We start from the raw sequence: 224,571 nt of genomic DNA on the forward strand, positions 1-224,571 counted from the left end.
GCCCACGGTGACCAGCCCGAGCGAGGTGAGCTCGGTGACCAGGCCCCCGATGGTGCTGCGGTTGAGGCCCATGGCCGCCGTCAGCTCCGCCCGCGAGGTCGGTCCGCCGAGGTGCACCTGGCGCAGCATCGTGGCCAGGTTGTGCCGGCGGACGCCCTCCTGGTTGGTCCCCGTGCCCGTGCGCCGTGGTGCGGCGTCCACGGCCACGGGACTAGATCCCGGCAGCCGAGCGACGACGGCGCGAGATCGCGTCGACGCTCGCGGCGATGAGGAGCACGCCACCGGTGACCAGGAAGTTGATGTAGGCGGCCTGGTTCAGCAGGCCCAGGCCGTTGGCGATCGTGGCGATCACGACACCACCGATGACGGCGTCGAGCGCCCGGCCCTTGCCCCCGAAGAGGCTGGTGCCGCCGATGACCGCGGCCCCCACGGCGTAGAGCAGGACGTTGCCGCCGCCGGAGGAGGTCGAGACCTTGCCGGTGTAGGAGGACTGGACGATGCCGCTGATCACGGCCATCGAGGAGCAGATGACGAAGGCGTAGACGCGCATCTTCAGCACGCTGATGCCGGCGCGGCGGGCGGCCTCGGCGTTGCCGCCGACGGCGTAGAGGTGCCGGCCGAAGGTGGTGCGGTCGAGCACGAAGGTCCACAGGATGAGCAGCACGACCACGACCGGGAGGACGTAGGGGATGCCGGCGATCGGGAAGCTCGGGTTCAGGCTCCGGTCGATGCTGAGCATCGCGGTGATGCCGAGGACCACCGCGGCGACCACGGCGATCTTGATCAGGACCACGCTCATCGGGTCGTGCTGGAGGTTGTTGGCGACCTGGCGGCGCTGGCGCAGCAGCGTGCCGACGGCGAAGACGACGGTCAGCACGATCGCGGCCACCCAGCCGGCGGTGACAGGCACGTTGTCGATGGTCAGGCCGCGGATCACCGGGTCGTCGACCCGGATCGAGCCGCCGTCGCCGATCAGCCTCAGGATGACGCCCTGCAGGCCCAGGAAGAAGGCCAGCGTCACCACGAAGGACGGGATGCCGAGCCGGGAGACCAGCTCACCGATGATCAGGCCGATCACGGCACCGGTGACGATGGCGCCGATCACGCCGAGGTACCAGGGCAGGCCCTGCTCCACGATGAACATCGCGCTGACGGTGGCCCCGACACCGCCGGCGACGCCGGCGGACAGGTCGATCTCACCGAGCAGCAGGACGAAGACCAGGCCCATGGCCAGCAGGCAGATCGGACCGGCCTGCACGACCAGGTTGGCCATGTTGAGCAGCGAGAAGAAGCGGTCGCTGGCCAGGCCGAAGACGATCATCAGCACCACGAGGCCGAGGACCGCGGGCAGGGAGCCCATGTCGCCGCCGCGGAGGCGCCCGACGTAGTCGTTGACGGAGTCGCGCAGCGTGGCTGCGGAGCGGTTGTCGGCGGCGAAGTCGCCGGTGGCCATCTTGTCGCCGCCGCTCTCGGGGGACGTGCGCGGTGTGGTGGGCGTGGTGCTCATCGGGTACGGCCTCTCGGGTTCGGGCGGTCAGACGGTGGCGGCGTTGTCGCTGATGCCCAGCGACCCGCTGCGGCCGGCGGTGATCAGCTCGACCACCTGGCTGTTGTTGACGTCCGAGGTGGCGACGTCGGCGGCCACGCGGCCCAGGTAGAGCGCGGTGATCCGGTCGGCGACCTCGAAGACGTCGCCCATGTTGTGCGAGATGAGCACGACGCCGAGGCCGCGGTCGGCGAGGCGACGGACCAGGTCGAGGACCTGACGGGTCTGGGCGACACCCAGGGCGGCGGTGGGCTCGTCGAGCAGCACGATGCGGGAGTTCCACAGCACCGCCTTGGCGATGGCCACCGTCTGGCGCTGGCCGCCGGACAGGCTGGCGACCGACTGGCGCACCGACTTCACGGTGCGCACCGAGAGCGACGCGAGCGTCTCGCGGGCCCGGGACTCCATCTCGGTCTCGTCGAGCACGAGGCCCTTGCGGGTCTCGCGGCCCAGGAACATGTTCTCGACGATGTCGAGGTTGTCGCACAGCGCGAGGTCCTGGTAGACGACCTCGACGCCGAGCGCGGCGACGTCGCGGGGCCCGTGGACCTCGACCTTCTTGCCGTCGTAGACGTAGTCGCCGTTGTCGCGGCCGTAGATGCCGGCGATCACCTTGACCAGGGTCGACTTGCCGGCGCCGTTGTCGCCGACGAGCGCGGTGACCTGGCCGGGGTAGACCGAGAAGTCCACGTCGTGGAGCACGTGGGCGTTGCCGAAGCTCTTGTTGACCCCGCGCAGCTGCAGGAGTGGTTCGCTGGACATGGTTCCTCCGGGAGTGCGGGGCGGGCGGTGCGGTCGGGCGGTGGTCCGGGCGGTGCAGGCGGTGCGTCGGCTGGTGTCGGGGGCGTGGCCTCGCGGTCGGCGGTGGCCGACCACGAGACCCACCCTCGGACCTCAGCTGAGCCGCGGGTGGCGGTCAGCGGAGCGGCATCAGGAGATGCCGTTCTCCTCGCAGAGCTGGGCGAACTCGCCGGCGCAGACGTCCTCGACGGTCTGGCCGCCGTCGTCGATGACGTCCTGGACGTTGTCGGCGGTGATCGAGACCGGGTCCAGCAGGACCGAGGGGACCTCGCGGCCGCCGTCGACGTCCTCGGTGGTGCCGTTGGTCTCGGCCTCCTCGCCCGTGGCCAGCGCGATCGCGACGTCGGCGAGGGCGTTGGCCTCCTCCGTGGCGGACTTGTAGACCGTCATGCACTGGGTGCCGGCGAGGATGTTCTGCAGACCCTCGACGGTGGCGTCCTGACCGGTCACGGGGACCTCGCCGGCCGCGCCGTTCTTCTCCAGGATGGAGATGGCGGAGCCGCCGAGACCGTCGTTGGCGGCGTAGACGCCCTGCACGTCACCGTCGGCCTGGGTGTAGAGTTGCTCGAAGATCGTCACGGCCTGGTCGTTGTCCCAGTCCGGGACGGCCTGCTCGCCGGCGTTGGTGTAGCTGCTGTTCTCGTCGAGCACCGAGTGCGCGCCCTCGGAGAACAGGGTCGCGTTGTTGTCGGTGGGGGAGCCGTTGAGGTAGATGATGTTCGCGTCCTCGTCACCCAGGCAGTCCGCCAGGCCCTGGCCCTGGAGCTCGCCGACCTTGGTGTTGTCGAACGAGACGTAGTAGTTCGCGGAGCCGCCCAGCGTCAGGCGGTCGTAGTCGATCGTCTGGACGCCCTGGGTGGCCGCCTTCTCCTGGATCGCGGCACCCGAGTCCGAGTCGAGGTTGACGATCGCCAGGACGGTGACGCCGTCGGCGACCATGCCGTCGGCGATCTGCGCCATCCGGTCGGCGTCGCCCTGGGCGTTCTGGATGTCGGCCTCGACGCCGGCCTCCTCGAAGGCCGCCTCGAGCGCCGGGCGGTCCGCGGACTCCCAGCGCACCGACGACTTGGTGTCGGGCAGGATCACGCCGACCTTGCCCTGCGACTCGCTGCTGCTGCCGCCGCCGTCGCTGGCGCTGTCGCCCGAGTCGCTGCCGCACGCGCCGAGCGCGAGTGCCAGACCGACCGTGGCCATCATGGCCAAACCCTTGTTTCGCTTCACGCGAACCGCCTCCTCGCGGGTACCCGTGCCGGCTCTGGAGCGACACGCCTTTTGTTGTGTGGCACAACATATGAGCGTGGCGGCCGTCACGTCTACAGGCACAAAGTCCATGTTTCGCAACTGTTACCTCCGCGAGGATCGGCGGGGCAGGCAGGACTTAAGTTGGTCGGGACAACAAAGGTCAGGCGTCCTCGGTGCGATCGACCGTCAGTCGCTGGCGCGGCAGACCGGCCGGGTCGTGCGTCCGGGCCCAGCGCAGCAGCTCCTCGCGCACGTGGCAGCGCAGGTCGAAGAGCAGCGAGGCGTCCGCGGCGGACACCAGCACGCGGACCCGCGCGAACCCGCCGACCGCGTCGGTGACCTGGAGGACCTGGGTACGCCCGTCCCACAGGTCGGTGAGCGGGAGCACCCGCTCGAGCTCGCGGCGCATGCCGTCGGTGTCGACACCGAAGTCGAGGTCCATCTCGACGACGCCGAGCAGCTCGGAGCCGTGCCGGGTCCAGTTCTGGAACGGCGTGGTCGTGAAGTAGGTGCAGGGCAGGACCATCCGGCGGTCGTCCCACAGCCGGACCACGACGTAGCTGAGCGTGATCTCCTCGATCCAGCCCCACTCCTGCTCCACGATCACGGCGTCGTCGAGCCGGATCGCGTCCGAGAACGCCAGCTGCATCCCGGCGAAGACGTTGGCCAACGTGCTCTGGGCGGCCAGGGCGGCCACCACCGAGATCAGTCCGGCCGAGGCCAGGACGCTGGCGCCGACCGCGCGGACTCCCGGGAAGGTCAGCATCACCGCGCCGACGGTGACCAGGACGACGACCGCGACGGTCAACCGGCGCAGGATCAGCACCTGGGTGCGCCGGCGCCGGGCGACCCGGTTGTCGGGCACGTCGGTGCGCGCGCCGATCAGCGCGAGGTCGCCGAGGAACAGCAGCACCACGCCGACCAGCCAGGCCACCGCGACGATGGCCAGCACCCGCCCGGTGTGCGTGGTGGCCTGCCACCACAGCTCCTGCCGCTCCCCGCGCACGCCCGCGACCACCCCGTTCAGGGCGAGCACCAGGACCAGTACCCGGAACGGCAGCCGCGCGGCGTGGACCAGGCGCCGCCCCGGCTCCCAGCGGCGCACCGCCAGTCGTGCCAGCAGCTCCACGACGACCACGGCCAGGAGGGCGCCGAGCAGCGCCCCGCCCAGCGCCAGCGCCAGCTCGGTCCGGGTCAGGCTCATGGGTGGCAGTCTGCCGGGTCGGCGACGGCCGGGTCAGCGACCGCCGTAGAGCGTGGTCCGCTCGCGCACGGGGCGTCCGATGCCGGCGCCGATCTCGACCAGCTCGGCGACGGTCTTGGCCGAGCCGTGCTCGGAGCCGGCCATCCGGCTGATCGTCTCCTCCATCAGCGTGCCGCCGACGTCGTTGGCGCCCGCACGCAGCATCGCCCGGGTGCCGTCGACGCCGAGCTTGACCCACGAGGTCTGGATGCTGTCGATCCGGCCGTGCAGCAGGATCCGGGCCATCGCGTGCACCGCCAGGTTGTCGCGCAGGGTCGGGCCCGGGCGAGCCACGCCGGCGAGGTAGATCGGCGCGGAGGTGTGCACGAAGGGCAGCGGCACGAACTCGGTGAACCCGGCGGCGCCGTGCTCGCGGGCGGCGTCCTGGACCGCCGACAGCACCCGGAGGTGGCTCACCCAGTGCCGCGGGTGGTCGACGTGGCCGTACATCATCGTCGAGGTCGTCGGCAGGCCGACGCGGTGCGCGGTGGAGACCACCTCGACCCAGGTGCGGGTGGGCAGCTTGCCCTTGGTCAGCACCCAGCGGACCTCGTCGTCGAGGATCTCCGCGGCGGTGCCGGGCAACGAGCCCAGGCCGGACTCGCGGGCCTTGATCAGGAAGTCCTCCACGCTCAGCCCGGTGCGGGCGGTGCCGTTGACGACCTCCATCGGGGAGAAGGCGTGCACGTGCATGTCGGGCACCCGGCGGCGCACCGCGGCGGCGAGGTCGAAGTACGCCGAGGCCGGCAGCTCGGGGTCGATCCCGCCCTGCATGCAGACCTCGGTGGCGCCCAGGTCCCAGGCCTCGGCGGCGCGGTCGGCGACCTCGTCCAGGGTCAGCGAGTAGGCGTCGGCGTCGGTGCGCCGCTGGGCGAAGGCGCAGAAGCGGCAGCCGACGTAGCAGACGTTGGTGAAGTTGATGTTCCGGTTGACCACGTAGGTCACGTCGTCGCCGACCACCTCGCGGCGCAGGTCGTCGGCCAGCCGACAGACCTCGGCCAGCAGGTCGCCCTCGGCGGTCATCAGGGTCAGCGCGTGCTCGTCGGACAGCCCGCCGGGGTCGGCCTCGGCCGCGGCCAGCGCCTCCCGGCCGTGCGCGTGCAGCACGACCGGCCCGCCCGCCGAGGCCGTGGCCGCGTCGGCCACCGAGCCCCAGTCGCCGTAGACGGTGTCGAAGTCGGCGCGGCGGTCGCCGGTGCGGCCCTCGGTGTCGACCGCCGTGTGCAGGTCGGTACGCCCGGAGCCGGCCCCGGGGCCGGCGAACCCGCCGTCCGGCTCCTGCCAGGGGCGACCCACCGGGCGTACGCCCGGCACCGCCAGGCCGTCGGGCCCGGCCAGGGCGGCCACGTGGCCGGCGACCCGGGGGTCCAGCCAGGGCTCGCCGTGCTCGAGGGCACCGCGGACCTGCTCGGGGTGCACCGTCAGCCGGGCGCGCAGCTCGAGGCCGGCGTCGGCGGTGAGCTCCCGCAGCCGCTCGAGGCTGGGCCAGGGCCGCTCGGGGTTGACGTGGTCGGGCGTCAGCGGGGAGACACCGCCCCAGTCGTCGATCCCGGCGTCGAGCAGGGCCCGGGCCTCCGGCGCCGACCCGGCGTGGTCGACCAGGTTCGGCGGGGCCTGGACCCGGGCGCGGGGGCCGAGGACCAGCCGGGTCACGGCGACGGCGGCGAGGTGCTCGTCGAGGTCGACGTCGTCGACGTGGCGCATCGCGGTGTCGGGCTTGGCCCGGAAGTTCTGGACGATGACCTCCTGGACCGAGCCGTAGGCCCGGGAGACGCGACGCAGCGCGAAGATCGTGTCTGCCCGCTCCTCCAGGGTCTCGCCGATGCCGACGAGCAGGCCCGTGGTGAAGGGGACCGCGAGCCGCCCGGCGTCCTCGAGCACCCGCAGCCGTACGTCGGGGTCCTTGTCGGGGGAGCCGAAGTGGGCCAGCCCGCGGGTCTCGTGCAGCCGCCGCGAGGTCGTCTCGAGCATCATGCCCATCGAGGGCGAGACCGGCTTGAGCCGGTTCATCTCCTCCCAGGTCATCACGCCGGGGTTGAGGTGCGGCAGCAGGCCGGTCTCCTCGAGGACCCGTACCGCCATCGCGCGCACGTAGGCCAGCGTCGAGTCGTAGCCCTGCTCGTCGAGCCACGCCCGCGCCTCCGGCCACCGGTCCTCGGGCCGGTCGCCGAGGGTGAACAGCGCCTCCAGGCAGCCCAGTGCGGCCCCCTCGGAGGCGAGGGCGAGGATCTCGTCGGGGGACAGGAAGAGCGGCTCGTCGGCCCGCTCGAGGTGGCCCGGGGTGGTCACGAAGGTGCAGTAGTGGCACCGGTCGCGGCACAGCCGGGTGACGGGGACGAAAACCTTGGGCGAGTAGGTCACCACGCCCGGACGGCCCGCGGCGACCAGGCCGGCGTCGCGCACCGCGGCGGCCGCCCGGCAGAGCCGGTCGAGGTCGTCGCCGGTCGCGGCGAGGAGCGCGGCCGCCTCCGCGGGGTCCAGCGCGGCGCCGCGCTCGGCCCGCGCGAGAGCGCGTCGTACCTGCTGGGGCGTGGGGCGCTCGCTCATCACGACCACGGTATCCCGGCCCCGCGGCGCGACGACGCGCGACCGGCACCGGTGCTGGCGCACGGGCTGTGGTGCGGGCACACTGCGCCGATGTACCCGGGAACCTGGGCGGCCCTCCACCCCGACAAGCCGGCGCTCGTCATGGCGGGGTCCGGCCGCACCCTGACCTACCGCGAGCTCGACGAGCGCAGCGCGCGCCTGGCCCGGCACCTGCACGACCGGGGCCTGCGCACCGGGGACGTGGTGGCGCTGGTCAGCGACAACACGCCGGAGGCGTACGAGGTCTACTGGGCGGCGCTGCGCTCGGGGCTCTACGTCACCGCGGTCAACCACCACCTGACGGCCGCGGAGGCCGCCTACGTCGTGGAGGACTGCGGGGCCCGGGCGCTGGTGGTGTCGGCCACGGTCCCGCGCACGCCGCAGGCGCTCGCCGCGAGGCTCGGCGGGGTCCGGGAGCGGCTGGCCTTCGCGGGTGCGGTGGAGGGCTACGCCGACTACGAGGCGGTGCTGGCGGCGTCCTCGCCCGCGCCGCTGCCCCTGCAGCCGCACGGCGACGACCTGCTCTACTCCTCCGGCACGACCGGTCGGCCCAAGGGCGTCAAGCCGCCGCTGCCGGGGATCGCGGTCGACGAGCCCGGCTACCGCTACGTGGCCCTGTTCGGGACGCTCTACTCGTTCACCGAGGACACCGTCTACCTCTCGCCGGCGCCGGTCTACCACGCCGCCCCGCTGCGCTTCGGCGGTGTCGTGCACGCCACCGGCGGGACCCTGGTGATGATGGAGCGCTTCGAGCCGGAGGCCTTCCTGCGCGCCGTCGAGGAGCACCGCGTCACCCACACGCAGTGCGTGCCGACGATGTTCGTCCGCCTGCTGAAGCTGCCCGAGAAGGTGCGCGCCGCGGCGGACACCTCCTCGCTGCGCGTGGTCGTGCACGCAGCGGCTCCCTGCCCGGTCGAGGTGAAGCGGGCGATGATCGACTGGCTCGGCCCCCTCGTGGAGGAGTACTACGCCTCGACCGAGGCCAACGGCGCGACCTGCATCGACTCGGCCCAGTGGCTGGCCCACCCCGGCTCGGTCGGCCGGGCCCTGCTCGGGACGGTCCGCGTCGTCGGCGAGGACGGCGCCGAGGTCGCCACCGGCGAGGTCGGCACGATCTACTTCGAGCGGCCGGAGTTCGAGGGCGCGCCGTTCAGCTACCACAACGACCCGGAGAGGACGCGGGCCACGCAGCACCCCGACCACCCCACCTGGACGACCGTGGGCGACCTCGGGCGCGTCGACGAGGAGGGGTACCTCTACCTGACCGACCGCAAGGCGTTCATGGTGATCTCCGGCGGCGTGAACATCTACCCGCAGGAGGTCGAGGACCACTTCAGCCTGCACCCGGCCGTGGCCGACGTCGCCGTGCTCGGCGTCCCCGACGACGACCTGGGGGAGCGGCTGGTGGCCTTCGTCCAGCCGGCCGACGCCGCGGTCCCCGGCCCCGACCTGGCCCGCGACCTGACCGCCTTCGCCCGCGAGCGGATGGCTGCGTACAAGGTGCCGCGCGAGTTCCTCTTCCGCGCCACGCTGCCGCGCACGCCCACCGGCAAGATGGTCAAGGGGCGCCTCCAGGAGGAGTACGCCGCCACGCGCTGACGCCGGTCCCGGGCGGGGTGGTCAGCCGGGGGCGACCGCCTGCAGCGTGTAGCTGTGCGGGAGCCGCTCAGGGCGGTCGACCAGGCGCATCTCGCCCCCGCCGACCGGTTCCATCTGCCCCGGCAGGGCGTCCCACGGGACGCTGTCGTGCTCGACCAGGCCGGTGATCCGCAGGCCCTGGTCGAGCAGGGCGGTGACGATCTCGCCGAGACCGTGGTTCCACTCGTGCGTGGTGGTGCTGGTGAACACGTGGTCGGTCTCGACGTAGGTCCCGCCGTCGTCCCACACGATCGGGTCCACGGTCTCGACGTAGGGCAGCTCGAGGGCCAGCAGCCCGTCGGGGCGCGGGTCGGGCAGCGCCCAGAGGACGGGATGGCCCTCCCGCAGGAAGAGCCGCCCGCCGGGGGCCAGCAGCCGCGCGACCACCGCGGCCCAGCGGGCCACCGACGGCAGCCAGCACAGCGCCCCGATCCCGGTGTAGACGAGGTCGTAGGCGTGCTCGGGCAGCACGTCGGCCGCGTCGTGCACGTCGGCCTGCACGAAGTCGACCTCCGCCCCGGTCGCCGCGGCGAGGGACCGGGCGTGCTCGAGCGAGGCGCCGCTGAAGTCCAGCCCGGTCATCCGGGCGCCGAGCCGCGCCAGCGAGACGGTGTCCGTGCCGAGGTGGCACTGCAGGTGCACCCCGCGCAGACCGGCCACGTCACCGAGCCGCGGCAGGTCGAAGCGCACCACCCCGGAGAGGAAGGCGGGGTCCGCGTGGAAGCGGGCGACCTCGTAGTCGGGCGACACCGCGTGGACCGGCGCCCGCTCGTCCCACTGGGCCCGGTTCAGGCGCACGTGCTCCGGCTCGTCGCTCATGCCCGGCACGCTGCCACACCCGCCGAGACGACGCTCCCGGACAGCCGAGATGACGCTTCCGGCGCGTCGAGATGACGGTTCCGGCGGGTACGCCGGGCTGGCTCCTCGTCGAGTCGTGGATCGGTGTCACCTGGTGGCACCAGATCGCGAGTCGAGGCGGTTCCTCGACCACCGGTCAGCCGGGAGCTGCGCCAGTCCGGCGCAGGATCTCGTCGACCACCTCGGACAACGGGCGCGTGGCGTCGACCACGACGCCGTCCGGGACGTCCTCCCCGGTGCGGTGCAGCCGGACCACGAGGTCGCGCTCAGCCGGCTGCGACCCCCACTCGCCGTCCGTACACGAGGCGAGCCGTTCCTCGAGCGTGCCGAGATCGACGTGGAGCACGAAGAGCCCGTCGAACAGGTCGACGAGGGCGGCGTGGTTCCGGGAGCCGCCGCAGAAGAAGGTGGCGTCGTGGCTGCGGTCCTCGACCAGGGCGCGCACCCGGTCCACGTGCCAGAGGTGGCCGCGTCGCCGCAGCTCGTTGCGCACCCCCATCGCTCAGATCCCGAGGCTGCGCCCGATGATCTCCTTCTGGATCTCGGTCGTGCCGCCGTAGATGGTCTGGATCCGGCTGTCGACGAACGCCTTGGCGATGGGGTACTCCGACATGTAGCCGTAGCCGCCGTGCAGCTGCACGCCGCGGTCCACGAGCTTGGTCTGCAGCTCGGTGGTCCACCACTTGGCCATCGAGGCCAGTGCGGTGTCGACGGTGCCCTCGTTGAGGCGGGTCACGCAGTCGTTGACGAAGACGCGGGCGATGTGGACCTCGGTGGCCATCTCGGCCAGGAGGAAGCGGTTGTGCTGAAACTTCCCGATGGGGCGGCCGAACGCCTCGCGCTCCCGGGCGTACGACAGGCACAGCTCCAGCACGTGCTCGCAGGCCGCGACCGCGATCGCGGCGATCGAGACCCGCTCCTGGGGGAGGTTCTGCATCAGGTAGATGAAGCCCTGGCCCTCCTCGCCGAGCAGGTTGGTCTTGGGCACGACGACGTTGTCGAAGAAGAGCTCGGCGGTGTCCTGCGCCTTCAGGCCGACCTTGTCGAGGTTGCGACCACGCTCGAAGCCCTCCATCCCGCGCTCCAGGACCAGCAGGCTGATGCCCTGGTGGCCCGCGTCGGGGTCGGTGCGCGCGACGACCACGACCACGTCGCTCATCACGCCGTTGGAGATGAACGTCTTGGAGCCGTTGACGACGTAGTGGTCGCCCTTGTCGACCGCGGAGGTGCGGATGCCCTGCAGGTCGGACCCGGCGCCCGGCTCGGTCATCGCGATCGAGGAGATCAGCTCGCCGCTGACCAGGCCGGGCAGCCAGCGCTGCTTCTGCTCCTCGGTCCCCAGCGTGCTGATGTAGGGGACGATGATGTCGGTGTGGACCGGGAAGCCGAGCCCGCTGGCCCCGACCTTGCTGATCTCCTCGGTCAGGACCATGTTGTAGCGGAAGTCCTTCATGCCGGCGCCGCCGTAGGCCTCGTCGACGTCGAAGCAGAGCAGGCCCTGCTCGCCGGCCCTGCGCCAGACCTCGCGGCTGACCTGGCCGTCCTTCTCCCACTGCGCGTGGTGCGGCACGACCTCGCGCTCGAGGAACGACCGCGCCACCGCCCGGAAGTCCTCGTGCTCCTGGTCGTAGATCGAGGCGGTCTGGGGCATCGGGGTCTCCTGGGGTCGGCCTGGATCAGCTGCTCGACCTCACTGTGACAGCAGAACTGTCAAGGTTCAAGGGTCCCTAGGAGACCCACTCCTTGAGCTGGCGGATCGTGCCCGCCGGGTCCTGCGTGGCGGGGGAGACCTGCAGGTTGGTGACGCCGGCCTCGCGGAACGCCTCGACCCGCTCCCGCACGTACGACGCCGGCCCGACCAGGTTGCCGGCCTCGAGCCAGGCGCGGGGCACCAGCGCCTCGGCCTCCGACTTGCGCCCCTCGAGGTACAGGTCCTGGATCTTCTCGGCCTCCTCCTCGAAGCCGTACTGGCGCGCCAGGTCGTTGTAGAAGTTCTTGCCGCGGGCGCCCATCCCGCCGACGTAGAGCGCGTAGGTGGGGCGCATCAGGTCGAGCAGGCCGTCGACGTCGTCGCCGATCGCGACCATGCCGCCGGCGCTGATCTCGAGCGGGCCGAGGTCGGCCGAGCGCTTGGCGGCGCCCGCGGCGAGGGCGTCGCCCCACACGGCGTGGGCGCGCTCGGGCAGGAACATGAACGGCAGCCACCCGTCGGCGACCTCTGCGGTCATCGCCACGTTCTTCTCGCCGAGAGCCGCGACCCACAGCGGCACGGAGGACCGCTCGGGCTTGGTCAGCAGCTTCAACGGCTTGCCCAGGCCGGTGCCCTGGTCGGCCGGCAGCGGCAGGGTGAAGCTGCGCCCCTGGTGCACCAGGGGCTCGCGGCGCAGCCCCATCCGCAGGATCTCGATGACCTCGCGGGTGCGGCCGAGGGGGCGGTCGTACGACATCCCGTGGAAGCCCTCGACGACCTGCGGGCCGGACGCGCCCAGCCCGATCACGGCCCGGCCGCCGGAGACGTTGTCCAGACCGGCGGCGGTCTGCAGCAGCGCGCCCGGGGTGCGGGAGTAGACGTTGAGGATGCCGGCCCCGATCTCGACCGTCGTGGTGCGCGCGGCGAGGTAGCCCATCAGGGTCGGGGCGTCGAAGCCGTACGGCTCGGCGACCCACACCGTGTCGAGACCTGCCGCCTCGAGCCCGGCGACCTGGTCGGCGGCCTCGCGGGGGTTGCCGGAGTAGACGAGGGGGGTCGAGAGCTTCACGGTTCTCCTGGGTGTCGTGGTGGTCCGCGACCCCGACGCTGCGGCGAGGGTCAGTCCTCGAGCATGTCCAGGGCCGTGCCGAGCGCCTCCGCGAGCGAGGCGGAGTACTCGGTGGTCAGGTGGTCGGAGTCACGGTAGGACAAGGTGCCGCCGATCACCGCCGGGCAGTCGCCGTCGAAGCACAGCCACGGGGTCGGGTCGACGACCTGGACGTCGGCGTCGCGGGCGGAGGAGACGGAGACGTCGGCGAGGTAGGCCGAGCGCTCCTGCGGCTCGAACGTGCACAGCTTGAGGGAGTCCTCGGCGCTGATGCAGGTCCCGGGCGCCTCGGCGGCCTTGGGCACGTCGCGGATCAGGACGGTGCGGCGGGCGGTGGCGGCGAGGTCGGCGAACAGGTCGTCGTAGCCGGCGTCCAGCAGGGGGGCGATGTCGTCGACCTCGGAGAGCTGGTCCCCGGAGTCGTCGAAGACGCCGTTGACCGGCGGCGAGGAGGCCACCACGACGAGGTCGGGGTCGAGGCTGCGCACCTGCTCCTGCGTCCACGTGTGGAACTCGCTGCACTCCGTGAAGGGCGTGTCCTCCTCGATCGGGGCCACGACGACGTGGGCTGCGGTGCACTGCGACTTCACCAGGTAGTACATCCGCCACCCGGCGGCCTCGGCGATCCGGTCGAAGGCGGGGATCCAGGCCCGGGCGTGCGAGTCCCCGATCAGCACCATCCGTCGGTCGCTGACGACCGGCCCGCGCGGGCACAGGTCGCGGACGTCGGTGCGGTAGTCGCACAGGCCCACGTCGGCGATGCTCTGCGGGAGCGCCCGGATGTCCGGGGTCAGGTCGCTGGGCACGTCGACGTCGTTGCGGGCGGCCTCGACGGAGGCCTGCACCAGGGCCTCGACCTGCGCGGTGCTGCTGCCGGACGGGTCCGCGGTGATCGCCGGGTCGTCGCCGGACTCGCCGAGCCTGCTCTCGGTCCAGGCCCACGCGCCCGCGCTCGAGCCGAGCGCCAGCACCAGGCTGACCGGGTAGAGCACCAGCCCGCGGCGCACCTGCAGGCGCACCGCCGCCCGGCCGGTGCGGAAGGGGGTCTCGACGAGCTGGAAGGTCGCCGCCGAGAGGAGGACGGTCGCCGCCAGGGCGGCGGCGGTCTCGGCCGGCACCAGCGACCGTCCGAGGGCCTGCTCGGGCAGGACGAGCGCCGGCCAGTGCCACAGGTAGAGCGAGAAGGACCAGTCGCCCACGGTCCGCATGAACCAGGTGTCGAGGAGGAGGTCGGTGACGGGTCGGACGCGGCCCGCGCCGGCCAGCAGGACCGCGGCGGTGCCGAGCACCGGCAGCGCCGCGGCGTACCCCGGGAACGGCGTGCCGGGGGAGAACAGCACGCAGGCCGCGAGCACGGCGAGCAGGCCGGCCCCGGCCAGGACCGAGGCGGAGGCCCGGGTCAGGTGCCGGGTCGTCCGCGCGGTGACCAGCGCGGCGAGCGCGCCGACGCCGAGCTCCCAGGCGCGGGTGAGGGTGGAGAAGTACGCCGCGGGCGCGTCGCCGGTGGTCTGCAGCACCGACCAGACGAACGAGCCGGCGGTCAGCACCACCAGCATGACCGCGATCGCGCCCCGCGGCAGCGGACGACCCGGGCGCAGGCCGCCGGCCGAGCCGCGCATCGTGCGGGCCGCACGCACCACGGCGACGCAGCCGAGCAGCAGCAGCGGCCAGACGACGTAGAACTGCTCCTCGACGGCCAGCGACCAGTAGTGCTGGAGCGGGGAGGCGTCGATGTCGCGGCTGAAGAAGTAGTCGTCCCGGCGGGCGAAGTGCACGTTGACGACGAACAGCCCGGCCCACAGGGCGTCGTCGACCAGACTGCGGCCGTCCAGCAGCGGCAGGACCACCAGCCCCGCGAGCAGCGTGGTCAGCAGCACGACGGTCGCGGCGGGCAGGATCCGTCGGGCCCGGCGCGCCCAGAACCGGGCCAGCGGGACGCCGTGGCCGGCGGCGAGGTCGCGGTAGAGCAGGCCGGAGATCAGGTAGCCCGAGACGACGAAGAAGACGTCCACGCCCACGAACCCGCCCGGCAGGAACGGGACCCCGGCGTGCGCGACGACGACCGCGAGGACTGCGACGGCACGCAGTCCTTGGACATCGCCGCGACTCGTCGTCGTGCCCCCCATGTCTCCCGCTCCGATCGACCCGCGCACGATATCAAGACCCGGGCCACCGGGAGCCGTCGTCGTCACGCCCGTGGGGAGCCCGGTCCCGGCCGGGTGAGACGATGCGGCCGGTCCCACCCGCACCGCACCCACCCCGAGCTCGTCCCGTCACGCCACCCGGAGGTCCCCGTGAGCCAGCACCGCATCGCCGTCGTCGGGGGGACCGGGCCGCAGGGCCGCGGCCTGGGCTACCGCTTCGCCCGCGGGGGGCACGACGTCGTCCTGGGCTCGCGCTCGGCCGAGCGCGCCGAGGAGGTCGCGGCCGAGGTCCGGGGGCGGCTCGACGGGCTCGGGGGCGCCGGCGAGGTGAGCGCCGCGACCAACGACGAGGCCTGCCGCGAGGCCGACGTCGTGCTGCTCGCGGTCCCCTACGACGGCCACGACGAGCTGGTGGCGTCCCTGCCGCTGGCCGGCAGGATCGTCGTCTCGTGCGTGAACCCGCTGGCCTTCGACAAGCGCGGTGCGCACGGGCTGGTGATCGACCACGGCCTGGGCTCGGCCGCGGAGAGCGCCCAGCGTCTGCAGCCCGACGCCACCCTGGTCGGCGCCTTCCACCACGTCTCCGCCGTGACGCTCTGGGGCGAGGAGGACTTCCTCGACGGCGAGGACGTGCTCGTGGTCGGGGACTCGCGGGAGGCCAAGGAGGTCGTGATGGAGATCGCCCGCTCGGTCACCTCGCGCCCGGGCGTCGACGCCGGCAAGCTGCGCCTGGCCCGCCAGCTCGAGCCGTTGACGGCGGTGCTGATCTCGGTGAACCGGCGCTACAAGACCCACTCCGGGCTCCGGGTCCACGGCCTGTAGGTCAGCCTGCGAGGCCGGGGACGACCTCCGCGCCGGGCAGGTCCGCCAGCCGGGACCCCGGCAGGAGCAGCTTCGACCGGCGCACGCCCGAGCCGACGACGGCCGTCTCCACGTCGAGCACCCGGGCGTCGAGCAGCAGCCGCCAGCCCCGGGGCAGGCCGACCGGCGTGATCCCGCCGTGCTCCATCCCGGAGCCCTCGACGGCGCGGTCCATCGGCAGGAACGACGCCTTGCGCACGTCGAGCAGGCGCCGGACCACGCGGTTGACGTCCGCGCGGGTGTCGGCCCGCACCAGGCAGGCCGCCACCCGCTCCTCGCCGGCGCGGGTGCCGCCCACGAGGACGCAGTTCACGCCGGCGGCGAGCGGGACGTCGTACGCCTCGCTCATCGCCGCGGTGTCCGCGAGGTCGGGGTCGATCGCCACGACGCCGACCTCGGGGGCCGGCGGCCAGCCGGCGAGGGCGGCGGCCACGGGGTCGGCCAGCAGGTCGGGACGGTCCAGGGCGGGCTCGCTGCGCAGCCGGCCCAGGACGGGCGTCGGGGAGGTCACGCAGCCATGGTGCCGCGCCGGCCCTACGCTTCGGCGCATGGAGACCCTGCGCCTGGTGCTGCTGTTCCTGCACGTCCTGGGCTACGCCGCCCTGATCGGCGGCCTGCTCGCGCAGACCCGCACCCCGGAGAAGTCGGTGAACGCGGCGATGCGCGACGGGGTCGGCACCGCCTTCGTGACCGGGCTGCTGCTCGTGGGCGTGCTGGAGGCGGGCGACGGCGACGTGGACCACGCCAAGATCGCGGTCAAGTTCGCCGTCGGGCTGGTGCTGCTGGTGCTGGTGATGGCCAACACCCGCAAGGAGCGGATCCCGCAGGGCCTGTGGCTGGGGCTGCTGGTGCTGGCCGTCGCCAACGTCGCCGTGGCGGTCTTCTGGTCGCCGGTGCACGTGAGCTGACCGTCGGCGTCGCGGCCTAGGATGGGGCCACGATGACGATCCCCTTCCCCGGCCTCGAGCTGTCCGCCGGTGAGCCGGCCGAGAAGCCCCGGAAGCCGCGTGGCCCGAGCCGCGAGGAGCTGCTCGCGGGGCTCAACCCGCCGCAGCGCGACGCCGTGGTCCACGCCGGCGCGCCGCTGCTGGTCGTCGCCGGCGCCGGGTCCGGCAAGACCCGGGTGCTGACCCGCCGGATCGCCTGGCTGATCTCGGAGCGCGGGGCCCACCCCGGCTCGATCCTCGCGATCACCTTCACCAACAAGGCCGCGGCCGAGATGAAGCAGCGGGTGGAGGACCTGGTCGGTCGCCGGGCCCGGATCATGTGGGTCTCCACCTTCCACTCCGCCTGCGTGCGGATCCTGCGCAAGGAGGTCGAGCGGCTGGGGTACCGGTCCAGCTTCTCCATCTACGACGCTGCGGACCAGAAGCGGCTGATCGCGCTGGTGTGCAAGGACCTCGACATGGACCCGCGCAAGCACCAGCCCGGCGCGGTGCTGCACTGGATCAGCAACCACAAGAACGAGCTGCGTGACCCCGAGCAGGTGGCCGCCGACGCGCACAACCACCTCGAGGAGCGGTACGCCGCGGCGTACGCGCTCTACCAGCGCCGCCTCCGCGAGGCCAACGCCCTCGACTTCGACGACCTGATCATGCTCACGGTGCACCTGATGCAGACCTACCCCGAGGTGCGCGAGACCTACCGCCGACGGTTCCGCCACGTGCTCGTCGACGAGTACCAGGACACCAACCACGCCCAGTACTCCCTGATCCAGCAGCTCTGCGCCGACCCGCGCGAGGAGCCGCTGACCGGCGCCGCCGCGGCGGGTGCGGCGGAGAGCTCCGCCGAGCGCGTGCCGCCGGCCGAGCTGATGGTGGTCGGCGACGCCGACCAGTCGATCTACGCCTTCCGCGGCGCCGACATCCGCAACATCATGGACTTCGAGCAGGACTTCCCCGACGCCACCTCGATCCTGCTGGAGCAGAACTACCGCTCGAGCCAGACGATCCTGACCGCGGCCAACTCGGTGATCGGCCACAACAAGGGCCGCAAGCCGAAGCGGCTGTGGTCCGAGGCCGGCGACGGCGAGCGGATCGTGGGCTACGTCGCCGACGACGAGCGCGACGAGGCCCGCTTCGTCTCCGAGGAGATCGACACCCTGGTCGACGGGGGCCTGCGGCCCGGTGACGTGGCGGTGTTCTACCGCACCAACAGCCAGTCGCGGGTCTTCGAGGAGATCTTCATCCGCACCGGCCAGCCGTACCGCGTGGTCGGCGGCGTGCGGTTCTACGAGCGTCGCGAGGTGCGCGACGCGCTGGCCTACCTCCGCGTCCTGGCCAACCCCGACGACCAGGTCTCGCTCCGCCGGATCCTGAACACGCCGCGCCGCGGCATCGGGGACCGGGCGGTGGCCTGCGTCCAGGCGCTGGGGGAGCGGGACGGGCTGACCTTCTGGCAGGCGCTGCGCCGCGCCGAGCACGCGCCCGGCCTGGCCACCCGCTCGTTGGGCAGCATCCGCACCTTCGTGGACATGCTCGAGGAGCTGCAGTCGATGGTCGCGGCCGGGGAGCGCGCGGACGTCGTGCTGGAGACGGTGCTCGCCCGCTCCGGCTACCTCGTCGAGCTCGAGAGCTCCGACGACCCCCAGGACGAGACCCGCGTGGAGAACCTCGGCGAGCTGGTCGCCGTCGCGCGCGAGTTCTCCGACGACCCGGTCGCCGGTCCCTCGGCCGACCCCGCCGACGTCGACGCGGGCCTGGTCGCCCCCGGGCTGGTCGACTTCCTGGAGCGGGTCGCCCTGGTCGCCGACGCCGACCAGATCCCCGACGCTCCCGGGGACGCCGAGGGCCGCGCGGCCGCGGCCCAGGCGGCCGCCGACGGCATGGTCACCCTGATGACGCTGCACACCGCCAAGGGCCTGGAGTTCCCGGTGGTCTTCCTCTCCGGCCTCGAGGACGGCGTGTTCCCGCACGCGCGGTCGCTGGGCGACCCCACCGAGCTGGAGGAGGAGCGGCGCCTGGCGTACGTCGGCGTCACCCGGGCCGAGCAGCGCCTCTACGTCTCCCGTGCGCTGGTCCGCTCGTCGTGGGGTGCGCCCGCGCACAACCCGGCCTCCCGCTTCCTCGACGAGCTGCCGGTCGACCTCGTCGACTGGCGCCGCACCGAGGCGGCCCAGACCAGCTGGTCGCGCACCGACCACGCCTCGGGCTCACCGGCCGCCATGGGGCACCCGACCGCCGCCGGCCGCCGCAACTTCTCCTCCGCCGCCGCCCGGGCCGACGCCCGGTCGAAGGCCAAGCCGGCCCGGGAGGTCCCGTCGCTGCACCCGGGGGACCGCGTCGTGCACGACTCCTTCGGGATGGGCACCGTGGTCACGGTCGAGGGCGCCGCCGACCGGGCCGTGGCCTCGATCGACTTCGGCTCCGAGGGCGTGAAGCGGCTGCTGCTGCGCTACGCGCCGGTCGAGAAGCTCTGAGCGGCCGACCACGACGCGACGCCGGCGGTCGTGGGTCGTCCGACGCGCTGCAGCGCGTCCTCCGACCCACGACCCCGGTCGGTCGCCGTCAGGGCGTCAGGCCGTGGACCGACAGGGCCGAGTACGGGTCGACCGGGTCACCGCCGCCAGGGCGGACCTCGAGGTGGAGGTGGGGGCCGGTGACGTTGCCGGTCGAGCCGACGGTGCCGATGACCTGGCCGCTGGAGACGGTGTCGCCGACGCCGACGTCCATCGTGGTCTGGTGGCAGTACCAGACCTCGGTGCCGTCGTCGAGGGTCACCACGGTCTTGTTGCCGTAGGCGCCGTCGTAGCCGACGTCGGTCACGGTGCCGTTGGCCACCGAGGTGATCGGCGTGCCGGTGGGCGCGGCGAAGTCGAGGCCGGTGTGGTACGTCGCCCACAGGCCGACGTCGCCGTACTCGGCGGTCAGGCGGTAGCCGCTGGTCGGCAGCGACCACTGGTTCAGGGCGAGCTTCTGGGCCTGCTTCTCGGCCTGCGCGGCGAACTGCGCGAGTGCGGCGTCGCGCTGCACGGCCTGGCGCTCCGCGGCCTCCACGAGGCGGTCGCCGGAGGCGGCCTGGAGGGCCTGGCGGCTGGAGTCGCGGCTGACGGTGGGGGTCTGGCGATCACGGGCGGAGACGGCGCCGCCGCCACTCGTGCCGCCGAGGGCCGTGGGGGCCTGCACCGTGCGCGAGGAGGAGGTGAGCGTGTCCGCGTCGTCGGGACCGTCCTGCGAGGCCGAGCTGGCGGCACCGCCGAAGGCCACGGCGAGCGTGGCGACGCCGATGATCACCGGACGGGGGCGCAGCGCCCGCACCAGCGGGTGGCTCAGGCGCCTGCCGCGAGCGGCACGGCGACGGCCCGCGGCCGTCACGACCATCGGGGTGACGGGGGTGATCGGGGCGACCGACGCGGGAGCCTCCGACAGCACGGGCAGCTCGGCGGGCAGCTCGACCGGCAGCTCGGCGGAGCCCGTCCGTCCCGCGACGCGGCGCCCGACGTAGGTCGGCGACACCGACGACTCGTCGGTGATCTCCCCGCGCCGTGGCGCGCGTCGCTCTCCCCGGTGGTGGCCCATCGATGCATGTCCCTCAGTCGGTGCCAGGTGGTCTGCTCCGCGGGACAACCGGTGGACGGCGTCCTGAACGCGGGCTCGAAAGACCATAACGGACCGGTCACGGCGGCCCAAACCGACGTCCACCGGTCCACCGTGACCCGCCACACCCGGACGGGGGGCCGCGACGCCGGTCGGCCCGTGCTGTGCGGGCTGCCGGGACGGCGGTGTCCGCGCTGTGCCGTCGGTCACCCCGGCCACCGCGGGCCTCCCCGCGGTCGGTGGATGTGACTAGGGTGCCGGGGACACCCAGCGCGGGCGTACGCGCCCCAGGCTGGACGACGCACGATGCAAGGGAACGTGGTGGATCAGTGGACCTGATGGAGTACCAGGCGAAGCAGCTCTTCGCCAAGCACGGCGTGACGGTGACCGAGGGCATCGTGGCCACCACCCCCGAGGAGGCTCGCGCTGCGGCCGAGCAGCTCGGGGTCGTGGTCGTGAAGGCCCAGGTCAAGGCCGGCGGACGCGGGAAGGCCGGCGGCGTCAAGCTGGCCAGGACCCCGGACGAGGCCGAGCAGCACGCCTCGGACATCCTCGGGATGGAGATCAAGGGCCTGACCGTCCGCCGCGTGCTGGTCGCCCCGGGCGCCAGCATCGTGGACGAGTACTACTTCTCCTTCCTGCTGGACCGGTCGAACCGCCAGTACCTCTGCATCGCCAGCGTCGAGGGCGGCGTGGAGATCGAGGAGGTCGCCAAGACCAACCCCGACGCGGTCAAGCAGATCCCGATCGACCCGGGCGCCGGCGTCGACGAGGCCAAGGCGCGCGAGATCGTCGCGGAGGCGGCCTTCCCGGCCGAGCTGGCCGACCAGGCCGTCGACATGGTGCTGGCCCTGTGGAAGGTCTTCGTCGAGGAGGACGCGACCCTGGTCGAGGTCAACCCGCTGGCCCGGCTCGAGGGCGACGTCCTCGAGGCGCTGGATGGCAAGGTGTCCCTCGACGAGAACGCCGAGTTCCGCCACGAGGACCACGCGTCCTTCGAGGACAAGGAGGCCGCGGACCCGCTCGAGGCCAAGGCGAAGGCCAAGGGCCTGAACTACGTCAAGCTCGACGGTGCCGTCGGCATCATCGGCAACGGCGCCGGGCTGGTCATGTCCACGCTCGACGTGGTCGCCTACGCCGGTGAGGCGCACGGCGGCGTCACGCCGGCCAACTTCCTCGACATCGGCGGCGGCGCCTCGGCGCAGGTCATGGCCGACGGTCTCGACGTGATCCTCGGCGACGAGCAGGTCAAGAGCGTCTTCGTCAACGTCTTCGGCGGCATCACGTCCTGCGACGCCGTGGCCAACGGCATCGTCGGCGCCCTCGAGATCCTGGGCGACGACGCCACCAAGCCCCTCGTGGTGCGCCTCGACGGCAACAACGTCGAGGAGGGCCGCCGGATCCTGGAGGAGAAGAACCACCCGCTGGTGACCCTGGTGGAGACGATGGACGGTGCGGCCGACAAGGCCGCCGAGCTGGCGAACGCCTGAGCTGCGACGAGGAGCGAGAGAGACACACTTATGTCCATCTACCTGAACAAGGACAGCAAGGTCATCGTCCAGGGCATCACCGGCGGTGAGGGCACCAAGCACACCCGCCTGATGCTCCGCTGCGGCACCCAGGTCGTCGGCGGGGTCAACGCCCGCAAGGCCGGCACGACCGTCACCCACGCCGACGCCGACGGCAACGACGTGGACCTGCCGGTCTTCGCCAGCGTCGCGGAGGCGATGGCCGAGACCGGCGCCGACGTGTCGGTGGCCTTCGTGCCGCCGGCCTTCACCAAGGACGCGTGCCTCGAGGCGATCGACGCGGGCATCGGCCTGCTGGTCGTCATCACCGAGGGCGTCCCGGTGCAGGACACCGCCGAGGTCTGGGCCCACCTGCAGGGCAAGCAGACCCGGATGATCGGCCCGAACTGCCCCGGCATCATCACGCCGGGCGAGGCGCTGGCCGGGATCACCCCGGCCACGATCGCGGGCAAGGGCCCGATCGGCCTGGTCAGCAAGTCCGGCACCCTGACGTACCAGATGATGTTCGAGCTGCGGGACCTCGGCTTCTCCACCGCGATCGGCATCGGCGGCGACCCGGTCGTGGGCACCACCCACATCGACGCCCTCGAGGCGTTCGAGAACGACCCGGAGACCGAGGCCATCGTGATGATCGGCGAGATCGGCGGCGACGCCGAGGAGCGTGCGGCCGACTACATCAAGGCTCACGTCACCAAGCCGGTCGTCGGCTACGTCGCGGGCTTCACCGCCCCCGAGGGCAAGACCATGGGCCACGCCGGCGCCATCGTCTCGGGCTCCTCGGGCACGGCCGCGGCCAAGAAGGAGGCCCTCGAGGCCGCCGGGGTCAAGGTCGGCAAGACGCCGTCCGAGACCGCCCAGCTGATGCGGGAGGTCCTCGGCTCGCGCTGAGCCGCCCCGCCCGTACGACACCGCAGCGGATCACTGTCACCTGGTGGCAGTGATCCGCTGCTGTCGTACGGGGCCCTCAGCCGCCGTGCGTGTCCGGGTCGCGCCAGGTCCGCTCGAAGGGCAGCCGCCAGGTGAACGGCGCGATCAGCTGGTGGATCTGGTTCGGGCCGTAGGAGCCCGGCTGGTACGGCCGCACGATCGGCGGGTTGTCCAGCAGCGGGGCCGAGACCTCCCAGAGCCGCTCGATGCCGGTCGCGGAGTTGAACAGGGTGCGGTCGCCGCGGGCGGCGTCGTAGATGAGGCGCTCGTAGGCCTCGAGGATGCTGCCGGCCCAGCCGGTGTCGTTCATCGAGAACTGCATCGACAGCTTGTCCAGCTTCATCCCCGGCCCGGGACGCTTGCCGTAGAACGACAGCGACATGCGGGCCTTGTCGGCGAGGTCGAAGGTCAGGTGGTCGGGCCCGTGGTCGCCCAGGCCCGAGCCCGCCGGGAACATCGAGCGAGGCGGCTCCTTGAACGCGATGGAGACCACGCGGGCGCCCTCGGCCATCCGCTTGCCGGTGCGCAGGAAGAACGGGACACCGGCCCAGCGCCAGTTGTCGACGTAGCACTTCAGCGCGATGAAGGTCTCGGTGCCGGAGTCCTCCGCCACCCCGTCCACGTCCTGGTAGCCGGAGTACTGCCCGCGCACGACGTCGTGCGGCTCGATCGGGAGCATCGAGCGGAAGACCTTGACCTTCTCCTCGGTGATCGCCTCGGGCTCCAGCGCGCTGGGCGGTTCCATGGCGATGAAGGCCATCACCTGGAACAGGTGGGTGACCACCATGTCGCGGTAGGCGCCGGTGCTCTCGTAGAACGACGCGCGCTGCTCCAGCCCGAGGTCCTCGGGGACGTCGATCTGGACGTGGTCGATGTGGTGGCGGTGCCAGATCGGCTCGAAGAGCCCGTTGCCGAAGCGGAAGGCCAGGATGTTCTGCGCGGCCTCCTTGCCCAGGAAGTGGTCGATGCGGAAGATCTGCTCCTCGGCGAAGACCTCGTGCAGCGCGGCGTTGAGCTCCCGGGCCGAGGCCAGGTCGGTGCCGAACGGCTTCTCCATCACGATCCGGCTGCCCTCGACCAGGTCGGCCTGCTCGAGCTGGTGGACCACGGACAGCGCCGCGCTCGGGGGGACAGAGAGGTAGTGCAGGCGCACCGCCTCCTGGGTCCAGCCGGACTCCGCCGCCTCGACCGCGGCCCGCAGCCCGGCGGGGCCGTCGGCGCCGGGCGCCCAGTGGAGCAGCTTGGCGAACTCGTCCCAGCTGTCGATGTCGCCGTCGTCGCCGCTGAACTCGACCGCGGCCTCGCGTGCCAGCGCCACGAAGGACTCGCGGTCGTGGTCGTCGAGGGAGGTGCCGACCACCCGCAGCTCGGGCAGCAGCCCGGTCTGGAACAGGTGGAGCATGCCGGGCAGCAGCTTGCGCCGGGCGAGGTCGCCGGTCGCGCCGAAGAGCACGACGGTCGTCGGGTAGTGAGCCATGCCCCCAGCCTGCCCGGTCCGGTCCGGTCCGAGAAGGGCCGGGTGTGAACGCCCGGTTACGACCGGCCGCCGCGGCTGCCCGCACCCTGCGCGGGGTACGCCGGCAGCTCACCGAGGCGGGCCCGGGCACGCTCGGCCAGCTCGACGAAGGCGCCGTCGCGCAGCGTCACGCCGGGCGCCGGGACGAAGCCCACCTGCGCGACGCTGGTGCCGTCGCGCATCACGGCCATGAAGAACCTGATCGAGCGGTCGTCGGAGACCTCGGCGGTGAGCTGCCAGGCGTCGAGGGAGGTGTCGCGTCCGGCCGACCCGCCGATCCGGGTGACGTCGGTGCCGAGGTCGTCCGAGCAGGTGTCGAGCCGGTCGCGGACGCGCTCCACGAAGCCCTGCGCCTGCGCACGCGGCAGGCTGCCCACGGTCTCGGTGAGGCCGAACTCGGTCGGCAGGTCGGCCTCGGGCAGCAGGAACGTGCGCGTGCTGCTGCGCTGCCAGGCGGCACCCTGGAAGGTGCCCGAGAACGAGGAGCTGTCGCAGCTGGTCGCGGCGGTGTTGGTCCGCGCGGGCACCGGGTCGGTGCCCACCCAGGGCTGGTCGACGCGGGAGACCGGCGGGAGGTCGATCTCCGAGATCATCGCCGGCGACCGGCGGGGCGCCGGGGGCGCGACGTCGGTGACGCGCGGCGTGCGGGCGCAGGGGCCGGCACCGCGTACCCGGCAGACCCCGTCCACGGCGGCGGCCTGCAGCCCGGCGGCGGCGGCGGCCGCCGGCGTGCGCTCGCCGGCGCTGGTCACCGAGGTCGCGGTCAGCACGGAGCCGGTGCGCGCCACTTGCACCACGCTCGTGGTCACCGGCGCCTCCCAGTCGCGCAGCACCAGCTGGACGGCCTCGTCCCCGACCCCCTCGACGGCCCGGCTGGCGACCAGCTGGGCGCGCGGCTCGGTGTCGGTGCACGAGGCGACCCAGCCGGTCAGCGTGCGCAGGGCACGGCGCGCCGCGGCGGGGGAGGAGGAGACCTCGGTGAGCTGCACGGCGGTGGGGCGTACGGGCGCGCCCTGCCGGGCGGCGCGGAACTCACGCACCAGCGCGGCCTCCCCGTCGGGGTCGACGTACCGCTCGAGCTGGCAGGGCAGCAGCAGGCCGTTGCCCTCGCTGTTGTCACTCGTCGAGGCCACCGCCCAGCCGGCGCCCGGGAACGCCCGCGCGACCTGGGGAGCGGCGAGCAGGGTGCTGCGGGGCAGGAGCTCCGCGGGCTCCCCGCCCGCGTCGTCGGGGACGACCTCGGCGTCCGTGCCACCCTCGTCGGCCACCCCGACGCCCTCGACGGCCTGGGCCAGGGTCGGGCGCAGGCCCGAGGGGTCGGTGACGAAGAGCCCGCTGAGCACGAGGGCGGCCACCACGCCGACCACCCCGACCACGGTGTGGGCGCGGCGGCGCGCCACGCCCGTACGGCGCACGAGGGAGCCCCGGGGCCAGGTGGTCTGCCCGGTCACCGCGGTGAGCGGCTCCAGCGCCGCGTTGACGCCGGCGGCCGGGATCCCGCGGGCGAGCACGAACGCGGCCGTCGCCTGCTGCAGCTGCTGCTCGGTGGCCGGCACCGTCTGCCCGACCTCCCGGGCGAGGTCGGGCATCGAGACCGAGGCGAGGTGGGCGAGCACGAGGACGCGGCGCTGCTGGGCGCCGAGGCTCGCCAGGGCGTCCAGCGTCGCCCGGGTCGCCGCGTCGACGTCCTTGTCGCGGTGCCAGGGTCGGGCCCCGTGGCGGCGCTGCGCCTTGCCCCAGGCGATCTCGCGGACGGAGGCCTCGGGGTCGGCCGAGCGCGCCACCCGGTGCCAGTGGTGCCAGGCGGCGACGAACGCGTCCCGCACGGCGCCCCGGGAGACCGCCCGGTCCCCGGTGAGGGCATAGGTCTGCACCAGCAGGCGCTCGCGCACCTCCCGGTAGAAGGCGTCGAAGTCAGCGGGATCCGTCATGGCCGTACCACGCTACGTGGGCGGCCACGGGGGTTCCAGCCGCAGGCGCCCGCGGGCGGCGTGAGGCTGGCCACCGCCGGGTGCGGCGTGCCTGCGCCGAGCGGGCCGCCGGGCGGGTGACGATGGTCCGACCATGACCTCGCTGCTGCCGACCCCGGTCCGACCCGGCCGCCCCGGAGGGGGCGACGCCCGCGCCACGCCGGCCGGTGCCGCCCCCCGCCCGGGCCGCCCGCTGGTCGCCGTCGCCGCCCTCGGCGGCCTGGCCGCCGCGCTGGCGCCGCTGGTGGTCTGCCTCGGGATCGGCGTGGTGGGCTGGTTCGCCAGCGATGCCGGCGCCCACGGCACGCCCCGCGACGGGCTCCGGGTCGGCGCCCTGGGCTGGCTGGCCGCCCACGGCTCCGGGGTGCGCGTCGACGGCGTCACCCTGACCGCCCTCCCGCTCGGCCTCACGCTGCTCTGCGCGCTCGTGGCCTGGCGGTTCGCGCTGCGCGTGGGGGAGGCGCTGGCGGGGCACGGACCGGACGCCGACCGGATCGGCGACGGCGAGCGCGACTGGACGGTCGGCGCGGCGGTCGCGGTGCTGACCGCGTCGTACGCCGTGGTGCTCACCGTGGTCCACACCCTCGCCGCCACGCCGGCCACCGCACCGTCCCTGCCCGCCGCCCTGCGCTGGACCCTCGTGCTGGGCCTCGTCGTCGTCCTGCCCGCGGTGGCGGTCGGGTCGGGCCGGGCAGCGATCTGGCTGGCGGCGCTCCCGGGCGTCGTGCGGGAGGTCGCCGACCTGGCCCGCCGGATCGTGGTGGCGTGGTCGCTGGCCGCCCTCGCCCTGCTGGTCGTGGCCCTGCTGGTCGACCTCGGCACCGCCGCCAACGTGCTGGCCCAGCTGCACACGTCGGTCGGCGAGGCGCTGCTGCTCTGCGCGCTGTGCCTGCTGCTGCTGCCCAACGCGGTCCTGTGCGCCGGGGCCTACCTGCTCGGACCCGGCTTCGCGGTCGGCGCCGGCACCGCGGTCTCCCCGACCGTGGTCGTCCTGGGGCCCGTGCCGATGGTGCCGCTGCTCGCCGCGCTGCCCGACAGCGGCGACGTGCCCGCGTGGACCCCGTGGCTGGTGGCCGTGCCGGTGCTGCTCGCTGCGCTGGTCGCCGGGCGCCACCTGCGCCGCCACCCGGCCGGGCGCTGGGACGCGGCCGCCGTCCGCGGTGCCGGTGGCGGGGTGCTGGCCGGGGTGGTCCTCGGGCTGCTCGCCGCGCTCGCCGGTGGAGCGGTCGGCCCCGGTCGGATGCAGCAGGTCGGTCCGGTCGCGGTCGAGGTGCTCGTCCACGCGGTCACCGCGCTCGGGGTCGGCGGGCTGGTCGGGGCCTTGGTCGTCCACGGCTGGTCCCGCCGCTCCCGCCGCTCCCGCCGCTCCCGGCGCGACGACACCGAGCCGGCGGTCTAGAGTTCGGCGCGTGCCGCCCCCCGCCCGCCTGGTCGTCCTCGTCTCGGGCAGCGGGACCAACCTGCAGGCCCTCCTCGACGCGTGCGCCGACCCGGCGTACGGAGCCGTGGTGGTCGCCGTCGGCGCGGACCGCGACGGCATCGAGGGCCTGGCGCGGGCCGAGCGCGCCGGGCTGCCGACCTTCGTGCACCGGGTCCGCGACCACGCCACCCGCGAGGAGTGGGACGCCGCGGTCACCGCCTCCTGCCAGGCCCACCAGCCCGACCTGGTCGTCTCCGCCGGCTTCATGAAGCTCGCCGGCGAGGTCTTCCTGACCGCCTTCGCCGGCCGCTACCTGAACACCCACCCGGCGCTGCTGCCGTCCTTCCCGGGGATGCACGGCGCCCGCGACGCCCTCGAGCACGGCGTGAAGGTGACCGGCGCGACCCTCTTCGTGGTCGACCCGGGCGTCGACACCGGGCCGATCGTGGCCCAGGCCGTGGTCCCGGTCGAGGACGACGACGACGTGGCGTCGCTGCACGAGCGGATCAAGGCCGCCGAGCGGGGGATGCTCGTCGAGCACGTCGGACGGATGGCGCGCGAGGGCTTCGTCGTCGACGGTCGCCGGGTGCGGATCGGCCGCTGATCCCTATGCTGGTCGCACACGACTGGCGCAGGTGGGTCACCACCGGGGAGTGAGGTCGGGGCATCGTTCGCCTGGGTGCCCCGGGACCCACGTACCCGACCCCGCAGGAGCCCGAAGTGACCGACCAGATCCCGATCAGGCGCGCCCTGGTGTCCGTCTACGACAAGACCGGGCTCGAGGAGCTCGCCCGCGGCCTGCACGAGGCCGGCGTGGCGATCGTGTCGACCGGCGGCTCCGCCGCCCTGGTCGAGGGCCTCGGCGTCCCGGTCACCCGGGTCGAGGAGCTCACCGGCTTCCCCGAGTGCCTCGACGGCCGCGTGAAGACGCTGCACCCCCGGGTGCACGCGGGGATCCTGGCCGACCGGCGTCTCGACAGCCACGTCGCGCAGCTGGCCGACCTGGGTGTCGAGCCCTTCGACCTCGTCGTGTCCAACCTCTACCCGTTCTCCGACACCGTCGCCTCCGGGGCGGGCCCCGACGAGTGCGTCGAGCAGATCGACATCGGGGGGCCCTCGATGGTGCGCGCCGCCGCCAAGAACCACCCCTCGGTGGCGATCGTCACCGACCCCGCGCGCTACGCCGACGTGCTCGCCGCCGTCGCCGCCGGCGGCTTCACCCTGGACGAGCGCCGGGGCCTGGCCGCGGAGGCGTTCGTGCACACCGCGACCTACGACGTCGCGGTCGCCTCCTGGATGGGCAGCGTGCTCACCGACTCCTCCGGGGGCGAGGGCTTCCCGGCCTGGCTCGGCGCCACCTGGGACAAGGCGGCCGTGCTGCGCTACGGCGAGAACCCGCACCAGGAGGCGGCGCTCTACCGCAACCAGCAGGGGCCCTCGGGCCTGGCCGGCGCCGAGCAGCTGCACGGCAAGGAGATGTCCTACAACAACTACGTCGACACCGACGCCGCCCGCCGCGCCGCCTCGGACTTCGAGCGACCCGCGGTCGCGATCATCAAGCACGCCAACCCCTGCGGGATCGCCGTCGGCGACGACATCGCCGCCGCGCACCAGGACGCCCTGGCCTGCGACCCCGTCTCCGCCTTCGGTGGCGTGGTCGCCGCCAACCGGCCGGTCTCGGTGGCCATGGCCGAGCAGGTCGCCGACGTCTTCACCGAGGTCGTCGTGGCCCCCGGCTACGAGGACGGCGCGCTCGAGGTGCTGACCCGCAAGAAGAACATCCGGGTCCTGGTCTGCGAGAACCCCACCGGCGGCGGTGAGGTCGAGCTGCGCCCGGTGAGCGGGGGCCTGCTGCTCCAGCGGCGCGACCACGTCGACGCCGCGCTGCCCGGCGGCGTCGGCGGCGACGACCCGTCCACGTGGACCCTGGCCGCCGGCGAGGCCGCCTCGCCCGAGGTGCTGGCCGACCTCGAGTTCGCCTGGCGGGCCTGCCGGGCGGTGAAGTCCAACGCCATCCTGCTGGCCAGGGACGGCGCGTCGGTCGGGGTCGGGATGGGCCAAGTCAACCGGGTCGACTCCTGCCGCCTCGCGGTCAGCCGCGCCGGGGAGCGGGCGGCCGGGTCCGTGGCGGCCTCCGACGCCTTCTTCCCCTTCGAGGACGGCCCGCAGATCCTGCTCGACGCCGGGGTGCGCGCGATCGTCCAGCCCGGCGGGTCGGTGCGCGACGAGCTCACGCTGGAGGCCTGCCGTCAGGCGGGGGTGACGATGTACCTCACCGGCACCCGACACTTCTTCCACTGACGGACCGACCCACTCACCCGTCCGACCAGCCGCCCGACCAGCCGTCCGACCAAGGGAGACCCTCGTGCCGACCCGCTTCTTCGACGACCCCGACCAGACCGTCCCGCAGATGCTCGAGGCGCTGGCCCGGACCCGCCCGGTGCGGGTGAGCGGGGCCGGCTCGGGCGTGATGGCGGTGGTCCGCGCCGACCTCGACCCCCGCCAGGTGGCGGTCGTCTCGGGTGGAGGGTCGGGCCACGAGCCGGCCCACGCCGGGCTGGTGGGGGAGGGCCTGCTGGCCGCCGCGGTCTGCGGGGACTTCTTCGCCTCCCCGTCGGTCGAGGCGGTGCTGAGCGTGGTGCGCGAGGTCACCGGGCCGGCCGGCTGCCTGCTGGTGGTCAAGAACTACACCGGTGACCGGCTCAACTTCGGACTCGCCGCGGAACGGGCGCGCGCCGAGGGCCTCGAGGTCGAGGTGGTCGTGGTCGCCGACGACGTGGCCCTGCCCGACAACCCCCAGCCGCGCGGGCTGGCCGGCACCGTCCTGGTCCACAAGGTCGCCGGCCACCACGCCCGGCGGGGCGCGGACCTGGCGACCGTCGCCGCGGCGGCCCGGCGTACGGCCGGGGACTGCCTGACCCTCAGCCTGGCCCTGTCCTCCGCCCTGCTGCCGGGCCAGTCCGGCGAGCGCCGCAGCGCCGAGCTGGGCCTGGGGATCCACAACGAGACCGGCGCGCGGGACGTCGACCCGTCGGGCGCGGACGACGCGGTCGGGCTCGTGCTGGACGCGCTGCTGCCCGTCGTCGACGAGCGGCACGGCGCGGACGCCCCGCTGGTGGTGCTCCTCAACGACACCGGCGGCTGCACCACGCAGGAGCTGGCGGTGCTGGCCACCGACGTGCTCCGCGCCCTCGGCCGGCGGGCCCGGCTGCTCGTCGGGCCGGCGCCGCTGATGACGTCGGTCGACATGCACGGCTTCTCGCTGACCCTGCTGCCCTACGACGACGAGCTCGCCGCCGCGCTGCTCGAGCCGGTGGTGCCCGCCGACTGGCCGGGCGCCTCGCCGGTGGCGGAGCCGGTCACGTTCGCGCCGCAGCACTCGGCCGAGCCCGACTGGGGCGCGGGGGAGCGGGACGAGGCCGTCGGGACCGGCCTGCGGGCCGCCGCCACCGCGCTGCTCGACGCCCGGGAGCGGCTCGACGAGCTCGACGCCGCCGTCGGCGACGGTGACGCGGGCGCCACGATCGGACGGGGCGCGCGGGCGGTCGCCGAGGCGCTGGACGCGGACCGGCTCTCGACCGGGAGCCCCGCGCTCCTGTGCCGCGAGCTGGCGGCGCTGGTCGAGCAGAGCATGGGCGGCTCGTCGGGCGTGGTGCTGTCGATCCTGCTGACCGCGACCGCGGGCGGGCTGGAGGACGGCGACGACGTGACCGCGGCCCTGCGCGCCGGCCTCGAGCGGGTGCGGGTGCACGGCGACGCCGAGGTGGGCGGACGGACCATGGTCGACGCGCTGTCCCCGGCGACCGACGCGCTGCCCGAGGGCCTCGACGCCGCGGCCCGCGCCGCCCGGGAGGGCGCGGACGGGACCGCCGAGGTGACCACCACCGGCGTGGGCCGCTCGAGCTACCTGCGCGCCGAGGTGCTGCGCGGCGTCGTCGACCCCGGCGCCGAGGCCGTCGCCACCGGCCTCGAGGCCTGGGCGGCGTCCCGGGGCTGAGCGGCCGGGACCGGGTGGCAGACTCCCACCCGTGACTGCGCAGACGCTGGACGGCACCGCCACGCTCAAGGCCATCAAGGCCGAGCTCACGACCCGGGTGGAGGCGCTCCGCGCCGCGGGCGTCGTGCCCGGCCTGGGCACGGTGCTGGTCGGCGACGACCCCGGGTCGCACTGGTACGTCGGCGCCAAGCACAAGGACTGCGCCGAGATCGGGATCGAGTCGCTGCGCGTCGACCTCCCCGCGAGCGCCACCCAGGCCGAGGTCGAGGCGGAGATCGACCGCCTCAACGCCGACCCCGCCTGCACCGGTTTCCTGGTCCAGCAGCCCACCGGTCTCGACGAGTACGCCCTGCTCTCCCGCGTCGACCCCGACAAGGACGTCGACGGCCTGCACCCGGTGAACCTCGGCCGGCTGGTGCTGGGCGAGCGGGGCTCGCTGCCCTGCACCCCGGTCGGCGTGATCGAGCTGCTGCGCCGGCACGGCGTGGAGCTGCGCGGTGCCGAGGTCTGCGTGGTCGGACGCGGGCTGACCGTCGGCCGTCCGCTCGGGCTGCTGCTCACGCGCCGCAGCGAGAACGCCACCACCACGCTGTGCCACACCGGCACCCGGGACCTCGCCAAGCACGTCCGCGAGGCAGACGTGGTCGTCGCCGCCGCCGGCGTGCCGGGGATCATCACCGCGGCGATGGTGAAGCCGGGTGCGGCCGTGCTCGACGTCGGCGTGTCCCGCGTCGACGGCAAGATCGCCGGCGACGTCGCCCCCGACGTCTGGGACGTGGCCGGGTGGGTCTCGCCCAACCCGGGCGGGGTCGGGCCGATGACCCGGGCGATGCTGCTCAGCAACGTCGTCGAGATCGCCGAGCGGGCGGCCGGGACCGGCCCGGGCGCCGCCGGCTCGTGAACGAGCCGCTCGAGGACCGCCGGCACCCCTCCACCATCGGCGGGGCGCTCTACCTCCTCGTCCTCGCGGTGGTGGCCGCCGGCCTGGGCCTGACCCTGTCGGACTGGCGCCTGGGCATCAAGGTCGTCGCCGGCGCGCTGTCCGGCGCGGCCCTGGCCCGCCTCGTGCTGCCCCGGCGTGACGCCGGCATGCTGGCCGTGCGGCACCGGTTCACCGACGTGTCGGTCCTGGTCGGCGTCTCGGTCGCGCTGTGGGTGCTGGCCGACACGATCCCGAACCAGCCCGGCACCTGACGGCCGCCGCCCCGCCGCCCCGCCGCCCCGCCGCCCCGCCGCCCCGCCGCCCCGCCGCCCCGCCGCCCCGCCGCCCCGCCGCTGTAACGCTCTGTTACTCCACCTGGTGCAGCGTCGTGGCGCCGACCCAGACGAAGTAACACAGCGTTACAGCCCGACCTGGGCTGGCGGACTCGGCCGCGGAGCCGCGCCCGGGACGCGGACGGGCCCCGGGTGCAGGTGCGCCCGGGGCCCGTCGTACGGACGTGCTCGCGCTCAGATGAGGCCGAGCTCGGTGACCGTGGCGCGCTCCTCGGACAGCTCGGCGGTCGAGGCGTCGATCCGGCCGCGGGAGAAGTCGTCGATCTCCAGGCCCTGGACGATCTCCCAGTCGCCGTCCTTCGTGGTGACCGGGAACGACGACACGATGCCCTCGGGGACCCCGTAGGAGCCGTCGGAGAGCACGGCCATCGAGACCCAGTCGTCCTTCGCGGAGCCGAACAGCCAGTCGCGGGCGGCGTCGATGGTCGCCGACGCTGCCGAGGCGGCCGAGGACGAGCCGCGGGCCTCGATGATCGCGGCGCCGCGCTTGGCGACGGTGGGGATGAAGTCGTCCTCGAGCCAGCGCTGGTCGCCGACGACCTCGGCGGCGTTCCGGCCGCCGACCTCGGCGTGGAAGAGGTCGGGGTACTGGGTGGCGGAGTGGTTGCCCCAGATCGTCATCCTGGTGATGTCGGTGACCGGGGCGCCGGTCTTCGCGGCGAGCTGCGAGATGGCCCGGTTGTGGTCGAGCCGGGTCAGCGCCGAGAAGCGGTCGGTCGGGATGTCGGGGGCGTTGCTGAGCGCGATCAGCGCGTTGGTGTTGGCGGGGTTGCCGGTCACGCCGATGCGGACGTCGTCGGCCGCGACCTTGTTCAGGGCCTTGCCCTGCGCGGTGAAGATCGCGCCGTTGGCCTCGAGCAGGTCGCCGCGCTCCATGCCGGGTCCGCGGGGGCGGGCGCCGACGAGCAGGGCGAGGTTGACGCCGTCGAAGACCTTCTCGGCGTCGTCGCCGATCTCGACGCCGGCCAGGGTCGGGAAGGCGCAGTCGTCGAGCTCCATGACGACGCCCTCGAGCGCCTTCAGCGCGGGCGTGATCTCGAGCAGGCGCAGCTCCACGGGCCGGTCGCCCAGCGCTCCGCTGGCGAGGCGGAAGAGCAGGCTGTAGCCGATCTGACCGGCGGCACCGGTGACGGCGACCTTCAACGGGGTAGAGCTCACGGGGACTCCTTCGAGACGGGTTCTGGACTCGTGCGGACGGGACGTCGCGACGCTAGCAGCGCCGCGCCCGCGCGCGGCTCCCACCCGCGAGCGTCGTTGCCGGGCCCGCCGCGCGGGTGACACGCTGGCCGGGCAGTCCCGTCAGGTATCTTGACGTCAAGTTACTTTCCGCACGTCCGCCCCGCAGCCGAGCAGGAGTCGTTGCCCCATGGCCGAGAAGCCCGCCACGATCGTCTACACCCACACCGACGAGGCGCCGCTGCTGGCGACGTACTCGCTCCTGCCGATCGTCGAGGCGTACGCCGCCAAGGCCGGCGTGGAGGTCGAGACCCGCGACATCTCCCTGGCCGGGCGGATCCTCGCGCAGTTCCCCGACCGCCTCACCGAGGAGCAGCGCGTCGAGGACGCGCTGGCCGAGCTGGGCGCGCTGGCCACACAGCCCGAGGCCAACATCATCAAGCTGCCCAACATCTCCGCCTCCGTCCCGCAGCTCAAGGCCGCGATCAAGGAGCTGCAGGGGCAGGGCTTCGACCTCCCGGCCTACCCCGAGAACCCGCAGTCGGAGGAGGACAAGGAGGTCCGTGCCCGCTACGACAAGGTCAAGGGCTCCGCGGTCAACCCGGTCCTGCGTGAGGGCAACTCCGACCGGCGCGCGCCGGCCTCGGTGAAGGGCTACGCCAAGAAGTACCCCCACTCGATGGGCGCCTGGTCCGCCGACTCCCGCACCAACGTCGCCACGATGGGCAAGGACGACTTCTTCGACAACGAGAAGTCGGTCGTGATCGAGGGCGAGGACACGCTCTCGATCGTGCACGTCGCGACCGACGGCACCGAGACCGTGCTCCGGGAGTCCGTGCCGGTGCTGCCCGGCGAGGTCGTGGACGCCACCTTCATGAACGTCGCGGCCCTGCGCCGCTTCCTGACCGAGCAGATCGCCCGCGCCAAGGCCGAGGACGTGCTGTTCTCGGTGCACCTCAAGGCCACGATGATGAAGGTCTCCGACCCGATCATCTTCGGCCACGCCGTGCAGGCGTTCTTCCCGACGCTCTTCGAGCAGTACGGCCCGCAGCTGCGCGAGGCCGGCATCTCGCCCAACGACGGGCTCGGTGCGCTGCTGTCCGCGGTCGGCGACCTCCCCGACGGCGAGGCGATCAAGGCCTCGGTCGAGCAGGGCCTGGCCGACGGCCCGGCGATGGCGATGGTGGACGACCGCAAGGGCATCACCAACCTGCACGTGCCCTCGGACGTCATCATCGACGCCTCGATGCCGGCGATGATCCGCACCTCGGGCCACATGTGGAACCCGGCCGGGGAGGAGCAGGACTGCCTCGCGGTCATCCCGGACTCCTCCTACGCCAGCGTCTACCAGACCGTGATCGACGACTGCCGCGCCCACGGCGCCTTCGACCCCTCGACCATGGGCTCGGTGCCCAACGTCGGGCTGATGGCGAAGGCGGCCGAGGAGTACGGCTCCCACGACAAGACCTTCGAGGTCCCCGCGGCCGGCCAGGTCCGCGTCGTCTCCTCCGACGGCACCGTGCTGCTCGAGCACGACGTCGAGCCCGGTGACGTCTGGCGCGCGTGCCAGACCAAGGACGAGCCGATCCGCGACTGGGTCAAGCTGGCCGTCACCCGCGCCCGCGCCAGCGGGTCCCCGGCGATCTTCTGGCTCGACGAGGCCCGCGCGCACGACGCCAACCTGATCGCGAAGGTGAAGCAGTACCTGCCCGAGCACGACACCGACGGGCTCACGATCGAGATCATGACGCCGGCCGACGCGACGGCGTACTCGCTCGAGCGGATCCGCCGCGGCGAGGACACCATCTCGGTGACCGGCAACGTGCTGCGCGACTACAACACCGACCTGTTCCCCATCCTCGAGGTCGGCACCTCGGCCAAGATGCTCTCGATCGTGCCGCTGATGAACGGCGGCGGCCTCTTCGAGACCGGTGCCGGCGGGTCGGCGCCCAAGCACGTGCAGCAGCTGATCCAGGAGAACTACCTGCGCTGGGACAGCCTGGGCGAGTTCTTCGCCCTCGCCGCCTCCTTCGAGCACCTCGCCGGCTACGCCGACAACCCGCGCGCGCAGGTGCTCGCCGACACCCTGGACCGGGCGACGGCGACCTTCCTCGAGGAGGACCGGTCCCCGAGCCGCAAGGTCGGCGGCCTCGACAACCGCGGCTCGCACTTCTACCTCGCGCTCTACTGGGCCCGCGAGCTGGCGGCGCAGGACGACGACGCCGAGCTGGCCGCCGACTTCGCCGCCCTGGCCGAGCGCCTGGGCGCGCACGAGCAGACGATCGTCGACGAGCTCGCCGCGGTGCAGGGCAGCCCGGCCGACGTCGGCGGCTACTTCCGCCCCGACGACGCGAAGGCGGACGCGGTCATGCGCCCGTCGGCGACGCTGAACGAGGACCTCGCCTCCCTCTGAGCCGGCAGCACCCTCCCGCAGGGCCGTCACCGTGACCGGTGGCGGCCCTGCGGTCGTCCCGGGCCGTCCTGCGACCCCGGGGGGATGGACGAGCCGGGGCGGATGTGGTCGAGTACTCGACGACGTGACCGCGACCACACCGTGGGTGGCCCGGGCGACACGTCCACCGGAGCACTCGAGGAGCCCCCGTGTTCGAGCAGGACTTCGACCCCGTCAGCGGGTCCCTGGCGTTGTCGTCGATCTTCGCGGCCCTGCCGCTGCTGACCGTCTTCGTCCTCCTGGGCGTGCTGCGGATGAAGGCGCAGTGGGCCTCCCTGATCGCGCTGGCGGTCTCGATCGGGGTCGCGGTCCTGGTCTACTCGATGCCCGTCGGGATGGCCCTGTCCGCGGCCGCGGAGGGCGCGGTGTTCGGGCTCTTCCCGATCATGTGGATCGTGGTGAACGCCATCTGGGTCTACAACATGACCGTCACCACCGGGCACTTCGACGTGCTGCGCCGCTCCTTCGGCACGGTCTCCGACGACCAGCGGATCCAGGCGATCATCATCGCGTTCTGCTTCGGTGCGCTGCTCGAGGCGCTGGCCGGCTTCGGGACCCCGGTGGCGATCAGCTCGGTGATGCTGATGGCGCTCGGCTTCCACCCGGTCAAGGCCGCGGTCGTCTCCCTGGTCGCCAACACCGCGCCCGTCGCCTTCGGCGCGATCGCGGTCCCGATCACCACCCTGGCCGCGATCACCGGCATCCCGGCCGACGAGCTCGGCGCCATGGTGGGTCGCCAGACGCCGGTCCTGGCCCTGTTCGTCCCGCTGGTGCTGGTCTTCCTCGTCGACGGTCGCCGGGGGGTCCGGCAGATGTGGCTCCCGGCCCTGGTCTGCGGCTCCGCCTTCGCCGTGGGCCAGTTCCTGGCCTCCAACTACTTCTCGGTCGAGCTGACCGACATCGTGGCCGCCCTGGTCGCCGCCGGCGCCGTCGTCCTGCTGCTGCGGGTGTGGACCCCGTCCTTCGAGCTGACCGCCGAGCGGATGGACGAGGAGGAGGCGCAGCACCGGGTGGCCGAGGCCAGCGGCAACGCCCCCTCGGGCGGCACGGCCGGCGGGGGTGGCACGGGCACCACCACCACCAGGGCTCCGGTCGCCGACAGCGGCGTCGAGGTGCTCAAGGCGTACGCGCCGTACCTCGCGATCATCGTCATCTTCACCCTGGCCCAGGTCCCGTTCCTCAAGGACGCCCTGGCCGCCGGCACCGTCACCTTCCCGTGGCCCGGTCTGGACATCGTCAACCCGGACACCGGCGAGGCCCCGTCGGCGACGACCTTCGCCTTCGCGTGGCTGCCCTCGGCGGGCACGCTGCTGCTGTTCGCCGGGCTGGTCACGATGCTGGTGCTCAAGGTGGCGCCGTCCGCCGCGGTCAAGGCGTACGCGGGCACCCTGGACCAGCTGAAGTGGGCGATCCTGACCGTGGCGTCGGTGCTCGCGCTGGCCTACGTCATGAACTTCTCCGGCCAGACGATCACGATCGGCATGTGGATCGCCGGCACCGGGACGTTCTTCGCCTTCCTCTCACCGGTCCTGGGCTGGCTCGGCGTCGCGGTGACCGGGTCGGACACCTCCGCCAACGCGCTGTTCGGGACGCTGCAGGTCACCGCCGCCCAGTCGGCGGGGCTCGACCCGACCCTGCTGGCCTCGGCGAACACCTCCGGCGGCGTGCTCGGCAAGATGATCTCCCCCCAGAACCTGGCCATCGCCGCGGCCGCGACCGGCCTGGCCGGCAAGGAGGGCGACCTGTTCCGCAAGGTGCTCGGCTGGAGCCTGGGGTTCCTGCTGGTCATGTGCGTGCTGGTCTACCTGCAGTCCACGTCCGTGCTCGGCTGGATGGTGCCCTGACCGGGCACGCGCCGGGGCACCTGTCGGAGCACCTGCCGGGGCGGGTGTGCCAACGTCACACCCGCGTCGGGAACACGACGGTGCCGCGGGCGGGTTAGCGTCCATCGTGTCCTCCTCCACTGCCGCCGACCGCCCGGCCGCGGCACAGCACGCCGTCCCGGGTGGCCCCGACGCCCCCGTGATGGCGGCGCGGGCCCCGCGCCTGGCCCTGCTCGCGCTCGCCCTGGGCGGCTTCACCATCGGCACGACCGAGTTCATGACGATGGGCCTGCTGCCCGAGGTGGCCGCGGGCGTCGGGGTCTCCATCCCGACCGCCGGCCACCTGATCTCGGCCTACGCCCTCGGCGTCGTGGTCGGCGCACCCCTGCTGGCCGTCCTCGGGGCCCGGGCGCCGCGCCGGCGGCTGCTGCTGTGGCTGATGGGCGCCTACGCCGCGGGCAACGTGCTGTCGGCGGCCTCGGTGTCGATGGAGATGCTGACCGTCGCGCGGTTCCTCGACGGGCTGCCGCACGGGGCGTACTTCGGGGTCGCCAGCCTGGTCGCCGCCGACCTCGCCCAGCCCGGGAAGGCCGGGCGCGCGGTCGCCCAGGTGATGCTGGGCCTGTCGGTGGCCAACGTCCTCGGCGTCCCGGCCGCGACCTGGTTGGGGCAGAACCTCGGCTGGCGGGCCGGTTTCGTGGCCGCCTCGGTGCTGGCCGTGCTCACCGTGCTCGCCGTCGCCGCGGTCGTCCCGGTCCGGGCCGGCAACCCCGACGCGCGCTGGCGCACCGAGCTGACCGCGCTGCGGGAGCCGCAGGTGCTGCTCGCGCTGCTGATCGGCGCGGCCGGCTTCGGCGGGATGTTCGCGGTCTACACCTACATCTCCCCGATCGCCACCGACGTCGCCGGGCTCGGCAGCGGCAGCGTCCCGCTGGTGATCCTGATGCTCGGCCTCGGCATGGTCGCCGGCACGATCCTGGCCGGCCGGATGGCCGACTGGTCGGTGCCCGGGTCCCTGGTCGTCGGCAGCATCGGCATGGCCGCGGCGCTGCTGCTGTTCTTCGTCGTCTCGCCGTACGGCTGGTGGCTCGCGCCGGCGGCCTTCCTGGTCACCACCCTCGGATCGGTGCTGGTGGTCAACCTCCAGCTGCGCCTGATGCGGGTCGCCGGCGAGGCCGAGACCCTCGGCGCCGCGATGAACCACGCCTCGCTCAACGTCGCCAACGCGCTCGGTGCCTGGATCGGCGGTGCCGTGATCAGCGCGGGCCTGGGCTACCGGGCCCCCGCCCTGGCCGGGGTCGGCCTCTCGGTCGTCGGCCTGGTGGTCCTCGTGGTGGCGCTGCGCACCGACCGGGGCGCGCGGACGGCCTGACCCGCCGGCGGGGCCGCTCCCCCCGAAGGGCCCTTGAGTGCGCCGCCCCCGGCTGGTCTGGTGGGGGCATGAGCGACACCAGCATCTCCGCGACCCGCACGATCGACGCCTCCGCCAAGGACGTGTTCGCCGTGCTCACCAACCCCCACCGTCACACCGAGCTCGACGGCTCCGGCTTCGTCCAGGGCCTCGACCGGGGCGACCGGATCGAGAAGAGCGGCCAGCAGTTCCGGATGAACATGTCCGGGGACCACATGGGTGGCGACTACCAGGTCGACAACCACGTCACCGGCTACGACGAGAACCACCTGCTCGCCTGGCGCACCGCCCCCGCCGGCCAGGAGCCCCCGGGCTGGGAGTGGGTGTGGGAGCTGAAGTCCACCGGCTCCGACAGCGTCGAGGCCACCGTGACCTACGACTGGTCGGCGGTGACCGACAAGGAGCTGCTCAAGAAGCTCTCCTTCCCGCTGGTGCCCCAGGAGGCGCTCGAGACCTCCCTGGGCAACCTCGCCGCCGCGGTCCGTCAGGCCTGAGGGCCCCCGGCCCGCATCCGGGCCACCTGGCCGGCCAGCCACTCCTCGGCGAGCACGTCGAGGCAGGCCTGGTCGGCCGGGCCGGTCCGGATCCGTGCCCCCAGCCGCTCGGTGGCGTACTGCGTGAGGCCGTTGGCCTCCAGCACCCGCCGGGACGCGGCGTTGTCGACCGCGGCGAACGCCACCACGCGCTGCACCCCCAGCATCCCGAAGGCGAAGCGCAGCGCCAGCCCGGTGGCCTCCGTGGTCACGCCCCGGCCCCGGGCCGCGGGGTGCGCCCAGTAGCCCACCTCGGCCTCGCGCCCGGGGTCGACGCCGAAGAGCGCCATCGAGCCCAGCAGCTCGTCGGTGGCCGGGTCCGTCACCGCCCACCACACGCCGCGCCCGTCGGCCTGCTGCTCCCCGACGTGCAGCAGGTAGTCGCGGGCGGCGTCCTCGTCGTACGGCTCCGGCAACCGCCCCAGCCAGTGCCGGGTCCGCTCGTCGTCGCAGGCCTCGACGATGCGGGGCACGTCGGCGTCGGTGAACGGGCGCAGCACGACCTGCTCCCCCTGCAGCGGCGGCGCCGTCAGCCAGGTCGTCGGGGGCTGCCGTGAGTCGTCGTGCAGCAGCGTGCCGATCCAGGCGTCGTGCCGCTCGCCGCGCTGCGTGGTCCAGCGGCGCACCGTCCCCTCCACCCGGAACCCGACCTTCCAGGCCAGGCGCCGCGAGGCCCAGTTGCCGCGGTGGGCCCGCCACATCACCGTACGCACCCCGGCCTCGTCGAAGCCCCAGGTCAGCAGCAGCCGCAGGGCGCGCTCCATGACGCTGCGGCCCTCGATCCGCAGGCCGCGCACCCGGGGGTGCGAGCCGAAGGCGACCTCGGCGACGCCGGCCTCACGGTCGTCGGGCCGCAGCTCGACGCTGCCGACGTACGACCCGTCGTGCTCGACGGCGAAGCCCCACGAGCTGCCGTCGGCCCAGGCCCCGGGCATCAGCGTCCCGACGAAGTGCCGGGCCCCCTCCAGGCTGACCGGGAGCGGCACCGAGGTCCACCGCTGGTAGTCCGGGTCCAGGGTGGCCTCGTAGGAGCCCTGGGCGTCGTCGGGGGAGTGCGCCCGCAGGGTGACGTGGCCGTCGGTCAGCGTCGGCGGGGTCGGTGGGAGGTCCATGGCAGGACCCTCTCAGGGGCGCCGACGCGGCGGCGAACGGGTTTGGCGACAATGGCCCCATGCCCAGCCCGACCAGCCAGCCCAGCCCGACCGGGTCGCCCGCGCCCGCCCGCCCCCGGGTGCTCTCGGGCATCCAGCCGACGGCCGACTCGTTCCACTTCGGCAACTACCTCGGCGCGCTGCGGCAGTGGGTGGCGCTGCAGGAGGAGCACGAGCCGTTCTTCTTCGTCGCCGACCTGCACGCGATCACCGTCGAGCAGGACCCCAAGGTGCTGCGCGAGCGCACCCTGCGGGCCGCCGCGCAGCTGCTGGCGATGGGCGTGGACCCCGACCGGGCCGCGGTCTTCGTGCAGAGCCACGTGCCCGAGCACGCCCAGCTGTCCTGGGTGCTGCAGTGCCTCACCGGGTTCGGCGAGGCCCGCCGGATGACCCAGTTCAAGGACAAGTCCGCCAAGGGCGGCGAGGGTGCGGCGTCGGTCGGGCTGTTCACCTACCCGGTGCTCCAGGCCGCCGACATCCTGCTCTACCGGCCGCACTTCGTGCCGGTCGGCGAGGACCAGCGCCAGCACCTCGAGCTGACCCGCGACCTCGCCGGGCGGTTCAACCACCGCTACAAGAAGACCTTCCGGCTCCCGGAGCCCTACATCCTGGAGGCGACCGCCAAGATCGGCGACCTCCAGGACCCCACCTCGAAGATGTCGAAGTCGGCCTCGTCGCCGGCCGGGATCGTGGAGATGCTCGACGAGCCGCGCGTGAGCGCCAAGAAGATCCGATCGGCCGTCACCGACTCCGGGAGCGAGGTCCGCTTCGACGCCGCGGAGAAGCCGGGTGTCTCGAACCTGCTGACGATCTACGCCGCGCTCACCGGCGCGCCGGTGGCCGACCTGGAGGAGCAGTACGCCGGGCACGGCTACGGCGACCTGAAGAGGGACCTCGCCGAGGTGGTCGTCGAGTTCGTGACCCCGTTCCGGGACCGGACCCTGGCGCTGATGGAGGACCGGTCCCACCTCGACGCGGTGCTGGCCGCCGGGGCGGTCCGCGCCCGCGAGGTCGCCTCCCGCACCCTGGGCGACGTCTACGACCGGGTCGGGTTCACCCGTCCGGCCCACCCCTGACGCCGCCGGTGGCCGCTAGGGTCGAGACGATGCAGACGATCGGCGTGGCCGTGGCGATCCCCGAGCCGTGGGCCCGTGAGCTCCAGGAGTACCGGCTCGGACTCGGCGACCGCACGGCCACGATGATCCCGACCCACGTGACGCTGCTGCCGCCGGCCGTGGTCGACCCGGGCGACCTGGAGAAGGTGGAGGCGCACCTCGCGGAGGCAGCGTCGTCGGTCGCGCCGTTCGAGGTCCACCTGCGCGGCACCGGCACCTTCCGTCCGGTGTCCCCGGTCGTGTTCGTCTCGCTGGCCAAGGGCATCTCGCAGTGCGAGCTGCTGGCAGCAGCCGTCCGCCGCGGGCCGCTGGCCTGCGACCTCGACTTCCCCTACCACCCGCACGTCACGATCGCCCACCACCTCGACGAGGCCGCCCTGGACCGGGCGTTCGCCGAGCTGGCGTCCTTCGAGTGCCGCTTCGACGTCACGGCGTTCCACCTGTACGAGCACGACGAGTCCGCCGGCTGGCGGCCCACGCACGAGTTCCGGCTGGGGGAGGGCTGATGGTGGCAGCGGTCGACAAGGCCAAGGACGTCGCCACGGGGGCGCAGCGCCGTCCCGTCGTGGCCCACGTGCTCCGGATGGTGCAGCGCTACGGCTCCTCCCAGGGCAACCTGCACGCGGGGGCCGTGAGCTACTTCGCCTTCCTGTCGTTCTTCCCCCTCCTGGCCCTGACCTTCTTCGCGGTCGGCGTGATCTCGCGGGTCTACCCCGACCTCGACGGCCAGGTCCGGCGCAGCGTCGAGGAGCTGTTCCCCGGGCTGGTCGGCGGCGGCGAGGGCCAGATCTCGCTGGACCAGGTGCAGGACTTCTCCGGGCTCGTCGGGGCCCTGGGCCTCATCGGTGTCCTCTACACCGGCCTCGGGTTCGTCCAGGTGCTCCGCGAGGCGCTGACGGCCACCTTCGGGCAGGCCCTGCCCACCGTGTCGTTCGTGAAGGTCAAGCTGATGGACCTGCTCGGCCTGGTCACCGTGGGCGGCACCCTGCTGCTGTCCGTCGTGGTCGGCAGCGGCGTCACCCGCTTCTCCTCCGGCGTCCTGGAGCTGCTCGGCCTCGGCGAGGAGCTGCGCGTCGTGCTGGTCGCGCTGGGCGTCCTGGTCGCCCTGGCGATCAACACCGTGCTGTTCTTCGTGATGTTCAAGCAGCTCGCGCGCGCCGTCGTGCCGGCCCGCTCGCTGTGGTCCGGGGCGCTGCTCGGCGCCGTCGGGTTCGAGCTGATCAAGCAGCTGTCGGCGCAGGTGATCAGCCTGACCAAGGGCAACCCGGCCTTCCAGGCCTTCGGGATCGCGCTGACCCTGATCGTGGTGTTCAACTACTTCGCCCGGCTCACGCTCTACTCCGCCTCCTGGGCCTACACCACCCGCGCCGCGATGGCCGTGCGCCCCGTCGACGCCGTCCCGGTCCAGGGCCCGCAGGCACCCAGCCTGGCCCAGTGGTCCGCGGCGCTCGAGCCCGCGGCGGCACCCACCCTCGTCCGCCGCGCGGCCGGGCCGTTCGCGGCCGGCGGCGCCGCGATGCTGGGCCTGGTGGCCGTGGCGCGGAGGTTCGTGCGATGACCACGCAGACCCGTTCCACCGGCACCCCGATGACCTTCGAGCGCCGGCACGCCGTGCTGCTGCTCGCGGTGGCGGCGTGGAACGTGGTCACGTTCGGCCAGTTCGCCCGGACCCTCTACGCCGCCTGGAGCGCGGGGGAGGAGCGTGCGCCCGGCTACTGGGTCGCGCACTCGGTGCTGATCGTGGTCAACGTCGCGATCGCGGTCGTGCTGGCCCGGCTCGGCCTGCGGGCCTGGCGCGCCACCCGCCCCTGACGGCCGCGGCCCGCCCACGACGACGGACGGCCCCGGGTCGGTGACCCGGGGCCGTACGCAGTGCTGCTGGGGGGTGCTGGGTCCTGCTCAGTGACCGTGCCTGATGGCGGTGCGCAGGTCCTTGTTCAGCTGCGAGATCACGTCGAGCGGGATCTCCTTGGGGCACGCCGAGGTGCACTCGCCGATGTTGGTGCAGCCGCCGAAGCCCTCGGCGTCGTGCTGGGCGACCATGGAGACGACCCGGGAGTCGCGCTCCGGCTGACCCTGGGGGAGCCGGCCGAGGTGGGTGATCTTGGCGCCCATGAACAGCGAGGCGGACCCGTTGGGGCACGCCGCGACGCAGGCGCCGCAGCCGATGCAGGTGGCCACGTTGAACGCCTTCATGGCGTCCTCGCGCGGCACCGGCGTCGCGTGCGCGTCGGGCGCCGCGCCCGTGTTGACCGAGATGTAGCCGCCGGCCTGGATGATCCGGTCGAAGGCGGACCGGTCGACGATCAGGTCCTTGACGACCGGGAAGCCCTCGGCACGCCACGGCTCGACGTGGATCGTGTCGCCGTCCTTGAAGGAGCGCATGTGCAGCTGGCAGGTCGTGGTGACCTCCGGCCCGTGGGGCCGACCGTTGATCATCAGGTCGCACGAGCCGCAGATGCCCTCACGGCAGTCGTGGTCGAAGGCGACGGGCTCCTCGCCCTGCTCGTTGAGCTGCTCGTTGAGCACGTCGAGCATCTCCAGGAAGCTCATGTCCTCGGAGATCTCGTCGACCTCGTAGGTGTGCATGGCGCCCTTGGCGGTGGCGCCGGCCTGGCGCCAGATCTTCAGGGTGAGGTTCACTTGTAGCTCCGCTGCTTCATCTCGATGGCGGTGTAGATCAGGTCTTCCTTGTGGAGCACCGGCTGGCCCTCGTCGCCGCCGAACTCCCAGGCCGCCACGTAGGCGAACTCGTCGTCGTGACGCAGCGCCTCGCCCTCCTCGGTCTGCGACTCGGCCCGGAAGTGGCCGCCGCAGGACTCGCGCCGGTTCAGCGCGTCGATGCACATCAGCTCGCCGAGCTCGATGAAGTCGGCCACCCGGCCGGCCTTCTCGAGCGCCTGGTTGAGGGTGTCGGCCGAGCCGAGCACGCGCAGGTTGCTCCAGAACTCGCGCTTGAGCTCGCGGATCATGTCGATCGCCTTGCGCAGGCCCTCCTCGGAGCGCTCCATGCCGCAGAACTCCCACATGATGTGGCCGAGCTCGCGGTGGAAGCTGTCCACCGAGCGGGTGCCGTTGATCGACAGGAAGGTCTCGATCCGCTGCTCCACCGAGGTCCGGGCCTCGACGACCGCCGGGTGGCTCTCGTCGATGGTCTCGAACGGCCCGTCGGCGAGGTAGCCGCGGATCGTGTTCGGGAGCACGAAGTAGCCGTCCGAGAGGCCCTGCATCAGCGCCGAGGCGCCGAGGCGGTTCGCGCCGTGGTCGGAGAAGTTCGCCTCGCCGGTCACGAACAGGCCGGGGACGTTGGACTGCAGGTCGTAGTCGACCCACAGCCCACCCATCACGTAGTGCACGGCGGGGTAGATGCGCATCGGCACCTCGTACGGGTTCTCCCCGGTGATCCGCTCGTACATGTCGAAGAGGTTGTCGTACTTCTCGCGGACCTTGTCCTCGCCGGTGCGCTCGATGACCTCGCTGAAGTCGAGGTAGACGCCGCGTCGGAAGTCCCCGACCTTCGGGCCGACGCCACGACCCTCGTCGCAGACGTTCTTGGCCTGACGGGAGGCGATGTCGCGGGGGACCAGGTTGCCGAACGCCGGGTAGATCCGCTCCAGGTAGTAGTCGCGGTCCTCCTCGGGGATCTCGCGGGGGTCCTTGGTGCAGTCGTCGGCGTTCTTGGGCACCCAGATCCGGCCGTCGTTGCGCAGCGACTCCGACATCAGGGTCAGCTTCGACTGGTGCTCGCCGGCCACCGGGATGCAGGTCGGGTGGATCTGCGTGTAGCAGGGGTTGGCCATGTAGGCGCCCTTGCGGTGCGCGCGCCACGTCGCGGTGACGTTGCAGCCCATGGCGTTGGTGGACAGGAAGAAGACGTTGCCGTAGCCGCCGGAGGCGAGCACGACGGCGTCGGCGAGGTGCGTCTCGATCTCCCCGGTCGACAGGTCGCGGGCGATGATCCCGCGGGCCTTGCCGTCGACCATGACCAGCTCGAGCATGTCGTGGCGGGTGTAGGTGGTGACCGTGCCGGCCGCGACCTGGCGCTCGAGGGCCTGGTAGGCGCCGATCAGCAGCTGCTGCCCGGTCTGGCCCCGGGCGTAGAAGGTGCGGGAGACCTGCACGCCGCCGAAGGAACGGTTGTCGAGCAGGCCGCCGTACTCGCGGGCGAAGGGCACGCCCTGGGCCACGCACTGGTCGATGATGCTGGCGCTGACCTCGGCCAGGCGGTAGACGTTCGACTCGCGTGAGCGGTAGTCGCCGCCCTTGACGGTGTCGTAGAAGAGCCGGAAGACGGAGTCGCCGTCCTCCTTGTAGTTCTTCGCGCCGTTGATCCCGCCCTGGGCCGCGATGGAGTGCGCCCGGCGGGGGGAGTCCTGGTAGCAGAAGGACTTCACGTTGTAGCCGGCCTCGCCGAGCGTGGCGGCGGCCGCGCCGCCGGCCAGGCCGGTGCCGACGATGATCACGTCGAGCTTGCGGCGGTTGGCCGGGTTGACCAGCCGGGTGTCGAAGATGTGGTTGGTCCAGCGGTCCTTGATCGGTCCGGTGGGCGCCGCCCCGTCGACGATGTTCTCGCCCCGGGTGTAGTAGCCGTGCGCGTCGTCGGACTGCTGCTCGGCGGGCTTGTTGAGCGCGACGGTGCCGCTCTGGTCGGTCATGGCCATGACGGGTGCTCCCTGTCTGGGACTTCGGCGGACTGGCTGGCAGGGCGTGGGGGGCGGTGCTACTCGATCAGGCCGAGGAGCACGCCGAGGGGGACCAACGAGTAGCCGCCGGCGACGACCACGGCGAGGACCCAGCCGGCCGTACGGGCCCGGGTGCGTGCCTTGGCGGTGCCGGTCAGCCCGAGGGTCTGCATCGAGCTGAAGGTCCCGTGGTGCAGGTGCAGGGCGAGGGCGGCCATCGCGACCAGGTAGATCACGGTCATCCACCACACGCCGAAGGTGTCGACGAGCAGGGCGTAGGGGTTGTTGGTCTCGCCGCCGGCGGGGTTGATCTTGACGATGCTGAAGTTCAGCAGGTGCCAGACCAGGAAGACGAGGATCGTCAGCCCGCCCCACCGCATGGTGCGCGAGGAGATCGAGGAGCTGGCGCGGCGGACCATCTCGTACTGCACCGGGCGGGCCTTCGCGGCGCGGCGCCACAGCAGCACGGCGGCGGTCACGTGGACCACCAGTGCGGCGATCAGGCCCAGGCGCAGGATCCACAGCAGGCCGCTGTAGGGGAGGATCGGCTCGCCGATCTCGCGCAGGTGCTCGGCGTACTCGTTGAACGACGTCTCACCGGCGAAGGCCTTGAGGTTGCCGTACATGTGCGCCAGCACGAAGCCGATGAAGATCAGGCCGGAGAGGGCCATGGTCAGCTTGAGGGCGATCGTCGAGCGCGTACCACGGGCGCTCCTGACCAGCGGTCGCGTCGTTGTAGCCACAGGACCAAGGTACCCCCGTCGGCGTGCCCGTGAGGGGGTGGGTGGGGAGCGTCACGCCCGGGATCGGGAACCCGTCGGCGCGGGCACCAGCGGCAGCAGGTGCGTGTCGAGCAGCTCGTCGACCGCGGCGGTCCAGGTCCGGGCGAGGGCGAGCTCGCGTGCGCGGCTGCCGAGCAGGGCCCGGCGGCGGTCCCGGACGACCGCGTCGACGGCGTCGAGCAGGCCGCGGCGCGAGCGTGGGTCGTAGAGCAGCCCGCTCTCGAGGTGGCGCACGGCCTCGGGCGCCCCGCCGCTGCGGGGGGCGACGACGGGGACGCCGCTGGCCGCGGCCTCGCGCAGCACGTGGCCGCAGGTCTGGTGCTCACCGGGGTGGACCAGGACGTCGAGGGAGGGCAGCGCGACGGTGAGGTCGCCGGTCTGCAGCGTGCCGAGCATCTTGGCCCCGGGCAGGTGGGACTCCAGCCAGCCGCGCTCCGGGCCGTCGCCGATCACGACCGGGCGGACGCCGGGGAGGTCGGCCAGCGCGGCGAGGTGGCGGACGCCGTGGCGCTTGTCGAGCCCCCCGACGTAGCCGACGACGACCTGCTCGCCGGCCCGGGAGCCCACGCGGGCCCAGGAGTCGTGCAGCCACTGGTCGCGCAGGCCCGGGGTGAAGGCGGCCGTGTCGACGCCCGGCGCCCAGACCGGGGCGTCGACCTCGAGCTCGGCGACCCGCTCGTGCATCCAGCGGCTGGTCACCACCACGCGGTCGGCGCGGTGGGCGACCTTGCGGCGCCAGTAGTCGGCGGAGGTGTCCAGCAGCGGGGAGTGCTCGACCACCAGCGTCGGCAGGTCCAGGGCCCGGGCGTGCTTCAGGGCCTTGCGCCCGAGCCGGCCGGGGGAGGACAGGTGCACGACGTCGGGGGCGAAGGTGGCCAGCACGTCGCGCACCTGGGTGCCGACCTTCTCCAGCGTGCTGACGCGGTGCACCCGGACCCCGCGGTACGACGCCAGCCCCGGCCCCGGCGCGACCACCAGCAGCTCGTGCCCGCGGTCGACCAGCCGGTCGACGGTCGCGCGCAGCGTCGTCGTGGTGGCGTCCACGGCGGGGTAGAAGGACTCGGTCACGATCGCGATGCGAGCGGGGCTCATGGGTGGCAGCCTGCCCGGCCGCGGCGACGGGCCCGCGCACGCGAGGTGGCCGGCGGGTGAAGACGCCGCTGCGGGTTCTCGGTGGTGGTCGTGCAGGGGGCGGCTCGGTGGTCGAGGAGCGAGCGCAGCGGTCCCGGTGGGCGTCTCCGGACCAGGCCCGGTGTCGAGGGGTGATCCACGTGCACCTGGTGCGCGCAGATGACCCGTCGACCGGCGGGCGGGAGTCGGGGCGTGCCGGTCCCGGCGGCGGGTGCGGGTCTCGAGACGGTCGCTTGCGCTCCCTCCTCGACCACCGGGGTCGCTGCGCTCCCTGCGCGACCGCCGCCGCCGGGCTGCCGGGGCGCCGTCGGGCGCCGGTGGACGGTCGGGAACCTCACACTCGGTGGCCGACGTCACGTCGCCGCCCTAGTCTGCGGCCATGACCTCCGAGGGCAGCGCCGCGGGAGCGGTGGACGGCGGGCTCGACGACCCGCAGGAGCTCGAGCCGGAGCAGGGGACCCTGGCGCTGGCCGCCGAGGGCGACACCTCCGACCGTGCCGACTGGGAGGCCGCCGCGGCGGCCGTGCTGCGCAAGGCGCGGCGGCTGGCCGACGACGACCCCGACGCGCTGGTCTGGGAGCGCCTCACGCAGCGCACCCTGGACGGCGTCGACGTCACCCCGCTCGGCACGCCGGAGGACCTCGACGGGCTCGTCACCTCCGGGCGGCCGCAGCGGACGGGGGAGTGGGACGTCCGCGCCCACCTGCGCCTCGCGGCCGGCGAGGAGCAGGAGGCCAACGAGACGCTGCTGGTCGACCTCGAGGGCGGCGTCACCTCCCTGTGGCTGACCCTGCCCGACGGCGCCGACCTCGTGCGGCTGCTCGACGGCGTGCTGCTCGACCTGGCCCCGGTCGTCCTCGACGCGCCGACCGCCCCGGTGGCCGCCGCCGCGGCGCTGCTTGCGCTCGCCGCCGACCGCGGCGTCACCGTGGCCGACGGCACCAACCTCGGCGTCACCGCCACCGCCGCCGAGGACGACCTCGTCGCGGTCGCCCGGCTGGCCCACGACCACGGGCTGCTCGGCGTGGTCGTCGACGCGACCGACGCCCACGACCGCGGGGCCTCGGACGCCCAGGAGCTCGGCCGGTCGCTCCAGCTCGGCGCCCGGGTGCTGCGGGTGCTCACCGGCGCCGGCCTCGACGTCGACCAGGCCGCCTCGCTCGTGGAGCACCGGCTCGCCGCCACCGACGAGCAGCTGACCACCATCGCCAAGCTCCGGGCCGCCCGCCGCCTGTGGGACCGCGTCCTGGAGCTCAGCGGCGCCTCCGAGCAGACCCGGGTCGCGGGCCAGCGCCAGCACGTCGTGACGAGCCGGCCGATGATGAGCCGCTACGACCCGTACGTGAACATCCTGCGCACCACCGTCGCCGCCTTCTCGGCCGGGGTCGGCGGGGCCGAGGCCGTCACCGTGCTGCCCTTCGACAGCCCGCTGGGTCGCCCCGGGACGCTGGGGCGTCGGGTCGCGCGCAACACCAGCCACCTGCTCGTCTCGGAGAGCCACGTCGCCCGGGTCGCCGACCCGGCCGGTGGTGCGTACGCCGTCGAGCGCCTCACCGACGACCTGGCCGCGGCCGCCTGGGAGGTCCTCGGTCGCCTCGACGCCGCGGCCGACCCCGACGCCGAGCTGGACGCCCTCGTGTCGGCCACCGCCGCCGAGCGCGACGAGCAGGTCGCCACGAGGGCCCGCCCGATCACCGGCCTCACCGAGTTCCCCGCGGTCGACGAGGAGCTCCCGCAGCGGGAGCCCGACGGCGCGTGGGACGGCGTACGCCCCTGGGGCCACGCCTTCGAGGCCTTGCGCGACGAGCCGGCGACCGGCCGCGTCTTCCTGGCCACCCTCGGCCCGGTCGCCTCGCACACCGCGCGGGCGACCTTCGCCACCAACCTGCTCACCGCCGGCGGCATCGGCGTCGACGCCGCCGGCGCGACCGACGGCGTCGAGGCGCTGCTCGAGGCCTACGACGGCCAGCCGGTCGCCTGCCTGGCCGGCGCCGACCCCGTCTACGCCGACTGGGGCGCCGCCGCCGTGACCGCGCTCCGCGAGGCCGGCGCCACCCGCGTCGTGGTCGCGGGCAGGCCCCGCGACCTCGGGGTCGACGACTCCTGCGCCGTCGGCGTCGACGCGCTGGCCTTCCTCACCCGGACCAGAGAGGTGCTCGCATGAGCGTCCCCGACTCCTTCGCCGGCCTTCCCCTGGCCACGACCTCCGGTCTCGAGACGCTCGCCGGCGCTCGCTCCACGACCGACGGTGCCGCCGCCTGGACCGCGCCCGAGAACATCGACGTCCAGCCGCGCTACACCGCCGCCGACGTCGAGGGCCTCGACGCGCTGGGCACCTGGCCCGGGCTGAGCCCGTTCCTGCGCGGGCCCTACCCGACGATGTACACGACCCAGCCGTGGACGGTGCGCCAGTACGCCGGGTTCTCCACCGCCGAGGCGTCCAACGCGTTCTACCGGCGCAACCTGGCCGCCGGCCAGAAGGGCCTCTCGGTCGCCTTCGACCTGGCCACGCACCGCGGTTACGACTCCGACCACCCGCGCGTGCGCGGCGACGTCGGGATGGCCGGGGTGGCCATCGACTCGATCTACGACGCCCGCCAGCTCTTCGACGGCATCCCGCTGGACCAGATGTCGGTGTCGATGACGATGAACGGCGCCGTGCTGCCGGTGATGGCGCTCTACATCGCCGCGGCCGAGGAGCAGGGGGTGAAACCGGCCCAGCTCTCGGGGACCATCCAGAACGACATCCTCAAGGAGTTCATGGTCCGCAACACCTACATCTACCCGCCGGCGCCGAGCATGCGGATCATCTCGGACATCTTCCGCTACACCGCCGAGGAGATGCCGCGCTTCAACTCCATCTCGATCTCCGGCTACCACATCCAGGAGGCCGGGGCCACGGCCGACCTGGAGCTGGCGTACACGCTCGCCGACGGCGTGGAGTACCTCCGCGCCGGCCTGGACGCCGGCCTGGACGTCGACCGGTTCGCGCCCCGGCTGTCGTTCTTCTGGGCGATCGGGATGAACTTCTTCATGGAGGTCGCCAAGCTCCGCGCCGCGCGGGCGCTGTGGGCCCGCCTCGTGCGCGAGTTCGAGCCGCAGAACCCCAAGTCCCTGAGCCTGCGCACCCACTCGCAGACCTCCGGCTGGAGCCTGACGGCGCAGGACGTCTTCAACAACGTCGGCCGCACCTGCCTGGAGGCGATGGCCGCGACGCAGGGTCACACCCAGTCGCTGCACACCAACGCCCTGGACGAGGCGATCGCGCTGCCCAGCGACTTCTCGGCCCGGATCGCGCGCAACACCCAGCTGCTGCTCCAGCAGGAGTCCGGCACCACCGGGACGATCGACCCCTGGGCCGGCTCCTACTACGTCGAGCGCCTCACCCACGACCTCGCCGAGCGCGCCTGGGCCCACATCACCGAGGCCGAGCAGGCCGGTGGCATGGCCGCCGCGATCGAGCAGGGCATCCCGAAGATGCGCATCGAGGAGGCCGCCGCGCGCACCCAGGCCCGGATCGACTCCGGGCGCCAGAAGGTGATCGGCGTGAACACCTTCCGCCTGGCCGAGGAGGACCAGCTCGACGTGCTCCGCGTCGACAACGACGACGTCTACCGCCAGCAGATCGCCAAGCTGGAGCGGCTGCGCGAGGAGCGGCACGACGACGACGTGCGCCGCACGCTCGAGGCGCTCACCAACGCCGCCGACCAGGGGCCCGAGAACGGCTCGATGGACGGCAACCTGCTGGCCCTGGCCGTCGACGCCGCCCGGGCCAAGGCCACCGTGGGGGAGATCTCGGACGCCCTCGAGAAGGTGTACGGCCGGCACCAGGCGACCATCCGTACGATCAGCGGCGTGTTCCGCGACGAGTCGGCCGGCGACGGCTCCGGGGAGGGCTCGACGCTGGTCCAGCAGGTCCTCGACGCGACCGCCGAGTTCGACGAGGCCGAGGGCCGCCGCCCGCGGATCCTGGTGGCCAAGATGGGCCAGGACGGCCACGACCGCGGTCAGAAGGTCGTCGTCTCCGCCTTCGCCGACATGGGCTTCGACGTCGACGTGGGGCCGCTGTTCTCCACGCCGGAGGAGGTCGCCCAGCAGGCCGTCGACGCCGACGTGCACATCGTGGGCGTCTCCTCGCTGGCCGCCGGGCACCTCGCGCTGCTGCCGGCGCTCAAGGAGGCGCTGAGCGAGCAGGGCCGTCCCGACGTGATGATCGTGATCGGTGGCGTGATCCCGCCCGACGACGTCGCGCGCCTGCGCGAGATGGGCGCGGCCGCGGTCTTCCTGCCCGGCACCGTGATCGCCGAGTCGGCGCTCGACCTGCTGGCGCGCCTGCGCGAGCAGCTCGGGCACTGACGCGCGTGCGTCGTGGCGTGGTGAGCGCGGCGTGAGGCCGCAGGTCGACGAGCTGGTCGACGGCGTCCTGGCGGGGCGCCGCGCCCAGGTGTCGCAGGCGATCACGCTGGTGGAGTCCTCGCGCCCCGCGCACCGTGAGCAGGCGCGGGACCTGATGACCGCGCTGACCGACCGCGAGGGCGCCGGGGTCACCAGCCCGGCGGTCCGGGTCGGCGTCTCCGGGGTGCCCGGCGTCGGCAAGTCCACCTTTATCGAGGCCCTCGGTGCCCGGCTCACCGCCGGCGGCCACCGCGTCGGGGTGCTGGCCGTCGACCCCTCCAGCGTCCGTACCGGCGGGTCGGTGCTGGGGGACAAGACCCGGATGCCGCACCTCGCGGTCAACCGCGACGCCTACATCCGGCCCTCGCCCGCGGCCGGGACGCTCGGCGGCGTCGCCCGGGCCACGGTCCAGGCGATGGCGGTGCTGGAGGCGGCGGCGTACGACGTGGTGCTCGTCGAGACGGTCGGCGTCGGCCAGTCCGAGGTGACCGTGGCCGGGATGGTCGACACGTTCCTCTTCCTCACCCTGGCCCGCACCGGGGACCAGCTGCAGGGCATCAAGAAGGGCATCCTGGAGATCGCCGACGTGATCGCGGTCAACAAGGCCGACGGCGACCGCGAGGGCGAGGCCCGGGCCGCGGCCCGCGAGCTGGCCGGTGCGCTGCGCTTCGTGCGCGGCCACGGCGAGTGGGCGCCGCCGGTGGTGACCTGCTCGGGGCTGCACGACGTCGGGGTCGACGACCTGTGGGAGCGCGTGCACGCCCACCGTGACTTCCTGGGCGCCGACGGGCTCGCCGCCAAGCGTGCCGGGCAGCAGCTGGACTTCACCTGGGCACTGGTGCGCGACGAGCTCGACCAGCGGCTGCGGCACTCCGCCGGGGTGCGCGCGGTGCGCGACGAGGTCCGCGCCGAGGTCCTCGACGGGAGCCTGCCGGCGACGGTCGCCGCAGACCGGATCCTGGCGGCGTACGACGAAGGGGTCGGCGCGCGGCGGTAACCTGGCCGTCTATGCCGCTGCCCGCCGATCCGGCCCACCTCGCCCACCTCGCCCACCTCGTCGCGGACGTGGTCCACAAGTACGACGACGAGCTGCGCGACCTGCGCCGGGACCTGCACGCCCACCCGGAGCTCTCCCGGCACGAGCAGCGCACCACCTCCCTGGTCGCCGACCGGCTCGCCCGCACCGGGTGGCAGGTCCGGCTGCTGCCGGGCTCCGGCCTGGTCGCCGACCTCGGTGCCGAGGGCCCCGTCGTGGCGCTGCGCGCGGACATGGACGCCCTGCCCCTCGAGGACGTCACGACCGACCCGTGGGCCAGCACCGTCCCGGGCGTGGCGCACGCCTGCGGCCACGACGTGCACACCACCGCCCTGCTGGGCGCCGCGCTGGCCCTCGACGAGGTCCACGCCCGCGACCTGCTGCCCGGGCGGGTCCGGCTGTTCTTCCAGCCGGCCGAGGAGGTGATGCCCGGGGGAGCGCTGGACCTGATCGGCCAGGGCGTGCTCGAGGACGTCGAGCAGGTCTTCGCCCTGCACTGCGACCCGGCGGTCGACCTCGGCCAGGTCGGGCTGCGGCTCGGCCCGCTGACCAGCGCCGCCGACAAGGTCGAGGTCCGTCTCGAGGGCCCCGGCGGCCACACCTCGCGCCCGCACCTCACCGGCGACCTCGTCTTCGCGCTCGCCAAGGTGACGACCGAGCTCCCCGCGGTGCTGTCGCGGCGGATGGACCCGCGCTCGGGGGTCAGCGTGGTGTGGGGCGTGGTCGCCGCCGGCTCCGCGCCCAACGTCATCCCCGACCGCGGCCGGGTCTCGGGCACGGTCCGGATCCTCGACGCCGAGGCCTGGGCCGGCTGCGAGCAGATCGTGCGCGACGCGGTGCGCGACGTGGTCGCGCCGTACGGCGTCACCGCCCAGGTCGACTACCTGCGCGGCGTGCCGCCCGTGGTCAACGACCCGCGCGCCAACCACGTGCTGTCGGCGGCGGTCTCGGACGTGCTGGGCGAGGAGGGCCGGGTGGTGGCCGGGCAGAGCATGGGCGGCGAGGACTTCGGCTGGTACCTCGACGAGGTGCCGGGCGCGATGATGCGCCTGGGCACCCGTACCCCGGGCGGGCCCACCTACGACCTGCACCAGGGCAACCTGCGCGTCGACGAGCGCGCCGTCGGGGTCGGGGCGCGGCTGATGGCCCAGACCGCGCTGCGAGCCCACCTCGAGGGTGACCCGACCCTCGTCTGAGACCGGGGCCGGGACCCCGTCCGGGACCTCCGTCCCGGACCCGTGTCCGTCGTGTTCCGCCTCGGTAACGATTGGCGCGCGCGGTCCTCGGCGGCATCCACACCCTTTAGGGTTCCCGGTGGCCGTCGTCGACCGGGGACGTGCCGACTCATCGACCGAGGAGGCGTCTTGCGACGCAGCAGCACCACGCTGGCAGCCCTTTTCTCCGCCAGCATCCTGGCCCTGACCGCGTGCGGCGGTGGCGGTGACGACACCGCCTCCGACGGGGGATCCGACAGCGACGGCGGGTCGGGCTCCGGCCTCAAGGTCGGGCTCGCCTACGACGTGGGCGGCCGTGGCGACCAGTCCTTCAACGACTCCGCGGCGGCCGGTCTCGACCGGGCCGACGAGGAGTTCGACCTCGACCCGCAGGAGTCGGCTGCCGAGGACGGCGAGTCCGAGTCCGCCCGCGAGGAGCGCCTGCGCACCTTCGTCGAGGCCGGCTACGACCCGGTCATCGCCGTCGGCTTCGCCTACGAGGCCGCGGTGGCCAAGGTGGCCGAGGAGTACCCCGACTCCAACTTCGCCATCATCGACAGCGAGACCGTCGAGGCCGACAACGTCGCCAACCTGGTCTTCGCCGAGGAGCAGGGCTCCTTCCTGGTCGGCGCGGCCGCGGCCCTGAAGACCGAGACGGACAACGTCGGCTTCATCGGCGGCGTGGAGACCCCGCTCATCCAGAAGTTCGAGGCCGGCTACGTCGCCGGCGCCGAGGCGGTCAACCCCGACATCGAGGTCCAGACCACCTACCTGACCCAGGTCCCGGACTTCTCCGGCTTCGCCGACCCAGCCCGCGGCAAGACCGCGGCCGAGGGCATGTTCGACAACGGCGCCGACATCGTCTACCACGCGGCCGGCGGCTCCGGCGGCGGCGTGTTCGAGGCGGCCTCGGAGTCGGACGGCCTCGCGATCGGTGTGGACTCCGACCAGTACGAGACGGCCGACCCGTCCGTGCAGGACGTGATCATGACCTCGATGCTGAAGAACGTCGACGTCGCGGTCTACGAGTACCTCGCCGCCGTCAACGAGGGTGACTTCCCCTCGGGCATCACCCGCTACGACCTCGCGGTCGACGGCGTGGGCTACTCCACGTCCGGCGGTCAGGTCGACGACATCGCCGACCAGCTCGACGAGTACAAGCAGCAGATCATCGACGGTGAGATCGAGGTCCCGACCGCACCCTGACGGGACCGGTCGTCTCCACGCAGCACCACCCACCACGCGACCGGGGTCGCGGGCGCTCGCGCCCGCGGCCCCGTGCCGCGTCCCGGAGGCGCAGGACGTCATCGCGGTGACGTAGCCTCGCACCGCTCGACCCGCCCGCTGCTCCACCTGCACCACCCGTCCCACCGGCCCAGGAGGTCCACGCCGTCGTGACCGAGACGTCCAGCACCGCCCCCGGCGACCCGCGAGCGCCGCTCGCGGTGCGCCTGCGCGGCATCGGCAAGCGCTTCCCGGGGGTGATCGCCAACGACGACGTCAACATCGACGTGCGCCGGGGGACCATCCACGCGGTCGTCGGGGAGAACGGCGCCGGCAAGTCGACGCTGATGAAGATCCTCTACGGCGTCCAGCCGCCCGACTCCGGGACGATCGAGATCGACGGGTCGCAGGTCAAGCTGTCCTCCCCGGCCGACGCGATCAAGGCCGGGGTCGGCATGGTCTTCCAGCACTTCATGCTGGCCGACAACCTGACGGTGCTCGAGAACGTCGTCCTCGGCGCCGAGAAGCAGCACGGCATCGGCCGCAAGGCACGCGCCGAGGTGCGCCGGATCTCCGACGCCTACGGCCTCGGCGTCGACCCCGACGCCCTGGTCGAGGACCTCGGCGTCGGCGCCCGGCAGCGGGTCGAGATCCTCAAGGTCCTCTTCCGCGGCGCGCGCACGATCATCCTCGACGAGCCGACGGCGGTGCTGGTCCCCCAGGAGGTCGACGAGCTCTTCGACAACCTGCGGGAGCTGAAGAGGGAGGGCCTGGCGGTCCTGTTCATCTCGCACAAGCTCGACGAGGTCCTGTCGGTGGCCGACGAGATCACCGTCATCCGGCGAGGCACGACCGTCCGCACGGTGCTCCCCGCCGACGTCACCTCGCGCCAGCTGGCCGAGCTGATGGTCGGCTCCGAGCTGCCGTCCCCCGGGGTCTCGGAGAAGGTGACCTCGACGCGCGTCCAGCTCGCCGTGACCGGGCTGAGCCTGCACGACGCGGCAGGCCGCGCCCTGCTCGACGACATCACCTTCCAGATCCGCCGCGGAGAGATCCTCGGCATCGCCGGGGTCGAGGGCAACGGCCAGGCCGAGCTGGTCGAGGCGATCATGGGCATGCGCCCCGGCGCCACCGGCTCGATCGAGCTCACCGACCAGGACCTCGCGCCGATGTCCACGCTCCGACGACGCGAAGCCGGGATCGGCTACATCCCCGAGGACCGCCACCGGCACGGGCTGCTGCTCGACTCCCCGCTGTGGGAGAACCGCGTGCTGGGCCACCAGTCCCGCCCGCCGAGCGCGTCGGGCCGGCTGATCAAGCGGGGTGCGGCCCGCGCCGACACCCAGCGGATCATCGACGCCTACGACGTGCGGACGCCGGGCACCGACGTGCCGGCGCGGGCGCTGTCCGGCGGCAACCAGCAGAAGCTGATCGTGGGCCGGGAGATGAGCGGCGACCCGATCCTGCTGATCGCCGCCCACCCGACCCGGGGCGTCGACGTCGGCGCGCAGGCCGCCATCTGGAACCACATCCGCGAGGCCCGCGCCGAGGGCCTGTCGGTGCTGCTGATCTCGGCCGACCTCGACGAGCTGATCGGGCTGTCGGACCGGATCGAGGTCGTCCTGCGCGGCCGCCTGGTCGGCGAGTTCGACCCGGCCCGCGTGACGCCGCAGCAGCTCGGCTCCGCCATGACCGGCGCCGGGAGCGCGGCATGAGCCGGGTCCTGCGCGCCCTCCTTGGACTCCTCGCGCCGCTGCTCGCCCTGGTCGCCGCCTTCGTGATCACCAGCCTCGTGCTGATCAGCGCCGGTGACCCCGTCGGGGAGGTGTGGTCGGAGATCCTCCAGGTCCCCGAGACCCGCAACCTCGCCAACATCATCAACCAGGCCTGCGTGCTCTACCTCTCCGGCCTGGCCGTCGCGGTCGCGTTCCGGATGAACCTGTTCAACATCGGCGTCGACGGCCAGTACCGGATCGCCGCCTTCGTCGGCGCGGTCGTGGCCGGCGAGGCCTGGCTGCCGGGCTACCTCAACACCGCGCTGGCGATCGTCTGCGCGATGGCGGTCGGTGCCCTGTGGGCCGGCATCGCCGGCGTGCTGCGTGCGACCCGCGGCGTCAGCGAGGTGATCTCCACGATCATGCTGAACTTCATCTCCACCAGCGTCGTGGCCTACCTCCTGCGCGAGGCCGCGGTCCGCGAGGAGGGCAGCAACACGATCGGCACCAAGGAGATCCCCGAGGGCAGCCGGATCGGCTCGATCCCGCTGGCCGGCTCCGGCCCCGGGGTCGAGATCTACGGCTTCGTGGTGCTCGCGGTCCTGGCCGGGGTGGCGTACTGGTTCGTGATGAGCCGCACCCGCTTCGGCTTCGACCTGCGCGCGACCGGGCAGTCGACGACCGCCGCCGTGGCCAGCGGGATCAACGTGCGCCGGATGACCATCATCACGATGATGCTCTCGGGTGCCGTGGCCGGCCTGGTCGGCCTGCCGATCCTGTTCGGCGAGGCCTACAGCTACGGCTCGACCTTCCAGTCCGGGCTCGGCTTCGCCGGCATCGCGATCGCCCTGCTGGGCCGCAACAACCCGGTCGGGATCGCGCTGGCCGCGCTGCTGTTCGCCTTCCTGGAGGAGCAGTCCAACCCGCTGCAGATCCTGGTCGGCGTCTCCCCGGAGATCGTGGCGATCACGCAGGGCGTCATCGTGCTGACCGTCGTCATCTCCTACGAGGTGGTCCGACGCTTCCTCACCCGCCGCGAGCAGAGCCGCGTGGCGAGGGCCGAGCGCCCCGCCGAACCGGCGGAGCCCGCGGGCCCCGCCGAGACCCAGGACCAGGAGACCCGCGCATGAGCGTCGTGACCGACCCCGCCGCCACGCCCGCACCGGCGCCCGCCCCGGCGTCGACCCGCGGCCGCCGGCTGCGCCCGGCGTACTGGTGGCTCCTGGGCATCGTGGGCTTCATCGCCCTGCTCTCGCTCCTGGAGCGGGTCACCGGCGCCGACGACCTGACCTCGGCCGGCACCGTCGGGGCCACCCTGATCGCGACCATGCCGATCATGCTGGCCGCGCTGGGCGGGCTGTGGGCCGAGCGCGCGGGCGTGGTCAACATCGGGCTCGAGGGGATGATGATCCTCGGCACCTTCGGGGCCGGGTTCTTCGCGTTCACCTACGGGCCCTGGATCGGCGTGGCCGGGTCGGTGGCCCTCGGCATGGTCGGCGGCCTCGTGCACGCGCTGGCCACCGTCGTGTTCGGCGTCGACCACATCATCTCCGGCGTCGCGATCAACATCATCGCGCTCGGCGCGGTGCAGTACCTCGCCGCGCTGACCTTCACCGGCGTCGAGGGCGGTGGTCCGACGCAGTCGCCCAAGATCGGCAACGTCCCGACGATCTCCTTCCCGGCGCTGGGCGACCGGCTGGGGGAGGTCGAGGACAACAACTGGTTCTTCGTCTCCGAGATCGCCGCGATCGCCCGCGCCCTGGTCACGAACCTGTCCGTGCTGGTGCTCATCTCGCTGGCCCTGGTCGTCCTGTCCTACGTCGTGCTGTGGCGCACCGCCTTCGGGCTGCGCCTGCGCTCGTGCGGCGAGAGCCCGGCCGCCGCGGAGTCCCTGGGCGTGGCGGTGATGCGCTACAAGTTCACCGCGGTGCTGATCTCCGGCGGGCTGGCCGGCCTCGCCGGCGGGTTCCTGGCCATGGTCGCCTCGAGCAACTACCGCGAGGGCCAGACCGGCGGACGCGGCTACATCGGCCTGGCCGCGATGATCTTCGGCAACTGGCGTCCCGGCGGCCTGCTCGCCGGCTCCGGGTTGTTCGGCTACACCGAGACCCTCGGGCTGCGCCAGGGCGGCACCTCGGTGCGTGCGCTGCTGCTGCTCGTCTCGCTGCTGGCGATCGCGTTCGCGATCTGGCAGGTGCGCCGCACCAACTTCACCACCGCGACGGTCGTCTTCGTGATCGGGGCCGCGATCGGCGCGATCTACCTCTCCATCGACCAGGTGCCGGGCGACTTCACCCGGATGACGCCGTACGTCATCACGCTGCTGGTGCTCGCCTTCGCCAGCCAACGGTTGCGGATGCCCGCGGCCGACGGACAGGTCTACCGCAAGGGCAGCGCCGGATGAGCGGGCCCGGCGAGGCCCTCGACTTCGACTGGGAGGCCCTGCGCGCCGAGGCCCGCGAGGCCATGACGCACGCCTACGCGCCGTACTCCGGCTACCGGGTCGGTGCGGCGGCACTGGTCGCCGACGGCCGCGTGGTGTCGGGCTGCAACGTCGAGAACGCGGCGTACGGCGTGGCGCTGTGCGCCGAGTGCGGGCTGGTCAGCGACCTGCACCGGGGCGGCGGCGGGCGGCTGACCCACTTCGTGTGCGTCGACGGCGAGGGCGAGGTGATCATGCCCTGCGGGCGCTGCCGCCAGCTGCTCTCGGAGAACGGCGGGCCGGGCCTGCTGCTGCAGACGGTCTCGGGGGTCAAGCGGATGGACGAGGTGCTGCCGGATGCGTTCGGTCCCGACGACCTCGGCTGACCTCACCGACCCGGGCTTCCTCGCCGACCCGTACCCCGTCCTCGCCGCGCTGCGCGCGCAGGGCCCGGTGCTCCAGCACGAGCCGACCGGGCGCTGGCTGGTCCTCGACCACGCCGGCGTCGGCCGGGCGCTGAGGGACCGGCGGCTCGGGCGGGTCTGGCGCGACCGGGAGCCGGCCGACGCGCTGGCGCCGTTCAACCTGCTGCACCGGCACCAGATGATGGAGAACGAGCCGCCCGACCACACCCGGCTGCGGCGCCCGGTTGCGGCCGCCTTCAACCGCGGGCACGTCGAGCGGCTGCGCCCCCGGGTGCGGGAGCTCGCCGCGGGGCTGCTCGACGAGGTGGCCGGCGCGGCCGCGACGGACGCCGGGTTCGACGTCGTGGGGGAGTACGCCGAGCCGCTCCCGGTCCTGGTCATCGCCGAGCTCCTCGGCGTGCCGGCCTCCCACGCCCCCGACCTGCGCGCCTGGTCGCAGGCCATCGTGCGGATGTACGAGACCTCCCCGTCGCCGGAGGTCGTCAGCGCCGCGGTGGCGGCGGCCGCCGACTTCGCAGCCCTGGTCCGCGACCTGGCCGACCTGAGACGACGACACCCGGCCGACGACCTGGTCAGCGACCTGGCCGCCACCGAGCTCTCGGCCGACGAGGTCGTCGCCTCCGCGGTGCTGCTGCTCAACGCCGGCCACGAGGCGTCGGTGAACGTCTTCGGCAACGGCCTGGTCGGCCTGCTGCGGGCCGGGCGCTGGCCGGTCGCGGCGGAGGCGGCCCCGACCGCGGTCGAGGAGATGCTGCGCCACGACGCCGCCCTGCAGCTCTTCGAGCGCACCGCCACCACCGAGGTCGAGCTGGCCGGCGGCCAGGTCGTCCCGCAGGGCGGCACGGTCGCGCTCCTGCTCGGCTCGGCCAACCGGGACCCGGCGGTCTTCGCCGACGCCGACGTCATGGACCCCACCCGCGACCCCAACCCGCACGTGTCCTTCGGCGCCGGGGTCCACTTCTGCCTGGGTGCCCCGCTGGCGCGGATGGAGCTGGCCGAGTCGGTGGCCCTGCTGGCCACCCGGCTGCCCGGCCTGGCGCTGGCGGGGGAGCCCGTACGCCGTCCCACGTTCGTGCTCCGCGGCTACGAGCAGGTGCGGGTGCACGACGGCGGCGGGTCCGACGATAGGTTCCCGGCGTGAGTCACGAGCAGCACGACGCCGTCGAGGTCATCACCGCCAAGCGGGACGGGGGGCGTCTCTCCGACAGCCAGGTCGACTGGGTGGTCGACGCCTACACCCGGGGCGCCGTCGCCGACGAGCAGATGTCCGCCCTGGCGATGGCGATCCTGCTCAACGGCATGGAGCGCGAGGAGATCGCGCGCTGGACCGCGGCGATGATCGCCTCGGGCGAGCGGATGGACTTCTCCTCGCTGTCGCGCCCGACCGCCGACAAGCACTCCACCGGTGGCGTCGGCGACAAGATCACGCTCCCGCTGGCGCCGCTGGTCGCCGCCTGCGGCGTCGCCGTGCCGCAGCTGTCCGGCCGCGGGCTGGGCCACACCGGCGGCACGCTCGACAAGCTCGAGTCGATCCCCGGCTGGCGCGCCGGGTTGTCCACCGAGGCGATGCTGCGCCAGCTCGAGGACGTCGGCGCCGTGATCTGCGCGGCCGGCGACGGCCTCGCCCCCGCCGACAAGAAGCTGTACGCGCTGCGCGACGTCACCGGCACCGTCGAGGCGATCCCGCTGATCGCCTCCTCCATCATGAGCAAGAAGATCGCCGAGGGCACCGGCTCGCTGGTGCTCGACGTCAAGGTCGGCACCGGCGCCTTCATGAAGACCCCCGCGCGGGCCCGCGAGCTCGCGGAGACCATGGTCGCCCTCGGGACCGACGCCGGCGTGACCACCGTGGCGCTGCTGACCGAGATGAGCACCCCGCTCGGGCTGACCGCCGGCAACGCGATCGAGGTGGAGGAGTCCGTCGAGGTCCTCGCCGGCGGCGGCCCCGCCGACGTCGTCGAGTTGACCGTCGCCCTGGCCCGGGAGATGCTCGCCGCTGCCGGGCGTACCGACGTCGACCCCGCGGACAGGCTGGCGGACGGCTCGGCCATGGACTGCTGGCGGGCGATGATCGGTGCCCAGGGCGGCGACCCCGACGCAGCGCTGCCGGTCGCGCGGGAGTCGCACGTGGTGACCGCCCCGGCCGACGGCGTCCTGACCCGCCTGGACGCGATGGCCGTCGGGACCGCCGCCTGGCGCCTGGGCGCCGGCCGCGCCCGCAAGGAGGACCCGGTGCAGGCCGGTGCCGGCGTCCGGTGGCACGCCCGCCCGGGCGACGCCGTGCGCGCCGGACAGCCGCTGATGACGCTGCTGACCGACGAGCCGGCCCGCTTCGACCGGGCGCTCGCCGCGCTCGAGGGCGGGTACGACGTGGCGCCGGCCGGGACGGCGTACGAGCCCGGCCCGCTGGTCATCGACCGGGTCGGCTGACGCCGCCTCGCTGAGCCTCAGACGATCGTGGTGACCCCACCGCTGACGATCGTGGCGCCGCCGCTGGCGAAGTTCGCCAGGTCGCCCACGGCGGCCTGCCCGGCCTCGCTGCCCATCGCGGCCTGGAAGGCCTGGGCGTCGTCGAAGGTGAGCGTCGCGATCAGGTGCTCGGCGCGGGTGCCGTCGGCGCCCGGGTCGGGCGAGACGGTCGTGTAGGACCGCAGGCCCGGCAGCGTGCTCGCGAGCGGGGCGTGGGTCTCGGCGTAGTGGCGGTCGAAGGCGTCCGCGTCGGTGGGGTGGTGGTAGATGACGACGAGCTGGTAGGTCATGGGACCGACCCTGCCCCATCCGGGGCCGCAGGGGAATGCCCGACCGGGCAGGTGCGGTTGGGGCGGACATGGCCATGCAGTGGATCGCGACCCGTCCCGGCGACCTCGACGTGCTGTCGTTCGAGGAGGTCGAGGTGCCGGCGCCCGGTCCCGGCGAGGTGACGATCGAGGTGCGAGCGGCCGGGGTGAACCCGGCCGACCACAAGCACGTGGCGCGCGGGGGCGAGTTCCCGCGCGGGGTCGGGTACGAGGTCGCCGGCGTGCTGACCGCGCTCGGCCTGGACACCGAGATCGCCACCGGCGGCGGCGCCGTCGGCGACGAGGTCGTGGCGTTCCGGGTGCAGGGCGGCTGGGCCACCTCGCTCACCGTGGCGGCCGCCGACGTGCTGGCCAAGCCGGCCGGCCTGGGCTGGGCCGAGGCCGCCAACCTGCTCCTGGCCGGCGCGACGGCGGCCGAGATGCTCCACGTCACCGGCTGCGCGGCGGGGGAGACCGTCCTCGCGCACGGCGCCTCCGGCGCGGTCGGGGTCAGCCTGCTTCAGCAGGCCGCGGCGCTGGGGGTCCGGGTGGTCGGCACCGCCTCCGAGGCCCGCGCCGGCGAGGTGGAGCGCTTCGGCGGCGTGCCGGTGGCGTATGGCCCCGGGCTGGCCGACCGCGTGCGCGCCCTGGCCCCCGACGGCGTCGTGGCGGCGCTGGACTGCGTGGGCACCGACGAGGCCGTCGAGACCTCCCTGGAGCTCGTCGCCGACCGGGACCGGATCGTCACCATCGCCGCCCAGCACCGCGCCGAGGCCGACGGGATCCGCGTCATCGGCGGCACGATGCCGGCCAGCAAGACCTTCCGCGACGCCGTCCGCGCCGACCTGCTCGCGCAGGCCGGCGACGGGCGCCTCGTGGTGCCGGTCGCCCGCACGTACCCCTTGGCGGACGCGCTGGACGCCGCCCGACTCCTGCAGGCCGGCCACCCCGGCGGGAAGCTCGCGCTGCTGCCCTGACCGGTCCTCCGGACGCTGCCCCACGTTCGTGTGGGCTGAGGGGCCGTTCACCCACACGAACGTGAGGCAGCGTCCGGTCGGACCTCGGGCCGCGGCGACAGTCCCCGGGAAGGTAGGGGTGCACCTCCGCCGCCGGGTCGGTCGGCTCTACGAGGCCGACGTAGCCCGAGAGCGACTCACCGGACCGCAGCACGACGTCCGCCTCGTAGGTGCTGAGGCCGGTGACCCCCAGGTCGTGGAGCGCCTCGACGAACCGTGTCGAGACGACCTTGACCTGCAGACCGCCGCAGTGAAGGACGTCGTTGCGACGCAACGGAGCACGGCAGCCCTCCATCTGCTCGTACCAGATGCGGAACCCGAGCTGGTCGAGCCGACCCGTGGCAACCAGGTCGACGATGTCCCGGCCGTCGGGCAGCAGCCACGGCCCGTACGTGGGCTTGTCCGGCCACGTCAGGGAGACCCAGAGGTCTCGGACCGCGGACCGTCCCGTCACCAGCCACCAGTCGGACACCGGGTGCGCTCAGCCCTCGAGCAGCAGCACCACGGACTCGGCGACGCAGGCCGGCTTGTCCTCGCCCTCGATCTCGATCGTGTTGCGGACGGTGCACTGCTTGCCGGCGGGGAGGTCGGTGACCTCGCCGAGCGTGGAGTGGATCCGGATCCGCTTGCCGACCCGCAGCGGGTTCGGGAAGCGGACCTTGTTGACGCCGTAGTTGAGCTTGGCGCCCGGGGTGTCGAAGCTGAAGACCTGGCTGCCCAGCCACGGCACCAGCGACAGGGTCAGGTAGCCGTGGGCGATGGTGCCGCCGAACGGGCCGTCGGCGGCGCGCTCGGCGTCGACGTGGATCCACTGGTGGTCCCCGGTGGCGTCGGCGAACTGGTCGACCCGGTCCTGCTCGATCGTGATCCAGTCGCTGGAGCCCAGCTCCTCGCCGGCAGCGGCGGTGACCTCGTCGAACGACGTGAACGTGCGCATGTGTGGGTCCTCCCCGGCGGCCGACCGGGACGGTGCCCGGTGGTTGGATGAGAGTGTGACCGCCCTCTCCGCCGAACCTATCGAAGCCGCGCCCGACGTCCCCACCCCGGACCAGGTGCGCCGAGCGCCCAAGGTCCTCCTGCACGACCACCTCGACGGTGGGCTGCGCCCCGCCACGGTCGCCGAGCTGGCCGCGGAGATCGGGCACGAGCTGCCCGTGCCGGGGGCGGTGGCCGACCCGGACGCGCTCGGGCGGTGGTTCCGGGAGTCAGCCGACTCCGGCTCGCTGGAGCGCTACCTGGAGACGTTCGTGCACACCGTCGCGGTGATGCAGACGCCGGAGGCGCTGGCCCGGGTGGCGCGCGAGTGCGTCGAGGACCTGGCCACCGACGGCGTCGTCTACGCCGAGGTCCGCTACGCCCCCGAGCAGCACGTCGAGCAGGGCCTGTCCCTGGACGACGTCGTCGCCGCGGTGCAGCAGGGCTTCGACGAGGGCGTCGGGGCGGTGGCGGCCGCGGGCGGTCGGATCGTCGTACGCCAGCTGCTCACCGCGATGCGCCACCAGGCGCGCTCGATGGAGATCGCCGAGCTCGCCGTGGCCTGGCGCGACCGCGGGGTCGCCGGCTTCGACATCGCCGGCGCCGAGGCCGGGTTCCCCCCGACCCGCCACCTGGACGCCTTCGAGTACCTCCAGCGCGAGTCGTCGCACTTCACCATCCACGCCGGCGAGGCCTTCGGGCTGCCGTCGATCTGGGAGGCGATCCAGTGGTGCGGCGCCGACCGGCTGGGGCACGGCGTGCGGATCGTGGACGACGTCGAGGTCGGCGAGGACGGGTCGGTCCGCCTGGGGCGGCTCGCGGCGTACGTCCGCGACACCCGCATCCCGCTCGAGCTCTGCCCGGCCTCCAACGTGCAGACCGGCGCGGCGGCCTCGATCGCCGAGCACCCGATCGGGCTGCTGCGCGATCTGCGCTTCCGGGTCACCGTCAACACCGACAACCGGCTGATGAGCGACACCTCGATGAGCGCCGAGATGCTGGCGCTCGTCGAGGCCTTCGGCTGGGGCCTGACCGACCTCCGCTGGGTGACGATCAACGCCATGAAGTCGGCGTTCCTGCCCTTCGACGAGCGGCTGGAGATCATCGACGAGGTGATCAAGCCCGGGTACGCCGCGCTCGGCTGCTGATCCGGGCCGGGCGGTCGTCGCCGGAAGGAACGAACTGCCGGCCGTGGAGCGCACCGGTCACGTCCGCCCAGGTCAGCCGTTCGTGAGACGTGGCCGGGCCGACTTCGTTCCTTCCGGCTACGAGCGGGGCAGGACCGCGCACCACAGCCGCGGCCACCCGGTGGCCAGTGCGACGGCCAGCGGGCGCACGGTGCCGCGCGCGGGGTCGTAGACCCGGAGGCCGTCCGGGCCGTCCTCCACGGCCAGCAGGACGTGGCGGGGGAGGAGCCGGGAGCCGACGAACAGCGGGACGGGTCGGCCGGCCCGGACCACCGAGGCGACCCGGGCGAGGTCGGGACGCGCCGTGCGCCACCGGCGCCCCGCCGCACCCAGTCGTCGCGCCACCGCCCACGGCGGGGTCCCGAGCGCCCGCGGCCAGGGCACGCCGGGACGGCCGCGGTCGCGGACGCCGGTCACCTCGGCGTGGGTCCGCAGCACCTCGGTGCGCCAGTGCCCCGGGTCACGCAGGCTGCGTCCGTACGCCGGCTCGGCCAGGCCCCGGGCCACCACCAGGCAGGCGGCCCCGCAGCTGCGCTGGTCGGGCTGCACGAGGGGTCTCGGGACGCTCGCCGGCGATCGCTCCCCGACCACCGGGTCGTCGTCCGGCAGGTTCACGACATCGCGCGGATGCGGCGCAGGCCCTGGTCGCCGGTCAGCGGCTCGCAGCCGGCGGCCACCGCGTGGTCCACCACCCGGCGCTGGTCGCGCCGCAGCGCCAGGCCGCGGCGCAGCAGCACCAGCGGGGGCTTGCGCCGTTCCCGCAGGTCGCGCTGGAGGCGCCGGGCGAAGGTGACCGTCGGGCGCTGGGTGACGCAGTACGCCGCGGCCAGCAGCCCGCGCTCACGGCAGGCCGCCACGACGTCGGCGGCGAAGATGCCCTCGGCGACGAAGAGCGGCGACCCCGCGAGGTCGAGCACGTGGCTGCCGGTCCGCGCGCTCCGGCCGATGTCGTAGACCGGCGCCTCCGCACGCCCGGTCGCGCAGAGCAGCTCCATCGCGGCGAGGGCGTCGTCGGGCAGCCAGGAGTCGGGATGGTCCCAGTCGACGAGCCCGGCGTTGGGCCCGTCGGTGATCAGCGGCAGCGCGGGGTCGCCCGCGGAGCGGTAGAAGTCGTCGAGGCGCAGGACGGGCAGACCGCTGCGCTCGGCCAGGCGCGACTTGCCGGCCCCGGACGGGCCGGCCAGCACGATCACGCGGGCGTGGCGGGCGGGTGCCGGCCCGCCGGGGGAGGAGGGCACGGGTCAGGTGCCGACCGGGTGCCAGACCGTCTTGGTCTCCACGAAGCGGGTCATCCGGTCCAGCCGCGGGTCGGCGGCCAGGTCCTCCGGACCGGGGCGGCGTACGCGCTTGAGGTTGTCCGCCGCGGCGACCTCGAGGTCCCGGGCCAGGTCGACGTCGTCGACCCCGGTCAGGTCCAGGCCGTCCACGTCGAGGTGGGAGGCCAGCCACGGCGCGATCTCGCCCTGGTGGCCGGTCAGCACGTTGACCACGCCGCCGGGCAGGTCGGCGGTGGCCATCACCTCGGCCAGGGTGATCGCGGGCAGCGGGTGCGGCTGGCTGGCGACGACCACGCAGGTGTTGCCGGTGGTGATCACGGGCGCGACGACGCTGACCAGGCCGAGCAGCGGCGAGGCCGGCGCCAGCACGGCCACCACGCCGGTCGGCTCGGGGCTGGAGAGGTTGAAGTACGGGCCGGCGACGGGGTTGGCGTTGCCCACGACCTGGGCGAGCTTGTCGGCCCACCCGGCGTACCAGACCAGGCGGTCGACGGCCTGGTCGACCTCGGCCCGCGCGCCGGCCGCGTTGACGCCGGTGGCCTCGCGGACCTCGCGCTCGAGCTGGTCGCGCCGGCTCTCGAGCACCTCGGCGATCCGGTAGACGACCTGCCCGCGGTTGTACGGCGTGCGCGCCGACCAGGAGCCGAAGGCCTTGCGGGCGGCGACGACGGCGTCGCGGCCGTCCTTGCGCGAGGCCAGCGAGGCGTTGGCCAGGAACCCGCCCCGGGCGTCGGTCACCTCGTAGGACCGCGCGGACTCCGAGCGGGGGAACGCGCCCCCGACGTAGAGCTTGTAGGTCTTGCGCACGTCGATCCGGTCGGCGTCGCGGCGGGTGCGGTCGCGGCTCATCGGTTCTCCTCCTGCAGGTAGGCCGCCAGCCCGTGGCGCCCGCCCTCGCGGCCGTAGCCGGACTCCTGGTACCCGCCGAACGGCGAGGTCGGGTCGAACTTGTTGAACGTGTTGGCCCAGACCACGCCGGCCCGCAGCCGCTCGGCCATCCACAGGATGCGCGAGCCCTTCTCGGTCCACACCCCGGCCGAGAGTCCGTACGGCGTGTTGTTGGCCTTCTCGACGGCCTCCGCGGGCGTGCGGAAGGTCAGCACCGACAGCACCGGGCCGAAGACCTCCTCGCGGGCGATCCGGTGGGCCTGGGTGACGCCGGTGAAGATCGTCGGACGGAACCAGTAGCCGGTGGACGGCAGCTCGCAGTCGGGCGCCCAGCGGCCCGCGCCCTCCTCCTCGCCGACGGCGGCGAGCTCGTTGATCCGGTCGAGCTGCTCGCGGGAGTTGATCGCGCCCACGTCGGTGTTCTTGTCCAGCGGGTCGCCGACGCGCAGCGTCGACATCCGCGCCCGGAGCCGGTCGAGGACCTCCTCGGCGATCGACTCCTGGACCAGCAGGCGGCTGCCGGCGCAGCAGACGTGGCCCTGGTTGAAGAAGATCCCGTTGACGGTGCCCTCGACGGCCTGGTCGATCGCGGCGTCGTCGAAGACGATGTTGGCGGCCTTGCCGCCGAGCTCCAGGGTGACCCGCTTGCGGGTCCCGGCCACGGCGCGGGCGATCTGGCGACCGACCTCGGTGGAGCCGGTGAAGGCGACCTTGTCGACGTCGTCGTGGGCGACCACGAGCCGGCCGGTCTCCCCGGCGCCGGTCAGCACGTTCACGACGCCCGCGGGCAGGTCGGCCTGCTGGCAGATCTCGGCGAAGAGCAGCGCGGTCAGCGGCGTGGTCTCGGCCGGCTTCAGCACCACCGTGTTGCCGCAGGCCAGGGCCGGGGCGACCTTCCAGGCCAGCATCATCAGCGGGAAGTTCCACGGGATCACCTGGCCGGCGACGCCGACCGGCGTGGTGCCGTAGCCGGCGTGCTCGAGCTTGTCGGCCCAGCCGGCGTAGTAGAAGAACCAGGCGGCGACCATCGGCACGTCGACGTCGCGCGACTCCTTGATCGGCTTGCCGTTGTCGAGGCTCTCCAGCACCGCGAGCTCGCGGCTGCGCTCCTGGATGATCCGCGCGATCCGGAAGAGGTACTTGGCGCGCTCGCGGCCGGGCATCCGGCCCCAGACCCGCTCCTGGGCGCGGCGGGCGGCCTTCACGGCGGCGTCGACGTCGGCGGAGTCCGCGGCGGCGACCTCGGCCAGGGGCTGCTCGGTGGCGGGGTTCAGGGTCGTGAACGACTCGCCGCGCCCGTCGACGAAGGCGCCGTCGACGAACAGGCCGTACGAGGCGCGCAGGTCGACCACGCTGGTCGACTCGGGCGCGGGGGCGTAGGCGAAGGGGCTGGCGGGTGCGGGGGTGGCGTCTTGGGTCACGGCTCTCAGTCCAGGGTCACGTGGTCGGGGCCGCTGTAGTGGCCGGTGCGCATCTTCTGCCGCTGCAGGAGGAGGTCGTTGAGCAGGGAGGACGCCCCGAAGCGGAACCAGTCGGGGTCGAGCCAGTCGGGACCGGCGACCTCGTTGACGGTCACCAGGTACTTGATCGCGTCCTTCGTCGTGCGGATGCCGCCGGCGGGCTTCACGCCGATCATCCGGCCGGTGGCCCGGCGGAAGTCGCGGACGGCCTCCAGCATCACCAGCGTGACCGGCAGGGTCGCGGCGGGCTGCACCTTGCCGGTGGAGGTCTTGATGAAGTCGGCGCCGCCGGTCATCGCCAGCCAGCTCGCGCGGCGGACGTTGTCGTAGGTCGCCAGCTCGCCGGTCTCGAGGATCACCTTGAGGTGGGCGTCGTGCCCGCCCGGGCGGGCGCAGACCTCGCGGACGGCGACGATCTCGTCCAGCACGCGGCGGTAGTCGCCGACCAGGAACGCGCCGCGGTCGATCACCATGTCGATCTCGTCGGCACCGTCGGCCACGGCGTTCGCGACGTCGGCGAGCTTGAGGTCGAGCGCGGCGCGGCCGGAGGGGAACGCGGTGGCCACCGAGGCCACCTTGACCCCGCTGGAGCCGAGCGCCTGCTTGGCGGTGGCGACGAGGTCGGGGTAGACGCAGACCGCGGCCGCTGCGGGGCACGAGGCGTCCGTCGGGTCGGGGCGCACGGCCTTGGCCGACAGCGCCCGCACCTTGCCGGGGGTGTCGGCACCCTCGAGCGTGGTCAGGTCGACCATCCGGACGGCCAGGTCGAGGGCGTACGCCTTGGCCGTGGTCTTGACGGACCGGGTGCCGAGGCCGGCGGCGCGGGCCTCGACGCCGACCTGGTCGACGCCGGGGAGGCCGTGCAGGAAGCGGCGCAGCGAGGCGTCGCTGCCGGCCACCCCCAGCGGGTCGGTGGGGGCCGCGGACGACGGTGTCGCGGCGGTCGGGGGGGCTGCCATGGGTGCCAGCATAGGGTTGGCGCCGCCGCGGGTCCGCACCCGCGTCGAGACCCGTCCGCGCCCGTACGACCCGAGAGGACCGCTGTCCGTGGCTGCCCGCGAGGAGGACTTCCGTCCGACCAACGGACCGGTGGTCGGGCTCCTGGCCCTCGCGGTGCTGGCCGGCGTGGTGGTGCTCGACGTCCTGGGGCAGGGCGTGGACCTGGCCCCGTGGGGGTACGCGCTGCTGGTGCTGCTCGGCGTGCTCGTCTGGGCCGCCGTGCTGCGGCCGCGGGTGTGGGTCGGCCAGGGCGACCTGGTGCTCCGCACGATGCTGGAGACGGTGCGCCTGCCGCTGGCGGCCGTGGAGACGATCGCGGTGCGCCAGGTGCTCGTGGTCACCGCCGGGGGCCGGCGCTACGTGTGCCCGGCGCTCGGCCGGAGCCGCCGGGCGTTGGTGCGCGGGTCCGGCAGCGGGGGCGGACGCGGCGGGGGTGGCGGCGTCGGGGCCTTCGTGGGCTTGCGCTCGTGGGGTGACGGCGCGCCGGTCGAGGGCGACGAGGTCGCCCGTCGCAGCCACGAGCGGGCGCTCGGCGTCGACTACCCGCACTACGTCGAGGGCCGGCTGCTGGAGCTGACCGACCGGGCCCGCCTCGAGGCGCGGGTGCGGCCCGGGTCCGACGCCCAGCGGGAGCTGGCCGCGGGCGTACGCCGGGAGCCGGCGTGGCCGGAGATCGCGGCGCTGGTGCTCAGCACCGCGGCGCTCGTGGTCCTGCTGCTCGTCTGAGCGGTGCGGCGTCAGCCGCCGAGGCGGTGGCGGAGGTCGGCGCCGAGGGCGTCGAGCCGGGTGGCGGCCGCGATCCGCGCGGCGGCGACCGCGGACGTGCGGTCCTCGCCGGGGGCGACGTCCTCGACGGGGACGACGACCTCCAGGTAGGCCTTCACCTTGGGCTCGGTGCCGCTGGGGCGCACGACGACCCGGGCGCCGCCGGCCAGGCGGTAGCGCAGCCCGTCGGTCGGGGGCAGGCCGTCGCCGCCCGCGGCGAGGTCGTCGACCCCCTCGACGGCCAGTCCGCCGAGCGCGGCAGGGGGCTCCTCGCGCAGCGTGGTCATGGCCCGGGCGATCAGGGCGAGGTCGGCCACGCGTACCGACACCTGGTCGGTGGCGTGCAGGCCGTGGGCGGCGGCGAGGTCGTCGAGCACGTCGAGCAGGGTGCGGTCCTCCGCCTTGCACTGCGCAGCCAGCTCGCAGAGCAGCAGCAGCGCGGAGACGCCGTCCTTGTCACGGACGTGCTCCGGGTCGCAGCAGTAGCCCAGCGCCTCCTCGTAGCCGAAGACCAGGCCCTCGGCCCGCGAGATCCACTTGAACCCGGTCAACGTCTGCGCGTGCGGCTCGCCGGCGGCCTCGGCCATCCGGGCCAGCAGGCTCGAGGAGACGATCGAGCAGGCCCAGGTGCCGTGCCGGCCCCTCCGCATCAGGTGGTGGGCCAGCAGCGCCCCGATCTCGTCGCCGCGCAGCAGCCGCCACCCGGTGTCGGCCGGCACGGCGGCGGCGCAGCGGTCCGCGTCGGGGTCGTTGGCCACCACGAGGTCGGCGCCGGTGCGGACGGCCAGCGCGAGCGCCTCGTCCATCGCCCCGGGCTCCTCGGGGTTGGGGAAGGCGACGGTGGGGAAGTCGGGGTCGGGCTGCTCCTGGGACGCCACGACGCTCGGCGCGGTGAACCCGGCCGTCTCGAGCACCTGCAGCACCGGCTCCGCGCCGACGCCGTGCAGCGGCGTGTAGACGATCGCGAGGTCTCGCGGGCCGTCCTCGGCCAGGCCGGCGACGGTGTCCAGGTAGCGGTCGACCAGACCCTCGTCGAGGGTCGTCCAGGCGTCGCTGCGGGCCACGTCGGCGTGGGCACCCACCTCGGCGATGCGGGCGGCGATCGCGGCGTCCGCGGGCGACACGATCTGGCTGCCGTCGCCGAGGTAGACCTTGTAGCCGTTGTCCTCGGGCGGGTTGTGGCTGGCGGTCACCATCACGCCCGCCGCGCAGCCGAGCTCGCGCACGGCGTAGGCCAGGACGGGGGTCGGCAGGGCGCGGGGAAGCACCATCGCCTCGATCCCGGCGCCGGCCATCACCGCGGCGGTGTCGCGGGCGAAGTCGAGCGACAGGTGGCGGGCGTCGTACCCGACGACCACGCGCAGCCGCCCGCGGCCGGACCCGGCGGCGGGTCCCTCCTCGAGCAGGTACGCCGCGAGGCCGGCTGCGGCGCGGGTGACCACGACGCGGTTCATCCTGTTCGGCCCGGGGCCGAGCGCGCCGCGCAGGCCGGCGGTGCCGAACTCCAGGGTGCCGTCGAAGCGGTCGGCCAGCACCGCGGCGGCGGCGGCGTCGCCGCCGTCGGCCGCGTCGAGCTCCCGCTGCAGCTGCGCCCGGGTCGCCGGGTCCGGGTCCGCACCCGCCCAGGCACGGGCGCGGGCGAGGAGCTGGTCGACGGTGTGGTCGGGGTCGGGCGTGGCCATGGTCCGCACCGTAGTCGGCGGCGGGGGTGATGATGAGCCGGTGACCGCCCCCGTGCACCGCCTCCCGCCCCCGGTCGGGGCCGACGAGGCGGTGCAGCGCTGCCGTGCGCTGCTGCGGGGCGCCCCGAGGGAGGAGCACCTGGTGCTGCTGCCCTGGCTGACCGGGCACGCCTGGGCCGAGGGCGACCCCGTGCGCGACCCGGCCCGCTGGGGCGACCACTGGGTCCGTCACTGGGGCGCGCGCGGCCTGCTCCACCTGTGGTCCGACGCGGCGACGGACGACGTCGTGGCGGGCCTGGGCGACAAGCACTGGCGGCCGGCGGAGACCTGCCTGCGGGTGGTCGCGCGCCACGACGTGGCCGGGGCGGGCCCGGGCGCCTGCGCCCTGGCCGGGCACCCCCTGCCCCGGGTGCGCTCCCAGGCGGCCCGTGCCCTCGCGGTGGCCGGGGACGTCGAGCACGCCTCGGCGCTGCGTGCCCTGGCCGACGACCCGGACCCGGGCGTACGGCAGGCCGCCGCGCGGGTATGGCCGGCGCTGGCGCGGCGGCTCGACCTGGGGGACGTGGAGCGGGAGGGCGACCGATGACCACCGCACGGGACCGCTGGGAGGCGCTGGCGCAGCGCGACGCCGTGCGGGTGGCGGCCCTGGACCCGTTGCTCGACCCGCGGGCGGCGACCCGGCCGGGGTCGCGGGACGACGGGGGCGTCGTCCTCGAGGACGCCCGGGGCGTCGTGCTGGGTCTGGCCCGCCAGGCGCCGGCGGCCTCCGTGTGGACCGCGCCTCGTGGGCACTCGCTGTCCCTCGCCCGGTCGGCGGACCACGCTGCCGAGGAGGTCGACCGCGCGGTGGGAGAGGTCCTGGACCGGTGGGAGGCCGAGGTGCTGCTGCCCGACCGGGAGGCCGGGGAGGCGACCACGGTGGCCTCGGTGAGCGTGTCCGCCCTCGACGACGACGTCGTGGCGCCCCTGGTCGCCCGGCACTTCGGACGGGCGGTCGTGCTGGCGGTGCGCCGGGTCCGGGACGGCGACGCGGAGGAGCCGGCGCAGGCTCGGGCGGGCGGCGGTGTCGTGGTGCGTCCGGCCACGACCGCCGACGCCGGTGCGGTGGTGGCAGCGACGGTCGCGGTGCACCGGGCGGACCGGGCGTACGGCTTCGTGCCCTGGTTGGCGGACCTCGAGGAGCGGCTCGCGGACGGTGTCGCCGCGGAGCTGGGGGCCGCACCCGGCTGGACCTGGGTCGCGCAGCGCGACGGGGCCGTGGTCGGCGTCTGCCAGGTGGAGCCGCCGGACCGGGCCGCCTGGATCACCGGGGCCACGACGGCCGGACCCGCGGCGTACCTGGGTCTGCTGCACGTCGACCCGACGGCCCGCGGGGCGGGCGTCGGTCGGGCGCTGGTGGCGTCGGCGCAGGCCAGGTGCGCGCGGGAGGGCGTGGCCACGGTGCTCCTGCACCACGCCGCGGCCAGTCCGCGGTCGGCGCCGTTCTGGGCGCGGGAGGGCTACCGGCCGCTGCTGACGACCTGGTCGCGCCGGCCCGCCGTACGCCCCGCCGTTCGCCCGGTGCCGGGGGCGGACGCCACCGGTCGGGGGACCTAGCCGTCCGCGGTGACGGCGCGCTCCTCGTCGGTCAGGTCGGACTCGTCGCTGTCGTCGAGGAACTCACCGTTCTCCTCGTCGAAGTCGCGCTGGGTGTTGTCGACCTCGGCGTTGCGGGGGCGGTTCTCCGGGTCGAGGCGCTCCTGGCGCTCGGCCTCGATCTCCTCGGCGTCGGGTTCAGAGACCTCCGCCTGGGCGCCGGTCTCCTCGGCCTCCTCGGCCTCCTCGGTCTCCTGGCTCTGGTCGGTCCCGGTCTCCTCGCTCATGGCGGCCACCTTGGCAGAGGAGGTGACGGAGGTCACGTGCCTAGGAGGGTGGGTCGCCGCGCGCACCGATCTCAGCGGTCGATGGAGCTCATGTCGGAGTAGCGGTCGCCGACGACGGCGTCGCGGGGCACGGCGTCGGTGAGGGCGCGGAGGTCCTCGGCGGACAGGACGACGTCGGCCGCGCCGGCGTTCTCCTCGAGGTAGCGGACCCGTCGGGTGCCCGGGATCGGGACGACGTCCTCGCCCTGGGCCAGCACCCACGCCAGCGCGAGCTGGCCGGGGGTGCAGCCGAGGCGCTCGGCGATCGTGCGCACCTCGCCGACCAGCCGCAGGTTGGCGCGCAGGCCCTCGCCGTTGAGCCGGGGGAAGCGCTCGGAGAGCCGCGTGTCGGACTCGTCGAGGTCGGACTCGTCGGTGATCGCGCCGGTGAGGATGCCGCGCCCGAGCGGGGAGTACGGCACCAGGCCGATGCCGAGCTCGCGCAGCAGCGGCAGGATCTCGTCCTCGAGGTCGCGGGTGAACAGCGAGTACTCGGTCTGCAGGGCGGTGATCGGGTGCGTCTCGTGGGCGCGGCGGATCGTGCGGGGCGCGGCCTCGGAGAGCCCGAGGTGGCGCACCTTGCCGGCGGCGACGAGCTCGCCCATGGCGCCGACGGTCTCCTCGATCGGCACGTCCGGGTCGACCCGGTGCTGGTAGTAGAGGTCGAGGTGGTCGACGCCGAGGCGCGCCAGGGAGGCGTCGCAGGCGCTGCGGACGTACTCCGGGCGGCCGTTGATGCCCAGGCGGGTCCCGTCGGCGAGCCGCTCGTTGCCGAACTTGGTGGCCAGCTGCACCTCGTCGCGGCGCCCGGCGACCGCCCGCCCGACGAGCTGCTCGTTGGTGAAGGGGCCGTACATGTCGGCGGTGTCGAGGAAGGTGACGCCGAGGTCGAGCGCACGCTGGATCGTCTCGGTCGCGCCGGCGTCGTCGGTCGCGCCGTAGAACTCCGACATGCCCATGCAGCCGAGGCCGAGGGCGGAGACGGTCAGCGGGGACGTGGTGCCGAGCGTGCGCTGGTGGAGGGTCATGCCCCCAGGAAACCAGGTCGACCCCGGGCCGGGCCCGGGCGCGGGCTCAGATGCGGGGGACCACCCGGGAGAGCAGGTCGCCCATCCGCGTGGCGGCGGCGCGCCCGGCCTCGAGCACCTCGGCGTGGTTCAGCGGCTGACCGGTGATCCCGGCGGCGGCGTTGGTGACCAGGCTGAGCCCGAGCACCTCCAGACCGGCCGCCCGGGCGGCGATCGCCTCGAGGGTGGTGGACATGCCGACGAGGTCGGCGCCGAGGGTGCGCGCCATGCGTACCTCGGCCGGGGTCTCGTAGTGCGGGCCGGGGAACTGGGCGTAGACGCCCTCGTCGAGGCTCGGCTCGACCTCCTGGCACATCGCGCGCAGGCGCGGCGAGTAGAGGTCGGTGAGGTCCACGAAGGTGGCGCCCTCGAGCGGGGAGACCGCGGTCAGGTTGAGGTGGTCGCTGATCAGCACCGGGGTGCCGGGCGCCCACTCCTCGCGCAGGCCGCCGCAGCCGTTGGTCAGCACGATCGCGCGGCAATCGGCCGCGGCCGCCGTACGGACGCCGTGGACGACGGCGGCGACGCCGCGGCCCTCGTAGTAGTGGGTGCGGCTGAGGAAGACCAGCAGCCGCTGGTCCCCGCTGCGCACCGAGCGGACCTTGCCGGCGTGCCCGGCGACGGTGGCGCCGGTGAAGTACGGCAGGTCGGTGACGTCGACCTCGGCCACCGTCTCGCCGAGCGCGTCGACGGCCGGCAGCCACCCGGACCCGAGCACCAGCGCGACGTCGTGCTGCTCCACCCCGGTGAGCCGGGCCAGCTCCGCCGCCGCCTCCGCGGCGCGGGCGGCGTGGTCGAGCGGGGCGTCGGGGGGCTGGGGCTGCTGGGTGTGCTGGGTCACGGCGGGGACTGTAGCGAGCGTGCGGCGTGGCCGGGAAGCCGCGGGCGGGCCGAGCGGGAAGTCTCCGGGAAGTCCCCGGCCGACCGGGGACTTCGCGGTACGCCGCCGGGCTACTCGCCCAGGGAGCGGCAGGGGCGGAGGCGGAGGGCGGCGACGTAGTCGTCGGGCGCGGAGGCGGCCTGGGCGGCCTCCGCGATCACGCCCAGGTACGAGGCGGAGGGCAGGCCGCCCTCGAAGGCGTCGAGGACGTAGGCCCAGGCGACCTCCTCACCGGTGAGCGTGGCGACCCGGACCCGGGTCTTGCGGTAGAGGCCCTGGTCGGCGCCCTCCCAGCGGTCGAGGTGGGTCTCGTCGGCGCGGGTGACGTCGTAGACGGCGACGAAGACCTGCTCGAACGGGTCCTGCACCACGGTGGCCAGCGAGCCGTCCCAGCCGTGCTCCTCGCCGCCGAAGGTGAGCCGCCAGCCCTGGAGCCAGCCGGTGGTGCGCCAGATGGAGTGCGGGGCGTGCTCGCCCATCCGGGCCGGGTCCAGGTTCGTGCCGTAGGCCGCGTAGAGGGTCACGCCCCTGAGGCTAGTGCGCGCCGCGGACCCGTGGCCCCGCCGAGGACCGGCCCGGCCACGACGATGGATAGGCTGGGCCCGTGAGCGATCAGCAGACCCACTTCGACGTCCTCGTCCTCGGTGCCGGCCCCGGTGGCTACGTCGCCGCGATCCGCGCCGCCCAGCTCGGCAAGACCGCCGCGGTGGTCGAGGAGAAGTACTGGGGCGGGGTGTGCCTCAACGTGGGCTGCATCCCCTCCAAGTCGCTGCTGCGCAACGCCGAGATCGCGCACATCATCACGAAGGAGAAGAAGACCTTCGGGATCTCCGGCGACGCCACGATGGACTTCGCCGTCACGCACCAGCGCAGCCGCGGCGTGGCCGAGAACAGCGCCAAGGGCGTGCACTACCTGATGAAGAAGAACAAGATCCAGGAGATCCACGGCTGGGGCACGCTCACCGGGGCCGTCGACGGCAAGCAGGGCATCGAGGTGAAGGACGCCGACGGCGGCACCACCACCTACACCTGCGACGACCTGGTGATCGCCACCGGCGCGCAGACCCGTCTGGTGCCCGGCACCTCGCTGTCCGAGCGCGTGGTCACCTACGAGGAGCAGATCCTCACCGAGGACCTCCCCGGCTCGATCGTGATCGCCGGCTCCGGTGCCATCGGCGTCGAGTTCGCCTACGTCCTGACCAACTTCGGCGTCGACGTGACGATCGTGGAGTTCCTCGACCGGATGGTGCCCACCGAGGACCCGGACGTGTCCAAGGAGCTGCTCAAGCAGTACAAGAAGCTCGGCGTCACGGTGATGCTCAAGACCAAGGTCGAGTCGATCGACGACTCCGGCGACAAGGTCAAGGTCGTCGTCTCCCAGGACGGCCAGCAGCAGACCCTCGAGACCGACAAGGTGATGCAGGCGATCGGCTTCGCGCCGCGCCTGGAGGGCTACGGGCTCGACAACACCGGCGTCAGCCTCACCGAGCGCGGCGCGATCGCCGTCGACGCCCGCGGTCGCACCGACGTGGACCACGTCTGGGCCATCGGCGACGTCACCGGCAAGCTGATGCTGGCCCACACCGCCGAGGCGATGGGCGTGATCGCCGCCGAGACCATCGCCGGCGCCGAGACCGTCGAGATCGACTTCGACATGATCCCGCGCGCCACCTTCTGCCAGCCGCAGATCGCCTCCTTCGGCTACTCCGAGGAGCAGGCGAAGGAGAAGGGCTACGACGTCAAGGTCGCCCAGTTCCCGTTCTCGGCCAACGGCAAGGCCCGCGGCATGGCCGAGGGCGTCGGCTTCGTCAAGATCATCGCCGACGCCGAGCACCACGAGATCGTCGGCGCCCACATGATCGGCCCCGAGGTCACCGAGCTCCTCCCGGTGCTGACCCTGGCCCAGAAGTGGGACCTCACCGCGGACGAGGTCGCTCGCAACGTCTTCGCCCACCCGACCCTGTCGGAGGCCATGAAGGAGGCCGTCGAGGGGATCGCCGGCCACATGATCAACCTCTGACGGGCCCAGGCCCACCCGAGCACCAGCGACCCGGACGGACGTGCCCATGACCGACAAGGTCGTCATCCTCGGCGGCGGACCCGGCGGCTACGAGGCGGCGCTGGTCGCCGCGCAGCTCGGCGCCGACGTGACCGTGGTCGACTCCGACGGTCTGGGCGGCTCCGCGGTCGTCACCGACTGCGTGCCGAGCAAGACGCTGATCGCCACCTCCGAGCTGATGAGCGAGATGGACGGCGCGGCCGAGCTGGGCGTGAACTTCCACGACCACGAGGGCGACGCCGCCACCGGCATCCGTGTCGACCTGGCCCGGGTCAACGCCCGGGTCAAGCGCCTGGCCGCCGACCAGTCGGCCGACATCGCCCAGCGCCTCGACAAGGAGGGCGTGCACGTGGTCACCGGCCGCGGGCACCTCGACGGCCCCGGCCGGGTCGTGGTCGACGGGGACTCCTACGACGCCGACGCGGTCCTGGTGGCCACCGGCGCCGCCCCCCGGACCCTGTCCAGCGCGCAGCCCGACGGCGAGCGGATCCTCACCTGGGAGCAGGTCTACGACCTCACCGAGCTGCCGACCGAGCTGGTCGTGGTCGGCTCGGGCGTCACCGGCGCCGAGTTCGCCAGCGCCTACCTCTCCCTCGGCGTGCCCGTCACGCTCGTCTCCTCGCGCGACCGGGTCCTGCCCGGCGAGGACGCCGACGCCGCCGAGGTCCTCGAGGGGGTCCTCACCCGGCGCGGGATGACGGTGCTGTCGAAGTCGCGGATGGAGTCGGTCACCCGCGACGGCGACGTCGTCACGGTCCGGCTCACCGACGGCCGCAGCGTGCAGGCCTCGCACTGCATCCTCGCTCTCGGCTCGGTCCCCAAGACCGAGGGGATCGGCCTGCAGGAGTCGGGCGTCGAGCTCGGCGACGGCGGGTTCGTGACCGTCGACCGCGTCTCGCGCACCACGTCCCGGGGCGTGTACGCCGCCGGCGACTGCACCGGCGTGCTGATGCTCGCGTCCGTGGCCGCGATGCAGGGCCGGATCGCGATGTGGCACTTCCTCGGCGACGCCGTGCAGCCACTCGACCTGACGCAGGTCTCCTCGAACGTCTTCACCGCCCCCGAGATCGCCACCGTCGGCTGCACCCAGCAGTCGGTGGACACCGGTGACATCGTCGCCGAGGTGGTGATGCTGCCGCTCGACGGGAACGCCCGCGCCAAGATGCAGAACGTCAAGGACGGCTTCGTGAAGCTGATGTGCCGTCCCGGGACGGGCATCGTGGTCGGTGGTGTGGTCGTCGGCCCGCGGGCCAGCGAGCTGATCCACCCGGTCTCCATCGCGGTCGCGCAGCGGCTCACGGCCGACCAGCTGGCCCACGCCTTCACCGTCTACCCCTCGATGAGCGGCTCGATCGCGGAGGCGGCCCGCCGCCTCCACCACGTCTGATCGCCCTCGCCGGGGGGCCCACCCGTCGTACCCTCCCGGGGTGCGACGACCCCTGGGGACCCTGATCGGCCTGCTCACCGCGGGCGTCCTGCTCGCGCCCGCCGCCGGGGCCACCGCCTCGGCGGCACCGGTGACCCCGGACCCGGACCCCGGTCTCGTGGGCCCGGTCGAGCGCCCGGACCCCGGTGACCGCCCCGGTGACCGTTCCGGCGCCGCACGGGCCGCGGACGGGCTGACGCTGACCGGGCGCGGCCACGGCCACGGCCGGGGGCTGTCGCAGTACGGCGCGAAGGGCGCTGCGGAGGACGGCTGGTCGTACCGGCGGATCGTGTCGTTCTACTACCCCGGCACCACCTGGGACCGCGCCGCCGGCCGGATGCAGGTGCTGATCACCGGCGACACCACCCGCGACCTCGTCGTGCGCGCCCGCCCCGGCCTGCGGCTGCGCCCGGTCGGCGGGTCCTGGTCCCCGCTGCACGACGCCCGCCCGTCCGCGGTGGCCTGGCGCGTCGTCCCGGCCGCGAAGGGCCGCAGCCAGGTCGACTACCGCACCGCGCAGGGGTCGTGGACCCGGCTGCGCACCGTCGACGGCGAGGTCGAGGTCGGCGCCGGGAGAGCACCCGTACAGCTGGAGACCCCGGCCGGCACGACGGCCTACCGCGGGGTGCTGCGCTCGGTGGACCCGCCGCCGGGCTCCAGCGACGACGCCGAGGACCGCGACACCGTCAACGTGGCGCCGATGGAGTCGTACCTGCGCGGGGTGGTGCCGCGCGAGGTGCCGGCGCTGTGGCCGGCGGCCGCGGTGCGGGCCCAGGCCGTGGCCGCACGCAGCTACGCCGCCTACGAGCGGGTGCACCCGCGCAACAGCCACTACCAGGTGCTCGACACCTCGGGGTCCCAGGTGTACGGCGGGGTCGCCGCCGAGCACCCGGCCAGCGACGAGGCCGTCCGCGCCACGCGCCGGCAGGTGCGCCACGCCGGCGGGCAGCCGGCCTTCACCCAGTTCTCGGCCAGCAACGGCGGGTGGACCGCGAAGGGCTCCTTCGCCTACCTCCCGGCCCAGCAGGACCGCAACGAGGAGGGCTCCGGCAACCCGTACGCCACCTGGCGCCGCACCGTGAGCAGCAGCGCCCTGGAGTCGGCCTACCCCGCGATCGGCCGGTTCACCGGGGTCGAGCTGCGCGGGCGGACCGGTGACGGCCAGTGGGGCGGCCGCGTGGGGACCGTGGTGGTCACCGGCGGTCAGGGCCGGGTCACGGTGCCGGGGGAGACCTTCCGGTCGGTGTTCGGGCTGCCGTCGACCTGGTTCACGAGGGCCTAGGGCCTGGTCGGCCGGCCCGCAGCACCGCCCGCAGCACCAGGCCCGCCAGCAGCGCCCAGAACGCGGCACCGATGCCCAGCACGACCACGCCCGAGGCGGCCACGACGAAGGTGACCACGGCGGGTTCGCGCTCGGCCGGGTCGGCCAGTGCCTCACCGAGCGCGGCGGCGAGCGCTCCAAGCAGGGCCAGCCCGGCGGCGGCCTGGATCACGCCGTCCGCCGCCGCGGTCACCACGGCCGTGAGGGCGCCCGCGCCGAGGCCGAGCAGGACGTAGGTGGCCGCGCCGCTCAGCGCGGCCCACCAGCGCCGGGCAGGGTCGGGCCCGGCCTCCGGCCCGGCGGCCAGCGCCGCGGTGATCGCGGCGAGGTTCACCGCGTGACCGCCGGCCGGGGCCACCAGCAGCGTGCCGAGGCCGGTGACGCCGAGCGCCTCCCGCCAGGGCGTGCGGTAGCCGTTCGCCGTCAGCACGGCGGCGCCGGGGACGTTCTGCGAGGCCATCGTGACGACGTACAGCGGGAGCGCGACCGAGAGCAGCGCGCCGGCCGACCACGCGGGGGCGGTCAGGTCCACGACGGGCAGCAGCGGCAGGCCGGCCAGGACGTCGCGGGCGTCGAGCACCACGACGACCAGGGCCACCGCCAGCGACCCGGGCACCGCCCACCGGCGGGCCAGCCGCAGCAGCACCAGCCAGGTCAGCACGACCGGGGCGACCAGGACCGGTGAGATCGCCAGCGCCGTCACCGGCGCCAGGCACAGCGGCAGCAGCACGCCGGCCAGCATCGCGCGGGCCAGGGCCGGCGGGATCCGGCCGACCAGGTCGCCCAGGCCGGGCACCAGCGCGGTCAGCACGACCAGCAGCCCGGTGACCAGGAACGCGCCGACGGCGGCCGGCCAGCCGCCGGCGACGGCGCCGGTCGAGACCAGCAGCGCGGCGCCGGGCGTGGACCACGCCAGCGTCACCGGCGTGCGGTGCCGCAGGCCCAGCCACGCCATCCCCGCCGCCTGGGCCAGGCACAGCGCCAGCAGCCCGGACGCCGCCTGCGCCGGCGTCGCGCCGACCGCGGTGAGGCCGGCGACGACGACCACGAAGGAGCTGCTGAACCCGACGACGGCCGCCACCACGCCGGCCGCCAGCGGCTGGGCGGGCACCCGGCCCCGGGTGTCGGCGTGCCGGCTCAGGACAGGACCAGCACGAGGTCGCCGCCCTCGACGGCCTGCGTGCCGCCCAGGGCGACCCGCTCCACGGTCCCGGCCGTCGGCGCGGTGATCGCGGCCTCCATCTTCATCGCCTCGATCGTGGCCACCGTCTCACCGGCCTCGACCCGCGCACCCTGCTCGACCACGACGGTCACCACGCCGGCGAAGGGCGCGGCGACCTGCCCGGGCGTGCGGGGGTCTGCCTTCTCGGTGGCGTTCACCTCCGCCGCGACGCTGCGGTCGCGCACCGCCACCGGGCGCAGCTGACCGTTGATCGTCGCCATCACCGAGCGGATGCCGCGCTCGTCGGGCTCGCCGACCGCCTGCACCCCGAGCAGCAGGGTCACCCCCTCCTCGAGCTCGACGGCGTGCTCCTCGCCCTGCCGCAGGCCGTAGAGGAACTCCAGGGTGGGCAGCACCGAGACGTCGCCGTGCACCCGGCGCCGCTCGAGGAAGTCCGCGGTGGGGCCGGGGAACAGCAGCTCGTTCAACGTCGCGCGACGGTGGCCGGCCAGGCCCTCGACCTGCTCGGCGGTCAGGTCCGCGGCGGCCGGGCGGACCGTACGCCCGGCGAGGGCGCGGGTGCGGAAGGGTTCGGGCCACCCGCCCGGCGGGTCCCCGAGCTCGCCGGACAGGAAGCCGATCACGGAGTCCGGGACGTCGTAGGAGCCCGGGTCCGCGGCGAAGGCCGCCGGGTCGGCGCCGACCGCCACGAGGTGCAGGGCGAGGTCGCCGACCACCTTCGAGGACGGGGTCACCTTGACCACGTTGCCGAGGATGTCGTTCGCGGCGGCGTACATGTCCTCGATCTGCTCGAACTTCTCCCCGAGGCCCAGCGCGACGGCCTGCTGGCGCAGGTTGGACAGCTGCCCGCCGGGGATCTCGTGGCGGTAGACCCGGCCCGTCGGCGCGGCCAGGCCGGACTCGAACGGGGCGTACACCCGCCGGGTGGCCTCCCAGTACGGCTCCAGCGCGTTGACCGCGGCCAGGGACAGCCCGGTCTCCCGGGCGGTGTGGTCGGTGGCCGCGACCAGGGCCGACAGCGACGGCTGCGAGGTGGTGCCGGCCATCGCGGCGCAGGCGGCGTCGACCGCGTCGACCCCGGCGTCGATGGCGGCGGTGAGGGTGGCCAGCTGCCCGCCGGTGGTGTCGTGGGTGTGCAGGTGCACGGGGAGCTCGAAGCGCTCGCGCAGCGCGGTGACCAGCGTGCGGGCGGCGGGCGCGCGCAGCAGCCCGGCCATGTCCTTGACCGCGAGCACGTGGGCGCCGGCCGCGACGATCCGCTCGGCCAGGCGCAGGTAGTAGTCGAGGGTGTAGAGCCGCTCGCCGGGGTCGGACAGGTCGCCGGTGTAGCAGAGCGCCACCTCGGCCACCGACGTGCCGGTGGCCCGGACGGCGTCGATCGCCGGCCGCATCTGGTCGACGTCGTTCAGCGCGTCGAAGATCCGGAAGACGTCGATGCCGGTCGCGGCGGCCTCCTCGACGAAGGCGTCGGTGACCGCGGTCGGGTAGGGCGTGTAGCCGACCGTGTTGCGCCCGCGCAGCAGCATCTGGAGGGCGATGTTGGGCATCGCCTGCCGCAGGGCGTCCAGCCGCTCCCAGGGGTCCTCGGCCAGGAAGCGCAGCGCGACGTCGTACGTCGCACCGCCCCACGCCTCGACCGACCACAGCTCGGGCGTGGTCCGGGCGACGTGCCCGGCGACGCCGACCAGGTCGCGGGTGCGTACCCGGGTGGCCAGCAGCGACTGGTGGGCGTCGCGGAACGTCGTGTCGGTGACCGCGACCGGCTTCTGCGCGCGCAGCCGCCGCGCCAGCTCCTCGGGGCCGTGGGTGCGCAGCAGCTGCCGGGTGCCGTCGGGGGCCGGCACGGCGAGGTCGACCGGGGGCAGCTTGGTGGCCGGCACGACGGTGACCGGGGCGCGTCCGTGCGGCTGGTTGACGGTGACGTCGGCCAGGAAGGACAGCAGCTTGGTGCCGCGGTCGCCGGAGGTGCGCGCCCGGGCCAGCTGCGGGTGGGTCTCGATGAAGGAGGTGGTGACGCGTCCGGCGCGGAAGTCGGGGTCGGCCAGCACCGCCTGCAGGAACGCGATGTTGGTGGAGACCCCGCGGATGCGGAACTCGGCGACCGCGCGCTGGGCCTTCTCGACCGCGGCCTCGAAGGTGCGACCGCGGCAGGTGAGCTTGGCCAGCAGGGAGTCGAAGTGCGCCGAGACCTCGGCGCCGGTGTAGGTCGTGCCGCCGTCCAGGCGCACCCCGCCGCCGCCGGGGGAGCGGTAGCTGGTGATCCGGCCGGTGTCGGGCCGGAAGTCGTTGGCCGGGTCCTCGGTCGTGATCCGGCACTGCAGCGCCGCGCCGCGCAGGACCACGGTGTCCTGGCTCAGGCCGAGGTCGGCCAGGGTCTCGCCGGAGGCGATCCGCAGCTGGGACTGCACGAGGTCGACGTCGGTGACCTCCTCGGTCACGGTGTGCTCGACCTGGATGCGCGGGTTCATCTCGATGAACACGTACCGGTCGTCCGGGTCGAGGAGGAACTCGACGGTGCCGGCGTTGCGGTAGCCGATCTCACGGGCGAAGCGGACCGCGTCGGCGCACATGCGCTCGCGCAGGTCGGGGTCGAGGTGGGGTGCCGGAGCGATCTCGACGACCTTCTGGTGCCGGCGCTGCACCGAGCAGTCGCGCTCGAAGAGGTGGATCACCTCGCCGGTCCCGTCGGCCAGGACCTGGACCTCGATGTGGCGCGGGTCCACCACGGCCTGCTCGACGAACACGGTCGGGTCGCCGAAGGCGGCCTCGCCCTCGCGCATGCAGGTCTCGACCGCCTCGCGGAGCCGTGCGGGGTCGTCGACGCGGCGCATGCCGCGCCCGCCGCCTCCGGCGACGGCCTTCACGAAGACCGGGAAGGGCAGCGCGGAGGCCGCCGCGACGAGCGCGTCGACGTCGGTGCCGGGGTCGACGCCCTGCAGGGTCGGTACGCCGGCCGCCCGCGCCGCGGCGATGGCGCGAGCCTTGTTGCCGGTCAGCGTGAGGACCTCGCTGGTGGGGCCGACGAAGGTGATCCCCGCCGCGGCGCAGGCCTCGGCCAGGGCGGGGTTCTCCGAGAGGAACCCGTAGCCGGGGTAGACCGCGTCGGCGCCGCAGCGCAGCGCCACGTCGACGATGCCCTGCGGGTCGAGGTAGGCCCGGACCGGGTGGCCCGGCTCGCCGATCTCGTAGGCCTCGTCGGCCTTCAGGCGGTGCTCGGAGCCCCGGTCCTCGTACGGGAAGACCGCCACCGTGCGCGCACCCAGCTCGTACGCGGCCCGGAACGCGCGGATCGCGATCTCACCGCGGTTGGCCACCAGCACCTTGGAGAACATGGCCGGAGGCTATCGACGCGGGGCCCCCGCGGGCGAGGCGTCCGGGTGCCGGGCTGGACGAGCCCGCCAGGGCCGGGACCGTCGCGAGCGCCGCGAGGTCGTGGGTCGTCCGACGCGCCGGAGCGCGTCAGCCGACCCACGACTGGGGGAACGACGAGGGGAGCGCGACCGGAGCCTGGCGCTCTATCGACGCGGGGCCCCCGCGGGCGAGGTGTCCACGAACTGCCCGACCACGGCGGGGAGCACCGCGAGCGCGAGCGCGACCGCCCGGTCGGTCGGGACGTCGAGCACGGTGACGGCCTGCGGGCCGCCGGCGGTGGTGGCGCTGAGGGTGCTCAGGCCGACCCGGCGCTGGAACCAGGTGGCGCGGAGGTTGACGCCGATGACGTGCTCGTCGGCGAGCGAGTCGCGGCGGCGTACGACGCTCCCGGAGCGGGCGACGACGTGGTGGCCGACGTGGGCGTGGCCGAGGGTACGGGCCCGGTCGGCGGCCAGGACGCCGGCCAGGACGGGCAGCACCACGGTGAGGACGAGCAGCCAGGGCGTGAGGTCGAAGGCGACGACCAGGACCACCGGGACGGCCGCCAGCACCAGCGCGGGCACCAGCGCACGCACCCACCGACGGCGGGTGGCGGCGGGGCCGTGGTGCTCGAGCGCCGCGTCGGCGACCCCGGGGGCGCGGAGCACCTCGCCGGCGACCCCGGCGGCGACCCGGGCAGGGGCCGGCGGCACGATCATCGCGCTGGCCGCCTGGGATCCGGCCAGGCCGGTGACGATCGCGCTCAGCCGGGCGGCGCCGACCAGCCGCAGGGACAGCGGCTCGTGCAGCCGGACCCCGGCGAGGCGCTCCTCGTCGATGCTGGTGTCGCGGGTGGTGAACAGGCCGCGGCGCAGCTGCCACGAGCCCGCGGAGCGGCGCAGGGTCAGTCCCCAGTTCGTGGCCAGGTAGCCCAGGACCGCCAGGACGGCCGTCGCGACCAGCGCCGCCGCGACGAGGACCAGGACCGTGACCACGCCGGGCAGGCCCGGCCCGTCGGTCACCCGCGACGGCTCGGGCAGCAGCTCGTCGGCGGACTGGAGCAGCTGGCCACCGGCGCCGAGGATGCCGGCCAGCACGACGACGCCGGTGCTGGTCAGGGGGGCGTACCGCGCCCAGCGGGGGTCGAGCACCAGCGTGGGCGGGGCGTCCCGGGCGGGCGCCGGGGGCGTCGTGGGCGCACCTGCCACCTCGCCCGCCACCTCGCCCGCCACCTCGCCCGACGCGTCGCCCGTGACGGGGACGGCGTCACCCGGGCCGGGCGCGACGGGGGAGACGCGCAGCAGGTCGTCGCGCAGGCGCAGCGCCCCGGCCGAGCGCAGGCCGTCGAGCTCGAGCTGCTGGTCGTCGGCGTTCGTGCCGGTGCCGATCCGCACCGTCGACAGGTCCAGCATCCGGTGGATCAGGCTGGCGCTGATGTCGACGGTGCGCACCCGCTCCAGGCGCGCTGAGCGGGAGCGGCGCATCACCAGGCCCGTCCGCAGCTCCAGGCGGCCCTCGGCGATCCGGAAGCTGGTCGTCAGGTAGCGCAGCAGCCCGATCGCGATCGGGATCAGCACGCCCGCCAGCTGCCACGGGACGCCGCCGCTGAGGCCGGACCCCGCGACCGCCACGATCACCAGCGCGGGCAGGAAGCGGATGACCTCGCGGACGGGGTGGACCAGCAGCATCCGCGGGTCGAGCCGGAACCAGTCCCCGCTCGGCAGGTCGACCAGCTGGTCGGGCTGGTCGGGCTGGTCGGGCTGGTCGGGCGGGCCGGGTTGGCTCACGTGGCGTCACCCTCGACGGCGTCCGCCTTGTGGGTCAGCTCGTCGGCCAGCTGCCGGGCGACGGTGCGGTCGAGCCCGGCCACCGAGAGCGCACCGGCCGCGGAGGCCGTGGTGATCGTGACCGTGGCCAGGCCGAACAGCCGGCTCAGGCCGCTCTCGGTGTAGTCGACGGTCTGAATGCGTGACATCGGGGCGATCCGCCGCTCGCGGGACCACCAGCCGACCTGCGTGTAGACCGCCGTGTCGGTGACCTCCCAGCGGTGCACCAGGTAGCGCCACTGCGGGACGACCACCATGTAGCCGACCGCGGCGACGATCGCCAGCGCGACCCACCACCACCGGACGTCGACCCAGCCGGGCAGCGCCAGGGCGGCCCAGAGGACGCCGATCGCGACGGCGGACTCGAGGCCCTCGGCCAGCATCCACATCCAGCGTGCTCGGGGACTGACCCGCTCGCGGGGCTCTCGGAGGTCGACCACGGGGCCGAGCCTAGGTCCACCGGCCGGCAGCTCGGCCGGTACGTCGGCCGGTACGTCGGTCGGGGGCGTCAGCCGGCGACCTCGCAGACGACCTCGCCGTTGGTGACGGTGGCGCCGACCTCGACCGCGAGACCGGTGACGGTGCCCGCCTTGTGCGCCTTGAGGGGCTGCTCCATCTTCATCGCCTCGATCACCACGATCGTGTCGCCCTCGGCCACGGTGTCGCCCTCGCTGGCGACCACCTTGACCACGGTGCCCTGCATCGGGCTGGTCACGGCGTCGCCGGACGCGGCCGCGCCGGCCTTGCGGCCGCCGGCCCGCTTGGGCTTGCGGGCGGCGCCGGCGGACGCGCCGGACCCCAGCCCGCCCAGCCCGGCCGGCAGGACGACCTCGATCCGACGGCCGCCGACCTCGACGACCACGGACTGCTTCTCGCCGGCCTCGGCCGCCTCGGCGCTGTCACCGGAGTACGGCTCGAGCTGGTTGTCGAAGTCGGTCTCGATCCAGGTCGTGTAGACGGTGAAGTCCCCCTCGCCGCTCGGGGTGGAGGCCCCGACGAAGGCCGGGTCCGAGACCACGGCCCGGTGGAACGGGATCACGGTGGGCATGCCGTCGACGACGAACTCCGCCAGCGCGCGGCGCGAGCGCTCGAGGGCCTGGGTGCGGTCCCGGCCGGTCACGACGAGCTTGGCGATCAGGGAGTCGAACGCGCCGGGGATCGTGTCGCCGTTCTCGTAGCCGCCGTCGAGGCGGACGCCCGGACCCTGGGGCGGGCTCCAGGCAGACAGGGTGCCGGGGGCCGGCATGAAGCCGCGCCCGCCGTCCTCGGCGTTGATCCGGAACTCCAGGGAGTGGCCGCGGACCTCGGGGTCGTCGTACCCGAGCTCCTCGCCGGCCGCGATCCGGAACATCTCGCGGACCAGGTCGATCCCGGTGACCTCCTCGGAGACGCAGTGCTCGACCTGGAGGCGGGTGTTGACCTCGAGGAACGAGATCGTGCCGTCCTGCCCGACGAGGAACTCGCAGGTGCCGGCGCCGACGTAGCCGGCCTCGGTGAGGATCGCCTTGGAGGCCTCGTAGAGGCGACGCACCTGGTCCTCGGACAGGAACGGCGCCGGCGCCTCCTCGACCAGCTTCTGGTGGCGGCGCTGCAGCGAGCAGTCCCGGGTGGAGACGACCACCACGTTGCCGTGCTGGTCGGCCAGGCACTGCGTCTCGACGTGGCGGGGGCGGTCGAGGAACTTCTCCACGAAGCACTCGCCGCGCCCGAAGGCCGAGACGGCCTCGCGCACCGCGGACTCGAAGGCGTCGGCGACCTCGGAGGCCTCGCGGGCCACCTTCAGGCCACGACCGCCACCGCCGAAGGCGGCCTTGATCGCGATCGGCAGCCCGAACTCCTCGGCGAAGTCGACGGCCTCCTGGGCGTCGGCCAGCGGGTCCTTGGTGCCCGGTGCGAGGGGGGCGCCGACGCGCTCGGCGATGTGGCGCGCCCTGACCTTGTCGCCCAGGTTCTCGATGGCCTCCGGCGGGGGACCGATCCACACCAGGCCCGCGTCGATCACGGCGCGGGCGAAGTCGGCGTTCTCGGCCAGGAACCCGTACCCGGGGTGCACCGAGTCGGCCCCCGACCGCTGGGCCACCTCGACGATCTTGGCGATGTCGAGGTACGTCTCCGCCGGCGTCGCGCCGCCGAGGGAGTGGGCCTCGTCGGCCAGCCGGACGAAGACGGCGTCGCGGTCGGGCTCGGCGTAGACGGCCACGCTGCCGATCCCGGCGTCGCGGCAGGCGCGGACCACGCGGACGGCGATCTCCCCCCGGTTGGCGACGAGGACCTTCTGCAGGGGGCGGATCGAGGGCACGCGGAGCTCCTGGGCGGTCGGGTACGGCGGGGTCGGACCGCTGCGCCGGGCAGGGCCGGGCAGGGTCGCTGGGCAGGGTATCGCTGCCCGCGACCTGCCGTGGGCGGGGCCGCACGGTGGTCGCTGTGTGGTGGGAGTGACCCCCGGGGCAGGCGGGCCGGGTGAGGCGTGACAGATTGCCGGGCGCTACAAAGAACGCTCCCTCGGCCTGGAGGTCACCGTGCTCCCCTCGTTCCTCGCCCGCGACCGCATCGTCGCCGGCCCCGGCTTCAACCGGTGGCTCATCCCACCGGCGGCCCTGGCCGTGCACCTGTGCATCGGGCAGGTCTACGCGACCAGCGTCTACAAGTCGGCGCTGACCGCCCACTTCGACTCCTCGCTCACCGCGATCGGGTTCATCTTCTCGATCGCGATCGTGATGCTCGGGCTGTCCGCGGCCCTGTTCGGCACCTGGGTGGACCGCAACGGCCCCCGCGCCGCGATGGCCGCCTCCGCGACCTTCTGGGTCAGCGGGTTCCTCGTGGCGGCGCTCGGGATCAGCCTCGACCAGCTCTGGCTGGTCTACGTCGGGTACGGCGTGATCGGCGGCATCGGGCTCGGGATCGGCTACATCTCCCCGGTCTCGACCCTGATCAAGTGGTTCCCCGACCGCCCGGGCCTGGCCACCGGCATGGCGATCATGGGCTTCGGCGGCGGCGCGCTCATCGCCAGCCCGCTGTCGGGGCGCCTGATGGCGCTCTACGACTCCTCCTACGACCCGACCGACGCCACCACGGTGCCGTCCGGCCAGGCCGTCGCGCTGCTCTTCGTGACCCTCGCGGTCATCTACGCGGTGTTCATGTCCTTCGGTGCCGCCACCATCCGCGTGCCCGCCGAGGGCTGGACGCCCGACGGCTGGGACCCGTCGGAGGTCAAGAAGCAGAAGATGGTCACCACCAACAGCGTCTCCGCCTCGAACGCGGTCAAGACCCCCCAGTTCTGGCTGCTGTGGATCGTGCTGTTCTGCAACGTCACCGCCGGCATCGGCATCCTCGAGCAGGCCTCGCCGATGATCCAGGACTTCTTCCGCGAGGGAGAGACCTCCACCGTGGCCGCCGCGGCCGCCGCCGGCTTCGTCGGGCTGCTGTCGATCTTCAATATGGCCGGCCGGTTCGTGTGGTCCTCGACCTCCGACGTCATCGGCCGCAAGCCGATCTACATGGTCTACCTCGGTGTGGGCGTCGCCCTCTACCTCGTGCTGGCGCTGTTCGGCTCGACGTCGACGGTCGTCTTCGTGATCACCGCCGCCGTGATCATCTCGTTCTACGGCGGCGGGTTCGCCACGATCCCGGCCTACCTGCGTGACCTCTTCGGCACCTACCAGGTCGGCGCCATTCACGGTCGTCTGCTGACGGCCTGGTCGGCGGCCGGCGTGGCCGGCCCGCTCATCGTCAACGCGTTCCTCGACGCCCGGGGCACACCCGGCGCCCTGGTCGCGGCCGACTACCGCCCGGCGCTGCTGACCATGGTCGGCGTGCTCGTGGTCGGCTTCGTGGCCAACCTCCTGGTCCGCTCGGTGAACGCGAAGTTCCACGAGCCGGTCACCGATCCCGCATCCAAGACTGAAGGAGCACGTGCATGAACGCGCGCATCGCCGTGGCCTGGGCCCTGGTCGGCATCCCGCTGGCCTACGGCATCACCGAGACCGTGCGTCGGGCCCTGCTGCTCTTCACCGGTTAACAACCGCTAACCAACCGGCTAGAGTGCGGGGCATGACCTCCGCCTTCGAGCTGTCCCGCGAGCACGACGAGTTCCGCCACAGCGTCCGCGACTTCGCCGAGGACCGCATCCGACCGCACGCCGCCGACTGGGACCGCGAGCACCACTTCCCGGTCGACGTCGTGCGGGAGATGGGCAAGCTGGGCCTGTTCGGGCTCACCGCGCCCGAGGAGTACGGCGGGGCCGGCGAGGACGGTGACTTCACCAGCCTCTGCGTGGCCATCGAGGAGCTCGGCCGGGTCGACCAGTCCATGGGCATCACCCTGCAGGCCGGGGTGGGCCTCGGGATCAACCCGATCCTCACCTACGGCACGGCCGAGCAGCGCGAGCGCTGGCTGCCCGACCTCGTCGCCGGTGAGCGGCTCGCCGGGTTCGGCCTGACCGAGCCCGGTGCCGGCTCCGACGCGGGGGCCACGCAGACCCGGGCCGAGATGGTCGGCGACGAGTGGGTGGTGAACGGGGCCAAGCAGTTCATCACCAACTCGGGCTCGGAGATCACCAGCCTGGTCACCGTCACCGCCCGTACCGGGGAGCGCGAGGACGGCCGCCCCGAGCTCAGCGCGATCATGCTGCCCTCGGGCACGCCCGGCTTCACCGTCGAGAAGGCCTACGACAAGCTCGGGTGGCACGCCTCCGACACCCACCCGCTGTCCTTCGCCGACGCCCACGTCCCGGCCGACCACCTGCTCGGCCAGCGCGGGCGCGGCTACGCCCAGTTCCTGGCCACCCTCGACGACGGCCGGGTCGCCATCTCGGCGCTGGCCACCGGGTGCATCCAGGCCTGCCTGGAGGCGTGCGTGACCTACGCGGGGGAGCGGCAGACCTTCGGCGGCCCGATCGGGCGCAAGCAGGGCGTCGCCTTCCAGGTCGCCGACCTCGAGGTGATGGTCCAGGCCAGCCGCCTGATGACCTACCGCGCCGCGGCCATGAAGGACGCGATGGAGCGGGGCGAGCAGGTCTCGACCAAGCAGTTCAAGCAGGCGGCGGCGGCCGCCAAGCTCTACACGACCGAGTCCGCGGTCACCGCGACCCGGATCGCCACCCAGGTCTTCGGCGGCTACGGCTTCATGGAGGAGTACCCCGTCGCCCGGCTGTACCGCGACGCCAAGGTGCTCGAGATCGGCGAGGGCACCTCGGAGGTCCAGCGGATGCTGATCGCGCGGGGGCTCGGCCTGCCGGTCGAGTGACCCGCCCGCCGCTGTAACGCTGTGTTACATCGTCTGGTGCGGCGTCATGACACCGCACCAGATGAAGTAACACAGCGTTACAGCGGCGCCTGCCCGGCCGGGCCGCCGCTGACCGGCCGGGCCGCGGCGGGCGGGGTCAGGCGCGTACGGGCACGTGGCGGGCGACGCAGGCGAGCAGGTCGCCGAGCACCTCGTCGCGGTTGGTCTCGTTGAAGATCTCGTGCCGCGCCTCGGGGTAGGTGTGCTGCTCGGCTGCGGGGTTGCCGGCCGACAGCGCCTCCCACCCGGCGCGGGACGGCCCGATCGGCACGAGCTGGTCGTCCTCGCCGTGCAGCCACAGCAGCGGCGTGCCGGTCACGGCGCCGGCCTCGGTCACCCGGCCCATCGCGGTCACGAGCGCCTGCAGAGTGGGGCGCTTGAAGGGGCCGTGCCAGACCAGGTCGTCGGCGACGTACGCCTCGCCGACCGCGGCGTCGCGCGACAGCGTGGCCGGGTCGATCGGGACGTCGGGGATCTCCTCGGCCCCCAGCAGCGCGGTGACCGCGGCCCACTCGCCGAGCACCGGACCGCTCAGCGCCACCGCAGCCAGGTCGGCGCCGTGGCGCTGGGCGTACCGGGCGCCGATCAGGCCGCCCATCGAGTGCCCGACGAGCACGACCGGGAGCCCCGGGTACGCGGCGCGGGCGGCGTCCTCGAGCAGGTGCACGTCGTCGACGACGCGGTCGATGTCGCCCACCAGCACCCGCTCACCGCTGCTGCGCCCGTGGCCGACGTGGTCCACGCCCCACACGGCCGCACCGGCCGCGGTGAGGCGGGTGGCGACGTGCTCGTAGCGACCGACGTGCTCGCCGTAGCCGTGCACGAGCAGCGCGACCCAGGTCGGGTCGGTGGCCTCCCAGCGGCGTCCCACGAGGGGGCCGGCGTGGCCGTCGAGCTGCAGGTCGGTGCTGGGCGTGGCGGAGGGCGTCGTCATGGGGCCGACGTTAGGCCGTGGCGGGCCCGGCCGGCTCGTCGGCACGCGGGAGGGTCTCGGGCGCGCGCAGCCAGGGCAGCAGCGCGACCAGGCTGACCGCCGCGGTGGTGGCGAACGCCCACCCGTACCCGACCTGGTCGGCGACGACGCCCACCAGGATCGGCCCGCCGATCGCGCCGGCGTCCTGCGCCATCTGGAAGGTCGACAGGACCGTGCCGCCGCTGCGCTCGGCGGTGACGACGTCGGCGACCGCCGCCTGCTGACCGGGGTTGACCAGTCCGGCGCCGACCCCGGAGACGGCCGAGAGGACGAGCAGCACCAGCAGGTCCCCGCTCAGCCCGATCAGGCCGAGCCCCAGCGCGGTCACGACGAGGCCCACGAGCACCAGCGGCCGTCGCCCCGTGCGGTCGGCGACCCGGCCCGCGACCTGGAGCGTCGCGGCGGTCCCCGCCGCGGCCAGCGCCAGGGACACCCCGGCCACCCAGGTCTCGTCGTGCACGGCCACCGCGAACTGCGGCAGGATCGCGACCCGGACACCGAAGTTGCACCAGCCGTTGGCGAAGGCCGAGGCCAGGCAGGCGCGGTACGTCGGGTGGGCCAGGGCGTCCCGCAGCGGCATCGGCGGCCGGGGAGGGGCGTCGACGGGCGGGCGGAGCGCGGCGCCGCTGAGCCGGAACCCGACGACCGCCGCGGCCAGGACGAGCGCCACGGCGTACGCGACGAACGGCAGCCGCAGGCCGAAGGTGGCCAGCGCCCCGCCGAAGACCGGCCCGAGCATGCCGCCGACCAGGAACGAGCTGGCGTAGGCCGAGGAGACCCGCCCGCGGATCGTCGGGGGAGCCAGCCGCACCAGCAGCGCCAGCGCCGAGACGGTGAACATGGTCGACCCGATCCCGCCGAGCCCCCGCAGCACCAGCAGCTGGGTGTAGGACTGCGCGAAGGCGGTGGCCAGCGACGAGGCAGCGACGACCAGCAACCCGGTCAGGTAGACCGGCCGCTCACCGAGCCGGGTCACCAGGGCGCCCCCGGCGGGGGCGAAGACCAGGCGGAAGAACGCGAACGCCGAGACCACCAGCGACGCCGCGGCGACGCCGACGTCGAAGCTGCGGGCGTAGGCCGGGAGCACCGGCGAGACCAGGCCGAAGCCGATCGCGATCACGAAGGCCGAGCCGATCAGGACCTTGAGCTCGCCGGGGATCGGGATCCTCTCCGGCGGGGTCGTGCTGCTGCGGCGTGTGGTGCCCCTCATCGGCTCCAGAGCCCGGTCCACGAGTGGTCCAGGGCCCGGACCATCGTGCGCAGCAGGGGCAGGCTCACGCCGACCACGGTGTGGTAGTCGCCCTCGATCCCGGTGACAAACGCGCCGCCGAGGCCGTCGACGGTGAACGCGCCCGCGACGTGCAGCGGCTCGCCGGTCGCGACGTACGCCGCGACCTCGTCGTCGTCGACGTCGGCGAAGTGGACCGTGGTGGCCGCGCCGCGGAGCTCAGTCCGACCGGTCGCGGTGTCGCGCAGGCAGTGCCCGGAGTGCAGGACGCCGGAGCGGCCGCGCATCGCGTGCCACCGGCGTACGGCGTCCTCGGCGTCGACGGGCTTGCCCAGCGCCTCCCCGTCGAGCTCGAGGACGGAGTCGCAGCCCAGCACGAGCGCCCCGGCAGGCAAGCCGTGCTGCTCGGCGCGGTCGGCGACCGCGGCGCACTTGAGCTCGGCCAGGCCCGGGGCCAGCTCGGCCGGGGGGAGCCCGTCGAGCACGGACTCGTCGACGCCCGAGACCACCACGAGCGGGTCGAGACCGGCGCTGCGCAAGGTCGCCAGCCGGGCCGGGGAGGCCGAGGCCAGGACGAAGGGGACGGGCGGGAGGTCCGGGTCGAGCGGATGGGTCACGGGACGGTGACCTCGGAGACCGAGCGCAGCCGCGGGTGGGCGTGGTCGTCGCCCTCGACGTCGCCGGTGGCCCACCAGATCCGCAGGCCGGGCTCGGTGATCTCCAGGGTGGCCAGGTTGTTGTCGAACCACGGGCCGCGGGCCAGCCGCCAGCGCAGCGGCGCGTCGGGCACCTTGGCCGAGCGGGCGACCACGTGCCCCAGCGGGCCGGCGACGCCGTAGGAGGCGATCGCGGTGGCGTAGCGCCACTCGCGCTGCAGCGGGTTGCGGATCGGCGAGCACACGGCCTGGATGATCCGGCTCTTCAGCGGAGGTCCGGAGCGGGCCTCCCGACGGGTGGGCTGGGCCTCCGAGACGTAGCTGTGGTGCACGTCGCCGGACAGGAAGGTGACCGTGGTCGGCGCCCGGCCGCGCTGGCCGCGCGAGGTCTCCAGCGTCATCCGGGCGACCTGCTGGAAGGCGTCCTGGAAGGCGGCCCAGTGCTCGAGGTCGACGCCCTGGCGCAGCGTCTCGCCGAGCTTCGCGCCGCGGGCGCCCCACGCGCCGCCGGAGAGCGCCTCGTTGAAGGCCTCGACGTAGTGCAGGCCGGGAGCGAGCAGGTAGGGCAGGGACGTGCCGACGAGCAGGTGGTCGACGTCGCCGCGCATCTGGTCGTCGAGCCACTCCATCTCGGCCTCGTCGAGCAGGCTGCGCTGGTCCTCCTCGAGGACCCGGGCGGCGCGCGAGTCGATGACGACCAGCCGCGCCTGGGTGCCGTACTGGCGCACGTAGCTCCAGCGGTACGACGTCGGCTCCTGGTCGGCGCGGTCGGCGAACGCGTCGAGCGCCTCGGAGATGTCGACCTCGCCGTCGGGGTCGAAGGCGTCGCGGGCCTCGACGCGGTTCCAGATCGGGTCGGCGTTGCGCTCCTCGGGCGTCATGTTGCCGAGGTGCTGGTAGACCCAGTACGACGCCAGGCCGCCCACGATCCGGCTGTGCCACCAGTCGGTGGCCTCCATCTCGTCCTTCCAGGCCTTGCTGGTGTTCCAGTCGTCGCGGATGTCGTGGTCGTCGAAGATCATCGCCGACGGCACCGTCGAGAGCAGCCAGCGGTTGGCGGGGTCGTTCCAGGCGAGCAGGTAGAGGTGGGCGTACTCCTCGTAGTCCTGCAGCTCGGTCCACGGCGCCTGCTCGATGTCGCGGCGCGACGAGATGAACTCGCGCATCGCCGAGGTGGTCTCGTCGGCGTAGACCTGGTCGCCGAGGAACAGCACGAGGTCGGGCCAGCGCACCCCGCCCGGGTCGGGGTCGCCGCCCTCGGTGGCCTCGGTGACGCCGGCCATCCTCAGCGCGTAGGCGCGCAGGGCGTCGACGCCGTGGGTCTTGTTGCCCTCGGCGTCGTGCTCGACGGCGGTGCGGCACGACCCGAAGGCCATCCGCAGCGGCTTCTCGACGTCGAGGGTGGGGATCAGCGACGGCGGGTAGGGCGAGCCCGGCTCGGGCCACACCTGCTCGGCGCCGGACCCGTCGTCGACCTCGACGGTGTAGGGGTACTTGCCGCCCTTGGTCATCCCGTCCACGTGCACCAGCGCGTAGTGGTGGCCGTGCACGCGGAAGGTGCGCGTGCGCCCGACGTGCTCCTGCTGGTCCCCGGCGCGGACCGTCACGACGGCGGCGCCGTCGGTCTCCACCCAGATCGAGGCGGAGGTCTCGTCGACGTGGCGGAGCAGGGGGCCGAGGACGAGGGCAGACATGGTTTCAGCGTCGCACGCGGCATCCCGCACGGTGTTCACCCGGTGCAGCGGCCCCGGCGCCCGGGCTGGAGGTCCCACCGCCGAGATGACGCGCGCGGACAGCCGAGATGACGCTCCCGGCGCGTCGAGGTGACGGTTCCGGACAGGTGGGTACGTACGCCGGTGGGTCGATGTGTGATCTGCGTGCGCCGGGTGAGTGCAGATCACCCATCGACCGGGATGTCGCCGGGCCTAGCGAGGCAGGCCGCTGGCCCGCCAGCCACCGACGCCGTGGTGCAGCGGCTCGCGGTGACGTCGCCGCGGCGCCGACCACGCGGACGTACGGCGGGGGGCCGGTGCCTCGGCGCCGCCCATCGCCGCGATCACGGCGACCAGCGCCGCGAGCTCCTCGGGTGTCGGGTCGCCCTTCACGACACGCAGCGCCGGCGGGGCCGGGGTCTCGTCCTCGGCGGCCATCAGAGCGGGATGTTCCCGTGCTTCTTGGGCGGCAGCGTCTCGCGCTTGGTGCGCAGCAGCCGCAGCGCCCGGACAACCTCGGCCCGCGTCTCGTGCGGCTGGATGACCGCGTCGACGTAGCCGCGCTCGGCGGCGATGTAGGGGTTGGCCAGGGTGGTCTCGTACTCGTCGATCAGCTCGGTGCGGCGGGCCTCGACGTCGCCGCCGTCGGCCTCGACCTGGGCCAGCTCCTTGCGGTGCAGGATGTTGGCCGCGCCCTGGGCGCCCATCACCGCGATCTGCGCGGTCGGCCACGCCAGGTTCAGGTCGGCGCCGAGGTGCTTGGAGCCCATCACGTCGTACGCCCCGCCGTAGGCCTTGCGGGTGATCACGGTGACCAGCGGGACGGTGGCCTCGGCGTAGGCGTAGATCAGCTTCGCGCCGCGGCGGATGATGCCGTTCCACTCCTGGTCGGTGCCGGGCAGGAAGCCCGGCACGTCGACGAAGGTCAGCACCGGCACGTTGAAGGCGTCGCAGGTGCGCACGAAGCGGGCCGCCTTCTCGGAGGCGTCGATGTCGAGCGTGCCGGCCAGCTGCGAGGGGTTGTTGCCGACGATGCCCACGGAGTGGCCCTCGACGCGGCCGAAGCCGACCACGAGGTTGGGCGCGAACAGCTCCTGGACCTCCAGGAACTCCTGGTCGTCGAGGACGGCGGCGACCACGTCGCGCATGTCGTAGGGCTGGTTGGGGGAGTCGGGGATCAGGGTGTCGAGGTCGCGGTCGAGGTCGGTGACCTCGAGCCCGGCGGCGTCGAGCTCGTCCTCGGGGAAGGACGGCGCCTCGTCGAGGTTGTTCTGCGGCAGGTAGGACAGCAGGCCCTTGACGTACTCCAGCGCGTCGGTCTCGTCGGCGCCGAGGTAGTGGGCGTTGCCGGACTTCGTGTTGTGCGTCCGGGCGCCGCCGAGGTCCTCCATCGTGACGTCCTCGCCGGTGACGGTCTTGATCACGTCGGGGCCGGTGATGAACATGTTGGACGTCCCGTCGACCATCACGGTGAAGTCGGTGACCGCGGGGGAGTAGACGTGGCCGCCGGCGCAGGAGCCCATGATCAGGCTGATCTGCGGGATGACGCCGGAGGCGTGCACGTTGCGGCGGAAGATCTCGCCGTAGAGGCCGAGGGAGACCACGCCCTCCTGGATCCGGGCGCCGGCGCCCTCGTTGATCCCGACGATCGGGCAGCCGGTCTTCATCGCCAGGTCCATCACCTTGGTGATCTTCTCGCCGTAGACCTCGCCCAGCGAGCCGCCGAAGACGGTGAAGTCCTGGGAGAACACGCACACCTGGCGGCCGTCGATGGTGCCGTACCCGGTCACCACGCCGTCGCCGTACGGGCGGTTCTTCTCCAGCCCGAAGGCGGTCGAGCGGTGCCGCGCCAGCTCGTCGAGCTCCACGAAGCTGCCCTCGTCGAAGAGCTGCTCGATCCGCTCGCGGGCGGTCTGGCGGCCCTTGGCGTGCTGCTTCTCGACGGCCTTGGCCGACCCGGCGTGCACGGCCTCGTCGAGGCGGCGGTCGAGGTCGGCGAGCTTGCCGGCGGTGGTGTGGATGTCGAGGTCCTCGGGGACCTCGGTGCCTTCTCCGGGCTGGGCGCTCACGCTGGTCGGTCTCCTTCTCGCACGGCGGCCCCCGGAGGGGCCCGCCCTGAGGGGGTGCTGGGACCTGCGCCAATCTAGACCCGTGACCGCTCCTCCGGGCTCGCGCCCACCCCTCGACCCGGACGCCCTGGCGACCGGTCTGGTCCCGCTCGGTCTCACGCTGGAGCTCGTCGCGACCACGGCGTCCACGAACGCCCTGGCCGCCGAGCACGTCCGTGCCGGCGCCTCGCCGGGGCTGGTCGTGGTCGCCGAGGAGCAGACGGGTGGGCGGGGCCGCCTGGACCGGCGGTGGGAGACGCCGCCCGGGACGGCGGCGGTCTACTCGTGCGTGCTGGCCCCGGAGGTGCCGGCGGCGTCCTGGCCGTGGCTGCCGCTGCTGACCGGCCTGGCCACCGCCCGCACCCTGCGCCGCCACGGCGTGGACGGTGGGGTCAAGTGGCCCAACGACGTCCTGGTCGACGACCGCAAGATCTCGGGGATCCTGGTCGAGCGGGTCGACGGCCCGCGCGGACCGGTCGCCGTGGTCGGCGTGGGCGTCAACGCCGACCTGCGTGAGGACGAGCTGCCCGTCCCGACCGCGACCTCGGTCGGGCTGGTGACGGGCCGCCCGGTCGACCGCACCGCGCTGCTGGTGGGCCTGCTGACCGACCTCGTGGCCGCCCACGAGGACTGGGTCGCGGTCGGGGGCGCGGACCGGCTCCGCGCGGCGTACGCCCGCGAGTGCGTCACCGTGGGTCGCCAGGTACGGGTCGCGCTGCCGGGCGAGCAGGAGCTGCGCGGCCTGGCGCGCACGGTCGACGCGACCGGCCGCCTCGTCGTGCGCACCGACGACGGCCAGGACGTGGCGGTCGCGGCCGGTGACGTCGTCCACGTACGGCCCCGGCCCGCCGCGACGCCCCCGTCGGCCGGGTTCCTGGGATGATCGGGTCCGTGCCCCCCGACGAACGGCCCCAGGACGCTCCCGAGCCGGAGCCCGCGCTGCGCGGCGACGGCCTTCCCGCGCCCGACGACCGGGTCGAGAGCGCGCTGCTGCGCGAGGAGCCGGCGTACGCCGCGGCCGAGGTCGCCGAGACCCTCGGTGTCCCGACCGCGCAGGTGCGACGGCTGTGGCGGGCGCTGGGGCTGCCCGACCACGGCGACGCCCGGGCGTTCACCGACTCCGACGTGGCCGCGCTGGGCGACCTGGTCGGGCTGGTCGACGGCGAGCTCGTCGACCTCGACCTGGCGGTCGGCACCACCCGCGCGGTCGGCCAGACGATGGCCCGGCTCGCCGACTGGCAGGTCGGCACGCTGGTGCACCGCGTGGAGGAGATCGAGGCGCGCGGCACCACCGCCCCCGCGACGGCCGCCGACGACGCCGTCCGGCTCGTCGAGCGGCTGCGCGAGCCGTTCGAGGAGCTCCTGGTCTACGCCTGGCGGCGCCACCTGGCGGCCGCGGTGGGGCGGATCGAGGCGCTCGGGGCCAACGAGGAGGACCTGCACAGCACCGAGGTGACCGTCGGGTTCGCCGACATCGTCAGCTTCACCGCGCTGTCGAACCAGATCAGCCGCGAGGACGTCGGCGACCTGATCGAGCGGTTCGAGTCCCGCTGCGCCGACGTGGTCGCGCTGCAGCAGGGACGGGTGATCAAGAGCATCGGCGACTCGGTGCTCTTCGTGAACGCCGATCCCGTGCGGGCCCTCGAGACCGCCGAGGGCATCATCAACAAGATCGGTCGCGACACCCGGATGCCCGACGTCCGCGTGGGCCTGGCCAGCGGCTCGGTCGTGCTGCGCCTCGGCGACGTGTTCGGACCGCCGGTGAACCTGGCCGCGCGGCTGACCACGGTGGCGCGCCGCAACCGGATCATCATCGACGCCGCCACCGCCGAGCAGCTCCCGCACGACCAGTTCGAGACCCGCCGGCTGCCCGCGCGGCCGGTCCGCGGGTTCGGCATCCTCGAGCCGCTGGCGGTCTGGCGCCACTGATCCGGCGCCCGGGGCCGTCGTGGGCTCCGGATAGGGTCGCCGCGTGTCCGAGCCCGCACCCGTCCTCGCCGTCGTCGGAGGCGGCCAGCTCGCCCGGATGATGGCCCAGCCGGCCATCGCCCTGGGCCTGCCGCTGCGTCTGCTGGCCGAGGCCGAGGGGGTCAGCGCCGCCCAGGTCATCCCCGACCACCGGGTCGGCGACCACCGCGACCTGGACGACCTCCGGGCGTTGACGGCCGGCTGTGCGGCGGTCACCTTCGACCACGAGCACGTCCCGACCGCGCACCTGCACGCGCTGGCCGCCGACGGCCTGGCCGTCCGCCCCGGCCCGGACGCGCTGGTCCACGCCCAGGACAAGGCCGTCATGCGTGCCCGGCTGACCGCGATGGGCGTGCCCTGCCCGCGCCACCTCCTGCTCGGCGAGGACGCCGGGCCCGACGACGTGGCCGCCTTCGGCTTCCCGTGCGTGCTGAAGACGACCCGCGGCGGGTACGACGGCAAGGGCGTGTGGGTGGTCCGCTCCGCCGCGGACTGCGACGAGCCCTTCGCCGCCGCCCGCGAGAGCGGCGTCGCGCTGCTGGCCGAGGAGCTCGTCGACTTCCGGCGCGAGCTGTCCGCGCTGGTGGCGCGCTCGCCCAGCGGCCAGGCCGCGGCGTACCCCGTCGTGGCCTCGACCCAGCAGGACGGCATCTGCCTCGAGGTCGTCGCCCCGGCGCCCGACCTCGACCCCGACCTGGCCACCCACGCCCAGCAGGTCGCGCTGCGGATCGCCGGCGAGCTCGACGTGACCGGCATCCTCGCCGTCGAGCTCTTCGAGAGGCGCGACGGGCGGATCCTGGTCAACGAGCTCGCGATGCGCCCGCACAACACCGGTCACTGGACGCAGGACGGGGCGGTGACCTCGCAGTTCGAGAACCACCTGCGCGCCGTGATGGACCTGCCCCTGGGCTCCCCGCAGGCCCGCGAGCGGTGGACGGTGATGGTCAACATCCTCGGCGCCCCCGAGCGCGACGGCGAGCCCGTCGGCCGGCTCTACGACGGCTTCCCGCACGCGATGGCCCGCGACCCGCGGCTGCGGGTGCACCTCTACGGCAAGGACCTGCGCCCCGGCCGCAAGGTCGGGCACGTCAACGCCTACGGCGACGACCTCGAGGACTGCCTGGAGCGGGCGCGGCACGCCGCGGCCTGGTTCCGCGGCGACCTCGGCAACGAGAGCGAGTGAGCAGATGAGCGAGCAGACCGACGGCCCGGCGCGCGGCGCGGCGGACGGCCGGGCCCGGGTGGGCATCGTGATGGGCTCGGACTCCGACTGGCCGGTGATGAAGCTGGCCGCGGAGGCGCTCGAGGAGTTCGACGTCGCCTACGAGGCCGACGTGGTCTCCGCGCACCGGATGCCCGACGAGATGCTCGCGTGGGGCCGCGGTGCTGCCGACCGCGGGCTGTCGGTCGTGATCGCCGGCGCCGGGGGCGCCGCCCACCTGCCCGGGATGCTCGCCGCGGTCACCCCGCTGCCGGTGATCGGCGTCCCGGTGCCGCTGCGCCACCTCGACGGGATGGACTCGCTGCTCTCGATCGTGCAGATGCCGGCCGGGGTGCCGGTCGCGACGGTCTCGATCGGCGGGGCGCGCAACGCCGGTCTGCTGGCCGTCCGCGTGCTGGCCGCCGCGGACCCCGCGCTGCAGCAGCGGATGGTCGACTTCCAGGCCGAGCTGAGGTCCTCGGCGCAGGCCAAGGGCGAGGCGGTGCGCGGGAGCGTACGAGGTGGTCGTGGCGGGTCGCGCGCCGGCTTCTGAGCGCACCCGGACGACCGGCGCGGCCGGTCCGGGGCGGGCCGGGCGGCTGGTCGGGCTGGACGTCGCCCGGTGCCTGGCGCTGCTCGGCATGGTGGCGACGCACGTGCTGCCGGCCACCGACGTCGACGGGATGCTGACGACGACGCAGTGGCTGGCCGGGGGACGCGCCTCGGCGCTGTTCGCGGTGCTGCTCGGGGTCTCGGTGGCGCTGGTCAGCGGCGGCTCGCGGCCGCACGCCGGGGGGTGGCTGGCCCGGGACGCCGCCGGGCTGGCGGTACGGGCGGTGCTGGTCGCGGGGATCGGGCTGCTGCTGGGGCTGCTGGACACCGGCATCGCGGTGATCCTGACCTACTACGGCGTCGTGATGCTGCTCGCGCTGCCGTTCCTGGCGCTGCGGGCGCGGGCCCTGCTCGGCCTGGCCGTGGCCTGGGCCGTGATGTCACCGCTCGTCTCGCAGGTGGTCCGCCCGGAGCTGCCGCCGCGGCAGTTCGACAGCCCGGCGCCGGAGCAGCTCGAGGAGCCCGTCCGGCTGCTGGGCGAGCTGCTGTTCACCGGCTACTACCCGGCGTTCTGCTGGCTGGCCTACGTGCTGCTCGGGATGGGCCTCGGCCGTCTCGACCTGCGACCGGTCGGCACCGCGCTGCGGCTCGCGGTGGTCGGGCTCCTGGTCGCGGTCGGCGCGACGATCGCCTCCTGGGTGGCCAGCGCCGCGGTCGGCTTCACCGGCGACGACCTGGCGGCGGTCGAGGGCGGCATGTTCGGCCAGACCCCGCTGGGGGAGTGGCGCTGGCTGGCCGTGGTCGCCCCGCACAGCACCACCCCGTTCGACCTGCTGCAGACCGGCGGCAGCGCGGTGCTCGTGATCGGCGCGTGCCTGCTGCTGGTCGCGGGGGTCGGCCTGGCCGGCGGGGGGGCCGTCCGCGTGGTGGCCGTCGTGTTCGGGGCCGGGACGGCCACGCTGTCGCTCTACGCGCTGCACGTGGTCATGCGCACCGAGCAGGTGTGGCCCACCGAGGAGCCGGGCTCGTTCCGCTGGCACCTGCTGGTGCTGCTGTGGTCTGGGGCCGTCCTGGTCGCGGTGGGACGCCGCGGACCGCTGGAGTGGGCCGTGGGGCTGCTGCCGCGGCGGATCGCGGGGCGCTAGGCGGGTCCTCCCCGACTCAGGCGGCGGGGAGGTGGCCGGCCGCGGAGGCGCGCTGGGCCAGGCGGGCGACCAGGCGGCGCAGCCGGCTGGGGCGCTGCGCGGGGGCGAAGAGGTGCAGCTGGTCGGTGCGGCCCTCGCGCTCGGCGATCAGCTGCACGACGTCGCGGTCGTAGGCGGCCGCCAGCTCGTCGACCAGGTGCATCCGGTCGTCCTCGACGGCGTCGTTGATCGCGCGGGCGTAGTGGTCGTGCAGCTCGTCGACCTCCTCGACCAGGCGACGGGCGGGGACGGGGGACGCGGTGGGGGTGGTCATGACACCAGTCTCCTCCTGGTCTTGGAACGATCCAAGGGGACGACGCGGTGACCTTGGGCACGACCGGAACACGCCGGCGATGCGTCAGCGCCGCCGACGCCACTCGATCGCGGGACAGGTGTCCATCACCATCGGCACGCCCGCGGCCCGGGTGCGCTCGAAGGCGGCCTCGTCGAGCACGCCGAGCTGGAACCACACGCCGCCGGCGCCGATGGCCACGGCCTGGTCGGCGAACTCGCCGGCGGCCTCCGAGCGACGGAAGACGTCGACCACGTCGACGAGGAACGGGATCTCGGCCAGGGTCGCGTACCCCTGCTCGCCCAGCACGGTGGGCGCCGAGGGGTGCACCGGCACGATCCGCTTGCCCCGGTCCTGCAGCAGCCGCGCGATCTCGTACGCCGTGCGCGAGCGGTCACCGGACAGGCCCACCACCGCCCACGTCGTGCTGTCGTCGAGCATCGCCCGGACGACCTCGGGGTCCTGCCAGGTGGTCGTGCCGTCAGACGTCATGCCGCCAACCTAGGCCCCGGCTCCCCGCGGCCTACACTGCTACCCGTGAGTAGTGACTACCCCATGTACGCGCTGTCCGAGGAGCACCAGGCGATCCGGGAGGCCGTCCGGGCGATCTGTGCCGACAAGGTCGCCCCGTGGGCCGCCGCCGTCGACGAGGAGGCCCGCTACCCCCAGGAGGCGCACGACGCGCTCCAGGCCGCGGACTTCCACGCCCCGCACGTCCCCGAGCAGTACGGCGGCGCCGGCGCCGACGCGCTGGCGACCTGCCTGGTGATCGAGGAGGTCGCCCGCGCCGACGTCTCGGCGTCGCTGATCCCGGCGGTCAACAAGCTCGGCTCGCTCCCGGTCCAGCTCGGCGGGGGCGAGGCGGTCAAGGAGAAGTACCTGACCAGGCTCGCCGCCGGCCAGGGCGGGTTCTCCTACTGCCTCTCCGAGCCCGACGCCGGGTCCGACGCCGCCGCGATGAGGACGCGAGCCGTGCGCGACGGCGACGACTGGGTGCTCGACGGCGTCAAGCGGTGGATCACCAACGCGGGCGTCTCGGAGTACTACACCGTCCTCGCGGTCACCGACCCCGAGAAGCGCACCCGCGGCATCACCGCCTTCGTCGTGGAGAAGTCCGACGAGGGCGTCACCTTCGGCGCCCCGGAGAAGAAGCTCGGGATCAAGGGCTCCCCGACCCGGGAGGTCTACTTCGACCGGGTCCGGATCCCCGGTGACCGGATCGTCGGGGAGGAGGGTCAGGGCTTCGACCTCGCCATGCGCACCCTCGACCACACCCGCGTCACCATCGCGGCGCAGGCCGTCGGCGTGGCCCAGGGTGCGCTCGACTACGCGCTGGACTACGCCAAGGAGCGCCAGCAGTTCGGGAAGTCCATCGCGGAGTTCCAGGGCCTGCAGTTCATGCTCGCCGACATGGGCATGAAAGTGGAGGCCGCGCGCCAGATGACGTACGCCGCCGCCGGGCGCTCCGAGCGCAACGACCCCGACCTGACCTTCTTCGGCGCCGCGGCCAAGTGCTTCGCCTCCGACGTGGCCATGGAGGTCACCACCAACGCGGTGCAGGTGCTCGGCGGGTACGGCTTCACCCGCGACTACCCGGTCGAGCGGATGATGCGCGACGCGAAGATCACCCAGATCTACGAGGGCACCAACCAGGTGCAGCGGATCGTGATGGCGCGCCAGCTGCTGGCCGGGGTGCAGTCCCAGCTCTGACGCCGCACCGCCCCGTACGACAGCAGCGGATCACTGCCACCAGGTGGCAGTGATCCGCTGCTGTCATCGACGCCGGTGTCCGCGAGCGGCACCTCGACGGTCCGCGCGCGTCATCTCGGCTGGGTCAGGCGCACTCGTCGCAGACGCCGTTGGCCGGCAGGGCCAGGTTGCAGTCCGGGCAGAGCGGGATCTCGCGCGCCTCCCAGGCGTTCTTGCGGGCGCGCGAGCGGCTGGCGGCCAGCTTGGGGGCCAGGGCGGCCTGGCCGCCGGACTCGGGCAGGTTGGTGGCCTCGAAGTAGCGGTGGCAGGCCAGGCGCTGGCCCGCGGCGTGGTCGTCGGCGTCGGCCGGCTCCTCGCCGGTGACGGCCAGGACCGCGGCGCGGTAGCCCTCGCCGACGCTGCCGGTGTTGTTGACGCACAGCGAGGCCAGGTTCGGCTCGTCGCGGGCGGCGCACTCACGGGCGACGCGGAGCAGGACGTCGCTGATCCAGTACTGGAGCAGCTGCTTGGTGTGGACGCCGGTGCGCTCGACCACCGCGGCGCCGAGCGCCTGGTAGGTGATGACGTCGTGGTAGCGGCCCGCGGTGCCGAGGAGGACCTCCCGGGCGGCCTCGGCCCGGGCGACGCGGAGCTCCTCGCCCTCGAGGACGGGCTCCGCCTCGGGCGTCTCCTCGTCCGTCAGGTCGGTCTCGGTGCTGACAGTGCTGGAATCGACCATGTCCCCGACAGTACCCGCGTCGGGGGCCGTTCCCGGACACGCCTCGGCCCCCGGGCCCGCACCGGCCCGTCGCCGGACGGTCGTCGGCCCGTCACCTCCTCGTCACCCGGGCCGCCCGTCACCAGGGGTCTGGAAGAATGACGACCCTTGCTCCTGGCGGGCGGCGCTGCGCCGTGTCCCGCGACCCGAAAGGCCGACAGCCCTCCATGGACTGCCACAGTCGACAGCCCCTCCCGCGCACCACGACCGGGAGGGGCCGCTCCTGATGTGGGTGCTCACGCTCCTCCTCGGCCTGCTGGTCGTGCTGGCGATCACCGCCGCCACCGGCTACTTCGTGGCCCAGGAGTTCTCCTACATGGCCGTGGACCGCTCCCGGCTCAAGGCTCGCGCCGCGTCCGGAGACAAGGCCGCCGCCCGGGCGCTCGACGTGACCGGACGCACCTCGTTCATGCTCTCCGGCGCCCAGCTCGGCATCACCGTCACCGCCCTGCTCGTCGGGTACGTCGCGGAGCCGCTGATCGGTGAGTCCCTCGGCACCGCCCTCGGCGGGGTCGGCGTGCCCACCGGCGTCGGCATCGCGGTCGGCACGGTCGCGGCCCTGCTGGCCTCCACGATCATCCAGATGCTCTTCGGCGAGCTGTTCCCCAAGAACCTCGCCATCGCCCGGCCGGAGCCGGTCGCGGTGCGGCTGGCGTCCTCGACGCGGGTCTACCTCCGGGTCCTGGGCCCGGTCATCTCGGTCTTCGACCAAGCCTCGAACCTGCTGCTCAGGGCGCTGCGGATCGAGCCGGTGCACGACGTCGAGCACGCTGCGACGGTGCGCGACCTCGAGCACATCGTGGCCGACTCGCGCGCCAGCGGCGACCTGCCGCGCGAGCTGTCCCTCCTCCTCGACCGGATGCTCGACTTCCCGGCCCAGGACGTGGAGCACGCGATGGTGCCGCGCGGGCGGGTCGACGTGCTGCAGGCCGACCAGACGGTGGCCGACGCCTGGGCCGCCATGGGCTCGGGCCACTCGCGCTACCCCGTGCTCGACGGGGGCGAGGTCGCCGGTGTCCTGCACCTGCAGGACGTCCTGGACGCCGGACCCACCGACGCCCCCGTCACGACGCTGACGCGCGAGCCCGTCCTGGTGCCCGAGGTCATGTCGCTGCCGGACGCGCTGCGCCGCCTGGCGCAGACCCGCGACCAGCTGGCCTGCGTCCTCGACGAGTACGGCGGCTTCGCCGGCGTGCTGACCATCGAGGACCTCGCCGAGGAGCTGGTCGGCGAGATCGCCGACGAGCACGACCCGGTCGACGCCCTCGCCGCCGGCGTGACCGGGGACGAGGACGCCGGCGCCTGGGAGGTCCCCGGTGACCTGCACCTCGACGAGGTCCAGCGCCACCTCGACCGCGAGCTGCCGCGCGGCGACTACGAGACGCTCGGCGGTCTCGTCATCGCCGAGGTCGGCGAGCTGCCCGAGGTCGGGCACCAGGTCGCGGTCGAGCTGCCCCAGGACCCCGCCACCCTGGGCGAGGACGACGTCCTGCCGGAGGTGCTGACCATCACCGTGCTCGAGGTCGAGCGGCACGTGCCCTCACGGCTGCGCCTCGCACTGCCACCCGACCGCGCCGGCCACCCTGACCACGAACCGACGGCCCCCGCGGCGTCGACCCAGCAGGAGGAGCGGGCATGAGCCTCGACAACCCGTACGTCGTCGTCGTGGTGACGACCGCCCTGATCGCGCTCAGCGCGTTCTTCGTGGCCGCCGAGTTCGCCCTGCTCGCGGCCAAGCGCCACCGGCTGCAGGACCAGGCGGCCACGAGCCGCTCCGCACGGGCGGCGCTGCGCAGCGCCGACGAGCTGACGGTGCTGCTGGCCGGCAGCCAGCTCGGCATCACCGCCTGCGCCCTGGCGCTGGGTGCGATCACCAAGCCCGCGGTCAACTACGCGCTGACCCCGCTCTTCGCGGACTGGGGCGCCCCGTCCTGGGTCGCCGGGGCGCTGGGCTTCGCGCTGGCCCTGGTCGTGGTGACGTTCCTGCACCTGGTGGTCGGCGAGATGGCCCCGAAGTCGTGGGCGATCGCGCACCCGGAGTCGGCCGCGACCCTGCTGGCGCTGCCGATGCGGGGCTTCATGTGGTTGTTCCGGCCGCTGCTGCTCGCGCTCAACGAGGCCGCGAACTGGTGCCTGCGCCGGGTCGGGGTCGAGCCCCAGGACACCGTGTCCACCGGGCAGACGCCCGACGACCTGCGCCAGCTGGTCGAGCACTCGGCGGCCGCCGGCACGCTGGACGCCCGCTGGTCCTCGCAGATCACCGAGGCCCTGGACCTGGCCGACCTGACCCTCGACGACCTGGTGCGGTGGGACCGCGCCGTCACGGCGGTCGGGTCGCGGGCCACCGTCGGCGAGGTCCGCGACCTCGGCCGCTCCTCGGGCCACCTGCGGATCCTGCTCCGCGACGCCGGGCCGACCGGCCCCGCCGGCGCGGTCACCGGCGTCGTGCACGTGCGCGACACCCTGGTGCTCGACGCCGGGGACACCGTCGAGCAGGTGGCGCGCCCGCCGTACCACCTGCCGGCCGCGACCCCCGTCTACGCGGCGCTGGCCGACATGCGCGAGACCCGCCAGCACCTGGCGGTCGTGACGGCCGAGGACGGTCGGGTCGGGGTGGTCACGATGGAGGACGTGCTCGTGCGTCTCTTCCCGGCGGTGGACTCGGCCGCCTGACCCGCCCGGGGTTGACGTCGCCATTTCTCTCAATCATCATTGACTCAATACTCGTTGAGTTGATGGAGCAGTCATGGACGAGGACCTGGTGGCCCGGGCCGCCCGGCACGCCGCGCTGGGCGACCCGGTCCGGCTGCGGATCACCGACCGACTCGCCTGGGGTGACGCCTCGCCCGGTGATCTCGCCGCGGCGCTGGGACTGGGCTCCAACCTGCTGGCCCACCATCTCGGGGTGCTCGAGGGGGCCGGCCTGGTCTCGCGGCACCGTTCCGAGGCCGACCGGCGGCGCAGCTACGTCGCGCTGACCCGCGACGACGCCACCTGCCGCGTGGTCGGTGCGGCGGACTGCTGCACCGACCCGCCGTGGGCCGGGGCGTCGCGCGTCCTCTTCGTCTGCACCGCCAACTCCGCCCGGTCGCAGCTCGCGGCCGCCCTGTGGAACGACGCCCGCCCCGGGATCCCGGCGGCCTCCGCCGGCACCCACCCGGGCGACCGGGTCGCCCCGGGCGCGGTGGACGAGGCGGCCCGTCGCGGGCTGCGCCTGACCGGCAGGCCGGAGCACCTCGACGACGTCCGCGAGCACGGCGACGTGCTGGTCACGGTCTGCGACCGGGCGCACGAGGAGCTCGCCGCGGACGACTCCGCGACGGTGCACTGGTCGGTGCCCGACCCCGTGCCCGACGGCCGCTCCAGCGCCTTCACCACCGCCGCCGACGACCTCCGTCAGCGGATCGGCGCCCTCCCCACCGTCCCCGCCACCCAGGAGCCCGCCCGATGACCAGCACCCCCGCCGCCCCCGCCACCCCCGCCACGCCCCAGGTCGTCTTCGCCTGCGTCCGCAACGGCGGCCGCTCCGTGATCAGCCGGGTCCTCGCCGAGCACTACGCCGGCGGCCGGGTCCGCGCGCTCTCGGCCGGCACCCAGCCCGGGGAGCACGTGCACCCCGAGGTGGCTCGCGCGCTGACCTCGCTCGGCCTGGACGCCTCGGCCGAGGTGCCGACCCTGCTGACGCGGGACACGATCGCCGCCAGCGACCTTGCGATCACCCTCGGCTGCGGAGAGGAGTGCCCGTACGTCCCCGGCGTGCAGTACCGCGACTGGCCGGTGGCCGACCCGGGCGGCCAGGACGACGCCACCGTCCGCGCGATCATCGGCGACCTCGACGCGCGGGTCCGCGGGCTGCTGGGCGAGCTGGTCCCGGACCACGAGCTGCCGCCCTCGGTACTCTCCGGGGCGTGACCGTCGCCCGATCCCTGCTGCTCTTCGCCCTCGCCGCGCTGGCCGAGATCGGCGGTGCCTGGCTGGTGTGGCAGGGCGTGCGGGAGCACCGCGGCTGGATCTGGATCGGGGCCGGGGTCGTCGCGCTCGGGCTGTACGGGTTCGTGGCGACGCTGCAGCCGGACGCGAACTTCGGCCGGATCCTGGCGGCGTACGGCGGTGTCTTCGTCGCGGGGTCGCTGGCGTGGGGCATGGTCGTCGACGGCTTCCGCCCGGACCGCTACGACGTGGGGGGTGCGCTGCTGTGCCTGGTCGGCGTCGCCGTGATCATGTACGCGCCGCGGTCGGCCTGAGCGCGTCACCGATCGCGAACGCGGCGTCCCGGGCGGGTCGGCCGACGCCGACCAGCGTGGCCGACGCGGCGCCGGTCCAGTCGCCGTACCCGACCAGCCAGACCCGGGGGTCGGAGGAGGAACGGACCGGGTGCGGCGAGCCGTCCGGTGCGACCGTGCACGGACGGCCGCGCTCGGTGGCCAGGCCGAGCCCGCGCAGGTGGCCCAGCGCCGGGCGGAAGCCGGTCGCCCACACCACCGCGTCGAGGTCGACCTCGTGCCCGTCGGGCCACCGGGCGCCGGCCGGGGTCAGCCGCTCGACCATCGGTCCGGCGACCAGGCCGCGTTCGTCGCGGGCCCGGCGCACGGCGGGGGTGGCGACCACGTCGCCGAGCGAGGCGACGTCGCGCACCGGTCGTCCGGCGGCCCGGTCCCGCACGGCCTGGGTGGCGGTCTCGAAGAGCACCCGGCCGTCGACGTCGTCGGGCAGGTAGCGCGGCCGGCGCAGGGCCACCCAGTGCAGCGCGGCCACGTGGGGCTGCAGGTCGGCCGCGAGCTGGGCCGCGGAGTTGCCGCCGCCGACCACGAGCACCCGCTGAGCGGTCAGCTGCTCGGGACCGCGGTAGTCGTGGGTGTGGAGCTGGCGCCCGCCGAACGCCTCGGCCCCCGGGACGGCCGGCCAGAACGGCCGGTCCCAGGTGCCGGTCGCGCTGACCAGCGCTCGAGCCCACCAGTCGCCGCGGTCGGTGCGGACCCGGAGCAGTCCGTCCTCGCCGGCGTCGACGACGTCGGTGACCCGGACCGGTCGGTGCACCGGGAGGGCGTACCGCTCCTCGTAGGCCGCGAGGTAGGCGGCCACGTGCTCCGCCGACGGGGTGCCGTCGCCGGTCCACGCCGGCATCGGCCATCCCGGCAGCGAGCTGAAGGCGGCGGGGGAGAAGAGCTCCAGGCTGGGCCAGCCGTCGGGCCACGCCCCGCCGGGGCGGTCGTGCGCGTCGAGCACCACGGTGCGCAGCGCAGGGAGGCCCTCACGCTCGCGCCGGGCCGAGACCCGGCCCAGGTGGTAGGCCGTCGCGAGCCCGGACTGCCCGCCACCGACGACGCAGACGTCGACCGTGCGGCCCTCCGGCGTCTGCTCCCGACCCGGGGTCGGTGCGCTCACGTGTCGTCGCGACGGCGCTCGAGCAGCACCGTGTCGCGCCACTCGCCGTCGAGCCGGGCGATCCGCGAGCGGACCGCGAGCGTCCGGTAGCCGGCCGCCCGGTGCAGCGCCAGGCTGGCCCTGTTCTCCGGGAACACCGAGGCCTGGAGCGTCCAGAGGTCACCGGCGTCGGCCTCGGTGACCTGGCGGTGGAGCAGTGCCTTGCCGACGCCCCGGCCGCGGGCCGCGGCGGCCACGTAGACCGCGCCCTCGCCGACCCCGGCGTAGCAGGCGCGCGCCGAGGTCGGGGAGACGGCGGTGAACCCGACCACCTCGCCGTCGACCTCGGCCACCCAGCGGTGGTCGGGCAGCCAGCGGTCCCGCAGCACGGTCGCCTCGGGGACCTCGGTCTCGAAGGTGGCCTGGCGGGTGGCGACGCCCTCGGCGTAGATCGCCCGCACCTGCGGGAGGTCGGCGTCGGTCATCGCACGGGTGGTGACGTCGGCCGGCAGGTCGGCGGGACAGCAGGGCGGGGTCGAGAGCGTGCCCATGACGGCGTCGGCAGCGTGCGGCAGGCCGGTGCAGCAGGCCGCGTTCACGCTGACCACGCTGCTGGTGCCCACCTTGTCCACGGCGACGAACCCGGCGTCGGCCAGGTGGCGCACGTGGTGGGAGCAGGTCGACTGGCTGATCCCGAGCTCGCGGGCGAGGTCACCGACCCGGGCGGACCCGGACGCGGCGGTGGCCACCGCGTTCAGCAGTCGCACCCGCGTCGGGTCGGCCAGCGTCGCGAACCACGCGGCGTACGTCGTGGCCGCGTCGCCCGCCAGGGCGGCGGCGAGGGGCGGGGCCTGCGCGGTGGTCATGGTCGGACTTTACATCGATCGCGATCGATTGACGGGGCGCAGGCGGCCGACTAGCGTCCTTGTATCGATGCCGGTCGATCGACCGGTGTCCCGTCCGTCCCCAGGAGCACCCATGGTCCCGACCCCCGCCACCCCGCTCGTCGTCGTCGGCGCGGGCCCGATCGGGCTGGGCGCCGCGGCCCACGCCGTCGAGCGCGGGCTGCCGGTCGTCGTCCTCGAGGCCGGGGACGAGGTCGGTGCCGCCGTGTCGGAGTGGGGCCACGTCCGGCTGTTCTCGCCGTGGTCGGAGCTGGTCGACCCCGCCGCGGCCCGGCTCCTCGACGCCGCGGGCTGGGTCGCGCCCGACCCCGCGGGCCTCCCGTCCGGTCACGAGTGGGTCGCGGCCTACCTCCGTCCGCTGGCGGTCGCCCTGGAGCGGGCCGGGGTGGACGTGCGTCGTGGGCACCGCGTGGTCGGCCTGGCCCGGTCCGGGCGGGACCGGCTGGTCGCGGCCGGTCGGTCGGACGTGCCGTTCGCCGTGCACGTCAAGGGCCCGTCGGGGCACGGGGTCCTCGAGGCCGCCTCCGTCGTCGACGCCAGCGGCACGTGGGGCGGCCCGGGCCCGCTCGGCGCCGACGGCTTCCCGGCCCCGGGGGAGCAGGAGCACGGTGACCGGGTGCTGCGGGCCGTCCCCGACCTCGGTGACCCCGCGCGCCGCGCGCGCCACGCCGGCCGGCACACCGTGGTGGCCGGTGCCGGTGCGTCGGCGCAGAACGCCCTGGTCGCACTGGCCGGCCTGGCCGAGGAGGTCCCCGGGACCCGGGTCACCTTGGTGCTCCGCCGGGCCGACACGGCCAAGGCCCTGGGGGCCGCCGAGCTCGACGAGCTCGCCGCGCGCGGAGCGCTCGGCAGCACCGCGCAGCGTGCGGCCGACGCTGCCGCGGTCACCACCGTCACCGGGTTCCGCACCGCGCGGCTCGAGGGTGCCGAGGACGGCCGGTTGGCGCTCGTCGGTCACGACGGGCGCCGGGTCGAGCAGGTCGACGAGGTCGTCGCGGTGACCGGCTTCCGTCCCGACCACTCCTGGCTGCGCGAGGTGCACCTCGACCTCGACGGCGAGCTCTCCGCGCCGTCGGGCCTGGCTCCCGAGATCCACCCGGCGCACCACTCGTGCGGCACCGTCAGCCCGCACGGGGCCGACCTGCTCCGTCAGCCCGAGGAGGGGCTCTACCTGGTCGGGATGAAGTCCTACGGCCGGGCCCCCTCGTTCCTCGCGCTGACCGGCTCCGAGCAGGTCCGCTCGGTGGTCGCCGAGATCGGCGGGGACCACGAGTCCGCCGCCCGGGTCGAGCTGGTGCTGCCCGAGACCGGGGTGTGCGGTGCGGCCCCGGCCTTCGACGGCGCCCCGGCCGGCGGCTGCTGCGGCGCGCCGGCCCCGGAGCTGGTCACGACCGGGAGCGCCGACGCGCGCTGAGGCCGCCGTCTCCGGGTGGTCGGGCCCCGCGAGGCAGGATGGGGGGCATGGAGACCGTGACCGACGCCGGCTGCGCCCCCTCGTCGCACGCCGTCGGGGTGGCCATGGTGCGCGAGGAGGCGGAGCGGCTCGCCCAGCTGATCAAGGCGCTCGGCGACCCCACCCGGATCCAGCTGCTCGAGATGATCCGCACCGCCCCGGAGCGTGCCGCCTGCGTCTGCGACCTGACCGGACCCCTCGGCCTCAGCCAGCCCACCATCTCCCACCACCTCAAGGTGCTCACCGACGTCGGCCTGCTGGCTCGCGAGCGGCGCGGCGCGTGGGCCTGGTACTCCGTCCGTGACGACCGGGCGGGGGAGACGGCCCGGCTGGTCGCCGACCTCCTCGGGACGCGCTGACCTCCGAGCGCGGGTGCGGGTGCTCCTGGACGAGCCGGCACCCCGGGCCGTCGTATCGACGGACGTCGATCTAGGCTGCGGATCGACATCCGTCTATCCCCGCTGAGGAGCAACCGACGTGCTCGTCGTCGCCGTCCTGATCTTCGCCGCCACCCTGACCCTGGTCATCTGGCAGCCCCGCGGCCTCGGCATCGGCTGGAGCGCCCTCGGCGGCGCGGCCGTCGCGCTGGCCACCACCGTGGTCTCGTTCTCCGACGTCCCCACGGTGTGGGGGATCGTGTGGAACGCCACGCTGGCCTTCGTGGCCATCGTGGTGGTCTCGCTGATCCTCGACGCCGCCGGCTTCTTCGAGTGGGCAGCCCTGCACGTCGCCCGGTGGGGCCGGGGGAACGGCCGGCTGCTGTTCGTGCTCATCGTGCTGCTCGGCGCCGCGATCGCCGCGGTCTTCGCCAACGACGGCGCGGCGCTGATCCTCACCCCGATCGTGGCCTCGATGCTGATCGCGCTGGAGTTCCCGGCCCGTGCGTCGCTCGCCTTCGTGATCGCGTGCGGCTTCATCGCCGACGCCGGCAGCCTGCCGCTGGTGGTCTCGAACCTGGTCAACATCGTCGTGGCCGACTACTTCGACATCGGGTTCGCGCGCTACGCCGTGGTGATGGTCCCGGTCGGCCTGGTGTCGGTCGCGGCCAGCCTGGCGGTGCTGCTGCTGTTCTTCCGCACGGCCATCCCGGCCTCCTACGACACCTCGCTGCTGGCCGAGCCGGCCACCGCGGTGCGGGACCGGACCACCTTCCGGGCCGGGTGGGTCGTCCTGGCCGTCCTGCTCGTCGGCTACTTCGTCGCCGAGCCGCTGCACCTGCCGCTCTCGGCGGTCGCCGGCGTCGGCGCGCTGGTGCTGATGGCGATCGCCTCCCGCCGGCCCGCGGTGCTGTTCGCCCGGTCCGGTCGCGGTCCGGTCGCGGTCCCGGTGTCAGCGGGTGGCGGGGGCGCCGGTGCCCCGGCGGCGGGGGAGGAGCGGATCGACGTCCTCCGCATCCTGCGTGAGGCCCCGTGGCAGATCGTGCTGTTCAGCATCGGGATGTACCTGGTGGTCTACGGCCTGCGCAACCAGGGCGTGACCGACGAGCTGGCCGGTGTCTTCAGCGCCTTCGGCGACCACGGCGTGCTGGTCACCGCCCTCGGCGTCGGCGTCGTCGTGGCGGTGCTGGCCTCGCTGATGAACAACATGCCGACCGTGCTGATCGCGGCCCTGGCCGTCGGCGCCACCGGCGCGACCGGGCTGACGCACGAGGCGATGGTCTACGCGACGGTCATCGGCTCCGACCTCGGCCCCAAGATCACCCCGATCGGCAGCCTGGCCACGCTGTTGTGGCTGCACGTGCTGGAGCGCCGGGGGATCCACATCGGGTGGGGGCAGTACTTCCGAGTCGGCATCGTGCTGACCCTGCCGGTGCTGGCGGTCACGCTGGTCGCCCTCGCCGGGTGGCTCACCGTCGTCGGCGTCTGACGCAGGACCGGCCGGGGACCGCGAAGTCCCCGGTCGGCCGGGGACTTCCGAACATGTCGGCCTGTGCAAAGGCCGACATGTTCGAAGGTCGCCCGACACGTCCCGGTCCTCAGCCCAGCGGGGGCAGGTCCAGGAACGCGTCCGCGGTCAGCGGCAGGTCGCGCACCCGGACGCCGGTGGCGTGCCAGGCGGCGTTGACCACCGAGGCGGCGGTGCCCACGATGCCGATCTCGCCGATCCCGCGACCGCCCATCGGGGTCGCCAGCTCGTCGACCTCGTCCAGCCACTCGACCTGCAGGTCGCCCACGTCGGCGTGCGCCGCGACGTGGTACGTCGCGAGGTCCTGCGTCACGACGTGGCCGAAGCGCGGGTCGCGGTGGCCCTCCTCGTGCAGTGCCCCGGAGATGCCCATCACCATCCCGCCCAGCAGCTGCGAGCGTGACGTCGTCGGGTTGATCACCCGGCCGACCGAGTAGACGCCGAGCATCCGGGGCACGCGGAGCTCCCCGGTCCAGGCGTGCACCCTGACCTCGGTGAAGGTCGCGCCGAAGGAGTGCAGGCTGTGCCCCTCGGTGTCGGGGTACGGCTCGGCACCCGCCGTGGTGTGCGCCCCGACCTCGGGGTGCGCACCGTGGTCGGCGCGGTGCTGCTGGACGGCCGCGGCGATCGCGGTGCCCCACGACGCCGTGCCCGCGGACCCGCCGGCCACGGTCGCGAAGGGCAGGTCGGTGTCACCGACGTGCACGTCGACCGCCGCCGGGTCGACGCCGAGGGCGTCGGCCGAGATCTGCTTCAGCACCGTACGGGCGCCGGTGCCGATGTCCACCGCGCCGATCGAGACGGCGTACCGGCCGCCGTCGAGCGCCTCGACCCGGGCCTCGTTGCCGGGCATGTAGAGCGTCGGGTAGGTCGCCGCCGCGACGCCGGTGCCCACCCACCAGTCGCCGTCCCTGGTGGCGCGCGGCCCTGCCGGGCGGTCGGCCCACCCGAACAGCTCGGCCCCGCGGACCAGGCAGTCGAGAAGACGTCGCTCGTTCCAGGGCTTGCCGGTCTCGGGGTCGGTGGCCGGCTCGTTGCGCTCGCGCAGCGTCACCGGGTCGACCCCGGTCGCCACCGCCAGCTCGTCCATCGCCACCTCGAGGGCGAACATGCCCGGCATCTCGCCGGGCGCACGCATCCAGGACGGGACGTTGACGTCGAGCGCGGCGACCCGGTGGGTCGTACGGCGGGCCGGCGCGGCGTACATCATCCGCGCGGCGGTGGCCGTCTGCTCGGCGAACTCCTTGAAGCGGGAGGTCTGCGAGGTGGCGTCGTGCTCGACCGAGAGCAGCGTCCCGTCGGGCTCGGCGACCAGGCGCACGGCCGAGCGGGTGGCCGTGCGGTAGCCGGCCAGCGCGAACATCTGCTGCCGGGTGGTCACCAGGCGGACCGGTCGTCCCGGCTCGTCGGTGCCGACGGCGACCGCGGCGAGGGCCGCGGCCATCTCGGGCGCGTGCGGCAGCCCCTTCGAACCGAAGCCGCCGCCGACGTACGGTGCCACGACCCGCACCCGGGCGGGGTCGAGCCCCAGCATCGGGGCCAGGGTGCGTGCGACCGGGTGCACGGCCTGGGTGGAGTCCCACATCGTCAGCGTGGTGCCGTCCCAGGAGGCCACCGCGGCGTGCGGCTCCATCGGCGAGTTGAACTCGTGGGGGGTGGAGTAGTCGCCCTCCACCACCACGGCACCGGGGGTGCGGACCGACGCGACGTCGCCGTCGGCCCAGTCAGTCTCGTGCCCGGCGTTGACGCCCTCGGGGGCGTAGGTCGCGGTGTCCCCGTCGTACGCCGCCTCGTGCGGCTCCTCCGCGTAGTGCACCCGGACCAGCCGTGCGCCCTCGCGGGCGGCCTCGGAGGTGGCCGCCAGGACCAGCGCGACGACCTGGCCACGGAAGCGGACCCGGTCGTCCTGGAGGACCGCCAGCTCCTGGTCGCCGGTGTCGGCCAGCCGCGGCGCGCTGTCGTGGTCGAGGACGCGCAGCACCCCCGGGTGCTCGAGCGCGGTCGAGGCGTCGACGCGCAGCACCCGACCGCGCGCGATCGTCGAGGTGACCATCCACGCCGCCACCGGCGGGCTGGCCGGGTCGGCGTGCTCGGCGGCGTACGGTGCGCGGCCGGTGACCTTCTCGGGGCCGTCGACGCGGTCGTGGTGGGTGCCCATGGACCGGGCGGTGAGCGGCTCGGGTCGCAGCGTCGTCATGCGGAGGCTCCTTCGGCGAGAGGGGCGGTGACGTCGCGCAGGGCCAGCGCGGTCGCGCCCCGCAGCATCGCCACCTTGTAGGCGTTGTCGGGGCCGGGACGGGCGTCGCCCAGCTCGGCGTCGACCGCCTGACGGACGAGCTCCTCGTCCGGGACCCGCCCGCGGAGCAGGGCCTCGGCGGCCTCGGCGCGCCACGGCTTGTGGGCGACCCCGCCCCAGGCGATCCGCAGGTCGGCGAGCGTGCCGTCCTCGGCGAGCTCGACCGCCACGGCCACCGAGACGAGCGCGAAGGCGTACGACGCGCGGTCTCGGGTCTTGACGTAGGTGGAACGCCGGGTCAGGTCGGTCATCGGCAGCTCGACGGCCGTGACCAGCTCGCCGTGCGCGAGGACGGTGTCCCGCTCGGGGTGGGAGCCGGGGAGGCGGTGCAGGTCGGCGACCGGCACCCGACGTTCCCCGTCGGGGCCGAGGACGACCACCACGGCGTCGACCGCCACCAGCGCGACCGCCAGGTCGCTGGGGTGCACCGCGACGCAGTCCTCGCTGGCGCCGAGCAGGGCGTTGTAGCGGCCGTACCCCTCGAGCGCCGAGCAGCCGCTCCCGGGCTCCCGCTTGTTGCAGGGGGTGGTGACGTCCTGGAAGTAGACGCAGCGCGTGCGCTGCAGCAGGTTGCCGCCGGTCGTGGCCTGGTGCCGGATCTGGCCGGAGGCGCCGGCGAGCAGGGCGCGGGCGACCGCGGGCCAGCGGCTGCGCACCAGGGGGTGCGCGGCGAGGTCGGAGTTGCGGACCCCGGCGCCGATGCGCAGCACCGGTCCCGACGGGCCGTCGGCCGGGCCGACCTCGTCGGTGGCCAGCCGGCTCACGTCGACCAGGGTGGTCGGGGTGGCGATGCCGAGCTTGAGGTGGTCGACGAGGTTGGTGCCGCCGCCGAGGAAGGTGGCGTGCTCGTCGGCGCTCACCGCGGCCACGGCCTCCGCGGCGTCCGCCGCGCGGACGTACGTCAGCTCCTTCATGCCGTCGCCCCCTGCTCCGAGCCCTGCTGCCCCGCGGCCTGGCGGGTCGCGGCGAGGATCCCGGCGTAGGCGCCGCAGCGGCACAGGTTGCCGCTCATCCGCTCGCGGATCTCCTCGTCGCTGAGGTCGGGCTCGGTCTCGAGGTCCTCGGTGACGTGGCTGGCGTCCCCGTCCTCGGCCTCGCGCAGCATCCCGACCACCGAGCACACCTGGCCCGGCGTGCAGTAGCCGCACTGGTAGCCCTCGTGGTCGAGGAAGGCCTGCTGCACCGGGTGCAGGTCGTCGCCGTCGGCGAGGCCGTCGGCGGTGACCACCTCGGCGCCGTCGTGCGCCACGGCCAGCGCCAGGCAGGTCAGGTGCCGGCGGCCGTCGAGCAGCACCGTGCAGGAGCCGCACTGGCCGTGGTCGCAGCCCTTCTTGGGGGCGGTGGCGCCGACGCGCTCGCGCAGCGCGTCCAGCAACGTCGTGCGGGTGTCGACGAGGACGTCGTGCTCGGTCCCGTCGACGGTGAGGCGGACGGTGGTGTCCATGGGGTCCTTCCCGGCGGTGGCAGAGGTTGGGGGCAGAGGTGGGGGCGGAGGTGGGGGCAGAGGTGGGGGCCCGAGGCCCGGCTCCACGATGCCCCCTGCCACCCCGTCTGCTTCCCACCCCTGGGGGTCGCGGAGCACGGGCGCGGCTCGTCTGACATCTGTCATGCCCCGGTCGTGGGCCGGTCATCACGACCGGTGACGGGGCGCACTGTCGGCGGACCCGGAACCGCGGGAGCGTGGAGCCATGACCACGACACCACGCCCACCCGCCGTCCGGATCGAGGGCCTGCGCCGCCGCTACGGCACGGGCAGCTCGGGCTTCGAGGCCGTGCGCGGCGTCGACCTCGAGGTCGCCGCCGGCACCATCACGGCGCTGCTCGGCACCAACGGTGCGGGCAAGACCTCCACGCTCGAGGTGGTCGAGGGCCTGGCCCCCGCCACCGAGGGCCGGGTCGAGGTGCTCGGCCTGGACCCGGTCGCCGACCGCGGCGCCGTACGCCGTCGCACCGCGGTGCTGCTGCAGACCAGCGGCTTCTCCGGCGACCTGACGGTCCGCGAGACGCTCGTGATGTGGAACGCCACCGTGACCGACGCGCGCAGCGTCGAGGAGGTGATGGACCTCGTCGGGATGCGTGACCGGGCCGACGTCGCCGTCCGCGCGCTGTCGGGCGGCGAGCGCCGCCGGCTGGACCTGGCCTGCACGCTGACGACCCGTGCCGAGGTGGTGCTCCTCGACGAGCCCACCACCGGGCTCGACCCGGAGAGCCGCCGCCAGGTCTGGCGGGTGCTGGAGGACCTGCGCGCCGACGGCGTCACCGTGCTCCTGTGCACGCACTACCTCGAGGAGGCCGAGGTGCTCGCCGACCACGTCGCGATCCTCCACGAGGGCCGCATCGTCCGGGTCGGCACCGTCGCCGAGATCACCGCGGAGGCGCCCTCCACGATCCGGTTCGGGCACCCGGAGGACACCGGGCTGCCCGACCTGCCGGTGCTGCCCGGTGCCGGGGTGACCCGCCACGAGGGCACCGTGACCGTCGTCAGCGACGACGTGCAGCGCGACCTCGGCACCCTGCTGGCCTGGGCCGCCGAGCACGGGCTGCGCCTGGACCGGCTCGAGGCGCGCGCCGCGTCGCTGGAGTCGGTGTTCCTCGACATCGCCGCCGACCGGACCGACCGGACCGACCGGACCGACCCAGAGCCCGAGCCAGAGCCCGAGCCCGCCGTGATGGAGGAGACCCGATGAGCACCAGTCACCCCTCGACCAGCCCGACCACCCCGACCAGCCCGATCAGCTCGCCGGACTCCACCGGCCGCGCCGGCGAGCGCCGTGCGAGCGTCCGGCGCGTGGTCGCCCTGGCCCGCGCCAACGCCCTGCTGATGGCGCGCAACCGGTTGACGCTGATCTACGCCGTGGTGGTGCCGCTGCTGCCGCTCGGCCTGCTGCTGGCCCAGGACCTCTCGGACCCCGTGGCGGGCGCCGGCGCCCTGATCACCTCGCTGGTCCTCGTCCTGCTCTTCCCCGTCTACTACAACCTGCTGTCGGTGGTGGTGACCCGCCGCGACGAGCTGGTCCTGAAGCGGCTGCGGACCGGGGAGACCCGCGACCGCGAGCTGGTCGTCGCCCTCGCCCTCCCGGGGGCGGTGCTCGCGGTGCTGATCTCGTTGCTCACCGCCGGCATCGGGATCGCCTTCGGGCTGCCGCTGCCGGTCAACGCGCTGCTGTTCCTCGTGGCCGTGGTCGCCGGCATCGTGATGATCGCCGCCCTCGCGCTGTGGACCGCGGCGTGGACCCGCAACGCCGAGGCCGCCCAGCTGACCAGCGGGCCGGTGCTGCTGCTGATGATCCTGGGCCAGACCGCCGTCGCCTACCCGGACCCGGTCCGCGAGGCCTTCACCTGGACCCCGGGGACCGCGATCGTCTCGTTGGTCCGGACCGGGTGGTTCGGCCTCGAGCCGGTGACCGGCGGGGCCCTCTCCCAGGAGCCCACCGTGGACTTCGCCTCCAGCTGGGTGCAGGCCGGCCAGCCGATGCTGGTGCTGGGGGTGTGGACCGCGGTCGCCCTGTGGCTGGCCGCCCGCTCGATGCGGTGGGAGCCGCGGACGTGAGCACTACCCTGGGCCCGGTGAGCCCGACCCCGCCCCGCGCCGCGACCCGGTCGCGGTGGCGGAGCTGGGGGGAGCGCAGCCAGGTCGAGCGGGTCGAGCTCTACGCGGTCCAGTCGCTCTACACGGTGCTCGTCGGGCTGCTGCTGCTCGTCAACGGGTCCCTGGTCGTCCGCCTCTCGGCCGAGCAGGCACCGGTCGGGGTGGTCGCGGTCGTCGTGGCGGTCGTCCTCGCCGTCGTCGGGTGCTGGGCGCTGCGCGCAGCCACCGACCTGTGGCCGCGGTACGGTCCGCTCCCGCGCCGTCGGCTGGCCGTCACGGCTGCCGTCTGCGCCGCCGCCCTCGCGGTCGCGGCCGCGCTGCCGGACGACCCGCGTACGGCGGTCGTGCTCGGCGTGTGGGGCGTGCTGTCGGTGGGGCTGGGGGGTTTCCGGGACCCGCGCGTCACCGGTGTCGTCGTGGTGGCGCTGCCGCTGGTGCTCGGGGTGCCGGCCGGGGAGGTGGTCGTCTACGCCTACGGCCTCGGCGCCGGGCTGTTCATGCTCTTCACGGTCCGTGCCTCGCTCTGGATCTACGGTGTCGTCCGCGAGCTGGACGGCGCGCGGCAGGCCCAGGCGTCGTTGGCGGTGGCCGAGGAGCGGTTGCGCTTCTCCCGCGACGTGCACGACGTGCTGGGCCGAAGGCTCTCGGAGATCGCGGTCCAGGCCGAGCTCGCCGCCAGGCTGGCCGAGGCCGGGGACGCCTCGGCACCGGCCCGGATGGAGCAGGTCCGTGGGGTGGCGCACGACGCCCTGCGCGAGGCCCGCGCCCTGGCCCGGGGCTACCGCGGCACCGACCTCGACCAGGAGCTGCAGGGCGCCCGGTCGCTGTTGTCGGCTGCCGGGATCACCTCGGAGGTGGCGCTGGACGGGCTGCCGCAGCACTGGCGGGAGCCGACCGGGTGGGTGGTGCGCGAGGCCGTCACGAACGTGCTGCGCCACTCCCGGGCGACCCGGGTCCGGATCGCCTGGTCGTCGGCCGGTGCGGGCGGGACGGGGACCCTGGTGGTCCGCAACGACGGCGTCGTCGACGGCGCGACCGGCAGCCCGGGCGGCAGCGGCCTGACCGGGCTGGCCGAGCGGCTCTCCCCGCTGGGCGCGCGGCTGGACGCCGGACGCCGGGGCGACGACTTCGTCGTCGAGGTCCTGGTGCCGGCCGCCGACCGGGCCGCGGTGGTCTCGTGAGCACCCCGATCCGGGTCCTGCTCGCCGACGACGAGCAGCTCATCCGCGAGGCGCTGGGGCAGCTGCTCGGGCTCGAGGAGGACCTCGAGGTGGTGGGTCAGGCCGGCTCGGGCGACGAGGCGGTGCTGCGCGCCGACGGGGTGGACGTCGCCGTCCTGGACCTGCAGATGCCCGGCCTGGACGGGATCGCCGTGGCCGAGCAGCTGGCGCGGACCCACCCGGCCTGCGGCGTGGTCATCGTGACCAGCCACGGACGCCCGGGCCACCTCAAGCGGGCCCTGGCGGCCGGCGTGCGCGGGTTCCTGCCGAAGACCACGTCGGCGCGGACCCTGGCCGAGGTGGTGCGGCGCGTGCACGCCGGCGGGAGGCACGTCGACCCCGAGCTCGCGGCCGAGGCGATCGCGGCCGGGGACAGCCCGCTGACCCCGCGCGAGGCCGACGTGCTGGAGCTGGCCTCGGACGGCGCACCGGTGGAGGAGATCGCGGCCCGGGCCTCGCTGTCGGCGGGCACGGTGCGCAACTACCTGTCCAACGCGGTCGGCAAGCTGGGCGCCGCCAACCGGCACGACGCGTGCGCGATCGCCCGTCGGATGGGCTGGATCTAGGACCGGGGTCGGCGACCGGTCAGAGGGCGAAGACCAGCACCGCACCGACCAGGGCCGGCAGCAGCCCGAGGGCGAGCCACGGCGAGCCGATCGGGCGCCTGTGGATGGCCAGGCCGGCGGCCACCGCGACCACCCCGAACGCGCCGGCGATGACGGTCAGCCCGACCCGCTCCACGACCAGGGCGGGGTCGATGACGGCGGCCGAGATCAGCAGGCCGACCGCGAGGTGCAGGATCGTGGTGACGACGAGCACCGACATCACCCAGGTCTGCACCCGCACGACGCTGGCGGAGTTCGGACGGTCCACCTGCGGGTTGGCGGGGTCCATCAGGTGCCGGGCCCGCTTCGGGGCGGGCCGCTCGACCGCGGAGCCGGGCCGGTTCCCGGGCTCGGTCACGGCGTGCCGCTGCCCGGGGCCGGGTCCTCGGTCCCGCCGGACGCCTCGTCGCCGGGGCGGACCAGCTGGGAGGTGTCCAGCCCGGACACCGCGTCGATGACCTGCTGCAGGGCCTGCGCCGGGAGGGCGCCGGGCTGGGAGAAGACCAGCTTGCCGTCCTTGAAGGCCATCAGCGTGGGGATCGAGGTGATCTGGGCGGCGGCGGCGAGCTCGCGCTGCGCCTCGGTGTCGACCTTGCCGAAGACGATCTCGGGGTGGGCCTGCGAGGCCTGCTCGTAGACCGGCGCGAACTGGCGGCACGGTCCGCACCACGACGCCCAGAAGTCGATCAGCACGATCTCGTTCTCGGTCACGGTCTGCTCGAAGGTCGCGGCCTCGAGGTCGGTGGTCGGCACGGCGGTTCCTCTCGTGGTGGGTCGGGGTACGTCGTGACAACGGTGACGGGGCGTGCGATGTTCCGCGGCGCCCCCGTCGTGCCGCAGCGCCCCGGGAGGGTGGGGGCGTCGTGGTCTGATCGCCCCATGAGCACCTCACGCACCCTGGAGATCCAGACCGACGCCGGGCCCGCCGAGGCGTACCTCACCGGCGAGGACGGCCGCCCCGGCGTGCTGTTCTTCGTCGACGCGATCGGGCTGCGCCGCCAGACCCGCGAGATGGCCGACCGGATCGCGTCCTGGGGCTACGTCGTGCTCGTGCCGCACGTGTTCCACCGCGACGGCACCGCCGACGAGCTGGCGCCGCAGGGCGACCTGCGCGAGGCCGGCGCCCGTGAGGAGTTCTTCGCCTCCGGCGTGATGGACCGGATCGGCGCGCTGACCCCCGACCTCTCCGGCCCGGACACCGAGGCGTGGGTCCGCACCCTGCTCGAGCACGCCGGTGACGGCCCGATCGGCACGACCGGCTACTGCATGGGCGGCCGCCTGGCCGTCCGCGCGGCCGCCGACCACCCCGGCACCGTCGGGGCCGTCGGGGGCTTCCACAACGGGGGCCTGGTCACCGACGAGCCGGACAGCCCGCACACGCTGCTGGGCGCGACCACCGCGGAGTACGTCTTCGGTCACGCCGACCAGGACTCCTCGATGCCGCTCGAGGCGGTGACCGCGCTGGAGGAGGCGCTCGACGCCGCCGGCCGGGTGCACCTCAACGAGGTCTACGAGGGCGCGGCCCACGGCTACTCGATGGCCGACACCTCGATGTACGACGAGCGCGCCGCCGAGCGGCACTTCCACGAGCTGCGACGGCTGCTGGACCGGGTGCTGCTGGCGGGCTGACCCGGCGACGGGCCGGCCGGGGTCAGGGCTCGACGCGCAGGATGCGGTCGTCCTCGGGGGCCGGGTCGCCGCGACCGTCCCGGTTGCTGGTCGTCACCCACAGCGAGCCGTCGGGGGCCGCGGCCACGGTGCGGAGCCGTCCGTACCGGCCCTCGAGCAGCGGGACGGGCCTGCCCGTCGTGCCCTCGTCGTCGACCGGGACCTGCCACAGCCGCTCGCCGCGCAGCGCGGCCATCCAGAGCGAGCCGTCCGCCCAGGCGAGACCGGCCGGGGAGGCGACCGCGGTCGGCCAGGTGCGCTCGGGGTCGAGCAGGCCGGCCTCGCGGGAGGCGCGGTCGCCGGTCCCCTCCACGTCGGGCCAGCCGTAGTCCCCGCCGCGCTCGACGAGGTTCAGCTCGTCGGCGGTGTCGTCCCCGAACTCCGAGGCCCACAGCCGGTCCTGGTCGTCGAAGGCCAGGCCCTGCACGTTGCGGTGGCCCAGCGACCACACGAGACCGCCGCCGGGGTTGCCCGGGGCGGGCCGGCCGTCGGTGGTGATCCGCAGGATCTTGCCGGCCAGCGAGCCGCGGTCGCGCGCCAGCGACTCCTCCCCGGTCTCGCCGGTGGAGACGTAGAGGTAGCCGTCGGGTCCGAAGGCGAGGCGTCCGCCGTCGTGCACGAAGCCCTTCGGGATGCCCTCGAGGAGGACCTCGGGCGTGCCGAGCACGCCCCCCTCGAGCTGGGCGCGCACGACGCGGTTGTCCTCGGCGGTGGTCAGGTAGAAGTAGACGGCACGGTCCTCGGGGTAGCCGGGGGCGAGGGCCACGCCCAGCAGACCCCCCTCGCCCTCCGGGGCGGCGGCGTCGAGGGTGCCGACCTCCTGCACGACCCGTCGCTCCCCGGTGACCCGGAGGACCCGCGCGGTGTCCCGCTCGGTGACCAGGGCGTCACCGTTGGGGAAGAAGGCCACGCCCCAGGGCGCGGCCAGCCCGCGCGCCACCGTCTCGACGACCCGCGGGGGGCCCTCGCCCCGGTCCCCGCCTCGGTCCCCGCGCCGGTCCCCGCCCTGGTCCCTGCCCTGGTCCCTGTCCGCCCCGGGTGCCTCCTCGACGGGTGCCGACGACGGGGCCTGCGGCTCGGGGGCCTCGGAGCCGCCCGGTGTCGGGGAGAGCGTCACGGAGGTCTGGTTGCCGTCCTGCCCGCAGGCGACCGCGGTGAGGGCGAGCAGCGCGGCGACGAGGACCGTCGCCGGCCGGCGGGGGGAGCCGGTCACGCGCGGTCGACCCGGTCGATCAGCTCACGCAGCAGCTGGTGGACGCGGTCGGGGTGCTCCATCTGGACGAAGTGGCTGGCGCGCAGGCGGACGTACCGGGCGCCGGGGATGCGGCGCGCGGCCGTGCCCATGTCGCGGGAGCCGGCCAGGATGTCGTGCGTCCCGGCCACGAACGTCGCCGGGACCTGGACCCGGCTCAGCGGGACGCGGGGGTGGCGGGACGTGGTCAGCGCGAGGTGCATGTACCACTCGACCGGCGTGGAGAGCATCTCGGCCATCGCCATCGCCGCCAGCTCGGGGTCGGGGACACGACCGATGAACCCGACCCTGGTGAGCGCCTCGAGCGAGCGTGCGCCGAAGGGGAAGCGGGTGGTGACCGGGCTCAGGCTCCAGCCGCCGAGGCGCAGGCCCCGGGCGAGGGTGACGGTGACCGCGCGGGCGACGGGGTGGGGGAGGTGCAGGGCGCCGAGCATGGTGGCGAAGGTGTCGCCGGGGACGCCGGCGACCGCGAAGATGCCGGCCACCCGCTCGGGGTGGCGCACCGCGAGCTCGAAGGCGGTGTTGACGCCCATCGACCAGCCCATCACCACCGGCCGCTCGAGGTCGAAGTGGTCCATCACCGACAGGGCGTCCTCGACGAAGTTCTCGATCCGCACCGCGCGGGGGTCGCGCGGGCGGTCGGAGCCGCTGACGCCGCGGTGGTTCCACGACACGACCCGCACGCCGCAGTCGGGGCGCAGCAGCGCCGGCCAGTGCAGCGGGTTCGTGCCGAGCCCGTTGCAGAGCAGCACCGTCGGGCCGTCGTGCCGGCCCTCGGGGTCGTTGGTCCAGGCCCGCAGCATCGTGCCGTCGTCGGACAGGACGTCGCGGTAGGCGATCGTGGGAGCGAGCGCGGCCCGCGCCGCGGAGGTCGGCATGCGCCCAGTGTGCCCGAGGAGGGGCGCTGCGGGGGCGTGTCCCGGGGGTGGGCCGGGAGGGTGCGTCGCTCAGGCCCCGGCGACCCGGTCGGCCCGGGCCGGGGCGTCGGTGGCGGCGCCGTCCGCGACGGGGCGTCCGGCCCGCCGGGCCAGGAAGTCCTCGACGTCCTCGCGCTCGGCGCGGCGCTGGGCGCAGTCCGTGGCGGCCAGCATCGCGTTGCGGCGGGCCCGCTGCTGCGAGCCGGCCGACCACGTGCGGACCCGGCTCACGGCGAGGGTCGCGGGCCGGGTCAGCAGCGTGGAGGGGATCAGCATCGGACGGCTCCGGGAGGTGGCAGGGCGGAGGTGCGGGGTGCGGCGGCCGGTGGCGCCGACACGTCGAGCGTACGGCGCCCGACCCGCCCCGGACGTGCCGGCGGTGTGACGTTCCGGTGAACGCGCGGTCGTCCTCCGGGGTCCGCAGACCCGCTGCCGCCCCGGCCGGCGGAGTCAGGCGTACCAAACGGTCCGACCCCGCGGCCGGCACCGCGCTGACCTGCGGCGACAGGGGCGGCGAGGCCGGGACGCCCCCGATCGGTACGCCTGGCTCCGGACCGACCGCCCGGGTCCTCGTCGTGGGACGGCTCAGTCGGGGACCGGGCCGCCGAGCCGCGCCCCGGCCCGGGTGGCGCCCGCGCTGGCCACGACCACGCAGCCCACCGCGACCCACTGGAGCGCGGCGAGCTCCTCGCCCACCACCGCGATGCCGACCAGCGCGGCCGCGGCCGGCTCCAGGCTCATCAGCACCCCGAAGGTGGCCGCCGGCAGGGTGCGCAGCGCGACCAGCTCGCAGGAGTAGGGCACCACCGAGCTCAGCAGCCCGACGGCGAGCCCGATGGCCAGGACCCGCGGCGAGGTGAGGGCGTCGGCGTCGGCGAGCAGTGCCGCGGGCAGCAGCGCGCAGGCGGCCACCACGCTGGCCACGGTCAGCCCGCTGATGCCGGCCCAACGCTGCCCGGTCCGGGCGGAGAGCAGGATGTAGCCGGCCCAGGCCGCGCCGGCCAGCAGGGCGTACGCCACTCCCACGGGGTCGAGGTCCGCGCGCTCCAGGCCGAGGGCGGCGACGCCGAGGGCGGCCAGCGCCACCCAGGCCAGGTCGCGCCCGCGCCGCGAGGACAGCATGGCCAGGGTGAGCGGTCCGACGAACTCGATCGTGACCGCGATCCCGAGCGGGATCCGGGCGAAGGACTGGTAGATCGCCCAGTTCATCAGGCCCAGGCAGGCGCCGAAGCCGATCACGACCATCCAGTCGTCGCGGCTGTGGCCGCGCAGCAGCGGGCGCGCGACCACCGCGAAGACCAGCGCGCTGGTGGCCAGCCGCAGCCAGACGAGCATCGTCGGGTCGACCTCGTCGAAGAGGAGCTTGGCGAAGCCCGCGCCGAGCTGGACCGAGACGATCCCGACCAGCACCAGCCAGACCGGTGAGGATCGGGGTGTCACCGGGTCAGGGTAGGCATCAGGGGACACGACCGACGCAGGAGGGCCGGATGACCGACACGAGGACCGACGACGAGACGGTGCTGCTGGTGGGCACGCGCAAGGGGCTGTGGATCGGGCGGTCCGACGCCGCCCGCCAGGACTGGGACCTGACCGGGCCCCACCACGACATGGAGGAGGTCTACTCCTGCCTCGTCGACACCCGGGGCGAGCGGCCCCGCCTGCTGGTCGGGGCGTCGTCGAGCTGGGTCGGTCCCCAGGTCCGGCGCTCCGACGACCTCGGGGCGACCTGGGCCGAGACCCCCGGCGGGGCGGTGCGGTTCCCCGACGACGTCGACGCCAGCGTGGAGCGGGTCTGGCAGCTCGCGGCCGGCAGCGCGCCCGGCGTGGTCTGGGCCGGCACCGAGCCCGGTGCGGTCTTCCGCTCGACCGACGGGGGCGAGAGCTTCGCGCTCGAACGGGCCCTGTGGGAGCACCCGCACCGGTCGTCGTGGGGAGCCGGGTACGGCGGTCAGGCCTTCCACACCCTGCTGCCCCACCCCGACGACCCGTCCTCGCTGATGGCCGCGATCTCGACCGGCGGCGTCTACCGCACCGACGACGACGGCGCGTCGTGGGCGCCGTCGAACCAGGGGGTCCGGGCCGACTTCCTGCCCGAGGGACAGCAGTACCCGGCGTACGGGCAGTGCGTGCACAAGGTGGCGCGGCACCCCGCCCGCCCCGACCGGGTCTTCCTGCAGAACCACGGCGGCGTCTACCGCTCCGACGACGGTGGCGCGAGCTGGACCTCGATCGCCGCGGGCCTGCCGACCGACTTCGGCTTCCCGGTGGTCGTCCACCCCCACGAGCCGGACACGGTCTTCGTCTTCCCGCTCGGCGGGGGCGAGGAGGGGATGGGCCGCTACGCCCCCGACGCGCGGCCGCTGGTCTGGCGCTCGCGGGACGCCGGGGGGACCTGGGAACCGCTCGGCCAGGGCCTGCCGGAGCGGGCGTACGTCGGGGTGATGCGCGACGCGATGTGCACCGACGACCACGACGTGGCGGGGCTGTACGTCGGCACCCGCGCCGGGTCGGTCTGGGCCTCCGTGGACGGGGGAGGGTCGTGGACCACGCTGGTCTCCGACCTGCCCGACGTGCTGGTGGTGCGGGCCGCGCGGATCCCGGCGGCGGTCAGCCCCTGAGACGCAGCTCGGCCAGGCGGGCGCGGGTGGAGGCGGTGACCCGCTCCACGACGGCCAGCTCCTCGGGGTCGACGTGCGCGCGCCAGGCGGTGGCGGCCTGCTCCGGCGACCGGTCGAGCCGGTGCAGGTCGCCGGTGTCGCCCGCGGACCCTGTGGGCGCGGCCGGGGTGTCGGCGGGGGTGTCGGCGGGCGCGGCGAGGCCGAGGTTGGCGCGCAGCGCGGCGAGCACGCACCCGTCGGCGGCCGCGACGTCCTCGTGGTCGACCACGAGCAGCCCGGGCAGCGAGGCGGCGTCGGCCAGGGCGAGCGCGTGCAGCACGTGCCAGAAGGAGGCCATCGCCTCCGCCTCGCCGACGGTCCCCGGCGCGGGCAGGTGCAGCGGCTCGCCGGCGGGGTCGCGGACGTCACCGGCGGCCGCGAGCACGCCCGCGAGCTCCTCGAGGTCGGGCGACCAGCCCATCCGGCGGTAGCTGCCGAGGACCGCGGCCGGGTGGCGGAGCACCAGCACCGGTCGGGCCCCGGTCGTGGCGACGACGGCGGGCAGGGACAGCAGGGCGAACGGGTCCTTGACCACGACGCGTGTCCACGGCAGCGGCGCGGCCCACTGCCGGTGGCCGTAGCGGGAGAAGACCCGCGGGTCCGCGCCGCGGTAGGCCAGGGCGAGCGCGCGCCGCTGCCTGGCCGTCGGCGTGGTCAGCCGGGCCCAGCCGTCGAGGGTGCCGGCCAGCGCGTGCTGACGTCCCCGCGGGTTCATCGGCTCCCGGCCGCCCAGGGCGGTGCCGGGGGAGGCGGCCAGCTCGCGGGCCAGCCACGTCGTGCCGGACCGGGGGACCCCGGTCACCAGGACCGGCGCGCGCCGGGTCACGTCGTCGCCACGTGCGGACCGACCGGCGGCGCCGTCGGCGACGCGGGTGCGGCCCCGATCCCGTCCGGGCCGGCGCCCTCGCGCTCGGCGGCGACCAGGCTCGGCTCGGGCACCCCGGCGGTGATCCGGGTGCCGTCGGCACGCCGTCCCCCGATCAGGGGCGTGTCGCCGAGCTCGCCGGCGATCCGGAGGCCATGGCCGTCGAGGTCGACCCGCAACGGACGGTCGGCCGCCACGGCGTACCGGGTGCCGCGCACCCAGATGGTCACCTCGTCCTCGGCGCCCGTCTCGACGACCTCGACGGCGAGGTGGTCGCCGGTGACCTCGACCCGGAGCCGGCTGCCGCGCCAGCGGACCGGGAAGGTCAGCGCGGGCCACTCCTCGGGCAGGCGCGGGTCGAAGCTGAGCACGCCGCCGTGGTCGCGCATGCCGGCGAAGCCGAACACCAGGGCGCTCCAGACGCCGCCGCAGGAGGCGACGTGGAGGCCGTCGACGGTGTTGCCGTGGAGGTTGTCGAGGTCGACGAAGAGCGCCTTCCAGAAGTACGACAGCGCGACCTCGTGATAGCCGACCTCGGCGGCCATCACCGACTGCACGACCGCCGACAGGGTCGAGTCGCCGGTGGTGATCGGGTCGTAGTACTCGAAGTCGGCGCGCTTCTCCTCCGTGGTGAACCGGTCGCCCTGCAGGAACAGCGCGAGCACGACGTCGGCCTGCTTGAGCACCTGGAAGCGGTAGATCACCAGCGGGTGGTAGTGCAGCAGCAGCGGCCGGGTCTCGGCCGGCGTGCGGGACAGGTCCCACACCTCGCGGTCGAGGAAGTGGTCGTCCTGCTGGTGGATGCCCATGCCCTCGTCGAAGGGGATCGTCATCCCCGCGGCGCAGCGGCGCCACTCCTCGGCCTCGGCCGGGTCGAACCCCAGGCGGTGGCGCATCCGGTCGTACGACGCGGTGTCGGTCTCGCGGACCAGGTCGACCGCGCACGCGGCGCGCTCGAGGTTGTAGCGCGCCATCACGTTGGTGAACAGGTTGTTGTTGACCACCGTCGTGTACTCGTCCGGACCGGTGACGCCGTGGATGTGGAAGGTGTCCGTGCCGTTGCTGCGCCAGAAGCCGAGGTCGGCCCAGAAGCGGGCGGTCTCGACGAGGATGTCGATGCCGTCGCGGAGCAGGAACCCGACGTCGCCGGTCGCGTCGACGTACTTGGACAGTGCGTAGGCCACGTCGGCGTCGATGTGGACCTGGGCGGTGCCGGCGGCGTAGTAGGCCGAGGCCTCCTCGCCGTTGATCGTGCGCCAGGGGAAGAGCGCGCCGGTCTGGGCCAGCTCCCCGGCCCGGGCCTTGGCCGCCGGGAGCATCCGGGCCCGGAAGTGCAACGTGTTCCGGGCGAGGTCGGGCTGGGTGTAGGTCAGGAACGGGGCGACGTAGACCTCGGTGTCCCAGAAGTAGTGGCCCTCGTAGCCGGAGCCGCTGACGCCCTTGGCGGGCACGCCCTGCTGGTCGGCGCGGGCGCTGGCCTGGGCCAGCGAGAAGAGGTTGTAGCGGATCGCCTGCTGGATGGAGGCCGAGTCCTTCGCGCCCTCGTCGAGCACCACGTCGGTGTTCTGCCAGAACCGGTCGAACCAGTCGTGCTGCACCCGGTGGTAGTGCTCGACGCCGTGGCCGGCCGCGCGGTCCAGCGTGCGGTCGCAGCGGTCCGCGAGCTCGCGGACCGGGACGCCGCGCGAGGTGTGGTAGCTGACGTGCTTGTCGAGCCGGATCGGGTGACCCTCGCGGGCCTCGACGCGGAAGACGACCTTGGCGAGGTCGTCCTCGTGGGAGGCGCGGACCTCGTGGGCGTCGGCGCAGTCGAAGACGTGGTCGGCCGCGACGCAGATAGTCATCTGCGAGTGGGCGGTGCGGTAGCCCAGGACCATCCGGTCGGGGGTCGCCGAGGAGGTGCGGGGGAGCAGCACCCGGTCCTCGAACGCGCTGGCCTTGCGGGGGTCGACGCCCTCGCCCATCGCGGCGTCCGGGACGTGGTACTCGTCCTTGCCGTCCTGACGGTTCAGCAGCTGCGAGGAGATCACGATCGGGGCGTCGCCCTCGAGCATGGTGACCTCGAGACGCATCACGACGAGGTGCCGCTCGACCATCGAGACCATCCGGGACGACTCGACGCGGACCCGCTTGCCCGACGGGGTGCGCCAGACCAGGCTGCGGCGCAGCACGCCGTCGCGGAAGTCCAGGGTGCGCTCGTAGTGCTCGAGGTCGGCGGTGCCGAGGATCAGGGGCTCGTCGTCGACGTAGATCTTGAGGACCTTGGCGTCGGGGGCGTTGACCAGGGTCTGGCCGGTCCGCGCGAACCCGAACGCGGCCTCGGCGTGCCTGATCGGCCAGGTCTCGTGGAACCCGTTGACGAAGGTGCCGTGCGCGTAGGCGTCGCGGCCCTCCTCGGGGTTGCCGCGCAGGCCGAGGTAGCCGTTGGCGGTGGTGAAGAGCGTCTCGGTGACGCCCAGGTCGGCCGCCGAGTGCGACGTCTCGACCAGGCGCCAGGGGTCGGCGGGGAAGCGGCCGCGGTCGAGCGGGTCGCTGGTGGCGTCGTGGGCGATCACGAGGCGGCTCCCGCGGTCCCGTCGGCGGGCACGAGCTCGGCGAGGTCCGAGACGACCAGCGTCGCGCCGGCGGCGGTCAGCACGTCGGCCCCGGCCCCGCGGTCGACGCCGACCACGTCGGCGAACCCGCCGGCGGCGCCGGCCTTCACGCCGGACACGGCGTCCTCCAGCACGACGCAGCCGGCGGCCGAGGCGCCGAGCTCCTCGGCGGCGGCCAGGAACGTGTCGGGGGCGGGCTTGCCGGGCAGGCCGCGCTCGGTGGCCACGACGCCGGACATGACGAAGGCGAACCGGTCGAGCAGGCCGGCGGCCTCCAGCACGGCCGGGGCGTTGCCCGAGGACGACACGACGGCGAGCGGCAGGCCGAGGTCGCGCAGGTGGTCGAGCAGGGCGACCGAGCCGGGGTAGGCGGTCACGCCGTCGCGCTCGAGCACCTCGTTGAACGCGTCGTTCTTGCGGTTGCCGAGCCCGCAGACCGTCTCGGCGGCGGGCTCGTCGGTGGGGTCACCCTCGGGCAGGGCGATGCCGCGCGACGCGACGAGGTCGCGGACGCCGTCGTAGCGCGGCTTGCCGTCGACGTGGGCGAAGTAGTCGGCGTCGGTGTACGCCGAGAGGTCGGCCCCGGCCGGCGCGTCGCCGGACTCGCGGAGGCCGTCCAGCCAGGCGTTGAACATGTGCGACCAGGCGCGCATGTGCACCTCCGCGGTCGGCGTGACGACGCCGTCGAGGTCGAAGAGGACGGCCTCGTGGGCCGGCCAGGACTGCGCGAGGTGGATTGGCACGTTCCAAGGGTATGGGCAGGAGCGGGCCCGCGGGCCTGGACGGTGGTGTGGGACGTGTCATGGGCGGTCCGCGCGGTGGCCGGCCGGCAGGGGAGACTGGCCGCGTGAGCGACTCCCCGCCGCCCTGGGCGCCCCCGCTGCTGGCGGTGCAGTTCCTGACCCGGGTCCCCGTGCCGGGCACGGCGGCCCTCTCCGGGGAGCAGGTCCGGGTCGGCCTCGGCCGCAGCCTGGTGTGGTTCCCGGTGGTCGGCGGCCTGGTCGGTCTCGTCACCGCCGCGGTCGTGCTGGGCGCGGGCACCTGGTGGCCGGCGTGGGTGGCGGTGCTGCTGGCGCTGGTGGTCGAGGCACGCCTGACCGGGGCGTTCCACGAGGACGCGGTCGCCGACACCTGCGACGCGCTCGGCGGCGGGACGACCCGCGAGCGGACGCTCGAGATCATGAAGGACAGCCGGGTCGGCTCGTACGGCGCGCTCGGGCTGGTGCTCGCCGTCGGGCTCCGCGTCGCCCTGCTGACCACGCTGGTGGCCACGGCCGGCGCCGGGCTCGTGGTCGCCGGGGTCGTCGCCTCGGCCGCGCTGGGTCGGCTCGGCGCGGTCACGGTGATGCGGCTGGTCCCGCCGGCGGACCGCCCGGCCGGGCTGTCCAAGGACGTCGGCGGTCGGGCGTCCGGACGGACGCTGGCGACGGCGTCCCTGCTCGCGGTGCCGTTCGCGGTGCCGCTGGCGGTCCTGGACCCCGTCGGGCTGCTGGTCGGCCTGGTCGGGTCGGCGCTGCTGCTGGTCTGGTGGGGGCGCGTGCTGGTGCGCCGCCTGGGCGGGCAGACCGGGGACTGCCTGGGTGCGGCGGTCTACGCGGTGCAGCTGGTCGTGCTGCTCGGCGTCACCGCGGGGTGACCGCTGGCTGACCGCTGGCTGGCCGCTGGCTGACCGAGGGCTGACCTGCGCCGCTTGCACGCGCGCCGGCGTCGTAGCCTCGCCCCATGAGCACCACGGTCGACGGCCCCGGCAGCAGCACCCTCGGAACCCAGGGCGCCGCGCCCGGCGTGGACATCAAGCCACGCAGCCGCGACGTGACCGACGGCCTGGAGAAGGCCGCCGCCCGCGGCATGCTGCGCGCGGTCGGGATGGACGACGACGACTTCCTCAAGCCGCAGATCGGTGTGGCCTCGTCCTGGAACGAGATCACCCCGTGCAACCTGTCGCTGGACCGGCTGGCCAAGGCGGTCAAGAACGGCGTGCACGCCGCCGGCGGCTTCCCGCTCGAGTTCGGCACGATCTCGGTCTCCGACGGCATCTCGATGGGCCACGAGGGCATGCACTTCTCGCTGGTCTCCCGCGAGGTCATCGCGGACTCGGTCGAGACGGTGATGATGGCCGAGCGCCTGGACGGCTCGGTGCTCCTGGCCGGCTGCGACAAGTCGCTGCCCGGGATGCTGATGGCCGCGGCCCGGCTCGACCTGGCCAGCGTCTTCCTCTACGCCGGCACGATCATGCCGGGCAAGGTCGACGGCGAGGACGTCACGATCATCGACGCCTTCGAGGCCGTCGGCGCCTGCCTGGCCGGCAAGATCAGCCGGGAGCAGGTCGACAAGGTCGAGCGCGCGATCTGCCCGGGCGAGGGCGCCTGCGGCGGCGCGTACACCGCGAACACGATGGCCGCCGTCGCCGAGGGCCTCGGCATGGCGCTGCCCGGCTCGGCCGCCCCGCCGGCCGTCGACCGCCGCCGCGACAAGATCGCCCACCAGTCCGGGATGGCCGTCGTCGAGATGCTGCGCCAGGGCATCACCGCGCGGCAGATCATGACCCGGGAGGCCTTCGAGAACGCGATCGCGGTCGCGATGGCGCTCGGCGGCTCCACCAACGCCGTGCTGCACCTGCTCGCGATCGCCAACGAGGCCGAGGTCGAGCTGACCCTGGACGACTTCACCCGGATCGGCGAGAAGGTCCCGCACCTGGCCGACATGAAGCCGTTCGGCAAGTACGTCTGGGTCGACCTCGACCGCGTCGGCGGCATCCCGATGGTGATGAAGGCCCTGCTCGAGGCGGGCCTGCTGCACGGGGACGCGCTGACCTGCACCGGCCGTACCGTCGCCGAGAACCTCGCCGACATCGCGCCGCCCCCGGTCGACGGCACGATCATCCGCCAGCTCCGCTCGCCCATCCACGCCACCGGCGGGCTGACCATCCTGAAGGGCTCGCTGGCCCCGAGGGTGCCGTGGTGAAGTCGGCCGGTTTCGACGAGTCCGTGATCACCGGCACCGCCCGGGTCTTCGACGGCGAGCGCGCCGCGATGGACGCGCTGACCGCCGGCGAGATCACCGCCGGCGACGCCGTCGTCATCCGCTACGAGGGCCCCAAGGGCGGGCCGGGCATGCGCGAGATGCTGGCGATCACGGCCGCGATCAAGGGCGCCGGCCTCGGCAAGGACGTGCTGCTGCTGACCGACGGCCGCTTCTCCGGCGGCACGACCGGCCTGTGCGTCGGGCACGTCGCCCCCGAGGCCGTCGACGGCGGACCGATCGCCTTCCTGCGCGACGGCGACACGATCACCCTCGACGTCGCCAAGCGCCTGCTCGACGTCGACGTGGACGAGGCCGAGCTGGCCTCCCGCCGCGAGGGCTGGGAGCCGCTGCCGCCGAAGTACACCCGCGGCGTGCTCGGCAAGTACGCCAAGACGGTGCAGTCCGCCGCGGCCGGGGCCGTCACCAGCTGACCGGGGGACTGTCGCGACGGCGTCGGGGGCGAGGCGTTCCTCACCCGTCTGCGCGGAAGAGGCCGCCGGGTCCTCGGGTTGGACCCGTCATGACCACACTCGCCATCATCGGAGCAGGGAGCGGCCTCGGCGCCGCCGTCGCACGTCGGTTCGGCCGCGAGGGCTTCTCCGTCGCGCTCATCTCCCGCCACCAGGGCCGCCTCGACGCGCTCGCCACCTCGCTGGCCGACGACGGGGTGCAGGCCCAGGGCTTCGCGGCCGACGTCCGCGACCCGGCCTCGATCCGGCGCGCGCTCGACGAGGCCGTCAAGGCCCTCGGCCCGATCGAGGTGCTCCAGTACAGCCCGCTGCCGGACAAGAAGTTCATGCGGCCCGTGCTCGAGACCACGCCCGAGGACCTCGTCGGCCCGGTCGAGTTCTCCATCTACGGCCCCGTCGCGGCCGTGCACGAGGTCGTCCCCGGGATGCGCTTCCTGGGCGAGGACAAGGGCACGATCCTGTTCGTCAACGGCGGCTCGGCCGTCAAGCCCGGCCGCGCCGTCACCGGCACCTCGGTCGCCTTCGCGGGGCAGGCGGCGTACGCCCAGCTGCTCCACGAGGAGCTGAAGGAGGAGGGCATCCACGTCGGGCAGCTGATCATCGGCGGTGCGATCGAGCCCGGCGGCGAGAAGGACCCCGAGGTCCTCGCCGACCGTCTCTGGACGATGCACGCCGAGCGCGGCGAGTTCCGCCACCAGGTCTCGACCGACTGACCCGTCCGGACGACCTAGGGTCGGCGGGTGCCCGACACGGACCCCGCCGACCCGCCCACCACGCCGTCCACCACGCCGGCCGGCTCCACCGACGCCGCCGCGCTCGACGCCGCCGACCCGCTGGCCGCCCACCGCGACCTCTTCGTCGGCTCCGAGCAGCCGCTGGTCTACCTCGACGGCAACTCGCTCGGGCGTCCGCTGCGGGTGACCGGCCCGCGGCTCGCGGCGTTCGTCGACGACCAGTGGGGCGGCCGGCTCATCCGCGGCTGGGACGAGCAGTGGATGGAGCTGCCGACGCTGCTCGGTGACCGGATCGGCGCCACCTGCCTCGGCGCGGCCCCGGGCCAGACGGTCGTCGGCGACTCGACCACCGTGCTGCTCTACAAGGCCATGCGCGCGGCGGTGGCCGCCCGGCCCGGGCGGCACGAGATCGTCATGGACACCGACAACTTCCCCACCGACCGCTACCTGGCCGCGGGGGTGGCCGAGGAGCTCGGGCTGCGGGTCCGGTGGGTCGACGTCGACCCCGCGGCCGGCGTCACCGCGGACCAGCTGGCCGGGGTGCTGGGTCCCGACACGGCGCTCGTGGCGCTCAGCCACGTGGCGTACCGCTCGTCCTGGGTGGCCGACGGCCCCGCCCTGACCGCGCTCGCCCACGACGCCGGCGCGCTGGTGCTGTGGGACCTGTCGCACTCGGTCGGGTCGGTGCCGCTCGCCCTGGACGCCTGGGGCGCCGACCTCGCCGTCGGCTGCACCTACAAGTACCTCAACGGCGGGCCCGGCTCACCGGCCTTCGCCTACGTCGCCGCCCGGCACCTCGAGGGGCCCGACGCCCTGACCCAGCCGGTGCGCGGCTGGATCGGGCACGCCGAGCCGTTCCGGATGGGGCCCGACTGGGCGCCGGCCGCGGGGATCCGACGGATGCTGTCCGGCACCCCGCCGGTCGTCGGGATGCTCGCGCTCGCCGACATGCTCGACCTGCTGGAGGCGGTCGGGATGCCGGCCGTGCGGGCGAAGTCGCTCGCGCTGACCCGGATGGTGGTCGACCTCGCCGACGACGAGCTGGCCGAGCACGGCGTCGAGGTGGTCTCCCCGCGCGCGGCCGAGCGCCGCGGCGGCCACGTGACCCTGCGGCACCCGGCGATGCAGGAGGTCACCCGGCGGCTGTGGGCGCGCGACGTGGTGCCGGACTACCGCGACCCGGGCGGCCTGCGGCTCGGGCTGTCGCCGCTGTCGACGTCGTTCGCCGAGGTGCGCGCCGGGATGGACGCGATCGCCGAGGAGCTCGCCCCGCCGAGGTGACGCTCGCGGACAGCCGAGGTGACGCTCGCGGACAGCCGAGATGACGCTCGCGGACAGCCGAGATGACGCTCGCGGACAGCCGAGGTGACGCTCGCGGACGGTCCGCGGCGCTCTGGTGGCCCCTGTCGGCGCACGGCCCTAGGGTCGGCACATGGACCAGCGACTGAGCTTCGTGACCATCGCCGTGCCCGACCTGGCCGCCGCCCGGGCGTTCTACGTCGACGGTCTGGGCTGGCACGCCGACGTCGAGGTGGGCGACGTGATCATGATCCGGGTGGCCGACCGGGTCGTGCTGTCGCTGTGGGAGCAGGCGTCCTTCGAGAGCGAGGTGGGCCCCGTACGCACCGGGCCGGGCCTCGTCCCGGTGACCCTGGCCCACAACGTCGCGTCCCGCAGCGAGGTCGACCTCGTGCTCCAGGACGCCCGGGTGGCCGGCGCGAGCGAGGTCGGTCAGGGCGCCTCGCGGGAGTGGGGTGGCTACACCGGCTACTTCGCGGACCCGGCCGGCATCCGGTGGGAAGTGGCGTTCAACCCGGGCCAGATCGGTGCGTCGGTGCTGCCGTGACGGCGCGATCCCACCCTCACAGGGCTGTCCCGACGGGGGCGCCGCGGGCCAGGGTGACCCGATGAGCGACGAGCAGCAGCAGGACCACCAGGACCAGCAGGACGAGCAGCGGGACGAGACCCCCGCCGAGCCGCAGGAGGTGCACGCCCCCGACGGCCGCGACGCCCACGAGAAGGGCACCGCGACGCTGGAGGAGCCGGACCCGAAGGCGGTCCTGGACGGCCACGGCGTCGAGGCCGCGCTGCTGGACGACTGGCGGATCATGTTCGACCAGCTCCACGCCCGGTTCGAGACCGGCGACTTCGCCACCGGGCTGGCCCTGGTGGACCACGTCGGCAAGGCCGCCGAGGCCGCCGACCACCACCCCGACGTCGACCTGCGCTACGGCTTCGTCGAGATCCACCTCAGCAGCCACGACGTCGGCGGCGTCACCAGCCGCGACATCGACCTGGCCCGCACCATCAGCGACCACGCCGGCCGCCTCGGCGCCCGGGCTGCCACCGAGAAGCTCCAGGTGCTCGAGATCGCCCTCGACACCCGGGACCTGTACGAGGTGCGCCCGTTCTGGGCCGCGCTGCTCGCCTACGACGCCCCGGAGGACGACGACGCCGTCGTGGACCCCGACGGCCGTGGCCCGACGTTGTGGTTCCAGGTCACCGACGAGCCGGTGACCGAGGCCGACCGCCAGGCTGCCGCGTCGCCGGTCCAGCGTTTCCACCTCGACCTGCGCCTGCCCCCGAGGACGCCGATCGTCGGATCAAGGCGGCGCTGGACGCCGGCGGCACCCTCGTCTCCGACGCGGTGGCCCCGCGCTTCACCGTGCTCGCCGACGCGCAGGGCAACAAGGCGTGCGTGACCACCTGGCTCGGACGTGGCTGACGCGTGATCCTGCCCCCGCCTCCGTCGGTCGCCGACGGGGCCGAGCAGCAGGACGTCGTCTCCTGGGTCGCCGAGCACCTCGGCGACCTCGCCCTGGAGGGACCCGGGGGGATCGCCGCCGGGGGGATCAGCGGCGGCCAGTCCGCGGCCGACACCGCCCTGGCGACGCTCGACGTCACCGGCTACGCCTCCCGCCGCAGCACGGTGCTGCCGGAGTCGCGGCGCGGCGCCAGCAGGATGTCGCCCTACATCCGCCACGGCCTGCTCCGGCTCCGCGAGGTCTGGGACGCCGCCGGTGCCGCACCCGCCCGCGACCGCCGCAAGTACCGCGACGAGCTGCTCTGGCAGGAGTACGCCCGGCACCTGTACGCCCGCGTCGGCACCGACCTCGGCACCTCGCTGCGCCACGACCAGCCGCGGCCCGCGCCCGGGGCCGTCGCGGCCGGACCGGTCAGCGTGGCCGACCCGTGGCCGGCGCAGATGCGGTGCATGGAGGTCGTCGTCGGCGAGCTCCACGACGACGGCTGGCTGGTCAACCAGACCCGGATGTGGCTGGCCTCGCAGTGGACGGTCCGGGCCGGCGCCGACTGGCGCGACGGCGAGCAGGAGATGTTCGTGCACCTGCTCGACGGCTCGCGGGCGGCCAACCGGCTGGGCTGGCAGTGGACCACCGGCACCGGCAGCGGCAAGCCGTACGGGTTCAGCCGCTGGCAGGTCGAGAAGCGGGCGCCGGCCCTGTGCGGCTCCTGCGCGCTGTCCCACGCCTGCCCGGTCCAGTCGTGGCCCGACGCCGACCGGGGTCCCGCCGTCGACGGCCCCGACCTGTCCCGCGGCGAGATCCCGGCCGGCCCCGCGACGATCGAGGGTGACGGGGGAGAGGTGGTCTGGCTGACCGCGGAGTCCCTCGGCGAGGGCGACCCGGCGCTGGCCGCCGACCCCGCCCGGCCGGCCGTCTTCGTCTTCGACGAGCCGCTGCTGCGCCGGTTGACGCTCTCGGGCAAGCGCCTGGTCTTCCTCGCCGAGACCCTCGGCGAGCTGGCCGCCGGCCGCGACCTGGAGGTCCGCCGGGGCGTGGTCCCCGAGGAGCTGGGTCGCCGCCCCGTCGCGGCGACCTGGGCACCGGTCCCCGGCTGGGCCCGTCACGCCGCCCGCGTCGACGTGGTCGAGACGCACCCCTGGCCCTGGCTGGCCCGTCCCCGGCCGACCGCGGTGCAGTCCTTCTCGGCCTGGCGCAAGGGCATCGGCGCGCCCGCCCCGTGACCCACCCGCCGGGCCGGGCGGTGGACGTGAGTCCACGACCTGGGACCGGTGTCTCACCATGTGGCCAGTCGAGCGTAGGCTGCTGACGCGGCCAGGGGCCCCGGGCTACGGTGGCGGCATGCGCCACCTCCTCGTACGTCCTCGACGCGTCGGCTAGTCACACCGCCAGCGCGTCACCCCTCGTTGCCCGGGCAACCGAGGGGTTTTTTGTTGCCAGGACCAGCCCCGAGAACGGACCAGACATGACCCAGCAGAGCACGACGACGTCGTCGGGCACGATCACCGGCGCGCAGAGCCTGATCCGCTCGCTCGAGGCGGCCGGCACCGAGCACGTGTTCGGGATCCCGGGCGGCGCGATCCTCCCGGCGTACGACCCGATGATGGACTCCTCGATGCGCCACATCCTCGTCCGCCACGAGCAGGGCGCGGGCCACGCCGCCCAGGGGTACGCCGCCGCCAGCGGCCGGGTGGGCGTCTGCATGGCCACCTCGGGCCCCGGGGCGACGAACCTGGTCACCCCGCTGGCCGACGCGCACATGGACTCGGTGCCCCTGGTCGCGATCACCGGACAGGTGGGCGCCTCGATGATCGGCACCGACGCCTTCCAGGAGGCCGACATCCGCGGCATCACGATGCCGATCACCAAGCACAACTTCCTGGTCACCGACCCCGCCGAGATCCCGCGCGCGGTGGCCCAGGCCTTCCACATCGCCTCCACCGGGCGCCCCGGCCCGGTCCTGGTCGACGTGGCCAAGTCCGCGCTCACCGCGCAGACCACCTTCGCCTGGCCCACCGACCTCGGTCTGCCCGGCTACCGCCCCGTCACCAGGCCGCACGCCAAGCAGGTCCGCGAGGCCGCCCGGCTGATCCTCGAGTCCCGCAAGCCCGTGCTCTACGTCGGCGGCGGGACCATCCGCTCGAACGCCTCGGCCGAGCTGCTGCGCCTGGCCGAGATGACCGGCATCCCGGTGGTCACCACGCTGATGGCGCTCGGCGCCTTCCCGGACTCCCACCCGCAGCACCTCGGGATGCCCGGCATGCACGGCACCGTGGCCGCGGTCGCCGGCCTGCAGAAGGCCGACCTGCTGATCACCCTCGGTGCCCGCTTCGACGACCGCGTGACCGGCAACCTCGACTCCTTCGCCCCCGGCGCCAAGGTCATCCACGCCGACATCGACCCGGCCGAGATCGGCAAGAACCGGCACGCGGACGTGCCGATCGTCGGCGACGTCCGCGAGGTCCTCGCCGACCTGATCGTCCTGCTGCAGGCCGAGGCGGACCAGGGCACCACCGGCGACTACGAGGGGTGGGTCGACTTCCTGGCCGGGGTCAAGAAGACCTACCCGCTGGGCTACGACGTGCCCGCCGACGGCGCGCTCTCCCCGCAGTACGTCATCGAGCGCCTCGGCGCGATCGCCGGCCCCGACACCATCTACACCTCCGGCGTCGGGCAGCACCAGATGTGGGCGGCGCACTTCGTCAAGTACGAGAAGCCGCGCACCTGGCTCAACTCCGGCGGCCTCGGCACGATGGGCTACTCGGTGCCGGCCGCGATGGGCGCCAAGGTCGCCTGCCCGGACAGCACCGTGTGGGCCATCGACGGCGACGGCTGCTTCCAGATGACCAACCAGGAGCTGGCCACCTGCGCGATCAACGACATCCCGATCAAGGTCGCCATCATCAACAACGAGTCGCTGGGCATGGTGCGGCAGTGGCAGACCCTCTTCTACGAGGAGCGGTACTCCAACACCGACCTGCACTCCAAGCGCATCCCCGACTTCGTCAAGCTCGCGGAGGCGTACGGCTGCGTCGGCCTGGCCTGCGAGCGGCCCGAGGACGTGGACGCCACGATCGAGAAGGCGATGGGCATCAACGACACGCCCGTCGTGGTCGACTTCCGGGTCCACCGCGACGCCATGGTGTGGCCGATGGTCGCCGCCGGCACCTCGAACGACGACATCAAGCACGCGCGCGACCTGGCGCCCGAGTTCGACGAGGACGAGCTGACATGACCAAGCACACGTTGTCGGTCCTCGTGGAGGACAAGCCCGGCGTCCTGGCCCGCATCGCCGGGCTGTTCAGCCGCCGCGGCTTCAACATCGAGTCCCTCGCGGTCGGCCCCACCGAGCACGTCGACATCTCCCGGATGACGATCGTGGTCAACGTGGAGTCCACGCCGCTCGAGCAGGTCACCAAGCAGCTGAACAAGCTGGTCGAGGTGATCAAGATCGTCGAGCTCGACCGCGACACCTCGGTGACGCGCGAGCTGATGCTGGTCAAGATCGCCGCCACGCCCGAGACCCGCGGGCAGGTGCTCGACACCGTCCAGCTGTTCCGCGCCAAGGTCATCGACGTGGCCAGTGAGGCGCTCACGGTCCAGATCGTCGGCAACCGCGACAAGCTCGGCGACTTCCTGCGCGTGGTCGAGCCCTTCGGGGTCCGCGAGCTCGTCCAGTCGGGCATGGTCGCGATCGGTCGCGGGCAGCGCTCGATCTCCGAGCGCTCGCTGCGCCCCGTCGCGCCGACCCGGGCCGTCTGAGCCCTCCCGCACGCACCACCTGACGTACCCACCCATCGAAGGAGAGGCCCACCTGTGGCTGAGATGTTCTACGACGACGACGCCGACCTGTCCCTGATCCAGGGCAAGAACGTGGCGGTGATCGGCTACGGCAGCCAGGGCCACGCCCACGCGCTCTCGCTGCGCGACTCGGGCGTCGACGTCCGCATCGGCCTGCAGCCGGGCTCGAAGAGCCGCGCCAAGGCCGAGGCCGAGGGCCTGCGCGTGCTCACGCCCGCCGAGGCCGCGGAGGAGGCCGACGTCATCGTCATCCTCGCCCCCGACCAGCACCAGCGGAAGCTCTACGCCGAGGAGATCGAGCCCCAGCTCGCCGAGGGCGACACCCTGGTCTTCGGCCACGGGTTCAACATCCGCTTCGGCTACATCACCCCGCCGGCCGGCGTCGACGTCTTCATGGTCGCGCCCAAGGGCCCCGGCCACCTCGTGCGCCGCGAGTACGTCGACGGGCGCGGCGTCCCCGTGCTCGTCGCCGTCGAGAAGGACGAGTCCGGCGACGCCTGGCCCCTCGCCCTGGCCTACGCCAAGGCCATCGGCGGCCTGCGCGCCGGCGGGATCCGGACCACGTTCACCGAGGAGACCGAGACCGACCTCTTCGGCGAGCAGGCCGTGCTCTGCGGCGGCGCGAGCCAGCTGGTCATGTACGGCTTCGAGACCCTGATCGAGGCCGGGTACCAGCCCGAGGTCGCCTACTTCGAGTGCCTGCACGAGCTGAAGCTCATCGTCGACCTGATGTACGAGGGCGGCATCGCCAAGCAGCGCTGGTCGATCTCGGACACCGCCGAGTACGGCGACTACGTCTCCGGCCCCCGGGTCATCGACCCGAGCGTGAAGGAGAACATGAAGGCGGTGCTGGAGGACATCACCAACGGCTCCTTCGCCCAGCGCTTCATCGACGACCAGGACGCCGGCTCGCCGGAGTTCACCGCGCTCCGCGAGAAGGGTGCCGCGCACCCGATCGAGTCCACCGGCAAGGAGCTGCGCAAGCTCATGGCGTGGGTCAAGAGCCACGACTCCGACTACGTCGAGGGCAGCTCCGCACGCTGACCTCCCACGGTGGGCCCGGTCGTACGACCGACGGTCACCGTCCGCAGCACCTCGAGCCCGTCGCCGGGAACACCGGCGGCGGGCTCGTGCGTTGTGCCGGCATGCGTATCGAGATCTGGTCCGACGTCGTCTGCCCCTGGTGCTACGTCGGCAAGCGCCGGCTGGAGAAGGCGCTGGTCGCCCTGGGCGAGGCGCACCCGTCCGCTGCGCCCGGCGGCCCGGAGGCGCCCGAGGTCGTCTTCCGCTCCTTCCAGCTCGAGCCGGGCGCGCCCACCACGCCCACCGACTCGCTGGCCGAGCACCTCGGCGGCAAGTACGGCGGCGGCGCGGAGAACGGGCGCCGCCTGATCGACCAGATGGAGGCCGTCGCGGCCGAGGAGGGGCTGCTCTACCGTCTCGGCGACGCCCAGCGGGTCGGCACCCTCGACGCCCACCGGCTGCTGCACGCGGCGCTGGAGGTCTCGCCCGCGGTGCAGGCCGACCTCAAGGAGCGGCTGATGGCGGCCTACATGATCGAGGCACGCAACGTCGCCGACCACGACGAGCTCGTCGCGATGGCGGGGGAGTCGGGGATGGACGAGGCGGTGGCCCGCGAGGTGCTCGGCAGCGGCGCCCACGCCGACGGCGTGCAGGCGGACGTCGAGCAGGGCGCGGCGTACGGCATCTCCGGGGTGCCCTTCACCGTGGTCGACGGCCGGTACGGCGTCTCCGGCGCCCAGCCGGTCGAGGTGTTCACCCAGACCCTCGAGCGGGCGTGGACCGACGCCCACCCCGAGCCGGCACCCCTGCTCACGACGGTCGGCGGGACGGCCGGGGGCGAGGCCTGCGGGCCCGAGGGCTGTGCGATCTGAGTGTGACCCAGGTCGCAGGTGCAGATGAGAGGACTCTCATCTAAGGTGAGCCTCACCTAAGAACACCGGGAGGCGGCACCGTGCTCGCGAACTACCTGATCGGGCTCCGCGAGGGGCTCGAGGCCGCGCTCATCGTGAGCATCCTGGTCGCCTACCTCGTCAAGACCGACCGACGTCACCTGCTCCGCCCGGTCTGGGCCGGTGTCGCGCTCGCTTTGCTGGTCAGCCTGGCCTTCGGCGCGCTGCTGACCTACGGCCCGCGCGGGCTGACCTTCCGGGCCCAGGAGCTGATCGGCGGAAGCCTGTCGATCATCGCCGTCGGCTTCGTGACCTGGATGGTCTTCTGGATGGCCGGTGCCGCCCGCGGTCTCAGCGGTCAGCTGCGTGGACGGGTCGACGCCGCCGCCGAGGGCCGTCCCTGGTCGCTGGTCGTGGTGGCCGTGCTGGCGGTCGGGCGCGAGGGCCTGGAGACGGCGCTGTTCCTGTGGGCGGCCACGCAGGCCGGCACGGACGCGGCCGTCGTCGGCGCGCCCGCGCCCACCTGGCAGCCGCTGCTCGGCGCCGGGCTCGGCATCCTCACCGCGGTCGTGGTCGGCTGGCTGCTCTACCGCGGCGCGGTCACGATCAACCTGTCGGTGTTCTTCACCTGGACCGGCGCCTTCCTGGTCGTCGTCGCGGCCGGGGTGCTCTCCTACGGCGTCCACGACCTGCAGGAGGCCGGCGTGCTGCCGGGCCTGAACACCCTCGCCTTCGACGTCTCCGACGTGATCGAGCCCGGCGCTTGGTACGCCGTGGTGCTCAAGGGCGTCTTCAACTTCTCCCCGGCCACCACCGTGCTCGAGGCCGTGGCCTGGGTGCTCTACCTCGTGCCGACGATGACGCTCTTCCTGCGCTCGGTGCGCCGCCGCGACGCCGGTGGGCCGCCCGCACGGCCGCCCGTCCCCGCCGCGCCCGCCGCCTCGGCCTCCTGACCCTCCCTGCTCCCGCCTCCCGAAGGAACCCGCTCCATGACGCACCTGCGCCCGCTCACCGCCACCCTCGCCGCGCTCGCCCTCGGCGGCGGGCTGAGCGCCTGCACCGAGAACGCGCCCGCCGGTGACGCCGCCGGGGGCGAGGGACGCGCGCTCAGCGTGTCGTCGACCTCGGACGCCTGCGAGGTCTCCGCCGAGGAGGCCCCCGCCGGCACCCTGACCTTCGACGTCACCAACGCCGGGGACGAGGTCACCGAGTTCTACCTCCTCGCCGAGGACGGCCTGCGGATCGTGGCCGAGGTCGAGAACGTCGGCCCGAACCTGTCGCGCCAGCTCGTCGTCGACGCCCCCGCCGGCGAGTACGTCACCGCCTGCAAGCCCGGCATGGTCGGCGAGGGCATCCGCTCGGCGTTCACCGTGACGCCGTCCGACGAGGAGGTCGTGGTCTCGGCCGACGAGCAGCAGCTCGTCGACGACGCCGAGGGCAGCTACCAGACCTACGTCCAGGACCAGTCCGACCAGCTCGTCGTGGGCACCGAGGCGTTCGTGGCGGCGTACACGAGCGGGGACGACGACCGCGCCCGTGAGATCTACCCCGAGGCGCGCACCCACTGGGAGCGGATCGAGACGGTCGCGGAGTCCTTCGGCGACCTCGACCCGCAGATGGACGCCCGTGAGGCCGACCTCGAGCCCGGCCAGGCCTGGACGGGGTGGCACCTGCTGGAGAAGGACCTGTGGCCCCAGCGCGCCCAGGGCTACACCCCGCTCACCGACGCCGAGCGCGCGCGGTACGCGGGCAAGCTGATGGAGGACACCGAGACCCTGGACGCCCGCATCGGCGAGCTCGAGCTCACCGTCGACCAGATCGCCAACGGCTCCCGCGGGCTGCTGGAGGAGGTCGCGACGGGCAAGGTCACCGGCGAGGAGGAGTACTGGTCGCGCACCGACCTCTACGACTTCCAGGCCAACGTCGACGGCGCCCGGGTGGGCTTCGAGGGCGTCCGCCCGCTGCTGGAGGAGAAGGACCCCGAGCTGGCCGCGCAGCTCGACCTGCGCTTCACCGACCTGCAGGACCTGCTCGACGAGCAGCGCCGCGGTGACGGCTTCGTCGGCTACGACGAGGTCCCCGCCCGTGAGATCAAGCAGCTCGCCGACGCCGTCAACGCCCTCTCCGAGCCGCTGTCGCGCCTGACCGCGGCCGTGCTGGCCTAGGCGGCGCGCGTGGTGCGGGGAGTCTCGCGGCGCGGCCTGCTCGGCGGCGGCGCGGCGGCGGTCGGGCTGGCCGGGGCGTACGGCCTCGGGCGCGTCGACGACCCCGCGACCGCGACCGCGGGGGCCGGCGAGGAGCGCTACCCGTTCCGCGGGGAGCACCAGGCCGGGATCGTGACCCCGGCCCAGGACCGGCTGCACTTCGCCGCCTTCGACGTCACCACCGACTCGCGGGACGAGCTGGTGGCGCTGCTGCAGCTCTGGACGGCCGCCGCCGAGCGGATGACCGGCGGCGGCGCGGCCGGCCCGGTCGGACCCGTCGAGGGCGCGGCCGACCTGCCGCCGGACGACACGGGCGAGGCGATCGGCCTGCCGGCCAGCGGGCTGACCCTGACCTTCGGGTTCGGGCCCGGGCTGTTCCGCGACGCCGCCGGCACGGACCGGTTCGGGCTCGCGGACCGGCAGCCCGCGTCCCTGAAGGACCTGCCGCACTTCCCGGGCGACCAGCTCGTGGGGCGCCGTACCGGGGGAGACCTGTGCGTCCAGGCCTGCGCCCAGGACCCCCAGGTCGCGGTGCACGCGATCCGCAACCTGGCCCGGATCGGCTTCGGGACCGTCGCGATCCGGTGGTCCCAGCTGGGCTTCGGACGCACCTCCAGCACCACGGCCGCCCAGGACACCCCGCGCAACCTGTTCGGGTTCAAGGACGGCACCGCCAACGTGCGCGCCGAGGACGACACCGCCCTGGGCGAGCACGTCTGGGTCGGGGCCGACGACGACGCCGCCGGCTCGTGGCTGGCCGGCGGGTCCTACCTGGTCGCCCGACGGATCAACATGACGATCGAGACCTGGGACCGCCAGACCCTGGCCGAGCAGGAGGGGATCGTGGGCCGCGCCAAGGGCACCGGCGCCCCGCTGTCGGGCGGCGAGGAGACGACCCCGCCGGACTTCGCGATGCCCGGCAGCAACGACCAGCCGGTGATCCCCGTGGACGCCCACGTCCGCGTGGTGCACCCCTCGTCGAACGGCGGCGCGCAGATGCTGCGCCGCGGCTACAACTTCGTCGACGGCACGAACGAGCTCGGGGGCCTCGACGCCGGCCTGTTCTTCCTCGCCTTCGTCCGCGACCCCGAGACCGACTTCGTGCCGGTGCAGCTGGCGATGGCGCGCAGCGACGCGCTGATGGAGTACCTGCGGACCACCGGTTCGGCCCTCTTCGCCGTGCCGGCCGGCGTGGGCGAGGGCGAGCACGTGGGCCAGGCCCTCTTCACCTAGGCCCCGCCCGCCGAGATGACGCTCGCGGACAGCCGAGATGACGCTCGCGGCGGGTCGAGATGACGTTTGCGGCGCGGCGGGGCCGACCGTGGGGTACACCTGGGCGGTGACGGCCCCCCGTACGACCCGTTGGTCGGTCTCCCTGCTCGTCTGCCTGGTCCTCAGCGCCTGTGCCCCGGCCGGGGCGGCGCGCGACCGGCTCCCGGATCCTGGCGACCGCGACCCCCGGCCGCTGGAGCCGGTGACGACCCCGGCCCCCGAGCTGACCCCGCCGCCCGGGCCGGAGACGGGGAGGGCGACGGTCGCTCGCGGCGGCGGCCGTCCCAACGTGGTGGTGGTGATGGCCGACGACATGCGCGTCGACGACCTGGACTTCGCGCCGAACGTGCGCCGGCTCGTGGGGCGCGAGGGGCTGACGTACGAGAACTCCTTCTCGCCCTACCCCCTGTGCTGCCCGGCGCGGGCCTCGTTCCTCACCGGCGCCTACGCGCACAACCACGGCGTCTACTGGCACGAGGCGCCGGAGGGCTACTCCGTCTTCGATGACTCCCGGACCCTGGCCACCTCGCTGCGCCGCGCCGGCTACCACACCGGGTTCGTGGGCAAGTACCTCAACGGCTACGGGCCGATGCGCTCGAAGGTCTCCGGGCGGCCCTCCTACACCTACGTCCCGAAGGGGTGGACGGACTGGGTCGGCGCCTTCGAGGACCCCGACGTGCCGGGCATCCACGGCGGCACCTACTACTACTGGGACACCCCGTACAACGTCAACGGGCGCACCGACAACACGCACCAGGGCGAGTACCAGACGAACACGATCGGGGACTTCTCGCGCACCCTGGTCCGCAACTACCACCGGGCCGGCGGCCCGTTCTTCCTCAACGTCAACTTCGTGGCCCCGCACCACGGCGGCCCGCCCGAGCGGGACGACCCCCGCGGCGACGCCTTCCGGACGCCCGCTCGGCCCGACCGGGTCCGCGGGATGTACGACCGGCTCGTCACCCGCCCCTCGGGCCTGGCACGGCGCGGGGTGGCGGAGGACGTGTCCGACAAGCCCGGCTTCTTCTCCCGCCTGCCTCGGGTCGGTGCGAACGCGCGTCGCGCGCTGACCGAGGTGACACGACAGCGTGCGGAGGCCGTCCACGTGCTCGACGAGCAGGTCGGGCGGCTGGTGCGCGAGCTGAAGGCGACCGGGGAGTGGCGCGACACGGTCTTCGTGTTCACCTCCGACAACGGCTACTTCCTGGGCGAGCACCGCAAGCTCACCGGCAAGGTGCTGCCGCACGAGCCGTCGTTGCGGGTCCCGCTGCTGGTCACCGGTCCGGGTCTGCGGCAGGGCGAGAGGCGCTACGACCCGATCAGCACCGTCGACCTGACCGCCACGATCCTCGACGTCGCCGGAGCACGGCCCCCGACGGCGGCCGACGGCACCAGCCGCTGGGACGCCATGCGCCGCGGTGACCAGGGCTGGTCGGTCCCCGTCCTGACCGAGTCCACGCACACCTCGGGCCGGCCGGGCCGTGACCGACGCTGGTTCCCCGCCGGTGAGCGACGCACCGGGCTGGGCCTGCGCGTGCCGCAGTACGCGTTCCACCGCTACCGCGACGGGGCCGGCGAGCTCTACGACCTCCGCGCCGATCCCGCGCAGCTGGAGAACCGGTTCGACGACCCGGCCCTGGCCGACGTCCGGGCGGTGCTCGAGGGCACCCTCCGCGACCTCAAGGACTGCAAGGGCAAGACCTGCAGGACGCCGATGCCGGAGGAGCTCCGGGCCACTCCGCAGCAGGCCCGGGAGCTGGGGGAGCGCTACTGGTCGGTGATCGACCGGTTGTACGGCCGCTGAGCCGCGCGGCCGTCCCCGGACAGGTCGAGCACCCGGTCCACCCCGATCGCGTCGAGGAACGGCTGGTCGTGGCTGGCGACGACCAGCGCGCCGCCGTAGCCCTGCAGCGCGTCGACGAGGGCGTCGTACGACGCGAGGTCGAGGTCGTTGGTCGGCTCGTCGAGCAGCAGCAGGCGCGGGGCCGGCCGGGCCAGCAGGACGGCGGCCAGCGCGGCCCGGAAGCGCTCACCACCGGAGAGCGCGGCGACCTGCTTCCCGGCCGCGGCCCCCCGGAACAGGAACCGGGCCAGGGAGGCCCGCACGTCCTGGACCGGGGTCCCGGGAGAGCGCGCCGCCACGGTGTCGGCGACCGAGAGGGCCGGGTCGAGGTCGTCCCGCCCCTGACGGAGCAGCCCCACCGGCACCGACACCTCGACCGTCCCGGCCGTCGGCGCGATCTCACCGACCAGGGTGTGCAGCAGCGTCGACTTGCCCGACCCGTTGGCGCCGACGAGCGCGACGCGTTCGGGGCCGCGGAGGTCGAGGTCGACGGAGGTCCCGGTACGCAGCACGAGGTCGCGGCAGCGGAGCACCTCACGGCCACGGGGCACGGCCGTCCCGGGGAGGTCGACGCGCAGGGTGCGGTCCTCGCGGAGCCGGTCCTGGGCCTGCTCGAGCCGGTCGCGGGCGCCGCGCTCGCGGTCGGTGTGGACACCGCGGAGCGTCGCCGCCGACCCCTCGGCCTGGTTCTTCTTCGCGTCCACGACCCCTCGGGGCAGGCCCTGGGTGGCCTCGGCGCGCCGGGCGACGCGCCGCCGTCGGGCCAGGACCAGCTCGGCGTCCACCCGGTCCTGCTTCTGACGGCGCAGGTCGGCGCGCGCGGTGACCACCGCCTGCACGGCGGCGCGCTGCTCGGCGTCGACCTGCTCGAGGTAGGACGACCAGCCCCCGCCGTACCAGCGGACGCCGTCGGTGCGCAGGTCGCCGACCCGGTCGACGTGCTCGAGCAGCGCGCGGTCGTGGCTGACGACGAGGACCGTGCGCGGCCACGTCGCGACGAGCTCGTGCACGCGCTGGCGCGCCTCACGGTCGAGGCTGTTGGTGGGCTCGTCCAGCAGCAGCACCTCCGGACGTCCCAGCAGCAGACCTGCCATGGAGACCCGGACCAGCTCGCCGCCGGAGAGCTCGTCGGCGCGGCGGTCGAGCACCGAGGTGTCGAGGCCGAGGCGGTCCAGCTCGGCGGCGGTCCGCTCGACGACGTCCCAGTCGTCGCCGATGGTCTCGAGCAACGTCGAGAGGCGGGCGGGGTCGGGCTCCCCGGCCTCGAGCGCAGCCAGGGCCCGGACGACCCCGCCGATGCCGAGCAGGTCGACGACCGGTCGCCCACCGGCGGCGGCCGCGAGGTCCTGACGGAGGTGGGCCACCCGCCCGTACGCCCGGACGTGCCCGCTCGTCGGCGTGAGGTCGCCGGCGAGCAGGCGCAGCAGCGTCGACTTGCCCGACCCGTTCACGCCGACCAGGCCGGAGCGGCCCGGGGGGACGACCAGGTCGAGGTCGTGCAGGCACGGGGTGCCGTCGGGCCAGGTCAGCCCGAGGCCGGAGGCGGCGAGGACCGTGGGGTCGGTGGTGGGCACGAAGGCTCCTGAGGACGCGGGTCGGACGGCCACCCGGGGGGCGGCCGCGGCGGACGGCGGCTCAGAGCTTCAACGCGGGGCACCTGGTCGTCGGGGACGGGACCGGTCCAGCGTCGCACGCCGTCGGAGGCGCCGGCCACCGGTTTCCGGACGGCGTCGGGCGCCGGAACCGTCATCTCGAGGCGCCGCGAGCGTCATCTGGGCTGTCCGCGAGCGTCATCTCGGCGGTGCCCGGTCAGGCGACCATCACCCGACGGCGGGCCCGCGGCGGGCGACCCGGCTGGGCCCCGAGCGACTCCCAGGCGTCGGCGAGCACCTCGACGGCGTGCTCCAGCTCGTGCACCGGCCGGGTCCACGGCACGCGCACGAACCTGTCCAGGCCGCCGCCCGGGGCGAACATCGGGCCGGGGGTGACCGCGACGCCGCGCCGCTCGGCCTCTGCGGCCACGGTCGTCGCGCTGCCGTGCGGCAGCTCGCACCACAGGGCGAGGCCGCCGCCGGGCACCACGAACCGCCACCCGGGCAGACGTCGGCGCACCGCCGCGACCAACCCGTCGCGCTGCTCGCGCAGCCGGTCGAGGTGGCCCGGCAGCACCGGCCCACGGCCCAGCAGCCGGGTCAGCACGAGCTGCTCCAGCACGGGGCTGCCGAGGTCCATGCCGAGCCGGGCGTCGGTCAGGTCGGCGACGAGCGGGTGCGGTGCGCGTACCCAGCCCAGCCGCAGGCCTCCCCAGAAGCTCTTGCTGGCGCTCCCGAGCGTGATCGCGTCGGCCGCGAACGCCGCCATCGGCGGTGGCATCACCTGCCCCTCGAGCGCCAGGGCGGCGTGCGCCTCGTCCACGACCGGGACCGTGCCGGCCCGGTGCATCGCTGCCGCCAGCCGCTCGCGGTCCGCGGCGTCCATCAGGTGCCCGGTCGGGTTCTGGAAGTCCGGGATGACGTAGGCCAGCCGCGCCCGCGCCTGCCGCACCACCCGCACCGCCGCGTCCACGTCCCAGCCCCCGGGGTCGACCGGTGACGGCACCAGGCGCGCGCCGCGCCGCGACAACGCCTGGGCGGCGTTGGGGTAGGACGGGGAGTCGACGACCACGCGCACGCCCGGTCCGCCGAGGGCCTGCTCGACCAGGGCCGCGGCGGCCAGGGCGCCGGGGACCACCAGCACCTGCTCGGGGTCGGTCGGGAGGCCCCGTGCCTCGTACGAGGCCGCGACGGCGGCCTGCAGCACCGGCAGCCCGGCCGGGAAGTAGCCGTGCCCGGCGAGGTACGGCGGCAGGTCCGCGGCGGCCTCCGCGTAGGCGGCGGACAACCCCGCCGGGGCGGCGGTCGCGGAGCAGGACAGGTCCACCCCGCCCTCGACGTGGCGGGGCTGCAGCGCCCGGTCGAGGCGCCGGGACGGCCCGCCGGGCATCCGGACGAAGGTGCCCGCGCCCTGGCGCGCCTCGGCGTACCCGCTCTCGCGCAGGGCGGCGTACGCCCGGGTCACCGTGGTCCGCGACACCCCGATCGCGCCGGTCAGGTCACGCTCGCTGGGCAGCCGCGTGCCGTACGGGACCCGGCCCGACCCGACCAGCTCGGTGACCGCGTCGGCGAGCCCGACGTAGGCCGGGGTGCGGTCGAAGCCCTCGACAAGGGTCGCGAGGCGGGTGGCGGAGATGGACTGCTGCATGCAGTCCACCGTCTCACGAGTGGCTATGGAGAAGAAGGCCAATCGGGCGCAGACTCGGAGCATGCGCAGCACCACCACCGTTCCCGCCCGTCCTCGGGCCACCGTTCGCCCCGGCCTGGCCGACCTCGGCCCGATCGAGCAGCTGCGCGCCGGTCGTCTCGGGCGTCGCCTGGTGCAGCTGACCGTCGGGCTCGCGCTCTTCGGCGTCTCGGTCGCCCTGATGGTCGACGCCGGGCTGGGCGCGATGCCGTGGGACGTCCTGCACGTCGGGGTCGCCGGCAACGGGCCGCTCAGCGTCGGGCAGGTCATCGTGATCGCCAGCTTCGTGGTCCTGCTGCTGTGGATCCCGCTGCGGGAGAAGCCCGGGCTGGGCACCTTCGCCAACGCCGTCCTGGTCGGCGTCACGGCCGACCTCACGCTGCGGGTGCTGCCCGCGAGCAACGACCTGCTCTGGCGCGTCCCCGAGATGCTGCTCGGCATCGTGCTGTGCGCCGCGGCGGGAGCGCTCTACATCGGCTCCCAGCTCGGCCGCGGACCCCGCGACGGCCTGATGACGGGCCTCAACCGGCGGACGGGCCTGTCGTTGCGGCTGGTGCGCACCGGCCTCGAGGTCACCGTGGTCGTGCTCGGGCTGCTGCTCGGCGGCGTCGCCGGCGTCGGCACGGTGCTCTACGCGCTGGCGATCGGCCCGCTCACCCAGCTGATGCTGCCCCGGGCGACCGTGGAGCTGCCCCCGCCCGACCGCACGGCCCGTCCCGCCTGACCGGAACGGTCATCTCGACGCGCCGCGAGCGTCATCTCGACGCGCTGCGAGCGTCATCTCGGCTGTCCGCGAGCGTCATCTCGTCAGCGGCGGGTGGCGATGATCGCCGCGGCGTCGGAGGCCACCATCACCTCGGCCGCGGTGAAGCGGTGGTCCGAGAGCCACCGCTCGCGCATCGCGTCGACCCGGCCGTCGGCCATCGGCGGCCACTGCTCGCACGGCACGAAGTCGTCGAGGACCACGATGCCGCCGGGCTCGACGAGGTCGGCGACGGCGTCGACCGAGACCGCGGTCGGCTCGCCGGAGTCGAGGAACAGCAGGGAGAACGGGCCCTGGCCGCGCAGGGTGCCCCAGTCGGCCGAGCGGACCTCGACCTGCGGGTCGTCGACGAAGATCTCGGCGGCGGCCTCGGCCAGCGTCGCGTCCAGCTCGGCGGTCAGGATGCGCGCGTCCCCGCGCAGGCCCGAGCGCAGCCAGGCCGTGCCCACGCCGCAGCCGGTGCCGAACTCGGCCATCGTCCCGGTGCGGGTGGCGGCCAGCGTGGCCAGCAGCCGGCCGGTCTCGTTGCGGCAGAAGGAGACGTAGCCCGCCCGGCGGGAGACGTCGAAGGCGCGTCGCACCACGGCCGGCAGGTCGAGGGGGGCGCTCATCGCCCGATCCTCGCACCCGTGAGACGGCCGTCCCAGCCCGCGGACGCGCCGTGGCACGATCGGGACATGGCCCGCTCGGAGGACACCTCGCTGCTGGAGGTGCTCGCGATCCCGGCCATGGTCGGCGTGGGCGCACTGATCGCCGTGCAGTCGGAGATCAACGGCCGTCTGGCCACCGAGCTCGGGGGAGGGGCGAAGGGCGGGGCGGCCGCCGCCGTGGTCAGCTTCGGGCTCGGCCTGGCCGTGCTGGCCTCCGTGGTCCTCGCGGTGCCGCGGCAGCGGGCCGGGGTGGTCCGCATCCTGTCCGCCGTCCGGGGCCACCGGCTCCCCGCCTGGCAGCTGCTCGGCGGGGTCGCCGGGGCCTCCCTGGTCGCCTCCCAGGGCCTGGCGGTCGGCACGATCGGCGTCGCCCTGTTCACCGTGGCGATGGTCGCGGGACAGACCTCCAGCGGCCTGCTGGTCGACCGGGCCGGCCTCGGGCCCTCCGGCCCCCAGGCCGTCAGCACGGGCCGGGTCGTCGGGGCGGTCCTGACCGTCGGGGCCGTCGTCCTGGGTGTCGCGGGCCGGCTGGGGGGCGGGGACCCGCTGACCGCGGGCGTCCTGCTGCTCTGCCTGCTCCCGCTGCTCGCGGGCGCGGCCACCTCCTGGCAGCAGGCCGTCAACGGCCGGGTCTCGGCGGTGGGCGGTCCGATCGCCGCGGCCTTCAACAACTTCGTGGTCGGGCTGCTGGCGCTGCTGTCCTTCCTGGTCGTCGTGCTCCTCGTGGCGCCCGGTGACCTGCAGGGCCTGCCGGGCACCTGGTGGCTCTACGCGGGAGGGCCCGTCGGGGTCCTGTTCATCACGCTGTCCGCCCGCCTGGTGAGCGTCCACGGCGTCCTGGTCCTGAGCCTGTGCACCGTCGCCGGTCTCGTCGTGGGCTCCGTGCTGATCGACGCCCTCGGACCGGACTCCCACCTGGGCCCGCTCACGGTGGTCGGTGCCCTGCTGGTCCTGGCCGGGGTCGCGGTGGGCGCGGTCTCCAGCGCCCGCGCCGCCCGCGCTCGCCGCGCAGGCGCCGTGGCGCAGGCACCCGTCGCGCCCTGACGTCCCGTCGCGTGACCGGATCGCAGGACGCCTGTCCCACATCGTGGGACGTTCGGCGCGTACCGGTGCGCGGTCGGCGCCCCGCGTCGTACGGTCCACTCACCATGCGGACCGTCCTCGTACTCATCGAGCGCCGCGACGGGGCCCAGCAGTAGAAAACTGCTCGTGAGGCCACCTCGTCGCGGTGGTCCTCAACGACGGCTTCACGACCCTCTCTGACGTCGCCCCTCGTGGGCGGGTGTCCCCGCAGAGCGCGTGATCCGCTGCCTGCCGGTCTCTCCCGTCCGTGCGATCCACGGTCGTCCTCGCCCGCCCCGCGGGGCGACGTCAGCAGCGGCACCCCGGCCAGGCCCGGGCCGGCCGCTGACGCACGACCCGACCGCACGTCCACCGCTTCACGCACCGGAGGAGAGACCGATGTACGACATGCACCCCGAGTGGGGCCCCGCCAGCCACCTGCCCGAGAACCCCCGCTCGTTCGAGGCCGTCCAGGCCTCGCTCGACCTGCGGGACAACGGCGGCCAGCGCCCCGACGACAACTAGGTTCGTCCCCATGCCGCAGACCCCCCTGACCCCCCGCCCCGACGCAGTCAGCCTCGCCGTCATCCCCGGTGACGGCATCGGGCCGGAGGTGACCGCCGAGGCCGTGAAGGTGCTCGAGGTCGCCGCGCCCAGCGGGGTGAAGGTCGAGCAGAACCGCTACGACCTCGGCGCCGAGCGCTACCTCGCGACCGGCGAGGTGCTGCCGGACAGCGTCCTCGCGGAGATCCGCGGGCACGACGCGATCCTGCTCGGCGCCGTGGGGGGCCGGCCGGGCGACCCGGCGCTGCCGCCCGGCCTGCTCGAGCGCGGCCTGCTGCTGCGGCTGCGCTTCGAGCTCGACCACTACGTCAACCTCCGCCCGTCGCGGATCTACCCCGGCGCCGCCTCGCCGCTGGCGAACCCCGGCGAGGTCGACTTCGTCGTCGTCCGGGAGGGCACCGAGGGGCCGTACACCGGCAACGGCGGCGCGATCCGCCCCGGCACGCCGCACGAGGTCGCCACCGAGGTCTCGCTGAACACCGCGTACGGCGTCGAGCGCGTCGTGCGGGACGCCTTCGCGCGCGCGCAGCGCCGCCCGGCGAAGAAGCTGACGCTGGTCCACAAGACCAACGTGCTCGTGCACGCCGGCGCGGTGTGGTGGCGGATCACGCAGGAGGTCGCCGCGGAGTTCCCCGAGATCACCGTCGACTACATGCACGTCGACGCGGTGATGATCCACCTGGTGACCAACCCGTCCCGCTTCGACGTGATCGTCACCGACAACCTCTTCGGCGACATCGTCACCGACCTCGCCGCCGCCATCACCGGCGGCATCGGCCTCGCCGCGTCCGGCAACGTCAACCCCGACCGCACCGCGCCGTCGATGTTCGAGCCGGTCCACGGCTCGGCGCCCGACATCGCCGGCCAGGGGGTCGCCGACCCGACCGCCGCGATCCTCTCGGCCGGCCTGCTGCTGGACCACCTCGGGTTCGCCGACGAGGCGGCCGCGCTCGAGGCGGCGGTGATCGCCGACCTGGCCGAGCGCGACCCGGGCAGGCCCCGCCGTACCAGCGAGACCGGCGACGCCGTCGCGGCCCGCCTGGCCTGACCCGCCGAGAGCCAGGGGACTACCGTGCCTGCCATGCAGATCAGCACCACCCGGACCAGCACCCCGACCACCGAGGACGCCCTCGCCCGGATCCTCGCCGAACCGGGCTTCGGGACCCACTTCACCGACCACATGCTGACCGTGGAGTGGACCCCGTCGACGGGCTGGACGGGCGCGCGGGTCACGCCGTACGCCCCGCTAACCCTGGACCCCGCGACCGCGGTCCTGCACTACGCGCAGGAGATCTTCGAGGGCATGAAGGCCTACCGCCGCGACGACGGGTCGGTGTGGTCCTTCCGGCCGGAGGAGAACGCCGCGCGGATGGTGCGGTCCTCGCAGCGGCTGGCGCTGCCCGAGCTGCCGGTCGAGGACTTCGTGGCCTGCGTCGACGAGCTGGTGCGCGTCGACGAGCGGTGGGTGCCGGACGCCGCGGGGGAGAAGAGCCTCTACCTGCGCCCGTTCATGTTCGCCTCGGAGGCGTTCCTCGGGGTGCGCCCGGCGCAGCACGTGACCTTCATGGTCATCGCCAGCCCGGCCGGCTCCTACTTCAAGGGCGGGGTCGACCCGGTCTCGTTGTGGCTGACCGAGGAGTACACCCGCGCCGGACGCGGCGGGATGGGCGCGGCGAAGACCGGCGGGAACTACGCCTCGTCCCTGGTCGCGCAGCAGGAGGCGACCGCGCACGGCTGCGACCAGGTCGTCTTCCTCGACGCCCAGGAGGGGCGCTACGTCGAGGAGCTCGGCGGGATGAACCTCTACTTCGTCCACGACGACGGCCACGTCGTGACCCCCGAGACCGGGACGATCCTCGAGGGCATCACCCGCGCCTCGATCATCGAGCTCCTCGGCACGCTCGGCCACACCGTGGAGGAGCGTCGCTTCTCGATCGAGGAGTGGCGCGAGGGCGTGTCGTCGGGCCGGATCACCGAGGTGTTCGCCTGCGGCACCGCCGCCGTGGTCACCCCCGTCGGCGCCCTGCACCAGGCCGGCGGCTCCACCCCGGCGCCGGCGTCGGTCGAGCTGACGAACCGGGTCCGCCAGGCCCTGGTCGACGTGCAGTACGGCCGGGCCGACGACGCGTTCGGCTGGATGCACCGCATCGTCTGAGCGCCCTGGTCGGCCGGCCCGGGCCCGGGCATGATGGCGGGATGTCCCACCCGCTCATGTTCGACGAGGACGACCCGGTCCTCGCCCGGCTGCGCGCCGCGGCGGCCCCGCTGCCCGACGTGCACGAGAAGGTCTCGCACGGCCGACCGGTGCTGACGGCGGGGGAGAAGGGCAAGGTGTTCGCCGTCTACGGCGGGGGCGTGAAGGTGCGCCCGGGCGTGCACGAGCGGCACGACCACGCGGTCCTGCTCAAGCCGGACCCGGCCGAGGCCGGGGCGCTCGCCGGGGACGACCGGTTCTTCAGCCCGGCCTACTACGGGCCGTCCGGGTGGGTCGGGCTCGACCTCGACGGCGGCGCGCACGACGTCGACTGGACCGAGGTCGCCGAGCTGCTGGAGTCCTCCTACCGGACCGTCGCAGGGGCGCGGCTGCTGAGACGTCTCGAGGGCGGCTGAACCCGCTCAGCCCTGCTCGTCGCCCTGTCCCGCGCCCTGTCCCGCGCCCTGACCCTGCGGGGCGGGACGCTTGCGGAAGCGCTGCAGGCGCGCGACCTGCCGGGCGACCTGGGGGTCGGCGGCGAGCTCGTCGCGGACGAACACCACGTTGTACTGGAGCGGGCGTCGGGTGTCGCGCGCCACCGGCAGCAGACCGTGGCGGCGGAGGTGGGCTGCGGTGTGGGTGTCGAGCCACTGCCCCTCCCACGTGACCTCGTCCTCGACCTCGAGGTAGAGGACGTCGATCCGACGCAGCACGTCGGGCCCCGAGCAGAGCACGGCCTCGTTGGCGCCCTCGACGTCGATCCAGGCGACGATCCGGCCGCTGCCCTCGGCGAGCGAGGGCTCCTCGTCGAGCCGGACCGCGGGGACGGAGACGGTCTTGGACTCGACCTCGCGCACGTGGTGGACCAGGGAGGCCATCCGCGAGGTGAGCGGGCGGACCCGGTTGCCGAGCTCGACCGGCAGGTGCAGCTCGACCTCCCCCGAGGTCGGCGCGACCGCCACGTTGCGGTAGTCCACCCCCGCGGCGAGGACCTCGTCGCGGTACTTCTCGTGCACGTACGGGTTCGCCTCGAAGGCCAGGCTCGTGACGCCCGGGAGCTCGCGGGTCGCCCACAGGCTGAACGACGCCTCGTGGGCGCCGATCTCGAGCGCGATGGCGGGCTCGACGCGGCGGCACAGCTGATGGAAGAAGTCCATCACGCGCTGCTCGACCTCGGGGGACTCCAACGGCGAGGTCTCCGCCGCCGCAGCCCAGGTCCGGGCCCAGGCCAGGTACTGCAGCGTCTCGGTCTCGCCCGGCTGGTCGGCGGTGGGGGCGGTGGGGTCGGTCGTCACGTGGCCTCGTTCCGAGATGCTCGGTGATGGGGTGGTCGGGCAATCCCGGCCGACCCTAGCGGTCCGGAGGTCCCGGGGCGGGGGTCCCCGCGCCGCGTGTGGTGGGGTCCTCGCGCACCCGGCGCGGATATCCTCGGCGCGTGACCTCGACCCACTCCTCGCCCCCGGTGCGCCCGCGCGTCGGCGACTACGAGCTGATCGTGAAGATCGGCGAGGGCGGGATGGGCGTGGTCCACCTGGCCCGCCGGCCCGGCGAGGACCGGGTCGCGCTGAAGGTCCTCCGCCCGCACGTGGTGGGCGACGAGGAGGCCCGGGCGCGCCTGGCTCGCGAGGTGTCGTCGCTCGGGCGGATCCGGAGCCGCTGGGTCGCCGAGATCGTCGACGCCGACCCGTGGGCCGAGGTGCCGTACGTCGCCACCCGCTACGTGCCGGGGCTGTCGCTGCACGACCACGTGCTCGAGGACGGCAAGGTGACCGGCCGCGACCTGACCTGGTTCGCCGGGTGCCTGGCCGAGGGACTGGCCAGCGTGCACGCCGCCGGGGTGCTGCACCGCGACGTCAAGCCGTCCAACGTGCTGATGGAGGGCCGGACCCCGATCCTGATCGACTTCGGCCTGGCCCGCGTCGCCGACGACCCGAAGCTCACCCACACCGGCTGGCTGCTCGGCACCCCCGGCTACCTCGCCCCGGAGATCCTGCACGGCGACGAGCCGACGCCGGCCGCCGACGTGCACTCCTGGGCGGCCACCGTGGCCTACGCCGCGACCGGCGCGCCCCCCTTCGGACGCGGCCCGGCGATGGCGATCATGGACCGCGTCCGCCGCGGCCAGCACGCCCTCGACGACCACCCCGACCTCCCCGAGCCGCTGCGCTCCGTCGTGGTCGCCGCCCTCGACCCGGAGCCCGCGGAGCGCCCGGACCTCGCCAGCCTGCTGGACTGGCTGCGTCCGCAGTCCACCCGCCCGCACGACCGACCCGTGCCGCCCCCGCTCGGCCCCTCCGGACGCGACGCCTGGGTCGGCCTCGACGCCGACCTCGACCCCGACCCCGACGCCGGCCCCGACGGGGGCGACGGGGAGGCGGGCTGGACCCACGAGACGGCGCCCGTCGGCCTGCACCACTGGCAGGAGGACACCACGCTGCGAGGCGGCCCGGACCCGGACGACGCCCACGACACGCGGGTGCTGACCGCGGTCGACGACCGCGGGGCGCCCGGGCGGGACGACACCTGGCTCCCGGGCGCCTGGCAGGACGCCCCGCCGCCCGCCCGCCAGGACGACCGGGACGACCACGACGACCGGGACGGGCGGTACGACGCCCGCTCCAGCGACCGGTCCGACGGCCGGTGGGACGAGCGGTGGGACGAGCGGTGGGACGAGCGGTGGGACGAGCGGGACCCCGAGCAGGTCTGGGAACCCTGGCAGCCGCCTCGCGCCACCGCCGCCGAGCGCGCCCGCCGCGGGTCGCTCCTCCTGCTGACCGGGGCCACCGTCGCCGCCGCCGTCGCCACCTTCCCGTGGCTCGCCACGATCGCCTCGCTGCTCGTGGTGTGGGTGCTGCGCAGCGGCTCGGCGGCCCGCTCCCGGGTCGCGGACCGCCGCCTGCGGCGCGGTCGGTCGAGCTGGTGGGAGGGTCCGGCCCTCGTCCTCGGAAGCCCGCTCCACCTGCTGCGGGGCCTCCCGAGCACGATCGGGCTGGCCCTGGTGGCCGGAGCGCTGGCGGCCTCCGCCGGCCTGGTCGCGGTCGCCGTGACCGGCGAGATGCCCCGCGCGCTGGCCGTCGCCGGTGCGGCCCTGGCCCTCGCGCTCTGGTGGGGCCCGGGGGCCAGCCGGGTGCGCGGACCGGTCGGCTCCGTCGTACGCCCCCTGGCGCACCGGGTGCCGGTCTGGCTGCTCGCCGTCGTGCTGGTCGGCGGGGTCGCCGCCGGCCTGGCCGCGCTGGCCTCGGCCGGACCGGACTGGACGCCCGGCGGCGCCCCCTCGCTGACCGACCCGATCGGCTCGCTCGGCGGCCGTCCCTGACGTCCCGCCGTGCGACCGCACCGACCGGATCCTGAGACCTCTGTCCACATCCCGGGCGTCGTGGCACGATGACGCCATGAGCACCCCGTCGCGGCCCCTGCCGCACCGCCTCATCATTCGCTAGCGCGTCGAGCTCCTCGACGCGCCCACCTCTCGTCCGCGGGAGGTTTTTTTGTGCCCCGACCCAGACGACCCACCAGCCGCACCCGACAGCCCAGGAGGGCCCGCCCGATGGACCTGCACGGCGACTTCCACGTCTACGACACGACGCTCCGCGACGGCGCGCAGCAGGAGGGCCTGACGCTGTCGGTGGCCGACAAGCTGTCGATCGCGCGGCAGCTCGACGGGCTCGGGGTGGGCTACGTCGAGGGCGGCTGGCCCGGGGCCAACCCCAAGGACACCGCCTTCTTCGCCCGCGCCAAGGACGAGCTGGACCTCCGCCACGCCAGGCTGACCGCCTTCGGCGCGACGCGCCGCGCCGGCGTGGCCGCGGCCGACGACCCGCTGGTCGCCGCGCTGCGCGACAGCGGGGCGGGCGTGGTGACGCTGGTGGCCAAGAGCCACGACCGTCACGTCGAGCTCGCGCTGCGCACCACGCTGGAGGAGAACCTGGCCATGGTGCGCGACACCGTCGCCCACCTGCGCGCCGAGGGCCAGGAGGTCTTCCTGGACGCCGAGCACTTCTTCGACGGCTACCGCGCCAACCGGGCCTACGCCCTCGAGGTCCTGCGGACCGCGGCCGAGGCCGGCGCGTCCGTGGTCGCGCTGTGCGACACCAACGGCGGGATGCTGCCGGGCTGGGTCGGTGACGTGGTGCACGACGTGGTCGAGACCACCGGGGCGCGGGTCGGCATCCACTGCCACAACGACACCGGCTGCGCGGTGGCCAACACCCTCGCCGCGGTCGACGCGGGTGCGAGCCACGTGCAGGGCACCGTCAACGGGTACGGGGAGCGCACGGGCAACGCCGACCTGGTCGCGGTGGTCGCCAACCTCCAGCTCAAGCTCGGTCGCCAGGTGCTGCCGGAGGGGCTGCTGCGCGAGGCCACCCGGATCGCGCACGCCGTCGCGGAGGTCACCAACGTGCCGCCGGCGTCGCGGCAGCCGTACGTCGGCACGTCGGCCTTCGCCCACAAGGCCGGGCTGCACGCCAGTGCGATCAAGGTCGACCCGGACCTCTACCAGCACATGGACCCCCTCGGCGTCGGCAACGACATGAGGCTGCTGGTCTCCGACATGGCCGGGCGCGCCTCGATCGAGCTCAAGGGCCGCGAGCTCGGCTTCGACCTGAGCAGCGACTCGGCCGAGGGTCGCGACCTGGTCGCCCGGGTCACCGGCCGGGTCAAGGAGCTCGAGCTGCGCGGCCACACCTTCGAGGCGGCCGACGCCTCCTTCGAGCTGCTGCTGCTGGAGGAGCTGGAGGGCGTGCGCCCGTCCTACGTCGAGGTCGAGTCGTGGCGGGTGATCACCGAGACGCTGACCCACGCCGCCCCCGGCGAGGAGGCGATCTCCGAGGCCACGGTCAAGCTGCACGCCGCCGGCGTCCGCTACGTCACGACCGGCGAGGGCAACGGGCCGGTCAACGCCCTGGACCAGGCGCTGCGGACCGCCATCGGCCAGGCCTACCCGCAGGTGACCCGGTTCGAGCTGATCGACTACAAGGTGCGCATCCTCGACCAGGGCCACGGCACGGACGCGATCACCCGTGTGCTGATCGAGACCAGCGACGGCGAGTCGTCCTGGGTCACCGTGGGCGTCGGCGCCAACGTGATCGAGGCCTCCTGGGGAGCCCTGCTCGACGGCCTCACCTACGGCCTGCGCCGCCAGGGCGTCTGAGCACGCGGGTGGGACCCGTCGAGCTGACCGACTCGGGGACGCTGGCCACGCTGCGGCTCGTGCTCGACCTGGTCGGCGTGTTCGTGTTCGCGCTGTCCGGGGCGCTGCTGGCGGTGCGGCGCGGGCTCGACCTGTTCGGGGTGCTGGTGCTGGCCTGGGTGGCCGGTCTCGGCGGCGGCACCCTGCGCGACCTGCTGCTCGGCCGGACCCCGCCCGCCGGCGTCAGTGACGGGCGCCTGGTCACGGCTGCGCTGCTGGCGGGCCTGCTGGTCTTCGGGCTCTACGGCGCCTACCGCGACCTCGCCCGGCGGCACCCCGACGTGCGCTGGGGGCGGGCGTCGTACGCCGTGCGCGTGCTCGACGCGGTCGGGCTCGGTGTCTTCGCCGTCAACGGTGCCCTGCTGGCGCTGGCGGTCGGCGCCGGACCCCTGACCGCGACCATCGTCGGCGGGGTGACCGCGATCGGCGGCGGCCTGCTGCGCGACCTGCTCGTGGGGCAGGTGCCCGAGGTGCTGCGGCGCGAGCTCTACGCCGTGCCGGCCCTGACCGGTGCCGGGCTGGTCGTCCTGGCCGACCACCTCGGGGTGCTGTCCTCGGCGGTGGCGGTCGGCTGCGCCGGGCTGGTGACCGTGGTCCGGCTGGTGGCGGTGGGCCTCGACCTCAACGCGCCGCGGGCCCTGCGCACCGAGGGACCGATCAGGTGGCCCCGCCGGGAGGAGTGACCGGCGGGCGGCCGACCACGCGCCGCACCAGGTCGGCCCAGCCGGCGAGCACCCGCTCGACCGGCAGCCCGTCCAGGCGGACCTGCTGCTCGAGCACCGGAACCTCCAGCGGCGCCAGCAGCGCGACCGCGAGCAGGGGCAGGTCGCCGTCGACCTCGAGCTGCGCGAGCAGGTGACGGACGTGCAGGGCGGCGAAGGAGTGCGCCCCGCTCGCGCGGGCGCCCTCCGCCCCGGCCGCCCGGATCAGCGTGGCGTGCTGGAGGGTCGTGCGCAGCCGCGATTCGCCGAGGGCCAGCAGGCGCTCGAGCGGGGGCGCGCCCGGGCCGAGCGGCGGGGGACCGGAGATCACCGCGGCCTGCCATGCGCGCTCGGTGTGGTCGAGCAGGGCGGCCATCAGCCCCCCACGGCTGCCGAAGCGCCGGAAGACGGTGCCCTTGCCGACCCCGGCCCGGGCCGCGAGCGCGTCCATCGTGACCTTGTCCGCGCCGAGCTCGGCGACCATCGCGGCCGCGGCGTCGAGCAGCAGCTCCCGGTTGCGCGCGGCGTCGGCGCGCTCGGGCGCGGCCTGGTCGGCCAGCGGGAGGAGCCGGCGGGCGGGGTCGGTGGTCATCGTGGGCCGAGTGTGGCAGAGCCCACCCGATCCGGTGGCGAGCCCGGGAATAGAACCGGACCATGGTCCGTTTGAGGTTCCATGACTCACACCACCACCGTCGCCGTCCTCGTCGGCAGCCTCCGCGCCGACTCCGTCAACCGCCGCCTCGCGCTCGCCCTGCGCGACCGCGCCCCCGAGGGCGTCGTGCTCGACGTCGTCGACGACCTGGGCGCCCTGCCGTTCTACAACGAGGACGTTGACTCCGACGCCCTCGCGGTCCCGGCCGCCGCCCTCGCGCTGCGCGAGCGGGTCGCCGCCGCCGACGTCGTGCTCGCGGTCACCCCGGAGTACAACGGCACCATGCCGGCCGCGCTCAACAACGCCATCGACTGGCTGTCGCGCCCGTACGGCGCCGGCGCCCTGGTCGGCAAGCGCTTCGGCGTCGTCGGCACCACCCCGACCCCGTACGGCGGCCAGTGGGCCCACGCCGACACGCTCCGCTCGGCCGGCATCGCCGGGGCCGTCCCGGTCGAGGACGTCACCGTCTCGCAGCCGGGCATTGACGTGGACCCGGTCGAGGACGAGGGCGTCCGGGCCCGTCTCGACGCCGCGCTCGCGACGCTCGTGGCGCGCGAGGACGCGGCTGCCTGACCCGCCGAGATGACGCTTCCGGACAGCCGAGATGACGGCGGGTTCAGAGGAATGTCGCAACACCCCTGATGACTAGGGGAAGAACGTGCCTACTCCGCCGATGGCTGTCGAGCAGGTTGATCTGATCCATTGTTTGTTGCGTCGTGGTGTGCAGCAGAAGGTGATCGCACAGTGTTCGGGTGTGTCGGTGCGGACCGTGCAGCGGATGCTGGCCAGGCTCGGTGGTGTGCCCAGACCAGCAGCAGCCGAGTACGGCCCGCGTTACCTCAGCCAGGACGAGCGGTGTGAGATCGCCCGGCTCCACGATGGCGGGATCTCGGTGCGCGCGATTGGCCGGCGGCTGGGGCGCTCGCCCTCGACGATCAGCCGTGAGCTGCGCCGCAACGTCCATGACAAGACCGGTCACTACCTGCCCCACCCGGCCCATACCCGGGCCTGGGAGCGTCAGCGGCGACCGAAGGCCTCCAAGATCGCCTCGGACCCGCGGCTGGCTGCCTGGGTGCGGTACATGCTCAAACATCGGCTCTCACCTGAGCAGATCAGTGGGCGGTTGCAGGTGCGTTTCCCCCACGATGAGTCCATGCGGATCAGCCCCGAGACGATCTACCAGTCCTTGTACGTCTATCCCCGCGGGGAGCTGACCCGGGAGCTGAAGTCGCACCTACGCAGCGGCAGGACCCATCGCCGTGCGCGTGGGCAGCGCATCAACAAGCACGAGCGGATCGTCGGGGCGGTCTCGATCCATCAGCGGCCCGAGGAGGTCAAGGGCAGGTTGGTGCCCGGGCACCACGAGGGCGACCTGATCAAGGGCTCGACGGCTTCGAACTCTGCGGTGGCCACCGTGGTCGAGCGGCACTCGGGGTACCTGACTCTGGTCCACCTGCCCGAGGGGTGGGCTGCGGACAAGGTCGCGGCCGCGCTGGCCCAGGAGATGGGCAAGCTGCCGGCCTGGTTCGCCAAGACCCTGACCTGGGACCGTGGTGTCGAGATGGCCCGCCATGCCGACTTCGCTGCAGCGAGCGGGATCGATGTCTACTTCGCTGATCCCTACAGCCCTCAGCAGCGCCCGAGCAACGAGAACACCAACGGCCTGATCCGTGAGTACCTGCCCAAAGGCACCGATCTCTCGGTCCACACCCACGATGACCTGGCCCTGGTGGCCAAGGAGCTCAACAACCGCCCTCGTAAGCGACTCAAGTTCCTCACACCGGCAGAGGTCTTCGCTAACCTGCTGACCGACCACAAGCCAGGTGTTGCGACCACCCCATGAATTCGCCGACGCTCGCGGCGCCTCGAGGTGACGCTCGCGGACACCCGGGCCGGCCCCGGGTGTCCGTCGCCGCCTGACGCCGGGGGCCTCCGGCCCTACCCTGGGCCGGTGGCTCCCGCCCCTGACGCCCCACCGCCCGCTGCCGCTCCGGTCGCCACCTCCGAGCCCGCGGGCGGGCGCAGCACCGCCGACGTCGTCGTCACCGTCGTGCTGCTGGCGGTGACCGGGGTGCTCGGCCTGGTCGCGGCGTTCTTCGGGATGTTCACCGGGATGGTCTCGGACGGGTGCTTCGGCGACGACCTGTGCGGTTCCCGGGTCGGCACCGGCACCCTGATCAACGTCCTCGCCCCGGTCGTCTGCTGGATCGCCGCCGTGGTGGTGTCCGCGCGACGCCTGGCGCGGCGGCGGCCGGCGTGGTGGGTGCCGCTGGTCGCGGTCGTGGTGTGGTTCCTGCTGGTGCTGGTCGGCTCCGCCGTCGCGACCTCGGCGATGCCCTCGTGACCGGCGGTCTGCACGACCTCACCGCGCTCGAGCAGGGCGCGCTGGTCCGGCGGCGCGAGGTGTCGCCGGTCGAGCTGGTGGACCACTACCTGGAGCGGGTCGCCGGCCTCGACGACGTCGGGGCGTTCGTCACGGTGACCCCCGCGCTCGCCCGGGAGCGGGCGGCGGCCCTGGGCGTACGTCCGGAGGGTGCGGGTCCGTTGTGGGGCGTGCCGACCGCCGTGAAGGACCTGAACCCGACGGCGGGGGTCCCGACCTCCTTCGGTTCGCCGGTCTTCGCGGGCCTGGTGCCGGAGGAGTCCGACGGGGTGGTGCTGTCGCTGGAGGCCGCGGGGACGGTGAGCCTGGGCAAGACGAGCACGCCCGAGCTGGGGTCGCCCTGCTACACCGAGCCCGAGGGACGCCCGCCCGCGGTGACGCCGTGGGACCGCACCCGGATGGCCGGCGGGTCGTCGGGAGGCGCTGCCGCGGCGGTCGCGGCGGGTCTCGTGCCGGTCGCGCAGGGGTCCGACGGGGGAGGGTCGATCCGGATCCCGGCCTCCTGCTGCGGCCTGGTCGGGCTGAAGCCGACCCGGGGGCGGATCAGCGGCTGGCCGTCGTACGGCGACCCCGTCGGCCTGGCCACCGCCGGGACCCTGGCGCGGGACGTGCGCGACGCCGCCGCGCTCCTGGACGTGATGGCGGGGCGCCGGCCCGGCGACCCCACCTGGGCCCCGCCGCCGCGTGGCACGTTCCTGGCGGCCTGCGACCGCGACCCCGGTCGGCTGCGGGTGGCCCGCTTCGCGGCGCCCGTGCTCGCCGACGTCGACGTGGACCCGGAGTGCCTGCGGGCCTGGGAGGACGCGTCGCTGCTCCTCGAGCGCCTCGGCCACGACGTCGAGGACGTCGCGGTCCCGCTGCCGCGCGCGGCCGTCGCGGACTTCGAGACCTGCTGGGCCGTGCTCACCGCGCTCGCCCCGGTGCCGCCGGAGCGCGAGCACCTGCTCCGCCCGCTGACCCGCTGGCTGGCCGCCCGCGGGCACGCGGTCAGCGGACCGGTCTTCGGCACGGCGGTCGGGGCCGTACGGCGCCACGCGGCGACCGCGCTCGAGGCGCTCGCGCCGTACGACCTCGTGCTCACCCCCACGCTCGCCTCGCCGCCGCTCCCGGTCGGCGCGATCCGCGACGACGCCGATCCCGCCGCGGACTTCGACGCGCAGAAGGCCTTCACCCCGTGGACATCGGCGTGGAACGTGACCGGGATGCCGGCGGTCTCGCTGCCGCTGCACCAGACCGCGCCGCTGCCGGACGCCCCGGGCGGTCTCCCGGTCGGCGTGATGCTCGCCGCACGTCCGGCCGAGGAGGAGCTGCTGCTGGCGGTCGCAGCCCAGCTCGAGGCCGCCGCACCGTGGCGCGACCGCCGGCCGCCGGGCTGGTGACCTCGCGGTGAGCGCCGTCCGGGTGGCGACGACGGGGGACGTGCCCGCCGCGGTGCTGGTCTCCGCCCGGGAGCTGATGGTCGAGGCCTTCCCCGAGGGGTTCACCGACCACGACTGGGAGCACGCGCTCGGCGGCCTTCACGCCTGGGTCGAGGACCCTGTCCGCGTGGTGGTGGCGCACGGGGCACTGGTCCGCCGGCGGTTGTGGGTGGGGGAGGAGCAGGTCGGGGCCGGGTACGTCGAGGCGGTCGCCGTGCGTCCGGACCGTCGACGGGAGGGTCTGGGGGCCGCGGTCATGACCGCGCTCGAGGACCGTGCGCCGGCGTACGACCTGCTCGTGCTCGGCTCCAGCGACGAGGGGCTCCCGTTCTACGCCTCCCGGGGGTGGGTGCCGTGGCGCGGTCCGACCGGTGTGCGGCACCCCGGGCGTGACGTGGCGACGCCCGAGGAGGACGGGGCGGTGCTGGTGCTGCCCCTGACCCGGCGGTGGCGCGAGCTCGACCTCGAGGCGCCGCTGCGCTGCGAGCCCCGCGCCGGCGACGACTGGTGAGCGACCGGACGCCGGCCCACGCCGGCCCGGCTCAGGCGATCGCCCAGGCCGCCCGGAACTCCTCGGGGTCGAGCCGGGCCAGGTCGCTGCGCACCTCGTCGAGGACCCCGGCGGCGTGCTGCGGGGGACCGGCGGCCAGGCGGAGCTCCTCGCCGTCGTCGTGGCGACGGCGTACGACCACGTCCCCGGCGCTGCTGAGCTCCATCAGGCCGCCGAAGCTCGCGCACCACAGGTCGAGCGCGGCCTCCAGGACGCGCCGTCCGCGCGGACGGGGGTGCGGCTCGATCCCGGCGACGTAGACCTCGTCGGCGGCGACGGGGTCGAGGGTGTCCGGGGCGATCGTCACGCTCCCAGCCTAGGTCGCGGGCTGCGAGGATCCACGACATGCTCGACCTCTACGTCGTCACCCACCCGGAGGCCACCCACCACCTCGCGGACCAGGTGGGTGGGTGGTACGACTCCGAGCTCACCCCCGCAGGACTCCAGGACGCCGACCTCGTCGCCGCGGCGCTCCGGGAGCGCGTCGCGGGCTCCCCGCCGGCGCTGTTCACCTCCGACCTCCGCCGGGCCCGCCAGACAGCAGGGGCGATCGGGGCCCGCCTCGGGGTCGAGCCGGTGCCCCTGGCCGGGCTCCGCGAGAAGTCCTACGGCGAGGGCGAGGGACGACCGGACGCGTGGTTCCGGGAGAGGTTCGTCCCGCCGCCGGCCCACGGGGAGCGCATGGACCACGACGAGGGGCTCGTCGGCGCCGAGACGAAGCGGCAGTGGGTCGACCGGGTGTACGCGGGGATGGACGTCGTCATGGGGTCGACGACACCCACCCGGATCGTGGTCACCCACGGCGGGTCGGCCGGCGTCGTGATCGCCCACTGGCTCCGCCTGCCCCGGACCGCGCTCGCCCACGCCGCCTTCCGGGTCGGGCCCGGGAGCATCACCCACCTCCACGAGGACGACTACTTCCACAACCGCACCCTGATGAGCCTGGGGGACACCACGCACCTGCGGCGCACCTGAGCGACCGTCGTTCGGGCCCGTCAGTCGTCGCCCACCCCGCGGGCGTGCAGGGCGTCGCCGGTGGCGCGCGCGTGCGAGACGACGCGCACGACGAGCGGCACCAGCCGGGCTCGCGGGCTGCGCTCCAGGCCGCGGGCCAGCGCGGCGTCACGGGTCTCCTCGGCGATCGCCACCGTGGTCGGGATCGCCCGCAGCGCCAGCGAGATGGTCAGCGCCACCCGGTCGGGGTCCACGCCGAGGCGGCGCAGCGGACGCAGGGCGCGGACCAGGGCGTCCAGCACCTCGTCGACCGGCGTGGTCAGGGTCAGCACGGTCGCCAGCACGACCAGGGCCAGGAGGTCCCCGACGGACTCGACCGCCCGCGCCCACCCGTTGTTCCACACCTGGAAGCCGCCGAGCAGCACCGCGACCAGCAGCAGTCCGCGCAGGGTCCGCAGCCCCTCGCGGGCGGTGAGCCCGGCGTACGCCCCCAGGCCGACCGCCACCACCAGCGCGACGACGGCGCTCACCGGTCCCCGTACGAGCACCACGACGAGGCCCAGCAGGACCAGCCCCAGCAGCTTCGCGCCGGCCGGGAGGCGGTGCAGCCAGGTGGTGCCGGGGCGGTGCGTCCCGAGCAGGAGGCTCACGCGACGCGCCGGTAGTGCGCGACGACCTCGGCGGCCCCGCCGTCGGCCACGACCCGGCCGTCGGTGACCAGCAGCGCCCGGTCGCAGCGGGCGGCCAGCGCGAGGTCGTGGGTGACCAGCACCAGCTGCTGGGGCAGGCCGAGCAGGAGGTCGCCGACGCGGCGGCTGTTGCCGAGGTCGAGCAGGGTGGTCGGCTCGTCGGCCACGAGCAGGGAGGGGCCGGTGGCGAGGACGCCGGCCAGGGCGAGCAGCTGGCGCTGGCCGCCGGAGAGGCCGTGGACGCTGCGGTCGCCCAGGCCCTCCAGGCCGGCGTCGGCGAGGACCTGCAGCGCGGCGCGCCGGCGTACGCCCTTGTCGCGGTGGGTGCGTCGCAGCGAGAGGGCGACGTCCTCGACGGCGGTCGGCATCACCAGCTGCGCGGCGGGGTCGGTGAAGACGAACCCGACCCGGCTCCGGACCTCCCGGCCGTGCCGGGCCACGTCCAGCCCGTCGACCAGCACCCGCCCGGTCGTGGCGGTGACCAGGCCGTTCAGCAGCCGCGCGAGGGTCGACTTGCCCGAGCCGTTCGGACCGACCAGGGCGACCCGCCGCTCGGTGAGCGCGAGGGAGGTGGCGTGCAGGACCGGGAGGTCGCCGTCGGCCAGCGGCACCGTGACGGTGACGTCCTCCAGGTCGACCCGGCTCGCCGGGGTCGCGGCGCTCAGGCCGCGCGCCGGCGGTGGAGCAGGTCGGGGAAGGCCCGGTGCACCGCGGTGGCGACCAGGGCCATCGCGACGTTCTTGACCACGTCCCCGATCCAGAACACCTTGTCCACGTCGAAGGCCTGGCCCCAGGTCAGGTCGGCGCGCAGCACCAACCCGGCCATCCCGAGGGTGTGGATGAACACCGCGCTGCCGACCAGGCCGCACAGGAAGACGAGGGGGACGTTGCGTGCCGCGGCGCCCCGGGGGAGGCGGGTGACGAGGTAGCCGGTGAGGGCGGCGGCCAGCGGGAAGCCGACCAGGTAGCCGGCGGTCGGCCCGGCCAGGACGCCGAAGCCGGCGGCGCCGCCGGAGAAGACCGGGAGACCGGCCAGTCCCAGCGCGAGGTAGAGCAGCACGGCCAGGAATCCGCGCAGCGGCCCCAGCACGGCACCGGCGAGGAGCACGCCGAAGGTCTGCAGCGTGATCGGCACGATCCCGGTCACGTTGATCGCGGGCAGCACCGCGCAGACCACGACCAGGGCGGCGAACCCGGCGACGAGGGCGAGGTCGGTGGTGCCCAGGCGGCGCGTCCGCGTGGTCCTGGGCTGCTGGTCGGTGCTGGTCATCGGGGGCCTCGGGATCCTGACGGGGTCGTACGACCCGTAACTGAACGGTGTTCAGGTTAGGGTGGGGCCCCCGTCTGGTCAACGCCGGGGCGGTCGAGGAGGGGAGGTCTGGTGGCGCACCACCGTGAGGACGTCGTGCGGACCGCGCTCGCGGTCCTGGACACCCACGGCCTCGCCGACCTGACCATGCGGCGCCTGGCCGCCGAGCTCGATGTGCGGCCCTCCGCGCTCTACCACCACGTGCCGAGCAAGCAGGTGCTGCTGGCCGCGGTGGCCGACGAGGTGCTGCGCCGCGGTCCGCGCCCCGACGTGGTCGGCCCGGCCGGGGCGTGGCCGGCCCGCCTGGTCGACGTCGCCGGCTGCCTGCGGGAGGCGCTGCTGGCCTACCGCGACGCGGCCGAGCTGGTCTCCACCGTGGTCGCGTTCGGGCTCGGCGCCGACCGGCCGTACGCCGACCTGGTCGCCGTCCTCGACGACGCCGGCCTGCCCGACGGGCTCACGCCGACGGCCGCGCGGACCCTGCTGCACTTCGTGCTGGGCCACACCCTCGACGAGCAGACGCACCTGCAGGCCGGCGCCGCGGGGGCGATCGCCGACGCCCCGCGACCGGGCTCCGACTTCGCCGTGGGGCTCGGTCTCGTCGTCGACGGCATCGCGCTACGCGCCTCGGTGGGACGCCCCGGCACCCCCGTCCGGGTCGAGGTCGACGACCGCCCCTGACGCCTCGGCCAGCAGGACCGCACCACCGAGGTCGATCAGCGTCCGCCCGAGGCGGGCCGCCGCGAGGTCGACCCCGTCGAGCAGCGCCCCGCGCAGGTCCGTGCCCCGCAGGTCGGCCTCCCGGAGGTCGGCGCCGGTCAGCACGGCCCCCCGCAGGACCGCCCCCTGCAGGTCGGCCAGGGCCAGGTCGGCGTCGGCGAGGTCCAGCCCGCTGAGGTCGAGGCGGGCGAGGTCGGCGCCGCGGAGCGACACCCCGCGCCACTGCCCGCCAAGCACCCGCCACGGCCGGGTCGTGCAGCGCTCGAACGCCGTTCCGGCCAGCTTGCAGCCCTCGAAGGTGGCGTCGAAGAGGGAGCAGCCGCGCAGCGAGCAGGCCACGAAGGCCGTGGCGCGGTGCACCGAGGAGTTCAACCGGCACCCGGTGAAGGTGCAGTGCTCGAAGACGGCGCCGCGGGTGGTGACCTCCGAGAGGTCGACGTCGACGAAGGTGCAGCGGACGAACCGGGTGTCGGCGAGGTCGGTGGCGTACCAGTCCTCGCCGCGCCAGGTCTGCTCGACGTGCTTCGGCCGCTCGGTCATGGGCGGCACGCTAGACGGCGGCCCCGACACCTCCGGCACGGAGACCGCCGGCACGGAGACCGCCGGCACGGAGACCGCCGGCACGGACACCGGGAGGGGCGGCCGCCACCCGCGAGCGCCCGAACGGGTTCTCCAGCTCCCCGGCCCACATCAGCGACGACGCCTGGTCGCCGAGGTCGACCATCTGCCGGTGGTCGCGCAGCTGGAGCCGGTTCAGGCAGGAGTGGCGGAAGGTGTCGCGCCGCAGGTCGTAGGCCGTCGCGGCGGCCGCGAGCTCCGGGTGGTCGGTGGCGTGCCGGTCCAGGCACGCGGCCACCTCGGCCCAGAAGTCGTCCTGGTCCACGACGCCCTCGGTGTGCAGCAGAGCCGCGAGGTGGCGCAGCACGCCGTCCACCGCGTCGGTGTGGAGGGACAGGGCGCCCAGGTCGGGGCCCACGTCGGCCCGCGCCCGCTCCACCGGCTCCGGCAGCGGACGGTCGTGCATCAGCGCGACCTCCTCGCCGACGTCCTTCATCACCACGCGCGCCACCACGCCGTCGCGGAGGACCAGCACCAGGTTCTCCCCGTGCGGCATGAAGGCGAGGTCGTGGGCGAGCAGGCAGTGGGCGAGCGGGCGGACGTAGGCGTCGAGCAGCGCGCGTACCCAGGCCCGGGGGTCGACCGGGGAGGACCGCACGAGCGCGACGGTGAAGGAGCGGCCGTCGTGGTCGCGGTGCAGGAGCGAGGCCATCGTGGCCAGCCGCTCGCCCGGGGCGACCCGGGGCGCGGCGGGCTCGCGCCAGAGCGCGGCCAGCATCTTCTGGTGCGCCGAGCGGGGTCCGGCGTGGTGGTAGGCGTCGCCGGTGTAGCCGATCGCGGCCACCTCACGCAGCACGGTGAAACCGCGCGTGACCAGCTCGGGGTCCTCCTCGACGATGGCGGCGACGTGGTCGTTGATGGCCGGGGTCACCGCCATGTAGGCCGGCGAGAGCCCGCGCACGAACCCCATGTTCTGCACCGCGAGCGCGGTCTTCACGAAGCAGCGGCCGGGATCGGTGGCGTTCGCGAGCGTCCGGATCGACTGCTGCGGCCGGTGCTCGTCGGACCCCTCACCGAGCCAGACGAGGTCGCGGCGCGCCAGGTCGGGGGCGAAGCTGACGGCGACCTTGTCGGTCCACTGCCAGGGGTGCACCGGCAGCAGCAGGTAGTCGGCCGGGTCCAGGTCGAGGTCGACCAGCCGCCGCTGCAGCCGGTCGCGCTCGGCGCCGAGCTCACCGGCGTACAGCGTCTCCTCGTCGAGGCCGTCGACCAGGGCGAGCGTGGTGTGGGCGCGGCGCGCGGCGAGCCAGACCAGGCGGACGCGGGCACCGGTCTCGGGGGCGTACGCGCGGTGGTCGTCCACGCCGAACCCGATCCGACCGTTGTTGGCCAGGAAGCCCGGGTGTCCCTCGGTCATCGCGGACTCGACCGTGAGGTGGTCGGCTGTGAGCAGCGCGTCGACGTCCGGGCCGGGGTGGGCCAGCTTCCAGCAGGCGCCGGCCAGGGTCGCGGCCAGCTCCTCCAGGTACGTCGCCAGCAGCGCGTCCGGGAGCCCGAGCGCGGTGGCGTGCTCGACCACGAACCGCTGGACGTCGAGCGGCTCCGACCGGCCCCCGACGACCCGCTCGACGCTGCCCTCGTCCAGGGCCCAGTGCTCGAGCCGCAGGCGGGTGGCGGTGAAGCGGTGCTCGACCGCGCCGGTCGGGTCGACGACCCGCCACCGGTCGTCGCCGAGCGGCTCCGGCCGCAGCACGCGCTCGTGGGCCAGCTCGGAGAGGGCCTTGGCCACCAGGTGCCGCTGCGCCCGGGCGAGGTTCGCGGGCGTCAGGTGGGCGGCGGGGTCGGTGCGGGCGGGCACCCGTCCGCGGCGCCGGTCGTGGTCGGCGCGCGTGAGCACGGAGACGGCCGCGGTCTTGTCCTCGAGCGCGGCCTCGCCCAGCACGACAAAACCGGACTCGGCGTTGAGCCGGCCGATCGCGGTGTTGCGGACGTCCGGCTCGACGACGACGCGCTGCACGGCCGGGTCGGCGAAGCAGTGGTCGAGCACGGCGGCCATCACGGCCCGGGTCAGGCCGGGGACGGGGTCGGCGTCGGGGTCCGGCGGGGCGACCAGCACGTGCATCCCGAGGTCGCCCGGGGCCGGCACGCCGGGAGGGAGACCGGCGACGTCGCGCAGGGGCGAGGCGGCGGACCGGGCGGGATCGTAGGTCTCGGCGAGGAAGGTCGGCAGGCCGTCCACCCGGCCCAGCCACACGTCGTGGTGGCCGGTCGCCGCGAGGGCGTGGTGGGCGCGGGCGACCTCGGTCGGAGTGGCGCCCTGCATGCCCCAGAACGACGAGCGGGGGTGAGTGACCCAGGCGTGCAGCAGCGCGAGCGTGGCGTCGTCGAGGGGGAGCGGTTCGAGGGTCGGGTTCATCGGGTGGCCTCCTGGCCCTGGGTCTCTCGGGGTGCGGGGGAGGTGCGCAGGTGCTCGGGGACCCCGAAGGTCTGCACCATCACGCGCTTCTCGATGGGGTAGACCTCACGGCCGGCCACGGAGTTGGCGATCACCGCGCTGCGGTGCGCGCCCATCCCGAGGTCGGGGGCGACGAAGCCGTGCGTGTGGGCCTCGGCGTTCTGCACGAAGACCTCGCGGCCGCTCCGGTCGACGGCGTACGACGCGTCGGCGACCAGCCGGCCGCGGTCATCGGTGACGAGGCGGTCGCGCACCGGGTCGAGGAAGGGCAGGGGGCGCTCGGCGTACCCGGTGGCCAGGACGAGGCCGTCGGTGCGCAGCGCGAAGTCCTCGCCGGTCTCGTCGTGGTGCAGGGCCAGGTCGTACGCCTCCCCGTCCCACGCCGCCCCGGTCACCGAGGTGTTGGTGACCAACGTGGTGCGCGGCCCGTCGCCCTGCGCGGCGAGGCGGTAGTGCAGGTCGGAGATGCCGTCGACGACGTCGCCGCTGATGCCCTTGTAGAGCGAGCGCTGGTCCCGCAGCAGGGGCTCGCGGGTCCCGGTCGGAAGCCCGCGGAAGTAGGCGGAGTACTCCGGAGACGTCAGCTCGAGGGTCAGCTTGGTGTACTCGAGCGGGAAGAACCGGGGGCTGCGGGTCAGCCAGACCAGGTCGTAGTCGTGGTCGGTCGAGTCGGTGAGCAGGTCGCGGTAGACCTCGGCGGCGCTCTGCCCGCTGCCGACCACGGTGACCGTGCGGCACCCGCGGAGGCGGTCCCGGGCGCCGAGGTAGTCGGCCGTGTGGACCGCCGGCCCGCCCGCGCCACGGACGCTGTCCGGGACGACCGGGGCCGTCCCCACACCCACCACGACACGGCGGGTGCGCCAGACCTCACCGGTCGCCGCGGTCACGTCGTACGCCCCGCTGTCCGGGAGGCCGGGTCCCTCGACGTGCTCGACCGAGACGACCTCCCGCCCGGTGCGCACCGAGGGGAGCCGGTCGGCCGCCCAGCGGCAGTACGCGTCGAACTCGCTGCGCAGCGGGTAGAAGCTCTCGCGGACGTAGAACGGGTAGAGGCGCCCGGTCTGCTTGAGCCAGCACAGGTAGGAGAAGCGCGACGTGGGGTCGGCCATCGTCACCAGGTCGGCCAGGAACGGCACCTGCAGCACCGAGTCCTCGAGCAGCATGCCGGGGTGCCAGGACGGCTCCTCGCGGGCCTCGAGGAAGACCGCGTCCACGTCGTCGACCGGGTCGAGCAGACAGGCCAGGCCGAGGTTGAACGGGCCGAGACCGATGCCGACCAGGTCGAGGAGCGGGCGGTCGGGGAGCGGTCGGTCGGGGACGGGCTGCGTCATCAGGCGACCTCCGCCCGGTCGCGGTGCATCCGGGTGCCCAGGACGACCGCGTCGTCGAGGATGCCGAGGACGTCGTCGGCGGTGGCCATCGGGTTGAGCAGGGTGACCTTGAGCCAGGCGGCGCCGTCGACCTTCGTCGCGGCGACCATCGCCCCGCCCCGGTCGTAGAGCGCCTGGCGCACCCGCGGGACGAGCGCAGAGGCGTCCTCCGGCGTGCTGCCACGCGGGCGCACGCGCCACACGAGCGTGGAGAGCTGGGGAGGGGCGGCCAGCTCGAGCTCGGGCCGGCCCTCGACGGCGTCCGCGACGTCGTGGGCGAGGTCGGTGACGCTGTCGACGTACGCCCCGACGGTATCGGCGCCGATGATCCGCAGGGTCAGCCAGAGCTTGAGCGCGTCGAAGCGGCGGGTGGTCTGCAGCGACTTGCCGACCTGGTCCGGCCGGTCGGTGCCGCGCGGGTTGAGGTAGTCGGCGTGCCAGGTGACGTGGCGCAGGTCGTCGCGCTCGCGGACCAGGACGGCGCTGGCCGACACGGGTTGGAACCACGTCTTGTGGAAGTCGACGGTGACGCTGTCGGCCCGCCCGACACCGTCGAGACGGTGCCGGTCGCGGCGGGAGGCGAGCAGGCCACCGCCGTACGACGCGTCGACGTGCAGCCAGGTGTCGTGGCGCGCGCACAGGTCGGCGAGGTCGGCCAGCGGGTCGATCGCGCCGAAGTCCGTCGTGCCGGCCGTGCCGACGACGGCCATCGGGACCAGCCCGAGGTCCCGCAGCTGGTCGAGCGTGCGGGCGAGCGCGGCCGGGTCCATCCGACGGTCGGCGTCGACCGGCACGCCCAGCACGGCGTCGGGCAGCCCGAGCAGACGAGCCGACTTGGCGACGCTGAAGTGACCGTCCTGGCTGACCAGGACCCGCAGCCGCGCGGGGTCGAGGCCGGGGTCCCTGGTCAGGGCGCGGTCGCGGGCGAGTTGCAACGCCTGCAGGTTGGACTGGCTGCCGCCACTGGTGAAGACCCCGTCCGCACGGGGCCCGAGCCCGACCCGCCCGGCGGTCCAGTCGACGAGCGCGCGCTCGACGAAAGTCGCCCCGACGCTCTGGTCGAAGGTGTCCAGGCTGGGGTTCACCGCGGCGATGAACAGCTCGGCGAGCAGGGCCGGGACGAGCACGGGGCAGTTGAGGTGGGCGGCGTACCGCGGCTCGTGGAACCACACCGTGTCGTCGAGCCAGACCCGGCTCATCTCCTCCAGCGCCGCGGCGGCGTCGCCGAGCGGGTGGTCGAGGTCGACGGCGGCCACCCGGCGGTCCGCGTCCTCGGGCGTACGCCCGGTCGCGGGGCCGGTGACCCGGCCGAGGGTGCTGACGAGGTGGTCCAGGCCGAGCCGCACGGTGGCGGCGTACTTGTGGGCGTGGGCCGGGTGGAAGAAGTGGTGGAGCGGAGGGAGGGCGGGCGACGGGGGAGGGGGCATGGCGAGACCTTCCGAGTTAGGTAAGGCTCACCTTAGTTACACGTCGGAGCTGTTTGTCCACACCTGTCCGCGAGGTGGATCTCACATCGCGAAGGCAGTGGTAGCGCCGCCGGTTGTCGAGGGGCGAGCGCGGCGCCCCGGTGGTCGAGGAGCGAGCGCAGCGAGCGTCACGAGTCCTCCCTGAGACTGTTACCGAACAGTTGGTCGAATGTAGAAGTTGCGTGTGGGGATAACCGCCTCTGACCTGTGGAAACACCCCAGGGCTGTCGGTGGCGGGTGCTTGGATTGATCCATGGCCACCGACGAGGACACCACCACCGCGCACCCCGTGCCGTGCGGTGTCCGCGCTCTTTCGGCCTCGGTGACGGCGTTGGCGGAGCGGCCCCTGTTCGCCCTGGACGCCGCCACCACCCGCGCCACCATCCAGGCACTGGCGGTGCTGGAAGCCAAGGTCGCCTCCTTCAAGCTCGCCGTGCTCGCCCACGCCGAGCAGGTCCAGGTCGGCGCCGAGACCGGCTGCACCTCCACCGGTGTCTGGGCAGCGAACGCCACCCGCTCGCAGAAGAACGTGTCCGCTGCCCAGGTCAGGTTGGCGACCGCACTCGAGACCCGGTGGACGAAGGTCCGTGACGCCCTCGCCGCCGGTGCTGTGAACGCCGACCAGGTCCGGGTCGTGGTCAACGCGTTGGAGGACCTCCCCGAGGACCTCGACGCGGGATTGGTGACACAAGCCGAGGAGGCGCTCGTCGCCTACGCCGTCGAGTTCGATCCCACCGAGCTGAGGCAGCTGGGTGCGCACATCCTGACCCTGATCGCACCGCAGGTCGGTGAGGAGGTCGACCGCAAGAGGCTGGAGGCAGCTGAGGCGAGGGCGGCGCAGAAGCGGCGGTTCACGTTGTCGTTCGACGGCCACGGGACCGCGCACGGTCGGTTCACCATCCCCGAGGTCCAGGGCAAGATGCTGCAGAAGCTGCTCCACGGCTTCGCGGCCCCCGGCCACGTGAACTGCACCCTCGATGAGTCCGGGCAGAAGCGGGAATGGGTCAAGGGCCGCCCGTCGGCGCAGAAGCTGGGTGAGGCGTTCTGCGAGCTGATCGAGAACTACCCCCGCACAAACGCCCCGAAGCTGGGACGCACCGACGGCACGTTCGTCACGACTACCACCTTCGACCTCCTCACCACCGCTTTGGGGACCGCGACGCTGGACGACGGGACCCCGATGACCGCCGCCCAGGCGATGCGCCTGGCGTGCGAGGCGCGGATTATCCCCGTCGTCCTGGGCGGCAACGGTGAGGTCCTGCACCAGGGACGGGCGCGTCGCCGGTTCACCGCGGCCCAGACCTACGCGATGCACGCTCGCGACAAGTCGTGCACCGCGAAGGGCTGTGACTGGCCGCCGGGTCTGTGTCACGCCCACCACGACACGTTGTTCTCCCAGGGCGGCCTGACCGACATCGAGGACGGGCGGCTGCTGTGTCCGCACCATCACGCCCGGGCCCACGACCCCGCCTACGACATGAAGGTCCACGCCGACAACAAGGTCACCTTCCACCGACGGACATAGACCGACCGGGTCTCGTGACGCTCGCTTCGCTCGCTCCTCGACAGCGGGCGGGGTCTCGTGACGCTCGCTGCGCTCGCTCCTCGACCACTGTGGCGCGCTCGTTCCTCGACCACGGTGTCGATGCGCGGATCGCATGCACCAGGTAGACGCGATTCACACATCGACCACCGCCCTGTCCGGAATCGTCATCTCGACGCGCCGCGAGCGTCATCTCGGCTGTCCGGGAGCGTCATCTCGGCGGGTGGGGGTCAGGAGGCGAGCAGGCGGTCGCATTCCGCGACCAGGCGCGCGCGGAGGGGTGCGCCGCGCTCGGCGAGCGCCGCCTGTGCGGCGGCGTACTCCCGCTTGCCGTCGGCGGTCTCGATCCGCACCGGCTCGAAGCCGAGGTCGGCGAGGTCGTACGGCGCGGCGCGCATGTCGAGCTGTCGCACGTCCCACGCCAGCTCGAAGCAGTCCGCGACCAGGTCGGAGCAGATCATCGGGCTGAGCCGGAAGGCGTGCTTGTAGAGGTCCATCCCGGCGTGCAGGCATCCCGGCTGCTCGAAGGCCGGCCGGTCGTCGGCGGCCGGCGACAGCGTGTTCAACGGTCGTGCGGGCGGGGTGAAGAAGCGGAACGCGTCGAAGTGCGTGCAGGTGATCCGGTGCTGCTCGACGACCGTGTCCGTGCCGGCCGTACCGAGCCGCAACGGCCAGTCCGCGTGCCGCGTCTCGTCGTCGGCGAGGCGGTAGACCATCGCCCACTCGTGCAGCCCGAAGCACCCGTACGACGCCGGTCGCGCCGCGGTCGCCGCGAGCAGCCGCCGCAGCGTGGTCAGCAGGACCTGCTGGCCCGTGACGTGCGCGTCGGTGACCCGCGCGCCGCCGTCGTCGGTCGCCTCGTATCCCTTCAGCCCGCCGTGGGAGGCGGCCCCGCCTGCGAGCACCGTGCCGTAGCCGGGGTGCCACCTCCGCAGCTGCGCGGGGCGCTGGGAGTAGTAGCCGAAGAGGAAGTCGTGCACCGGGTGCTTCACGCCGGCGTCGCGGCGGGCGAGGTGCGGCCCGACGTACGCCTCGATCCGCGCCTCGTGCGCAGCGGTCCGGGCTCGCCAGGTCGCTTCCTCCAGCACCCGCTCGCCCACACCGCCAGGCTAGACCCCGGCCGGACCCGGCTAGGGTCCCCAGGTGCGCATCGTCAGATTCACCACGGGCGGCGAGCCCTCCTACGGCGTCCTCACCGGCGAGCTCGACGAGTTCGGGCAGCCGGAGGAGGACGCGGTCGTGGTCGGCCTCGCCGGGGACCCGCTCTACGTCGGGATCAAGCTCCTCGACACCGAGCACCGCCTGGAGGACGTACGCCTGCTGGCGCCGGTCCTGCCGCGGAGCAAGGTGGTCGGGATCGGGCGCAACTACGCCGCCCACGCCGCCGAGCTTGGCCACGACCTGCCGACCGAGCCGCTGATGTTCCTCAAGCCGAACACCTCCGTGGTCGGCCCCGGCGACCCCGTCTACTACCCGCGCCAGACCAGCGACCTGCACTACGAGGGCGAGCTGGCGGTCGTGATCGGGCGGATCTGCCGCGACATCCCCGCCGAGCAGGCCACCGACGTGATCCACGGCTACACGATCGCCAACGACGTCACCGCCCGCGACCTCCAGCGCAGCGACGGCCAGTGGGCCCGGGCCAAGGGCATGGACTCCTTCTGCCCGCTCGGTCCCTGGGTCGAGACCGACCTCGACCCCGCCGTCTTCACCGAGGGGCTGAGGGTCCAGACGCACCTGAACGGCGACCTGAAGCAGGACGGCACGACGGCCGACATGATCTTCGACGTGCCGGCGCTCGTCGCGCACGTCTCCGCGGCGATGACGCTGCTGCCCGGTGACGTCATCCTCACCGGCACCCCCGAGGGCGTCGGCCCGATGGAGGTCGGTGACGAGGTCGAGGTCTCCATCGAGGGCCTCGGCACCCTGACGAACAAGGTGGTCCGCCGATGAGCACCCCCAGCACCCCCAGCGCCCCCGACCGGGTCCTCGGCGACCTCGCCCCGGAGCAGGTACGCGTCCGGTTCCCCCCGTCGCCGACCGGGTTCATCCACGTCGGCAACGTGCGCAGCGCGCTGTTCAACTGGGCCTTCGCGCGCCACTACGGCGGCACGCTGGTGCTGCGCATCGAGGACACCGACACCGCGCGCAACACCGAGGAGGGCTACGACTCCATCCTCGACTCGCTGCGCTGGCTCGGTCTGGACTGGGACGAGGGCCCGGAGGTCGGGGGCGACCACGGGCCGTACCGGCAGTCCGAGCGCCGCGAGGTCTACGCCGACGCCGCGGCCCGCCTCCGCGAGAGCGGCAAGGCCTACGACTGCTTCTGCACCACCGAGGAGGTCGACGCGCGACGCAAGGCCTCCGGCTCCAAGATGCAGGGCTACGACGGCTTCTGCCGCGACCTCGGCGCGGACGCCCGCGCCGCCTTCGAGGCCGAGGGGCGCCGGCCCACGCTGCGGCTGCGGATGCCCGACGCCCCGATCGTCTTCGACGACCTCGTGCGCGGCGAGATCACCTTCCTGCCCGAGAACGTGCCGGACTTCGCGCTGGTGCGCGCCAACGGCGACCCGCTCTACACCCTGGTCAACCCGCTCGACGACGCGCTGATGGGGATCACCCACGTGCTGCGCGGCGAGGACCTGCTCTCCAGCACCCCTCGCCAGATCGCGCTGCACGAGGCGCTGGTCGAGCTCGGCCTCGGCAGCGGCGTGCCCCGCTACGGCCACCTGCCGATCGTGATGGGGGAGGGCAACAAGCGGCTCTCCAAGCGTGACGCCGGCTCCGGGCTCACCGAGTACCTCGACCGCGGCTTCCTGCCGGCCGGGGTGCTCAACTACCTGGCCCTGCTCGGCTGGGGCATCGCCGCGGACCGCGACGTCTTCACCATGGAGGAGATGGTCGAGGCCTTCGACATCACCCGGGTGAACCCCAACCCGGCCCGCTTCGACCTCAAGAAGCTCGAGGCGATCAACGCCGCCCACATGCGCACGGTCCCGGTGGAGGAGATGACGCACCTGGTGGTGCCGTTCCTGCAGCGTGCCGGGGTCGTCTCCGAGCCGCTGTCGTCTGCCGACGCCCAGCTGCTCGAGCTGGCGATGCCGCTGGTCGCCGAGCGGATCAACACCCTGTCCGACGCCGTGGCGATGCTCGACTTCCTGTTCGTCGACGAGGCCGACTTCGTCCTGGACGAGAAGGACGCCGCCAAGCTCCTCGACGAGACGGGCACCGAGGTCGTGCAGGCCTCCCACGACGCCCTCGCCGCGCTGGACGAGTGGTCGACGGCGGCCATCCAGGACGCGCTGCAGCGCACCCTGGTCGAGGAGCGGGGGCTCAAGCCGCGGGTCGCCTTCGGGCCGGTCCGCGTCGCCGTCACGGGCCGTCGGGTCTCCCCGCCGCTCTTCGAGAGCCTCGAGCTCCTCGGCCGCGAGCGCGGGCTCGGCCGGCTGCGGGCGGCGGCCGACCGGACCACCTGAACCGGTCCGACAACGGGTCACCGGCGGCCTGGGATGCTGGGGCCATGAGCTCGACCCCGCCTCCGCCCGGGCCCCCGACCGGCCCCCCGCCCCACCCGTACGCCTACGGCACCGACCCCCAGGCGCCCCCGGGCCCGTACGCCGCCCCGTACGCCGCCCCCAACCCGTACGGCGGGCGGCCGATGGGTGCGCCCGCAGCCCCGGAGCAGCGGCCCAGCGAGGTGCCCTACCACCGGATCCACCGGATCGGTGCCTACGGTCGGCACGGCTGGTGGCGCGCCCTGGTCGGGGTGCTGCTGACCGTGGCCGGGATGCTGCTGGTGGTCCCCCTGGTCGTCCTGCTCGGCTTCGTGGTGTTCTTCCTGCTCACCGGAGGCGACGTCGCCGACCGGACGCTGGTCCTGGTGGACACCTCCGACGTCACGCCCCTGGGTCTGGCCTACCTCAACCTCAGCCTGGCCGGCTCGATCCTGGTGGCCTGGTTCGTGACGAGGGTGCTGCACGGGCTGCGACCGGGCTGGCTCAGCTCGGTGCGCCCACGGATCCGCTGGGGCTGGTTCGCGGTCAGCCTGGGCCTGTCGGTGGTCGCCCTGGTGGCCACGCTGGTGGTCTCCGCGCTGCTGCCGGCGCAGGCCGACGGGGCGACGGTCTCGACCGACCTCAACTCCTTCACCACGACCACCCGCGACTTCCTGCTCGTGGTGCTGCTGCTGACCCCGTTGCAGGCCGCGGGGGAGGAGTACGTGTTCCGCGGCTACCTCACCCAGGCGCTCGGCGGTGTCTTCGCGAACCCGAAGGTGGCGGTCGTCGTGGCGGTGCTGGTGCCGTCGCTGCTCTTCGCGCTGGCGCACGGCGCCCAGGACGCGCCGATCTTCTTCGACCGGTTCGCCTTCGGACTGGTCGCGGGTGTGCTGACCATCGCCACCGGCGGCCTCGAGGCCGCGATCGCGATGCACGTGCTGAACAACTTCCTGGCCTTCGGCCTGGCGCTGTCCTTCGGCGACATGAGCTCCGCGCTCAACCCGACCGGCGGCACCTGGTGGAGCATCCCCGTCACCCTGACGCAGTCGGTCACCTACACGGCACTGGCGATCTGGGTCGCGCGGGCCACCGGCGTGGCCACCCGTACGGCCCCCGGGGCGCCGTTCGCGCGGACCGGCGGGGCGCCCCAGGACGCCGACCGGGGGCCCGTTTTTGAGGGGACCGGACCCCGCGTGTAAGGTTCCCGACGGCTCGCAAGGCCGGGGTTGACCGCAAGGTCGGACCACGACGGGCTTGCGTTCCGGTGGGGTATGGTGTAATTGGCAGCACGACTGATTCTGGTTCAGTTAGTCTTGGTTCGAGTCCAGGTACCCCAGCGAGATCCACAGCGTCGCCCCAGGTGAGACCCGGTTTTGTTCCAACGGGCGGGGTTCGCTAAAGTTCTCTCGGTCGTCCAAGCCAGGCCGGCCAGGCACCACATCAGCATGTCAGGCCCCCGTTGTGTAGCGGCCTAGCACGCCGCCCTCTCACGGCGGTAGCGCCGGTTCGAATCCGGTCGGGGGTACAGCAGAGGAAGGGGCCCGGGTCACAGCGACCCGGGCCCCTTCGTCGTCCCTGGTGGGTTACTCGGTGTCGTAGGGGCAGTCGGCCTTGAACTGCTCCCACTCGGGCGACGTCGTGGCGTCCTCACCCTCGCCGAGGTAGCTGGCCGGCTTGCCCTCGAACCCGTAGACGGGGCCCACGGCGAGCAGCTTGTGACCGTCGCAGCTGGTGGACTCGTTGACCGAGACGCCCTCGCCCTCGCACCCGTTCAGGGACAGCTCCTCGTCGATCACCTCGCCGTTCGCGTAGTCCGAGCACGGCGGGGGGCCGGTGTACTCGCCCTCCTGGGCGGCGGGCGCGTCGTCGGAGCACCCTCCGAGAGCCATGGCCAGCACCGAGACACCGGCCGCAGCGGTCAACCTGATCCGAGTATTCATGCGGCGGAAGGTAGCAGCCGTGGCCGGCTCGTCGCGGTCGATTCCGCTCTCGTGGGGCCTGCGCTCGACGGCTGACCGGCTGCGCGCGCCGGTGCTGCGTGGTTACATGTGCCCGCCGGACGGGGGACGAGGGCTTGGGGTGCACATGGCGGAGCAGCAGCAGACGGCACTGCAGCGGTGGGGATCACAGAAGCGTCCGTGGTGGTTCTGGGTGCTGCTGGTCGTGGTGGTCGTGCCGCTGATCGGCCTCGGGCTCCTCTCGCTGCTGCAGATGGGCCAGAGTCCCGAGGATCTCCGGATCGAGCTCGACGCCCGCTACGTCGAGGAGATCGACATCGAGACCACCCCGGACGGATCCGGGGGTTACCGCGACGTCGTCGTGATCGATGGGGAGTCGCGCTACGACTGCTCGGAGAAGGACGGCTTCGTGACCTGCGACGACGAACCCCGGCCTACCGAGCAGTAGGGTCGGTCGGCCGACGGCCCCTCAGCCGCGGCAGCCCGTGTGCGGCCCGCCGGACCCGTCAGACGCTCGAGCTGTCACCGCCCTCGCGACGGTCGCGCACCGCCCTGACGGCCATGACGACGGCCCGCACGTCGTCACCGATGCTCTCGAGCAGCTCGTCGCGCCGACGGTCGGCCTCCCTGACCCGGCCCCTCGGCACGAACAGCGAGCACGGGATGCCGACGTGGAGGGCCACGACCAGCAGCGCGGTCCGCTCGTCCGGCACCGCCTCGCCCAGCAGCGCGCTGCGGATCCTGGCCACGACCTCCTCGCGGCCCGCGGTGGCGGTGGGGAGGAGGCGACGCCTGGGCAGGACGCCGAGCACCCGGTGCGTCTCGTCGACGAGCAGGCCCTGCCCGACCAGCTGCTCGATCAACCGCTCGTCGCTCGGCATGACCGACACGTAGCGGGCGAGCCTCTTCCCGAACCCGGCGGCTTCGAGGCTCTGCAGGGCCTCGTCGAGGACCGGGTCGCCGAGCGGGGTGGAGTCGCGGAGGGTGTAGCGGAGGGCCTTGCCGGTGCCGGAGACCGTGAACCTCCCCTCGTGGGCCAGCTCCAGCAGGACCGCGGCGGCGACCACGTACCTGGCGTTGCTGTTCCAGCGCCTGCCGGTGGCCGGGTTGATCGCCGCCAGCAGCGCCTGCCTGGCCAGAGGGGCCACGGTCCGGTCCAGGGGCGGGGAGTGGGCTGTGGTGGGCCTGTTCGTGGAGCCGAGAGCCCTGCGAAGTCGTGTCAGCACCGGTGAGCCACTCCCTGATCTCGTTGACGTCCGCAAGGGCGGAGGTACCTGCGCCGACCCGGTCTCGGGGCCGGCCGCCCGCTAGACCCCGGAGCTGTCGCCGCCACCGCTGTCGGTCCTGTCGCGTGCCGCCCTGACCCCCAGGATGAGCGCGCGGTCGGCGTCCCCGAGGCCGGCGAGGATCTCGTCGGCGCGTCGGTAGGCCTCGTCGACCCTGTCCTTCTCCACGAAGAGCTTGAGGTGCACCCCGATGGTGACGACCGAGACCAGCAGGGCGGTACGACGGTCCGGCACCGACTCCCCGAGGAGGGCGCTGCGCAGGCGCGCCACGATCTCGTCCCGCCCCGCCGCGGGCGTGATCTCGAGGACCCGGCTGGTGAAGACACCGAGCCTCGTGCGAGACCCCTCCAGGAGCACGCCCTGCCCGACCAGGCGCTCGACGACCTGCTCGGCGCCGGGCAGGAGCCACACCGTCCTGCTCACCTTCTGCTCGCCGCTGTCGATCGCGAGGCGGGAGAGCGCCTTGTCGAGCTCGGGGTCGCCGAGCGGCGAGGTGTCCGTCACGGTGATCCGTGTCTTCCTCCCCTCGCCGGACACCACGACCCGGCCCTCGCTCACCAGGTCCGCGAGGAGCGCGGCGGCGACCGTGTAGTCGGCGTTGACCCCCGGCTTGCCACTGCCGGGGTCGATCGCGGCCACGAGTGCCTCCAGCGCCAGGGAGCGGGTTGCGCGCTCGGGCGTTGGCTCGGGCGTGACCCGCCTCGCAGGTCCTGGCTCATCCGGGACACCGATGGCCTTGAGCAGACGCTCGAACACGGTGACCTCCTCTCTGCGGCTGGACGTGGTGACGGGATCCGATCAGCTCACGGCGGCGTCGAAGCCCGCTCCGACCCCGCTGCCGGCGGGTCCGGAGAAGCCGGTGGGCAGTGGCTTCGCCAGCCCACCGCCGAGAGCCTTGCCGCCGATCTTCCCGTAGTCGACGCCGGGCTTGTCATCCGTCACCTGCCGGAGGAGCTCCCCCGAGGCCTGGCCGGGGACCGTGTGGCCGAGCTTGATCGCCCCGGCCTGGAGGGTGCTCGTCATCGCGGCGTCGGCCTTGATGAGACCGGTCATCACCCGGCCCCTGCCCACGGCGGTGTCGAGGATCCTCTGCGACACCTCCTTCTTGGTCGCCTCGGCCACGGAGTCCCCGCGCTGGACGATGCCGCCGGTGAGGCCACCGGCGATCCCGCCCCCGATGGCCTGCCTCGACAGGGGATCGGCACCTCCGGCGACCTGGTAGGAGTAGCCCTCGGCCGTGCCGATGCCGGTGCGGACCGCGATCTTCGTCGACATCTGGGCGTTCTTGACCTTGTCCGCGTTGACGAGGACCTTGCTCGACAGACCGAGGCGACCACCGACGGTGAGGCCCTTGCTGGCCACGAAACCGGCGCCACCTGCCAGGCCGGACACCGCAGCCTGGGCGTAGTTCACCTCACCCTTGGTGGCCTTCTGGATGAGGACGTCCGCACCGGCGGAGAGCGCCATCGCGCCCAGGGGCCCACCGACGCCGGTGGCCATCAGGAGGACGCCTCCCGCGACGAGGACGCCGCCGATGATCCAGTCCTTGTTCTCCTCGACGAAGTCCCACGCCTCCTCGTACCAGGGCTTGTTCGCCGCCTGGAGGTCGGCCTCGGAGACCGGCTTGAGGCCGGTCGGGTCGAGGGCGTGCAGCGGGTCGTTGCCGGCGTAGGAGTAGGGGTTGCCTGACCATCCCGCGCCCGCCACCGGGTCGAGCGGGTCGACGGAGAGGAAGCCGCGGCTGGCGGCGTCGTAGACCCGCGCCCCCAGCCACTCGAGGCCCCCGATGGTGAGCTCGCCGCCGGGGCTGATCCCGACACCGTCCGGCATGCCCGGGGGCACCGGGCCGGTGCCCTGGGTGGCCACCGCCCACACGTCGGCGCCGTGGGAGCGCGACGTCCGCCAGCCGGGAGCCGCCCACCGGTCACCGATCCCGGTGAGGCCGCCCGCGGCCACCACCGGCGTGGCGCCGACCTGGACCAGCGACGGCGCGTACGGGTCCGCGCCGTCCCAGTACACCCGGACGTCGTCGACGGAGGCCAGCAGGCCCGAGGCGTCCACGTGCAGGCTGGTGCGGACGGCCTCACCGCCGGCCTCGTCGACGATGGAGGCGAGCCAGCCCGTGGGCGACCACTCCAGGTCGCGGGTCCGCCCGTCGGGGAGCTCCGTGCGCACCCGCCGTCCGACCGCGTCGTAGGCGTGGCGCGTGGTGCCCTCGGGTCCCACGACGGTCAGCAGCTGACCGGCCTCGTCGTAGGCGAGCTCGCGGCTCCCCTCGTCGCGCGACTCCGCGACGATGCGGCCGGCCAGGTCGTAGCGCCAGCGGACGCGCTGCTCACCGACGTGCGAGGCGACCAGCTGGCAGGCGTCGTCGTAGTCGAACGTGGTCGTCGCCTCGTCGTTCCCGACGCTGCGGATGCGTCCGTCCTCGGCGCGGTCGACCACGGTGCGGACCGCGCCCGCGGCGTCCGTCGCGGTGTGCGCGACCACGAAGCCGTCGGCGTACTCCCACGACTGGAGCAGGTCGCCGGCCGCGGCGGCGACCACGCGCCCCGCCGCGTCGCGCTCGAACGTCGCCCGGCCCAGCAGGGGGTGGTCCACCGCGGCGACGCGGCCCGCGGCGTCGTGGTCGTACCCGACGGTGCTGCCGTCGGGCAGCGTCATCGCGGTACGGCGGCCGGCGGCGTCGTACTGCCACGACAGGGTGGCCCCGTCGCGGGTCTCCTGCACGACCTGCCCGCGCCGGTTCCACGTGGTCGCGCGGCGGACGACCCGGCCGTCCGGGCGGGTGTGGTCGGTCACCTCGACGGACCTGGCCCGCGCGTCCCAGCGCTGGGAGCTGACGGGACGCCCGTCCACCTCGACGGCGACGACGCGGTGGGCGGCGTCGTAGGTCCACTCGATGCGACGGCCCGACGGGTCCTCCTGCCACACCTGGCGCCCGACGGCGTCGTACCCGGCCCGGGTCGTGCGGCCCAGGGGGTCCGTCTCGGCGACGCAGCGGCCCATGAGGTCGAACTCGCGGCGGGTGACGTGACCGAGCGCGTCGGTGAGGCGCACGGCGCGCCCACGGGCGTCGTAGTCGTAGCGCGTGACGCCACCGTTGCCGTTCGTGGCGGCGACCAGCTGTCCGGCGGCGTCGTAGGTGAAGCGGCGGAGCCCGGACACGCTGTCGCGGACCTCGACGACCCGTCCCGCGGCGTCGTAGCGCAGGCGGGAACCGCCGACGCCGGGGGTGGCGGTCGCGACCACCCGGTTGCACTCGTCGTAGTCGGTCCACCCGACCTCGCCGGTGGGGAAGGTGCACCGCACCGGCAGGCTGTCGGCGTTGTACTCGATGGTGGTGCGGGCACCCGCCGGGTCGACGACGGCGCTGCGCCGCCCGCAGGCGTCGTACTCGTAGCGGGTGACCCTGCCCGTCGGGTCGGTCACGGCGACCGGCCGGCCGGCCGGGTCACGCTCGACCCGGGTCAGCCCGCCCTCGGCGTCGAGGAACTCGACGGCGCGGCCACAGCGGTCGTAGGTGGCCAGCGCGACGGAGCCGTCGAGCTGCTCGGCGGACGTCGGCCGGCCGAGCGTGTCGAAGCGCTGGGTGACGCTGCCGAACGGGTCGGTGGTGACGACGGTGCCCTGGGCCTCGTCGGACCGCACGGCAGTCCAGTTGCCCAGGGGGTCCACCGACCCGACCTGGCTGCCGAGGACGTCGTACGTCTGCGTCCACGTGCGCCCGTCCGGCGTCGTGGTGGAGGTGAGCCGCGAGAGGGTGTCGTGCGTGAAGCGCCAGGTGCTGCCGTCGGGCAGCTCGACCGAGGCGAGGTTGCCGAGGTCGTCGAGCCGCTGCTCGACGGCGTGACCCAGCGGGTCGATCCGTCGCCGCTCCTCGCCGTCGGCGCCGTGCTCGATCGAGCTGCGGGCTCCGGTGGGGTCGACGACGGCACTCAGGCGTCCGCCGGCGGTGTGCTCGTAGTGCCAGGTCGCCCCGTCGGGGTCGCGCCGCCGGCACAACCCGGTCGGGCCGTAGGCGTAGGTGGTGCGGTGTCCACGAGGGGTGATGGCGGCGACGACGCGGCCGGAGCCGTCGCGCTCGAGGCGCGCGGTGTCGCCCGCCGAGTTCGCCGTCCAGACCAGGTCCCCGTGCTCGTCGTAGCCGAAGGAGAGCGCGACGCCGGTCGGGTCCGCCAGCCTGGTGAGCAGGCCCGCGTCCCACGCGAGCCGCGTCTCGCCGCCCTCGGGGTCGACCATCACCGACGGGTGACGCGAGGTTCCCTCGTAGGAGTAGCACGTCTCCGCGTGGTCGTCGGCGACCACCCGGACCACCCGGTCGAGGTCGTCGTACGCGAACTGCAGGTCGGCGCCCGAGGGGCGTACCTCCCGCACCGCGCGGCCCCGCTCGTCGAACTCGCGGACGGTCACCGAGCCGTCCCGCGCGGTGAGCAGCACCGCGTTGCCGTGCTGGTCGTAGCTCGTCGACTGCCGGTGGCCCTCCGAGTCGACCAGGCCGACCAGGCGCCCACGGCTGTCGTGGACCCAGGTATCGGCCCGGGTCCCGTCGGGGTCGGCGACCTGCGTCACGTGGCCGGGCAGGTAGGAGTAGCGGCTGGTCCGCCCGTGCGGCGAGCGCTGGGCGGTGACGCGGGCCCGGTCGTCGTAGGCGTTCTCGACCTCGACCACGCCGTCGGCGTCGATGACCGCCTCGACGAGCCCGGCCTCGTTCCACCGGTAGGTACGCGTCCCCCGGGCCCCGGTCGCAGCGACCAGGCGGCCCTCCTCGTAGGCGTAGGTCGTCCGGCGACCGTCGGAGGCCTCGGCGGCGACGACGCGGTCACCGTCCCAGGTGAGGACGACGTGGCGACCACGCTCGTGCTCGAGACGCGCCAGGCGGCCGTCCTCGTGGACGAAGGCCACCATCGTGCCCTCGCCGCGGTCGTGCGAGAGCGGGGCGCCGGTGCGGCTGAAGCGCCACGTGCCGCCGTCGTTGCCGGTGGCGCGCAGCTCGTCGGCGGCGGCGTCGCGCGCGAGCCACATCGATCCGCCGGTGGCCCGGTCCCAGCCCTCGCCGAGGCGCGGGAAGACGACGACCCGTCCGTCGGGGAGCGTGAGGTGGGCGGCCTCGTCGTCGAGGTGCAGCCGGGTCTCGGTCCAGCTCGACCAGCCGGGGCCGAAGGCGCCGGGGTGGTGGTGGAAGGAGTTGTACATGCGGGTCAGCGCCAGGGTGCCGCAGCCACCCGAGAAGGCCAGGTCGGTCTCGGGCTCCACGAAGTTGCCGGTCGCGGCGTTCACCGGGTCGTCCGAGTAGCCGGTGGTCGGGTTGATCCCGTAGAGGCGGGGCGAGGTCGGTGCGATGTCGAGGCGCGAGACGCTCACCCCCGCGGCCTGCAGGGAGGCGGCGATCGCGGCGTTGGACAGGGTCATCATCCCGCCGGACGTCTCGCTGCCGGCGCTCTCGAAGGCGTCGGCGACGGTGTTCACCCAGAGCTTGTCCTGGCGGTTGAGCTGGTTGAAGCTGCGCAGCGCCGCGTAGACCGCGGCCCCGTCGACCCCGGCGGGCTCCCCGGTGCCCCAGTCGAACCCGCTGGTGAAGTCGGCGTTCAGGCCCTCGAGCCGGCCCGGCCTGCCGTCCAACGCACTGAGGGCGCTCTCGACGCCGGTCACGAAGCCCCGCAGCGCGGCGGGACGGGCGGAGGAGGTGCCGGCGCTGTCGCCGCCGGCCCCCGGCGGGGGGTTCTCACGGGGCGTCGCCGAGGCCGACAGCGTCTTCGGGGCGGGCGGCGACTGCGGGCCCTCGGGTGGGGCCTCGTCGCCTCCGAGGTCGCCGAAGGTGATCTCGCTCTTGTCCTTGTCGCGCCGCTCCTTCCACTCGCGGGCCGCCTTGCGGCGCGCGTTCTCCTCCGGCACGACCGCGATGATGTGGCGGACCAGGAGGGCGACGTCGTCCAGCGCGACCGCGATCTCCTCGCCGTCGCCGTCGGCGGTGCCCTGGTTCTGCTCGAAGACCCGCGAGAACCGGCCCTCGAAGTCCTGCAGTGCGGTGGTCGTCAGCGTCCGGCGGGTGGTGGCCTGGTCGCGCAGGAGACGTGCGGCGTCCTCGCACGCGGCGGCCAGCCCGGTGGCGGCGCCGTCGTCCATCTCGACGTCGGGCAGCCCGCCCCAGCCGCTCGTGTCAACCACGGGGGTGCTCCCCGCGCGTCGCCTCGTGCGAACCGGTCCCGTACGTCCCCATGCCGTGCTCTCCCTCTGGTCGTGTCCCGAGCGTCGCCGCCGGGGCACAGTGTCACCCCTCGCCCGTGTGGCCGCTTCCCCTCACGCCGAAGTCGGTAGACCGGTCTGGACGGGCTCAGGCACAGAGGCCGGCGGCCAGGCGGGTGCCGGGTGCGTCCGGGCCGCTGCCCCCGGCGCCTCCCGGGCTCCCGGACGGCGTGCCGGTGGGGGTCCCGACGTCGTCGGCCGCGGTGAGGCTGCCCTCGGTCAGGCCGCCGCCGAGGGGGCGGTCGGCGCGGATGAGCTTCCACAGCCATCGTCGCCGCCGTCGTCTGGTTCGCGCAGCTCGGCGACAGCGTGCAGGACCGGCGGGTCGACCTCAACGCCCGCTACGAGGAGCAGATCGACATCACGGGCTACCCGGACGGGAGCGGTGGTCGTGACTACCGGATCGTGATCGACGGCACGACGCGCGACGACTGCTCGGAGGACGACGGTGTCCTGAACTGCGTCGACGACCCCCGACCCACCGAGCAGCTGAGGTCGGCGGGGCGGGAGCGCCCGCGGTCCCGAGCAGCCGCGGCGGCACGTATGCGGCCCGCCGGACCCGTCAGACGCTCGAGCCTCAGTCGCTCTGGTTGCGGTCGCGCACGGCGGCGACGGCGGAGACGATGGCCAGCCCGTCGTCCCCGATCCCGTTGACGATCTCCAGCCACCGGCGGTCGGCGTCCTTGGCCCGGTCCCTCGGCACGAAGAGCTTGCTCGGGGTGCCGAGGAGGAGCGCGGCGAGGAGCAGGGCCGTCCGGTCGTCGGGCACCGACTCACCGAGCAGCGCGGCCCGGACCCGGGCGACGACCTCGTCCCGGCCCGCGGCGGGAGTCGGGTCCAGCCGGCGGGTCGGGATGACCCCGAGCGTCCTGCCGGTCCCCTCGAGCAGCAGCCCCTCGGCGACCAGGCGCGTGGCGACCTGGTCGTCGCGGGGGAGGAGGATGACGTTCCGCGCCACCGTGCGCCCGACACCTCCGGCGTCGAGGCCACGCAGCGCGGAGTCGAGGTCGGGGTCCCCGAGCGGGGCCGAGTCGAGGACCCGGTAGCGGGCCTTCCTGCCCGCGCCCGCGACCGAGATCCTGCCCTCGTGCGCCAGCTCCAGCAGGACCGCGGCGGCGACCACGTACCTGGCGTTGTTGTTCCAGCGTTTGCCGGTGGCCGGGTTGATCGCGGCCAGCAGCGCCTGCCTGGCCAGGGGGACCACGGTGCGGTCCAGGGGCGGGGAGTGGGCCTCGGTGGGACGGTCCGTACCGCCCAAGGCCTTGCGCAACCGCTGCAGCACGTCGTTACCTCCGGGATCGGTCGGGACGGTCGGGGCGGTCGGCATACAGCAGCACGAAGGGCCGGGGTCACCCTGGACGCGGCCGGGGCGCCACGGGTCAGAGCGTCGTGCTGTCGGCGTTGCCGCTCACGACCGCAGCCTTGATCGCGGCGACGAGTCTCTGCTCGTGCTCCGGCAGGCCCTCCAGGATCTCCCGGGCGCGGCAGTCGGCCGCCTTGACGTGCTGCCGGCCGACCCAGTGCTTGAGGTTCGTGCTCGACAGCAGCACCACGACCAGCATCGCGGTCCGCTCATCGGGCACCGACTCGCCGAGCAGGGCGCTCCGCAGACGCCCCACGACCTCGTCCCGTCGCGCCGAGGGCGCGGGGTACCGGCGGGTGACGCTGAACATCCCGAGCTTCTGCTGCGACTCCTCCGTGACCTCGTCGGCGGCGACGAGGCGGTCGAGGACCTGGTCGGACGTGGGGAGGAGCTCGACCAGGCGGGACACCTTGTTCCCGAACACCCCGGTCTCGACGGCCAGCAGCGCGTCGTCCAGCTCGGCGTCGCCGAGGGGGGTGAGGTCCCGCACGGTGACGCGTGACTTCCTGCCGTCCCCCGAGACCTCGAGCCGTCCCTCCCGGACCAGCTCGAGCAGGAGCGCCCCGGGCACGGCGGCGCGACCGAACGGCATGAGCTTACCCTCCTCGGGGTCGAGCGCCGCGACCACCAGGTCACGCGCGACCGACGGGACTCCGCGCGGGGGTGCCGCGGTGAAGCTCTCCTCGGCGTCCTCGAGGGCCTCCCGTGCCTTGCGCAGCCGACCCAGCATCCGTGTACGTCCTCCTGCCGCGCTTCCCCGTCCGGCCGTGTCCCGAGCGTCGCCGCCGGCGGCCAGTGTCACCCCTCGTCCGGGTGGCTGCTTCCCCTCACGCCGAACTCGGTCGACCGGTCTGGACGGGCTCAGGCGCAGAGGCCGGCGGCCAGGCGGGCCGTGCGCTGGGCCTCGGACTGGCCCGGGTCGGACTCGGGGACCCGGGTGCCGGGTGCGTCCGGGCTGCCGCTGGGCCCTCCCGGGCTGCCGGACGGCGTGCCGGTGGGGGTCCCGACGTCGTCCGCGGCGGTGAGGCTGCCCTCGGCCAGGCCGCCGCCGAGGGGGCGGTCGGCGCGGATGAGCTTCCACAGCTGGTCGGCCTGGTCGGTCCAGACCAGGCGGTTGGGATCGGGCTCGTAGGCCGCGATCGGCACCGTGATGAAGCTGATGTCGGTCAGCCCGGTGTCGCGGAACTGCATCGACAGGTCGACCAGGCGCCCGATGGAGTCGAGGTCCTCGTCGACGACGATCGACGACGTCGCGGCGTCGAGGAAGTCGAAGACCCGGGTCGGGCGCGAGAGCGTGCCGGCGGAGACGACCTTGTTGACCATGGAGGCGATGAACGCCTGCTGCCGCTTCATCCGGCCGATGTCACCGGTGGCCGACAGCACGGTCCGCTCGCGGACGTAGTTGAGGGCCTGCTGGCCGGTCAGGGTCTGCACGCCGGCGTCGAAGTAGATGTCGTGCTCCGGGTCGACCACGTCCTCGGGGATGCACACCTCGACGCCCTTGACGGCCTCGACCATGTCCTTGAAGCCGTTGAAGTCGAGCACCATGTAGTGGTCGATGTAGACCCCCGTCAGCGACTCGACCATCTGCACGGTGCACTGCGGGCCGCCGAGCGCGAAGGCGGTGTTGAACATCTGCAGCTCGCCCCCGGGCACCATCCCGTCCTCGGTGCGGCAGTCGGGCCGCGTCACCAGCGCGTCCCGGGGCAGGCTCACGCCGTACGCCTCCTGCCGGTCGGCGGAGACGTGCAGCAGGATCGTGGTGTCCGACCCACCGCCGCCGGACTCGCCGTCGATCGAGTTGCCCTCGCCCTCGCGGGAGTCCGACCCCATCACCAGCACGTTCATCGGCTGCAGGTCGGCCTCCTCGTCCTCGGCCGGGGCCTGGACGAGGTGGTTGATCGCCTCGCCCTCGGCGATGTTGCCGTCGAGGCTGCGGTAGGCGAGCACGACGACGAGCGCGGTGACCATCGCGAGCACGACCTGGCTGGCCAGGATGACGGTCCACAGGCGCCGGCGGTGGTGCGGCGCGACGGGGGCGGCGGTGCCGGGGGACGCGGCGCTGGGGAGGGGGAAGCAGACGCGCCGGCACCGGCCGGCGTCCGCTCGTCGTCGACGGCCACGGCCCCAGTGTTGCCTATGGGCGGTGGGTCCCGGGGGCGCTTCGGCGCGTCGGGGTGCGACGGTGCAGGTCAGCGCCCCGTGCCGTCGTGTCCGAATCCCGCCAGCCAGGGTGGGGAGGGGGCGGGCAGGATGGGTGCGTGACCACCACGGACGAGCCTCCCGCAGCGCCCGACGGGCTGGACCCGCAGGCCTGCTACCGGGTGGTGGAGTCGCGCGACCCCCGGTTCGACGGGGTGTTCTGGACCGCCGTGCGCACGACCGGGATCTACTGCCGCCCGTCCTGCCCGGCGCGGACGCCGGCGGCACGCAACGTGACCTTCCACGCGAGCGCGGCGGCGGCGCAGGCGGCGGGCTACCGCGCCTGCCGGCGCTGCCGTCCCGACGCCTCTCCTGGGAGCCCGGACTGGGACGTCGCCGCGACCACGGCCGGTCGGGCCATGCGGCTGATCGCCGACGGGGTGGTCGACCGGGAGGGCGTGCCCGGGCTGGCCGGACGGCTCGGCTACACCCCCCGCCACCTGACCCGCCTGCTCGGCGACGAGCTCGGGGCCGGGCCCCTGGCGCTGGCCCGGGCGCGGCGCGCGCAGACCGCGCGGACCCTGGTCGAGCGCACCGACCTCCCGCTGACCGACGTCGCGCACGCCGCCGGCTTCGCCAGCGTGCGGCAGTTCAACCAGACCGTGCTGGACGTCTACGCAGCGACCCCCGGCGAGCTGCGCTCACGCCGCGGACGCACGGTTCCGGGTGGCGGGCGCGGGGCGGTGCGTGAGGACCTGGACCCGCCCGGTGCGCTGACGCTGAGGCTGCCGGTGCGCACCCCCTTCGCCGGCCGCGAGCTGCTGGGCTTCCTGGCCTACCACGTGGTCCCGGGGGTCGAGACCGCCGGACCGGGCTGGTACGCCCGCACCCTCGACCTGCCCCACGCCCCCGGGACGGTCCGTGTCCTGCTCGACGACCCGGACCCCGGCCCGGGCACGGCGACCGTCGAGGCCGTCTTCGGTCTCGGCGACCTGCGCGACCTGCCCGCCGCGGTGGAACGCGTCCGCCGGATGCTCGACGCCGACGCCGACCCCGCGGTGGTCGACCGCCACCTCGGCGAGGACGACGTGCTCGCGCCCCTGGTCGCGGCCCGCCCGGGGTTGCGCGTGCCCGGACAGGTCGACGGTGACGAGACCGCGGTCCGCACCGTGGTCGGCCAGCAGGTCAGCGTGGTCGGGGCGCGCACCGTGACCGCACGGATGGTGCAGGCGCACGGGCGCGCGGTGACCACGGGCGTTCCGGGCCTGACGCACCTGTTCCCGCGGGCCGACGTGCTGGCGGCGGTCGACCCGGAGACGCTGCCGATGCCGCGCGCCCGGGGCCGGGCGCTGGTCGGGCTGTGCGCCGCGCTCGCCGAGGGGCGGGTCCGGCTCGACCGGGGCGTCGCCCGCGCGGACACCCGGGCGGCGATGCTGGCGCTGAAGGGCATCGGGCCCTGGACGGCCGACTACGTCGCGATGCGCGCCCTCGGCGACCCGGACGTCTTCCTGCCGACCGACATCGGCGTGCGCAACGCCCTGAGCGGGCTCGGGCAGGACCCCGCGACCCTCCTGCCGCAGGTCACCGGTGACGGCGGCCGCTGGGCGCCGTGGCGCTCGACCGCGCTGATGCACCTGTGGGCCACCGTCATCCCGGCCCTGCCCGACCCCGACCGCGACCCCGACCGACCCGAGGAGACCTGACATGTGGACCGTGACCGACAGCCCGGTCGGACCGCTGCGGCTCGTGGAGCACCACGGCGCGCTGACCCACGTCGAGTTCGCCCCCCACGGCCCGGCCGCCGACGGCCGCCCCCGCGGGACCGAGGACGACCAGGTGCCCGTGCTGGTGGAGGCCGCCGCACAGCTGGCGGCGTACTTCGCCGGCGACCTGAAGGACTTCGACCTCCCCCTGGACCCCGGCGGCACGCCGTTCCAGCAACGCGTCTGGGAGGCGCTGCGCGGGATCGGCTGGGGCGAGACCGCGACCTACGGCGCGGTGGCGGTGCGGCTCGGGATGACCCCGGCGGCGTCGCGGGCCGTCGGCCTCGCGAACGGGCGCAACCCGATCCCGATCGTGGTTCCGTGCCACCGCGTGATCGGCGCCAACGGCACCCTCACCGGGTACGCCGGGGGCCTGGAGCGCAAGCAGGTCCTCCTCGACCTGGAGACCCACGCCTTGTTCTGACCCGCCGAGATGACGCTCGCGGACAGCCGAGATGACGCTCGCGGCGCGTCGAGGTGACGGTTGCGGCGCTCAGGAGCCGGCCGCGGCGGCCCGCCGCAGCGACTCCGAGAGCCGCTCGGCGGCGGCGAGCACCGCGGGGGCGTGCATCCGGCCGGGCTGGCGCGAGAGCCGCTCGAGCGGGCCCGAGACCGACACCGCCGCGATCACCTTGCCGCCGGGGGACCGGACGGGCGCCGAGACCGAGGCGACGCCCTGCTCGCGCTCGCCCACCGACTGCGCCCACCCGCGCCGGCGGATGCCCGAGAGGGCGGCGGCGGAGAACGCCGCCTCCTGCAGGCCCCGGTGCACACGGTCGGGGTCCTCCCAGGCCAGCAGGACCTGGGCCGCCGAGCCGGCCCGCATCGTCAGCTGCGAGCCGATCGGGATGGTGTCGCGCAGTCCGGAGGGCCGCTCGGCGGCGGCCACGCAGATCCGTGCCTCGCCCTGGCGCCGCCAGAGCTGGGCCGACTCGCCGGTGATGTCGCGCAGCCGGGCCAGGACCGGACCTGCGGTCGCCAGGAGGCGGTCCTCGCCCGCGGCGGCCGACAGCTCGGCGAGGCGGGGGCCGAGCACGAAGCGACCCTGCAGGTCACGGGCGACCAGACGGTGGTGCTCGAGGGCCACGGCCAGGCGGTGCGCGGTCGGCCGGGCGAGGCCGGTGCCGGCCACCAGGCCGGCCAGCGTCGCCGGGCCCGACTCCAGCGCGGTCAGCACGAGCGCGGCCTTGTCGAGCACGCCGACGCCACTGGATGTGTCCATATGGCAATACTGCCGTCTCACTTCCTGGGACGCAAGTACTACGATGTCCCGGTACCGGGCCGCCCCACGGCCCATCCCGCGACACAGCACGAGGAGCACCCATGGGCAGGACACTGGCCGAGAAGGTCTGGGACGAGCACGTCGTCCGCGCGACCCCCGGGGAGCCCGACCTCCTCTACATCGACCTCCACCTCATCCACGAGGTGACCTCGCCGCAGGCCTTCGACGGCCTGCGCCTGGCCGGTCGTACGGTCCGCCGCCCCGACCTCACCATCGCCACCGAGGACCACAACGTCCCGACGGTCGACTGGGACAAGCCGATCGCCGACCCCGTCTCCCGCACCCAGGTCGAGACGCTGCGCCGCAACTGCGCGGAGTTCGGCGTGCGCCTGCACCCGCTCGGCGACGTCGAGCAGGGCATCGTGCACGTGGTCGGCCCGCAGCTCGGCCTGACCCAGCCGGGGATGACGATCGTGTGCGGCGACTCCCACACCTCCACCCACGGCGCCTTCGGCGCGCTGGCCTTCGGCATCGGCACCAGCGAGGTCGAGCACGTCCTGGCCACCCAGACCCTCCCGCAGGCCCGTCCGAGGACGATGGCGGTCACCGTCAACGGCAGCCTGCCGGCCGGCGTCACCGCCAAGGACCTCGTGCTGACCCTGATCACCCACACCGGGACCGGTGGCGGCCAGGGCTACGTCGTGGAGTACCGCGGGTCGGCCATCGAGGAGCTCTCGATGGAGGCGCGGATGACGATCTGCAACATGTCCATCGAGTGGGGCGCCAAGGCCGGGATGGTCGCACCCGACCAGACCACCTTCGACTACATCGAGGGCCGCCCCGAGGCGCCGACGGGTGCCGACTGGGACGCGGCGGTCGAGCACTGGACCAGCCTGCGCACCGACGACGACGCGGAGTTCGACGAGGAGATCGTCCTCGACGCCTCCGTCATGACCCCGTTCGTCACCTGGGGCACCAACCCCGGCCAGGGCGTGCCGCTCGGCGGGAGCGTGCCGTTCCCCGGTGACTTCGAGGAGGAGGGCGACCGCGTCGCCGCCGAGAACGCGCTGCGATACATGGCCCTGGAGGCCGGCACCCCGATGCGCGAGGTCGCGGTCGACACCGTCTTCATCGGCTCCTGCACCAACGGGCGCATCGAGGACCTCCGCCTCGCCGCGAGCATCATCGAGGGCCGCACCGTCGACGCCGACACCCGCCTCCTGGTCGTCCCGGGTTCGGCCCGGGTCCGGCTGCAGGCCGAGGACGAGGGCCTCGACGTGGTCTTCAAGCAGGCCGGCGCCGAGTGGCGCGGCGCGGGCTGCTCGATGTGCCTGGGCATGAACCCCGACACCCTCGCCCCGGGCGAGCGCAGCGCCTCGACCTCCAACCGCAACTTCGAGGGCCGGCAGGGCAAGGGCGGTCGTACGCACCTGGTCTCGATCCCGGTCGCGGCGGCCACCGCCGTGCGCGGCACCCTCTCCTCACCCGCCGACCTGGACTGATCGGAGCCCCTGATGGACGCGTTCACCTCGCACACCGGCGTCGGCGTGCCGCTGCGCCGCAGCAACGTCGACACCGACCAGATCATCCCGGCCGTCTACCTCAAGCGGGTCACGCGCACCGGCTTCGAGGACGGCCTGTTCGCCGCCTGGCGCGGCGACGCCTCCTTCGTGCTCAACCAGCCGGCGTACGCCGCCGGGTCGGTCCTCGTCGCCGGTCCCGACTTCGGTACGGGGTCCTCGCGCGAGCACGCCGTGTGGGCGCTGCAGAACTACGGCTTCCGCGCCGTGATCTCCTCGCGCTTCGCCGACATCTTCCGCGGCAACTCCGGCAAGGCCGGGCTGGTCGCCGCCCAGGTCGACGAGAAGGTCGTCCAGCGGTTGTGGGACCTGCTCGAGGCCGAGCCGGGCGCCACGATCACCGTCGACCTGGAGTCGCGCACGGTGCGTGCCGGGGAGGGCCCCGACGCCGTCGAGGACTCCTTCGACATCGACGACTACACGCGTTGGCGCCTGCTCGAGGGGCTCGACGACGTCAGCATCACGCTGACCCACGACGAGGACATCTCCGCCTTCGAGTCCGGCCGCCCGGTCTGGAAGCCCGCCCTGACCTGACCCGGCCCACTCACCGCAGCGCGAGCTGGGTGCACCACGGCTCGAAGCCCAGCCCCTCGGCGACGGCGAGCGAGGCCCGGTTGTCGCTGCGGGCCCGCCACCGGGCCAGGCCGTGGTGACGCACGGCGTACGCCGCCGCGTGCCGGCCGACCCGGGCGCCCAGGCCCTGGCCGCGCCACGACGGCGCGACCAGCACCCCCACGTCACGCGGGGCGCCGTCGAAGGGCGTGAGGTTCGCCGCCGCGACGACCGTGCCCGCGACCACCACCGCGAAGCAGTGGTCGGTGAGCGGGTCGACGTCCCGGAACCCGGACTCGCCCCACGCGCCCGGCCCCACGCGGTCACGCAGGTCGGTGAGGTCGCGGGGGTCCCAACGACGCACCTCCGGGCTCCCGGCCGCCAGTGGTGCCGGCGGTGCGCCGGTCGGGTCGTGGTCCAGGTAGGCGTGCACCGAGGGGCCGACCACCCGCAGCCGCCGCTCCCGCGCCAGGGTGCGCCAGGCCGAGGGCTCCGTACGCCGCCGGGCGTCGTCGAGGAGGTCGTCCTCGGGCTCCTGGGCCCCGGGTGGCAGGGACACGTGGAGGCCGCCTCCCGCGGACCAGACCACCCACCAGCCGCCGTAGACCGAGAGCGGGCTCGTGGGGGAGTGCGGACGGACCGTGGTGCCGCACCACAGCTCGTCGTCGGGCACACCGAGCACCCGGGACCACCACCGCTCGACCGAGCGCACCGACCTCTCGCGCACCCCGGCACCGTAGCCCCGGCTCGTCGCACCGGCGGGTCCTCCCTCCCACCGCCGCCGGCGCCCGCCGAGGCGGTGAGCCGACAAGGACGGTCCCTCGGGTCGTTGTGGAGCGGCCCCGCACATCCCTAGGTTGCACGGGACGCCGGTCAACAACGTCCGACGGGCACTGCTCCAGGAAGGACACCACCGTGAACAAGTCTCAGCTCATCGACACGCTCGCCGAGCGTTTCGAGGGGAACCGCAAGCAGGCGACGCACGCCCTCGACTCGGTCCTCGACACCATCACCCGCGAGGTGGCCAAGGGCGAGAAGGTGGCGATCCAGGGGTTCGGGTCCTTCGAGAAGAAGGTCCTCGGCACCCGCAAGGGCGCGAAGAAGCAGGCCGGCAAGAAGTCCTCGTCGGGCACGCAGGAGGCCGTGCCGAGGTTCAAGCCGGCCTCGGACCTCAAGGCCGTCGTGTCCGGGGTCAAGAAGCTGCCCGAGCTGACGGTGGCCGCCGGCTCCTCGGCGGTCTCGGTCGCGACCGCCCCGGCGCGTGCCGCGGCCAAGGCGGCTCGCAAGACCGTGAAGGGGTCGTCCAAGAAGAAGACCGCCGCGGGGAAGGCGTCCACCGCCGCGGAGGCGGCGACCGAGGCCGGTTCCGCCGCCGCGGGTAGTGCTGCGGTCGAGGCCCAGAAGACCGCCGCCGCGGCGAAGAAGGCCGCCGCCTCGGTGACCGAGACGTCGACCGCGAAGAAGGCGCCGGCGAAGAAGGCGACGGCGAAGAAGGCGACGGCGAAGAAGGCGACGCCCGCCACGAAGGCGCCGGCGAAGAAGACCACGGCGAAGAAGACCGCGGCGACGACGTCGACCGCAGCCGGGTCCACGGCGAAGAAGTCGGCACCGGCGAAGAAGTCCACGCCGGCGAAGAAGGCCACGTCCACGACGTCCTCCAGCCCGGCGCCGGCGAAAAAGGCCACTCCGGCGAAGAAGGCCACGCCGGCCAAGAAGGCCACGTCGGCGACGCCGGCCCCGTCGACTACGCCAGCCCCGACGACCTCCGGTGGGTCGACGTCCGGCGGCTCCACGACCGACGGTTCAGGCAGCGGGACCGGTTCCGCTGCGTCCCCGACGCCGAGCGGCGGTGGCGGCTCGTCCAGCTGACGGCGCGCCGCCCCGCCGCTCAGGCGAGCGGGGCGGCCACCGCGGCGGTGTGGGTCCCGACGCCGAGCGACAGCGCACGGCGCAGGTCGGCCCGGTCGTCGACGTCGCAGCGCAGGGTGGCGAGGCCGCCGGTCACGGCCCGGGCGCCGGAGGCCTGGTGCGCCAGTCGCGAGCCCACCCCGAAGCGGGGGGCGAACTCGGCGTACGGCGCGGTGTAGAGGGTGGTGCCGACCTCGACGGCGTCGGCCACGAACCACGCGCCCCCCGTCGAGGCCACCCGGAGGGCGGCGCCGAGGTCGTCGGGCCGCAGTGCGGGCAGGTCGGCGCAGATCGCCACCGGCTGCAGGTGCGGCCACCGGCGCCGCGCCTCGAGCGCGGCCTGCTGCAGGGTCGCGTTCAGGTCGTGGGTGTCGCCGTCCGGCATGCTCGCGCACCCCAGGGCCACGAGGTCGCGCGAGAACGCCGCGTCGTCGGTGACGACGAGGACCTCCGCCACCTCGGGGCACGCCACCACGGCCGTCACGGTGTCCAGGGCGAACGCCCCGGCGAGGTCTCGGCGCCGGACGTCCTCGACGTCTCCCAGCCGGGACTTCCCCACACGCGGAGGCTTGACGGGCAGGATCGCCACGAACGAGGTGGAGGGCGGGTCGGGCGGGTCGTGGGAGGCCATCGCCACGATCCTCTCAGGTCACCGTCGCCGACGGGAGCGCACCGTCGTCGCGTCGGAGCGTCCGGGCCGGCCTGGCGGCGGTAGCCTGCGTCCCGACCGGCGCGCCGGTCCGCGCCCCCGGCCGGAGGCGTGGAGGGAGGGAGAACGTGAGCGTCCGCAAGCTGCAGCAACGACGGGGCTGGGCCTTCACCGTCATCGTCGCGCTCGTCAAGCCGGTCCTGCTGGTCCTGACCCGACGCCGGTGGATCGACGGCGAGCACATCCCGGCCACGGGCGGGTGCGTGGTGGTCGTCAACCACCTCTCGCACGTCGACCCCCTGACGGCCGCGCACCTCGTCTACGACCACGGCCGCCTCCCGCGCTACCTGGCCAAGTCCGGGCTCTTCCGCACCCGCGTGCTCGGTACCTTCCTCCGCGCGGCCGGCCAGATCCCCGTGGAGCGAGCGACGAGCAGCGCGGTCGGTGCGTACGCCGCCGCGGTCGAGGCGGTCCGCGCCGGCGAGTGCGTGGTCGTCTACCCCGAGGGCACGATCACGCGCGACCCCGACCTGTGGCCGATGACCGGCAAGTCGGGTGCGGCGCGGATCGCGCTGGAGACCGGCTGCCCGGTCGTCCCGGTGGGCCAGTGGGGTCCGCAGGACCTGCTCGCGCCCTACTCCCACAAGCCCTCGCTGCTGCCGCGCACGCTGGTGACGATGAAGGTGGGGCGGCCCCTGGACCTGGCGCACCTGGCCGACCGGCCCGTGACCGCGCGGCACGTCGCGCAGGCCACCCAGCAGATCATGGACGCCATCACCGGCCTCGTGGCCGACATCCGGGGCGAGCAGCCGCCCGCGGACCGCTTCGACCTGCGACGGCACCGTGCCGAGCAGGCCCGGGAGGACGGAGCCTCGTGACGACCGACGCAGCAACCCCGCAGAGCCACGGCAAGGTCGCCGTCTTCAGTGCCGGTTCGTGGGGCACCGCCTTCTCGATCGTGCTCGCCGACGCCGGCAACGAGGTGGCGCTCTGGTCGCGCCGCCCCGAGCAGGCCGAGGCGATCAACCGGGACCGTGAGAACGCGGACTACCTGCCCGGCATCGAGCTCCCCCGCGGGGTCAGCGCCACCTCCGACGTGGCCCGCGCGCTCGAGGGAGCCGAGGTGGTCGTCCTGGCCACGCCCTCCCAGAGCCTGCGCGAGAACCTCGCCGGCTGGGCGCCGCACGTGCCGGACGACGCGGTCTTCCTGTCGTTGATGAAGGGCGTCGAGCTGGGCAACGTGAAGCGGATGAGCGAGGTGATCGCCGAGGTGACCGGTGCCGGGCCGGAGAGGATCGGCGTCCTCAGCGGGCCCAACCTCGCCAAGGAGATCGCCCGGCGCGAACCGGCGGCCTCGGTGGTCGCCTGCGCCGACGAGGAGGTCGCGCGCCGGCTCCAGGCCCGCTGCCACACCGCGGCCTTCCGGCCCTACACCAGCGTCGACGTGGTCGGGTGCGAGATCGGCGGCGCCTACAAGAACGTCGTCGCGCTCTGCGTCGGGATGGCCGTCGGGCTGGGCTTCGGCGACAACACGACCGCCTCGCTGATCACGCGAGGACTGGCGGAGACGGCGCGACTGGCCACGCGGATGGGAGCGAACCCGCTGACCCTGATGGGCCTGGCCGGTCTCGGTGACCTGGTGGCCACCTGCTCCTCACCGCTCTCGCGGAACCGGACCTTCGGCGAGAAGCTCGGCCAGGGCATGTCGACCGAGGAGATCCTCGCCTCGACCCGGCAGGTGGCCGAGGGCGCGAAGTCGTGCTCGTCGCTGCTGGCGCTCGCCAACAGCTGGGGCGTCGACGCCCCGATCGCCGACCAGGTCGACGCCGTGGTCGCCGGCCGTACGACGCCCTTCGACATGATGGACGCCTTCATCAACCGCGACCCCAAGGCCGAGACCGACTGACCCGGCCCGGGTCGCGGGGTGCCGGGACAGGACAGCAGCGGATCGCTGTCACCTGGTGGCAGCGATCCGCTGCTGTCCTGCGACTGTCCTGCGACGGCTGACGGCTGACGGCCGACGTCCCAGGGACCCGGACCGTCGGCGGCCCGTCAGCGTGGCCCGGGCAGGTCGTCGACCAGCCCGTCCCGCTCCTGCCACCAGCGTGCCGCGCCGCGGACCTCGTCGGGGTACTCGTCGGCGTGGGCCACCTTGTCCAGCCACGGGTCCTGGGTCATCCCGGCCGCGTAGAGCGCCCGCCGACGGTGGCCGCGGGCCATCAGGACGTCCAGCACCTCGCGCTCGACGCGCTGGCCGCCGTGCGCCAGCAGCACCGCGCGGGCGGAGAGGTCCGCGACGTCGCCGGCGGCCAGCGCCGGCATCGTGCCGAGGCCCGGGCTGGGGGCCATCTGGGCGAGACGGAACAGGATGGTGTGCCGGTCGCGGTCGGAGGCCTCACGCACGGCGTGGTCGTGCAGCACCTCGACGACGCGGTGGGCGAAGGGGACGGCCACCAGCAGCATGGTCGCGGTGAAGTGGTGGCGGGGCCGCTGGTCGTGGATGACCTCGAACAGCAGCCGGGCCAGCAACGGACGGTCGGGCAGGTTGTCAGGCTCGGCGACTCGCTCCGCCAGCTCGGTGGCGGTGCGCCACCTCCGGTCGGCCTGGGTGCGCTCGCCCAGGGCGACGCGTGACGCCGCGGGGGCCGGCGGCCGGGACAACCGGGCGGTCACGGCCTGCGCCTGGCGCTCCGGCAGCGAGGTCACCACGCCGGACAGCGTGTGGTGCCACCCGGCGTCGGCGCGCGCGACGGCCCGCTCGTAGGCCGCGACGAGCGGGTCCACCAGCAGGTCCCAGTGCTCGGGCTCGCCGCCGCCGGTGGCGGCCACGTCCAGCAGCGCGTGGGAGGCCGCACGCACCGCCATCGGACGGTGGTCGGCGAGCAGCTCGGCCGCCCAGCGCAGCACCTCCGGGGTGGGGCGGTCGGCCGTGGCCGAGACGGTGTCGACGAGCACCTGCGCGTGCGGGTCCGCCACGGCGCGGCGGGCCGCCTCGAGCACGAGGTGCCCGTACGGGCTGGTCCGGAGCAGGCTGAGCGCCTCGTAGCGGGTGACGTAGGCGGTGCCGACGCTGCGGCCCAGCTCGTCGACCAGCTCGTCCAACCAGGGGGCCGCCACCCAGGTCGGGAAGCCGCGAGCCTCCGGCGCCGTGATCGCGCGGGCCCACGAGAGCCACGCGCCACCGCTGCGCCGGGGGTGGCGGACCCGCTCCCCGCGCTCGGAGATCTCCTCCACCCCGAGGTGGCCGCCGCCGATCGCCCGGCTCGCGTCGTCGCGGTCCGGCGGACCTCCCGGGAGCGTGCGGCACAGCACGTCGACCGGAGCCCGCAGCTGGCCCTCGCGGAGCCCGAGGGCGCGCTCGTAGCCGTCGATGATGCGTCCGTGACGGACCTTGCCGTTCTCGACCTCGGACATCAGCCGGGCGTGGGTACGCACACCCGTGGCGCGCAGGGCAGTGCCCACGGCGGCCTGGCTGTGGCCGCCGCCGGCGGTCAGGCGCGCCATCCGGAGCAGCCAGGCCACCCGGGACGCGACGTTGACGCGATCGGACCCGAGAGACGAGTCGTCGCGCAGTGGAGTGAGCGGTGCCGGCACGTGAAACCCCCATTTTTCCCGGGTCGGACGACAAGAAAGATGCCAAAAGTCCTGTCCGGGTCAGGCGATGTTCCGCTTCTGGTCCGCCGTAGAAATATTCGGCGCCGTCCTCAGACCAGGTCGTCCAGGCAGCGGCGCAGGTCGGCCCAGAGGTCCTCGACGTCCTCGATGCCCACCGACAACCGGACCAGGCCCTCGGGGATGGTGGGCGCCTCCCCCTTCCACCGGCGACGGCGCTCCAGCGTGGACTCGACCCCGCCGAGGGACGTCGCGTGCACCCACAGGCGGGTCTTGCGGGGGAGGAGGTCGGCTGCCAGCTCGCCCTGGGCCAGCACGGCCGAGACGATGCCGCCGAAGCCGGGGTAGCGCACCTCGGCGACCGCGGGGTGCTCGCGGAGGCGCTCGACCAGCACCTGCGCGTTGGCCTGGGCCCGCTCGACGCGCAGGTGCAGCGTGCGCAGGCCGCGCAGCGCCAGCCAGGCCTCCAGCGTGCCCGGCACCGCGCCGGCGAGGTCGCGGCGCTTCTTCAGCACGTCGAAGAGCGCGTCGTCCCGGGTCACCACCGCCCCGATCAGGGCGTCGCTGTGGCCGGCGAGGTACTTGGTCGCCGAGTGCAGCACGAGGTCGACGCCGTCCTCGAGCGGACGGCGCAGGACCGGCGTGGCGAAGGTGTTGTCGGCGACGACGTACGCCCCGGCCGCGTGCGCGGCCTCGGTCACGGCGCGCACGTCGGTGACCTCGAGAGCAGGGTTGGTGGGGGACTCCACCCACACCAGCGCGGCGTCCTCGCAGGCGGCGCGGGTGGCGTCGAGGTCGGTCATGTCGACCAGGACGCTGCGCGCGCGGCCGCGGGCCTCCAGGTCGCCGAGGTAGGCCACGCTGCCCAGGTAGGCGTGCTGCGGCATCACCACGCGCGCGTCCTGCCCGACCAGGTCCAGCACGGTCGACACCGCCGCCATCCCGGAGGAGAACGCCAGGCAGCGGCCGCCCTCGAGGGCGCCGAGGGCGGCCTCGAAGGCCTGCCAGGTGGGGTTGCCGTACCGGCCGTACTCCCGGTCGCCGCCCGCGACGTAGGTCGAGGCCATCGTCAGCGGCTCGTTCAGCGGCGCGTCGGGGTCGTCCTTCGGGCGGCCGGCGGTCACCGCCAGCGTGGCGGGGTGCAGCGGTCGGTCGGCGGGTGCGGGCACGGGCGCGTCGTCGGGCATCCCCCGATCCTAGGAACGCTAGGGTCCGTGCGGTGACCCCGGAGCCCCCCGCGCCTGGACAGAGCCCCAAGCCACGCGTCGCCGTCGTGTTCGGCGGACGATCCAGCGAGCACGCGATCTCCTGCGTCACCGCGGGCAGCGTGCTGGCTGCGATCGACCCCGAGGCGTACGAGGTGGTCCCGGTCGGCATCGCGCCCGACGGGCGGTGGGTGCTGGAGTCCGGCGACCCCGAGCGGCTGCGGATCACCACGCCCGACGCGCTCCCCGCCGTCGACGCCGGGGGCGCGTCCCTCAGCCTGGCGCCCGGCGGCGACCCGGACGGCCGCGCGGGACTGGTCGTCACCGATCCCGGGTCCCCGCCCCGCGCCCTCGGTGAGGTGGACGTGGTGTTCCCGCTGCTGCACGGGCCCTGGGGCGAGGACGGCACGCTGCAGGGCATGCTCGAGATGTCGGGCGTCCGCTACGTCGGTGCCGGCGTCCTGGCCTCCGCGGTCGGCATGGACAAGGCCTACCTCAAGGTGGTGCTCCGGGACGCCGGGCTGCCGGTGATGCCGAGCGTCACGGTCACCCGCGCCGCCTGGCAGGCCGACGCCGCCGACGTGCTCGGCCGCCTGCGCGGGCTCGCCGACGACGGGGCCGGCGCGCGCCGGCCGGTCTTCGTCAAGCCGGCCCGTGGCGGGTCCAGCATGGGGATCGCCAAGGTCGGTGACGTCACCGACACCGACGCCGTGCGCCGCGCGCTCGAGGGCGCCTTCGAGCACGACCCGAAGGTGCTGGTCGAGCTGGCCGCCGAGGGTGCCCGCGAGGTCGAGTGCGGCGTCCTGGACCGCCTCCCCGACGGTACGGGCGGATCCGGGGCGGGCGGATCCGGTGCGGGACCGGAGACGAGCGTCCCGGCGGAGGTGCTGGTCGGTGACGACCACGACTTCTACGACTTCGAGGCCAAGTACCTGCCCGAGCAGTCCACCCGCACCGTGATCCCGGCCGACCTGGACCCGGCGCTCACGGCCCGGGTCCGGACGCTCTCGGCGCGGGCCTTCGCCGCGGTCGGCTGCGAGGGCCTGGCCCGGGTCGACTTCTTCGTGATGCCGGACGGGTCCCTGGTGGTGAACGAGATCAACACGATGCCGGGGTTCACCCCGACCTCGATGTTCCCGCAGATGTGGGCGGCGACGGGCCTGTCCTACCCGGACCTCGTCGACCGGTTGATCCGGCTCGCGCTGGCCCGGGGCACCGGTCTGCGCTGAGGCCCGGCCGGACGCCGGACGCCGGACGCCGTGCGCCGCACGCCGTGCGCCGGAGGCCGGGAGGTCCGGCTCAGCGACAGGCGTCGACGAGCTCGGTCGCGTCCAGGACCGGGCCGGCGACCTCGGCGGCGACCGAGGAGCCACCCATCGGCCAGTACTCCGCCGGCACGATTAGCGAGACCCGCGGGCGGTAGCCGACGGCAGTCAGGGTGACCTCGGTCGGCTCGTCCTGCAGGTCGGCGTCGTCGACGAACCAGCCCACGCCGTCGATCTCCTGGCAGAGCTGGAACCGGTCGTAGCCCTCGGGGGCGTCCACGCCGCAGGTGACGACCACCGCCGGGTCGCCCCAGGCCGCCGCCGTCGCGTCGGCCGGATCGACCTCGACCCGGTCCAGGCCGTCCTCGCCGAGGTCCTCGAGCCGGTCGGGCAGCGCCTCGACCAGCCGCTCGCAGGCAGCCTGCTGCGCGGGGTCCAGGTCAGGCACGTCGACGTCGACCGGCCCGGAGCAGCCGCCCACGGCGAGCACGACGCCGAGGGCGGCCGCCACGGCGGCCGCGGCACGGCCGCTCGGGCGCGACCGGGTCACCTCGGGAGGCGGGTCAGATGTGGACGACGGGGCAGGTCAGCGTGCGCGTGATCCCGTCGAGGTTCTGCACCCGCGAGACCACGAGCTGGCCGAGCTCGTCGACGTTGCGGGCCTCGGCGCGCACGATCACGTCGTACGGGCCCGTGACGTCCTCGGCCAGCGTGACGCCCTTGACCTGCGCGATGGCGGCAGCGACCTCGGCGGCCTTGCCGACGTCGGTCTGGATCAGGATGTAGGCCTGGACGACCATGGGGATCTCCTCGTTGAGACGGGTGGGTCGTCGCGGCCCCGGGAGCCACGACGGGTCGACCACGCGGGTGGCGACCCGGGTCAACCTACCGCGCAGCGGCCTCTGGTGGGATGGGGGTCATGGCCCTCCCCGCTGACGCCACGCTCGCCGACGTCGGGGAGTTCGGACTCATCTCCGAGCTCACCGCGCTCTTCCCCCAGGGCGAGCACGTCCTGGTGGGTCCGGGGGACGACGCGGCGGTCCTGCGGGTGCGCACCGGGCACGTCGTGGTGTCCACCGACCTGATGGTCGAGGGACGCCACTTCCGTCGCGACTGGGCCTCCGGCGCCGACGTCGGCCACCGCGCGGCGGCACAGAACATCTCCGACATCAACGCGATGGGTGGTCGGGCTACGTCGCTGACCATCGGCCTGGCCGCGCCGGCCGACCTGCCGGCCGCCTGGGCGCTCGACCTCGCCGCCGGTTTCGCCGAGGAGTGCGGCCTGGTCGGGGCCAGCATCGTCGGCGGCGACCTCACGCGCGCCGACCAGGTCGTGGTCGCGGTGACGGTGCTCGGCACCTGCACGCAGTCGCCGGTGCTCCGCTCGGGCGCGGAGCCGGGCGACCTGCTGGCCCTGGTCGGCCGGCAGGGCTGGGCCGCCGGCGGCCTCACCGTGCTCTCCCGCGGGTTCCGCTCGCCCCGGGTGCTCGTCGACGCCTACCGGCGCCCGACCCCGCCGTACGACGCCGGGCCCGCCGCGGCCGAGGCCGGCGCGACGTCGATGATCGACGTCTCCGACGGGCTGCTGTCGGAGGTCGGACACCTCGCCGCTGGCTCGGGCGTCGCGATCGACGTGCGGACCGCGACGCTGGAGGTGGCCGAGCCGCTGGTCACCGTCGGGGCGGCGCTCGGTGCCGAGCCGCTGTCGTTCGTCCTCGGCGGCGGCGACGACCACGGCCTGCTGGCGACGTTCCCGCCCGGCCAGGTCCCCGACGGCTGGACGGTCGTGGGGGAGGTGCTCGACGGCGGTACGCCCGGCGAGGTCACCGTCGACGGCGCCGCCTACGAGGGCGCCACGGGGTGGACCCACTTCTGAGGAGCCCGTGGCAGCAGCCCCCCACGACGCACGAAGGCCGCCTCCCGACGAGTCGGGGGCGGCCTCAGCGGACGGGCAGGGTCAGCGGGTGACCTTGCCGGCCTTGATGCAGCGGGTGCAGACGTTGAGACGCTTCGGGGTCCCGTTCACGGTGGCGCGGACCCGCTGGATGTTCGGGTCGAAACGGCGCTTGGTGATCTTGCGCGACCAGGGGCGGTTGTTGCCGAAGGTCGGCTTCTTGTCGCAGAGGTCGCAGACGGCAGCCACGGGTTTGTCTCCTGAACGGTTCGGTGAAAAGAGTGTGAGCCCGACGACGGGCAACCGCCCTAGCGTATCTGACGAGCGAGCAGGCGTCGAAATCGTGCGGCGGCGGCCGGTGGCCGAGCACCACGGACGTCGGTGCCCCACCCTACGCTGGCCCTCGCCATGGAAGAGATCCCGCTGGAGGGCACGATCGCGCTGCGCACGCTCGCACGCTTCGTCGACCTCGCCACCGACGCCCTGGGAGCGGCGCGGGAGGAGATCGACGCCCTCAACGTCTACCCGGTGCCCGACGGCGACACCGGCACCAACCTGCACCTCACCGTCTCGGCCGCCCGGGACGCTCTCACGGCGGCCCGCGAGGCCGACGCGGGCCGCGAGGCGGCGCTGACCGCCCTGGCCCGAGGGGCGCTGCTCGGCGCCCGCGGCAACTCCGGGGTCGTCCTGAGCGAGATGCTGGGGGAGGTCGTGCGCCGCATCGGACGGGCCCGCGCCGACGAGCGTGGCGCGGTGGTGATGGCCGAGGCGCTGGAGCGTGCCGCCGACGCGGCCTACGCCGCCGTGGGCACCCCGGTCGAGGGCACCATGCTGAGCGTGGCGCGGGCGGCCGCCGACGCCGCGGTCGAGCGCGCCTCGGACCCCGACGCCCGGACCGGCGCGGTCGTCACCGCTGCCGCCGCCGCGGCCCGCGCCGCGCTCGCCCGCACGCCCGAGCAGCTCGACGTGCTGGCCCGCGCCGGCGTGGTCGACGCCGGCGGGCGCGGGCTGTGCGTCCTGCTGGACGCCGCCGAGACGGCCTCGACGGGCCGCCGCCCGCCGCGTCCGCCGCGGGGCCCCCGGATCCCCGTCCCGGTGCCGACGCCCGTCCCCGCGACCGGCCCCGCGACCGGCCCCGCGACCGTCCCCGCGACCGTCCCCGCGACCGGGCCCGACGACGGCGACGGGGACGTCCCGGCCGCCGGTGCGGACCTGCACGAGGACGGGCCGTCGTACGAGGTGATGTACCTCCTCGACGCCCCGGCCGAGGCGGTGCCCGTGCTGCGCGAGCGGTTGGCCGCGCTCGGGGACTCGCTCGTGGTCGTGGGCGGCGAGGGCCTGTGGAACGTGCACGTCCACGTCGACGACGTCGGTGCCGCCGTCGAGGCCGGGATCGAGGCCGGGCGTCCCCACCGGGTCCGGGTCACCCACTTCGCCGAGCAGGTCGTGACGCCCCGCACCCCTCCCGGTCTCGACGGGGGCCGTGCCGGCCGTGCGGTCGTCGCGGTCGCCGCCGGTCCCGGCCTGGACCGGCTGTTCGCCGACGCCGGCGCCACGGTGGTGCGCGGCGGTCCCGGCCACCAGCCGTCCAGCGCCGAGGTGCTCGCCGCGATCACCGGGTGCGGGGCGTCCGAGGTGGTGGTGCTCGCCAACGACGTCGACGCGGTCCGGGTCGCCCGCGCCGCCGCGGAGGCCGCGGAGGCCGACTCCGGCCTGCGGGTCGCGGTCATCCCGACCGAGGCGCAGGTGCAGGGCCTGGCCGCGATGGCGGTGCACGAGCCCGGCCGCTCCTTCGACCGCGACGTCGTGGAGATGACCGCCACGGCACGCCACGTGCGGCACGGCGCGATCACGGTGGCCACCGAGCGGGCGATGACGATGGCCGGGCCCTGCGCGCCGGGGGACGTGCTCGGCATGGTCGCGGGCGACTACGTCGTGGTCGGCGACGACGCCCACGCGGTGGCCACCGACGTGCTCGGGCGCCTGCTGGCCGGTGGCGGTGAGCTGGTCACGGTCGTGGTCGGCGATCCCGCGGCCGCGCCGCCCGACCTCGGGGAGCGCACCGCTGCGTGGCTGGCCGCCGAGCACCCCGTGGTCGACGTCACCGTCTTCGACGGTGGCCAGGACCGGTACGCGCTGATGCTGGCGGTGGAGTGAGCGTGCGGGCCGTCCGGGCCGGGCGCGGGAGGAGGACGACGTGATCGCGCTGAGCACCCCGGTCGCCGCGGTGATGGGGGACAAGAAGGCCAAGCGGGAGAAGGTCGAGAAGGGCCTCGGCCTGCGCACGGTCGGCGACCTGCTCGCCCACCACCCGCGCCGCTACCTGCGCACCGGGGAGCTGACCCGGGTGGCCGACCTGCAGGAGGGGCAGCTGCTGACGGTGATCGGGGAGATCGTCCACAGCAAGGTGCACTCCTACACCGACCGCCGCACCGGCAAGCCGGCCTTCCGGCTGGAGACGCGGCTCAGGACCTCCGGGCCGTCGCTCTCGATGACGTTCTTCGCCAAGAGCGCGCACGTCTCGAAGTGGCAGGCCGGGCGCCTGGAGGTCGGCCGGACCGGCCTCTTCCTGGGCAAGGCCGGTCGCTTCCGCGACGAGTGGCAGCTGACCAACCCCACGATGCTGGTCTTCGGCTGGGTCGACGAGGAGGAGACCCGGGCCACGGCCGACCAGATCCGCGGGCTCTACCCGCTCTACCCGCTGACCAGGGGTGTCGACCACTGGGACCTCCAGCGGGCCGTCACCTTCGCGCGCTCCGTGGTCGACGAGCTGCCCGAGGTCGTCCCGCCGGCGGTGCGCGAGCGCTACGACGTGCTCGACGCCCACCAGGCACTGGAGTGGATCCACGCCCCCGACGAGCAGGACCAGGTGGCGCGGGCGCGGCGCCGCTACCGGTTCGAGGAGGCCCTGGTCACCCAGGTCGTCCTCGGTCGGCGGCGGCGGGCCGTGATGGCCCTGGGCGCGCGGCCCCGCGACGGCGGCGACGGCGAGCTGCTGGCCGCCTTCGACGCCCGGCTGCCCTTCGAGCTCACCGGGGGGCAGCAGCGGATCGGCGACGAGGTCGCCGCCGACCTGGCCCGCCCGCACCCGATGAGCCGGCTGCTGCAGGGCGAGGTCGGCTCCGGCAAGACCCTCGTCGCGCTGCGGGCGATGCTGCGCGTGGTCGACTCCGGCGGGCAGGCGGCCCTGCTGGCCCCGACCGAGGTGCTCGCCCAGCAGCACCACCGCTCGATCAGCGCCATGCTCGGGGACCTCGCCGACGGCGGGGCCCTGGGCAGCCCCGCGGGGGCCACCCGGGTCGAGCTGCTGACCGGGTCGATGAGCACCGCGCGGCGCCGCGAGACCCTGCTGCGCCTGGCCAGCGGCGAGGCCGGGCTCGTCGTCGGCACCCACGCCCTGCTCGAGGACCGGGTCTCCTTCGCCGACCTCGGCCTCGTGGTGGTCGACGAGCAGCACCGCTTCGGCGTCGAGCAGCGTGCTGCGCTCACCGACAAGGCCGGCACCCCGCCGCACGTGCTGGTGATGACGGCGACCCCGATCCCCAGGACGGTCGCGATGACCGTCTTCGGCGACCTCGAGGTCTCCACGCTGCGCGAGCTGCCCGCCGGTCGGGCGCCGGTGCAGACGACCGCGGTGTACCTGACCGACAACCCCGACTGGCTGGACCGGGTCTGGAAGCGGGTCGCCGAGGAGGTCGCGGCCGGGCACCGCGTCTACGTGGTGTGCCCCCGGATCAGCCCGGACGTCCAGGAGCCGGGCCAGCACGACGCCCCCGAGGAGCTGCCGGAGGTCGACCCGTTCGAGGACGACCTCTTCGACGACCCCGAGGGCGGCCCCCCGCCCCCGCCGCGGGTGCCGCCCCCGCCTCCGGCCGCTGTCGACGAGGTCGCCGCGATGCTGCGCGAGGGCCCGCTGCGCGGCCTGCGCGTCGGGGTGCTGCACGGGCGGATGCCGGCCGACGAGAAGGACCGGCAGATGACCGCCTTCGCCGCCGGCACCACCGACGTCCTCGTGGCCACCACCGTCGTCGAGGTCGGCGTCGACGTCCCCGAGGCCACCGCGATGGTGCTGCTCGACGCGGACCGGTTCGGCGTCTCGCAGCTGCACCAGCTGCGCGGACGCGTCGGGCGCGGCGGGCTGCCCGGCCTGTGCCTGCTCATCTCCCACGCGCTCCCCGGCACCCCGGCGCGCGAGCGCCTGGACGCCGTCGCCGGCACCCGGGACGGCTTCGAGCTGAGCCGGGTGGACCTCGAGCAGCGCCGCGAGGGCGACGTCCTCGGCCGTTCCCAGGCGGGGGGCCGCTCGGGGCTGCAGGTGCTGCGCGTGCTGCGCGACGAGCAGACGATCACCGAGGCCCGCGAGGCCGCCGAGGACCTGCTCGACACCGACCCCGGGCTGAGCGGCGCGCCCGACCTGGCCCGTGCCGTCGAGGAACTCGAGCGCTCGACGGCCTCGGACTACATGGACAAGTCGTGACCCGGGTCATCGCGGGCAGCGCCGGCGGGCGTCGCCTCCGCACCCCGCCCGGCGACCGCACCCGCCCCACCAGCGACCGGGTGCGGGAGGCGCTCTTCTCGGCGCTCGAGGTGGTCTGGGGCGGCTGGGGCGGCCTGCGGGTCCTCGACCTGTACGCCGGGTCCGGCGCGCTCGGCCTGGAGACGCTGTCGCGCGGAGCGGCGGCGCTGACCGCCGTCGAGCACGACCGCGCGACCGCCCGGCTCGTGGCCGGCAACGCCCGCGACCTCGGTCTCGGCGGGCTCACCGAGGTCGTCACGGGCTCCGTCGGCACGGTCCTGGACCGGGGGCCGGGGGAGCGGGCCGCCTTCGACCTGGTGCTGGCCGACCCGCCGTACCCCCGCTCGGAGGAGGACCTCGCCCGCGACCTCCGGGCCCTGCCCGCCTGGCTGGCCGACGACGCGCTCGTCGTCCTCGAGCGCTCCTCGCGCAGCCCCGAACCGCCCTGGCCGACCGGGTGGGAGGCCGAGCGCTCCCGGCGCTACGGCGAGACCGTGCTCTGGTACGGTCGCGCCGCCCTGCCGTCGAGACCCGAGGACGCGTGATGAGCCGCGCCGTGTGCCCCGGCACCTTCGACCCCGTCCACCACGGTCACCTCGACGTGGTCACCCGCGCCGCCCGCCTCTTCGACGAGGTCGTCGTCGCCGTCGGGGTGAACCCCTCGAAGAACCGCCTCTTCGACGACGGCGAGCGGATCGCGATGCTGGAGCGGGCCTGCGCCGACCTGCCCGGCGTCCGCGTGATCGGCTTCACCGGGCTGCTCACCGACCTGTGCGCCGAGCAGGACGCCCAGGCGCTGGTCAAGGGGCTGCGCGGCGCGGGGGACTTCGAGTACGAGGCCCAGATGGCCGGCATGAACGCCCGCCAGACCGGCGTCGACACGGTCTTCCTGCCCACCGACCCGCGGTGGTCGTTCGTGGCCTCCAGCCTCCTCAAGGAGGTCGCCGGCCTCGGCGGCGACGTCCGGGGCCTGCTGCCCGACTTCGTCCACGAGGCACTCCTCGACCGGCTCGCCGAGCGGGCGGCGCGGAGCGAGCGATGAGTCCCGGGCAGGGCGTTTTGCCCGGTCACCGGCCGGGCGCGTAGGCTCGTCTCTTGATCTGCCCCGTCTGGACCGGAAAGTGAAGACCCTGAGCACCCTGGACCCGCGAGCGCCGCTCGTGCTCGACACCCGCGAGCTCGGCCGTCGACCCGGGTCCCAGCGCGAGGTGTCCCGCACCGCCCCGGCGCCGGCAGATCTGGGCATCGAGGTCCTCTCGGTCGTCGAAGGGTCACCGGTCGAGCTCGACCTGCGGCTCGAGGCGGTCATGGAGGGCGTCCTGGTCACCGGGACCGCGCACGCCGACCTCGTCGGCGAGTGCGTGCGGTGCCTGGAGCCGCTGCACGACGAGATCGACGTGGACCTGCAGGACCTGTTCGTCTACGCCGACAAGCACGACCAGCGTGCCCCGGACGACGACGACCAGGACGTCCGGGTGCTGGAGGACGACCTGCTCGACCTGGAGCCGCTGCTGCGGGACGCGGTGGTGCTCGCACTACCCTTCCAACCGTTGTGCCGCGACGACTGCCCCGGCCTGTGCCCCGACTGCGGGACGCGCCTGGCGGACGACCCGGACCACCACCACGAGGACCCGATCGACCCGCGGTGGGCCGGCCTCACCGCCCTGGCGGAGCCCGAGAAGCCCTGAGGCGCGCCGCACCACCCTGATCACACCCCGCACCACCGCCCCACCGACCGAGAACCGCACCAGGAGCCCGTCCGGGTCCCTGGCTAGCTGAGGAGAAGAAGATGGCTGTCCCGAAGCGCAAGATGTCGCGCAGCAACACGCGGCACCGCCGCTCGCAGTGGAAGGCCGTGGCGCCGACCCTGGTCACGTGCGCCAACCCGGCCTGCGGCGAGCAGCACCTGCCCCACCGTGCCTGCTCGGCCTGCGGCCAGTACGGCGCCCGCGGCGCCCGCCGCCAGGTGCTCTGAGCCGGACCCCGCGCTGACCACCTACCCGGCTCTGCGCTCGGCGCTCGGCGATCCCGTCCTGGACGCCGGGCTGCTCGAGCGCGCCCTCACGCACCGCTCGTACGCCTACGAGCACGGGGGCCTGCCGACCAACGAGCGGCTGGAGTTCCTCGGTGACTCCGTGCTCGGCGTGGTGGTCACCGAGACGCTCTACCTGACCCACCCCGACCTGTCCGAGGGGCGGCTGGCCAAGCTCCGCGCGGCCGTCGTCAACGCCCGGGCCCTGGCCGGGGTGGGTCGGCAGATCGGTGTCGGCGAGCACGTGAAGCTGGGCCGCGGCGAGGAGGCCACCGGTGGCCGGGAGAAGGCCTCGATCCTCTCCGACACCGTCGAGGCACTGATCGGCGCGATCCACCTCAGCGGCGGCGGCCTGGAGGCCTCCGCTCAGGTCGTCCACATGCTCTTCGACCCGCTGATGGAGCAGGCCTCCGCGCTGGGCGCCGGCCTCGACTGGAAGACGTCGCTGCAGGAGCTCTCCGCCGAGCTCGGCCTCGGCGTGCCGGAGTACGTCATCGAGGACGACGGGCCGGACCACATGAAGACCTTCACCGCCCAGGTCCGTGTCGGCGACGCGCTCTACGGCAACGGTGCGGGCCGGTCGAAGAAGGAGGCCGAGCAGTCGGCCGCCGAGACCGCCTACGGCGAGCTCGCACCGGCCGCCGGCGAGCCGCTGGCGGTCACCCCGGTCGTCACCCCCGCGTCGCCCGTCCCCTCCGGCGACTGACGGCGCGTGCCGGAGCTCCCCGAGGTCGAGGTCGTCCGCGCCGGGCTCGAGCGCCACGTCGTGGGCCGCACCGTCGAGCGGGTCGAGGTGCTGCACCCCCGCCCGGTGCGGCGCGACCCCGGTGGGCCCGAGGGCTTCGCCGCCGCGCTGAGCG

General features: G+C 74.2%; 204 protein-coding genes, 2 tRNA genes, 1 pseudogene and 1 riboswitch (2 of these 208 only partly in view). Of the genes and pseudogenes, 117 read left to right on the top strand and 90 right to left on the bottom strand.

The features are described 5' to 3' along the window. The 6 genes from ENKNEFLB_RS05760 to ENKNEFLB_RS05785 form a co-directional block, all read right to left on the bottom strand. Positions 1 to 201, bottom strand: the 5' end (the start) of a protein-coding gene (locus ENKNEFLB_RS05760; protein ID WP_214058318.1) for an ROK family protein. 1,038 nt of this gene lie to the left of the window's left edge; the window shows 201 of its 1,239 coding nt (coding positions 1-201); the start codon lies at positions 199 to 201; its stop codon lies off the left edge, out of view. 10 nt (positions 202 to 211) lie between these two features. Continuing rightward, positions 212 to 1,507, bottom strand: coding sequence for a sugar ABC transporter permease (locus ENKNEFLB_RS05765; RefSeq protein WP_214058319.1), 1,296 nt, complete (start codon positions 1,505 to 1,507; stop codon positions 212 to 214). 27 nt (positions 1,508 to 1,534) lie between these two features. Then, the gene (locus ENKNEFLB_RS05770) at positions 1,535 to 2,308 is read right to left on the bottom strand and encodes an ATP-binding cassette domain-containing protein (protein WP_214058320.1); all 774 of its coding nucleotides are present in this window, start codon (positions 2,306 to 2,308) and stop codon (positions 1,535 to 1,537) included. A gap of 168 nt (positions 2,309 to 2,476) precedes the next feature. After that, on the bottom strand, positions 2,477 to 3,544 hold the full coding sequence (locus ENKNEFLB_RS05775; protein ID WP_246535856.1) for a sugar ABC transporter substrate-binding protein: 1,068 nt from the start codon (positions 3,542 to 3,544) through the stop codon (positions 2,477 to 2,479). A 205-nt stretch (positions 3,545 to 3,749) separates the two neighbouring features. After that, positions 3,750 to 4,793, bottom strand: coding sequence for a mechanosensitive ion channel family protein (locus tag ENKNEFLB_RS05780; protein ID WP_214058322.1), 1,044 nt, complete (start codon positions 4,791 to 4,793; stop codon positions 3,750 to 3,752). A 33-nt stretch (positions 4,794 to 4,826) separates the two neighbouring features. Further along, entirely contained in the window at positions 4,827 to 7,379 is a 2,553-nt protein-coding gene (locus tag ENKNEFLB_RS05785; protein WP_214058323.1) for a bifunctional FO biosynthesis protein CofGH, read from the bottom strand. Positions 7,380 to 7,469: 90 nt separating this feature from the next. Here ENKNEFLB_RS05785 and ENKNEFLB_RS05790 point away from each other — a divergent pair, with 90 nt between their 5' ends. Continuing rightward, positions 7,470 to 9,017 carry an acyl-CoA synthetase gene (locus ENKNEFLB_RS05790; RefSeq protein WP_214058324.1) on the top strand — a complete coding sequence of 516 codons (1,548 nt, stop codon included), beginning with the start codon at positions 7,470 to 7,472 and terminating at the stop codon, positions 9,015 to 9,017. 21 nt (positions 9,018 to 9,038) lie between these two features. Here the strand turns inward: ENKNEFLB_RS05790 and ENKNEFLB_RS05795 are convergent, their stop codons facing one another. From ENKNEFLB_RS05795 to ENKNEFLB_RS05815, 5 genes are all read right to left on the bottom strand, one after another. After that, positions 9,039 to 9,875, bottom strand: coding sequence for a class I SAM-dependent methyltransferase (locus ENKNEFLB_RS05795; protein ID WP_214058325.1), 837 nt, complete (start codon positions 9,873 to 9,875; stop codon positions 9,039 to 9,041). Positions 9,876 to 10,050: 175 nt separating this feature from the next. Next, the gene (locus tag ENKNEFLB_RS05800) at positions 10,051 to 10,413 is read right to left on the bottom strand and encodes a hypothetical protein (RefSeq protein WP_214058326.1); all 363 of its coding nucleotides are present in this window, start codon (positions 10,411 to 10,413) and stop codon (positions 10,051 to 10,053) included. A gap of 3 nt (positions 10,414 to 10,416) precedes the next feature. Beyond that, a complete protein-coding gene (locus ENKNEFLB_RS05805) occupies positions 10,417 to 11,565 on the bottom strand; it encodes an acyl-CoA dehydrogenase family protein (RefSeq protein ID WP_214058327.1) in 1,149 nt (382 codons plus the stop codon). A gap of 76 nt (positions 11,566 to 11,641) precedes the next feature. Further along, positions 11,642 to 12,673, bottom strand: a complete 1,032-nt coding sequence (locus ENKNEFLB_RS05810) for an LLM class F420-dependent oxidoreductase (RefSeq protein ID WP_214058328.1) — start codon at positions 12,671 to 12,673, stop codon at positions 11,642 to 11,644. 50 nt (positions 12,674 to 12,723) lie between these two features. After that, positions 12,724 to 14,838 (bottom strand): acyltransferase family protein, encoded by a 2,115-nt coding sequence (locus ENKNEFLB_RS05815; RefSeq protein ID WP_214058329.1) that lies wholly within the window; start codon positions 14,836 to 14,838, stop codon positions 12,724 to 12,726. Between the two features lie 168 nt (positions 14,839 to 15,006). On the opposite strand from ENKNEFLB_RS05815, the gene npdG reads away from it, so the two are divergent. Then, on the top strand, positions 15,007 to 15,678 hold the full coding sequence (npdG, locus tag ENKNEFLB_RS05820; protein WP_214058330.1) for an NADPH-dependent F420 reductase: 672 nt from the start codon (positions 15,007 to 15,009) through the stop codon (positions 15,676 to 15,678). A gap of 1 nt (position 15,679) precedes the next feature. On the opposite strand, the gene ENKNEFLB_RS05825 is transcribed toward npdG, so the two are convergent. Continuing rightward, positions 15,680 to 16,228 (bottom strand): YbaK/EbsC family protein, encoded by a 549-nt coding sequence (locus ENKNEFLB_RS05825; protein ID WP_246535857.1) that lies wholly within the window; start codon positions 16,226 to 16,228, stop codon positions 15,680 to 15,682. 37 nt (positions 16,229 to 16,265) lie between these two features. Here ENKNEFLB_RS05825 and ENKNEFLB_RS05830 point away from each other — a divergent pair, with 37 nt between their 5' ends. Together ENKNEFLB_RS05830 and pcrA are read left to right on the top strand one after the other, a co-directional pair. Continuing rightward, on the top strand, positions 16,266 to 16,625 hold the full coding sequence (locus ENKNEFLB_RS05830; protein ID WP_214058332.1) for a hypothetical protein: 360 nt from the start codon (positions 16,266 to 16,268) through the stop codon (positions 16,623 to 16,625). Positions 16,626 to 16,657: 32 nt separating this feature from the next. Next, positions 16,658 to 19,135: a DNA helicase PcrA gene (gene pcrA, locus ENKNEFLB_RS05835; protein WP_214058333.1), complete on the top strand. Its 2,478-nt coding sequence runs from the start codon at positions 16,658 to 16,660 to the stop codon at positions 19,133 to 19,135. 88 nt (positions 19,136 to 19,223) lie between these two features. Here pcrA and ENKNEFLB_RS05840 read toward each other — a convergent pair whose 3' ends face one another. Then, complete coding sequence (locus ENKNEFLB_RS05840; protein ID WP_214058334.1) at positions 19,224 to 20,171, bottom strand: M23 family metallopeptidase; 948 nt, start codon at positions 20,169 to 20,171, stop codon at positions 19,224 to 19,226. Between the two features lie 410 nt (positions 20,172 to 20,581). On the opposite strand from ENKNEFLB_RS05840, the gene sucC reads away from it, so the two are divergent. Next, positions 20,582 to 21,742 (top strand): ADP-forming succinate--CoA ligase subunit beta, encoded by a 1,161-nt coding sequence (gene sucC / locus ENKNEFLB_RS05845; protein ID WP_214058335.1) that lies wholly within the window; start codon positions 20,582 to 20,584, stop codon positions 21,740 to 21,742. 30 nt (positions 21,743 to 21,772) lie between these two features. Then, a complete protein-coding gene (gene sucD / locus ENKNEFLB_RS05850; RefSeq protein ID WP_214058336.1) occupies positions 21,773 to 22,669 on the top strand; it encodes a succinate--CoA ligase subunit alpha in 897 nt (298 codons plus the stop codon). A 76-nt stretch (positions 22,670 to 22,745) separates the two neighbouring features. Here sucD and zwf read toward each other — a convergent pair whose 3' ends face one another. Continuing rightward, positions 22,746 to 24,185, bottom strand: a complete 1,440-nt coding sequence (gene zwf, locus ENKNEFLB_RS05855; RefSeq protein WP_214058337.1) for a glucose-6-phosphate dehydrogenase — start codon at positions 24,183 to 24,185, stop codon at positions 22,746 to 22,748. A 56-nt stretch (positions 24,186 to 24,241) separates the two neighbouring features. Continuing rightward, a complete protein-coding gene (locus tag ENKNEFLB_RS05860) occupies positions 24,242 to 26,155 on the bottom strand; it encodes a SigE family RNA polymerase sigma factor (RefSeq protein ID WP_214058338.1) in 1,914 nt (637 codons plus the stop codon). Between the two features lie 133 nt (positions 26,156 to 26,288). Between ENKNEFLB_RS05860 and ENKNEFLB_RS05865 the strand changes: the two genes are divergently transcribed. The 6 genes from ENKNEFLB_RS05865 (at position 26,289) to ENKNEFLB_RS05890 (ending at position 32,805) form a co-directional block, all read left to right on the top strand. Then, on the top strand, positions 26,289 to 27,593 hold the full coding sequence (locus tag ENKNEFLB_RS05865) for a cell division protein PerM (protein WP_214058339.1): 1,305 nt from the start codon (positions 26,289 to 26,291) through the stop codon (positions 27,591 to 27,593). Between the two features lie 10 nt (positions 27,594 to 27,603). After that, positions 27,604 to 28,218, top strand: a complete 615-nt coding sequence (purN, locus tag ENKNEFLB_RS05870) for a phosphoribosylglycinamide formyltransferase (RefSeq protein ID WP_214058340.1) — start codon at positions 27,604 to 27,606, stop codon at positions 28,216 to 28,218. 8 nt (positions 28,219 to 28,226) lie between these two features. Beyond that, positions 28,227 to 28,302, top strand: a riboswitch (ZMP/ZTP riboswitch). 32 nt (positions 28,303 to 28,334) lie between these two features. Beyond that, on the top strand, positions 28,335 to 29,915 hold the full coding sequence (purH, locus tag ENKNEFLB_RS05875) for a bifunctional phosphoribosylaminoimidazolecarboxamide formyltransferase/IMP cyclohydrolase (RefSeq protein WP_214058341.1): 1,581 nt from the start codon (positions 28,335 to 28,337) through the stop codon (positions 29,913 to 29,915). Between the two features lie 64 nt (positions 29,916 to 29,979). Continuing rightward, the gene (locus ENKNEFLB_RS05880; RefSeq protein WP_214058342.1) at positions 29,980 to 31,611 is read left to right on the top strand and encodes a dihydroxyacetone kinase subunit DhaK; all 1,632 of its coding nucleotides are present in this window, start codon (positions 29,980 to 29,982) and stop codon (positions 31,609 to 31,611) included. A gap of 31 nt (positions 31,612 to 31,642) precedes the next feature. Further along, complete coding sequence (locus tag ENKNEFLB_RS05885) at positions 31,643 to 32,512, top strand: bifunctional methylenetetrahydrofolate dehydrogenase/methenyltetrahydrofolate cyclohydrolase (RefSeq protein WP_214058343.1); 870 nt, start codon at positions 31,643 to 31,645, stop codon at positions 32,510 to 32,512. Continuing rightward, positions 32,509 to 32,805, top strand: a complete 297-nt coding sequence (locus ENKNEFLB_RS05890) for a DUF3017 domain-containing protein (RefSeq protein WP_246535858.1) — start codon at positions 32,509 to 32,511, stop codon at positions 32,803 to 32,805. The genes ENKNEFLB_RS05885 and ENKNEFLB_RS05890 overlap by 4 nt, the downstream gene beginning before the upstream one ends. Positions 32,806 to 33,060: 255 nt before the next feature. On the opposite strand, the gene ENKNEFLB_RS05895 is transcribed toward ENKNEFLB_RS05890, so the two are convergent. Beyond that, positions 33,061 to 34,044, bottom strand: coding sequence for a malate dehydrogenase (locus tag ENKNEFLB_RS05895; protein ID WP_214058345.1), 984 nt, complete (start codon positions 34,042 to 34,044; stop codon positions 33,061 to 33,063). Positions 34,045 to 34,252: 208 nt separating this feature from the next. On the opposite strand from ENKNEFLB_RS05895, the gene ENKNEFLB_RS05900 reads away from it, so the two are divergent. The 4 genes from ENKNEFLB_RS05900 to ENKNEFLB_RS05915 all read left to right on the top strand — a co-directional run bounded on the left by ENKNEFLB_RS05900 (position 34,253) and on the right by ENKNEFLB_RS05915 (position 40,242). Then, on the top strand, positions 34,253 to 36,475 hold the full coding sequence (locus ENKNEFLB_RS05900) for an NADP-dependent isocitrate dehydrogenase (RefSeq protein WP_214058346.1): 2,223 nt from the start codon (positions 34,253 to 34,255) through the stop codon (positions 36,473 to 36,475). A 188-nt stretch (positions 36,476 to 36,663) separates the two neighbouring features. Further along, a complete protein-coding gene (locus tag ENKNEFLB_RS05905) occupies positions 36,664 to 38,358 on the top strand; it encodes an L-lactate permease (protein WP_214058347.1) in 1,695 nt (564 codons plus the stop codon). 106 nt (positions 38,359 to 38,464) lie between these two features. Beyond that, positions 38,465 to 39,709 (top strand): MFS transporter, encoded by a 1,245-nt coding sequence (locus ENKNEFLB_RS05910; protein ID WP_246535859.1) that lies wholly within the window; start codon positions 38,465 to 38,467, stop codon positions 39,707 to 39,709. Positions 39,710 to 39,777: 68 nt separating this feature from the next. After that, positions 39,778 to 40,242, top strand: a complete 465-nt coding sequence (locus tag ENKNEFLB_RS05915) for an SRPBCC family protein (protein ID WP_214058348.1) — start codon at positions 39,778 to 39,780, stop codon at positions 40,240 to 40,242. On the opposite strand, the gene ENKNEFLB_RS05920 is transcribed toward ENKNEFLB_RS05915, so the two are convergent. Next, positions 40,233 to 41,393, bottom strand: coding sequence for a GNAT family N-acetyltransferase (locus tag ENKNEFLB_RS05920; RefSeq protein WP_214058349.1), 1,161 nt, complete (start codon positions 41,391 to 41,393; stop codon positions 40,233 to 40,235). The two genes, ENKNEFLB_RS05915 and ENKNEFLB_RS05920, sit on opposite strands and share 10 nt — an antisense overlap. A gap of 59 nt (positions 41,394 to 41,452) precedes the next feature. On the opposite strand from ENKNEFLB_RS05920, the gene trpS reads away from it, so the two are divergent. The 4 genes from trpS to ENKNEFLB_RS05940 are packed head-to-tail and all read left to right on the top strand — an operon-like array spanning position 41,453 to position 44,359. Beyond that, entirely contained in the window at positions 41,453 to 42,508 is a 1,056-nt protein-coding gene (gene trpS, locus ENKNEFLB_RS05925) for a tryptophan--tRNA ligase (protein WP_214058350.1), read from the top strand. Positions 42,509 to 42,537: 29 nt separating this feature from the next. Continuing rightward, positions 42,538 to 43,053 (top strand): 2'-5' RNA ligase family protein, encoded by a 516-nt coding sequence (locus tag ENKNEFLB_RS05930; RefSeq protein ID WP_214058351.1) that lies wholly within the window; start codon positions 42,538 to 42,540, stop codon positions 43,051 to 43,053. Beyond that, the gene (locus ENKNEFLB_RS05935; protein WP_214058352.1) at positions 43,053 to 44,105 is read left to right on the top strand and encodes a YihY/virulence factor BrkB family protein; all 1,053 of its coding nucleotides are present in this window, start codon (positions 43,053 to 43,055) and stop codon (positions 44,103 to 44,105) included. The genes ENKNEFLB_RS05930 and ENKNEFLB_RS05935 overlap by 1 nt, the downstream gene beginning before the upstream one ends. Next, entirely contained in the window at positions 44,102 to 44,359 is a 258-nt protein-coding gene (locus tag ENKNEFLB_RS05940) for an SCO4848 family membrane protein (RefSeq protein ID WP_246535860.1), read from the top strand. Before ENKNEFLB_RS05935 ends, ENKNEFLB_RS05940 begins: the two co-directional genes overlap by 4 nt. A gap of 87 nt (positions 44,360 to 44,446) precedes the next feature. Here ENKNEFLB_RS05940 and ENKNEFLB_RS05945 read toward each other — a convergent pair whose 3' ends face one another. The 4 genes from ENKNEFLB_RS05945 to ENKNEFLB_RS05960 all read right to left on the bottom strand — a co-directional run bounded on the left by ENKNEFLB_RS05945 (position 44,447) and on the right by ENKNEFLB_RS05960 (position 49,103). Beyond that, a complete protein-coding gene (locus ENKNEFLB_RS05945) occupies positions 44,447 to 45,190 on the bottom strand; it encodes a succinate dehydrogenase/fumarate reductase iron-sulfur subunit (protein WP_214058353.1) in 744 nt (247 codons plus the stop codon). Continuing rightward, positions 45,187 to 47,202, bottom strand: a complete 2,016-nt coding sequence (locus ENKNEFLB_RS05950; protein WP_214058354.1) for a fumarate reductase/succinate dehydrogenase flavoprotein subunit — start codon at positions 47,200 to 47,202, stop codon at positions 45,187 to 45,189. The genes ENKNEFLB_RS05945 and ENKNEFLB_RS05950 overlap by 4 nt, the downstream gene beginning before the upstream one ends. Before the next feature lie 65 nt (positions 47,203 to 47,267). Continuing rightward, entirely contained in the window at positions 47,268 to 47,972 is a 705-nt protein-coding gene (locus tag ENKNEFLB_RS05955) for a succinate dehydrogenase cytochrome b subunit (RefSeq protein ID WP_214058355.1), read from the bottom strand. 51 nt (positions 47,973 to 48,023) lie between these two features. After that, positions 48,024 to 49,103: a glycosyltransferase gene (locus ENKNEFLB_RS05960; RefSeq protein ID WP_214058356.1), complete on the bottom strand. Its 1,080-nt coding sequence runs from the start codon at positions 49,101 to 49,103 to the stop codon at positions 48,024 to 48,026. Between the two features lie 418 nt (positions 49,104 to 49,521). Between ENKNEFLB_RS05960 and ENKNEFLB_RS05965 the strand changes: the two genes are divergently transcribed. From ENKNEFLB_RS05965 to ENKNEFLB_RS06015, 11 genes are all read left to right on the top strand, one after another. After that, entirely contained in the window at positions 49,522 to 51,306 is a 1,785-nt protein-coding gene (locus ENKNEFLB_RS05965) for a methylmalonyl-CoA mutase family protein (protein ID WP_214058357.1), read from the top strand. After that, entirely contained in the window at positions 51,303 to 53,498 is a 2,196-nt protein-coding gene (gene scpA / locus ENKNEFLB_RS05970) for a methylmalonyl-CoA mutase (protein ID WP_214058358.1), read from the top strand. The genes ENKNEFLB_RS05965 and scpA overlap by 4 nt, the downstream gene beginning before the upstream one ends. 31 nt (positions 53,499 to 53,529) lie before the next feature. Further along, a complete protein-coding gene (gene meaB, locus ENKNEFLB_RS05975) occupies positions 53,530 to 54,534 on the top strand; it encodes a methylmalonyl Co-A mutase-associated GTPase MeaB (protein WP_214058359.1) in 1,005 nt (334 codons plus the stop codon). Between the two features lie 11 nt (positions 54,535 to 54,545). After that, the gene (locus tag ENKNEFLB_RS05980; RefSeq protein WP_214058360.1) at positions 54,546 to 55,769 is read left to right on the top strand and encodes an amidohydrolase; all 1,224 of its coding nucleotides are present in this window, start codon (positions 54,546 to 54,548) and stop codon (positions 55,767 to 55,769) included. A gap of 168 nt (positions 55,770 to 55,937) precedes the next feature. Continuing rightward, positions 55,938 to 56,993, top strand: coding sequence for a BMP family lipoprotein (locus tag ENKNEFLB_RS05985; RefSeq protein WP_214058361.1), 1,056 nt, complete (start codon positions 55,938 to 55,940; stop codon positions 56,991 to 56,993). Positions 56,994 to 57,181: 188 nt separating this feature from the next. Continuing rightward, a complete protein-coding gene (locus ENKNEFLB_RS05990; protein WP_214058362.1) occupies positions 57,182 to 58,726 on the top strand; it encodes an ABC transporter ATP-binding protein in 1,545 nt (514 codons plus the stop codon). Continuing rightward, on the top strand, positions 58,723 to 59,856 hold the full coding sequence (locus ENKNEFLB_RS05995) for an ABC transporter permease (RefSeq protein WP_214058363.1): 1,134 nt from the start codon (positions 58,723 to 58,725) through the stop codon (positions 59,854 to 59,856). Before ENKNEFLB_RS05990 ends, ENKNEFLB_RS05995 begins: the two co-directional genes overlap by 4 nt. Continuing rightward, complete coding sequence (locus ENKNEFLB_RS06000) at positions 59,853 to 61,130, top strand: ABC transporter permease (protein ID WP_214058364.1); 1,278 nt, start codon at positions 59,853 to 59,855, stop codon at positions 61,128 to 61,130. The genes ENKNEFLB_RS05995 and ENKNEFLB_RS06000 overlap by 4 nt, the downstream gene beginning before the upstream one ends. Beyond that, complete coding sequence (locus ENKNEFLB_RS06005; RefSeq protein ID WP_214058365.1) at positions 61,127 to 61,534, top strand: cytidine deaminase; 408 nt, start codon at positions 61,127 to 61,129, stop codon at positions 61,532 to 61,534. The genes ENKNEFLB_RS06000 and ENKNEFLB_RS06005 overlap by 4 nt, the downstream gene beginning before the upstream one ends. Further along, positions 61,506 to 62,714 carry a cytochrome P450 gene (locus ENKNEFLB_RS06010; protein ID WP_214058366.1) on the top strand — a complete coding sequence of 403 codons (1,209 nt, stop codon included), beginning with the start codon at positions 61,506 to 61,508 and terminating at the stop codon, positions 62,712 to 62,714. The genes ENKNEFLB_RS06005 and ENKNEFLB_RS06010 overlap by 29 nt, the downstream gene beginning before the upstream one ends. Further along, a complete protein-coding gene (locus ENKNEFLB_RS06015; protein WP_214058367.1) occupies positions 62,711 to 64,003 on the top strand; it encodes a thymidine phosphorylase in 1,293 nt (430 codons plus the stop codon). The genes ENKNEFLB_RS06010 and ENKNEFLB_RS06015 overlap by 4 nt, the downstream gene beginning before the upstream one ends. Positions 64,004 to 64,020: 17 nt before the next feature. On the opposite strand, the gene ENKNEFLB_RS06020 is transcribed toward ENKNEFLB_RS06015, so the two are convergent. Beyond that, a complete protein-coding gene (locus tag ENKNEFLB_RS06020; protein WP_160005702.1) occupies positions 64,021 to 64,332 on the bottom strand; it encodes an EthD family reductase in 312 nt (103 codons plus the stop codon). A gap of 74 nt (positions 64,333 to 64,406) precedes the next feature. Here ENKNEFLB_RS06020 and ENKNEFLB_RS06025 point away from each other — a divergent pair, with 74 nt between their 5' ends. Further along, complete coding sequence (locus ENKNEFLB_RS06025) at positions 64,407 to 65,327, top strand: quinone oxidoreductase family protein (RefSeq protein ID WP_246535861.1); 921 nt, start codon at positions 64,407 to 64,409, stop codon at positions 65,325 to 65,327. A gap of 520 nt (positions 65,328 to 65,847) precedes the next feature. Here ENKNEFLB_RS06025 and ENKNEFLB_RS06030 read toward each other — a convergent pair. After that, positions 65,848 to 66,303: a MaoC family dehydratase gene (locus ENKNEFLB_RS06030; protein WP_214058369.1), complete on the bottom strand. Its 456-nt coding sequence runs from the start codon at positions 66,301 to 66,303 to the stop codon at positions 65,848 to 65,850. Between the two features lie 55 nt (positions 66,304 to 66,358). Here ENKNEFLB_RS06030 and ENKNEFLB_RS06035 point away from each other — a divergent pair, with 55 nt between their 5' ends. Next, positions 66,359 to 67,489, top strand: a complete 1,131-nt coding sequence (locus tag ENKNEFLB_RS06035) for an adenosine deaminase (protein ID WP_246535862.1) — start codon at positions 66,359 to 66,361, stop codon at positions 67,487 to 67,489. A 117-nt stretch (positions 67,490 to 67,606) separates the two neighbouring features. On the opposite strand, the gene ENKNEFLB_RS06040 is transcribed toward ENKNEFLB_RS06035, so the two are convergent. The 5 genes from ENKNEFLB_RS06040 to deoC are packed head-to-tail and all read right to left on the bottom strand — an operon-like array spanning position 67,607 to position 72,112. Further along, positions 67,607 to 68,143, bottom strand: coding sequence for a hypothetical protein (locus ENKNEFLB_RS06040; protein ID WP_214058371.1), 537 nt, complete (start codon positions 68,141 to 68,143; stop codon positions 67,607 to 67,609). Then, positions 68,140 to 68,766 carry an ATP-binding protein gene (locus ENKNEFLB_RS06045; RefSeq protein WP_246535863.1) on the bottom strand — a complete coding sequence of 209 codons (627 nt, stop codon included), beginning with the start codon at positions 68,764 to 68,766 and terminating at the stop codon, positions 68,140 to 68,142. The genes ENKNEFLB_RS06040 and ENKNEFLB_RS06045 overlap by 4 nt, the downstream gene beginning before the upstream one ends. Positions 68,767 to 68,769: 3 nt before the next feature. Further along, entirely contained in the window at positions 68,770 to 69,654 is an 885-nt protein-coding gene (locus tag ENKNEFLB_RS06050) for an aldehyde dehydrogenase family protein (protein ID WP_214058372.1), read from the bottom strand. Further along, positions 69,651 to 71,114, bottom strand: a complete 1,464-nt coding sequence (locus tag ENKNEFLB_RS06055; RefSeq protein WP_214058373.1) for an aldehyde dehydrogenase family protein — start codon at positions 71,112 to 71,114, stop codon at positions 69,651 to 69,653. Before ENKNEFLB_RS06055 ends, ENKNEFLB_RS06050 begins: the two co-directional genes overlap by 4 nt. Before the next feature lie 5 nt (positions 71,115 to 71,119). After that, complete coding sequence (deoC, locus tag ENKNEFLB_RS06060) at positions 71,120 to 72,112, bottom strand: deoxyribose-phosphate aldolase (protein ID WP_214058374.1); 993 nt, start codon at positions 72,110 to 72,112, stop codon at positions 71,120 to 71,122. Positions 72,113 to 72,200: 88 nt separating this feature from the next. Here deoC and ENKNEFLB_RS06065 point away from each other — a divergent pair, with 88 nt between their 5' ends. Further along, complete coding sequence (locus ENKNEFLB_RS06065) at positions 72,201 to 72,878, top strand: hypothetical protein (protein ID WP_214058375.1); 678 nt, start codon at positions 72,201 to 72,203, stop codon at positions 72,876 to 72,878. Between the two features lie 11 nt (positions 72,879 to 72,889). Here ENKNEFLB_RS06065 and ENKNEFLB_RS06070 read toward each other — a convergent pair whose 3' ends face one another. Beyond that, complete coding sequence (locus ENKNEFLB_RS06070) at positions 72,890 to 74,599, bottom strand: phospho-sugar mutase (RefSeq protein WP_214058376.1); 1,710 nt, start codon at positions 74,597 to 74,599, stop codon at positions 72,890 to 72,892. A 40-nt stretch (positions 74,600 to 74,639) separates the two neighbouring features. Here ENKNEFLB_RS06070 and ENKNEFLB_RS06075 point away from each other — a divergent pair, with 40 nt between their 5' ends. Both ENKNEFLB_RS06075 and ENKNEFLB_RS22855 read left to right on the top strand, forming a co-directional pair. After that, entirely contained in the window at positions 74,640 to 75,185 is a 546-nt protein-coding gene (locus ENKNEFLB_RS06075) for a HEAT repeat domain-containing protein (protein ID WP_214058377.1), read from the top strand. Beyond that, the gene (locus ENKNEFLB_RS22855) at positions 75,182 to 76,195 is read left to right on the top strand and encodes a GNAT family N-acetyltransferase (protein WP_214058378.1); all 1,014 of its coding nucleotides are present in this window, start codon (positions 75,182 to 75,184) and stop codon (positions 76,193 to 76,195) included. The genes ENKNEFLB_RS06075 and ENKNEFLB_RS22855 overlap by 4 nt, the downstream gene beginning before the upstream one ends. Here ENKNEFLB_RS22855 and ENKNEFLB_RS06085 read toward each other — a convergent pair. From ENKNEFLB_RS06085 to ENKNEFLB_RS06100, 4 genes are all read right to left on the bottom strand, one after another. Further along, positions 76,192 to 76,461: a hypothetical protein gene (locus ENKNEFLB_RS06085; protein ID WP_214058379.1), complete on the bottom strand. Its 270-nt coding sequence runs from the start codon at positions 76,459 to 76,461 to the stop codon at positions 76,192 to 76,194. The genes ENKNEFLB_RS22855 and ENKNEFLB_RS06085 overlap by 4 nt on opposite strands. A gap of 71 nt (positions 76,462 to 76,532) precedes the next feature. Beyond that, complete coding sequence (locus ENKNEFLB_RS06090; protein ID WP_214058380.1) at positions 76,533 to 77,528, bottom strand: aldo/keto reductase; 996 nt, start codon at positions 77,526 to 77,528, stop codon at positions 76,533 to 76,535. Between the two features lie 46 nt (positions 77,529 to 77,574). Continuing rightward, entirely contained in the window at positions 77,575 to 78,408 is an 834-nt protein-coding gene (locus ENKNEFLB_RS06095; RefSeq protein ID WP_214058381.1) for a purine-nucleoside phosphorylase, read from the bottom strand. 110 nt (positions 78,409 to 78,518) lie between these two features. Then, positions 78,519 to 78,971: a gamma-glutamylcyclotransferase family protein gene (locus ENKNEFLB_RS06100; protein ID WP_214058382.1), complete on the bottom strand. Its 453-nt coding sequence runs from the start codon at positions 78,969 to 78,971 to the stop codon at positions 78,519 to 78,521. Positions 78,972 to 79,051: 80 nt separating this feature from the next. On the opposite strand from ENKNEFLB_RS06100, the gene lpdA reads away from it, so the two are divergent. The 3 genes from lpdA to ENKNEFLB_RS06115 are packed head-to-tail and all read left to right on the top strand — an operon-like array spanning position 79,052 to position 83,214. Beyond that, positions 79,052 to 80,467 carry a dihydrolipoyl dehydrogenase gene (gene lpdA, locus ENKNEFLB_RS06105; protein ID WP_214058383.1) on the top strand — a complete coding sequence of 472 codons (1,416 nt, stop codon included), beginning with the start codon at positions 79,052 to 79,054 and terminating at the stop codon, positions 80,465 to 80,467. A gap of 46 nt (positions 80,468 to 80,513) precedes the next feature. Beyond that, a complete protein-coding gene (locus ENKNEFLB_RS06110) occupies positions 80,514 to 81,893 on the top strand; it encodes an NAD(P)H-quinone dehydrogenase (protein WP_214058384.1) in 1,380 nt (459 codons plus the stop codon). Between the two features lie 40 nt (positions 81,894 to 81,933). Further along, a complete protein-coding gene (locus ENKNEFLB_RS06115; RefSeq protein ID WP_214058385.1) occupies positions 81,934 to 83,214 on the top strand; it encodes a SpoIID/LytB domain-containing protein in 1,281 nt (426 codons plus the stop codon). On the opposite strand, the gene ENKNEFLB_RS06120 is transcribed toward ENKNEFLB_RS06115, so the two are convergent. The 5 genes from ENKNEFLB_RS06120 to ENKNEFLB_RS06140 form a co-directional block, all read right to left on the bottom strand. Continuing rightward, a complete protein-coding gene (locus ENKNEFLB_RS06120) occupies positions 83,201 to 84,364 on the bottom strand; it encodes a benzoate/H(+) symporter BenE family transporter (protein ID WP_214058386.1) in 1,164 nt (387 codons plus the stop codon). The two genes, ENKNEFLB_RS06115 and ENKNEFLB_RS06120, sit on opposite strands and share 14 nt — an antisense overlap. Before the next feature lie 26 nt (positions 84,365 to 84,390). Continuing rightward, a complete protein-coding gene (locus ENKNEFLB_RS06125) occupies positions 84,391 to 87,768 on the bottom strand; it encodes a pyruvate carboxylase (protein ID WP_214058387.1) in 3,378 nt (1,125 codons plus the stop codon). Positions 87,769 to 87,951: 183 nt separating this feature from the next. After that, a complete protein-coding gene (locus ENKNEFLB_RS06130; RefSeq protein ID WP_214058388.1) occupies positions 87,952 to 89,574 on the bottom strand; it encodes a PH domain-containing protein in 1,623 nt (540 codons plus the stop codon). Beyond that, on the bottom strand, positions 89,571 to 90,053 hold the full coding sequence (locus tag ENKNEFLB_RS06135) for a PH domain-containing protein (protein WP_246535864.1): 483 nt from the start codon (positions 90,051 to 90,053) through the stop codon (positions 89,571 to 89,573). The genes ENKNEFLB_RS06130 and ENKNEFLB_RS06135 overlap by 4 nt, the downstream gene beginning before the upstream one ends. Positions 90,054 to 90,121: 68 nt before the next feature. Then, positions 90,122 to 91,912, bottom strand: a complete 1,791-nt coding sequence (locus ENKNEFLB_RS06140) for an acetyl/propionyl/methylcrotonyl-CoA carboxylase subunit alpha (protein WP_214058389.1) — start codon at positions 91,910 to 91,912, stop codon at positions 90,122 to 90,124. A gap of 220 nt (positions 91,913 to 92,132) precedes the next feature. Here ENKNEFLB_RS06140 and ENKNEFLB_RS06145 point away from each other — a divergent pair, with 220 nt between their 5' ends. The 3 genes from ENKNEFLB_RS06145 to ENKNEFLB_RS06150 are packed head-to-tail and all read left to right on the top strand — an operon-like array spanning position 92,133 to position 94,857. Continuing rightward, complete coding sequence (locus ENKNEFLB_RS06145; RefSeq protein ID WP_214058390.1) at positions 92,133 to 93,533, top strand: OFA family MFS transporter; 1,401 nt, start codon at positions 92,133 to 92,135, stop codon at positions 93,531 to 93,533. Then, the gene (locus tag ENKNEFLB_RS23110; protein WP_420830526.1) at positions 93,530 to 93,631 is read left to right on the top strand and encodes an MFS transporter small subunit; all 102 of its coding nucleotides are present in this window, start codon (positions 93,530 to 93,532) and stop codon (positions 93,629 to 93,631) included. The genes ENKNEFLB_RS06145 and ENKNEFLB_RS23110 overlap by 4 nt, the downstream gene beginning before the upstream one ends. Positions 93,632 to 93,663: 32 nt before the next feature. Beyond that, on the top strand, positions 93,664 to 94,857 hold the full coding sequence (locus ENKNEFLB_RS06150) for an acyl-CoA dehydrogenase family protein (RefSeq protein ID WP_214058391.1): 1,194 nt from the start codon (positions 93,664 to 93,666) through the stop codon (positions 94,855 to 94,857). Between the two features lie 136 nt (positions 94,858 to 94,993). Here the strand turns inward: ENKNEFLB_RS06150 and ENKNEFLB_RS06155 are convergent, their stop codons facing one another. The 6 genes from ENKNEFLB_RS06155 to ENKNEFLB_RS06180 all read right to left on the bottom strand — a co-directional run bounded on the left by ENKNEFLB_RS06155 (position 94,994) and on the right by ENKNEFLB_RS06180 (position 101,534). Next, a complete protein-coding gene (locus tag ENKNEFLB_RS06155) occupies positions 94,994 to 95,830 on the bottom strand; it encodes an alpha/beta hydrolase (protein WP_214058392.1) in 837 nt (278 codons plus the stop codon). A gap of 10 nt (positions 95,831 to 95,840) precedes the next feature. Continuing rightward, a complete protein-coding gene (locus ENKNEFLB_RS06160; RefSeq protein WP_214058393.1) occupies positions 95,841 to 97,079 on the bottom strand; it encodes an MFS transporter in 1,239 nt (412 codons plus the stop codon). Further along, entirely contained in the window at positions 97,076 to 97,714 is a 639-nt protein-coding gene (locus ENKNEFLB_RS06165; protein WP_214058394.1) for a Maf family protein, read from the bottom strand. Before ENKNEFLB_RS06165 ends, ENKNEFLB_RS06160 begins: the two co-directional genes overlap by 4 nt. Beyond that, positions 97,711 to 99,447 (bottom strand): alkaline phosphatase D family protein, encoded by a 1,737-nt coding sequence (locus ENKNEFLB_RS06170; protein ID WP_214058395.1) that lies wholly within the window; start codon positions 99,445 to 99,447, stop codon positions 97,711 to 97,713. The genes ENKNEFLB_RS06165 and ENKNEFLB_RS06170 overlap by 4 nt, the downstream gene beginning before the upstream one ends. Positions 99,448 to 99,678: 231 nt before the next feature. Then, positions 99,679 to 99,903, bottom strand: a complete 225-nt coding sequence (locus ENKNEFLB_RS06175) for an acyl-CoA carboxylase subunit epsilon (RefSeq protein WP_214058396.1) — start codon at positions 99,901 to 99,903, stop codon at positions 99,679 to 99,681. Then, entirely contained in the window at positions 99,903 to 101,534 is a 1,632-nt protein-coding gene (locus ENKNEFLB_RS06180) for an acyl-CoA carboxylase subunit beta (RefSeq protein ID WP_214058397.1), read from the bottom strand. The genes ENKNEFLB_RS06175 and ENKNEFLB_RS06180 overlap by 1 nt, the downstream gene beginning before the upstream one ends. Before the next feature lie 82 nt (positions 101,535 to 101,616). Here ENKNEFLB_RS06180 and ENKNEFLB_RS06185 point away from each other — a divergent pair, with 82 nt between their 5' ends. The 5 genes from ENKNEFLB_RS06185 (at position 101,617) to ENKNEFLB_RS06205 (ending at position 106,439) form a co-directional block, all read left to right on the top strand. Continuing rightward, positions 101,617 to 102,456, top strand: coding sequence for a biotin--[acetyl-CoA-carboxylase] ligase (locus ENKNEFLB_RS06185; RefSeq protein WP_246535865.1), 840 nt, complete (start codon positions 101,617 to 101,619; stop codon positions 102,454 to 102,456). An 8-nt stretch (positions 102,457 to 102,464) separates the two neighbouring features. Next, entirely contained in the window at positions 102,465 to 103,502 is a 1,038-nt protein-coding gene (locus tag ENKNEFLB_RS06190; protein ID WP_246535866.1) for an adenylate/guanylate cyclase domain-containing protein, read from the top strand. Between the two features lie 97 nt (positions 103,503 to 103,599). Next, a complete protein-coding gene (locus tag ENKNEFLB_RS06195; protein ID WP_246535983.1) occupies positions 103,600 to 104,724 on the top strand; it encodes a 5-(carboxyamino)imidazole ribonucleotide synthase in 1,125 nt (374 codons plus the stop codon). A gap of 4 nt (positions 104,725 to 104,728) precedes the next feature. Beyond that, a complete protein-coding gene (gene purE, locus ENKNEFLB_RS06200) occupies positions 104,729 to 105,295 on the top strand; it encodes a 5-(carboxyamino)imidazole ribonucleotide mutase (protein WP_214058400.1) in 567 nt (188 codons plus the stop codon). Then, positions 105,270 to 106,439 carry a heparan-alpha-glucosaminide N-acetyltransferase domain-containing protein gene (locus tag ENKNEFLB_RS06205; protein ID WP_214058401.1) on the top strand — a complete coding sequence of 390 codons (1,170 nt, stop codon included), beginning with the start codon at positions 105,270 to 105,272 and terminating at the stop codon, positions 106,437 to 106,439. The genes purE and ENKNEFLB_RS06205 overlap by 26 nt, the downstream gene beginning before the upstream one ends. Positions 106,440 to 106,455: 16 nt before the next feature. Here ENKNEFLB_RS06205 and ENKNEFLB_RS06210 read toward each other — a convergent pair whose 3' ends face one another. After that, entirely contained in the window at positions 106,456 to 106,752 is a 297-nt protein-coding gene (locus ENKNEFLB_RS06210; RefSeq protein ID WP_214058402.1) for a hypothetical protein, read from the bottom strand. An 84-nt stretch (positions 106,753 to 106,836) separates the two neighbouring features. After that, complete coding sequence (locus tag ENKNEFLB_RS06215) at positions 106,837 to 107,262, bottom strand: CoA-binding protein (RefSeq protein WP_214058403.1); 426 nt, start codon at positions 107,260 to 107,262, stop codon at positions 106,837 to 106,839. 63 nt (positions 107,263 to 107,325) lie between these two features. On the opposite strand from ENKNEFLB_RS06215, the gene ENKNEFLB_RS06220 reads away from it, so the two are divergent. Then, complete coding sequence (locus tag ENKNEFLB_RS06220; RefSeq protein WP_214059341.1) at positions 107,326 to 108,480, top strand: acyl-CoA dehydrogenase family protein; 1,155 nt, start codon at positions 107,326 to 107,328, stop codon at positions 108,478 to 108,480. 124 nt (positions 108,481 to 108,604) lie between these two features. On the opposite strand, the gene ENKNEFLB_RS06225 is transcribed toward ENKNEFLB_RS06220, so the two are convergent. Further along, positions 108,605 to 109,198 carry a hypothetical protein gene (locus tag ENKNEFLB_RS06225; protein ID WP_214058404.1) on the bottom strand — a complete coding sequence of 198 codons (594 nt, stop codon included), beginning with the start codon at positions 109,196 to 109,198 and terminating at the stop codon, positions 108,605 to 108,607. Between the two features lie 265 nt (positions 109,199 to 109,463). On the opposite strand from ENKNEFLB_RS06225, the gene ENKNEFLB_RS06230 reads away from it, so the two are divergent. The 5 genes from ENKNEFLB_RS06230 (at position 109,464) to ENKNEFLB_RS06250 (ending at position 113,481) form a co-directional block, all read left to right on the top strand. Next, positions 109,464 to 110,876, top strand: a complete 1,413-nt coding sequence (locus ENKNEFLB_RS06230; RefSeq protein WP_214058405.1) for a hemolysin family protein — start codon at positions 109,464 to 109,466, stop codon at positions 110,874 to 110,876. Further along, positions 110,873 to 111,910: a CNNM domain-containing protein gene (locus ENKNEFLB_RS06235; RefSeq protein WP_214058406.1), complete on the top strand. Its 1,038-nt coding sequence runs from the start codon at positions 110,873 to 110,875 to the stop codon at positions 111,908 to 111,910. The genes ENKNEFLB_RS06230 and ENKNEFLB_RS06235 overlap by 4 nt, the downstream gene beginning before the upstream one ends. A gap of 73 nt (positions 111,911 to 111,983) precedes the next feature. Further along, positions 111,984 to 112,688, top strand: coding sequence for an arsenate reductase/protein-tyrosine-phosphatase family protein (locus ENKNEFLB_RS06240; RefSeq protein WP_214058407.1), 705 nt, complete (start codon positions 111,984 to 111,986; stop codon positions 112,686 to 112,688). After that, on the top strand, positions 112,685 to 113,149 hold the full coding sequence (locus ENKNEFLB_RS06245) for an arsenate-mycothiol transferase ArsC (RefSeq protein ID WP_214058408.1): 465 nt from the start codon (positions 112,685 to 112,687) through the stop codon (positions 113,147 to 113,149). Before ENKNEFLB_RS06240 ends, ENKNEFLB_RS06245 begins: the two co-directional genes overlap by 4 nt. After that, on the top strand, positions 113,146 to 113,481 hold the full coding sequence (locus ENKNEFLB_RS06250) for a YnfA family protein (RefSeq protein WP_214058409.1): 336 nt from the start codon (positions 113,146 to 113,148) through the stop codon (positions 113,479 to 113,481). Before ENKNEFLB_RS06245 ends, ENKNEFLB_RS06250 begins: the two co-directional genes overlap by 4 nt. Here the strand turns inward: ENKNEFLB_RS06250 and ENKNEFLB_RS06255 are convergent. Together ENKNEFLB_RS06255 and ENKNEFLB_RS06260 are read right to left on the bottom strand one after the other, a co-directional pair. Further along, entirely contained in the window at positions 113,456 to 114,622 is a 1,167-nt protein-coding gene (locus tag ENKNEFLB_RS06255; RefSeq protein ID WP_214058410.1) for an ArsO family NAD(P)H-dependent flavin-containing monooxygenase, read from the bottom strand. The genes ENKNEFLB_RS06250 and ENKNEFLB_RS06255 overlap by 26 nt on opposite strands. Then, on the bottom strand, positions 114,619 to 115,467 hold the full coding sequence (locus tag ENKNEFLB_RS06260; protein WP_214058411.1) for a helix-turn-helix domain-containing GNAT family N-acetyltransferase: 849 nt from the start codon (positions 115,465 to 115,467) through the stop codon (positions 114,619 to 114,621). The genes ENKNEFLB_RS06255 and ENKNEFLB_RS06260 overlap by 4 nt, the downstream gene beginning before the upstream one ends. Positions 115,468 to 115,579: 112 nt before the next feature. Here ENKNEFLB_RS06260 and ENKNEFLB_RS06265 point away from each other — a divergent pair, with 112 nt between their 5' ends. The 3 genes from ENKNEFLB_RS06265 to ENKNEFLB_RS06275 all read left to right on the top strand — a co-directional run bounded on the left by ENKNEFLB_RS06265 (position 115,580) and on the right by ENKNEFLB_RS06275 (position 118,825). Then, on the top strand, positions 115,580 to 116,920 hold the full coding sequence (locus ENKNEFLB_RS06265) for an NAD(P)-binding protein (RefSeq protein ID WP_214058412.1): 1,341 nt from the start codon (positions 115,580 to 115,582) through the stop codon (positions 116,918 to 116,920). A 47-nt stretch (positions 116,921 to 116,967) separates the two neighbouring features. Further along, complete coding sequence (locus ENKNEFLB_RS06270) at positions 116,968 to 117,318, top strand: ArsR/SmtB family transcription factor (RefSeq protein ID WP_214058413.1); 351 nt, start codon at positions 116,968 to 116,970, stop codon at positions 117,316 to 117,318. 118 nt (positions 117,319 to 117,436) lie between these two features. Next, positions 117,437 to 118,825 carry an arsenic transporter gene (locus ENKNEFLB_RS06275; protein WP_214058414.1) on the top strand — a complete coding sequence of 463 codons (1,389 nt, stop codon included), beginning with the start codon at positions 117,437 to 117,439 and terminating at the stop codon, positions 118,823 to 118,825. Positions 118,826 to 118,934: 109 nt separating this feature from the next. Here the strand turns inward: ENKNEFLB_RS06275 and ENKNEFLB_RS06280 are convergent, their stop codons facing one another. The 3 genes from ENKNEFLB_RS06280 to ENKNEFLB_RS06290 are packed head-to-tail and all read right to left on the bottom strand — an operon-like array spanning position 118,935 to position 122,604. Next, positions 118,935 to 121,061, bottom strand: coding sequence for a xanthine dehydrogenase family protein molybdopterin-binding subunit (locus ENKNEFLB_RS06280; protein WP_246535867.1), 2,127 nt, complete (start codon positions 121,059 to 121,061; stop codon positions 118,935 to 118,937). After that, positions 121,058 to 122,074: an FAD binding domain-containing protein gene (locus ENKNEFLB_RS06285; RefSeq protein ID WP_214058415.1), complete on the bottom strand. Its 1,017-nt coding sequence runs from the start codon at positions 122,072 to 122,074 to the stop codon at positions 121,058 to 121,060. The genes ENKNEFLB_RS06280 and ENKNEFLB_RS06285 overlap by 4 nt, the downstream gene beginning before the upstream one ends. Beyond that, positions 122,071 to 122,604, bottom strand: a complete 534-nt coding sequence (locus tag ENKNEFLB_RS06290; RefSeq protein WP_214058416.1) for a 2Fe-2S iron-sulfur cluster-binding protein — start codon at positions 122,602 to 122,604, stop codon at positions 122,071 to 122,073. The genes ENKNEFLB_RS06285 and ENKNEFLB_RS06290 overlap by 4 nt, the downstream gene beginning before the upstream one ends. 244 nt (positions 122,605 to 122,848) lie before the next feature. On the opposite strand from ENKNEFLB_RS06290, the gene ENKNEFLB_RS06295 reads away from it, so the two are divergent. The 4 genes from ENKNEFLB_RS06295 to ENKNEFLB_RS06310 are packed head-to-tail and all read left to right on the top strand — an operon-like array spanning position 122,849 to position 126,535. Then, on the top strand, positions 122,849 to 123,847 hold the full coding sequence (locus ENKNEFLB_RS06295) for an ABC transporter ATP-binding protein (protein WP_214058417.1): 999 nt from the start codon (positions 122,849 to 122,851) through the stop codon (positions 123,845 to 123,847). Then, on the top strand, positions 123,844 to 124,710 hold the full coding sequence (locus ENKNEFLB_RS06300) for an ABC transporter permease (protein WP_214058418.1): 867 nt from the start codon (positions 123,844 to 123,846) through the stop codon (positions 124,708 to 124,710). Before ENKNEFLB_RS06295 ends, ENKNEFLB_RS06300 begins: the two co-directional genes overlap by 4 nt. Positions 124,711 to 124,727: 17 nt before the next feature. Beyond that, positions 124,728 to 125,930, top strand: coding sequence for a sensor histidine kinase (locus tag ENKNEFLB_RS06305; protein ID WP_214058419.1), 1,203 nt, complete (start codon positions 124,728 to 124,730; stop codon positions 125,928 to 125,930). Further along, a complete protein-coding gene (locus tag ENKNEFLB_RS06310; RefSeq protein ID WP_214058420.1) occupies positions 125,927 to 126,535 on the top strand; it encodes a response regulator transcription factor in 609 nt (202 codons plus the stop codon). The genes ENKNEFLB_RS06305 and ENKNEFLB_RS06310 overlap by 4 nt, the downstream gene beginning before the upstream one ends. A 19-nt stretch (positions 126,536 to 126,554) precedes the next feature. Here the strand turns inward: ENKNEFLB_RS06310 and ENKNEFLB_RS06315 are convergent, their stop codons facing one another. Both ENKNEFLB_RS06315 and trxA read right to left on the bottom strand, forming a co-directional pair. After that, positions 126,555 to 126,932, bottom strand: a complete 378-nt coding sequence (locus tag ENKNEFLB_RS06315; RefSeq protein WP_246535868.1) for a hypothetical protein — start codon at positions 126,930 to 126,932, stop codon at positions 126,555 to 126,557. Then, positions 126,929 to 127,327, bottom strand: a complete 399-nt coding sequence (gene trxA / locus ENKNEFLB_RS06320) for a thioredoxin (protein WP_214058421.1) — start codon at positions 127,325 to 127,327, stop codon at positions 126,929 to 126,931. The genes ENKNEFLB_RS06315 and trxA overlap by 4 nt, the downstream gene beginning before the upstream one ends. A 126-nt stretch (positions 127,328 to 127,453) precedes the next feature. On the opposite strand from trxA, the gene ENKNEFLB_RS06325 reads away from it, so the two are divergent. Then, positions 127,454 to 128,203 carry a dienelactone hydrolase family protein gene (locus ENKNEFLB_RS06325; RefSeq protein ID WP_214058422.1) on the top strand — a complete coding sequence of 250 codons (750 nt, stop codon included), beginning with the start codon at positions 127,454 to 127,456 and terminating at the stop codon, positions 128,201 to 128,203. 22 nt (positions 128,204 to 128,225) lie between these two features. Here ENKNEFLB_RS06325 and ENKNEFLB_RS06330 read toward each other — a convergent pair whose 3' ends face one another. The 4 genes from ENKNEFLB_RS06330 to ENKNEFLB_RS06345 form a co-directional block, all read right to left on the bottom strand. Further along, on the bottom strand, positions 128,226 to 129,455 hold the full coding sequence (locus tag ENKNEFLB_RS06330; protein ID WP_246535869.1) for a PQQ-dependent sugar dehydrogenase: 1,230 nt from the start codon (positions 129,453 to 129,455) through the stop codon (positions 128,226 to 128,228). Then, positions 129,452 to 130,372, bottom strand: coding sequence for an alpha/beta fold hydrolase (locus ENKNEFLB_RS06335; protein WP_214058423.1), 921 nt, complete (start codon positions 130,370 to 130,372; stop codon positions 129,452 to 129,454). Before ENKNEFLB_RS06335 ends, ENKNEFLB_RS06330 begins: the two co-directional genes overlap by 4 nt. A gap of 69 nt (positions 130,373 to 130,441) precedes the next feature. Then, positions 130,442 to 130,687, bottom strand: a complete 246-nt coding sequence (locus tag ENKNEFLB_RS06340; RefSeq protein WP_214058424.1) for a hypothetical protein — start codon at positions 130,685 to 130,687, stop codon at positions 130,442 to 130,444. Positions 130,688 to 130,996: 309 nt separating this feature from the next. Beyond that, complete coding sequence (locus ENKNEFLB_RS06345; RefSeq protein ID WP_246535870.1) at positions 130,997 to 131,851, bottom strand: EamA family transporter; 855 nt, start codon at positions 131,849 to 131,851, stop codon at positions 130,997 to 130,999. A 47-nt stretch (positions 131,852 to 131,898) separates the two neighbouring features. Here ENKNEFLB_RS06345 and ENKNEFLB_RS06350 point away from each other — a divergent pair, with 47 nt between their 5' ends. Continuing rightward, positions 131,899 to 133,029, top strand: a complete 1,131-nt coding sequence (locus ENKNEFLB_RS06350) for a WD40/YVTN/BNR-like repeat-containing protein (RefSeq protein WP_214058426.1) — start codon at positions 131,899 to 131,901, stop codon at positions 133,027 to 133,029. Here the strand turns inward: ENKNEFLB_RS06350 and ENKNEFLB_RS06355 are convergent. From ENKNEFLB_RS06355 to ENKNEFLB_RS06365, 3 genes are read right to left on the bottom strand one after another with little or no spacing between them, the layout of a single operon-like run. Next, positions 133,019 to 133,894, bottom strand: coding sequence for a sulfotransferase (locus ENKNEFLB_RS06355; protein ID WP_214058427.1), 876 nt, complete (start codon positions 133,892 to 133,894; stop codon positions 133,019 to 133,021). The genes ENKNEFLB_RS06350 and ENKNEFLB_RS06355 overlap by 11 nt on opposite strands. Then, positions 133,891 to 136,488 (bottom strand): glycoside hydrolase family 65 protein, encoded by a 2,598-nt coding sequence (locus ENKNEFLB_RS06360; RefSeq protein WP_214058428.1) that lies wholly within the window; start codon positions 136,486 to 136,488, stop codon positions 133,891 to 133,893. The genes ENKNEFLB_RS06355 and ENKNEFLB_RS06360 overlap by 4 nt, the downstream gene beginning before the upstream one ends. After that, complete coding sequence (locus ENKNEFLB_RS06365) at positions 136,485 to 137,264, bottom strand: HAD family hydrolase (protein WP_214059345.1); 780 nt, start codon at positions 137,262 to 137,264, stop codon at positions 136,485 to 136,487. The genes ENKNEFLB_RS06360 and ENKNEFLB_RS06365 overlap by 4 nt, the downstream gene beginning before the upstream one ends. 110 nt (positions 137,265 to 137,374) lie before the next feature. Here ENKNEFLB_RS06365 and ENKNEFLB_RS06370 point away from each other — a divergent pair, with 110 nt between their 5' ends. The 15 genes and pseudogenes from ENKNEFLB_RS06370 (at position 137,375) to ENKNEFLB_RS06440 (ending at position 154,511) form a co-directional block, all read left to right on the top strand. Then, on the top strand, positions 137,375 to 138,163 hold the full coding sequence (locus tag ENKNEFLB_RS06370; protein ID WP_214058429.1) for an adenosylcobinamide-GDP ribazoletransferase: 789 nt from the start codon (positions 137,375 to 137,377) through the stop codon (positions 138,161 to 138,163). Between the two features lie 86 nt (positions 138,164 to 138,249). Further along, positions 138,250 to 139,982 (top strand): annotated as a pseudogene (gene ilvD / locus ENKNEFLB_RS06375) (dihydroxy-acid dehydratase). A gap of 89 nt (positions 139,983 to 140,071) precedes the next feature. Next, positions 140,072 to 140,734 carry an SDR family NAD(P)-dependent oxidoreductase gene (locus tag ENKNEFLB_RS06380; protein ID WP_214058430.1) on the top strand — a complete coding sequence of 221 codons (663 nt, stop codon included), beginning with the start codon at positions 140,072 to 140,074 and terminating at the stop codon, positions 140,732 to 140,734. Positions 140,735 to 140,761: 27 nt separating this feature from the next. Then, positions 140,762 to 142,036 carry a kynureninase gene (locus ENKNEFLB_RS06385; RefSeq protein WP_214058431.1) on the top strand — a complete coding sequence of 425 codons (1,275 nt, stop codon included), beginning with the start codon at positions 140,762 to 140,764 and terminating at the stop codon, positions 142,034 to 142,036. A 151-nt stretch (positions 142,037 to 142,187) separates the two neighbouring features. Continuing rightward, positions 142,188 to 142,601, top strand: coding sequence for a VOC family protein (locus tag ENKNEFLB_RS06390; protein ID WP_214058432.1), 414 nt, complete (start codon positions 142,188 to 142,190; stop codon positions 142,599 to 142,601). A gap of 61 nt (positions 142,602 to 142,662) precedes the next feature. Beyond that, entirely contained in the window at positions 142,663 to 143,457 is a 795-nt protein-coding gene (locus ENKNEFLB_RS06395; protein ID WP_214058433.1) for a 4a-hydroxytetrahydrobiopterin dehydratase, read from the top strand. Between the two features lie 26 nt (positions 143,458 to 143,483). After that, entirely contained in the window at positions 143,484 to 144,740 is a 1,257-nt protein-coding gene (locus ENKNEFLB_RS06400) for an FAD-binding domain-containing protein (RefSeq protein WP_246535872.1), read from the top strand. A gap of 242 nt (positions 144,741 to 144,982) precedes the next feature. Beyond that, on the top strand, positions 144,983 to 146,752 hold the full coding sequence (locus tag ENKNEFLB_RS06405; RefSeq protein ID WP_214058434.1) for an acetolactate synthase large subunit: 1,770 nt from the start codon (positions 144,983 to 144,985) through the stop codon (positions 146,750 to 146,752). Further along, on the top strand, positions 146,749 to 147,279 hold the full coding sequence (ilvN, locus tag ENKNEFLB_RS06410) for an acetolactate synthase small subunit (protein ID WP_214058435.1): 531 nt from the start codon (positions 146,749 to 146,751) through the stop codon (positions 147,277 to 147,279). Before ENKNEFLB_RS06405 ends, ilvN begins: the two co-directional genes overlap by 4 nt. A gap of 54 nt (positions 147,280 to 147,333) precedes the next feature. Further along, positions 147,334 to 148,362, top strand: a complete 1,029-nt coding sequence (gene ilvC, locus ENKNEFLB_RS06415) for a ketol-acid reductoisomerase (protein ID WP_160008523.1) — start codon at positions 147,334 to 147,336, stop codon at positions 148,360 to 148,362. Positions 148,363 to 148,463: 101 nt separating this feature from the next. Then, entirely contained in the window at positions 148,464 to 149,213 is a 750-nt protein-coding gene (locus ENKNEFLB_RS06420; RefSeq protein WP_214058436.1) for a DsbA family oxidoreductase, read from the top strand. 80 nt (positions 149,214 to 149,293) lie between these two features. Next, on the top strand, positions 149,294 to 150,184 hold the full coding sequence (gene efeU, locus ENKNEFLB_RS06425) for an iron uptake transporter permease EfeU (protein ID WP_214058437.1): 891 nt from the start codon (positions 149,294 to 149,296) through the stop codon (positions 150,182 to 150,184). 36 nt (positions 150,185 to 150,220) lie between these two features. After that, complete coding sequence (gene efeO, locus ENKNEFLB_RS06430) at positions 150,221 to 151,396, top strand: iron uptake system protein EfeO (RefSeq protein ID WP_214058438.1); 1,176 nt, start codon at positions 150,221 to 150,223, stop codon at positions 151,394 to 151,396. A gap of 9 nt (positions 151,397 to 151,405) precedes the next feature. Further along, a complete protein-coding gene (gene efeB / locus ENKNEFLB_RS06435; protein ID WP_214058439.1) occupies positions 151,406 to 152,668 on the top strand; it encodes an iron uptake transporter deferrochelatase/peroxidase subunit in 1,263 nt (420 codons plus the stop codon). A 106-nt stretch (positions 152,669 to 152,774) separates the two neighbouring features. Beyond that, positions 152,775 to 154,511, top strand: a complete 1,737-nt coding sequence (locus ENKNEFLB_RS06440; RefSeq protein ID WP_214058440.1) for a sulfatase family protein — start codon at positions 152,775 to 152,777, stop codon at positions 154,509 to 154,511. On the opposite strand, the gene ENKNEFLB_RS06445 is transcribed toward ENKNEFLB_RS06440, so the two are convergent. Then, positions 154,475 to 156,124, bottom strand: coding sequence for an ABC-F family ATP-binding cassette domain-containing protein (locus ENKNEFLB_RS06445; RefSeq protein WP_214058441.1), 1,650 nt, complete (start codon positions 156,122 to 156,124; stop codon positions 154,475 to 154,477). The genes ENKNEFLB_RS06440 and ENKNEFLB_RS06445 overlap by 37 nt on opposite strands. 235 nt (positions 156,125 to 156,359) lie before the next feature. Continuing rightward, positions 156,360 to 157,790 (bottom strand): MocR-like transcription factor YczR, encoded by a 1,431-nt coding sequence (yczR, locus tag ENKNEFLB_RS06450; protein WP_214058442.1) that lies wholly within the window; start codon positions 157,788 to 157,790, stop codon positions 156,360 to 156,362. Between the two features lie 61 nt (positions 157,791 to 157,851). Here yczR and yczE point away from each other — a divergent pair, with 61 nt between their 5' ends. After that, positions 157,852 to 158,553: a membrane protein YczE gene (yczE, locus tag ENKNEFLB_RS06455; RefSeq protein WP_214058443.1), complete on the top strand. Its 702-nt coding sequence runs from the start codon at positions 157,852 to 157,854 to the stop codon at positions 158,551 to 158,553. Positions 158,554 to 158,636: 83 nt separating this feature from the next. Here the strand turns inward: yczE and ENKNEFLB_RS06460 are convergent, their stop codons facing one another. Next, positions 158,637 to 159,203 (bottom strand): O-methyltransferase, encoded by a 567-nt coding sequence (locus tag ENKNEFLB_RS06460; RefSeq protein ID WP_214058444.1) that lies wholly within the window; start codon positions 159,201 to 159,203, stop codon positions 158,637 to 158,639. A gap of 66 nt (positions 159,204 to 159,269) precedes the next feature. Here ENKNEFLB_RS06460 and ENKNEFLB_RS06465 point away from each other — a divergent pair, with 66 nt between their 5' ends. The 5 genes from ENKNEFLB_RS06465 (at position 159,270) to ENKNEFLB_RS06480 (ending at position 163,478) form a co-directional block, all read left to right on the top strand. Then, positions 159,270 to 160,286, top strand: a complete 1,017-nt coding sequence (locus tag ENKNEFLB_RS06465; RefSeq protein WP_214058445.1) for a DMT family transporter — start codon at positions 159,270 to 159,272, stop codon at positions 160,284 to 160,286. Between the two features lie 417 nt (positions 160,287 to 160,703). Then, a complete protein-coding gene (locus ENKNEFLB_RS22860; protein ID WP_275955947.1) occupies positions 160,704 to 160,829 on the top strand; it encodes a hypothetical protein in 126 nt (41 codons plus the stop codon). 10 nt (positions 160,830 to 160,839) lie between these two features. Further along, positions 160,840 to 161,916: a 3-isopropylmalate dehydrogenase gene (locus tag ENKNEFLB_RS06470; RefSeq protein WP_214058446.1), complete on the top strand. Its 1,077-nt coding sequence runs from the start codon at positions 160,840 to 160,842 to the stop codon at positions 161,914 to 161,916. Positions 161,917 to 161,949: 33 nt separating this feature from the next. Further along, positions 161,950 to 163,023 (top strand): branched-chain amino acid aminotransferase, encoded by a 1,074-nt coding sequence (locus ENKNEFLB_RS06475; protein WP_214058447.1) that lies wholly within the window; start codon positions 161,950 to 161,952, stop codon positions 163,021 to 163,023. A 41-nt stretch (positions 163,024 to 163,064) separates the two neighbouring features. Continuing rightward, positions 163,065 to 163,478, top strand: coding sequence for an MmcQ/YjbR family DNA-binding protein (locus ENKNEFLB_RS06480; RefSeq protein ID WP_214058448.1), 414 nt, complete (start codon positions 163,065 to 163,067; stop codon positions 163,476 to 163,478). A gap of 6 nt (positions 163,479 to 163,484) precedes the next feature. Here ENKNEFLB_RS06480 and ENKNEFLB_RS06485 read toward each other — a convergent pair whose 3' ends face one another. Further along, positions 163,485 to 164,357 (bottom strand): FkbM family methyltransferase, encoded by an 873-nt coding sequence (locus ENKNEFLB_RS06485; protein ID WP_214058449.1) that lies wholly within the window; start codon positions 164,355 to 164,357, stop codon positions 163,485 to 163,487. Positions 164,358 to 164,497: 140 nt separating this feature from the next. Here ENKNEFLB_RS06485 and ENKNEFLB_RS06490 point away from each other — a divergent pair, with 140 nt between their 5' ends. The 3 genes from ENKNEFLB_RS06490 to ENKNEFLB_RS06500 all read left to right on the top strand — a co-directional run bounded on the left by ENKNEFLB_RS06490 (position 164,498) and on the right by ENKNEFLB_RS06500 (position 168,936). Then, positions 164,498 to 166,378: a serine/threonine-protein kinase gene (locus tag ENKNEFLB_RS06490; protein WP_214058450.1), complete on the top strand. Its 1,881-nt coding sequence runs from the start codon at positions 164,498 to 164,500 to the stop codon at positions 166,376 to 166,378. Positions 166,379 to 166,609: 231 nt separating this feature from the next. Further along, positions 166,610 to 168,214, top strand: coding sequence for a citramalate synthase (gene cimA, locus ENKNEFLB_RS06495; RefSeq protein WP_214058451.1), 1,605 nt, complete (start codon positions 166,610 to 166,612; stop codon positions 168,212 to 168,214). Positions 168,215 to 168,222: 8 nt separating this feature from the next. Then, on the top strand, positions 168,223 to 168,936 hold the full coding sequence (locus tag ENKNEFLB_RS06500; RefSeq protein WP_246535873.1) for a trimeric intracellular cation channel family protein: 714 nt from the start codon (positions 168,223 to 168,225) through the stop codon (positions 168,934 to 168,936). On the opposite strand, the gene ENKNEFLB_RS06505 is transcribed toward ENKNEFLB_RS06500, so the two are convergent. Further along, on the bottom strand, positions 168,911 to 169,546 hold the full coding sequence (locus ENKNEFLB_RS06505) for a TetR/AcrR family transcriptional regulator (protein ID WP_214058452.1): 636 nt from the start codon (positions 169,544 to 169,546) through the stop codon (positions 168,911 to 168,913). The genes ENKNEFLB_RS06500 and ENKNEFLB_RS06505 overlap by 26 nt on opposite strands. 81 nt (positions 169,547 to 169,627) lie before the next feature. Between ENKNEFLB_RS06505 and ENKNEFLB_RS06510 the strand changes: the two genes are divergently transcribed. The 5 genes from ENKNEFLB_RS06510 (at position 169,628) to ENKNEFLB_RS06530 (ending at position 173,918) form a co-directional block, all read left to right on the top strand. Next, positions 169,628 to 170,179: an NAD(P)H-dependent oxidoreductase gene (locus ENKNEFLB_RS06510; protein ID WP_214058453.1), complete on the top strand. Its 552-nt coding sequence runs from the start codon at positions 169,628 to 169,630 to the stop codon at positions 170,177 to 170,179. A 100-nt stretch (positions 170,180 to 170,279) separates the two neighbouring features. Next, a complete protein-coding gene (locus tag ENKNEFLB_RS06515; protein WP_420830527.1) occupies positions 170,280 to 171,449 on the top strand; it encodes an IS30 family transposase in 1,170 nt (389 codons plus the stop codon). Between the two features lie 27 nt (positions 171,450 to 171,476). Further along, positions 171,477 to 171,950, top strand: coding sequence for a DUF6264 family protein (locus ENKNEFLB_RS06520; protein WP_275955948.1), 474 nt, complete (start codon positions 171,477 to 171,479; stop codon positions 171,948 to 171,950). After that, the gene (locus ENKNEFLB_RS06525; RefSeq protein WP_246535874.1) at positions 171,947 to 173,368 is read left to right on the top strand and encodes an amidase; all 1,422 of its coding nucleotides are present in this window, start codon (positions 171,947 to 171,949) and stop codon (positions 173,366 to 173,368) included. Before ENKNEFLB_RS06520 ends, ENKNEFLB_RS06525 begins: the two co-directional genes overlap by 4 nt. 7 nt (positions 173,369 to 173,375) lie before the next feature. Then, positions 173,376 to 173,918, top strand: coding sequence for a GNAT family N-acetyltransferase (locus tag ENKNEFLB_RS06530; protein WP_246535875.1), 543 nt, complete (start codon positions 173,376 to 173,378; stop codon positions 173,916 to 173,918). Between the two features lie 31 nt (positions 173,919 to 173,949). On the opposite strand, the gene ENKNEFLB_RS06535 is transcribed toward ENKNEFLB_RS06530, so the two are convergent. Continuing rightward, the gene (locus ENKNEFLB_RS06535; RefSeq protein WP_214058455.1) at positions 173,950 to 174,264 is read right to left on the bottom strand and encodes a hypothetical protein; all 315 of its coding nucleotides are present in this window, start codon (positions 174,262 to 174,264) and stop codon (positions 173,950 to 173,952) included. A gap of 38 nt (positions 174,265 to 174,302) precedes the next feature. Here ENKNEFLB_RS06535 and ENKNEFLB_RS06540 point away from each other — a divergent pair, with 38 nt between their 5' ends. Next, entirely contained in the window at positions 174,303 to 174,932 is a 630-nt protein-coding gene (locus ENKNEFLB_RS06540) for a histidine phosphatase family protein (RefSeq protein WP_214058456.1), read from the top strand. A 20-nt stretch (positions 174,933 to 174,952) separates the two neighbouring features. Here the strand turns inward: ENKNEFLB_RS06540 and ENKNEFLB_RS06545 are convergent, their stop codons facing one another. From ENKNEFLB_RS06545 to ENKNEFLB_RS06555, 3 genes are read right to left on the bottom strand one after another with little or no spacing between them, the layout of a single operon-like run. Next, a complete protein-coding gene (locus tag ENKNEFLB_RS06545) occupies positions 174,953 to 175,561 on the bottom strand; it encodes an energy-coupling factor transporter transmembrane component T (protein WP_214058457.1) in 609 nt (202 codons plus the stop codon). Next, positions 175,558 to 176,211 (bottom strand): energy-coupling factor ABC transporter ATP-binding protein, encoded by a 654-nt coding sequence (locus ENKNEFLB_RS06550; RefSeq protein WP_246535876.1) that lies wholly within the window; start codon positions 176,209 to 176,211, stop codon positions 175,558 to 175,560. Before ENKNEFLB_RS06550 ends, ENKNEFLB_RS06545 begins: the two co-directional genes overlap by 4 nt. A 50-nt stretch (positions 176,212 to 176,261) precedes the next feature. Then, complete coding sequence (locus ENKNEFLB_RS06555; RefSeq protein ID WP_214058458.1) at positions 176,262 to 176,870, bottom strand: biotin transporter BioY; 609 nt, start codon at positions 176,868 to 176,870, stop codon at positions 176,262 to 176,264. 111 nt (positions 176,871 to 176,981) lie between these two features. On the opposite strand from ENKNEFLB_RS06555, the gene ENKNEFLB_RS06560 reads away from it, so the two are divergent. Continuing rightward, the gene (locus ENKNEFLB_RS06560) at positions 176,982 to 177,590 is read left to right on the top strand and encodes a TetR/AcrR family transcriptional regulator C-terminal domain-containing protein (protein ID WP_214058459.1); all 609 of its coding nucleotides are present in this window, start codon (positions 176,982 to 176,984) and stop codon (positions 177,588 to 177,590) included. On the opposite strand, the gene ENKNEFLB_RS06565 is transcribed toward ENKNEFLB_RS06560, so the two are convergent. From ENKNEFLB_RS06565 to ENKNEFLB_RS06580, 4 genes are read right to left on the bottom strand one after another with little or no spacing between them, the layout of a single operon-like run. Further along, entirely contained in the window at positions 177,528 to 178,169 is a 642-nt protein-coding gene (locus ENKNEFLB_RS06565) for a pentapeptide repeat-containing protein (RefSeq protein ID WP_214058460.1), read from the bottom strand. The two genes, ENKNEFLB_RS06560 and ENKNEFLB_RS06565, sit on opposite strands and share 63 nt — an antisense overlap. 10 nt (positions 178,170 to 178,179) lie before the next feature. Then, positions 178,180 to 180,603 (bottom strand): GNAT family N-acetyltransferase, encoded by a 2,424-nt coding sequence (locus ENKNEFLB_RS06570; RefSeq protein WP_214058461.1) that lies wholly within the window; start codon positions 180,601 to 180,603, stop codon positions 178,180 to 178,182. Further along, a complete protein-coding gene (locus ENKNEFLB_RS06575) occupies positions 180,600 to 181,973 on the bottom strand; it encodes a lysine N(6)-hydroxylase/L-ornithine N(5)-oxygenase family protein (RefSeq protein ID WP_214058462.1) in 1,374 nt (457 codons plus the stop codon). Before ENKNEFLB_RS06575 ends, ENKNEFLB_RS06570 begins: the two co-directional genes overlap by 4 nt. Beyond that, entirely contained in the window at positions 181,973 to 183,439 is a 1,467-nt protein-coding gene (locus ENKNEFLB_RS06580) for a pyridoxal phosphate-dependent decarboxylase family protein (protein ID WP_214058463.1), read from the bottom strand. Before ENKNEFLB_RS06580 ends, ENKNEFLB_RS06575 begins: the two co-directional genes overlap by 1 nt. Positions 183,440 to 183,731: 292 nt before the next feature. Here ENKNEFLB_RS06580 and ENKNEFLB_RS06585 point away from each other — a divergent pair, with 292 nt between their 5' ends. Further along, positions 183,732 to 185,003 (top strand): HNH endonuclease signature motif containing protein, encoded by a 1,272-nt coding sequence (locus ENKNEFLB_RS06585; RefSeq protein WP_214058464.1) that lies wholly within the window; start codon positions 183,732 to 183,734, stop codon positions 185,001 to 185,003. Positions 185,004 to 185,251: 248 nt separating this feature from the next. On the opposite strand, the gene ENKNEFLB_RS06590 is transcribed toward ENKNEFLB_RS06585, so the two are convergent. Then, positions 185,252 to 186,121 carry a 3-methyladenine DNA glycosylase gene (locus ENKNEFLB_RS06590; RefSeq protein WP_246535877.1) on the bottom strand — a complete coding sequence of 290 codons (870 nt, stop codon included), beginning with the start codon at positions 186,119 to 186,121 and terminating at the stop codon, positions 185,252 to 185,254. 43 nt (positions 186,122 to 186,164) lie between these two features. Here ENKNEFLB_RS06590 and ENKNEFLB_RS06595 point away from each other — a divergent pair, with 43 nt between their 5' ends. The 5 genes from ENKNEFLB_RS06595 to ENKNEFLB_RS06615 all read left to right on the top strand — a co-directional run bounded on the left by ENKNEFLB_RS06595 (position 186,165) and on the right by ENKNEFLB_RS06615 (position 190,043). Beyond that, positions 186,165 to 186,974: a fumarylacetoacetate hydrolase family protein gene (locus tag ENKNEFLB_RS06595; protein WP_214058465.1), complete on the top strand. Its 810-nt coding sequence runs from the start codon at positions 186,165 to 186,167 to the stop codon at positions 186,972 to 186,974. Continuing rightward, positions 186,971 to 188,497: a glutamate--tRNA ligase gene (gltX, locus tag ENKNEFLB_RS06600; RefSeq protein ID WP_214058466.1), complete on the top strand. Its 1,527-nt coding sequence runs from the start codon at positions 186,971 to 186,973 to the stop codon at positions 188,495 to 188,497. Before ENKNEFLB_RS06595 ends, gltX begins: the two co-directional genes overlap by 4 nt. 44 nt (positions 188,498 to 188,541) lie before the next feature. Continuing rightward, a complete protein-coding gene (locus tag ENKNEFLB_RS06605) occupies positions 188,542 to 189,717 on the top strand; it encodes a CPBP family intramembrane glutamic endopeptidase (RefSeq protein WP_246535878.1) in 1,176 nt (391 codons plus the stop codon). Between the two features lie 66 nt (positions 189,718 to 189,783). Continuing rightward, a tRNA-Gln gene (locus ENKNEFLB_RS06610) sits at positions 189,784 to 189,855 on the top strand. A 115-nt stretch (positions 189,856 to 189,970) separates the two neighbouring features. Continuing rightward, positions 189,971 to 190,043, top strand: a tRNA-Glu gene (locus ENKNEFLB_RS06615). Positions 190,044 to 190,101: 58 nt separating this feature from the next. Here ENKNEFLB_RS06615 and ENKNEFLB_RS06620 read toward each other — a convergent pair. After that, positions 190,102 to 190,407: a hypothetical protein gene (locus ENKNEFLB_RS06620; RefSeq protein ID WP_214058467.1), complete on the bottom strand. Its 306-nt coding sequence runs from the start codon at positions 190,405 to 190,407 to the stop codon at positions 190,102 to 190,104. On the opposite strand from ENKNEFLB_RS06620, the gene ENKNEFLB_RS06625 reads away from it, so the two are divergent. After that, on the top strand, positions 190,406 to 190,924 hold the full coding sequence (locus tag ENKNEFLB_RS06625; RefSeq protein ID WP_214058468.1) for a hypothetical protein: 519 nt from the start codon (positions 190,406 to 190,408) through the stop codon (positions 190,922 to 190,924). The two genes, ENKNEFLB_RS06620 and ENKNEFLB_RS06625, sit on opposite strands and share 2 nt — an antisense overlap. Positions 190,925 to 190,982: 58 nt before the next feature. Here the strand turns inward: ENKNEFLB_RS06625 and ENKNEFLB_RS06630 are convergent, their stop codons facing one another. The 6 genes from ENKNEFLB_RS06630 to ENKNEFLB_RS06655 form a co-directional block, all read right to left on the bottom strand. Continuing rightward, complete coding sequence (locus ENKNEFLB_RS06630) at positions 190,983 to 191,624, bottom strand: GOLPH3/VPS74 family protein (RefSeq protein WP_214058469.1); 642 nt, start codon at positions 191,622 to 191,624, stop codon at positions 190,983 to 190,985. Between the two features lie 159 nt (positions 191,625 to 191,783). Further along, positions 191,784 to 192,518: a GOLPH3/VPS74 family protein gene (locus tag ENKNEFLB_RS06635; protein ID WP_214058470.1), complete on the bottom strand. Its 735-nt coding sequence runs from the start codon at positions 192,516 to 192,518 to the stop codon at positions 191,784 to 191,786. 42 nt (positions 192,519 to 192,560) lie between these two features. Continuing rightward, complete coding sequence (locus tag ENKNEFLB_RS06640) at positions 192,561 to 197,930, bottom strand: DUF6531 domain-containing protein (RefSeq protein ID WP_214058471.1); 5,370 nt, start codon at positions 197,928 to 197,930, stop codon at positions 192,561 to 192,563. Between the two features lie 655 nt (positions 197,931 to 198,585). Further along, a complete protein-coding gene (locus tag ENKNEFLB_RS06645; protein ID WP_214058472.1) occupies positions 198,586 to 199,335 on the bottom strand; it encodes a GOLPH3/VPS74 family protein in 750 nt (249 codons plus the stop codon). Between the two features lie 52 nt (positions 199,336 to 199,387). Beyond that, positions 199,388 to 200,101: a GOLPH3/VPS74 family protein gene (locus ENKNEFLB_RS06650; protein ID WP_214058473.1), complete on the bottom strand. Its 714-nt coding sequence runs from the start codon at positions 200,099 to 200,101 to the stop codon at positions 199,388 to 199,390. 131 nt (positions 200,102 to 200,232) lie between these two features. Further along, on the bottom strand, positions 200,233 to 201,342 hold the full coding sequence (locus ENKNEFLB_RS06655) for an LCP family protein (protein ID WP_246535984.1): 1,110 nt from the start codon (positions 201,340 to 201,342) through the stop codon (positions 200,233 to 200,235). Positions 201,343 to 201,632: 290 nt separating this feature from the next. Here ENKNEFLB_RS06655 and ENKNEFLB_RS06660 point away from each other — a divergent pair, with 290 nt between their 5' ends. Both ENKNEFLB_RS06660 and ENKNEFLB_RS06665 read left to right on the top strand, forming a co-directional pair. Then, positions 201,633 to 203,216 carry an AlkA N-terminal domain-containing protein gene (locus ENKNEFLB_RS06660; RefSeq protein ID WP_246535879.1) on the top strand — a complete coding sequence of 528 codons (1,584 nt, stop codon included), beginning with the start codon at positions 201,633 to 201,635 and terminating at the stop codon, positions 203,214 to 203,216. Between the two features lies 1 nt (position 203,217). Further along, on the top strand, positions 203,218 to 203,700 hold the full coding sequence (locus ENKNEFLB_RS06665; RefSeq protein WP_214058475.1) for a methylated-DNA--[protein]-cysteine S-methyltransferase: 483 nt from the start codon (positions 203,218 to 203,220) through the stop codon (positions 203,698 to 203,700). Between the two features lie 69 nt (positions 203,701 to 203,769). On the opposite strand, the gene ENKNEFLB_RS06670 is transcribed toward ENKNEFLB_RS06665, so the two are convergent. Then, complete coding sequence (locus ENKNEFLB_RS06670) at positions 203,770 to 204,498, bottom strand: IclR family transcriptional regulator (protein ID WP_214058476.1); 729 nt, start codon at positions 204,496 to 204,498, stop codon at positions 203,770 to 203,772. Positions 204,499 to 204,599: 101 nt separating this feature from the next. Between ENKNEFLB_RS06670 and leuC the strand changes: the two genes are divergently transcribed. Next, positions 204,600 to 206,000: a 3-isopropylmalate dehydratase large subunit gene (gene leuC, locus ENKNEFLB_RS06675; RefSeq protein ID WP_214058477.1), complete on the top strand. Its 1,401-nt coding sequence runs from the start codon at positions 204,600 to 204,602 to the stop codon at positions 205,998 to 206,000. 12 nt (positions 206,001 to 206,012) lie between these two features. Continuing rightward, positions 206,013 to 206,612, top strand: a complete 600-nt coding sequence (gene leuD, locus ENKNEFLB_RS06680) for a 3-isopropylmalate dehydratase small subunit (RefSeq protein WP_214058478.1) — start codon at positions 206,013 to 206,015, stop codon at positions 206,610 to 206,612. A 10-nt stretch (positions 206,613 to 206,622) separates the two neighbouring features. On the opposite strand, the gene ENKNEFLB_RS06685 is transcribed toward leuD, so the two are convergent. After that, entirely contained in the window at positions 206,623 to 207,357 is a 735-nt protein-coding gene (locus ENKNEFLB_RS06685; protein WP_214058479.1) for a GNAT family N-acetyltransferase, read from the bottom strand. A 188-nt stretch (positions 207,358 to 207,545) separates the two neighbouring features. Here ENKNEFLB_RS06685 and ENKNEFLB_RS06690 point away from each other — a divergent pair, with 188 nt between their 5' ends. Then, the gene (locus ENKNEFLB_RS06690) at positions 207,546 to 208,499 is read left to right on the top strand and encodes an HU family DNA-binding protein (protein WP_214058480.1); all 954 of its coding nucleotides are present in this window, start codon (positions 207,546 to 207,548) and stop codon (positions 208,497 to 208,499) included. A 19-nt stretch (positions 208,500 to 208,518) separates the two neighbouring features. Here ENKNEFLB_RS06690 and cofC read toward each other — a convergent pair whose 3' ends face one another. Further along, complete coding sequence (gene cofC / locus ENKNEFLB_RS06695) at positions 208,519 to 209,169, bottom strand: 2-phospho-L-lactate guanylyltransferase (protein ID WP_214058481.1); 651 nt, start codon at positions 209,167 to 209,169, stop codon at positions 208,519 to 208,521. Between the two features lie 146 nt (positions 209,170 to 209,315). Between cofC and ENKNEFLB_RS06700 the strand changes: the two genes are divergently transcribed. Beyond that, complete coding sequence (locus ENKNEFLB_RS06700) at positions 209,316 to 210,065, top strand: lysophospholipid acyltransferase family protein (protein WP_214058482.1); 750 nt, start codon at positions 209,316 to 209,318, stop codon at positions 210,063 to 210,065. Further along, positions 210,062 to 211,093 (top strand): NAD(P)H-dependent glycerol-3-phosphate dehydrogenase, encoded by a 1,032-nt coding sequence (locus tag ENKNEFLB_RS06705; RefSeq protein WP_214058483.1) that lies wholly within the window; start codon positions 210,062 to 210,064, stop codon positions 211,091 to 211,093. Before ENKNEFLB_RS06700 ends, ENKNEFLB_RS06705 begins: the two co-directional genes overlap by 4 nt. Before the next feature lie 146 nt (positions 211,094 to 211,239). On the opposite strand, the gene ENKNEFLB_RS06710 is transcribed toward ENKNEFLB_RS06705, so the two are convergent. Together ENKNEFLB_RS06710 and ENKNEFLB_RS06715 are read right to left on the bottom strand one after the other, a co-directional pair. Beyond that, a complete protein-coding gene (locus ENKNEFLB_RS06710; RefSeq protein ID WP_214058484.1) occupies positions 211,240 to 212,709 on the bottom strand; it encodes a hypothetical protein in 1,470 nt (489 codons plus the stop codon). A 182-nt stretch (positions 212,710 to 212,891) separates the two neighbouring features. Further along, positions 212,892 to 213,986 (bottom strand): trans-sulfuration enzyme family protein, encoded by a 1,095-nt coding sequence (locus tag ENKNEFLB_RS06715; protein WP_214058485.1) that lies wholly within the window; start codon positions 213,984 to 213,986, stop codon positions 212,892 to 212,894. Positions 213,987 to 214,018: 32 nt separating this feature from the next. Between ENKNEFLB_RS06715 and ENKNEFLB_RS06720 the strand changes: the two genes are divergently transcribed. Then, complete coding sequence (locus ENKNEFLB_RS06720) at positions 214,019 to 215,233, top strand: D-alanine--D-alanine ligase family protein (RefSeq protein ID WP_214058486.1); 1,215 nt, start codon at positions 214,019 to 214,021, stop codon at positions 215,231 to 215,233. 70 nt (positions 215,234 to 215,303) lie between these two features. On the opposite strand, the gene ENKNEFLB_RS06725 is transcribed toward ENKNEFLB_RS06720, so the two are convergent. Then, complete coding sequence (locus ENKNEFLB_RS06725) at positions 215,304 to 215,819, bottom strand: DUF3515 domain-containing protein (RefSeq protein ID WP_214058487.1); 516 nt, start codon at positions 215,817 to 215,819, stop codon at positions 215,304 to 215,306. Between the two features lie 13 nt (positions 215,820 to 215,832). Further along, the gene (locus ENKNEFLB_RS06730; protein ID WP_160008430.1) at positions 215,833 to 216,069 is read right to left on the bottom strand and encodes an Lrp/AsnC ligand binding domain-containing protein; all 237 of its coding nucleotides are present in this window, start codon (positions 216,067 to 216,069) and stop codon (positions 215,833 to 215,835) included. A 119-nt stretch (positions 216,070 to 216,188) separates the two neighbouring features. Here ENKNEFLB_RS06730 and ENKNEFLB_RS06735 point away from each other — a divergent pair, with 119 nt between their 5' ends. Then, the gene (locus ENKNEFLB_RS06735) at positions 216,189 to 217,145 is read left to right on the top strand and encodes a thiamine-phosphate kinase (RefSeq protein WP_214058488.1); all 957 of its coding nucleotides are present in this window, start codon (positions 216,189 to 216,191) and stop codon (positions 217,143 to 217,145) included. Positions 217,146 to 217,226: 81 nt separating this feature from the next. Here the strand turns inward: ENKNEFLB_RS06735 and rpmB are convergent, their stop codons facing one another. Continuing rightward, positions 217,227 to 217,412 (bottom strand): 50S ribosomal protein L28, encoded by a 186-nt coding sequence (gene rpmB / locus ENKNEFLB_RS06740; RefSeq protein WP_160008424.1) that lies wholly within the window; start codon positions 217,410 to 217,412, stop codon positions 217,227 to 217,229. A 159-nt stretch (positions 217,413 to 217,571) separates the two neighbouring features. On the opposite strand from rpmB, the gene ENKNEFLB_RS06745 reads away from it, so the two are divergent. From ENKNEFLB_RS06745 to mutM, 8 genes are all read left to right on the top strand, one after another. Beyond that, a complete protein-coding gene (locus ENKNEFLB_RS06745; RefSeq protein ID WP_214058489.1) occupies positions 217,572 to 219,320 on the top strand; it encodes a DAK2 domain-containing protein in 1,749 nt (582 codons plus the stop codon). Positions 219,321 to 219,360: 40 nt separating this feature from the next. Then, positions 219,361 to 221,640, top strand: coding sequence for an ATP-dependent DNA helicase RecG (locus ENKNEFLB_RS06750; protein ID WP_246535880.1), 2,280 nt, complete (start codon positions 219,361 to 219,363; stop codon positions 221,638 to 221,640). Then, positions 221,637 to 222,224: a 16S rRNA (guanine(966)-N(2))-methyltransferase RsmD gene (gene rsmD, locus ENKNEFLB_RS06755; RefSeq protein WP_214058490.1), complete on the top strand. Its 588-nt coding sequence runs from the start codon at positions 221,637 to 221,639 to the stop codon at positions 222,222 to 222,224. The genes ENKNEFLB_RS06750 and rsmD overlap by 4 nt, the downstream gene beginning before the upstream one ends. Beyond that, positions 222,224 to 222,721, top strand: a complete 498-nt coding sequence (coaD, locus tag ENKNEFLB_RS06760; protein ID WP_214058491.1) for a pantetheine-phosphate adenylyltransferase — start codon at positions 222,224 to 222,226, stop codon at positions 222,719 to 222,721. Before rsmD ends, coaD begins: the two co-directional genes overlap by 1 nt. Positions 222,722 to 222,809: 88 nt before the next feature. Beyond that, on the top strand, positions 222,810 to 223,367 hold the full coding sequence (locus ENKNEFLB_RS06765; RefSeq protein ID WP_214059356.1) for a YceD family protein: 558 nt from the start codon (positions 222,810 to 222,812) through the stop codon (positions 223,365 to 223,367). A 101-nt stretch (positions 223,368 to 223,468) separates the two neighbouring features. After that, complete coding sequence (rpmF, locus tag ENKNEFLB_RS06770) at positions 223,469 to 223,654, top strand: 50S ribosomal protein L32 (protein WP_160008418.1); 186 nt, start codon at positions 223,469 to 223,471, stop codon at positions 223,652 to 223,654. Further along, positions 223,596 to 224,417, top strand: a complete 822-nt coding sequence (rnc, locus tag ENKNEFLB_RS06775; protein WP_420830529.1) for a ribonuclease III — start codon at positions 223,596 to 223,598, stop codon at positions 224,415 to 224,417. Before rpmF ends, rnc begins: the two co-directional genes overlap by 59 nt. A 6-nt stretch (positions 224,418 to 224,423) precedes the next feature. Next, positions 224,424 to 224,571, top strand: the 5' portion of a protein-coding gene (gene mutM / locus ENKNEFLB_RS06780) for a bifunctional DNA-formamidopyrimidine glycosylase/DNA-(apurinic or apyrimidinic site) lyase (protein ID WP_214058492.1). 731 nt of this gene lie beyond the right edge of the window; 148 of the gene's 879 nt are visible here — the first part of the coding sequence; the start codon lies at positions 224,424 to 224,426; its stop codon lies off the right edge, out of view.

Origin of the sequence: Nocardioides aquaticus, assembly GCF_018459925.1 — a bacterium.
In the GTDB taxonomy this organism is placed as follows: domain Bacteria; phylum Actinomycetota; class Actinomycetes; order Propionibacteriales; family Nocardioidaceae; genus Nocardioides; species Nocardioides aquaticus.

What these genes read in the sequence shown, in the direction of transcription:
- ENKNEFLB_RS06030 (WP_214058369.1), bottom strand. Translation starts at nt 66,303, where the DNA reads ATGCGCACGTTCACGTCGTTCGACGAGGTCACCGCCGCTGCCGGCGAG.
- ilvN (WP_214058435.1), top strand. Translation starts at nt 146,749, where the DNA reads ATGACCAAGCACACGTTGTCGGTCCTCGTGGAGGACAAGCCCGGCGTC.
- ENKNEFLB_RS05795 (WP_214058325.1), bottom strand. Translation starts at nt 9,875, where the DNA reads ATGAGCGACGAGCCGGAGCACGTGCGCCTGAACCGGGCCCAGTGGGAC.
- ENKNEFLB_RS06460 (WP_214058444.1), bottom strand. Translation starts at nt 159,203, where the DNA reads ATGAGCGCCCCCCTCGACCTGCCGGCCGTGGTGCGACGCGCCTTCGAC.
- leuD (WP_214058478.1), top strand. Translation starts at nt 206,013, where the DNA reads ATGGACGCGTTCACCTCGCACACCGGCGTCGGCGTGCCGCTGCGCCGC.
- ENKNEFLB_RS05790 (WP_214058324.1), top strand. Translation starts at nt 7,470, where the DNA reads ATGTACCCGGGAACCTGGGCGGCCCTCCACCCCGACAAGCCGGCGCTC.
- ENKNEFLB_RS06650 (WP_214058473.1), bottom strand. Translation starts at nt 200,101, where the DNA reads ATGCTGGGTCGGCTGCGCAAGGCACGGGAGGCCCTCGAGGACGCCGAG.
- ENKNEFLB_RS05935 (WP_214058352.1), top strand. Translation starts at nt 43,053, where the DNA reads ATGGTGGCAGCGGTCGACAAGGCCAAGGACGTCGCCACGGGGGCGCAG.
- ENKNEFLB_RS06230 (WP_214058405.1), top strand. Translation starts at nt 109,464, where the DNA reads ATGTGGGTGCTCACGCTCCTCCTCGGCCTGCTGGTCGTGCTGGCGATC.
- ENKNEFLB_RS06420 (WP_214058436.1), top strand. Translation starts at nt 148,464, where the DNA reads ATGCGTATCGAGATCTGGTCCGACGTCGTCTGCCCCTGGTGCTACGTC.
- ENKNEFLB_RS06325 (WP_214058422.1), top strand. Translation starts at nt 127,454, where the DNA reads ATGAGCACCTCACGCACCCTGGAGATCCAGACCGACGCCGGGCCCGCC.
- ENKNEFLB_RS06290 (WP_214058416.1), bottom strand. Translation starts at nt 122,604, where the DNA reads ATGGACACCACCGTCCGCCTCACCGTCGACGGGACCGAGCACGACGTC.
- ENKNEFLB_RS05765 (WP_214058319.1), bottom strand. Translation starts at nt 1,507, where the DNA reads ATGAGCACCACGCCCACCACACCGCGCACGTCCCCCGAGAGCGGCGGC.
- ENKNEFLB_RS05965 (WP_214058357.1), top strand. Translation starts at nt 49,522, where the DNA reads ATGACCTCCGAGGGCAGCGCCGCGGGAGCGGTGGACGGCGGGCTCGAC.
- ENKNEFLB_RS06150 (WP_214058391.1), top strand. Translation starts at nt 93,664, where the DNA reads ATGACCTCCGCCTTCGAGCTGTCCCGCGAGCACGACGAGTTCCGCCAC.
- ENKNEFLB_RS06110 (WP_214058384.1), top strand. Translation starts at nt 80,514, where the DNA reads ATGACCGACAAGGTCGTCATCCTCGGCGGCGGACCCGGCGGCTACGAG.
- ENKNEFLB_RS06390 (WP_214058432.1), top strand. Translation starts at nt 142,188, where the DNA reads ATGGACCAGCGACTGAGCTTCGTGACCATCGCCGTGCCCGACCTGGCC.
- ENKNEFLB_RS06625 (WP_214058468.1), top strand. Translation starts at nt 190,406, where the DNA reads ATGGCCAGCACCGAGACACCGGCCGCAGCGGTCAACCTGATCCGAGTA.
- ENKNEFLB_RS06025 (WP_246535861.1), top strand. Translation starts at nt 64,407, where the DNA reads ATGCAGTGGATCGCGACCCGTCCCGGCGACCTCGACGTGCTGTCGTTC.
- ENKNEFLB_RS05995 (WP_214058363.1), top strand. Translation starts at nt 58,723, where the DNA reads ATGAGCCGGGTCCTGCGCGCCCTCCTTGGACTCCTCGCGCCGCTGCTC.
- trpS (WP_214058350.1), top strand. Translation starts at nt 41,453, where the DNA reads ATGCCCAGCCCGACCAGCCAGCCCAGCCCGACCGGGTCGCCCGCGCCC.
- ENKNEFLB_RS05865 (WP_214058339.1), top strand. Translation starts at nt 26,289, where the DNA reads ATGACCTCGCTGCTGCCGACCCCGGTCCGACCCGGCCGCCCCGGAGGG.
- ENKNEFLB_RS06735 (WP_214058488.1), top strand. Translation starts at nt 216,189, where the DNA reads ATGGCCCTCCCCGCTGACGCCACGCTCGCCGACGTCGGGGAGTTCGGA.
- ENKNEFLB_RS06005 (WP_214058365.1), top strand. Translation starts at nt 61,127, where the DNA reads ATGAGCGGGCCCGGCGAGGCCCTCGACTTCGACTGGGAGGCCCTGCGC.
- yczE (WP_214058443.1), top strand. Translation starts at nt 157,852, where the DNA reads ATGCGCAGCACCACCACCGTTCCCGCCCGTCCTCGGGCCACCGTTCGC.
- ENKNEFLB_RS23110 (WP_420830526.1), top strand. Translation starts at nt 93,530, where the DNA reads ATGAACGCGCGCATCGCCGTGGCCTGGGCCCTGGTCGGCATCCCGCTG.
- pcrA (WP_214058333.1), top strand. Translation starts at nt 16,658, where the DNA reads ATGACGATCCCCTTCCCCGGCCTCGAGCTGTCCGCCGGTGAGCCGGCC.
- ENKNEFLB_RS06465 (WP_214058445.1), top strand. Translation starts at nt 159,270, where the DNA reads ATGGCCCGCTCGGAGGACACCTCGCTGCTGGAGGTGCTCGCGATCCCG.
- ENKNEFLB_RS05815 (WP_214058329.1), bottom strand. Translation starts at nt 14,838, where the DNA reads ATGGGGGGCACGACGACGAGTCGCGGCGATGTCCAAGGACTGCGTGCC.
- ENKNEFLB_RS06295 (WP_214058417.1), top strand. Translation starts at nt 122,849, where the DNA reads ATGACCACGACACCACGCCCACCCGCCGTCCGGATCGAGGGCCTGCGC.
- ENKNEFLB_RS06155 (WP_214058392.1), bottom strand. Translation starts at nt 95,830, where the DNA reads ATGACGACGCCCTCCGCCACGCCCAGCACCGACCTGCAGCTCGACGGC.
- ENKNEFLB_RS06245 (WP_214058408.1), top strand. Translation starts at nt 112,685, where the DNA reads ATGACCAGCACCCCCGCCGCCCCCGCCACCCCCGCCACGCCCCAGGTC.
- ENKNEFLB_RS22860 (WP_275955947.1), top strand. Translation starts at nt 160,704, where the DNA reads ATGTACGACATGCACCCCGAGTGGGGCCCCGCCAGCCACCTGCCCGAG.
- ENKNEFLB_RS06480 (WP_214058448.1), top strand. Translation starts at nt 163,065, where the DNA reads ATGTCCCACCCGCTCATGTTCGACGAGGACGACCCGGTCCTCGCCCGG.
- ENKNEFLB_RS06010 (WP_214058366.1), top strand. Translation starts at nt 61,506, where the DNA reads ATGCGTTCGGTCCCGACGACCTCGGCTGACCTCACCGACCCGGGCTTC.
- ENKNEFLB_RS06555 (WP_214058458.1), bottom strand. Translation starts at nt 176,870, where the DNA reads ATGACCAGCACCGACCAGCAGCCCAGGACCACGCGGACGCGCCGCCTG.
- ENKNEFLB_RS06280 (WP_246535867.1), bottom strand. Translation starts at nt 121,061, where the DNA reads ATGACGACGCTGCGACCCGAGCCGCTCACCGCCCGGTCCATGGGCACC.
- ENKNEFLB_RS06020 (WP_160005702.1), bottom strand. Translation starts at nt 64,332, where the DNA reads ATGACCTACCAGCTCGTCGTCATCTACCACCACCCCACCGACGCGGAC.
- ENKNEFLB_RS05915 (WP_214058348.1), top strand. Translation starts at nt 39,778, where the DNA reads ATGAGCGACACCAGCATCTCCGCGACCCGCACGATCGACGCCTCCGCC.
- ENKNEFLB_RS06645 (WP_214058472.1), bottom strand. Translation starts at nt 199,335, where the DNA reads ATGCCGACCGCCCCGACCGTCCCGACCGATCCCGGAGGTAACGACGTG.
- ENKNEFLB_RS06240 (WP_214058407.1), top strand. Translation starts at nt 111,984, where the DNA reads ATGGACGAGGACCTGGTGGCCCGGGCCGCCCGGCACGCCGCGCTGGGC.
- ENKNEFLB_RS06405 (WP_214058434.1), top strand. Translation starts at nt 144,983, where the DNA reads ATGACCCAGCAGAGCACGACGACGTCGTCGGGCACGATCACCGGCGCG.
- ENKNEFLB_RS06730 (WP_160008430.1), bottom strand. Translation starts at nt 216,069, where the DNA reads ATGGTCGTCCAGGCCTACATCCTGATCCAGACCGACGTCGGCAAGGCC.
- ENKNEFLB_RS06070 (WP_214058376.1), bottom strand. Translation starts at nt 74,599, where the DNA reads ATGGCCACGCCCGACCCCGACCACACCGTCGACCAGCTCCTCGCCCGC.
- ENKNEFLB_RS06575 (WP_214058462.1), bottom strand. Translation starts at nt 181,973, where the DNA reads ATGACGCAGCCCGTCCCCGACCGACCGCTCCCCGACCGCCCGCTCCTC.
- ENKNEFLB_RS06090 (WP_214058380.1), bottom strand. Translation starts at nt 77,528, where the DNA reads ATGACCCTCCACCAGCGCACGCTCGGCACCACGTCCCCGCTGACCGTC.
- ENKNEFLB_RS06195 (WP_246535983.1), top strand. Translation starts at nt 103,600, where the DNA reads ATGATGGCCCAGCCGGCCATCGCCCTGGGCCTGCCGCTGCGTCTGCTG.
- yczR (WP_214058442.1), bottom strand. Translation starts at nt 157,790, where the DNA reads ATGCAGCAGTCCATCTCCGCCACCCGCCTCGCGACCCTTGTCGAGGGC.
- efeO (WP_214058438.1), top strand. Translation starts at nt 150,221, where the DNA reads ATGACGCACCTGCGCCCGCTCACCGCCACCCTCGCCGCGCTCGCCCTC.
- ENKNEFLB_RS22855 (WP_214058378.1), top strand. Translation starts at nt 75,182, where the DNA reads ATGACCACCGCACGGGACCGCTGGGAGGCGCTGGCGCAGCGCGACGCC.
- ENKNEFLB_RS05860 (WP_214058338.1), bottom strand. Translation starts at nt 26,155, where the DNA reads ATGACGGATCCCGCTGACTTCGACGCCTTCTACCGGGAGGTGCGCGAG.
- cofC (WP_214058481.1), bottom strand. Translation starts at nt 209,169, where the DNA reads ATGGCCTCCCACGACCCGCCCGACCCGCCCTCCACCTCGTTCGTGGCG.
- coaD (WP_214058491.1), top strand. Translation starts at nt 222,224, where the DNA reads ATGAGCCGCGCCGTGTGCCCCGGCACCTTCGACCCCGTCCACCACGGT.
- ENKNEFLB_RS05950 (WP_214058354.1), bottom strand. Translation starts at nt 47,202, where the DNA reads ATGACCGACCAGAGCGGCACCGTCGCGCTCAACAAGCCCGCCGAGCAG.
- ENKNEFLB_RS06160 (WP_214058393.1), bottom strand. Translation starts at nt 97,079, where the DNA reads ATGAGGGGCACCACACGCCGCAGCAGCACGACCCCGCCGGAGAGGATC.
- ENKNEFLB_RS05900 (WP_214058346.1), top strand. Translation starts at nt 34,253, where the DNA reads ATGGCCGAGAAGCCCGCCACGATCGTCTACACCCACACCGACGAGGCG.
- sucD (WP_214058336.1), top strand. Translation starts at nt 21,773, where the DNA reads ATGTCCATCTACCTGAACAAGGACAGCAAGGTCATCGTCCAGGGCATC.
- ENKNEFLB_RS06340 (WP_214058424.1), bottom strand. Translation starts at nt 130,687, where the DNA reads ATGCTGATCCCCTCCACGCTGCTGACCCGGCCCGCGACCCTCGCCGTG.
- ENKNEFLB_RS06745 (WP_214058489.1), top strand. Translation starts at nt 217,572, where the DNA reads ATGGAAGAGATCCCGCTGGAGGGCACGATCGCGCTGCGCACGCTCGCA.
- ENKNEFLB_RS05770 (WP_214058320.1), bottom strand. Translation starts at nt 2,308, where the DNA reads ATGTCCAGCGAACCACTCCTGCAGCTGCGCGGGGTCAACAAGAGCTTC.
- ENKNEFLB_RS06285 (WP_214058415.1), bottom strand. Translation starts at nt 122,074, where the DNA reads ATGAAGGAGCTGACGTACGTCCGCGCGGCGGACGCCGCGGAGGCCGTG.
- rpmF (WP_160008418.1), top strand. Translation starts at nt 223,469, where the DNA reads ATGGCTGTCCCGAAGCGCAAGATGTCGCGCAGCAACACGCGGCACCGC.
- ENKNEFLB_RS05830 (WP_214058332.1), top strand. Translation starts at nt 16,266, where the DNA reads ATGGAGACCCTGCGCCTGGTGCTGCTGTTCCTGCACGTCCTGGGCTAC.
- ENKNEFLB_RS06515 (WP_420830527.1), top strand. Translation starts at nt 170,280, where the DNA reads ATGGCTGTCGAGCAGGTTGATCTGATCCATTGTTTGTTGCGTCGTGGT.
- ENKNEFLB_RS06085 (WP_214058379.1), bottom strand. Translation starts at nt 76,461, where the DNA reads ATGAGCGAGGAGACCGGGACCGACCAGAGCCAGGAGACCGAGGAGGCC.
- ENKNEFLB_RS06620 (WP_214058467.1), bottom strand. Translation starts at nt 190,407, where the DNA reads ATGGCTCTCGGAGGGTGCTCCGACGACGCGCCCGCCGCCCAGGAGGGC.
- ENKNEFLB_RS05775 (WP_246535856.1), bottom strand. Translation starts at nt 3,544, where the DNA reads ATGATGGCCACGGTCGGTCTGGCACTCGCGCTCGGCGCGTGCGGCAGC.
- ENKNEFLB_RS06125 (WP_214058387.1), bottom strand. Translation starts at nt 87,768, where the DNA reads ATGTTCTCCAAGGTGCTGGTGGCCAACCGCGGTGAGATCGCGATCCGC.
- ENKNEFLB_RS05780 (WP_214058322.1), bottom strand. Translation starts at nt 4,793, where the DNA reads ATGAGCCTGACCCGGACCGAGCTGGCGCTGGCGCTGGGCGGGGCGCTG.
- ENKNEFLB_RS06475 (WP_214058447.1), top strand. Translation starts at nt 161,950, where the DNA reads ATGCAGATCAGCACCACCCGGACCAGCACCCCGACCACCGAGGACGCC.
- zwf (WP_214058337.1), bottom strand. Translation starts at nt 24,185, where the DNA reads ATGGCTCACTACCCGACGACCGTCGTGCTCTTCGGCGCGACCGGCGAC.
- ENKNEFLB_RS06585 (WP_214058464.1), top strand. Translation starts at nt 183,732, where the DNA reads ATGGCCACCGACGAGGACACCACCACCGCGCACCCCGTGCCGTGCGGT.
- ENKNEFLB_RS06220 (WP_214059341.1), top strand. Translation starts at nt 107,326, where the DNA reads ATGTACGCGCTGTCCGAGGAGCACCAGGCGATCCGGGAGGCCGTCCGG.
- ENKNEFLB_RS05800 (WP_214058326.1), bottom strand. Translation starts at nt 10,413, where the DNA reads ATGGGGGTGCGCAACGAGCTGCGGCGACGCGGCCACCTCTGGCACGTG.
- ENKNEFLB_RS06350 (WP_214058426.1), top strand. Translation starts at nt 131,899, where the DNA reads ATGACCGACACGAGGACCGACGACGAGACGGTGCTGCTGGTGGGCACG.
- ENKNEFLB_RS06265 (WP_214058412.1), top strand. Translation starts at nt 115,580, where the DNA reads ATGGTCCCGACCCCCGCCACCCCGCTCGTCGTCGTCGGCGCGGGCCCG.
- ENKNEFLB_RS05785 (WP_214058323.1), bottom strand. Translation starts at nt 7,379, where the DNA reads ATGAGCGAGCGCCCCACGCCCCAGCAGGTACGACGCGCTCTCGCGCGG.
- ENKNEFLB_RS06235 (WP_214058406.1), top strand. Translation starts at nt 110,873, where the DNA reads ATGAGCCTCGACAACCCGTACGTCGTCGTCGTGGTGACGACCGCCCTG.
- ENKNEFLB_RS06395 (WP_214058433.1), top strand. Translation starts at nt 142,663, where the DNA reads ATGAGCGACGAGCAGCAGCAGGACCACCAGGACCAGCAGGACGAGCAG.
- ENKNEFLB_RS06665 (WP_214058475.1), top strand. Translation starts at nt 203,218, where the DNA reads ATGTGGACCGTGACCGACAGCCCGGTCGGACCGCTGCGGCTCGTGGAG.
- ENKNEFLB_RS06170 (WP_214058395.1), bottom strand. Translation starts at nt 99,447, where the DNA reads ATGTCTGCCCTCGTCCTCGGCCCCCTGCTCCGCCACGTCGACGAGACC.
- ENKNEFLB_RS06715 (WP_214058485.1), bottom strand. Translation starts at nt 213,986, where the DNA reads ATGCCCGACGACGCGCCCGTGCCCGCACCCGCCGACCGACCGCTGCAC.
- ENKNEFLB_RS05980 (WP_214058360.1), top strand. Translation starts at nt 54,546, where the DNA reads ATGCCGCTGCCCGCCGATCCGGCCCACCTCGCCCACCTCGCCCACCTC.
- ENKNEFLB_RS06380 (WP_214058430.1), top strand. Translation starts at nt 140,072, where the DNA reads ATGACCACACTCGCCATCATCGGAGCAGGGAGCGGCCTCGGCGCCGCC.
- ENKNEFLB_RS06580 (WP_214058463.1), bottom strand. Translation starts at nt 183,439, where the DNA reads ATGCCCCCTCCCCCGTCGCCCGCCCTCCCTCCGCTCCACCACTTCTTC.
- ENKNEFLB_RS06175 (WP_214058396.1), bottom strand. Translation starts at nt 99,903, where the DNA reads ATGGCCGCCGAGGACGAGACCCCGGCCCCGCCGGCGCTGCGTGTCGTG.
- gltX (WP_214058466.1), top strand. Translation starts at nt 186,971, where the DNA reads ATGAGCACCCCCAGCACCCCCAGCGCCCCCGACCGGGTCCTCGGCGAC.
- ENKNEFLB_RS06050 (WP_214058372.1), bottom strand. Translation starts at nt 69,654, where the DNA reads ATGAGCCGCGACCGCACCCGCCGCGACGCCGACCGGATCGACGTGCGC.
- ENKNEFLB_RS06540 (WP_214058456.1), top strand. Translation starts at nt 174,303, where the DNA reads ATGCTCGACCTCTACGTCGTCACCCACCCGGAGGCCACCCACCACCTC.
- ENKNEFLB_RS06510 (WP_214058453.1), top strand. Translation starts at nt 169,628, where the DNA reads ATGACTCACACCACCACCGTCGCCGTCCTCGTCGGCAGCCTCCGCGCC.
- ENKNEFLB_RS06210 (WP_214058402.1), bottom strand. Translation starts at nt 106,752, where the DNA reads ATGACCACCCCCACCGCGTCCCCCGTCCCCGCCCGTCGCCTGGTCGAG.
- ENKNEFLB_RS06335 (WP_214058423.1), bottom strand. Translation starts at nt 130,372, where the DNA reads ATGCCGACCTCCGCGGCGCGGGCCGCGCTCGCTCCCACGATCGCCTAC.
- leuC (WP_214058477.1), top strand. Translation starts at nt 204,600, where the DNA reads ATGGGCAGGACACTGGCCGAGAAGGTCTGGGACGAGCACGTCGTCCGC.
- ENKNEFLB_RS06270 (WP_214058413.1), top strand. Translation starts at nt 116,968, where the DNA reads ATGGAGACCGTGACCGACGCCGGCTGCGCCCCCTCGTCGCACGCCGTC.
- ENKNEFLB_RS06570 (WP_214058461.1), bottom strand. Translation starts at nt 180,603, where the DNA reads ATGAACCCGACCCTCGAACCGCTCCCCCTCGACGACGCCACGCTCGCG.
- purE (WP_214058400.1), top strand. Translation starts at nt 104,729, where the DNA reads ATGAGCGAGCAGACCGACGGCCCGGCGCGCGGCGCGGCGGACGGCCGG.
- ENKNEFLB_RS06260 (WP_214058411.1), bottom strand. Translation starts at nt 115,467, where the DNA reads ATGACCACCGCGCAGGCCCCGCCCCTCGCCGCCGCCCTGGCGGGCGAC.
- ENKNEFLB_RS06000 (WP_214058364.1), top strand. Translation starts at nt 59,853, where the DNA reads ATGAGCGTCGTGACCGACCCCGCCGCCACGCCCGCACCGGCGCCCGCC.
- ENKNEFLB_RS06505 (WP_214058452.1), bottom strand. Translation starts at nt 169,546, where the DNA reads ATGACCACCGACCCCGCCCGCCGGCTCCTCCCGCTGGCCGACCAGGCC.
- ENKNEFLB_RS06565 (WP_214058460.1), bottom strand. Translation starts at nt 178,169, where the DNA reads ATGACCGAGCGGCCGAAGCACGTCGAGCAGACCTGGCGCGGCGAGGAC.
- scpA (WP_214058358.1), top strand. Translation starts at nt 51,303, where the DNA reads ATGAGCGTCCCCGACTCCTTCGCCGGCCTTCCCCTGGCCACGACCTCC.
- ENKNEFLB_RS06225 (WP_214058404.1), bottom strand. Translation starts at nt 109,198, where the DNA reads ATGGTCGATTCCAGCACTGTCAGCACCGAGACCGACCTGACGGACGAG.
- ENKNEFLB_RS06655 (WP_246535984.1), bottom strand. Translation starts at nt 201,342, where the DNA reads ATGGTCACCGCGCTCGTCGTCGTGCTCGCCTACCGCAGCCTCGACGGC.
- ENKNEFLB_RS06215 (WP_214058403.1), bottom strand. Translation starts at nt 107,262, where the DNA reads ATGACGTCTGACGGCACGACCACCTGGCAGGACCCCGAGGTCGTCCGG.
- ENKNEFLB_RS05960 (WP_214058356.1), bottom strand. Translation starts at nt 49,103, where the DNA reads ATGAGCCCCGCTCGCATCGCGATCGTGACCGAGTCCTTCTACCCCGCC.
- ENKNEFLB_RS05940 (WP_246535860.1), top strand. Translation starts at nt 44,102, where the DNA reads ATGACCACGCAGACCCGTTCCACCGGCACCCCGATGACCTTCGAGCGC.
- ENKNEFLB_RS05805 (WP_214058327.1), bottom strand. Translation starts at nt 11,565, where the DNA reads ATGCCCCAGACCGCCTCGATCTACGACCAGGAGCACGAGGACTTCCGG.
- deoC (WP_214058374.1), bottom strand. Translation starts at nt 72,112, where the DNA reads ATGGCAGCCCCCCCGACCGCCGCGACACCGTCGTCCGCGGCCCCCACC.
- cimA (WP_214058451.1), top strand. Translation starts at nt 166,610, where the DNA reads ATGGACCTGCACGGCGACTTCCACGTCTACGACACGACGCTCCGCGAC.
- ENKNEFLB_RS06470 (WP_214058446.1), top strand. Translation starts at nt 160,840, where the DNA reads ATGCCGCAGACCCCCCTGACCCCCCGCCCCGACGCAGTCAGCCTCGCC.
- ENKNEFLB_RS05920 (WP_214058349.1), bottom strand. Translation starts at nt 41,393, where the DNA reads ATGGACCTCCCACCGACCCCGCCGACGCTGACCGACGGCCACGTCACC.
- ENKNEFLB_RS06670 (WP_214058476.1), bottom strand. Translation starts at nt 204,498, where the DNA reads ATGGACACATCCAGTGGCGTCGGCGTGCTCGACAAGGCCGCGCTCGTG.
- ENKNEFLB_RS05930 (WP_214058351.1), top strand. Translation starts at nt 42,538, where the DNA reads ATGCAGACGATCGGCGTGGCCGTGGCGATCCCCGAGCCGTGGGCCCGT.
- ENKNEFLB_RS06605 (WP_246535878.1), top strand. Translation starts at nt 188,542, where the DNA reads ATGAGCTCGACCCCGCCTCCGCCCGGGCCCCCGACCGGCCCCCCGCCC.
- ENKNEFLB_RS06300 (WP_214058418.1), top strand. Translation starts at nt 123,844, where the DNA reads ATGAGCACCAGTCACCCCTCGACCAGCCCGACCACCCCGACCAGCCCG.